Consider the following 230686-nt stretch of genomic DNA (forward strand, 5'->3'; position numbering starts at 1 on the left):
TTTCCAAAAATATCAATTTATTAACTTCGGGTTACATTTTGTTGTCATGAAAATATCAATTCTGCCATCAATTGAAAAAACCGCGCTCATTACATCAATTTTAGCCCTTGTTGCGCTAAATTACGGTTTTAAAGCCGAAATGAGCGAACAGGAATGGTTAAACTGGAGCAATAAATGCCTCAACAGCTCATTTAATCCCGCGCCTGGTATCAACCTCAAAAAGTGGGAGATAACCCTTACTAACGACTATTTTTTACGTGTGAGGAAAACTTATCAACAGGGTAAACAGGAATATTTTTCTTTTAACCTGCACCGCCTAACCAATGTTGATTATCTGGCCAGCGATACTACAGGCATATTAAAATTCAATACGCAAACTGATGATATTATTGTACAAACCTACGAAGACCCTAATGGCAATATCGACTCAATGGCCACTACATTTGATTTACCGGTTCATAACATGAGCGCCACCAAATTTGACAGCCTGAAGAATGCGTTGCATTATTTCAGGACAAAAGGTTTATAACCCGTTAGCCCTAACCGTGATCTCGGCAATATCCAAAACTTTTATCTCCTGCTCCTTATCCTGGTTTTTTACGCCATCAGTTAGCATGGTCATACAAAAAGGACAAGCGGCGGCTACCACCTGGGCCTTAGTCTCGATAACATCAGCAATACGTTCTATATTGATATCCCTTATACCGGGCTCAGGCTCCTTAAACATCTGGGCACCACCGGCACCACAGCACAAACCATTTGATTTACAGCGTTTCATTTCCACCAACTCAGTATCCAATATCTCCAGCGCTGCCCGCGGAGCCTCGTAGACGCCGTTTCCCCGGCCCAAATAGCAAGGATCATGATAGGTGATCTTTTTACCCTTAAAACTTTCACCGTTTTCGGCTTTCAGCTTACCGGCATCAATTAACTGTTGAATAAGTTGTGTATGATGAATCACCTCATAATTACCCCCCAAGCCAGGGTATTCGTTTTTTATGGTATTGAAACAATGCGGACAACCGGTAACTATTTTTTTGATGTTATAGCCATCCAACACCTGGATGTTCATCATGGCCTGCATCTGAAACAAAAATTCATTACCAGCCCGCTTAGCCGGGTCGCCAGTGCAGTTTTCTTCTGTACCTAACACTGCGTAGCTAATACCCACATGCTGTAATATCTTGCAAATATCGCGGGTAATTTTACGGGCACGTTCATCAAAGCTGCCGGCACACCCTACCCAAAACAATATTTCAGGCTCCCTTCCCTGTGCAGCCATTTCGGCCATGGTTGGGATGGCCAATGGTTCATTGTTCATAGCTCATGGTTTTATTTATGGTCGATAGTCCATGGACCATTGTTAATTATTTTTATTTCCCTTCACAGCCATGATCTATAAACCATTAACTATGATCTGTAAAACTATTCCTCCGCCCAGTTAAACCTGTCGGCCTGGCTGTATTTCCATGGGGCGCCGTTGTTTTCTACGTTGCCAAACATATTATTGAGGCTTGCCGGGGCCTGCGATTCTTCCATTACAATATAACGGCGCATTTCTGTTATGATCTCCAGCGGATTGATGTTCACCGGGCAAGCTTCCACACAGGCATTGCAACTGGTACAAGCCCAGAGCTCTTCGCGGGTAATGTAATTGTCAAGCAATGATTTATCATCCTGGTGGTCTTTACCGTGCTTATCAATGTTATTACCAATCTCGGTGATGCGGTCGCGGGTATCCATCATGATCTTGCGCGGCGACAGCAGTTTGCCGGTAATGTTAGCCGGGCAAACCGAGGTGCACCTGCCGCATTCGGTGCAGGTATATGCCTCCATCAGGTTTTTCCAGGTAAGGTCAGTTACATCCTTTGCACCAAAACGGGCGGGCTCGCCATTATTTTCAGGGACGAATGATGGATCAAGCATGGCCTTAACCTCATTAGTAACCGATGCCATATTGGTAAATTTCCCTTTAGGGTTCAAGTTTGAATAGTATGTATTGGGGAAAGCCAGCAGGATATGAAAATGCTTTGAATATGGTAGGTAATTTAAGAAACACAAGATTCCTACAATATGAAACCACCAGCAAACCCGTTCGGTAATTACCAATGCCGAAGCGCTACCAGGCAGTAACGGCGCCAGCAATGAACTCACCGGAAAGCTTCCGGCTGTAATATAGTGGCCAAAATGCAGCAGTTGTAATTTATAATCGGCCGCATTCATGGTCAGGAAAGCGGTCATGAGCAATATTTCGGTAATGAGGATGTAATTCGCATCGGATTTTGGCCATTGAGTCATTTCTGTACCCGTAAAGCGTTTTAGATGCACAACATTGCGCCTGCACAGGAAAACGATACATGCCGTAAGTACCAATACTGCAAGCACCTCGAAACCGCCTATTAAAAAACCATACAAGCCACCAAGCGGGTGCGCAAAAATGCGGTGCGAGCCAAAGACCCCATCAATCATGATCTCCAGCACTTCAAGATTGATGATAATAAAACCAATATAAATAAAAAAGTGCATTACCGCCGCTACGGGGCGTTTAACCATTTTGGTTTGGCCAAGGGCAATTTTGGCCATCACTTTCCAGCGCAGGGCTGGCTGGTCGTTACGATCCGTGTCTTTACCCAGCAAAATATTGCGCCTTATTTTAGACACGTTATTGCCGAAGAAGTAAACGGCAGCCGCCAGGATGATAATAAATATAAGCTGAGCAATCATTATGCGTGCATAGTATTTTTCTCAAAGTTAAATGAATTGTTTAAAGCGCAAAATGTTTTGGGATTGAAAAAATATTTGAAAATTAATTAGCTGATTACCTGCACAATTATTTAAAACCAGGGGCGAACAGAAACTTTTTTCAAAAAAAGTTTTCAAACATAAAAAAAAGGCTACATTTGCACTCCCCAAACACGGGAACGGTTTGGTACCATAGCTCAGATGGTAGAGCAAAGGACTGAAAATCCTTGTGTCACTGGTTCGATCCCAGTTGGTACCACTTAAAAGACCATATGGTCAAATTATTAAAAAAATTTATTAAGCCTTCAGAGATTTTCTGAGGGCTTTTTTTATTAAATATATATCTCGTGCCCGTCTGCCGCGACGCGGCAGACGGGCGTTGCTGTCGCAAGCTATAGCGTTTAAAATGCTAACCTCAATTCACTAATTTCGATAATCGATTTTACCCGAAAATTTCTATCCGATCCTCTAAGATGGCAGAATGCTCTTAAGTATTTCACAAGATCTTTTGTTGGTGACAAATCATCCTCTCCCTCAATCACCTCATAATTACTTAAAGTCCGTGTTGTTATCTGCCCAAATCGATCTTGATATTTTATAAATAAGTAGTTTTTACTTTTTCTTTTAAGGGCGTTATTTAAAAGAGTCTCAACTTCGGTAGTAAGCTTTAGGATGCTTTTTCCGCCTTTCTTACGTTTCTTAAATATTGGAGCGTGGGTTTTAAAGGGATTAGATATTACAATCGGATCAATTATCTCTGAAACTTCTTTATTAACGTTTCTATTTAATACATAATCGAAATAGGTTATATAATAAATTCCGCTCCGATTTGACAATTGTAAAGGTTTCAAAATCGTATTTAAACAATTTATACAGGTTTCTTCCTTTATTGCCTTATCCAAAATCGATAATAATTCATTGTCAGGTTCCATGATGATCATTAGCGAGGCTAACGGCAACAGTTCTTCAGAGAATTTTTCACCAACTGCATTGAACCACTTGCACTTTGCAACATAGTCGGGATAGATTTTTTTGCGCTTAATATCGGGGCTTACCTTGCTTCCTTTCTCCAAATCGTGTTCTTTAATTTCGCAAAGCGTCATTATTGGGCTTACAAATGAAAGTAAACCACTTAGAGTATTAGTTTTCTTGCTGGAGTTAGACGAAAGCTCGGAATGCATAAAACTTCTCTCTTTACCCAATTCAACTGGTAAAGTTTTTAATGCTACTAACGAACCAGGTAGGAAATTATCATAATCCGTGCCTTCAATTTCAAGCCTTCTTAAATCAGTTTCCAGTAAATTACTTTCCTGAAATTGATTTTTTTACTTGAAAACCATACGCATTTGTACTTATTCAAAATTGGAGGATCAACATCTTCATCATGATTGATAACCTCTGTAACAACCATTATTGGCGGCGTCATCAGATATTCACCGCTAATAACGATGGAATGGATTGTTTCTTGAAATGGGTGCGTTTTTAAAATCACTGCATCCCCAATAGTGAATTTAGGCATAGGGAAAAAATAAACTCAAATATAATATCTTTGGGAGGGACTTCGGAGGAAGAAATGGCCTTATCTATTGCATTTGGAATTGACCATAAGATACTTCATGCGAAATAGTGCATGATGGATGTACATTGTCATTACCGGCCTTGTAGGAAGCAGAGGTGATAATCATCTCCCGCTGATTATAGGTTACTGGCGAACCTTTAGTGAGGTAACTCATCATCGGCAACGCTATGGTTAGACTATGAACAAATATAGCAATTATCTTCAATATGTTAGGTAGTGCTTTCATTACTTTAACTGTTGTTTGGTTATTTACTGTATAATTCGAGACAGTGGCGTGACTCAAGAAATTGGGTAACGGTCAGCCTAAGGGTGTATGCGGGTCTGATATCAACTACGCCGTAATCCGAAGTCCCTTTTTTTATGAAACCGAAACGTAAATCAACATGGCTTCGCAATCGCGGTTATCTGCATTTCACAAACCAAATTAATGTAAGTGAAAAGCGAGGAGAGATTTTGGGTTTTGTGAAAAATAAAGAAGCAGTTGCAAAACATGCTTTTTTTCCTTTGATACACACTAATATCAAAGTGAGGCGATATAAATTCGATAAGCCAGGTACGGCAAGAGCCCATTCACATAACGGTGAGCAAACTTATAAACTACGGCCACTCCATTACGCTACACATATAGATGCCATGATTTTTGGCTATTATGGCGAAAGGCTACAGTTAAAATATTTGGATGAGTTGAAAAAAACCGAGGGGTTAACAGACTGTGTTACTGCTTACATCCAGATTGCGCATCCAGTACGTAAAGGTAAAAACAAAGGCACTATAGATTTTGCTCACGAGGTATTTAAAGAAATTGAAAGCCGCTCTGAGCAAGGGTGCTGGGCACTAAAATATGATATAGAAAAATTTTTTAGCAACATGAACCATCGCGTTTTAAAAATGCTTGGGCAAAGTTGCTTGACAACACAACATTACCTACTGATCATTATAGTGTATTTAAAGCTGCAACTAAATTTTCATTCATTTATCGCGATGACCTCCGTCTAAAATCACATGACTTTAATAGGCGTGCTGGTTTTGATGAACGTTACCTTGCGGAAATAAGAAAAACGAACGTATCGGCATTTTTTTACGATCCAGTCGATTTTCGGAACACTTTGAAAGAAGGTAAACTAAAGGTTCACAAAAACAATTTTAGAAACAAACAGGGTGAGATGGTAGGCATTCCCCAGGGATTACCGATAAGTGCGACATTGGCAAACCTATACCTTTTAAGCTTCGATAAAATTATGCTTGACGAGGTTGTTGTAAAAAGGCAGGGGTTCTATCGACGTTATTCCGACGATATCATTATAGTGTGTAGCGAGGAACATAAAAAAGCGATCATGGAATTGGTCGACAATACTTTGGAGGACATTGAATTGAACGTAAGCCCTGGTAAAAACGAGGAATATTTCTTTTCGAATAAAGATGTTCGGGGCGTTTCAAAATTAACCTCACAACTGTGGCAAAATGGGCGATTTTTTGACAACCGTCCCTTGACGTATTTAGGGTTTGAATTTTATGGAAATAAAACTTTAATAAAATCTGCTAACTTATCGAAGTTCTATCGGCGGATGATTTTGGCTGTGAAAAGTCGAACAAAGCGCGCATATGCATCAGCTTATGGCAATCAAACGATCAATACTGCTCTTTTCAATCGAAGGCTCTATAGATTATACACCAATATTGATCTTGACAAAAAATCAATTACGCGCAATTTTAAATCTCTTGTTCCAAATCAATTTGGAGATTATGTTTATAGGGTTCAAAAGAATGAAGGTGAATTTAGAAGTAATTATTTTAAATACGGAGAGCGAGCAAGCGAAATCATGGGTACTAATTCTATTGTAAAACAGACAAGGAGGCATAGAACCATTTTTAAACAAGCGGTTCAGAAGTACGCTAAGATTTATTCACAACGCTATAAATTTTAAATGTTTATTGATTTTCTCTGTTCAAAAAAAGGCATTACTATATAGCATTTTGCCTAATTTGAACCAATTTCATTTTAGGTCCAAATTAGCCAATCTCTTTAAATCATAAAAGAAATGTTGTGTTATAACTAAAGTCTGCACCACAGCAAAAAAAGAAGGTCATTTTTCGATAAGAAAATGGCCTTCTTTCTGTTTAAAGGCATCTTTTTCTCTCCAACTAAATATTGATTGACTTTCTCTTTGCACTGTATTTAATTAAACAGCCTTACTTCCATTTAAATACCTCATTAACAATATATTAATAATTCACTAACAAATTGTTTATGATATATATTATTTGTAAGTTTATGTAACCAATTGCATTATTTATGGTGATAAAATTTTAGGCATTATTTTGTCTTTACCTGGCTCTTTTACCAAGAAGTTGTCGCCCGCCAAATAAAACCGCTACCAGACGAAGTAAAGCCTTATATCATATTAAACCTTAAGCATTATGAATAAGATTTTAGTTTTCGCAGCTTTATTTAGCTTCCTGATTTTTGGATGTAAGAAAAAAGATAAGCCGTCCGAGGCAGGCCTCTCGGGTGTATATGAACTTGAAAAACAAGTGCTTGATCGAGGAGGCAAAGACTCTGTTATTAAACGAACGCAAATTAAAATCTACACAGATCATAATTATTTATACGCCAGTATAGTTCCTGATTCATCTGTTGGATTTGGTGTGGGCACTTATACACTTGACTCGGCTAACCGACTTAAAGAACATAGTATTTACACCAGCAGAGCGCTCGACTCATCCCTAACGTATAATCTTGAGGTTACAAAAAAACCTGATGGTTATAGCCAAGTGATTCCCGACTTTGCCACGGTAAAAGGTATAAAATATGCATTGAAGGAAGATTATAAAAAACTCCCACCGGCGGATAGCTCAGTACTTGACGGCTTGTGGAAAATGGAAAAAACCTACACGATAAAAGGCAAAGACACAATCCCAACTGATGTAACGCAGTATAAAATATTTTGGGGAGGGCATTTTATTTCTCGTCCACAGGCTCGCTCAAAACAAGGAAAAAACCATCTTTAAAAATGGGTTTGGCACCGGGGTATTTACTTTTAGTAATGATACGCTTAGGGAAGAAGAGCAAATATCAAATTACCGGCTTCTTCAGGGTAACAAATTTACTGTTAAAGTTACGATGAATGGTCATGACCAATATACCCAGGTGATTAATAGTGCTACAAATGGCCAATCTGTAGAAATCTACAAGCGAGTCAAATAAAAATTCTTTATTTAATCTTGTGTCACTGGTTCGATCCCTGTTGGTACCACAGAAAAAGAAATCCTCTAAGTTAACGCTAAGAGGATTTTTTGCTTCTTGCAAATATCAATCTATTTTCAGTAACTTTGTATTTCAAAGTACTTTTATAAACATAAATTACAGGTAATCATGCGCGTTTCTACCATACTCGATCAATTGCACTCTTTGGCAAAAGGAAATAAATGGGTGCAGCTTTTTGCTACTTTTAACAGGATAATGCTGGCGGCCGGTTTCTTTATTGCCGGTAGTGTTAAAATTATGGGTGAGCGGTTCGCCAGTGGTTTATCGGCCAACCAACCAATGGGCCATTATTTAGAAGCGTTGCACCATACAGGTTATTATTACACTTTTATTGGCATTTTGCAGGTTGCAGCCGCTATCCTGTTATTGATTCCCCGTACTCGGCTCCTCGGGGCGTTAATTTATTTTCCTATTATACTGAACATCTGCATACTGGCATACGCCGTCAGGTTTGAAGGCACCCGCATCACCACCTTAATGGTACTTGCCAACTTATATTTGCTGGGTTGGGATTATGACCGTTTAAAATTCATTTTGCCATTCAAGCAAAAAAGCAGCGATACAACGCAACCCGAAATGCAGAGTAATAAGTTTCCGTTCATGTTTTTTGGAGGCGTTTTTGCAACAATAGCCGCGGTAATAGTAATTAACCAGTTCATATATGATATCCGTCCGGGCAATTCATTAATGGAATGCAATAATGGATGTACCGGAAATGCCAAACCGGAGGCTTGTAAGGTTTTTTGCGACTGTGTGCACAACCTGGGTAAACCACTGGACAGTTGCCTGGCCCAATATGATAAAGTTCCGGTTAAAACTATCCAGACATCGGGCACAGGCAATCCAAAACATAGCAGGTGAGCAATGATTGTTATTTCTATCATTGCCTCACCAAGCATCCCATGCTGTTGTACGGCCGGTGATTTGTATGTAATAATATTGGATTAATTAGATCGATTTTTAGCACCAAATTTGTCGTTTTAGCCGTATTTTTGAATATGTGGCATCCTTTTTATGCCGCCGGCTATGAAAAAGAAGACGGAAAAGAAGTATATAATTAAGACATGGCGAACCATGAAACGCCATCTCCGCTCTTTTGTCGAAAACGGCGAACAGGAAGATTTGCATCGTTTTCGCACCGGGGTAAAAAACTACGGGCGCTTTTGATCTTGGGAGACAGCGCGGCAAAGGATGTTGCGCTGGAGAAACGCTTCAAACCTGTTCGTAAGATATTTAAGCAGGCCGGCGAAATCAGGAATGCCTATATAAACCAGGAATTGGGCAAAGCAGTTGGTGAAAACACCGATTTTATCCGGGAGCAAGAGCAAATCATGAAAATCACCACCCGGGCATTTAACACCGATAAGGATCAGCACCGGGTTTGGCTCCGAAAAACACGCCGCAAACTGCTGAAGCAGATCAGGCCGATCAGTAAACATCACCTCTCCCTATATTACAGGCAACGACTGGAAATTATTGCTGCAGCCTTAAGCCGCCCCCGTTTTAATGAGGAATTGCATACCTGCCGTAAACAACTGAAGGTACTTCTTTATAATTACCCCCTCGCTGGCCCAGAACTGGACCTCACTTTTAATGAACCTTATCTTGACCTGGTGCAGGCAGCCATCGGCGACTGGCATGACAATGAACTGGCCATCGCACTTCTTTCAACCACGGCGGATACCCGGAACAGCAAAGAGACACTCAAAGGACTAAAGAAGCAGGCCACCGTGCTTGAAAGACAACTCACCACACTCACCAGGAATTTCCGCGAACAGGCAAGTCCACCGGCCGCAATTTAACTATAGCGTAAAGATGTAAAAAAGTACAAATTCGAATTACCCTATTATAGGACACCTATAAAAATCGGGCTGTTGACATATACAAATGGCTTAAGAAATCGGTGTTGTATGTTAACATTTGCCTGCTGGCATATATTGAGTGCAAAGCCTGATGCCTTAATTGATGGAAAAGCACAACTTCAGACCCTCTCTTCTTCTTTTTTCGGAGGTGGCTATTAACGCTGTTTCGTTTTTTTAGCGGTAACACGAAGAAAAAGTCGATCCCATCCGGGCCTCACTTTCTACCCAAATGCGGCCCCCATGCCGTTCAATAATCTCTTTGGTAATATATAACCCCAAGCCCAGGCCAGTAATGCTACTGTTTACATCTTTTGCACGATAAAACTGGCTGAATATGTGGCTGATATTTTCCTCATTGATGCCCATACCGTAATCTTTAACAGATACCTGAATTTCCGTTTCTGACCTTTTTGCTGATACTTCAATTCTATCAGATTCCGGCGAATATTTGATCGCGTTGGTGACCAAATTGGTTAGTACCTGATCCAGCCTCATTTTATCCCCTTCTAAAATCATTTCTCCACTTTCTTCGAAATAAATTTCATGTGATGTGTATGCTTCCAGGATAGCTTCAAGGTTTTCTTTGATAAGCTCCGCAAAATCAAATTCTTCAAAATAAAACTGCAATTTTCCGGATTGTATTTTTGAGATATCAAACAAGTCATTGATCAGGGCATTCAGCTTTTTTAACTGGGTTATTGCTTTTGCAACAAAAGGCTGGTGTACATCAATTACCTTTCGTTCCAGCAGTTGTAAAAAACCGCTCATAGAAGTGAGAGGGGTTCGCAATTCATGGGAAGCCAAAGCGATAAACTCATCTTTTTTCTGACTCAGCTCTTTTACTTCTGTAAACAGCCTGGAATTATCGAGTGCCACTGCCGCCTGGGAAGCCAGGCTAACCACGATGTCTTCATGCTCCTGCAGGAAAACCCCAGCTTCCGGGTGACCAAAGAATAAGCCACCAACAACATTGCCTGAACTGCTTATAACCGGCACGGCCAGGTAGCTTACTACCGGCAGATGCCCCTCGGGCATTCCAAAATACGGCGCATTTTGTCCATACCTGGGGTCTTTCGTTATATCATCTACCCTTAGTACGCCTTCAACGCTAAATGTGTGATGGAAAACTGCCGTATTCCGGGGCATTCCGAAATTTTCAAATGCCTCTTTTGGTGCGCCCGACAAAGAGTACAACATATAGGCTTCGCCGTCCTGATTGATGGTATTATAAAAAAATACGCCAAAAGTGGCACCGGTAATTTGTGTAGTGGCATCCGTTACTTTTTGCAGAATAGATTCGGTATCAAGTTTCTCCGAAATGGCTTTCCCTATAGTATTCAGGATCTTCAATTTTTCCGCCTGGTGTCGGATAGCCGTTTCGGCTTTTTTTGCGGCTGTAATATCCCTGGCGATCTTTGATGCACCAATAATGGTTCCATGCCGGTCCTTTACCGGTGAAACTGTAAGAGATATATCAATGGCGCTTCCATTTTTGTGCAGCCTAACTGTTTGAAAATGATCAACTTTATTACCGTTCCTGATGTTTTTAATGATGATATCCTCTTCGGACAGCCTGTCACGAGGAATGAGAATAGATATATGTTTACCGATAGTCTCTCTTTCCTGGTAACCAAAAATCTTTTCGGCACCACCGTTCCAGGTAGTGATGATCCCGTTAAGGGTTTTGCTAATAATGGCATCATCAGAATTTTCAACAATTGCAGCCAGCATGCCCCGTTTCTCTTCTGTCTCTCTTTCGTCAGTCACATCACGCATAATGTGTGATGCTCCAATAACCTCCCCTCTTCATTTTTTATTGGGGAAATGGTAAGTGATACCGGAAAATCGACATGTAGTTTGTCGTTGCGGACAGTATATAAGTGGTTTACTCTTTCACCTGACCATACACGTTCAAGAATAGCCAGTTGTTCCTGACGGACGCTTTCGGGGATCAGGCCAAGGATGTTCTGCCCTAACAACACCGGGGCCGGGCATCTAAACATTTTTTCAGCAGCCGTATTGCAATTTAAAATAATATAGTCAAGATCATGGCTCAATACCGCATCTTCCATTCCTTCAAAAATGGCGGTTAGTGTGAAGAGGTCAGGTAATAAGTTATTCTTCATGAAAAGCTATCTTCTTTTTGCGCTGTCTGTAAATATCCGTCTTATGTAGATGTGTGGTTATCCATCTTATCTAATCATTGAAAACTCAACAGGCCGTTTCGATGCAGGAGTAACAGGGATTGGCAAAAAAGGTTTTAATAACTGTGTATGCGGCGTTATCTTGTTATACAATAGCTAACGTTTATTCCTTCGTTAATGATCAGAAAATAAAACCTATGAATGCTGTTGCTTGCGTTTATATTCACTTGGCGTACAGCCATATTTTGCTTTAAAAACCGTGGAGAAATAGTTTGGCGTAGAGAAACCCACCATATAGGTTATTTCGGATATCGGATACCCTTCATTCATTAACAAATATTTCGCTTTTTTTAGCCGGCGGTTTAATATGTAATCAGAGATGCTGCAGCCAAGCAACGCTTTAACCTTTCGGTAAAGCTGGATTCTTGAAACACCTATCAGTTTACATATTTCATCAACGCTAAAGTTTTCATTCGCTAAATTCTGTTCTACAATACCCGCAAAATCATTCAGGAATTTTTTGTCAAGGGCTTTTGATACAGGTACAGTTGATTTACTTACATCGCTGGTAAAATGTTCTTTAAGTGTTGCCCGGCTTTTGATCAAATTCTTCACGGTCGCGAGTAAATAATCAAAATTAAATGGCTTAACAATGTAGGCATCGGCCATGCAAGTAATCCCATCTATCTGTTGTTCAACACTGCCTTGTGCCGTTAAAAGAATAATAGGGATGTGCGAGGTACGTACATCAGTTTTTAGTTTTACTGTTAACGTTTTGCCAGACATCCCCGGCAGCACCACATCAGATATGATCAGGTCCGGAACACGCTCAAAGGTTTCATTTAATCCGCTTGTGCCATTATCCGCTGTAAATATCTCATAAGTAGCTCCCAGTTTTTCACTCAGGTAGCTCAGCAGGTCTTTATTGTCTTCGATGATCAATATGGATTGCTCCCTGGGCGTGCCGAATATTTGCCCTTCATCGGCCACTGACACAGGTGTAGCCAGGTCTGTAACATAAATTTTTGCCCGCTCTTCAAGATCTGTTTGTTTTGCATTAACGTGCTCCTGGGCAGTTTGGTCAAAATGACCATTTCCCAATAGCAGGTTAATGGTAAAAGTAGTTCCTTCCCATTTTTTACTCTTAACTTCGATACTGCCATGATGCAGGGATACGATTTCTTTTGACAGTGCAAGCCCTAATCCGGATCCTCCCGAAGAGCTGTTTTCGGCCTGGTAGAACTGCTCAAATACATGGGTGGTGTCCTGCGGCTCCATACCTATCCCGTTATCCTGGATGGCGATATCAACAGAGTTATTATCTCTGTTTTTGAAACTCACCTGGATACGGCCATTGTCGCTGGTAAACTTCAGCGCATTAGCTATGATATTAAAAAACACCTTATCTAACAGGTTAACATCATACCAAACAATTATCTGTTGCTCATCGCTTACCAGGCTCAGGCTGATATTACGCTTCTGGGCATTTTCCTGAAAGCTGGTGATGATCTCCCGGGCAAATTCAACAATATTATTGGGTGATACATTGATCTGTTGTTTATCGTATTCTATTTTACGGTACTCAATCAATTGGTTAATCAGGCGCAGCAAACGGTATACATTTTTATGGATCAGTTTCAGGCTTTTCCCGGCAACCAGGTTTAGCTTTTCATTACTCATCATATCTTCTACCGGCGAGAGGATAAGTGTGAGCGGCGTACGGAATTCGTGAGAAATATTAGTGAAAAATTGCAATTTAGCCTCCGTAGCTACTTCAGCCTTTGCCGACATCTCGATCAGCTGGTTACGCTGTTGCAGAATTTCATTATTTTTTGCCTCCAGGCTTTTGTTGATCTTCCGGTTTTCCATGAGCCAGTAAAATGCAAGACCGCCAAAAACAATAGCTAACACCAGCGACATTACAATTACATTTAAAACCAATTGCTGGCTGTTGTACACCTCACGCTGCTCAGTCAATAATGATCGTTGCCGTTCAATATCTTTCTGCTGACTGCTGATCTTGCTCCATTGCATTTTCATTAACTGTACATTGGCAGAGTCAATAACAACCGACTGTAGCAGGTTTTCCCTTGCGAACGACTCTTTGTTCAGGATCCTGAAAGCGGTCATAATTGCTTCTTTACCCCCTGCAGGATATAGCATACTGGCATTGATAGTTTTTGAAGCAACCATTTGCAGGCCACCTCCATGTCCGGGCAAGGCATCAACTCCCAATACTTTGGTGCCATGAATTTTAAATTTGTCAAGCACCTCTCTGGTCCCGAGGGCCATTACGTCGTTATGTGCAAATATTACATCTGCATTTTTTATAACAGGCGCTATCCTGGTCAATTGTTTTTTAGCGCTATCCTTTAACCAATCACCATATATCCTGTCTGTTATATTAATATCAGTGTATTTCCTTAAACCGTCGGAAAAGCCGCGGTCCCTCTCAATAGCCGGAGACGAGCCGGGCAGCCCCATAACTTCTACAACGTTCCCCCTTCCCTTTAAAAGGGCACCTGCATATTCACCCGCCATTTTACCTATCTGGTAATTATCCGCACCAACATAAGCTGTATATAAAGCTGATGATGTTTTACGGTCGATCACAATTACCGGGATACCTTTATTGTACGTTTGCTCCACTATCCCGGTGAGGGGCTGCGCTTCGTTGGGTGATATGATCAACAGATCGACGCCATCGTCCAGCATTTTTTTCACCTGTTCAACCTGTTTGCTGCTGTTACCGTCCGCATCGGCATAAATAAACCGGGCGTCAGGGTGTAATGAAAGTTCCATCCTCATTTCATCAAGCATCGTGCGACGCCAGAGATCAGAACCAATACATTGCGAAAACCCTATCGTATACTGTGATGTTTTATCAGCCCGCTTACAACCGGCAGCAATAAGCATCATAAAACCGATCAGTAGGATACCGGTCCTTATGTTTTTTGCATGCCACTTATTAAGCAAGGTCATAAGCTCAGATTATTTGGAAGAAAAAGGTAATAAAACAGGGTTAATTATTGGTTTATTTTTTCCCTTTTAGGATTAAACAAAGTAAAGATATCTATAAACGTTCCTGAAAAACAAATTTATAGGGCCGGGCAACCTACCTCACAACCGGAGTGATGTAACCAAATTGAAAGTAACAGGTAACATAAACGAATATTTCAATTTCAAATTTCGCATTTTTTATTTTATCTAACTGTAAACCAATAAGATAAAACAAGATTGATTTTTATACTTTATTGATACAAAATCAATAACCCTCACATGGCCCATTACCCTACTTTGGCCTCAATAAATCCAATATAACACCTTTTATAATTATTATGAGAAAACACTCCGTCCTGGCCTGGTCCATGGTCGTGGCCCTTGGTGGCTTCCTTTTCGGGTTTGATACCGCTGTAATATCGGGCGCTGAAAAATCTATCCAGCAATTCTGGCACCTATCCGTAGTGGAGCATGGGTTCACGATTTCTATCGCACTAATAGGAACAGTCATCGGGTCATTGTTAGGAGCCCGGCCTTCAGATCTGTTTGGCCGTAAAAACACGCTTTATTTTGTAGCTGCGGCATATTTACTATCATCATTGGGCACTGCACTGGCCGATAGCTGGTATGCATTTCTGGTTTTCAGACTGCTGGGCGGTCTTGGTGTTGGTATCTCATCGGTTACCGCGCCTATCTATATTTCAGAAGTTTCACCTGCTGACCGCCGGGGCAGGCTGGTGGGCCTGTTTCAGTTTAATGTGGTGCTGGGCATTCTGATATCATATCTGTCCAACTACCTTATCAGCCAGGTTGGCGAAACTTCATGGCGATGGATGCTTGGCGTACAGGCTTTCCCTTCGGCTCTGTTTTTAATACTGATCTACTTTATACCTGAAAGCCCGCGCTGGCTTATTCTTAAAAAGGGCGAAATGGAAAAGGCCCTCGGGATCTTACGGATCATTAATCCGCTTAACTGTGAACAGGAGCTGGCATCTATCAAACACTCAACTTTAAATGATACTGCTTCCGGCGGCAACCTCTTCTCGGGTCAATATAAAACGCCTATAATATTAGCTGTGCTGTTCGCCTTTTTCAACCAGGTTTCGGGTATCAATGCTATTATTTATTATGCACCCCGCATATTTGAAATGGCAGGTTTAGGTGCTCATTCATCATTACTGTCAACAGTTGGCCTGGGGGCTATCAACTTTGTATTCACGCTCATCGCTATTAATGTGATAGATAAAGTTGGGCGCCGTATCCTGATGCTCATCGGCTCGGCTGGCTTAATCATTTCCCTGTTCCTGGTAGCCTATACCTTTTACTCAGGAAACATGAGCGGCTTTGCCGTTCCCGCTTATATGATGCTGTTCATTGCATTCTTTGCGTTTTCGCAGGGGGCAGTTATCTGGGTATTTATCTCGGAGATATTCCCAAACCAGGTACGTGCAAAAGGCCAGACACTGGGCAGCTCAACCCATTGGATCATGGCGGCATTGATCGCTTTCTCCTTTCCATATTTCGCCGAAAAGCTTGGCGGAACAATAACATTTTCCTTTTTCGGCACCATGATGATATGCCAGCTAATTTTTGTGTGGAGGTTGATGCCCGAAACAAAAGGCAGATCGCTGGAGCAAATTGAAACTAATATGGTAATGCATTAATCAGGATCTGCAATGATGAACTTACATACAAATACCTTAACACCGGCCATTTGCTACGGCGAAATACTTTGGGATGTTTTGCCGGATGGCCCGCAGCCCGGCGGGGCATTGCTGAATGTATCGTACCACCTTAATAAACTGGGTATGCCCGCCAGCCTGGTAAGTAAAATTGGTAATGATCCCGATGGCCAAAAGCTTGAAAACCTGCTCGATAACTGGGGCATAAAAAAGCACCTGCTGCAAACTGACACCGAACACCCAACCAGCCAGGTAATCGCCAAAATGAATAATGGCAACGAGGTATCCTACGAGATTATTTTTCCTGTAGCCTGGGACTTTATTAATGACAGCGAGCATATTAAAACACAGATCAGGCCGTCAACCTATTTCGTTTTCGGCAGCCTTGCGTCAAGGAACAACGTATCGCGTAATACCTTGTTTGAGCTGCTGGAAAGCGATGCTATCAAAGTATTCGACATTAATTTGAGGCCGCCCTTTATAAGCCGTGACCTGCTGGCCGATCTGCTGCACAAAGCCAACATCGTAAAATTTAACCAGGCCGAGCTTGAGATGGTGCAGGGCCTGTTCAGAGGTTCGTTCTGGAAAGAATCGGAACAGATCAAATTTATCCAGGATCATTTTAACATACCCGAAATCATAGTTACCAAAGGCGAGTTTGGCGCTTCCTATTACAAAGAAGAAAAAGCTTATCACATTGCCGGGCGCGAGGTAAAAGTAAGCGATACCATAGGCAGCGGCGATTCCTTTTTAGCGGCATTCATAGCCAACCATTACCGTGGCGAATCACCAGAAATTTTATTAAAAAATGCAATAGCGATGGGCGGCTTCATTGCAACGAAGAAAGGAGGTTGTCCGGATTATAAAATCAAAGAATACCAAGACTTTATAAACAAGATGTTTTAACCAACCAATTACACTTAAACAAAAATCAATGAGAAAATTATTACTTATTTGTTCCTTTCTTATACTGCTCATAAGTGAAGGATATGCACAATCCCGGACCATAAGCGGGACTGTGTTAGATAACTCCTCGAAACCTATAGACGGAGTTACCATTGTGGTTGTTGAAACCCAAAAATCAACGCTATCAGATGCCAGCGGAAAGTTTAGCATCAATGTAAAAAACGGCCAGTCGGTGCGGTTTTCGTACGTAGGCGCCAAACCAATAGTAATAACTATTACTGCCGACACCAAAACGCTTGATGTAATATTTAAAGATGCCGAAAACAAGCTGAATGAAGTAGTTGTTACCGGTTACACTTCTGAAAGAAAGAAGGATTTAACAGGCGCAGTTGCGGTTGTTGATTTGGCACCGGTAAAAAACAATAGTTCGGGAAATACCATGCAGGCCTTACAGGGGCGTGTTGCCGGTTTATATATTGAAAAAGATGGCTCGGCAAATGGAGCAACCAGCAGGATCCTGATCAGGGGCGCCAATACTTTGGGCAACAATAACCCGCTGTATATTATTGATGGAATCCCAACCACCAGGCCGGAAGTATTTCAAAACCTGTCGCCTTCAAATATTGCATCAGTTCAGGTATTAAAAGATGCCTCATCCGAATCAATTTATGGTTCACGCGCATCTAACGGCGTTGTCATCGTTACAACAAAAAACGGCGGCAACACCGAGGGCAAGGTACAGTTTCAGTTCAATAACAGTACTTCAATCCAGTCCGAAAAATCGTTACGGTTTAAAATGCTGAACTCGGTAGACAGAGGCAGGGCCTTGTGGCAAGCTTCAGTTAACGACGGACAGGACCCCGCCGCGGGTTATGGAGAGATCTATAACTTTGATTGGAATAATAATTTCAGTAACCCTGTTTTAAACAGCGTTACGCCTAAACCGTTTGTAGGAGGCGACCCCAACACTCCCGCCGGCGATACCGACTGGCAAAGCGTATTATATAAAACAGCCTTTGTCTACAATAATGATTTCACGGCTTCGGTAGGCAACAAAAACTCTTCTATCCAAATAAATTTTGGAAACATCAAAAACACCGGCCTTGTGCGTTTTACCAAATACGGCCGTACCACCGGTAGCATTAATGCCATAACGCGGCCTTTTGATGGCAAAGTTACCTTCGGCGTCAATATAAAAATCACCAACTCAAACGAAACTCTTACCACAACGGACCTGGGTGGTGCTACTACTCCATTCCTGGCGGTTACGCTGGCACCAACCATCCCGGTATATCAAAAAGATGGAGTAACCTACGCCGGCGAATCAGGGGCTGGTTACTCTGACAGGAACAACCCACTGCACATGCAGGACCTTGCCAAATGGAATAACGCCAACAGGTTAAACACATTCGGCAACGTATTTTTAGAAGTACAGCCCATTAAGAATTTATACTTCCGGTCAAATTATGGTGCCGATAATGCAGACTACCTGAGCAAGGTAATTACACCAACTTTTTCGGAGGGTGCATTAAACCGCACTACCAACAGCTTATTTTTTGATCAGAACCATTATCTAAGCACCACGCTTTCTAACACTTTGAGGTACAGCTATGATTTGAATAGCAAGCATCATTTTAAAATATTAGTTGGTACAGAGTATATTAAAACCTTTACTGATTTTCAAACAACCTTAAAACAGGGATATACAATCCAAACAGAAGATTATTTTACGTTGGACGCCGGCACGGGAAATACCATAGTTACCGGCAGATCAATAGGTAATAGCCTATTTTCGCAATTCGGTCGTTTTGATTACAATTACGCCGGCAAATATTTAGTGTCGGCTACCGTTCGGCGCGACGGTTCATCAAGGTTCGGTACCAACAACCAATATGGTATTTTCCCTTCCGCCTCAATCGGCTGGAAAATAGACCAGGAAAACTTCTTGAAAAACAGCAGTATATTCTCTGAACTTAAGTTAAGGGCCGGCGTAGGCCGGGTAGGTAACCAGGAAATTGGCGACCTGTCGCGTTACTTGCTTTACAACACACGATACGGCACTACCCAAAACCAACTTACGCCAGGCTTTTGGGAACAATATATGAACGTTGGTACCGCATATTCATTATCCGGCGCCAATACAGGAGCGCTGCCATCAGGCTTCGTTCAGACCCAGGCAGCAAACCCTGCCCTTAAATGGGAAACAACCGACGAACTAAACACGGGGTTGGACTTTGCTATATTAAACGGCAAAATCTCGGGTTCATTCGATTATTTTACCCGGAAAACCACCGGCATCCTGATTACTCCTCCGGTTGCGTCCGCACTGGGTGAAGGACAATCTAAAACCGTTAACGGTGCATCAAAAACCAATAGAGGCTGGGAGTTTTTATTAACCTACCACGGTCAACGGTCAGGAGATTTTAATTACAATGTGACTTTAAACTTCTCTCATTTCAGGGATAAGATCACCGATTTACCGGAGAACGTTAGACCAGCTTACCCGGGCAATATAGACAATACCATCATAGGGCATTCACAGTTTGATATATTTGGTTATAAAACCAATGGACTTTTCCAATCACAGGCCGAAGTTGATGCTGCCCCAACGCAAATCGGCGCAGGTCCTGGCAGGATCCGCTATGTAGACATCAATCACGATGGAAAAATTGATGCCAACGATCAAACCTGGATAGGGACTACTTTACCGACTTTAGAGTACGGCGCAAGAATTGATCTCACCTATAAAAAATTCGACCTCTCTATATTCGGATCAGGTGTTGCCGGCCGAAAGGGGTTTGACGTATATACTCTGTTTAACAATTTGATGCACAGCCGCGAAAACGTTGGCCCCGGCGTATTTGATGGCTGGACGCCGCAGCATACCAACACCAATGTACCGGCATTAACGTTAAAAGACAATAACAACGAAGGCCGTACTTCCGATTACTTCATTGTAAACACCTCTTATTTCAAATTAAGGAACCTTCAACTTGGATACACCATTTTACCTAAAGCTGTATTTACCAGGTTAAGGGTGTTTGCCATGGCCGAAAACATCTTTACTGTAAAAAGCAGCAAGTACCTGAGCCCAGATCCTGAGCGGATTGACCTCAACCCTATCCCAATTCCACGGATCTTCAGCTTTGGCGTCAATGCATCATTTTAACGAAAAAAATCATTCAATATGAAATCGAAAATATTAGTAACAACTATTTTATCGGGGCTAATAATTTTTAGTTCCTGTAAAAAAGCATTAGATTATACTCCAAAGGGTGTATTATCTCCTTCAGATTTAAAATCACCGGCTGCCGTTGAAGGTTTGGTAACCGCAGCTTATGCAGCTATCGGGAATGGCGATATGATAGGGCCAATATATAGTGACTGGGCTTATGGCAGCGTCCGTTCAGATGATGCTTATAAAGGTGGCGGCGGCACAGGAGATGTTGGCGAAGTTGATGCTTTGGAACATTACAACCTGGTAACGCCCTCGATGGATTCGTTTATGTCACGCACCTGGAAAAATTTGTTTAAATCTATTTCAAGGGCAAATGTGGCGATTAGGGCAGTTAACTCCCTTTCGGATGCTGAATTCCCAAACAAAAAGATCCGTTTGGCCGAATTGAGGTTTTTGCGGGCACATAGCTATTTTACTATGAAATTGCTATATAAAAACATCCCTATTTTTGATGAAACCGCGACTCCTGCCGACATCCTGAAAGTTTCAAATACTTTATCAAATGACGATTCATGGAATAAAATTGCCGCTGATTTTCAATATGCAGTTGATAATTTGCCGACGACTCAACCCGATCTGGCCAGGGCCAATAAATTAAACGCTCAGGCTTATTTAGCCAAATTAAGATTGTACCAGGCCTATGAGCAGGATGATAAACACCATGTGATCAATATCAATAAAACAAGGTTACAGGAGGTTGTTACACTTACGCAAGCAGTTATCGCATCCGGTAAATATTCCTTAAGTGCAGATATTGCTGATAATTTTTTACCCGAAACAGAGAACGGACCGGAATCGGTATTTGCCATACAATTTACAATCAATGATGGTACTACCGCCGGGCGTTTAAATTTTGAAGATGGCTTAAACTATCCGCACGGGGCACCTCAATACGGCTGCTGCGGGTTCCATGCTGCAAGTCAGAATTTAGTAAATGCCTATACAACTGATGCCAATGGTTTACCTAACTTTGATACATTCAATAACAGCATAGCCGATCTGTCAAAAGTTACTGTAGATACCAGGTTAGACCATACTGTTGGTATAGACGGGCATCCGTATAAATATGATAACACCAAACCTTTTAGTAACAGTTGGGTGCGTGACCCGGGAGTTTATGGCAACTTTCATACCATGCGTAACCAGCAGTTAGCTACAAGCGCATCTTATTTTAAACTGGGACCGTTTATGGGCTCGGCAAAAAACTATGATATCATCAGGTATGATGACGTTTTATTAATGCAGGCCGAAGCTTATATTGAGTTAGGGCAACAGGCAAGTGCGCTGCCATTAATTAATCAAATCAGAAACAGGGCGGCAGCCAGTACGGGGCGGCTTAAAAAGCTGGATGGAACTTTCCCTTCATCCTACAATGTAAAACCATACAGCCCGGTAAACTGGACACAGGAATATGCCCGTAAAGCTTTGCAATGGGAAAGGCGATTGGAATTTGCTACCGAAGGGGCACGTTTCTTTGACTTAGTTAGATGGGGAATTGCAGAAACAACTTTAAACGACTACATTAACGTGGAAAAAGTTAGGAGACCATTTTTAGCAACGGCTAAATTTACTGCCGGAAGAGATGAATACCTTCCGATTCCGCAATCGGAGATTACGTTCACCAACGGTTTATATAAACAAAACCCTGGCTATTAAACTATAATTAAACAACGGAACCCTGGCCTGATAACTCAGGCCGGGATTCCCTTTTTTATACCAAATACCATAAGTTTTTGCATACCCTGCCAAATGTATAACCTATTAAAAGCTTAAATTATGAAAACAAAATGCGGCACATTAATACTGCCTCTCCTTATTGCTTTAAATTGTATTTGTAAGGCCCAGGATTCCTCCCCAAAACCTTATGCCGATGAGCATCGCCCCCAGGTACACTTTTCACCGGCCCAACATTGGATGAATGATCCAAACGGTATGGTTTATTATAACCATACTTATCATTTATTTTTCCAGTATTATCCTAAAGACATTGTATGGGGACCAATGCACTGGGGGCATGCGGAAAGTAAGGACCTGGTCCATTGGAAACAGTTACCTATCGCTTTATATCCTGATAGCCTTGGATATATTTTTTCTGGTAGCGCTGTTGCCGATTCCAATAATACAACCGGGTTTGGTAAAAATGGCAAAATACCCCTGGTGGCCATATTCACCCATCATGATCCTAAAGGAGAAAAAGAGGGCACCGATAAGTTTCAAAACCAAAGCCTTGCCTATAGCCTGGATGGCGGCGGCACATGGACTAAATATAGCGGCAACCCGGTTTTGAAAAACCCAGGAGTCCGGGATTTCCGCGACCCCAAAGTGATGTGGTATGCCCCGGAGAAAAATGGGTAATGACCCTTGCAACACAAGATCATATCTCCTTCTATTCGGCCCCTGACCTGAAAAACTGGAAAAAAGAAAGCGAATTCGGTATCAAAGCAGGTGCGCACGGTGGCGTATGGGAATGCCCCGATCTGTTCCCGCTAAAAATGAACGGAAAAACCTACTGGATCCTGATCGTAAACCTTAACCCCGGCGGGCCTAACGGCGGTTCGGCAACGCAATATTTTGTAGGAAATTTTGACGGGAACAAATTTAGTCCACTTGATTCAAATACCAGGTGGCTTGACTACGGTCCCGACGAATATGCAGGCATTACCTGGAGCAATACCGGCAGCCGTAAAATATTTTTAGGGTGGATGAGCAACTGGCAATATGCCAACCAGGTACCTACAAAGGCCTGGCGCAATGCTGCAACCATTCCACGTGAGCTTAGCCTGAAACAAAGCAAAGGCCAAATTTTACTGATATCCAAGCCGGTGACTGAGCTAAAAAATATTGAAGAAAAAACAATTGTGTTAAAGCAACCCTTGGTTAACCGGTCTCTTGATCTTACTTCAAAAATTAATAAGCTCAAAAGCCGGTATGTCTTAAAAATGAGTTTTGCTACCTTAAAAGATTATAGCATCGGGCTGTCAAACCCTAAAGGTGAAGAACTGCTTATTGGTTATGACCCTGCAAAAGATGAATACTATATAGATCGTACCAAAGCCGGAAAAATGGATTTCCAAAAGAATTTTTCGGGCTGTTTTACGGCTCCGCGACTAAGCACAGCTAAAAATTCCGACGTCATTTTGGTAGTCGACAAATCATCGGTAGAGTTATTTGCCGACGGAGGTTTAACCACCATGACTGCAATCTATTTCCCAACCGAAGATTTCAACAACCTTGCAGTTAAAACCACCGGAAAATTAGCCATTAATAATATCAGCATTTCCGGATTGAAATCTATCTGGAAATAACCGGCGACAGTAAGCTCTGAAAGGTTGTTTTCATCCCGAAAACAACCTTTTTCATTTCCGGGCATTTCGGGGCACTTTCTCCAATCGCTTTATCGTATCGTTATATTATAATATTAATATATAATAACCCCCATAAATTCCAGTTTTGCCCCCTATCCATGGAATTTTAAGTATGTTAATTTGTTTCACCAATTAACCAGTACTCTCATTAACTATCGGGAGAAGCACACCTATTAACCTAAAAAATCTTTATTATGAAAAATTTAACTTTTGTTTTAATTGCATTTATTGTGATTACATCGTTTTTTGCATGTAGAAAAGATAATGCAGCCACCGTCAACTCCGCCGCAAATACTTCAGCCAGTCATCTTGCAACTAATACGGTATCATGGGTAAATGTTGTTCCTTCCACCTCCTTTAGCTCGTACAGCACTTATTGGAATGACCTGTATCCCTGGGGATCTGATCATAATGGGTCTGCCCGTATGCGCTCTCAAAATATATCAGTTTCCGGAGGTGTGCTTACACTAACCAGTGCGCCCAGCGGCAGCGTTGGCAACAGCAATAAAGATCCATATTTACCGATCCATTATTATTCCGGGACAGTTTATGCCAAGACCGTACCTGTAGTAACCGACTCCTGGCCTAAGTGGCATTTTAAAGGTGAATTTCAGTGCGAATCACAAACTGGCACATGGCCTGCCTTTTGGGTTACAGGAGCTGACTCATGGCCCCCCGAAAGCGATTTTATGGAATTTAAAGGAAGTGCAACCTGCTGGACAAACACCTACAAAAATGCAAGCGGAGGCTGGTCGAGTGTGGGTACAACTATTTCCAGCCCCGGAAACTGGCACACTTATTCGGTTTATATGACCAAGACCAATGCGACCGACGTGTCCATTGAATACTGGATAGATGGTGTTTTAAAAAGCACCCAAACGGGCGCTAACTTTGTTGGTAAAAACCTGAATATTATTATTGATTACCAAATGGAAGGGTCGTCAGGATCACCCGGTCCTACCGGTACCACTTACATGCGCGCAAGGAATGTAATTGTTGAAAAAAGCGCTACGTTATAGCTTTAACCAAATTATAAGCTTGCTTCTCCGATACCGGTGATATTCCTGGTTCATTAAAACTAAAAAGGGTATGTGTGCGCAAAAGCGAAATACGTGCCCTTTTAGCTATTACTTTCAAAAATAGAAACACACATAATTTATTAAATAAATTAATCAATACTACAATAACTTTTCCCAATTGCAGGTTGAGCGTAGTAATACTATCCATTTTTTTAAAAGCGGATAATATATCTTAACTTATGCAACAATATCATAATTACCAATTATGTTCCGATTACTCTTTATTGATGACAGTAAACTTGACCATATTATACTGGATAAGCTTATTGCAGGAATTGAAGGTTTTAAACCCGTGTCACATAGTTACGACGGTGAAGATGCGTTAAAATCATTGACAGATAACCCGGCGGATTGCCCGGATGTTATTTTTCTGGATATCAGGATGCCCAGGTTTGACGGCTGGGATTTCCTTGAAGGCTTTAGGGACCTGTACCCTGCATTGCCGGTTAAACCACTACTCTATGTATTTTCCTCATCCATCGATCCAACAGACCGTGAGCGCGCGCTTAGCTATAGCTATGTTACCGGCTTTTTTAGCAAACCGGTTTCACGGCCGGTGCTTGATCTGGTATTAGCGGCCTGTGTTGAGCGTTCGAAAACATAAGGATGATTACTCATTTCACAGGTGTTCAATTTTTAAAAGTGTGAACACCTGGTATTTTTCGCCAAAAAAATAGCGCTAATAATCAACAACTTACATTTGGTTTAAAATACATCAAACCGTGTTTTGAACAAGTCATCTTTGATAATCAAGCTATTACAAAATAGCATTTCCAAAAGTTGAACAGCTGCTTTTTAAAAAATTGAACACTGACAAGTTTATACCCAACCATCCGTGTTATCATTTTCCACATTTGGCCAGCGGAAGCATCACTCGCGCCAGTTTGGGGTACTTTTTTTAAAACAAAACGCAAACTCCATTTAAATAACAAAACCCGTCATCTCTGCCGGGCCTTGCTTATTTTAAACTTTACTTTTATCTAATTGAACTATAGTTTTAAACTTATATTTCATTACAAATAAGGTGCCCATTTTTTATAAATACCCAGCGCTACCGAATAAGTATCTCCGGTTGTATTCCATTTAAAAGGTTGCTGGCTTTGGTTGGTGTTTACCCATTTCCAGTCAAAAGCGGCGCGTTGCTTATCAAAGGCGTCCATGTCTGGTTCTTTGCCGGTATCAATGGTTTTACGTAGTTCATTAAAAAACAAAATCCAGCGGCCTTTATAGTAAGTGCTGATCATTCCCGACCAATCTTTTGCTGCATAATCGGTTGTAACGTTGCCTTCTCCTCCCCAGGTGGTTATCAGTAGGCGGGCGTTTTTTTCGTAATAGTTTTTTCTTCCGGCGTCGAGCCAAAATCACGGGCTTCTTTTATCCATGCACCTAATAGCAATTCGTGCTGAGTAGCTGTTATACGGTCCACATCGTCGCACAAATCAAGAAACAAGCCGGTGTATTTATTAAACAATTGCTGATTTTTTGAATGGTATGCCCTGCCAACGGAATCCCTTAACGACACAGCGAGGTTTACCAGCACCTGCTTCTCCAGCATAGCCAGGTCTCGTGTATAGTTAGGATTGGCCTTTGATGCTGAATCGGCAAGCAGGAATTGCGGAAAAATATTAGCCAATGCCTGGTAATTGTATTTTCCGAGCCAGGTAAACCCTCCGTTCCCTTTTAACATCGGTTTTGATTGTATGATATTACCAAGCCCTACACCCGAAACATCAGAATTATAAATTACCGGGAGCAGCTTTGTCCAGGTAGCTGCAATAACCGGATCATTATGCCCGCAGCGGCTTTCAGCATATTTTTTTATCCAATCGGCCGGGTCTTTGGCATCGGTATTCCAGGCGTAATCAAATAGCCACTCGAACATAAATTCATTTACGCCAAAACCCTCAAGCGTTGAGCCAATGCCTGTCATTTGCCGGTGGTTTGGGTCATCCTCTGTTGCACTTAAAAGTTTTGCAGTTTTTAAAACCGGAGCGGCTAACTGTGTATTGCCCCCAAAGTTTCCGAGGTAACACCAGATGTATGGTGCATTAAAAAAACCGTCCGTCATGCGCCATACTTCGGTTTGCTCGCAAAAATAGTCCAGTATCATCATATGATTTTGCGGAACAGCCTTTATCATGGCTTCTAATCTTGGGTTGGTCCAGTGTTTACGGTCGTAATAAAATGTCCAGCCCATCTGTATCCAAACAGCTTTAGGGTCTATGCTTTTCATACCGCTGTAAATGGTTGCCGCTGTTTTTGCCAGGTATGATGGCTCCCAGCTTGGTGGGTCCATCTCATTAAAAGGATCTGCCCCGTAATAATGGTCTGTACCCAAAAGTTTTTGCTGTTCACTCAAGTATTCCTTTTGTATCTTAACAAAAAGCGGATCCATCGGGTCAAGAAAATAAGCGTCATTTTCTGCGCCTGTATCATAAGAGCCCAGATCAGTGAGTTTAATATTAGGATATTTCTTTTTCAGGTCTTTTGGCACATGCCCTGCAAAAGCCGGCAAAATGGGGTGCATTCCTAAGGCCCTCTCGCGTGTCAGTATTTTTTTCTGAAGCTCGAACTGCCCGTCTATAAAGCTTTGTGGCAGTGGCCCCTGCCAGCGGTCAAGGTTACCCATACGCTGCCAGGGTAAATGCACGGGGCCGGTAAAAAATGCGCGCGATTGTTCATCCGTCATTCCAAATTTATGCCAAACGCGTTGCCAGATGTATTCCTGCCCGGTTATAGCCAACGGCATGTTAATCCCGTTCATAGCCATCCAGTCTATAAAGTACTGCCAATCGCTCCACTTCCACCAAACCGTGGTGTAGCCAAAAGTGCAATAGTTTAAAAAGAAACGATTATCAAAACGGCAGCGTTCACCTGCCGGAGTGAACGCTTTTGGAAGAACTGCGGGCATTATTACTGAATCTGCAGCATACCATGTTACGGAAACATGGCAAATGTTTTTCAGATAGTAGTTAAACCCTTTAGCCATGGCAATGGTGCTGCTTGCTTTAATAGCTATTTTGTTATCCTCATTAGCGAGGTAAAAAGTATCAACAGTAGCTGTTATAGGCTGTAAATGAAATTCACTCGCTCTGCCATGGGTTACCCGATTTATTAAAGCCTGAGCTTCAGAGATATTAGGGCCGTCATTGGCTTTAGCGGTGTTGAACGGCGACAAAAAAAATGTAAGAACTGAAAGAATTGCGATGGAAAAGTGGTTTTTTAAATACATAGCGGCTATTAAGGCCCTTAAAGTAATAAAATTATTTACCTTACAAAATGCAGCCCTTTAGTTTTCTTTCCTGATGCAAACTATAGCTCGCTCCTTTCCTCCATTTTTTAAATCCGTATCAAACGGACTTTTTGTGAACGGATAAATCGACTGTTTAATAAAACCTTTAGGATACGATGCTTTATGTACACCGGTACCTGCAGGCTAAACTCCGACCTGTGGGTCAGGAGGGCGCAAGCAACATTGGCATTTGCCTGGCATTTCCGTGCCAGTTAAGCTACGCCTCTTTGTTAAAGAAAACCGCGAACCCTACTTAAATAGATCCATCTAAAGCGTCGATTTAGTACAATCCCCAATCACCATCCCTCTTGCAATCTACTCAAACATCCCCTCTTTCAATTTCGCAAAGCTCCCTGCCAAAAAGAATCTCATTCATTAATGAGTATAATAAAATCCTGTGTGTGTCTTTATAGTGATTGAGCGGATAGCGCCGATCATTACACTAAGTCATAAACCTAAAATTTAAGAACTATGAGTTTTTTTACCAAAAAAAGTATTCGGCAAGGTGCCTTTTAGTTTTTTTGCTGCTGGTAGGCATGGGCTATCATGCTGCGGCGCAAAGCCGCCAAATCAGCGGTACTGTCACAGATTCAACCTCCAGGGAACCCCTGCCTGGTGTAACTGTGCAGGTTATTGGCACTACCAATGGCATTCAAACTGATGTAAACGGCAAGTACAAACTAACCGTTAACCCCGGAGCAAAGTTATCTTTCGCTTTTGTGGGCTATAACACGCGTAAAGTGACCATTGGCGATGAGCCTGTTATCAACATTCAGTTATCAGGCAAAAGAAGCGATCTGGAAGAGGTTGTAGTGGTTGCTTACGGTACACAAAAGAAACCATCAGTGGTAGGCGCTATTGCCACAGTTAGTGCAAAAGTATTTGAAGACCGCGGGCCAACCAATAACCCTATTGCCAATTTGCAGGGCCAGGTTCCGGGCATGGTGGTAACCAGGAGCTCGGCGCAACCGGGTCGCGAAAACTGGAACTTCCAGATCCGCGGTGCAACCTCCGTTAACGGACAGGATCCCTTGGTCATTTTGGATGGGGTTGCCCTTAACAATAACAACGAGCTAAACTCTATCAATCCAAATGATATCGACAATATCTCAGTTTTGAAGGATGGCTCGGCTTCAATATATGGTGCCCGTGCAGCTTATGGTGTTGTACTGATCACTACCAAAAAAGGTAAAGCGGGTAAAATGGTGATCCAGTATGACCCTTCTGTGTCTGAGAAATTTTTAGGTCTTCAGCCTAAAATGACAAATATTGACCAATGGGCAAATGGCCTGCTTCAGGCCCGAACAAATGATAATTATGGAGTAGCGCCAACAACCGACCTTTGGTACCAACTGGCCAACTTCGCGCTGGCCAATAAAGGCACGGTGGTACTGGCATCACAGATTCCCGGAAACACCACCGGAAGTATCACTGCAAATTCGTTTTATAACGGCTTGCCTGTGCCGGCATTCCTCGATGTAAAGGAACTTGACTTTATTGATGTATCACTACAACAGTACATATGGGGGAGGGCTACTTCAACACAACACAATTTTTCGGTATCAGGCGGAACAGAAAAAAACACTTATCGTGTTTCGTTAGGGTATTTAAACGACGGCAGCCAGCTCCGGATTGGCAATAACGGTAATCAACGCTATAATCTCAGACTTAATAACGGTTACAGATTCAGCGATAAAGTGCAACTGGAAACCAATATTTCGCTTGAGCAAAATAATATTCAACAGCCAACCATGTATACTTCGGGGAGTTACAGTGCGCTCGGAAACGGATTTCAGATCGGTTTGCCTATGTTCACGCAATCTGGCCGGCCATATCAGTGGGGGTGTAACAAGCCCCGCGGGCCTATTAAGGGATGGGGGCGACAACCTGGAAAACAATAGCCGGGCACTGTTAAACTCAACGCTTACCTATAATTTCATGAAGCACCTTACCTTTACCGGAACCGCGGGATATAACGTTTGGTGGCAGGATGACCGCGTACAAACCAAAACCGTTCGCCTTTATTCATATGATGATAAATACCTGACCGGCACTACCGCGCCGGCAGGTGGTACTTCGGGAGGGAGCCAAAACTATTTCCGTGCTAATATCAATGATAAATATTATAACCTCATTGGCCGCGTAACCTATACCAATACCTTTAACCGAGTACATGATGTATCGTTAATGATCGGCAGCTCCTACGAAAGGGATGAGTATGATATGTTTAATACACGTACCTACAATTTGGGCAGCGATGATGTGCCTTCTTTAAATTTGGGGCTGAGCAGTTCGTTGGCCGGTTTTGTAACCAACGACGAACAGCGCAACCACTACGCCCTGGGTTCATACTTTGCAAGAGCTACCTACGCGTATAAAGGCAAATATCTGTTTGAAGGAACCGGCAGGTATGATGGTTCTTCAAAATTTATTGCAGATAAACGCTGGAAACCATTTTACAGCCTCATGGGCGGCTGGCGCTTAGGCGAAGAAAGCTTCATAAAAAAACAAATATTTTTAGCGAGTTAAAGCTACGGGCCTCTTACGCTACGTCGGGCAGCCAGGGTGGCATCGGCCTTTATGATTACCTGCAATCGCTTAATGTCGGCAATAGCAATACCCTTTTAGGTTCAGCACTCGCAACCGCTACTACAACCACCGGAAACCTGGTTTCGCTCAACAGGACATGGGAAACTGTTATAAAACGGAACATTGGTATTGATTTCGGTTTGCTGAACGGTCGCTTAAACGGAACTTTTGAAGTGTTCCGTAATCAGAATAAAAACATGCTGGTGAGTGTTACCTATCCGGCTGTTTTGGGCATTGGAGCGCCCCAGTCAAATAACGGCGACCTGAAAACCTGGGGATGGGAAGGACAATTAACCTGGCGAGACCACGTTGGGCAGGTAACATACAGTATTTCGGGTAATATTACCAACAGCCAAAACAAATTGGTATATTTTAACGGCGTTCCGGCATTAGGTGCAGGTTATAACGCTACTGTTGAGGGGTATCCGCTTGGATCATATTTCGGCCTTAAATACGGAGGCCGTTTCCAGACACAGGCACAGGTTGATACCTATAACTCCACCTATTATGCCCCCGGCGGAGTGATTAATACTATTGGCATCCCTGTAGCCACCCCTTTAACCAACCTGCCGGGCCAAAACTCAGGCTTACGTCCGGGAGATAATTATTTTGTTGATGTTAACGGCGATGGTAAACTTACTACAGGTACATCGGCAAAAGATATGGGCGACCTTGTTTATTTAGGCAGCGACATTCCGCGCTATACTTTTGGTTTGACATTAAGCCTGCAATGGAAAGGTTTTGATTTCACAAGCATTTTTCAAGGGGTAGGTAAACGGACAATATTCAGGGCCAATGGTAGTGCAAATAACTGGCGCGTACCTTTTGCCGCCGTTTATCAGGCGCAAACCACCCAATGGGTCGGTAAAACCTGGACCCCTGAAAATACGAATGCCTATTACCCTAACCTGCATAGCAATGGAATTAATGGTTACAATTACCAGATTTCAAGCTGGTCTGTTGAAAACGGCGCTTATGTACGCCTGAAAAACCTTGTTATCGGTTATACCTTACCAAAATCGTTAACAGAGCGCACCAAAGCTATCAGCCGTTTAAGGTTTTACATTTCGGGAAGCGACCTGTGGGAATACAGCAAAATTCATGATGGCTGGGATCCTGAAATAACCAGGACCACCGCAGGCAATGAGCGTTATCCATTTTACAGGTATGTAACCGTAGGCGCAAACATCACTTTTTAATTGAAATGATTATGAAAAATATTTACCGGAGGATCTTCAGTATCCTTTCAATAATTATTGTTACAGGCTTGTTCGCCTGCAACAAGTCACTTAACCTTAAACCACAGGACCAGCTATCGGATGCGGCATATTTTAAGTCGGCCAGTGATTTTAAAACATTTGCCAACCAATATTATGGTTATCTCCGTAATTTCAACAATTCGTTTGCAGATAACCCTCATTATGACGGGCGTGCCGATGTATTTGGCGGAGGTGGCGTTTATGGCGCCGGTATCAATACAGTACCAGCAAGTGATTCGTACTGGAATAATAATTACTCCCGGATCAGGAATTGCAATTATTTACTTGAAAAGGCCGCCACTTTCCCCGACCAGGCCAGCATCAGCCAGTTTGTTGCCGAAGCCAAATTTTTCAGGGCTTACTGCTACTTTGAATTACTACAATTGTATGGCGGGGTTCCGCTGATCACCAAAACGCTGAACCTTGATTCGCCCGAACTATATGGCACCAGGGCATCACGCGATCAGGTAGCTGATTTGATTGTTGCCGATCTGGAAGCGGCCATACCAAATCTGCCTGCATCCATCTTAGCCAATTCTGCAGATTTTGGCCGGGTGAGCCAACCTGCCGCGCAGGCGTTTTTAGGAAGGGTTGCACTTTATGAAGGCACATGGCAAAAATTCAGAAACGGCGATGCAACCCGTTATAATATGCTGCTCGACAAATCGGCCGCGGCTTCTAACGCGGTGATAACCAGCAATCAATTTGCACTTTTTGGTACAGCAGCTTCAAATGCCCTGGGTGGTAACAGTACCATATTGGGTGATTCTGCACAGAAATACCTTTTCATCCTCGAAAATCCAAAATCAAACCCGGCTTCAGTTACCAAAACTGCTAATCATGAGTACCTTTTATCGTACCGTTATGATGATGTGAGCAAAACAATCGGAACAAATATCAGCAGGCAGGGAACGCAGATTGGGCCTCAGCATAAATACGTGAACGCATTTTTATGCCAGGATGGATTGCCTATTGAGAAATCGCCCCTGTTCCAGGGTTTTGAAAGTTACGGATCGGAATTTATAAACCGCGATAATCGTTTAAAGTATACCATTCAGGTTAACAATATGTACTACTGGTACGGTAACGCCAATTACCGGGTAACCTGGCTAAATGACGCCGCTGATATTGCTTTATCTATGGGAAAAGTTGTTAAGATTGGCGGTTATACCAATCAAAAATGGGTAACCGAACGCAACTGCCCAGATACAAAAGAATCTGAAGATTACCCGGTGATCCGCTATGCCGAAGTACTGCTAAACTATGCTGAAGCGGTTTATGAACGTGACGGTGCCATAACAGATGCCGATCTCAACAAATCGCTCAACCTGGTACGTCTGCGTGTTAATAAAAATATGCCGCCATTAACAAATGGTTTCGCAGGTGCAAACGGATTGGATCTGCGTACGGAGATCAGGAGGGAACGCTTTATTGAACTTTATTATGAAAACTTCAGGTTTGACGATATTAAGCGCTGGCATAGTGCCGCTACCGACCTGGTTAGCAACACCGGCGGTACAGCTTATGGAAACATCAGTGCTTTTGTAAGCCCATGGCCGGTAGGCATTAAATTTAAAGGTACGCAGGCCGATGTTGGGCCAAACCCTTTAAAGCCTGCTCCTACCAACGCGTTAGATGCTAACGGTCAGCTGATCCTTGACAATACAGCGCGCAATTTTTCGGAAAAAATTATTTATACCCGATTCCGGCACAACAAATTACCCTTAATCCCGCGTTAACACAAAATCCGGGCTGGTAAATTTATTTAAACAATCAAAAGGCTGCCTCAGGGACAGCCTTTTGATTGTTGTGTGTTATCACCCTATAATTACAAACCTGGCCTAAACAGTTGCTCCCATCAAGGCGTTTAAACAAGAAGGTAGTTGTTAATTTGGGCATTGCCAATTTATAGCGGGCATTGCTCTACCTCATCCTGATCAAATAAAATTGATCCAAAGTAGTACTCCTCTTCTTTTTGATGATAAAGGGCAGGCTTAGGTTTTCATGAGGAAAATCCTGAAAGGATTTTATTGTAGTATACCCGATCTCTTTTTGCTTTAACTCAGCTACCGCTTTTTCATCAGCTACTATAATCCGGCTTTTCAGGCTATCGGTTTTTAGGATAGCATCAATATTGGTATAAGTAACGCCGCCTTTGTAGTAAAAATCGAATGTGTTTGATAAAACCGCGGCACTCACTTTTTCCCGTGGATAGTTTTGATTGAGGTATTCGGCGGCCGAAAGATCCCCGCGGTAATCAACAATAATAGGATAAGCTACGGTCACCAGGTAAGCATTCACTAAAACAGACACGGCGCAGGTAAATAAAAATACAGGCTGATAAATTGGTGTTGGCTTTTTATAAATGTAAATGGACAACCCAATAAACCCTGCAATCAACAAAACAAATACCGGCCAGCATTCGGGCGCGAAAATAAAATTAAGTACGATAACAGCAACCAATAAAAACGATGTGATAATGTATTGAGTTATCTTGAAAAACTTTAACCCGGCGCCAGCTTTTAATGAACTAATAAAAACCGCCGTAATTATAGCAAAAAATGGGAACAGGATATTAGTGTAAAAAGGCAGCTGAAATTTGGAAGCTGAAAAGATCAGCAACATTAATACGCTTCCCGAGATACACAGATACTCGGGCTGGGTTATACCTTTAATCATTTTCCTGACGGTAGCATAAAGTGCATAGAACAGGAGAATAGCCCATGGCGCGAAAGCCCACAGCAGGGTATGAACAAAAAATAGTTTGTCGCCGTGTGTATTAGTAATGTAACCGTTATTGTTAAAACGCCCGAACTGGCTGTCCCACAAAAACCAGTGGATGCCTGAAATCCCGGTGCGACCGAAAATAACTTTTTCGGGGTGAAGGTCAAACTGGGTATATACCGAATAAATTTCGGGTAAAGTAAATATCACCACCAATATAAACGAGAACAGCCATTTCCAATGGAACACGCCTTTGATATTTCCCTTAAATAAATAATCGCCAATGATAGCCGCTCCAATCGGGATGAGCAGATAGATGCCTTTAGTCATCACTGCGCAGGCAGTAAATATGCATGCCAGCAGCACATCGGCCATGCTGAACCGTTCTTTTACCTTATAAAAGTGATAAACAGCGCCCATGAGCAAGCCCATAATATAAGGCTCGGCACGTACATCCGTATTTGACATTACGCTGTGCAGCGCGGTAAGCAGGATCAGGATAGCGATAATAGCCGTTTCATCGCCATAAAACTTTTTGGCAAGCTTGTAAGTGTACGCCACCGACATGAAAAAAACAGCAGGGCGGGCAATTTATAAGCAAAAGTATTGATGCCGAAAATCTTAAAACTGATAGCGATAATCCAGAAGGGGAAATGCGGCTTATCGAGCCAGTCGGCACCGTGATACATCAGATCGGTAAAGTTATTGCTTTGTGCCATGCTCCGGGCCAGGGCCGAATACAAAGCCCCATCATCAGTAAAGAATTTGATGCCGATACCGGCTACATTAAGCACGATAGCTAATAACAGCACAATAAAATAAGGCCGTTTTTGCGATGAAAAAATTGAAGCTGCTGTACTCTCCACTAAAAATATTTATGCCCAAAAATAGCTGAATTTTAATTATTCCAGGGCAGGTATTTGGGTTGATCACGATTGATGAGTTCGGGCCTGGCCAAATTTAATTTTCGACCATTCAAAACCTGTTCATATAAGGTTAAATATGCTGCAGCCATCTTGCCGATATTAAAATTATCGACAGCATATTGATGGCAATATTGTTTATTAAAACTTTCAACGTTTTTAAGTCCGGCGGCTAATTCAGATTTACTGACCGAAAGCAAGCCAACTTCAGCGGGCACCAGTTCGGGCAACGATCCGTAAGGTGTACCAAAAACCGGGCAGCCAAAATACAGGCTTTCAACAATAGCAATTCCGAATGGCTCATGCCACAGCACCGGAAAAAGCAGCGCCTTTGAACCGTTCATCACTGCCGATTTCGCTTCATCACCAACCATTCCCTTAAAACGCACATTTAAGTTGGATGTAAAGCGTAATCCCATTTTCAGGTTAAGCCGGGTACCTCCAAGTACAACCAGCTTATTACCGCTCATGGTAGCTACATCGATAGCCCCTTTTACATTTTTAACGCGCCAGGCTGCTTTAGCCAGAAAATGGGTATGGATACGCTTATTACCGAGTATAGATGTTTGATAATCAGCCGTATCTATGGCATTGTGTACAAACACCGCTGAGCCATGACGCTGAGCGTGATTGGCCGACACAAATACCGAGTTAACATCTAATTGCACACCACCAGGGTTATTATGAACAGTTACGATATAAGGCTTTTTAGTAAAACCACTCACCTGAAACTGGAAGTGTACCACGTCAATATCATCGGGCACCTGCTGGTTTATATCAACAGCCGGATCGTAGATCAGCACCCTCGCAAACGGACAAGTTGAACCCGCTCCTACCAAATAGGTAATCTTATGCCCTAACCTATTCAGCTCACGGCCAAGCCACCAGATAATGCGTTCGGTACCGCCATATTTAGTTGCCGGGATTGGGGTGTTGTTTACGATGAGGATATTCATAAATGTTGGAGGCAAAGATAAGGTTTGAGGGCGATAGTTATAGCAACTTAACGGCTGTTAACTCTTTGATGTAAATGACTATATTTATATCAATAATTTAAACCGTTCACAAATGCGTATTTCAAGCAAGTTATTACTTATCAGCTCTGTTTTTTTATTAGGATGTGGCGTTATTTCTGATCATTCGGCGAATAATGAGCTTACTTATAAAGACACAGCCGCTAACTTCCAACCTATTGTAACTGACTTTAACAATCCCGTACTTTTAGACAGTTCGCAAAATGTGCTATTTCCGTTGGCAAATCCAACTGATGACGATAGAATGAGTTTCAAATCGAGCGAACAGGTATCTTATTGGAATATTGCATTTTATAATTCGTTAAGCAAAAAATATCATTTACTCGATAACCGTAAAATGATAATTCTCCAATACGAAGATCAGAAAGAGTTGAGTTCGGGTACAGATGTATATTCATCAGAAGCGCATGATCCTAACCCAGCACAAGGCTTGAATATTGATGGGAAGTTGATTTGTTATTCGGTAATAATTGAGGATTTTAACAAAGATCAAAAACTCACCTATGCTGATCCGAAATATCTTTTCACATCCGACGATGCCGGAAATAACTTCAAACAGATTTCGCCTACAAGCCTCAATGTTGTTAGCTGGCAACGTGTTGCTAAAACAAATAAGCTGCTTATTGAAGTTCAATCGGATAGTAATAACGACAAGCTATTTAACAACAAAGATCACATGGTACCATACGTGTATGACCTCAAAAAAGGCGGACCTGCCGAACCTGTTTTTAGTAAGGAGTTTAATCAAGCTGTCGATAAGCTTTTTAAAGAGCAATGGCCCGATGCAAAAAAATAATCTTTTTACAGCATCTTACTTCCTGAACCATTTCCTATTCGCAACCAATAACCCAAACTCTTCCGATGGATATTTCTCCGTCGATTTATGATGGATTTTATGTGCCCGGCGGATGCCGGCCAAGTAGCGATTATCACTTTTGAATGCTTTGAAACGGTTATGGATAAACCAGTCGTGGAAAATAAAATAAATGATACCATAGATGCTGATACCAGTACCAATCCAAAGCCGGTAGTCCAGAGTTAAATGCCCTATCCATATCAGCCATAAAGCAAAACCAGCGAAGCCAATGCTGAACAGGTCGTTCAGTTCAAACCAGCCATGCCTTTGTTGGTGATGCGTTTTGTGAATAAACCATAATGGCCCGTGGAAAAGGTATTTGTGCAGGGCCCAGGAGAGCAGTTCCATGAACGCAATGGTTAATAACACAATTCCGATATTGATTAATGTCTGCATCTGTACATAAAACAAAAGCAGGAACATAAAGTTGTTCCTGCTTTTATAAAATTAAAAATCCGAAATCGAAAATCCCAATTCCGAAATTATTAAATATGTATCGCCCTGTTTTCAGTAGCGGCTAAACATGCTTCGCGCATCGCTTCAGTGTAGGTTGGGTGGGCGTGGCTCATGCGCGAAATATCTTCGGCACTCGCGCGGTACTCCATTGCCACAACTGCTTCGGCTATCATATCGGCAGCACGCGGACCAATCATGTGTACACCTAAAATTTCGTCGGTAGTGGCATCAGCCAATACTTTTACAAAACCATCCAGGTCGCCGCTGGCACGGGCACGGCCGCTGGCTTTGAACGGGAACGAACCGGTTTTGTATTTAACACCGGCTGCTTTCAGTTGCTCTTCTGTTTGACCAACAGCGGCAACTTCTGGCCAGGTATAAACTACACCCGGAATCAGGTTGTAATCAATATGCGGTTTTTGGCCGGCAATAATTTCGGCAACCAGCGTACCTTCATCTTCAGCTTTGTGAGCAAGCATGGCACCTTTAATTACATCGCCAATGGCATAAACACCTTTAACTTTGGTTTCCAGGTGCTCATCAACCGTAATTTTACGACCGCGTTCCTCAACGGTAATACCGATATTCTCTAAACCTAAGCCATCGGTGTAAGCTATACGACCAACAGCTACCAGGCAATAATCGCCTTTCAGTTCTTTCTTTTCGCCTTTAGGGGTATCAAAGCTAACGGTTACTTCTTTACCTTTTACGGCAGCGCCGGTAACTTTGTGCCCCAGGTAAAACTCCATACCCAGTTTAGTTAATACTTTTTGCAGCTCACGGCCCAGGCCCTTATCCATAGTTGGGATAATGCCGTCCATAAATTCAATTACAGATACTTTGGCGCCTAAACGGGCATAAACCGAACCCAGCTCCAAACCGATAACGCCACCACCAATCAACACCAGGTGTTTTGGCACTTCGCTCAGGCTCAATGCTTCGGTTGATGTAATAATGCGTTTTTTATCGATAGGCAAAAATGGCAATGCCGATGGTTTTGAACCAGTAGCGATGATCACGTTTTTGCCGGTAATTTCGATAACAGTACCATCGTTCTTTTTAACAGTGATGGTGTTTTTATCTTTAAATGATCCTACGCCAAAGTGAGTGTCAATCTTATTTTTCTTCATCAGGTAGCTGATGCCGCTGGTGTTAGCATCAACAACTTCCTGCTTGCGTTTAATCATCTGTCCAAAATCTATCGAAAGATCTTTAAGGTTGATGCCATGGGTTTTAAAAGCATGGGCAGCATTGTGGTAATGTTCAGACGAATCCAACAGTGCCTTTGACGGGATACAGCCTACATTAAGACAGGTACCGCCAAGGGTATTATACTTTTCAACAATTGCGGTTTTTAAACCAAGCTGGGCACAGCGGATAGCGGCTACATAACCGCCAGGGCCCGAACCTATAACTATAACATCATATTGCATAGTAGTGTGTATTTTATGGTGGGCAAAGTTAAGGATTTTAAAGTTGCTTTTGAGAGATTAGTGATTGGAGATTAGAGGTTAGCATTTATTTTCTGAACCATGATTTTAGGGATTTAATCCCGGTTCAGACAAAAATCCGAAATCGAACATCCGAAATCCGACATAAAATTTACCCCATACCAACCGCATTTTATCCCATTTTGTAACAGAGTTAATGATAAATCGGTTTATCGTTAACTCTTTATTAAATTTAACCCAATTTAACACGACTGATCTCATGAAGAAAATTAACTTACTTTTTGTGCTGGTATTATTATATACCGGCGTTAATGCTCAAAGCAACTATGTAAAGGAGCATTTTACCAAAAAAGATGTGTACATCACCATGCGCGATGGTGTAAAACTGTTCACCTCTATTTATACCCCAAAGGATGCTTCATCGCAAAATAAGTACCCGATGATGATGATGCGTACCTGCTACAGCATCGCCCCTTACGGCGAGGATAAATATCCTCAAAGGCTTGGCCCGTCTGAAATTATGATGAAAGAAGGTTATATTTTTGTTTATCAGGACGTACGCGGCCGTTGGAAAAGTGAAGGCAGCTGGACCAACATGACACCGGTTATCGATAACAAGAAAAGCAAAAAAGATGTTGACGAAGGTTCTGACACCTATGATACTACCGATTGGCTGGTTAAAAACGTAGCCAACAACAATGGCAAGGTTGGCCAGTATGGTATCTCCTACCCGGGCTTTTATACTGCTGCGGGCATCCTGTCAAACCACCCGGCACTTAAGGCATCATCGCCGCAAGCCCCTATTTCCGATTTCTTTTTTGACGATTTTCATCACAACGGCGCTTTCATTGAGGGGTACTTTTTCACCTTCCCGGTATTTGGTGTTCAAAAAACTGATACAACCAGCAAAGCCTGGTACTCCATGCTTAAACCCGATAGCAAAGACGGTTACCAGTATTTATTAGATCTTGGCCCGCTTAAAAATGCCGATAAATTTTATCATGATAACTTCTTTTGGCAGGAATCTATTAACCACCCTAACTACGATGAGTTTTGGCAAAAGCGCGGCCTGCTAAAACATTACGGCAAAGTAAAACCTGCTGTAATGCTGGTTGGCGGCTGGTTTGATGCCGAAGACTTAACCGGCCCGCTGGCTATTTATAAAACCATCAACAAAACCGATCCAAACGCTTACAATACTATCGTGATGGGACCATTCGGTCATGGCCGCTGGTCGCGCGAAACAGGGCATACCATGCATAGCAATGTTTACTTTGGCGATAGCATTGCTACCTTCTATCAAAAAAATATCGAAGCCAAATTCTTCAACCACTTCCTGAAAGGCAATGGAGATAAAAATTCCGGCTTGCCAAATGCTTACATGTTTAATACCGGCAAAAAGGAATGGGCAACATTTGATAAATGGCCTGCCGCCAATGCCGTGCATGAAAAAATGTTTTTGGGTGCCGATGGTAAGCTTGTAAATACCCAACCTGCAACTCAGGGCTCTGTATCATACATCAGCGATCCGCTTAAACCGGTTCCTTATACCGAAGATAACACCACTACCATGGGCTTTACCCCTCATAATTATATGAGCGAGGACCAGCGTTTTGCAGGTCGCCGTCCGGATGTGTTGGTTTACCAAAGCGAGATATTAAATGATGATGTTACCCTTGGGGGCGAGATCATGGCACACCTGAAAATTGCTACAACAGGCACCGATGCCGATTTTGTTGTTAAACTGATTGACGTATATCCGGCCGATGAACCGAACAACCCGTATATGCCAAACAAAAACATCATCCTGAGTAATTACTGGCAAATGGTACGTTCGGAAGTAATGCCGGCACGTTTCCGCAATAGTTTTGAAAAGCCGGAGGCCTTGGTGGCTAATCAAAAAACCGATGTAAATTTCCGCCTGCAGGATGTATTGCACACCTTTAAAAAAGGTCACCGTATCATGATCCAGGTACAAAGCACCTGGTTCCCGATAGTAGCACGCAATCCTCAAAAATTTGTGGAAAACCCATATAAAGCTGATGAAAGCGATTACATCAAAGCAACCGAAACGGTTTATAATAATAGCTATATTGATGTGCAGGTGTTGAAGTAGTTATTTAGAGATTAGAGGTTGGAGGTCAGAGATTAGTTTTTTCTCCTATTTCATTTCCGTAGGGAGCAATTTTATACGCGCGAAGAGTAGGCTTGAAAAGCAACTTTACAGGGCGTATAAGATTTCTCTTCCGCGCCACCGCATGAGGCTCCCGCTGCTTCATCGAAATGACATGCGTTAAAAAAACTTTAACTTGGCTATCATGGATACCTTTTAACCTGACACAATTTAAGTACATGAAAATAAAACAACTATATTTTGCAACCCTGACTTTATTAAGTGCTGCAACATTCACTCAACCAGCGGGGGCCCAGCTCCTGAAGGAAAAAGAGCAATTCACCCATGCCGATTCATTGCGTGGAATGCTTACGCCTTTGCGTACCTGTTATGATATCAATTACTATCACCTTGACGTTAAGATTGATATCGATAAAAAGTTTATCAGCGGCAGCAATCAGTTTAAATTCACCGCCACACAGGATTTCAATAAACTCCAGTTCGACCTGTTTGCTAACCTTAACATTGCTAAAGTTGTTTATAAGGGGAAAGAACTTGCCTATACCCGCGATGGCAACGCCGTATTCCTCAACTTTCCGCAAACCATAAGTAAAGACAGCAAAGATGAGTTTACCGTTTACTATTCCGGTAACCCAACTATAGCTAAAAACGCCCCCTGGGATGGCGGACTGGTATTTAAAAAAGATTCATTAGGCAAACCCTTTGTAGCAACCGCCTGCGAAGGGATTGGTGCCAGCATCTGGTGGCCCAATAAAGATCAGCTGGCCGATGAGGTGGACAGCATGATGATCAGCATCAGTGTGCCAAAAGGTTTGAAAGATGTATCCAACGGTCGCCTGCGCAAGGTGACGCAGCTTAAGGATGGCTATACCCGGTTCGACTGGTTTGTGGCCAACCCGATCAACAATTACGATGTTGCTGCCAACATTGCCGATTATACTCATTTTGAAGACACCTACATGGGCGAAAAAGGCAAGCTTACGCTTGATTATTGGGTTTTGCCAACTAGTCTGGAAAAAGCAAAAAAACAATTTGCCGCCAATGTTAAGCCTATGTTGAAAGCCTTCGAGCACTGGTTTGGCCCTTACCCTTTTTATGAAGATGGCTATAAACTGGTTGAAACCCCGCACCTGGGCATGGAACACCAGGGAGCAGTAGCCTATGGCAATCACTTCATGAATGGCTATATGGGCTATGATTTATCGGGTACAGGCTGGGGCAGCAAATGGGATTATATCATCGTGCACGAAAGCGGGCACGAATGGTTTGGCAATAACATAACCGATAAAGACCTTGCCGATATGTGGGTCCACGAAAGCTTTACCTGTTATTCCGAATCACTTTTTGTGGAGGATAACTGGGGTAAAAAAGCCGGACAGGAATATAACTACGGTTTAAGGCTCACCATTAATAATGACGGTCCTATAGTTGGCGTTTACAATGTAAACAAAGAAGGCTCGGGCGATATGTACTCCAAAGGCGCTGTTTTCCTGAACATGATCCGCACTGTTATTAATGATGATGAAAAATGGCGCGGCATCCTGCGCGGGCTTAACAAAACTTTTTATCATAAAACAGTTACCTATGACGATGTGGTGGGCTTCATCAACCAACAATCGGGCATGAACCTTTCGCCTATTTTTGAGCAATACCTGCATTACCGCAACCTTCCGGTGCTTGAATTTACCAGCCATGAAAACAAGCTTTACTGCCGCTGGATAGCCGAAGCCAAAGATTTCAATATGCCCATCAGGGTACGTGTAAAGGGCGGCGAATACAAATTCATCACCCCAACAAAACAAATGAGCCCGGTTGAAATTGCAGGTGCTACTAAAGATAATATCGAAATTGATTATTTAAACTACTACGTGGGTGCGCTCATGGATTAACCCTCAACATACATGAAAAATAAGTTCTTAAATATTTTTGCAGTCGCTTTAGGTCTTACCGTAGCTGGCATAACGCCAACTCAGGCACAGTTAGGCACCAACAGGCAAACATTTACCCGCGCCGATTCGCTCAGAGGGAGCTTAACACCGCTGCGTACCTGTTATGATATTAACTACTATCACCTGGATGTGAAGTTTGATATCGATAAAAAATTCATCAGCGGCAGCAACCTGTTCAAATTCACGGCTACTCAAAATTTCACCAAACTTCAGTTTGATCTGTTTGCCAATTTAAAAGTAGAGAAAGTGGTGTATGAGGGCGCCGAAATTCCCTTTACACGCGAGTTTAATGCGGTGTTTGTTACCTTCCCTAAAACCATAAAAAAAGGCAGTAAGGACGAGTTTATTGTTTATTATTCCGGTAACCCAACTATTGCAAAACGTGCGCCATGGGATGGCGGCGTGGTTTACACTACCGACTCATTAGGCAAACCGTGGGTGGCAACTGCCTGCCAGGGTATCGGCGCCAGTATTTGGTGGCCTACAAAAGATCATCAATACGATGAGGTAGACAGCGCCCTGATCAGTATCAGCGCACCTAATGGTTTAAAAGATGTATCCAACGGCAGATTACGCAAAGTAACCGACTTAAATAACGGCTATACCCGCTTCGATTGGTTTGTGGCTAACCCTATCAACAATTATGACATAGAAGCCAACATTGGAGACTATGTCCACTTTGAAGGTGCTTACCAGGGCGAAAAAGGCCCGTTAACGCTGGACTACTGGCCATTAAGTTATAATGTTGACAAAGCCAAAAAACAATGGGAGCTTGATGCGCCGCGAATGCTTAAATCGTTCGAATACTGGTTTGGCCCCTATCCTTTTTATGAAGACGGCTATAAACTGGTTGAAACGCCACACCTCGGCATGGAACACCAAAGCGGCACAGCTTATGGCAACCATTACAAAAACGGTTATCTCGGTCGCGACCTTTCAGGTACCGGCTGGGGCCTAAAATGGGATTTCATCGTGGTACACGAAAGCGGTCACGAATGGTTTGGCAATAACATTACCTCAAAAGATGTTGCCGATATGTGGATCCACGAAAGTTTTACTAACTATTCCGAATCGCTGTTCATTGAAACCTATTACGGTAAACAAGCCGGGCAGGAATACGTGAACGGAACTCGTAAAAATATCCGTAATGACAAACCAATTGTAGGGCCGTATGGTGTAAACATGGAAGGTTCAGGTGATATGTATTATAAAGGTGGCAACCTGTTAAACATGGTGCGCACCATTATCAATAATGATGACAAATGGCGCAGCATCCTCCGCGGGCTTAACAAAACCTTCTACCATAAAACCGTTACCTATGACGATATTGTAGGCTATATCTGCAAACAGGCAGGCATGAACCTTGCTCCCGTATTTGACCAGTACCTGCATTATAAAGACATCCCAACCCTCCAGTTTGTAACTAAAGACGGCAAGCTTTATACCAAGTGGATTGCCAATGCCGAAGGTTTCAACATGCCGGTAAAGGTGCGTGTAAAAGGCGGCGGTTATATATTTATTAAACCAACCACACAGTTTACCCCTGTAAAAATTGACGGTATTACGAAGGACAATGTGGAGGTGGATACTTTCAATTACTATATTAAGGTTGATTGAGTGAGTGGTTCATTGGGTGAGTAGTTGATTCCTACCCATAACAAAAAACGGGGGGCATGCTGAGCCCGTCGAAGCATGGTGAATAGGGCCTCTGCGCACGAGTCTTCGACAGGCTCAGACTGACACGCCCACTTTGTTACTACTCCTTCAAAGACATTTACTCAGGATGAGAAATTGTAGAGTTCAGACTTGCGAAGTTTTAAAATACTTCGTAAGTCTTTTTTGTTTAATAAGGTGAAAAACTTCCCCCTCCCAAAACAACCACTCACCCAATCAACCTAATCAACTACTCACTAAAAAAATCAAATCCCGTGCAACTTTCCTCCCACTGCCGGCGTCTAATTGGAAAACGAAACTAAAACAACCGTCATGAAATCGATTTCAAAAATATTATTGGCAGCCGTGTTGGCAGCAGGAACTACAGGTTACGCCTCGGCAAAAACAGTAAACCCAATTGTTAAACACGCCGACCAAACCACGCAAGACCGTCATTTATCAGGCTTCAGCGCTATTGACCTGGCAGGCTCTTTTGATGTCTACTTTACACAGGGCTCAAACGAATCGGTAAAAGTTGAAGCACCTTCGGATGTTATCGACAAGATCATTACCGAAGTGCAGGGCGGGGTATTGAAGATTTACAGTAAAAAAGGTACCAACTGGGATAACTGGAGCTTTGGCCGCAGCCGTAAAATGATTGTACATGTGGTAGCTAAAGATATGACCAGCATTAACGTTGCCGGTTCGGGCGATGTTTATTTTAAAGACGGCATCAGCACTACCTCATTAAAATTAAAAGTTGTTGGCTCGGGCGATATGCTGGGCAAAGTGAATGCTAAAAACCTGGATAGCAGCATTTCGGGCTCTGGTGATATGAAACTTTCGGGCCGTGCCGATAATTCAAGAGTAAATGTTGTAGGCTCGGGCGATTTTACCGCCCGCGATTTGATCACCATTAATACCGAGGTACACATAGCAGGTTCAGGCGACGCTACCATCAATGCCAGCAGTAAAATTGATGCATCGGTAAGCGGCTCAGGCGATGTGCATTATACCGGCGGTGCTAAAAATATTTCAAGCTCAAAAGCAGGGAGCGGAGATATCGAGAGGATATAGAAACTCAGCGAAATCCTCTCCAAAGGAGCCGCCTTAACTATTTAGAAGCGTCATTGCGAATTAATAAAGCAATCACCAATTAGCAGGTTCGCCCTGTAAAGTTCGCGATTGCTTTATTAATTCGCAATGCCGTTTGGAAGGACCTTCAACTACTCCAACCCTATTTTCTCATTCACCAGTTCAATGATCTCCGCCTCCAGCGCAATCGCTTTCCGCTCAATTTCATTACCGCGGTAAATAACGTCAACTACATAGCTCTTATCCTTATAGCCCGAAGCATTGATCTTTACGTTCATAAATGCGCCCAATACCGCGCTACGGGCACAAAGAGCGGCTACGCCGGCATCAGTTATGGAATTGGGGTTGCCGCTTAGCGCCATTGCTTTTATTACTTCCATGCTACCTAAAGCTGCGTCCATTACTTTAAAAGGAATTTCAATAGCATAACGGGTAGCATCCTGTATTGCTTTATCACGGGCTGCTTTTTCCTCATTGTTTGATTTGGGCAGGGAGAATGCTTGCATGATTTGGTTAAAGGCTATTGTATCCTGGTCAACTAATGCTAAAAGTTCGTTTTTAAACTGCTGTCCTTTTTGCGCCCAGTCGCTAAATTCCCGCCAGCGGCTGTCCCAACCCTTTTTATGTGAGCTTAGGTTAGCCACCATGGTAGCCAGCGAGGCTCCCAAAGCGCCAACAGCGGCTGAGATCGAACCACCACCAGGTGCCGGGCTTTCGCTCGCGGTTTCATCGGCTAAATCGGCAAGGCTCATGTTAATGAGCTTGCTGCCTGCTTTATCTTTCAGTAAATATTCAATAATGCGTTCTTCAGGCTTGAAAGGTGAAAGTTCATCAAGTCCCATTGATTTAATGGCTATCCTGATCAGTTCTTTTTCGCTTACTCCTGTAGAGCGTTGCTGCTTCTCCAAAAATATTTACCCGCATCAAGCATCGCCTTCAAGGGGATCAAGCCCACCAGCTCACTGCCTGTTACCCTGATACCGCGTGCAGCAGCTTTATCACACACTTCATCAAAAGCCTTATGCACCGGGGTAATATTAATATTGGTCAAATTCATCGAAATCTGGGCAACACCGTATTCCTCAATATACCAGCCGATAGCTTTTACCGCCTTTAATGAACCGGGGATGGTTTTGGCTTTGCCGGTTTCGTCGTATACTATTTTACCATTGATCGGATCTCCTTCGCGCAGGGTGCGGCCAGCCTCACGTACATCAAAAGCAATAGAATTTGCCCTGCGGACAGAGGTAGTATTCAGGTTAACATTATAAGCCACCAAAAAATCACGGGCACCAATCACAGTAGCCCCACGTTTAACATCATTCTCCGCGGGACCGAAATCGGGTGCCCATTCCGGTTGTTTGATCTTCTTAAAAAAGCCTTCATATTCACCGGCACGTATCACCGATAGGTTGCTCCGGCTTTTGTTAGGCTGCGCAGCCTCATACAAATAAACCGGGATCTGTAATTCCTCCCCCACGCGCTTGGCAAGCCGCGTTGCATATTCGGCAGTTTCCTCCATGGTGATATTACTAATGGGTATCAGCGGACAAACATCTGTTGCGCCCATCCTTGGGTGCTCGCCTTTTTGTTTGCTCATATCAATCACCTCGCCCGCTTTTTTTATGGCGCGATAAGCTGCTTCAATCACTTTTTCCGGTTCGCCCACAAAAGTTACCACGGTTCGGTTAGTGGCCTTTCCCGGATCAACATTGAGTAATCTTACCCCCTCAACAGATTCAACTGCATCTGTTATCTGTTTAATGATATCGAGGTTAACACCTTCGCTAAAATTGGGTACGCATTCTATTAATTTGGTCATTGGTTCATTAGTTCAATGGTTCATTGGTAGCTAAGCAAATCGTAATATCTGCTTAATCGTTATTTTCTGCCGTCCAAACTTGGGCCGGTTTTAGTTTTCCCTGGTGATATAATATCTCGCGGTAATCGTTACATGGGTAGGCTTGCATATCGGCAAGCTTGCCTTTAGTTAATACACCGCGATCATTTAACTTTAATGCCTGTGCCGCGCGATAGGTTAAACCGGCGAAAACTTCGGCCGTGCTTAACTTCTCTGCCGCCGCCATTACCGACGCCTGCATCAGCAGATCGCCCATTGGGGCCGAGCCGGGGTTCCAGTCGCTGGCGATGGCGAGGCTGGCTGCGGCATCAAGCAGTTTCCGGGCAGGGGCATATCCCATTCCCAAGCCTAACGAGGCGCCGGGCAAAGTTACAGCAACAGTATCTGAATTAGCCAATAATTTTATCTCATAATCTCCACTGGCCTCCAGATGATCGGCCGAAGCAGCTCTGGCTTTAACAGCAACCTCGCTGCCTCCGGTTGTAAACTGATCGGCATGAACAGTAGCCTCAAAACCCATTTGTTTAGCCCTGCTTAAATAAAACAATGCATCACTGGTATTGAAAGCGCTTTGCTCAATAAAAATGTCAACACGGTTAGCCAAATCCTGTTGCTTTATCTTCGGCAACAGATCATTTAACAAATATTTCAGGTATTCATTTCCTTCACCATCAAAATCTTTCGGTTTAATGTGCGCAGCGAGGCAGGTTGGCACAATATGAGCACGAGTTTTGTTAGCAGCCTGATGGATAACTTTTAGCTGTTTGAGTTCTTCCGTTACCGACAAACCATAACCGCTTTTAATTTCAATAGTTGTTACACCTTCTGCCAAATGACGGGCTATCCGTTTCGCCAGTAAATTGCTTAATTCAGTTTCTGTAGCCAAACGGGTTTGAGTTACCGAATCCCAGATCCCGCCCCCCGATGCGGCAATTTCCAAATAACTTTTGCCAGAATTGCGCATGGCATAATCCTTAGCCCTGCTACCAGCAAAACAAAGATGCGTATGGCAATCCACAAACCCGGGCAGTAATACATGATCGCCGGTAATTTCTTCTATTTGTGCCGATGGATAGTTTGTGCGGAGTTTTTCAAAATCATCAACAGCAAGTATCAGCCCATCTTCAATTAACACACCCCCATTGGCAATTATGTGCAATTGCTCATCTTTCAGGGCACCTTTAATCGGCAAGCCTGTTAAAGGCAGTATTTGTGTAAATGGACCTGTTAGTTTTTTCATCGTTCTATCTTAGATCGGGGGTTGCTTCGTATCTACCCATGACATTATAAAAATCAAGGTCATGCTGAACTTGTTTCAGCACCCCACTCGCTAAGCGGCCATACTAAGCAAAGCGGCCACCTGTCCTATGGGATGCCGAAATAAATTCGGCATGACGGTAGGCATATGTTATCTTCCTTCAAAGGCCGCGGATTTTAATTACTCGTAATGACCTTTTTACATATTATGCTTTACCACACTTTACGTTCCCTCAGGGTCTCTCGCAGAGGACCCTGAGGATTATCGCGTTCTAAGTATCTATCAGGCCGACAGCGAATCTGCGTGGCGTATAACGTTATCACTTGCTTTACCACACTTTCAACCCAAACTTATCCGCCCACTCCACAGCCTTATCATATCCGGCATCAGTATGTCTAAAGATACCCATGGCCGGGTCATTATACAGCACCCTTTTTAAACAGGTTGCTGCGCGATGACTGCCGTCGGCCAGTACTACCATACCGGCGTGCTGGGAGTAACCCATACCTACCCCGCCGCCATGGTGGAACGAGATCCAGGTTGCACCACCTGAGGCATTCGCCATTAGGTTGAGCAGTGGCCAGTCGGATACCGCGTCCGAGCCATCTAACATGGCTTCTGTTTCGCGGTTGGGCGATGCTACTGAACCGCAGTCCAGGTGGTCACGACCAATTACTATCGGGCCTTTTACTTTACCGGAGGCCACCAGTTCATTAAATATCAGCCCGGCTTTTTCACGCTCACCCATGCCCAGCCAGCAAATGCGGGCAGGCAATCCTTGAAAAGCAATTTTCTCTCTTGCCTTTTTAAGCCAGGTAATTAATGGCTTATTTTCGGGGAAAGCTTCGATTAACGCCTGGTCGGTAGTATAAATATCTTCTGGGTCACCGGATAGTGCTACCCACCTGAACGGCCCTTTCCCTTCGCAAAACAGCGGACGGATATAAGCCGGCGTAAAACCCGGAAAATTAAAAGCATCGGCTTCACCTCCCTGCCGGGCAAACTCACGCAGGTTGTTACCATAATCAAAAGTTACCGCACCTCTTTTTTGCAGTGCCAGCATCAAACCTACATGCCTTGCCATACTTTTCAGCGAACGCCGTTTGTACTCCATTGCATCATCTTTTCTTAATGCAGCAGCCTCGTTTAATGACAAATCATTAGGAATATACCCATTTAAAGGGTCATGTGCCGAAGTTTGATCAGTAAGTATATCAGGAACGATATTATCTTTCAATAACTTTTCAAGCAAATCACCGGCATCGCTCACTAATCCTACCGAAAGTGTTACTTTTTTGGCGATAGCTTCTTTTATCCAGGAGATGGCTTCATCATATGATGAAGTCATCCTGTCAATATATTTCGTATCAACCCGTTTTTGAATCCGTGACACATCTACATCGGCACCTAAAAACACGGCACCCGCCATAGTTGCCGCCAACGGCTGAGCACCGCCCATACCACCTAAACCGGCACTTACAATGAGTTTGCCTGTCAGGTCGCCATTAAAATGCTGATTACCGCATTCCACAAAAGTTTCATAGGTGCCCTGTAAAATGCCCTGTGTGCCTATGTAGATCCAGCTGCCGGCGGTCATCTGCCCGTACATCATCAACCCTTTTTCGCGCAGCTCATTAAAATGCTCCCAGTTGGCCCAGGCAGGTACCAGGTTACTGTTGGCAATCAAAACCCTTGGTGCTTCGGGGTGGCTACGGATAATCCCTACAGGCTTGCCCGACTGGATCAGCAACGAGTGATATTCGTCCAATTTCAGCAGCAACTCAATAATTTTGCGGAGCGCCTCCGGGTTACGCGCGGCCTGACCGATACCTCCGTAAACCACTAACTCATCAGGATTTTCGGCTACCTGACCATCGAGGTTATTAAGCAGCATCCTGAGCGGAGCCTCGGTTTGCCAGCTTTTGGCATGAAGCTGCGTACCACGCGGTGCTTTGTACACCGGATGATTAGCGTAGGTTTTAATAAATTCCGAACTCGTCATGACTTAAATCTATTTGGTGAGCAATAGCAGCTTCAACTGCAGTTTTCAGCAGGGAGCCATCCGTAATAAGTTTGTGAAGACTGTTAATATCAACAGCAAAAACGCGGTCATCCTGTATAAAAGCCACATGCTGTCTTACCAGCTGATGGCAAGCTTCAATAACCGGCGTCGATTTTAGCGGCCTGCGGAAATCCATAGCCTGTGCCGCGTAAAGCAGTTCAATAGCCTGAATGTATTCAATATTATCTATCACCTGGTGCAGCTTGCGCCCGCTTATGGAACCCATGGATACATGGTCCTCCTGCCCAAGTGAGGTTGGCACACTATCGGCACTGGCGGGGAAACACAGGGTTTTATTTTCGGTAACGAGGGCGGCAGTAGTATACTGCGGAATCATCAAGCCCGAATTAAGCCCGGCATCATGCGTAAGCAGTTTGGGCAAACCGTAACGACCTTCGCTCATCAGGTAGCAGCGCCTGTCGGCAATGTTACCAATTTCGGCTGCTGCTGTGGTTGCATAATCAAGCGGCAGAGCAAGTGGCTGTCCATGAAAATTGCCCCCGCTAATGGTATCATCGGCATTAAAAATAACCGGGTTATCGGTAACCGAATTGAGTTCGATTTCCGTAAGCTCTTTCAGGTGCAGCCATGCATTGCGTGAAGCACCATGTACCTGCGGCATACAACGCAACGAATATGGATCCTGTACCCTATCACAATTGATGTGCGACGAATTGATTTCCGATCCGTCAAGCAAAGTAAACAGCCGATGGGCTACCATCCTTGTACCTTTAAAAGGCCTGATCTGGTGCAGCCGCTCATCAAAAGGACGGATAGAGCCCATCAATCCCTCTAATGACATGGCACCGATGAGGTCGGCACGGTTCAGGGTGTCATCCAGTCGTTGTACAGCTTTAACCGCAAAAGCCAGGATAAACTGTGTACCATTGATAAGGGCCAGGCCTTCTTTGGGGCCAAGGGATAACGGCTGTAAACCGTGCTTCTTTAAAAGTTCTCCGGCCGGTATCCTCCCGCCATTCTCAAATACCTCTCCTAAACCAATCAATGGTAAAAACAGGTGGGACAAAGGAGCCAGGTCACCGGAAGCACCTACAGAGCCTTTTTCCGGAACCACCGGGATAATATCATTATCGATATGCCAAATGATCCGCTGAAGCGTTGCAAGCGCAATACCCGAATAGCCTTGTGCCAAAGCCTGCACTTTAGTAATCATCATGAGTTTGGCAATTTCCTGCGGGATGGGTTTCCCGACACCTACGCTATGACTTTTGAGGATATTACTTTGCAGCAAACTGGTGTCTTCCTCCGAGATCCGGGTATCGCACAGTGGGCCAAAGCCGGTGTTAATGCCATAAACCGGGTGATGGCTATGCACAATCTTTTCCACCTCGCGCCATGAAGATTTGATCATATCGGCGGCTTCTTTGTTAATGATGCCTTTGGTTTTGCCTGCTGCTATATCAAGACAAATACCTATTGTAAGATGGTCCGTGCCGTAATTAAATATATCAGTCATTGCCGGCGGGTTTTAAATTGGTATTCAGTTTTTCAACGATGTTATCGGCCAGTTTAGTTTGGCGAAAAGTATTTTCAAGCGCGCTTATGGCCGGCAATAATTGTTTTGCAGTTCTCGTCTTTAGCAACAAGGTCGGCCATCGACAGGCTGATAGCATCCCAAACAGGTATGACCTGTTTCAGCAACTCACGCCCTTCGGCAGTAAGGGTAACCAGTTGCCGCCTGCCATCGTCGCTACAGGTATCAGTACTTACAAGTCCCCGTTTTTTCAGGTTAGTGATCAGCTGACTGGCAGCCGGATGTGAAACCTCTATCTGTTCGCTTAATTCTTTGATAGATAAAGCATCATTCTTTGACAGTAAATAAAACACGGGAAACCAGCTGGCATCAAAATCGATACCTGCGGTTTGATAAGCACGATTAATTTCGGCCAAAAAAGCTTCACTCAGCCGCCTCAAACGGCTGCCCAAAACCAGATGCCCGAGGCTTTGATATAAATTCATGATGCAATTTATATAAGTACTTATATAATTGCAAATTTTATTTGGAGCTTGTTAGAATCAGTTAAAAAATTGTGTTCTTTTTAATGTAGAGACGCATAATTGCGTCTACAGTATGCAAGTTAAGGTAGTTAAACACATGCAAAGCTGCTTGTCCTATGGGAGACGCAATTATGCGTCTCTACATGAAAGCTCTCCGCCAAAATTTAAACAACTTCTTAGGAGCGGGAAGGAATCTGCTTGAAACAAAAAAGCTCCCGGTGGTTATCCGGGAGCTTTTCATTTATTACTTAGTGATCAGGTTGTATAACTCATCGAGCTTAGGGGTAAGCACGATCTCTATTCGCCTGTTCTTTGCGCGGGCTTCATCAGTACCACTGGCATCTATCGGCTGAAACTCACTCTTACCTGTTGCAGTGAGCCTGTGCGGGTCAACACCTTCAGTTTCGGTCAGGTAGCGGGTTACCGAGGTAGCGCGTAAAACGCTCAAATCCCAGTTATCTTTGATCTGGCCAAGGTTTTTTACTTTCTTATCATCCGTATGACCTTCAACCGCCATATTGATATCTGGTTCCTTGTTTACCACCACCGCTAATTGCTTCAACGCAGCCTTACCCTTCTCATCAATAATGATACTGCCCGAAGGGAACAATAACTTATCAGCTAATGATACATAAACCTTGCCATTTCTGATATCTACCGTTAAACCGCTTTGCTGAAAGCCTAATAATGCCTTCTGCAATTTATCTTTCAATGCATTAGTAGCCTCATCGCGTTTCTTTAAAATATCTTCTACTTCCTTTAAACGGGCTTCACGTTTTTTCAAATCAGCAGCCAGTCTTGAGGTTTGGGCGGCCAATTCGTTAGCTTTTGATGATGTTGCATCCAGGTTGCTGTTTAATACACTGTTGTTTTTACGCAGATCGGCAAGCTGGTTGTGCAGGCGGGCTGTATCTGCCTGCAGCTGTGCAAGCTCTCCTTCAAGGTTTGTTGTGCGGTTAGCTAAAGAGTCACGTTCGGCAACAAGGCTTTTGTATGCTTTTGGAGACATTACCTTGCATGAGTACATTGTGAAACATACAGCAGCGGCTAAAAATGCATATCTAATTTTCATAGTTATTAAGGGGTTATATCCAATTAAGAAAGGGCGTTCTTCAAAAATACATTAAGCGGATGGATCATGCTGCATACATCAGCAACCAGCTTTTCCGCACCAGGGGCCGTTAGCTCTTTATCTTCCAGCTTATGCCAGGCAACAAAGCTTTTAAGCTTTAGCAGGTCGATATTTTCATTATCGGGTTCGTATCCCTTCGGTACCGATTTAAGCTGCTCCTGCTTTCTGAAATCACCAAATAGCTTAACAAACTCCTTTTGGTCGATGATTCTTTTCAGATCGGCAGCGTTGTAATCAATTTCCTGCCGAATTGCTTTCAGATGTGGCGCCTCCGGCATCCAGTATCCGCCGCCGATAAATGAATTGCCGGGCTGGATATGCAGATAATATTCAACACCGCCACCTTTTAAGCCCGAGGTTGGCATACTTACCCCAAAGTTATTTTTATAAGGCGCTTTATTTTTACTGAAGCGGATGTCGCGGTAAATGCGCATCACACATTTTTTGGCATCAAGGTTCTCGTCCATGCCTGCTTCAATTTTACGAACGCTGTCAAGCACCTTCGTTGTAAAATCAATTACATTTTCGCGGGCTTTATCGTAACGCTCTTTATTGGCGGCAAACCATTCGCGGTTGTTATTTACGGCGAGATCTTTTAAAAAATCAATACTTTCCTGGTATATCATCGGTATCTAAATAGCTTTGGTAATGTATCTTGGGTGATAACCAATACAACAAAAACACACGCGAATATCTGAAATTTACAGGAGCAAGTACAAAACAGCCTAAAATTATAGCACCAAGATATAACCACGGCGAATCCTGGTTATGGGTAACCAAATAAGTAAGCCAGGCAATGCCGAGGGCCTCGCCCACATTTAGTGCATAACTAACGTACATGGCGGCATAAAAATAGCCAGGCTCTATCTCAAAAAAGAGGTTGCAATGAGGGCAGTTAAGATTTATTTTATTGGAGAAACTGTAAGGGCTACCCTTAAACATATCGCCGCGCCTGCAGCGCGGACATTTACATTTAAGCATAGCCCATGACTTTGGTGTTTGAGACACGATAAGTATCTTATAAGGTTACAAAAGCGGCAAATAACACCCGCAGCTGCTTATTAATTCAGATTAAGTTTTTCGCCGCGCATCTCAAGCTTAACATCTTTACGACGGTATTTTTTATACCAGATGTAACCACCTAATGCTACAGCAAAATAAGGAGCACCCAATAAAAATAGGATCCCGTTATTTAAACCCCTTGTTTTTGAACTACCGCTTTGTGCGTTGGTTTCAACAGTAGCAGCGCATTGTGCGCACTGAGCTTTTACAGGTTCACGGGCAATCAGCATAAGGCCGAGGGCCATTACAAAAAGGATAACTTTAAAACCTTGTTTCATAAGTACAAATTTAACCAATTATAAATTAAAAATGATAAAACGGACGGATCATTAAGTAGACCACCACACCGCTCGCGGTAACATACAACCATATCGGGAAAGCCCAGCGCACCAGCTTACGGTGCTTTTCAACCTGCATTTGCAGCCCGCGGTAAAAACTCAATAATATTAACGGCAAAACAGCTGCCGCAAGTATAATATGCGGCGTCAAAATGGTTAAGTATATTGTCCTCAAAAAACCGGCAGATGTCCTTTCTGCTGCTGACAATTGCCCATCGCCGTTAAGATCTCCGTAAACGATCTCGTTACGCATCAGGTAATGAAACAGGATATACGATACAAGGAATAACGACGATAAACAGAACGTAACAATGTTAAGTCGTTTATGCAGTGTTATATTCCCTTGTTTAATTTGATATAACGACAAAAGAAGCAATAAGGTACAAGTGCCGTTAAGTACAGCATTAAGCATCGGCAGGTAAGGTGTAAAAGCAGGAGCCACAGCCGGGCCCGGTATCAGGTGCCTGTTTAACAAAACAACTACTGCAATTACAAATATGGTAACACCCGCAACAAAGCGGATTATAAATTTATCACTCATGGCAAATTAATATAACGGCTTATCAACTTTACGAAGCTCTTCGGCTATCAACACTTTTATCTCATCGTTAAGGCGGTTTACCTCTGGTGTTACCGCTGCTTTGTAATATCCACGAATCCGGTGTTCCTGATCAACCAGTACAAAATCATCGCTGTAAACAAAGTCGCTACCGGCTTTTGCAGCATTTACAAACAGCCCATTACGGGCAAAGTTGTAAACCGATGAAGTATCGCCACTGCACATCAGCCAGCGGTTTGATTCGGGCTTAAATGTTTGCAGGTATTTGTTTAATACTTCCTGAGTATCATGTTCCGGATCAACTGTGATGGTTAAAAAGTAAACCATCTTGTTTTTGTAATACGTACCCACCAGCCAGCTCATGTTTTTGTTGATGGTTTGGCAAACCGTAGGACAGTTAGCGTAAAAGAAATTAACTACAAAAATCTTTCCTTTCAGTGTGTTCAGTGTAACCGGCTTTCCTTCCTGATCGGTAAGTTTAAAATCAGGAATGGTGTGGTAGATGGTATCAGGAATGTACTTGCCGTGAAATTTATGCCCAGTTTTGGCAACCAACTTTGGCCCAAAAACAGCGAGGGGCTTATACCTGTTTTTACCTTTAGCGGTAAGTAAATAATATAAAAATCCCGGTACCGCTAATATGAGTACCAGGATCAGGATCTTTTTTAATATAGAAGCCTTGTTCATTACCTCAGGTCAACCCAGTGGTGGCTTTCGTTTGTAAGTACCAGGATTAAACCGATTATAAATATTACCGGAATTGCTATTGACAATATGAGACCCATTTTCTCAAACTTCAAGTGCATGAAATATGCAACTATATAAAATGCTTTAAGCAAGGTTAAAACGATATATACAGGATTGGCATACTGTATCGGAAGAATTCCTTTAGGCACACATACAAGCGCGATAAAGAATTCGATACAGGTAATAACAGTTAAGATACCTGCAACCTGCCATATCCGCTTTCTGCTCATGGTTTCATGATCACCATCGTGATGAATTTCGTGCGATTCTGCTGACATATGATAAATATTTTTAAACTAAGTAAAAGAATGTAAATACGAATACCCAAACAAGGTCTACAAAGTGCCAGTACAAACCAACCTTTTCAACCATTAAATAACTGCCTCGTTTTTCGTATGTGCCCATTAACACGTTTACCGTAATAATAATGTTGATAATAACACCTGTAAATACGTGGAAACCGTGGAAACCTGTGATAGTAAAGAACAAGTTAGCAAACTCCTGCGAAGTCATATGTTGCACAGCTTCGGTGCCGCCGGTAAATAACTTTTTAAGTTCTTCGGCAGGCGGAACACTTCCCCACCAGAAACCTTCATGGTGTAAATGTCCCCATTCCAAAGCCTGGCAACCAAGGAACATGAAACCGCCTATCACTGTAGCTATCATCCAACCTACTACCTCTTTTTTAGCATTACGATGGCCCGCCTCTACAGCCAATACCATAGTAACAGAACTTGCAATGAGGATGAAGGTCATTAAACCCACAAACACCAATGGTGCACCGTGATCAACTAATCCGGGTACTGATTGAAAAACCTTATCCGCACCTGGCCATACGCTTGCGCTGAAACGCAATGAACCGTAAGCTATCAATAACGATGAAAAGGTAAATGCATCCGAAAGGAGGAAAAACCACATCATTATTTTTCCGTACTCCACGTTGAACGGGGATCTTCCTCCCGACCAGGGCGAAGTTTTTACTTCGTCAATTTGTGAAACTGTTGTACTCATCTGTACTAATCTATGGGTGTATTAATTATGATTCAAAAGTAAAAAAACATAGAGATAAATCCATATAATATCGAGAAAATGCCAGAAAATGGAAGTTAATTCCATCTTAAACATATTCCTTACCTGGGGGATATTACGGTATGTACCTATAAGTGTATTTATTAGCAATAACAGCGCCGCAAAAATGTGTACCAAATGCGCGCCAACAAAAACATAAACAAAGGAGCGTGAAGCATTAGGATCAACAAAATAGATCTGCATTTTGAAGGTTAACACATAGCAGGCATAGATCTGTAAGGCAAAAAAGCCAGCCCTAAGCCCAATGTGATCCATAAATACAGCTTCTGTTTGTCAAACTGCAACGCCTTGGCAGCCTTTGACGCTAAAAACAACGAGCCGCTGCTTAACACTATAACAATAGTGCTATACAAAAACGACTGCGGCATGATCACATTTAAACCGTGCCCGCTGCCTCCCGAATAAACGATAAAGCCGCTGGTAAAAGCTGCAAAAAGCATAAATGATGTGAATATGAAGATCCACATATTAAACTTTTTGGCACCAAGGTTCAGCCTGTCGTTATCTTGTTCCATCCTTGCCATCATCTCACTTAACTATAAAATCTACTAAAAACATTATCTGAACTACCGGCAGGTAAAAAAACGAGCCGAACATTAATTTACGAGCCTCGGGTATTTGCCGGGTACGTAACAGCATAAATGACTGATATAAAAATATTAAGCTGCATATCAGCGATACACCGCCTACCCAGTAACCACCATAACCGTAAAAGGTTGGCAATAAACTTACGGGTAATAAAACGATGGCAAATATAAACGTAATTACCGCACTTGTTAAATCTCTTTTACCTGACGGCAACAAGCGAAAACCTGCGAGCTTGTAATCATCATCCAAAACCCAGGCAATAGCCCAGAAATGGACAAACTGCCAGATAAACTGGATAGAGAATAAGATTAAGGCTATTTCGTCTATCCTACCGTGAACCTGCGCAGCTACATAGCCTATAAGCGGCGGCAACGCTCCGGGGATAGCGCCAACAAAAACTGCTGCAATACCCGATTTGCGTTTTAAAGGCGTATATGCAAATGCATACAATAAAATCGAAAATACAGATAGTAAGCCGGTTAACAGGTTTAAGCTGCCTAACAAGTAAGTACCGGCCATGCCCATGCCTAAACCTAATACCAATGCCTGCCCCGTAGTCATTTTGCCTGAAGGGATTGGCCTGTCCATAGTACGCTTCATCAGCCTATCCAAATCTTTTTCGATGATTTCGTTAAAAGCATTGGCTGCCGATGTAACCAGGAAACCACCTATAATAAGCTTTACCCAATCAATCCAAACAATATGGCCATTTGCGCGACTTCCGATTAAAAATGATATCGACGCCGAAAATACCACCAAGGTAGTAAGTCTTGTTTTGATCAATTTTGAAAAATCAGTCCATTTCATCTGCTTACCTCCCTACCCTTAACACCCTGAAATAAATTTAAAAGCAAATAAAACTGTGCCCCAAATATTAAACTCGCCAATACAATATGTGCAGCCTGGGCAACAGGCGGCAATGCGAGATATGATAACAAGATCCCGGTTACTATCTGCAACGTGATCATTAAAAATGTAAAACTCATCAGCTGCTGCTGAATAGAATGCCTGTTAAAGCCTTTACGGATCAAAGCAAACAAAGCAACGTTCAATATCAACACCAAAATGGCTATATCCCTGTGATGTTGAAATATCTCGCCGGCATTGGTGATCCAATCTTTACGGTAACCTCCCTGAAAATGATTGGCAACCGCATCTATTTTCTCACGTACCTCGGTTCCGAAAGCAATTTGCAGAATACTTACAAACAGTGCAGCAAGCGTTATAACGTAAACCAAAGGTGACGACCCTGAAGTACTTTTACCCGAAATCCGTGCTACATGATAAGTGTAAATACAAATAGCTAAGATAGCCAGCGCTAAAAGCATGTGTACGGTAACAATCCAGGCAATCAAATTGGTAGATACCACGATTGAGCCTAACCACGCTTGAAACCCCACAAGCACCAGATTAAAAATACTCAGGATGGCTATCCTCTTATCCGTTTTCCAGTAGCTGAATGAAAAAACAACAGAAAGCAAAAGAAAAAAGCCAGATAAAGCACCAATAACGCGGTTGATATACTCAGTCCATGTTTTGCCTGCATTAAACTCCTCAGGCACAAGGATAGAACGATCTTCGCGTATTCGTTTTGCCAGATCACTGTAACCAAATACATCAAGTGTTTTTGCAAAACGCTGGTTCTTTTCAACCCGTTTGGCTACGTATTTCTGTTTATAATCTTTAGGCAGATCACTGATATCAGTAGGCGGAATGTACCTTCCAAAACATTTTGGCCAGTCGGGACATCCCATGCCTGAACCTGAGCTACGCACAACACCACCGGCAAGAATCAAAACAAAGAGCAGAACAATGGTTGTAATATTGATCTTTTGAAACCTATTTTTTCTGGCTGTGCTCATCTAAATAGTTCTAAAAATTTAGGGTACCTATTCTGAATTTGAAGATTTGAAAATTTATTGATTTGAAAATATCGATTTTCAAATTTTTCCACATTTTCAAATCTTCAAATTAGGATGGTACCCTAAAAGATCAGATAAGTATTAATTATTTTACTTGTTCGTTTGCTTTCAGCGTACTTGTAAACTTATTAAGTTCTTCCAAACCTGCAGGATTATCTTCAAAATCGTGCGGAAGGTTTGAGCTCATAGTTTGCGAGTAAGGAACAGTTTGAGGGATATAATCCTCTTCTGCACCTGGTTTGCTGTAATCATATGGCCAACGATAAACGGTTGGAATTTCGCCCGGCCAGTTGCCGTGTAAGTGCTCAACAGGAGTAGTCCATTCAAGTGTATTTGACTCCCATGGGTTTTGAGTTGCTTTTTGTCCTTTGAAGATGGATACAAAGAAGTTATAAAGGAAACCAAATTGGGTAAGTGCGGCGATAATAGCAGCCCAGGTTACAAATGTATTGATGGTTAACCATTTTTGCATTGAAGCAAATTCGGTGAAGGCATAATACCTACGTGGAACACCGTCAAGACCCATAAAGTGCATTGGGAAGAATACCAGGTAAGCACAGATAAATGTTAACCAGAAGTGCAGGTAACCTAATTTCTCGTCCATCATACGGCCGAACATTTTAGGGAACCAGTGGTAAACACCTGCAAGCATACCAAATATAGCAGCCGAACCCATTACGAGGTGGAAGTGGGCAACCACAAAGTAAGTATCATGTAAGTTGATATCCAAAGTAGCGTTACCCAGGAAGATACCTGTTAAACCACCAGAGATAAAGAACGATACCATACCGATAGCGAACAGCATAGCAGGTGTAAACCTGATGTTACCGCGCCAAAGCGTAGCTAACCAGTTAAATGTTTTTACTGCCGATGGAACCGCAATGATCAACGTAGTGATCATGAACACACCACCCAGGAATGGATTCATACCTGTAACAAACATGTGGTGGCCCCATACGATAAACGATAATACAGTGATACCGATCAGAGAGTAAACCATCGCGTGGTAACCAAAGATTGGCTTACGTGAGTTTACCGACATTACCTCAGATGAGATACCCATCGCAGGCATAATAACGATATATACTTCCGGGTGACCAAGGAACCAGAACAAGTGCTGGAACAGGATCGGACTACCACCTTCAAATGGTTGCTGTACGCCGTTTAATACGATATCAGATAAATAGAAGCTTGTACCAACACTGCGGTCAAATATCAACAATACTACACCAGCAACTAAAACCGGGAAAGCAAGGATACCTAATATAGCAGTAAGGAATAAAGCCCAGATAGTTAAAGGCATTTTCCAAAGGTCCATGCCTTTTGTACGCATGTTTAATACAGTACTTACGTAGTTGATACCACCCATTAAAGATGATGCAACGAACAGTACCATACTGATCAGCCAAAGGGTCATACCCTCACCTGAACCCGGCATTGCTTTTGGCAATGCAGATAATGGCGGATAGATTGTCCAGCCACCGCTGGCAGGGCCTTTTTGTACAAAGAAAGATGACAACATGATAACGCTGGCTAAAAAGAAGAACCAGTATGAAAGCATGTTCATGAAAGGCGAAGCCATATCACGTGCACCTACCTGCAATGGAATTAATAAGTTGGCAAAAGTACCGCTCAACCCGGCAGTTAGTACGAAGAATACCATGATAGTACCGTGTATGGTAACCAAAGCAAGGTAAAAATCGGGGCTGATACGACCGTTAGGTGCAAAACGACCCAACAAAGTTGTTAACAGCGGGAATGTTTTATCAGGGTAAGCAAGCTGGATCCTAAACAGGATTGACAAAATCATTGCGATAACCGCCATCGTAATACCTGTAATCAGGAATTGCTTGGCAATCATCTTGTGGTCCATGCTAAATACATATTTAGACAGGAATGATTGGTCATGATGGTGTTCGTGACCGTGTCTCGTCGTGGTGGGCTCCTGCGTGGTCGTGAACTGCTAATGTTGACATATCTCTATTTCTTATCTTTATTAATTATTTAACGCTAACCTATTTGTTGAAGCACCGCTTTGCTCGTTGTTTGCTGCCGCAAAATGAAGCTCTTTTCTTAAAGCATCATTGAGGTAAGGCTTTTGCCTTGACAGCCATAACTGATATTCGGCTTCAGAAACAACACGTACAACTTTTTGCATGTTGTAATGGCTTCCACCGCATATTTTGTTGCAGTAAAGGGTATATTCAAATTTAGGGTCGTCTAATTTGGTACGCATTTCTGCGGTAGTAATAGTCGGGGTAAATTTAAAGAAGGTTGGTAAACCAGGTACCGCGTTCAACTGAACCCTGAAGTGAGGCATATAAACGCTATGGATCACGTCCTGTGCAAGGATATTCAGCCTGATTGATTTGTTAACCGGCAGATACATAGTATCAACCTTCAAGTCATCAAAACTGCTTTTCTTTTTAAAGTTAACACCTAACAAGTTAGCGCCTGTAACCAAACGGAAATCTTTGGGGCCTAATACACCATCTTTACCAGGGTAACGCAATTCCCAGGCAAACTGGTGACCGGTTACATCGATATTGATATCATCTTTAAGGTTTTCGCTGTTCATGATCTTCTGCCAGGTAAAGAAACCAAACACAACCAGGATAGTCAGAACGATAGCAGGTGCAATTGTCCAAACTTTTTCGATGGTATTATTGTGAGGCAGGAAGTGTGCACGACGTTTATCAGAATGACGGTATTGGAACAGGAATGTAAACAGCAGGATCTGGGTAACAAAAAATACTATCATTGTTAAAACAGTGGTGACGGTAAACATCTCATCTATTTTAACGCCATGAGCCGAAGCGGCTTCCGGCAATGTCATACTGCCCTGTTCGGTGAATGACCAGTAAGCACCGTATAAACCTACAAAAAGGAAAACAATACAAATTACAGCCATCACGGTATTCCACTTAATGCCTTTTTTGCCTTGCATCTTTAAAGTAAGATCGTAGATCTTGAGGATTTTACCAACAATGGCGACGCCTAAGCAGATCAGGAAAAATATAAGCACATAATACGCAATCCCGGTCCAGTCAACCTTAGGGGCCTCTTCCTGGCCCGGAGCAGCACCTGCCGCAGTTTGCGCCATCAGCAGGTTTGTGCCCAGGAGCATAAACGCAGCGAAGAACGATAGTAGTTTTTTAGAATTTATTAGTTTTCTGAATCCCATTTTAGTAAGCTGTTTGGTATTCTGTATATGGTGCAAATGTAATAATTATTATATGTGATGATGAAGGCTTTCCTGTAAGAACGGGTGTTTTTTAGGAACCAACGATTTGAACTTGGTTAAAGCAGTCATCGCAGTGAAGGTAAATAAACCTCCGAAACCTAAGAACACGCCTATCTCAATCGGGCCAATCTCAGTTAACCACGATGAAGTTGGACCAACTGTACCAGGCATGATCATCATAAAGTAATCTAACCAGTGACCAACAATCAAGATAATACACATAATCTCAACAGTACGATAGATACGTTTAGAGTCACGTGACATCAACACTAATAACGGAGTAAGGAAATTTACTACGATGTTGATCCAGAACCAAGGTTTAAACTCAGGCTCCCAGCGTTTAAAGAAGTAAACTGTTTCCTCAGGCATGTTAGCATAGTAAATCAATAAGAACTGAGCAAACCATACGTAAGTCCAGAAGATAGAGAAACCGAAGATAAACTTGGTTAAGCTATGCATATGATCTTCTGAAACCCATTCAAAGTAACCAATACGTTTTAACCTGATTAATGTAAGTGTAATAACAGATAAACCGCTAACCCACATTGCTGCGAAGTTATACCAACCAAACATAGTTGAGAACCATTCTGCTTCTAATGACATGATGGTATCGAAAGCGTATATTGGTGTAGTAAAACCAAAGATCACCAGGAATAAGCATGACATGTTAAAGCTCTTTTTGTAGTAGAACATGCCGCCCAAATCATCTTCCGCTTCTGAATATTTAGCCAATAAACGACCAAATATGCAATATGAACCAAGGAAGCAAATTAAACGGATTATAAATCCAACTTTATTCATGTAACCGGCTTTGCCAGCTATAATGGCGTTGTAATTTTCGTTATGAGGATCAGTAACACCGGCAGCAGCCCAAATTTTGTACAAGTAAGGAGCTACAACCTGCTTACCTTCTTCATTGGTTACTGTATGTGTTAATGAAAACCCTGCGATAACTACCACAATAAGGGTAATTGCTGCTATCGGTAAAACTTTACCAAAAGCTTGTGGAATCCTGATCATTGATGCAGACCAACCAGCTTGTGCTGCATATTGCACGGCGCAAAAGAAAATACCGCACATACAAACCGCTGCAAAGTAATAGGTCATTAGCAACAGGTTGGCAAAGGTACGCTCAGCGTAGCCAAGCGCAAAGCCACCAAGTATGGCAACCAAACCAATCACGATGCATATTAAGCTCCATGTTTTGGCTTTGCCGACAAATTCGTATTGCCCGTCAAAATTATTATGAGTCTTCATTAATATCTTTTTCTTATAAGGTTTGTAAATGGTGAACATACATGATCACTTTCCAGCGTTCTTCGGGAGCAAGCTGAGAAGCGTATGAACCCATAGCATTTACACCGTAAGTAATGGTATGATAAATTTTACCGTCTGTAAGGTCTTTCATGTTACCACCGCGTGATGACTGGCCTTTTGAATATGATGGAGGAGCCGGATAACCGTGCTGTACCACTAAACCGTCACCCTGACCGTTAACACCATGGCAAGGTGAGCAAAAGTGCTCAAACAAAATCTTACCTTCGGCGTAATTAGCCTGAGTTTGTGCCAGTACAGATTTAACCTCAACACTGGCTAATTCATAACCTTCTTTGGTATTTGGATAATCAAATTTGGTAAAGCCAACCGGGATAGTTCCGGCAGGTGGTAACTGAGCGGTTTTACCATCTTTAAAATTATTATTTTTCTGATCCGGATCGTATGCCAAATGCTCGTACATATTAGGTGCATACTCCCAGCCGGTACTCCTTTTATCCTTGCACGATGTAAAAATTATCGAAGCAGCGATAATAGTAACAATTGTTCCTAATATTTTAATTTTATTCATAGCTAACATATTTTCTGTCGTTATGCTTAACTTCTGTAGCGCCCGCTTCTTTTAGTAAATTAGTTATATCATCGTGAGAAATGTTTCCTTTAGCATTGATCGCTATTACAAACTTATCATCAGTTGCACGCAGGTCCATTACCCTTGGCGCACGGCCCGGGAAAAGGTGACTTGCGAAGAAGAAAGTAAAGGTCATACCAAATGAGGTCCATAATACCGTCCACTCAAATGTAACCGGGATAAAATCCGGGATAGCAAAGAAGTTTTTACCACCGATATTGATAGGCCAATCATGAACAAGCATATAATAAACCATGCTGAACATAATGGTACCGCCCAAACAACCGAACATAAATGCTGCATAACCTAAACGCGAATCCTTAATGTTCAATTTAGCCTCAATACCGTGGATAGGCATAGGCGTATAAACGTCATAAATAGGTACGCTGTTCTTTTGCAGCTTATCAATCCCGTGCATCATTTCATCGGGATCATCAAAAACGCCTAATATATATTTAGTGCTACTCATTAGTATTATGCTTTTAAGTATTCAGACTGTTCAACACTATCAAATTTCTCCAGCGAAGCGATGTAAAATTCTGCTTCGGCCGGTACAACATGGCCTTCGTCCATAAGTTTCTTCTTAGCCTGCTCGCTTGAGCTTTTCAACAGTAATTTCACCTCGGCCATAGCCACAGAAGGTAATACCCTGATGAACAACAGGAACATGGTAAAGAATACACCGATTGAACCGATGAACACACTTACGTCAACCCAGGTTGGATAGAACATAGCCCAGCTTGATGGTATAAAGTCGCGGTGCAGTGAGGTTACGATAATTACGAAACGCTCAAACCACATACCGATGTTAACCACAATTGATAATACCCATGACAACGGAATGTTGGTACGGATCTTTTTGAACCAGAACAGCTGAGGGGTAATTACGTTACAGGTCATCATGCTCCAGTAAGCCCACCAGTACGGACCGGCTATACGGTTTGCGAAAGCATATTGCTCATACTCGTTTTGAGAGTAGAAAGCGATGAACAACTCTGTTAAGTAAGCCACACCTACTATCGAACCTGTTAACATGATGATTTTGTTCATCGATTCGATGTGGAACATGGTGATGTAGTTTTCCAGACCTAAAACCTTACGTGCAATAAGCAACAGGGTTTGTACCATGGCGAAACCCGAGAAGATCGCACCTGCAACGAAGTATGGAGGGAAGATGGTAGTGTGCCATCCCGGTTCCAATGAAGTTGCAAAGTCCATTGATACGATGGTGTGTACCGAAAGTACCAGTGGGGTTGAAACACCTGCCAGGATCAATGATACTGTTTCAAAACGTTGCCAGGTTTTAACTGAACCTGTCCAGCCGAATGACAATACCGAGTAGATACGGCGGCGGATACCTTGTGCACGGTCACGGATGGTAGCGATATCAGGCAATAAACCTGTGTACCAGAATACCAATGAAACCGAGAAGTATGTTGAGATCGCAAATACGTCCCAGATAAGCGGTGAGTTCCAGTTTACCCATAACGAGCCGTATTGGTTTGGCAACGGTAATGAATAAACAGCCATCCACGGACGGCCCATGTGAGCGGCGATATAAGTAGCCGCACAAATTACCGCGAAGATTGTCATCGCTTCGGCCGAGCGGTTGATAGAGTTACGCCAGTTTTGACGGAACAGTAACAATACCGCCGAGATAAGCGTACCGGCGTGACCGATACCTACCCACCATACGAAACCGGTAATGTCCCAGGCCCATCCTACTGTTTTGTTCAGGCCCCATTCGCCCAAACCGAACCAGAAGGTCCAGCTGATTGCGAAAACCCAAAGCGAGGCGCCAAGCGAGGCTACACTAAAGCCGATCCACCAGGCTTTACCCGGCATATTTTCTACAGGGCGTAATACATCATTCGTAATTTTTGCATACGTGATGTCCTTACCCGTAATTAACGGTTCCCTTATTATTGATTCACTATGAGATGCCATATATCTTAATCTCTGTATATAAAAATTTATGCCTGAGCTTCAGTTTCTATTATATTTCTAACTTTTGTCTGGTAACCAATACCTGGTTGTACGTTAAGTTCTTCAAGCACGTAGTAAGTTCTTTCGCTTGCAAGTGCTTTTGAAACTTCAGAGTTAGGATCATTCCTGTTACCGAATACGATAGCGTTGGCAGAACATGTTTGCTGACAAGCCATTTTGATTTCGCCATCTTTAAGCGGGCGTTTTTCAATTTTAGCTTTCAGTTTACCAGCCTGGATGCGTTGGATACACATTGAGCATTTTTCCATAACACCACGGAAACGTGTAACCACATCCGGGTTAAGTACTAATTGTGTATGCTCACCTTGCAGGTAGTTATCAAAACGTGCATCGTTCCAGTAGTTGAACCAGTTAAAGCGACGTACTTTGAACGGACAGTTGTTAGCGCAATAACGTGTACCTACGCAACGGTTGTAAGCCATGTGGTTTAAACCTTCTGACGAGTGAACGGTAGCTAATACCGGGCACACAGTTTCACAAGGTGCGTGGTCACAGTGCTGACAAAGCATTGGCTGGTGAACAACCGATACATTGTCAAAGTTCTCAAGCTTATCAATTTCCTTTTCTTTGGTAACTGCTTCTTCGCTGTTGCCATGGTCATTGTAGCTATAGTAGCGGTCGATACGGATCCAGTGCATTTCACGACGACGTGAAACCTCATCTTTACCTACAACCGGGATGTTATTTTCTGCAGAACATGCAACCACACAGGCACCGCAACCGGTACAAGCGTTAAGGTCGATAGCCATTACCCAGTCATAAACAGGGCGATCGTGGTTATCCCAAAGCGATTCAGCGTTGTAATCTTTACGACCGTGCTCATTACCGCTTCCCGCAGCAGGGTTCTTTTTGTATTCAACAAAAGTAGCCTCGCGGATCACGCTCCTGCCCTCGTACGAGTGGTGGGTTTGTGTTTGCGCAAGCGGCGATTTGTAACCAGCCGATTTGAATGATGCTACAGCAGCAGTTTGGAAAGTACCATTACTTAAGCTAAAGAATGGGAAAGCATTTTTACCAACGTAGTTACCAACCGGGCCAGCATTTGTACGGCCATAGCCTACAGCAACAGATAAAGTTCCCTGAGTTTGACCAGGCTGGGCTAATACCGGTAACTCAACTGAGTAACCGTTAGCTTCGATTTTGATCACATCACCTTCTTCCAGTTTCAATTTCTTCATATCAGAAATTGACATGGCAGCAAAGTTATCCCAGGTAACTTTTGAAACCGGATCAGGAAGTTCCTGCAACCATGGGTTGTTGGCACGTTTACCATCACCTATAGCCTGGCTTACATAAAGCTGTAATTCAAATTTGTCACCATCAGCGGCAACAGCTTTGCTTTGGGTTAATATTTTTGGGTTACACCGGCAAGGTCAAGGCTAAAGCTGTAAGCGCCTGCGGTTGCTGGAGCAGCTATAATCATACCTGTTTGCAACAAGGTTTCCCAGCCTTTTTGACCAGACAAGCCTCCTTTTGCCAACAAACCCGAATCCCAGGTTTTGCGCACGTAAGTGTAGTAATCTTTTATAGGGTTTTCCATCCAAACCAGTAAGCTGTGCTCTGCCTGGCGGGTGTTGTAAACCGGATTAATTGTTGGCTGTACTACTGTGTAGTAACCTTCAACAGCGTTAGCATCGCCCCACGTCTCTAAATAATGGTGGTTTGGAGCGTTAACGGTAGCTAATAAAGCTGTCTCGTCGTCATGATCAGCAAATGATACTGTTAAACGAACGTTTTTCAACGCTGCTATAAACTCATCATTTTTGTAATAATCGTAAGCAGGGTTAGCATTCAAAAATAATACTGCACCAACATCACCACGTTTTACTTCGCTTACAAACTCAACAAATGCAGCATCGTTACCAGCGTATTGTTTTGATGGGTTATCCAAATCGATAGTAGTACCGTAGCTACCTAACAATGAGTTGATAGCGTTTACCAATACTTGTGTAGCAACATCGTTTGAACCTGAAACAACCAATGCTTTTCCTTTAGCTGCTACTAATTCTTTAGCGGCTAACTGGATAGCGGTATCCACCTTTTTGTTGCCGGTTGCTTTTGAACCAGGTAAAGTAGTACCAGAGATTGCATTGTAAAGGTTTATTAATGCAACGCCAATTTCAGATGGTTTGGTAGTGATACGGGCATCGGCGTTAGTACCGGTCATGCTCATACCAGTTTCAAACTGAATATGACGAGACATTTTTTTGTTGGCCAGCGATTTGCTGTTACGGTTTGAAACGTACTGGCGGGTAAATTCTTCGCCAGAGATCCATGTACCTAAGAAATCAGCACCAAAGCTTACAATTACATCGGCTTTATCAAAATTGTAGTGAGGCAATACTGCTTTACCAAAACTGTTTTGATTAGCCTGAATGATACCGGTGTAGGAAACCGCATCATAATTGATATGTTTTGTAGTAGGGTATTTAGCGATGAACTCGGCAATAACTGCTAAGGTTGAAGGGCTGTATACAGTAGAAGTAACCAAACGGATACATTTGCCTGATGCAGCAACAGCTGCAAGCTCTTTCATTACATAAGCATCAACCTCGGCCCAACCTGCTTCGACACCTTTTAACTTAGGGTCTTTTAAACGGTTAACATCATACAGGTCAAGTACCGAAGCCTGGGCCTGGGCGCTTAAACCACCTTTTGAAAACACATCGTTAGGGTTACCTTCTACTTTGATAGGACGACCTTCTCGGGTTTTAACCAAAATAGCCTGACCTTCATAGCTTGAAGAGTAATAGTTAGCCACACCCGGGGTAACCTCTTCAGGTTTGATCAGGTACGGAATTGATTTATGCACCGGCACTTTCTGACAAGCTGCCAATGTAACCGCACCAACACCAAAGCCAAGCGCTTTTAAAAAGTCGCGGCGTGGAGTTTTAGCTGATAAACCAGATCCGCTAAGCACTTCCTCGATAGGAATTGGCTCTGCAAATTCGTTCTTATTTTTCTCAACAAATTCTGGTGTTCTGTTTAGTTCTTCTAAACCTTTCCAGTATTTTTTATTGCTGTCCATTTAAGCTGTATAAACTGTAATGCTAAATTCTTTTTATTAATAGTGACACTTACCGCACTCGATACCACCCAATACGGCGGCTGTAACTTTCTCACCTTTCTTGATCTTATCGTGTGCAGCCAGGATGCTGTCATAGTAAGCATTGCCTTTACCGTTAACTTCGGTACGTTTGTGGCATTGGATACACCATTTCATGGTAAGCGGAGAGTATTGGTAAACCTCTTTCATTTCCTGTACCGGGCCGTGGCACTGCTGACATTTAATCCCGCCAACTTTTACGTGTTGTGAGTGGTTAAAGTAAGCCAGGTCGGGCAGGTTGTGGATACGTACCCACTGAATTGGTTTAGCCGCGGTGCTGTCATACTTCTGTGTTTTTGGATCGTAACCCAAAGCATCATAAATCTTGTGAATCTCTTCCGATTCGGTTTTAACAACCTTGTGGCAGTTCATACACACGTTTAATGAAGGGATAGAAGCATTTTTTGACTTGTATGCACCTGAGTGACAGTACTGGCAATCAATTTTCATGATACCGGCGTGTAACTCGTGCGAGTATTTAATAGGTTGCACCGGCTGGTAACCCTGGTGAACGTTGGTGTTCCATAAAGTAACCCAACCCCAGCTGCACATTGCAACAGTACCGGCAACCAATATAAAGAATACCAGTTTTTTGTTTTTAAGGATCTTAGTGATAAATTCCTTTTTAGCATCAACCGCTACAGCACCTTCCGGAGTAACAACCTCGTCTTCAATAATAAGATCTTTGTTTTTAAGCAAAATGCGCTCTAAAGAACCTACTACCCTGTTTAGTACCAGGATAACGATGAAAGCGATAACGATAATACCGATCAAACCGTAAACAACCATATCGCTCGGGCCGCTTTCAACTTTCGCACCCGGAGCAGCGGTAGCACCGCCTGCAGGTTTAGCCTGCATGTCTTTCCAGGTAGCACGAACGTAGGTTATAATATTACCTACATCAGCATCGCTAAGGTCAGCAAATACGGTCATGCCCGACTGGTTATACTCATTATAAATTTTGAGTGCCTTAGGGTTTTTAGCAGCAATCAGCGCCTGGTTATTCTGAATCCACTGGATAAGATATTTATCGTCGGTTTCTTGAGTAAGCTGCGGACCTAATGCCGGACCAATTAAACGGGTGTCGATTTTGTGACAGGTAGTACATTTTGATTTGAAAATGGCCTCGCCTTTAGCAGCGTCAGTTTGCGCGTACGCAGTTGATAAACTCCAAAAAGCAAACCCGGCAATCAGTAAAACCGACCTTGAGAATTGTTTAAGAATCAATGAGAAACTTCTCATACAGTGTATTTATGCTAAATAATTTTTATATTAATGATTGAAACTGTTGTAAGATGTATGTTTCATCGGATAATTACAGGCACAAAAGTATAATTTTATACACTATCGGTGACACATAAATGACACCAACCTATAATTTATAATCGTTCTAAATAGACAAAAAACTGCGTTTAAACGCTGCTAAATGCATATTAATGTCATTTGACATTTTTAGGGAATAATTATTATCCAACTTTAATTATAAAATTTTATCTATTGTTTTAATAACCAGGCAAAAATAAGCGGTGCAACAATCGTAGCATCGCTCTCTACAATAAACTTAGGTGTGTGGATGTCAAGCTTGCCCCAGGTTATTTTTTCGTTTGGAACTGCGCCCGAGTACGAACCATACGAAGTAGTTGAATCTGAGATCTGGCAGAAATAGCTCCAGAATGGTACGTCATGCATTTCCATATCCTGGTAAAGCATCGGCACAACACATATCGGGAAGTCGCCGGCTATACCACCACCTATCTGGAAAAAGCCGATGCCTTTGCCAGATGAATTTTTAGTATACCAGTCGGCCAGCCATGCCATGTATTCGATACCGCTTTTCATGGTTGAAGCTTTAAGCTCACCTTTAATTACGTATGAAGCAAAGATGTTGCCCATGGTTGAGTCTTCCCAGCCTGGTACTACGATAGGCAGGTTCTTTTCGGCAGCAGCCAGCATCCATGAGTTTTTAGGATCAATTTCATAGTATTGCTCCAGCTCGCCACTCAATAATATTTTGTACATGTACTCATGCGGAAAATAGCGCTCGCCACTGTCATCAGCATCTTTCCAAATTTTATGAATGTGTTTTTGCAAACGGCGGAAAGCTTCTTCTTCAGGAATACAGGTATCAGTAACACGGTTATAGTGATTTTCGAGCAGGTCCCACTCTTCCTGGGGGCTCAGGTCGCGGTAGTTAGGCACCCTTTTGTAGTGTGAGTGTGCCACAAGGTTCATGATATCCTCTTCAAGGTTAGCACCTGTACATGATATAATAGCAATTTTATCCTGGCGGATCATTTCGGCCAGTGAAATACCCAGCTCGGCTGTACTCATGGCACCGGCCAAGGTTACCATCATTTTACCGCCTTCTTCAAGGTGTGTTTCATAGCCTTTAGCTGCATCCATTAATGCCGCGGCGTTAAAGTGCAGATAATTTCTTTCAATAAACTGCGAAATAGGTCCTCTTGTAGTGCTCATAATATTTCAATAAAATTTCAGCCGCAAAAGTAGACATTTTAGTTAAATTGAATTTTAAATGAACCTTTATCTTTTTATAACCATTTCATACCTAAAATTAGCTTCCTGTCCCCTACCCCCTCAGCATATTGTCATTCTAATTTTAAAAATGCCCGTTCGCAGAACCTTATAAAACAAAATGGGTTATATTAGCCCCGACAAACATCTATGAAGAAACTTGTTACCTTAATACTGGTCTGCGCTTTTTCAACCAGTGCCTTTTCACAAATCTCCCGCATTGTAAAGCGAATGTATTTTGATAAAGATACTTCCCGCAAAAGCAGCTTTGTTATTTTGCCTGTATTAAGCTCCGCTCCGGAAACCGGCCTTGAAGTTGGCGGTGCGGGTCTCCTTTCTTTTTATACCGATACTTCAAAACTCAATACAAGGGTATCCAATGTTTTTGGCTATGCCTCCATTACTACCAAAGGCCAGAGCCGCTTAAGCCTTACTACCAGCTACTGGACACCCGCAAACAACTATCACCTTACAGCCGGCATCAGTTACATCAATTTCCCTTTCAACTTTTATGGTATCGGCAACAATACATTAAAGACCAATTCCGACAGGATTGGTCAAAAGCGGTTCAAGGTTAATTTTACCGCCGAAAAAAATATCCAATAACCTGTATGCCGGCATAACAGGCGGTGCCTGGGATTACAAATTCAGAGACGATGATAAGACAGGTATATTTTATACCGATCCTCGCGTTGAAGACCATGGCGGTGGTCCAAGCGCCTATATAGGACCAACCATCACATTCGATAACAGGAACAATAATACATACACCACCAAAGGGCTCATCGTAAACGCCTATTTCCAGGCTATACACGGCATGTTTGGCAATAATGACTATAAAGGCGGATTCTTTAATATCGAATACTCGCAGTTTTTTTTGCTGGCACCTAAATGGGTACTCGGCCTCGATGTGCAGGAACAAAGCCTTACCGGCAGCACTTCGCCATTTTATTTACTACCCGGCCTGGGAAGCGACGAACTGATGCGCGGTTATTACAATGGCCGTTTCCGTGACCGTAACATGATTGCCGGCCAGGCCGAACTACGCTACCGCTTAAGCGACCGCATTGGGTTTGCCGGCTTTGTTGGCGGGGGCGAAGTTTTTAAAAGCAGCTTCAGCACATCCGAACTAAAACCAAACTATGGCGGCGGCATCCGTTACTTTTTTGATGTAGAAAAAGGGCTTGCCGTACGTATTGACTATGGCGTAGGCCAGAAGATCCCGAACGAAAAAAGATTAACCGGTTTTTATATTGCATTGGGACAGTCGTTTTGATCTTTAAGTTCATATTTGACGGATCATAGTTCATAGCAAATTATCGTAAATGGATTGAGTGATTTAATACAACCACACTTCGGCCATGAACTATGATCTATTAACCATGAACGAACCAACGGTTAATACCTCACCCTAAAATCTTCCTTACTCATTCCTGGCTTAAAAAATACCAGGCCGATATAAAAGAGATCAATAGTTACCCTAACCTGCTGGTTTAGTTTAAGCTGCTCCCATGATTGCCTGGTGGATGCATTGCGATAGATATTTGTAAATATGATAACGCTGTCATCATGGATAGACGGAATAATCTTTTCAAGATAACTGACAGGTCTTTGTTTTAAGGCATCTGCCAGTATCATGTCAACCTGGCGAATGCCTGATGTTGTTGATGAAACACTTTGAACCTCGGGGTTAGATTGTTTAATAACAAATTCGGTGATGTAATCCTCCGCATCAGCTAACAATATCGTTTGGGGCTTAAGGTAAACACAAAACCTATAAAGTAGATGGTAAAATTTTAACGGCAGTGTATTTATCACACCCTTGTCAGAATGTTGTTTTTGGGCGATTTTTTTAATATCGCGGTACACTTTTTGGCCTCTGTAATCGTAGATAACCGTATCAATCAGCTTGTAAACAAATGGAGAGTGTATGCCGTGCCTGTTGTTGGCCAAAAAACGGTGCCGCAGGTAATTAAGCCCATACCTTATATTATACATTGCTGTAAAAATAGAAAAGGTTTAGTATTTTAGCATTACAGCGTATGATAAATCCAACTGAAGTAAATTCATTGATCCGCCTGCTGGATGATCCGGACAGCGAGATCTTTGAGCATGTGTATAACAAATTGTTTTCATATGGAGCAGAGGCTATTACTTATCTCGAGTCGGCCTTTGAACAGGCTTTTGACCCTATTCAACAAGAACGCATTGCCAACCTGGTACATGAAATTCAGTTCAGTAATCTTAAAAACGATTTAAAACTTTGGAACCAAAGCGGCGCGTTCGACTTGTTGCAGGGCATCCTCATCATTAACCGATACCAATATCCCGACCTTGATGAGCAAAAGGTAATTAACCAGATAGAAGCTATTAAACGAGATATCTGGATCCAGATGATGAACGAGGCCAGCCCGAAAGAGCAGGTTAAGTTGATCAACCATGTGTTTTACAACATCTACGGTTTCAGCGGTAATACCGCCAATCACCTCGATCCGCAAAACAGCTATCTGAGCCAGGTATTGGAAACTAAAAAAGGCAACCAGATCTCATTGGCGATTATCTACTCTATCATTGCACAAAAGCTGGATATCCCTGTTTACGGCGTAAATCTTCCCCAGCATTTTATCCTCGCCTATCTTGACGAGAGTATGCAAAGCGAGTTTGAAAGCGGGATCCTGTTTTATATCAACGCCTTTAACAAAGGCTTCCTGTTCGGCAGGCGCGATGTGGATATGTTCCTGAAACAGCTTAAACTTAAATTTGATAAGCAGTTTTACGAACCCTGCTCCAACACTGATATTATTAAGCGTGTGCTTCGCAACCTCATCAGTGCCTACGAAAATCTGGGTTCGGCAGAAAAGGTGAGGGAGTTGAATGAGCTGCTAAATATCATGGAAGCCCCCCGCCCCCTAAAGGGGGTGCTTTTGATTTGCAGGATTTCATCTTTTCACCTGCTATTTGTTCCCCCTTTAGGGGGTTAGGGAGCCCTTCATCACACCGATACTGTGTTTCATCCCATTTATTTATTCAGTAGTATTGTGAATTATACCTTGCGGGCATAATTCAAAACACGATGAACGATCTCCTGAAAAAAAACCTTAACCTTGGCAAAATTGAATTTTGGGCCGCAACCACTATTTATGTTTTTGGCCTGCTCCTTCTGTTAGCCAAAGTGTCTAACAGTGTCGATAATGAAATATGGACCCCATACCGGTACATGTTCAACAATTACCACCTGCACTACTCCTACTCTAAATATTTCTTTTTCCCGCAGGTGTTTAGGTACACTGGTTATTACGGCGCCTACCTGCTCTGGAATTTTATTATAGTACCGGCCTTAGCACAAAAAAGGCGGGTAGCATGGCATATCATTTTGGGTTTGGCCTTGCTTGTTGCCCTTTGGGGCCTATTCGGCATTACCGATACCTGGCTTAAGGGATATCTATTTTACCATAAATCGGCCGATTATGTGTATAACATCGTTTTTAAAACAAATGTATTATACGCTTTGTGGGTAATAATGATGCTTACTTTTTATAGCATGGTCAAATTTGCTACCCGGTTTTTATTGAGTAACGTTGATAAAATAAACGCCAAATACCAGGTAATTACCCGTGGCTGTGTTATAGCCCTGGTTATTTGTATGATCACAACATTCTTGCTGGCGCTTTCCGAAGCCCAGTATGAATTGATAGTTACGTTTGTGATTATAGCGCTGACAGGCATTGGGAATGTTAGTTTTTCGTTCTATAGCCTTATACCAGCAACATTTGCCAAAAATAGGGGTTTCTTTAACTACCTGTTTAAGGTTACAGGCATAATGCTGGTGATCAGTGTGCCGATAGGATTTTTAACAGCAGTTATTTTTAACAAGGTAAATATAGAACCTGTGTTTATCATAGGTGCCTTTAACTGTGGCATCCAGATATTATTGGTTGCTCCTATAAGCTGGATGATTTATAAGCGTAATCTTGCCGGAAAACAGGAGATTGTACATCTCAAAACGGCCCTCGGCCGCTCCACTGCCGATCTGGATTTCCTTCGCTCACAAATTAACCCGCATTTCCTGTTTAACGCATTAAATACACTTTACGGAACAGCTTTACAGGAAGATGCCGAACGTACCGCCGAAGGTGTGCAACGACTGGGCGATATGATGCGTTTTATGCTACAAGAAAACATGCAGGAAAAAATACTGCTGGTACGCGAGATCGATTATCTTAATAACTATATCGCCCTGCAAAAACTCCGTACCCAAACATCGCCCGATATTACTATTGTACTTCAAATTGAAGAGCATGTTAATGCCCTGCAAATTGCCCCAATGCTGCTGATCCCCTTTATTGAAAACGCATTTAAACACGGCATCAGCCTGCGCGAACCTTCACATATCAATATCAGCCTGCAAACCAAGGAAAATACACTTTACTTTGATGTGCATAACAGCATCCATCCCAAAGTAGTTAACGATACCGAAAAATATAACAATGGTATAGGGCTGGAGAATGTTAAACAACGGCTGGCACTTTTATATCCTGACAAACACGAATTGGTGATCCGCGAAAGTGCCAAAGATTTTTTTATACATTTAACTATACAACTGCAATAAGCTTTGATTACTGCCATAGCCATTGATGACGAACCCATAGCACTTGATGTGATCCGCTCGCATGCTGCAAAAGTGCCTTTTGTTGACCTCAAAGCCGAGTTTACCGATGCCTTTAAAGCGATGGATTATCTGCAGCGCGAACCTGTGGATCTGTTGTTCCTGGATATTAAGATGCCCGATATTTCGGGCATCGATCTGTTAACATGTCTCAATAAAAAACCGCTGGTGATATTTACCACCGCCTACACCGAACACGCTGTTACCAGCTTTGAACTGGACGCGGTAGATTATTTATTGAAACCCTTCGCGCTTACCCGGTTCATAAAAGCCTGCAACAAAGCCTATGAACTTTATAGTTTCAGGAACACGGCCGAGGTTAAGGATTACATTTTCCTGAAAACCGGCTATGAGCAGGTGCGCGTTAACTTCGACGACATTTATCATTTAGAAGCCACAGGTAATTATGTAAATTTTATATTAAAGGATAGCAAAGTGCTTACCCGCATGACCATCACTGAAGTTGAGGCGCTACTGCCGGCTGAGAAGTTTGTCAGGATCCATCGGTCGTTTATTGCCGCTGTAAATAAAATTGATAAGATAGAACGCCATCAGGTAACAGTAAATGGATTTTTGCTGCCTGTAGGCGGCGCTTATGTGCCGAATTTGGGAATGATTAAATAATCCCTTACAGATCGTTTATACGCTGGCATAATCATTATCTTTAGCTTATGCAGCAACGTGAACTTATCATCAGCAATTATGTAAAGGCCTATAACAACTTTGATGTTGAAGACATGCTTAAAAACCTCGCACCATCCGTTAAATTTCAAAACATATCAAACGGTGATGTGGATATGGAGCTAGATGGTATAGCAGCATTCAGGAGCCAGGCCGAACAGGCAACTGAGCTTTTTGAACGCCGCGAGCAAATTATCCGGTCTTTTAAACACACCGGCAACAAAACCGAAATAGCTATTGACTATAACGCAATTTTAGCCGCCGACCTGCCAAATGGATTAAAGAAAGGTGATGAGTTAAATCTGAAAGGGCATTCAATTTTCACTTTTGACGGAGATAAAATTGTTGGGATAATGGATATTAGTTGATAAAACTCATGCTAAGTTTGAAAGTCCGGCGGACATGAAGATGTGACTACAAAAGAAGCCTGTCAGTTTGAGCCTGTCGAAGACTTGAGCGCAGTGGCCCTACCCACTATGCTCCTACGGGCTACCCATGACAAGATAAAAAATGTGGTTTTTCGCAGCAGATCAGCTTCGGGTGAAAACGAGCAGAACGATGCTGGGCGGTGCGGCTGCAGGGGCATGGCAAGTTTTTGCAGAAGCGGAGGCATTGCGTGCGAATCGGGGCAAAATAATTGCAGCCCGTGGTTCTGTTCGTTTTGCAGGGTGAAGGCCGCGCCGATGGCTATGGGGCCAGATTGTGCGCAAAGAAGCCTCTCTGCTGCAAGCCTTTTTGGTTACTTTTGTGGCGACAAAAGTAATTGGCCCCGCGCGGCCAGGAGCGCGACGATGTAAGTCAAATACTAATGAAGCCCGTTACCAGCCTGTCGGGGGTTGCTTCATTCCTTACAGCAATGACGTGACGCAGATGTCATTTTACCTTCAGAGGCCACCGGATTTAAATCACTCAGGATGACACCCATTTTTAAACATCAACGTTTTACTCTACCATCAGCTTCTTCAATGTAATTCCAATAGTAGCTGTTTTCCTTTTAGCCGCTGCGCCATAGCTGAAAGCAATCTTGTACATCTTTTTTGATTTGATCCAATTTACAAACTTCGGGTCGCAAACCGGGTTCAGTTTATAAACATACTGTTGAGGCTGAGGCTTAACTTCCGATACCGCTATATAAATAGAACCGGGCGTTTTGCAATCGGCCGGAGCATCAACGTCACCTTGCTGATCGGCGACAAGGTACACCGCAATGCTCAGCGTTTTATGATCGGTATATACATAGCGCTTTTGCAGGTTATTTAAAACGTAAGTAAGATCCTGGTTGGATACGCTTTTGTATTTGATGGATTGGGCGATAACATTAAAGCAGGCACCGGCAACAAGCAACGCTGCTAACAGTATTCTTTTCAACATAAAATCATCATTAAGGTCGAACTTCAAGCTTTCAAAAAAAGACTGTTTACCTCAACAATAAAATTAGCCTACTGTTTTACAGAAGAAGAAATTAGTTGTCCCGGATCACTTCCCGCTCAAAAAGCCATTCTCCTCCAGCCACGCGGCAGCCCATTCAAACCATTTGCCTTTATTTTTAGAATTGTTCATGCCGAAACCATGACCGCCTTCCTGGAAAAGATGCATTTCGGCCTTTACTTTGTTTTTTAACAGGGCATCATAAAATAACAGACTGTTTTGTACTGGTACTACGTTATCATCCTCGGCGTGCACTAAAAATGTTGGCGGGGTATTGGCAGTAACCTGTTTTTCGTTCGAATACAGATCTAACTGCGCTGCTGATGGGTTTTTACCTATTAGGTTTTCCCTCGAGCCAACATGGGCATATTCACCAAAAGAAATTACAGGATAGATCAGCATCATAAAATCAGGGCGTACGCTGATGTTTTCTTTATCTTCAATAACCGGTTTATCAAAATGAGTTCCTTCCGTTGATACCAGGTGGCCCCCTGCCGAAAAACCGATAATTCCTATTTTAGATGGGTTGATATTCCATTCTGCGGCATTTTTACGTACGGTGTATATGGCCATTTGCGCATCCTGTAACGGACCGATAGATTTATCAGCCATAATATCATCACTTGGTAAACGATATTTTAATACAAAAGCGGTTACGCCAATTTGAGCGAAGGCTTGTGCTACGGCTTTACCTTCATGATCTGAAGCCAGTCCTGAATAGCCACCGCCAGGGCAAACAACAATGGCAGCGCCGTTAGCTTTACCTTTTTCGGGCAGGTAAGGCGTTAGCGTTGGCTCAGTTACCATGGTGATCCAGCTCCTGTTGTCTGTTTTTTCAACATAAGTTGCCGGGGCTTTTTTTGAATTGGGAACACCTTTAGGATAAAGCAGCATCGGTTTTTCCTGTGCGAAGGATACAAATGTTATAACTGTCAAGACTAAGGCAGATAAGAAGGTTTTCATATTTTTTAAAAGGCAAATTGGATGTGTCCAAAATACAATTAATCTTCCAAAAACAAAACGGAGTATCAGAAATGATACTCCGTTTTTTATACTATACCGTCATCCTGAACTTGTTTCAGGCCCCCACTTACCTGGCCTACGCCATACGGACGGTATACGGCATGTGGGGTACCGAAATAAATTCGGCATGACCTTACTTTCTTATTTTTAACTCTTTGGCCCGCCAAATTCCATCAGGTAGGCTTTCAGGAAATCATTCAGATCACCATCGAGCACTGCCGCAGCGTTGGAAGTTTCGTGATCGGTACGGAGGTCTTTTACCAGTTTATATGGATGTAAAACATAGTTACGGATCTGTGAGCCCCACTCTATCTTCTTTTTATTGCCCTCAATAGCATTGGTTAGTTCCATACGTTTGCGCATCTCAATTTCGTATAACTGTGATTTAAGCAAGCGGATGGCGTTATCTTTATTTTGCAATTGCGAACGCGATTCCTGGTTTTTGATGATGATGCCCGATGGCTTGTGATATAAACGCACGGCAGTTTCTACCTTATTCACGTTCTGACCACCGGCACCACCCGAGCGGAAAGTTTCAAATTCGATATCGGCCGGATTTACTTCAATCTCAATGGTATCATCAACCAGGGGATAAACATATACAGAGGCAAAAGAGGTGTGACGTTTGGCATTAGCATCAAAAGGCGATACGCGCACCAGGCGGTGTACCCCATTTTCACCTTTCAGATAGCCATAGGCAAACTCGCCTTCCAACTGCAGGGTAACGGTTTTTACGCCGGCCACGTCGCCTTCCTGGTAATCCTGCTCGGTTACTTTATAACCGTTCTTTTCGCCCCACATAATGTACATACGCATGAGCATGCCGGCCCAGTCGCAGCTTTCGGTACCACCGGCACCCGCCGTGATCTGAAGCACCGCATTTAGTTGATCTTCTTCGGCCGAGAGCATATTTTTAAACTCAAGCTCTTCAACGGCTTTTAAAGCCGCATTATATTGTTCCTGCATTTCGGCCTCGGTAGCATCACCGCCCTGGTAAAATTCAAAAAGCACGCCGGCGTCATCAACAACCGATACCACCTTCTGAAAAGCATCCGTCCATACTTTTTTAACTTTGATGGACGCCAGTACTTTTTCGGCCTCTTTAGGATGATCCCAAAAATGCGGGCCGATGGTTATTTCCTGTTCTTCATGTAATAGTTCCAGCTTCTTATCAATGTCAAAGATGCCTCCTCAGGGAAGTTACTCTATCCCTTAAATCCTGAACTTGTTCTTTAGTCATGCGGCAAATATATATAATTTGAAAAATTGCTATAAATAAAAAGGCCTGCAAATTGTTTAACAATCGGCAGGCCTGTTCATTAGGCAGATGTAATAGTATGTTAGGCAACCATCAGGTTGTTCACAAGCGGGTTCAGATCGGTACGGTTACCGTTCAGTTTAGTTAACATAGTACCCAAAGCAAACTCTTTGGCTTCGCCGCTTTTTGTTTCCTTAATCAGTTCATTCATTACAGTTGGGATCAGAGCCTTTGCAACTGTTAACGCATGTGCCGGGTCAATACTGTAAAAAGTGTTAAGCTTATTTGCAAAGCGGTTGGTTATGCTCGATACTAATGAATTGTTGTAACTACCCGAGAACTGAAAGTATTTAATAAGTTCCTTCACCTTGCCGCTTTCAAGCTGGCCTTTTAAAACTTCAATGATTGAACTTGAAGCTTCATTGATCACTGCTTCATGATATTTAGCAGGAATCACCGGGTTGTTGATAACAGCCGTCCCGGCGTTATCTTTTACAAGCAAAAACAGTTTTTCGAACATAGTAATACGTGTTTTTAAAGTAAATTTACAAATTGATGATAAATACCTCATTTGATTACCATCGACACAAATATATTAAATAAAAATTTTAAACTTCAAAATATATTTGTAATTCTTTTGTAATTCTCATAATTTTCAAGTGTAAAATCAACACTATGCCGGCCGTGTTTAAACAACACTAAGACAGGCTAATAATTTATTTAATGACTATCTAACAATTAACTTTTTACTTTTGTTGAAAAACAACACAATTATGCTGCCAACTACTGATTTTACAACAACCCAGGCTTACAAATATCTTACAGATCATTACATTGATATTGTATCAAAAAACCTGAAAGAAATGTTTGATGCTGACGACCAGCGTTTTAATAAGTTCTCGATCCAGTTTGAGGATATCCTGCTTGATTATTCAAAGAACCGTATCGATGATGAAACCATTGCTTTATTGATACAGCTGGCCAAAGAATGTTCATTAAAAGAGGCGATAGACGCCATGTATTCCGGCGAAAAAATTAACGTTACGGAAGGCCGTCCGGTATTACACATCGCATTACGTAACCGCAGCAACACTCCTATTTATGTTGATGGTAAAGATGTTATGCCCGATGTAAATAAAGTGCTTGACCAAATGAAAGCCTTCAGTGAAGCCATCATTTCGGGCGAGTGGAAAGGTTATACCGGCAAAGCTATTACCGATGTGGTTAATATTGGTATCGGCGGCTCAGACCTTGGCCCGGTAATGGTTACTGAAGCTTTAAAAGCATACAAAAATCATTTGAACCTCCACTTTGTAAGTAACGTGGATGGTACTCATATAGTTGAAACCCTGAAAGCAGTTGATCCTGAAACTACGCTGTTCCTGGTGGCTTCAAAAACTTTCACTACCCAGGAAACTATGGGCAACGCCCACAGCGCCCGCGACTGGTTCCTGGCCAGCGGTGCTACTGAGGCCGATGTAGCTAAACACTTCGCCGCTCTTTCAACCAATGCAGCAGCTGTTGAAAAATTTGGCATCGATACTAAAAACATGTTTGAATTTTGGGACTGGGTTGGTGGCCGTTACTCTTTATGGAGCGCTATCGGTTTGTCAATTGCCCTAAGCATTGGTTTTGAAAACTTTGCCGATTTGCTTGCCGGTGCCCACGCGACTGACAATCATTTCAAAACTGCCGAATTTGACCAAAACATCCCGGTTATTATGGGACTGATCGGTATCTGGTATAACAACTTCTTTGAGGCCGAAACCAATGTTATCTTACCTTACGACCAATACCTGCACCGTTTCTCTGCTTATTTCCAACAAGGCGATATGGAAAGTAATGGCAAACATGTTGACCGTAATGGTAAAGATGTTGACTACTCTACCGGTCCGATCATTTGGGGCGAACCTGGTACAAACGGTCAGCACGCTTTTTATCAATTGATTCACCAGGGCACTAAACTGATCCCTGCCGATTTTATCGCCCCGGCACAATCTCACAATCCACTGGGCGAACATCACAACATGCTGCTGTCAAACTATTTTGCTCAAACCGAAGCTTTAATGAACGGTAAAACCGAAGAGGTAGTTATTGAAGAACTAAAAGCTGCCGGAAAATCTGACGAGGAAATAGCTAAAATAGCTCCGTTCAAGGTATTTGAAGGCAACCGTCCAACAAACTCGTTCCTGATTAAAAAGATCACACCATACACTTTAGGCGCGCTGATTGCCATGTATGAGCATAAAATTTTTACCCAGGGCATCATTTGGAACATATACAGCTTTGATCAGTGGGGTGTTGAGCTTGGTAAACAACTTGCCGGCAAAATCCTTCCTGAACTAAAAGATAACGCTGAGATCAGCAGCCATGATTCATCAACTAATGGACTAATCAATCAATATAAAGCGTGGAGGTAATCTCCCCAGCCTCCTAAAGGGGGAAGTTTTATATTTTAACAACACCCCACCGGATTTTCCGGGGGGTGTTGTTAAAAAACTGAGTGCTTAGTAGAACCTTTTCTGGCGATTTCGGCTAAAGCCGCCTCATGTTGCTTTTTTTGTTCCGTTGGTTAAAACCAACGGCAATGAATTTTCTTTTTATAGAGAATTAACGCAGTCGAGCAATTTCCTATTTATTGGTTGAAAGAAGCCTTTTCGAAATCTTGTTTTCATTACCGTTGGTTTTAACCAACGGATAAAGTTGCCAGGTGCTAAGTGGCTTTAGCCAAAATAACCATACATTTAGGACAAACCATGTCATTTGTAAAAATCTGGACCCATTTGGTATTTGCAACTAAAGACAGACAACCCTTGCTTACTCAAAACATAAGATACCAGATACATAAATACATCATAGAGAACTGCAAAGAGAAAGGGATATTCTTACAAGCGATTAATGGCTATACCGATCATATCCATTGCCTTATTTCTTTAGGAAAAGATCAAAATATTGCCAAAATAAGCCAGCTAATTAAAGGAGAATCATCTCTTTGGATAAATAAGAACAAACTAATAAAACAACAATTCGGTTGGCAGGACGACTACTTTGCAGTATCGGTAAGTGAATCACAGGTATCAACAGTCATTAGCTATATTAACAATCAGGAAAATCATCATCAAAAGAAATCATTCAGTGATGAGGTTGAAGAATTTATGAACCGATATGGCTGGCAACTGCTCAATAACTAAAACACGAAACGCCCGGATAATCCGGGCGTTTCGCTTTATAAAAATACTAATTCAAGCTATGGTTCTGTTAGGGGCCAAGGCTTACGGAACCGGCACAAACTTAACCTGGTACAAATGCGGCCATTTTTTACCGGTAACAAACAGGCGTTGACCTTTGGCATCCCAGGCAATTCCGTTTAGCACGTTATTATTCCAGTCCCTGTCCTGCGGACGGCTTGCCACCGGGTAAATCTCTTTCATATCTATTATCTGCTCCACCGCACCAGTTTTAGGATTGACCACCAATATGTTATCGGTTTGATAAACGTTGGCATAGATCTTACCGTTGATGTATTCCAGTTCGTTTATCGAATCTATCTGTTGTTTATCGTCACACACATCAATGTGGCCTATCTGGTGATAATCATTCTTGTCAAGGAACCAGATCCGGTTGGTGCTATCATCCATGTATAATTTTGTTCCGTCATAGCACATCCCCCAACCTTCGGGGCCAACGTTGTTGGTGAAGTTGTTAAGCAACTTCAATGTATTTTTATCGTACACAAACCCTACCTTTTCCTTCCAGGTAAGCTGCACTACTTTATCACCAATAACCGAGAGGCCTTCACCAAAATATTTCTCATCAAGCTTGGTTTCCTGTAAAACCTTACCTGTATTCAAATCAACCTTGCGGATGGATGAGTGTTTATAGTCTCCGGTACTTTCGTATAAAACACCATCAACATACTGCAGGCCTTCGGTATATGCAGCGGTATCATGAGGGAAAACTTTTTCAACTTTATAAGTGTACCTGGCAGGGGCTTTTGCTGCTAATAACAAGACATTGGTTGATACCTCATTGCTTTTACCGCCTTCATAAACCTTAGCCGTGATTATCCTGATGCCCAGGCCAATGGTATCCGTTTTAAGACTGATACCTGCAGTATCCTTACTGGATGCGAACTTTACGGAATCGAGCAGGTAAACTACCGAATCAACTTTACTGCCTGTACGATAGCCTACTTTGATGTCGATCTTATCGCCGGCTTTGTAGTTTGCACCGGCGTCGGGGGTGATAGTATAATCTGTAGCCGAGCTATCAGGTTTATGGTTACAGCTGCAGCCGAAGGCCATTAGGGCAAGGGCGGCAAAAAATAGCTTTAGTTTATTATTCATAAGTGTTATGTGGCCGAAGGCCAAAACGCATCTTCTATATGGTTTAGTATATAATTTCCACTGCGGTCAAACAAAATAGCGATGATATCAAACCGCACTTCGCCCTGGTGGTTCATGAGGTAGATGTATTCATCGGCGGCTTCGGCCAGCAGTTTTTGCTTACGGTTATCTACAAAATCTTCGGGTTCTCCAAAGCCATTGCCCGTGCGGGTTTTTACTTCGGTAAATATAATAACCTTGTCTTTATAAGCAATTATATCTATCTCAGCTTTTCCGTAAGTCCAGTTTTCATCAAGAATTTCGTAGCCTGCTTTTTCGAGGTGGGTTTTGGCTAATGCTTCGCCGGTGCGGCCAAGTTCAAGGTGTTGGGCCATTATTTTATGATTACGGAGCCCAAAAAGTCAGATATTGATTTTTCTACCTTTTTCATACGCATATACTGATTAAGCAGTATTTCCTGGTCGGCCTCGGTATCGGCTTTTTGAAGCTGAGTTCGCAGGTCTTCCAGCATTTTACCAACCTTATGCTTTTTAAGGTGAAATATCGCACCAAGAATAGTTGCCTTCATATTAACCTGCTCATCGTTCACCGTGATCCTATGCATTTCGTACCAGTTTTCACTGAGCGAATATTTACTGGCTAACATGTTAATAGTTAAATCAACTATAGCTTTATCCTTATGGTGAATAAAATAAGCCTCATCCGGCAGTACACCGTTTTCTACTTCGCGACGGTAAATTTCGGTAATCTGCTTACAAACCGGATGATCAAAACTAACATCACTCAACTCGGCTATAATGAACGGGCCTATATAGGTATTGGCAATACCGTCCCAGTCAATCATACGGCTTCCATAATGCAGCAATAAACGCACAATTTCCTTTTCCTGAAAAGCATCGTCTTTAGCAACATGTGGCTCAAGTTCAACAGGCTCATCAAAGAAGTGGGGTTCGTCGGGCATTTCGGCAAACCTGTTGTTTTGCTGCTGACGCTGCTGCTCCTCCTTTTTGGCTTTGGCAGTGCGCATTTTATTGAGCTCGGATAAAAGGGCGCGCTCGTCTATCTGCAATAAGCCGCTACACTCCTTTATAAATACCGACGCCTTGATGCTATCCGGGATCTTGGCGATACTTTCAACAACCTCACGGATCACATCAGCCTTTTTTATCGGGTCGTTACCAACTTCTTTAAGCAGGATCTGGGTTTTATACAGGATAAAGTCCTTCTTATTTTCCTCGATGTGCTTTTTAAAAGCACTTGACCCTTTCGATTGTACAAATGAATCAGGATCATGTCCATCCGGAAACAGCACTACTTTTACATTAAGCCCTTCCTCCAGGATCATATCCAAACCACGCAGTGAAGCTTTGATCCCGGCTGCGTCGCCATCATATAATATGGTGATGTTTTTAGTAAAACGGGCAATGAGCTTAATCTGCTCAGTAGTGAGCGATGTGCCTGATGAAGCCACCACGTTTTCAACCCCCGCCTGGTGTACCGAAAGTACATCGGCATAGCCTTCTACCAGGTAACAGTTATCCTGCTCACGAATAGCCTTTTTAGCGAAGTAGAGGCCGTAAAGTACATTTGATTTATGGTAGATCTCCGACTCGGGCGAGTTAACATACTTGGCTACGTTTTTATCTTTTTTTAGTGTACGGCCGCCAAAACCAATTACCCTGCCGGTAAAACTATGGATCGGGAACATTACCCGACCGCGGTACCTGTCGAACAAGGCCCCGTTATCCCGCTTTACCGACAGACCGCTCTCGACCAGAAACTGCTCTTTATAGCCGTTCCTGATAGCGGCACCTGTAAAAGCTTCCCATTGATCGGGCGAGTAACCCAATTCAAACTTCTTGATGGTTTCGGCAGTAAAGCCGCGTTCTTTAAAATAACTGAGACCGATGCTTTGCCCTTCCTCCGTTTCGAGCATGGCCTCGTGAAAAAACTTAGCAGCAAATGCCGATACGATCATAAGGCTTTCCCGGCGCAGATCCTCCTCGCGGTTTTCGGGAACTTCAACAGTTTCTTCAACCTCGATGCCGTACTTTTTAGCGAGCCATTTCAAGGCCTCGGGATAGCTGAACTTTTCCAGCTCCATTAAAAACGTAACAGCCGAACCGCCTTTTCCTGTTGAGAAATCTTTAAAAATACCTTTTGCCGGGGATACCGTGAACGAAGGGGTACGCTCATTCGCGAAAGGCGAAAGGCCTACGTAGTTAGCCCCGCGCTTTTTTAACTGCACAAATTCCCCTATCACCTCCACAATGTCGGTGGCTTCCATAATACGGTCGATAGTGGATTTTTGAATCATGAGTTAAAGCAAATGTAGGGAAGATAGATCGTTGCCCGTAATTCGAAAACGTTAAAATACGGTTTTGTTTGATAACGAGCTGTTTAAAATTCAATCTCCTTAAGAGACAAGTTACCGTTTAACGCTTTGAGTTAAGATCCTGAGATATATACCAATTTAATTACTGCGATGACAGGGGTTAACAGGGTTAACATAAATTCCATAATTTAAACACAGCAAACTTATAATCAACTACTTAATAAAGCAATGGGGTTACATTAAATACCACTAAAGTATTAAAAAAGTAATAAAATTATACAATCGTACTTCGATCGTTGCGACCGAAGCGAACTGAAGATATTAACATCATGATATGATACAGCTTCATTTGTACTGCGCTTAAACCCGTTTAAACCAAGGTATTCGCTTTTCGATTTCGTGGTTTTAAAAAGGTCACTGCTATCCCGGCCAATACAATTATACTGCCAACAATCTCATTAAAACCTAAACGTTCATGCAGTAAAAAAGCAGCCAGCAGCCCGGCAAAAACCGTTTGGCTTAATAAGGCAATGGAAACCCTGGTTGGTTCCAGATAACGTAACGAGTAATTGATGGTTAGCCAGCCTGCTAACTGGCAAATAAGCCCCATACCTATAAAGCAAAGCCAAACTTTTAAAGAAAGATGAACAATATCGTTATGCATAGATCCATTGACTACCAGCAAAAAAATACTGGCGCTCAGCATACTGTAAAACATAAAACTAAACACATCAATACCGGCCATAATATTTTTGGTGATCATGATATAAGTAGCATAAAAAAAACTGGCGAGTATAGCCAGCAGTATGCCGGCATTAAGTTCCATGTGCAAAATATGTTCATAACCTACCAAAACAACCATACCGGCGATGGCAATGAGCGTACCTATCCAAAATAGCCGACCTGATCCTTTTCTTAAAAACAGGAAGCTCATCAGGCCTACCCAAACCGGGGCCAGGTTGGCAATAAGGGTTGATACAGTGGCGCTGATCTTTAACAGCGAAATATTCCATACCGCAATATCAAGGGCGAAAACCATGCCCGCAGCTATGGAAATAAGCAATTGCTTTTTATTTATTTTAAGTTTTTGCCTAAATACACAAAATGGGGCAAGACAAATCCAGGCTATAAACACCCGGTAAAATGCCGAACCAATTGGTGATACCCCGGCAAGCTTTACAAATATCGGCGAAAAAGAAATGCATAGAATGCCAATAACGAGGCTCAATTTGGGATTCATGGGCGATAAAACAAAATGAGCGGCAAACTTACTGAAACCACGTATAATATGCTTTACTTTTAAATATCTTTATATTTCCTGTACAATTTATTAACCTGTCATCAGTAAAGCAATGAAATATCCCTGTTTGATATTAGCCATAGCCGTGGCCCTGCTTTTTCGGCCTGCAAAAAAAAGGACTGCTGTAATTTTCCGGTCATACCCGATTTTATGCTTGCGCAAAAAAACAACATCAAATGGGAGGCTAATCCTTCCGGTTCGAATATAATGGGTGATACCATTACCATATCAGCAAAAAGCACCATTGGAGGTGAAGAAGAGCAGGTAGGTTTTAAAATTGTGTTTGATGGTGTTGGGTATTATACCCTCAAAGCAAACGAAAACTATTACCACATTACAAAAAACGGCTCCCCGTTAGCCGGATACAAACCTGACCCTACCCATCTTAGTTCGGTAACTATAATTTCATACAACCAGGCCGATAAAATACTGCAGGGATTGTTCGAATTACGTTTTCTGAAAGTAATTGATAGCCAAACCGAAAGTCATCCGGACAAGGTTACTTTTAGCGAGGGCAAGTTTAAAGCTAAGCTCAAATATTAACTTTTATATTAATTGTAACTAAGCTTAATTATCATTCGTATTAGTTGTAAATTTGTTTTATGAAAAAAGCTCTATTATTAACCGCCTCAGTATCACTTCTGTTATTTGCTGGCTGCCAAAAAAATGGCGTAGCCCCAAAACAAGACAGTGTTAGTGCAAAAAAAGCATTACCAACCAGTCATTGAATAAAAGCAAAGACACTATTATGGTAGGCGGCGCGACGACAAACACGTTACTCCGTGACACAATCATGGTTACAAACAAGTAAGCGTCAAAAAGAAATAGCCGGGATACTTCATGTTCCCGGCTACATTTTTAGTCGCTGGTTTCCTTTTCCCCTTTTCTCCTGATATATCTTTCCGTGTTAACATGCTAATGTTTTTTAGCTCATGTTTCAAAGTGCGCTTTCATAATTAATTGTATTTTTGCGACTCTAAAAATTATACATGATATGAGTCAGCGAACTAAGATCAAAGCATTGCTGCAAAGCCAGCAAACCGAAATTGATGTAACAGTTAAAGGATGGGTGCGTGCATTCCGTTCAAATCGCTTTATTGCTTTGAATGATGGCTCAACTAATAATAACATCCAGGTAGTTGTTGATTTTGAAAATACCGACCCGGCATTACTTAAACGCATTACCGTTGGTGCAGCACTTAGTGTTCAGGGTAAATTGATAGCATCTTTAGGTAAAGGCCAAACAGTTGAGGTTGTTGCAACTGAGATTGAGATTTTAGGTGACAGCGATCCTGAAAAATATCCTATCCAGCCTAAAAAGCATAGCCTTGAGTTTTTGAGGGAAAACGCCCACCTGCGTTTCCGTACCAGTACGTTTGGCGCTATTTTCAGGGTGCGTAACAGCCTGGCATTCGCGGTGCACCAGTTTTTCCAGGAACGGGGTTTTGTTTACCTGCATACCCCTGTAATTACGGCTTCAGATGCTGAAGGCGCGGGCGAGACTTTTCACGTTACCAACTTCGACCTGGATAACATTCCGAAAACTGATACCGGCGAGATTGATTTCAAACAGGATTTTTTTGGTCGTGCCACTAACTTAACCGTATCCGGTCAGTTGGAAGGTGAGCTTGGCGCTATGGCCCTGAGTGATATTTATACCTTCGGCCCAACTTTCCGTGCCGAAAATTCAAACACCACACGCCACCTGGCCGAGTTTTGGATGATTGAGCCGGAAGTAGCCTTTAACGATCTGGTTGACAACATGGACCTTGCCGAGGACATGCTGAAATATGTGATCAAATACGCGTTGGATAAAAATGCCGATGACATTGAATTTTTAACCCAGCGCTTAACTGAAGAGGAAAAAACCAAGCCGCAAAACGAGCGCTCAGAAATGACGCTGCTTGAAAAACTGCAGTTTTGCTTAAATAACGATTTCGAGCGCCTAACCTATACCGAGGCGATTGACATCCTGAAAGAATCTACCCCAAACAAAAAGAAAAAGTTTGTTTATCCTGTTGAAGGCTGGGGTACCGACCTGCAAAGTGAGCACGAGCGCTACCTGGTTGAAAAACATTTTAAAAAGCCGGTGATCCTGACCGATTATCCAAAGGAGATCAAAGCGTTTTACATGCGCCAGAACGACGATGGCAAAACTGTGCGCGCCATGGACATCCTGTTCCCGGGCATTGGCGAAATTGTAGGTGGTTCACAGCGTGAAGAACGTTTAGACAAGCTTGAGCAGCGCATGAACGAAATGGGCATCCCTACCGAAGAACTTTGGTGGTATTTGGATACCCGCCGTTTCGGCTCTTGTCCGCATGCCGGCTTTGGTTTAGGCTTTGAGCGGTTGGTGCTGTTTGTTACCGGCATGGGCAACATCCGCGATGTAATCCCTTCCCGAGATTCCCCAAGAATGCGGAATTTTAACCGTTGATTGTTTTTTTATTTTGATGATTACGCTGATTATTTGTAATGCGTAACACTATATTTGGGCTGTCGCTAAACGACAGCCTTTTTTATACTATATGCCATCACAAATTCTGCTTGCTACCCATATTAATGCGCCTGTTGAAAGAGTGTTTGACATTGCCCGTAACATTGATGTACATGTAGAGTCAACAAAACATACTGGCGAACGAGCTATTGCCGGGCGTACAACCGGCTTGATTGAACTCGGCGAAACTGTTACCTGGCGGGCAAAGCATTTCGGCATATGGCAAAACCTTACCTCAAAGATCACTGAAATGGAATATCCAAATTACTTTACCGATATCCAGGTTGAGGGTGCTTTCAAAAACTTTACGCATGAGCATTATTTTTATCCTATCCTTAACCAAACCATGATGCGGGATATTTTCACGTTCGAATCGCCGGGCGGAATATTGGGAGAAGCGGTAAACTTTCTGTTCCTGTCTAACTATATGACACAATTGTTGGTAAAGAGGAATAAAGTGATTAAACAGGTGGCTGAAGGTCGTTCAAACTCATGACCGAGGATTAAAATCCCTATCTTGAGCTTTCAATTATTAAGTTATTTAACATCTTACCGAAACTATGGTTTTCAACGCTGATATTCTTATACACGCGGGATTGGGTAATTCAGATCAACAACATTGGCAAAGCATTTGGGAAAAACAGTTCAATTTTACCCGTATTGAACAACAGGATTGGGAAACCTCGGTTTGCAGCGATTGGATAAAAACTATAAATGATTATGTAAACCGCTATGACCCGGAAAACGTAATCTTAGTTGGCCACAGCCTGGCTTGTGCAGCCATAGCCTCGTGGGCAAAACAATATAACATTGCAATAAAGGGTGTATTACTGGTTGCGCCGAGCGATACTGAAGCAGATAGTTATCCAACCGGCACAAGTGGTTTTACCCCGATGCCATTAGGCAAGCTACCATTCAAATCAATAACCGTATTTAGTAACAATGATTTCTATGTAAGCAGGGAACGGGCCTCATTATTTGCAGACAGTTGGGGAAGTGAAATTGTGAATATTGGCGATGCCGGCCATATCAATGTATCAGCGGGTTACGGAGAGTGGAATGAAGGCCTCGAACTGTTAAAAAAACTGGATGCGGGATATTAAACCTTCTGCCGCAGGCTTTCAGTGGTCCTGGTAGCTATATATTTTCAGCAATCTGCACATCTGAAATCTGCACATCAACACATCTGCCACTCCCCGTCAAACCAGTGTAAACATCAGCCTGCAAAGCATTATGTCGGCCTAAATTGTCGTATCTTTATAGTAGATCAAAACACCGGATGGAGTTTCCCAATCGGTGAAATCATCAAAAAAATTTGTGTAACCCCAACAAAAAATATGGAGTACAATCAATTAACGCCCGAAGAAGAAAGGGTAATATTATACAAAGGCACCGAAAGGCCGTTCACCGGCTCGTTACTGAACAATAAGGCACAAGGTTTATACGTTTGCAAACGCTGTGATGCGCCGCTGTATCGATCGGAAGATAAGTTTGAGTCGTTTTGCGGCTGGCCGAGTTTTGACGATGAGATTGAAGGAGCTGTTCGCCGCGAAGTAGACGCCGATGGCCGCAGGGTAGAAATCCTGTGTGCAAATTGCGGCGCACACCTGGGCCATGTGTTTGAAGGTGAATATATGACGCCAAAAAACACCCGCCATTGTGTAAATTCAGTGTCGATGAAATTTGTTCCGGTTGAGGACGCAAAATAATTCGTAAAACTTTTAGGAATACGCCCGTTGGTTCATGGCTAACGGGCGTAATTGTTTTCCACATACCGGCTTGCAACAACCTTTTAACTTCGCATTTTAATATTGATACCTGCTGCAAGCAAAAGCATTTCATTATTGGCAATAATTGTCGGTGTTAAGTCAAGTAATTTATAATGTTAAATTATCGTAATCCGCAAGTATCAAGGCATGCTAATTTCAATCAAATTTTTAATCGGCTGTTTTCAAGTCCATTAATTTTTCATCAATATAACAAGTGCCGATAAAGTGTGGATAACTCGGGGGTTTGTGAAAAACTATCATTCACAACTACACAACTCAAACATTAACTTTGCTCAGCAAGGTAATAAAAAAGGCATTCAGCCGGCAGCCAGAAGCACTCGTCAACTTCTAATTAAATAACTGGCTGTCAGAAAGTTACACAATACAGTTGCTAAGGAGTAAACCCGAAGGCATCAAAATTTAAAGCTTTATTGAAAAGTAGGGCTTGCTTTCGTGTCTGAATACCTGATTAAAGAAAGAAACTAAAAAAGTAGACACCAATGAGTTTGGAAAACGAATTATTACTACGGGAAAACAAGGACCGGTTTGTTATCCTTCCCATTAAGTATCCCGCAATTTGGGAGATGTATAAAAAAGCGGAGGCCAGCTTCTGGACCGCCGAGGAAATCGACCTATCGGACGATATCAAACATTGGGAAAGTCTTAATTCGGGCGAGAAACATTTTATCTCGCATGTACTCGCTTTTTTGCCGCAAGCGATGGTATCGTGAACGAGAACCTGGCGGTAAACTTCATGAGCGAAGTACAATTGCCCGAAGCACGCTGCTTTTACGGTTTCCAGATCATGATGGAAAACATCCACTCTGAAACCTATGCCCTGCTGATAGACACCTACGTAAAAGATCCGACCGAGAAAGATCGCCTTTTCCATGCTATTGAAACCGTACCATGTGTTGGCAAAAAAGCCGAATGGGCGCTAAAATGGATCAACAACGGCAACTTTGCCGAGCGTTTGGTTGCATTCGCGGCGGTTGAAGGGATCTTCTTTTCAGGCAGCTTTTGCTCCATATTCTGGCTTAAAAAACGCGGCCTGATGCCGGGCTTAACTTTCAGCAATGAGCTGATCTCGCGCGATGAAGGTTCGCACTGCGAATTTGCCTGCTTATTATATGGCATGCTTGAAAACAAACTACCGCAGGAACAGGTTACCAAGATCATTACCGATGCGGTAGAGATAGAAAAAGAATTTATAACCGAGGCATTACCGGTTAACCTGATAGGAATGAATGCCAAGCTAATGAGCCAGTACATTGAGTTTGTGGCCGACAGGTGGCTGAGCGAACTTGGGTACGATAAATTCTATAACGCAACCAATCCGTTCGATTTCATGGAAATGATCTCGTTACAGGGCAAAACCAACTTTTTTGAAAAGCGTGTAGGCGATTATCAAAAAAGTGGTGTACTGAATGCATCGGCCGAAAGCAAAAGCTTTTCGCTTGATGATGATTTTTAATTGAAGAGGTTAGAGATTGGTGATTAGAGGTTAGGTAGTCTCAGGCCAATCCCAAAATCAAAAAAATCAAGGTTCAGAAAATAATCAAATCACAATAATATTAACTAAAAAAGCTTCGCTTTTAACGGGGCAAAAGGAGGGGCAAAATGTTCGTAGTAAAAAGAGACGGAAGAAGAGAATCCGTAAAATTTGACAAGATCACCGCACGTATTGAAAAACTGTGCTATGGGTTTCAATTAGTTGACCCCATTGATGTGGCTAAAAAGGTAATTGAAGGTTTATTTGATGGCGTAACCACCTCCGAGCTGGATAACCTGGCTGCCGAAACCGCCGCGTCATTAACCACCAAGCACCCTGATTATGCTTTGCTGGCTTCGCGTATCGCGGTATCAAACCTGCACAAAAACACCATCAAATCGTTTTCGGAAACCATGCGCCTCCTGCATGAGTATGTTGACAAGAAAACAGGTAAAGATGCCTCGCTTATCGCTGACGACGTTTATGAAGTGATTAAAGAAAACGCGGAACTGCTTGACAGCACCATCATTTATGACCGCGACTTTGGCTTTGATTACTTCGGTTTCAAAACCCTCGAAAAATCATACCTGTTAAAGATCGACGGTAAAATTGCCGAGCGCCCGCAGCATTTATTTATGCGTGTATCTGTAGGTATCCACAAAAACGATATCGAGAGCGCTATCAAAACCTACCATTTAATGAGCGAGCGTTGGTTTACCCATGCTACACCAACTTTGTTTAATGCAGGTACACCAAAACCTCAAATGTCATCATGCTTTTTGTTAACCATGAAAGATGATAGCATTGAGGGTATCTATGATACATTAAAACAAACTGCTAAAATTTCGCAAAGCGCGGGTGGTATCGGTTTAAGTATCCACAACGTAAGGGCTACAGGTTCATACATCAGCGGCACTAACGGTACCAGCAATGGTATTATCCCAATGCTGCGTGTATTTAATGATACCGCACGTTATGTTGATCAGGGCGGTGGTAAACGTAAAGGCGCTTTCGCCGTTTACTTAGAGCCATGGCATGCCGATATCTTTGAATTCCTTGATCTGCGTAAAAACCACGGTAAAGAAGAAATGCGTGCCCGCGACTTGTTCTATGCCCTTTGGGTATCAGACCTGTTCATGCAGCGCGTTGAAGCCAATGAGGATTGGAGCTTATTTTGCCCGCACGAAGCACCAGGCTTAGCCGATTGCTGGGGCAAAGAATTTGAAGAGCTGTACATTAAATACGAAAAAGAAGGCCGTCAGCGTCGTACAGTAAAAGCACAGGAACTTTGGTTTGCAGTGCTTGATGCACAGGTTGAAACCGGTACGCCATACTTATTATATAAAGATGCGGCTAACGGTAAATCAAACCAGCAAAACCTGGGTACCATTAAAAGCTCAAACCTTTGCACCGAGATCATCGAGTATACCGATGCAAACGAGGTAGCTGTTTGTAACCTGGCTTCATTAGCATTACCACGTTACATCAACAATGGTGCTTTTGATCATGATAAACTGTACGAAGTAACTTACCAGGCAACTATCAACCTTAACAGGATCATTGATGGTAACTACTACCCGGTTAAAGAAGCTGAATACTCAAACCTGCGTCACCGTCCTATTGGTTTAGGTGTACAGGGCTTGGCTGATACTTTCATTCAACTGCGTATGCCGTTTGAAAGCGATGAAGCTAAAAAACTAAACATCGAGATCTTCGAAACCATCTACTTTGCAGCAATGACAGCTTCAAAAGATATGGCTATAAAAGATGGTGCTTATGAAACATTCAAAGGCTCACCATTGTCACAAGGTAAATTCCAGTTCGATCTGTGGGGTGTAAAACCAGAAAGCGGCAGGTGGGATTGGGAAAACCTGCGTTTAGATGTAATGAACCACGGCGTACGCAACTCATTATTAGTTGCACCGATGCCAACTGCTTCAACATCACAGATTTTAGGTAACAACGAATGCTTTGAACCCTATACTTCAAACATTTACACCCGCCGTGTATTAAGTGGTGAATTCATTGTAGTAAACAAATATTTGCTGCGTGACTTAGTAAACCTTGGTTTGTGGAGCACCAGCATGAAAGATAAGATCATCAGCGCAAACGGTTCAATCCAGGAAATAGCTGAGATTCCTGCTGATATCAAAGCATTGTACAAAACTGTTTGGGAGATCAAAATGCGCAGCATTATTGATATGGCTGCCGACAGGGGCGCGTACATTTGCCAGTCGCAATCATTGAACCTGTTCATCAACTCACCAAACGCTTCTAAACTTACTTCAATGCATTTCTACGCATGGAAAAAAGGCTTGAAAACAGGCATGTACTACCTGCGTACACAAGCAGCATCACAAGCAGTTAAATTTACAGTTGAAAACCAGGGCGGTAAAAACATGGATCCGGTTATCCCGGCCGTTGTTGACGCCGTTGCCGACGAAATTCCGGCAGGCCCAACCTGCTCAATGGAAGAAGGCTGCGTGACTTGCTCTGCATAAGTTTTTTAGTCGATAGATGATAGTCCATGGACCATAGCTACAAAGCTATAGTTCATGGACTTTTTATTTAATGACAGTTATATTTAATAAGTCACTGCTACATTCCATATTTTAGCAAACCTTTTCTATGGTCTATGGACCATTAGCTATGGACTAAAGAGATGCCCAAACACGAAATCATCCGTTGCGAACGCTGCAAAACACCTTTTGAATGTAAAGCCAATTCATTCACCAAGTGCCAGTGCAGTACTGTGCAGCTTACTATTAACGAGGTACAATATGTGAGCGAGCTGTATGACGGGTGTTTGTGCGCCAATTGCCTGCTCATTATTCAGCAAGAGTATAGAGAAAGCATGGGGTTGGTTTGATGATTATAACCAGCATCATTGACAACAAATAGTTCTCTTCTCTCCAAATTAATCCCCGATTAATCCTTTTCCATTTCCATCAGTCATATATGTGTACATCTTCAATATAGATGATGATTAAAGATTTTATACCATGAAAAGGAAATTTGTTGCTTTGGCACTATTAATATCAGCAGTAGTATCTGTAACCTCAGGTTGCGTTGTTCGTGAAGATTATGGTCACCATCACAGGTACCGTAACGGCTATAACAACGGGTATAATAATGGCTACCATGACGGTGACGATCACGGTCATTATCACGACCGCGGTTATTAATGTTTTTAATTTAAGTTTTCCATAAGTAGTTTAGTGAGTGATGAAAGAGGGCGCTGGTTTTACCGGCGCTCTTTTTATGCTCATCTGATTTATTCAGCGCAGAATTTTATTATGGTTTAAAATGAAAAATAGATAAAAATCAGAATTTAAAACAATAAAAATAAATATCACCAAAATTTAATTCTGTAAAATTTGATTTTCCAAAATCATTTTTCGTAGATTTGGTTCAACATTATAAACCTATCAAAAATGACCAGCATTAAAATTATCACGGGCTATATATGCAGGTTTGCATTTATAGCTGTAGTTGCTTTAACCGGCCCGGGCATTGCACCGGTTATCGCAAAAGTGGCAAAGTCCCCAACAATAATTATTGCAGATACCCAGCTCAAAGCTTTTGAAGGCATTTATCAGCAAAAGGATAACGAGTATAGAGTATATAAAGTAACAGCAGATGGTGATAAACTAATTGCCCAACAGCTTGGCGGAGATCAAAAACTAACTTTAACCCGCAAATCAGACCTGGAATTTGAACTTTTAGATGATGACGGCGATGAAAAGATCCCTGTTGTATTTTCAAAGAATGAAGCCGGCGAAATAAACCAGATCACTTTAGGTGGCAGGCAAATATGGGCAAAGATAAACAGCTATACTCCACCTAAAGAGGTACAACTGAAACCCGAACAAATAAAAGTTTTGGCGGGCAAATATCAATCGGATGAGAGGGCTGATCTTTTTCTGACTATAACCGCGATACCCGACGGATTAACGCTCAAACAATCATGGGATGGCAAGGAAATCAATTTTAAACCCTTGTCTGAAGTGTTATTTTTAAATCAAGCTTTTGGCTTCCCGTTAAAATTCACCAAAGATGCAAGCGGTAACCCTACTAAAGTATTGGCTTTTAACCGCGACACCTGGAATAAGGTAAAAGAATAAACTCCCTTATTAATTCAATATATAAAGTATTACGGGCCGGCCCGCTGTCACCTAAACCTGGTTACATCGGTGTCCGGCCCTTTTTTGGGGCAGTTCAATATATTCATCAACTTCATGTACCTCGTTATTAATGTTAACCCAAGCACTTTATGTTGAATAATTTCGTGTTAGATACAAACTCTCCTAATAAACTGGTTGCCGAAATCTCCGGGGTTATTAAAAAGTATTATCCAATCGGAGTTAACAATCTTGATCCTGTTTATGCAGAATACCCCGGAATCATTGAACTAACAAAAATTGTAGAAGAGAATATGACCAACTATAAAAAATCATTTAAACCTTGGACTGATTTTTTAAAAAAGCTAAAAACTGACACAACAAAAAAATCCACAATACTGCCTTGCCCCATGAAATAGCATTCAGCGGCGAGATGATCATTCAACGCAATAACTATAAATCGTTTAATCATACAAAAAAGTTAGTTTTTTCAATAAGCATGCTTGCTCCTCTGTTTTCAATTTTTGGGATTGACGAAACTTCGGTACCTGCCTATGACGACAGGTTTCAAAGGGAAATTGACTATAGCGCCATTAATGTGGTAACGGCTTCCCCTTATCAGGAATTTGAAACCGGGTTCAACTTTATAATGAAATCAATACAAGAGCAATTTCCGGGTCACAAATTTGTCCCTTTTTATATAACGCAATGTTCAATTGAAGGCTTGTACACACATGATAATTATACTGATAAAACCAGAGTACACAATGCGCTTTTCAACAGGCTGCTTGATCAGTGTCCTGACATGATCTTTACAAGAGGCGATAAGTTTTTCGGATTAGAACCAAGTAATATTAGTGTCACGTTACTTCCCCCGCCGCCTATTGACTAATATACACCCGGCTTGCTATATAGCAAAAACAAAATTCCAACCACCACACCCTCAACTTCTTCCCCTCAAAAAAACTTTCACACAACTACTTGAAAATCAAAAATAATGTTCGTACTTTTGCAGTCCCGAAATGCGGGATAAAATAATTAGACAAAAAAGCAAGAAATGCCTACTATTCAGCAATTAGTTAGAAAAGGTAGAGTAGCTCTGGTTGACAAGAGTAAGTCACCAGCGTTGGACAGCTGTCCACAGCGAAGAGGCGTGTGCACCCGTGTGTACACCACTACCCCTAAAAAACCAAACTCAGCAATGCGTAAAGTTGCCCGTGTGCGCTTAACCAACGGTAAAGAAGTAAACGCTTACATCCCAGGTGAAGGTCACAACTTACAGGAGCACTCTATCGTTTTGATCCGTGGTGGTCGTGTTAAAGACTTACCGGGTGTACGTTACCACATCATCCGTGGTGCACTGGATACATCAGGTGTAGCTGGCCGTAACCAACGTCGTTCAAAATATGGTACCAAACGTCCTAAACCAGGTCAGGTAGCAGCAGCGCCAACAAAAGGTAAAAAGAAATAATTAAGGAGGATAGAAAGCAATGAGAAAGTCAAAACCAAAAAAGAGAATTATCCTTCCTGATCCAAAGTTCAATGATACTTTGGTAACAAGGTTTGTAAACAACATGATGTATGATGGTAAAAAATCAACCGCATACTCTATTTTTTACAACGCTGTTGAAATTGTTGAGAAAAAACAAGCGAAAACGGCTTAGAAACCTGGAAAAAAGCTTTAAACAATGTAATGCCTGCTGTTGAAGTAAAAAGCCGCCGTGTAGGTGGTGCTAACTTCCAGGTACCTACAGAGGTCTCGTCCTGAGCGTAAAATAGCTTTGGGTATGAAATGGTTAATCAGCTATGCACGTCGTCGTGGTGAAAAAACCATGATGGAGAAATTAGCAGGCGAAATCATCTCTGCTGCAAAAGGCGAAGGTGCCGCTGTTAAGAAGAAAGAAGATACGCACAAAATGGCTGAGGCTAACAAAGCGTTCTCACACTTCAGGTTCTAAAAATTTAGATTACACCGATTTAATAATAAGATTACACCGATTATTTACGTTTACACTTTTTAATCGGTGTAATTATTAACGGATCAGGTGAAATCACAAAACAAATAAAATGTCAAGAGATCTAAAATATACAAGAAACATTGGTATTGCCGCTCACATTGATGCTGGTAAAACTACCACTACCGAGCGTATCCTTTACTATGCTGGTGTAAGCCACAAAATTGGTGAGGTACACGAAGGTGCCGCTACCATGGACTGGATGGCCCAGGAGCAGGAACGTGGTATCACCATCACTTCGGCTGCAACAACCGTAAACTGGAAATATCGTAACCATAACTATCACATGAACATCATTGATACCCCGGGTCACGTGGACTTTACCGTGGAGGTAAACCGTTCATTACGTGTACTTGATGGTTTGGTGTTCTTATTCAGCGCGGTTGATGGTGTTGAGCCTCAGTCAGAAACTAACTGGCGTTTGGCTAACAACTACAACGTTCCGCGTATTGGTTTCGTTAACAAAATGGACCGCTCTGGTGCCGATTTCCTTAATGTGGTAAAACAGGTTAAAGAAATGTTGGGCAGCGTTGCTATCCCATTGCAGTTGCCTATCGGTGCTGAAGACCAGTTTAAAGGTGTGGTTGATTTGATCAACTTCCGTGGTATTGTTTGGAATGAACATGATAAAGGTATGACCTTTACCGAAGTTCCAATCCCTGCCGATATGCTTGACGAAGCTACAGAGTGGAGAGAGAAATTATTGGAAGCAGTTGCTGAGTTTGATGACTCTTTAATGGAGAAATTCTTTGAAGATCCTACAACCATCACTGAGCGCGAAGTATTAGACGCTTTACGTCAGGCTACTTTGGCCGGCAAAATCGTTCCGATGACTTGCGGTTCATCTTTCAAAAACAAAGGTGTACAAACCATGCTTGACTATGTAATGGAGTTAATGCCTTCACCTCTTGATTCAAAAGGTGTTGTTGGTACTAACCCTGATACGGGTGCCGAAATTTTGGTTAAACCAGATGTAAAAGAACCATTTGCAGCATTAGCATTTAAAATTGCTACCGACCCGTTTGTAGGTCGTTTATGCTTCATCCGTGTTTACTCTGGTAACCTTGATGCTGGTTCATACGTGTACAACATGCGTTCAGAAAGCAAAGAGCGTATCAGCCGTATCTTCCAGATGCATGCTAACAAGCAAAACCCTATCCCTAACGTGGGTGCAGGTGATATTGCTGCGGTAGTAGGCTTTAAAGATATCAAAACAGGTGATACCCTTTGCGACGAGAAACATCAGTTGGTTCTTGAGTCGATGGTATTCCCTGAGCCGGTTATCGGTTTGGCAATTGAGCCTAAAACTCAGGCCGACGTTGATAAATTAGGTATCGCTTTAGGTAAACTGGCAGAAGAGGATCCAACTTTCCGGGTACAAACAGATCAAGATACTGGTCAAACAGTTATCTCTGGTATGGGTGAGTTACACCTGGATATTTTGATGGACCGCTTAAAACGCGAGTTTAAAGTGGAAGTTAACCAGGGTGCTCCTCAGGTAGCTTACAAAGAAGCTATCACCGGCACTATCCAACACCGTGAAACTTACAAGAAACAAACTGGTGGTCGTGGTAAATTCGCGGATATTCAGGTTGTTATCTCTCCAGCCGACGATAACAAAGAAGGCTTGCAGTTTGTTAACGAGATTGTTGGTGGTTCAATCCCACGTGAGTTTATCCCATCTGTAGAAAAAGGTTTCAAAGCCGCTATGGACAATGGTGTACTTGCAGGCTACCCACTTACAAGCTTAAAAGTTCGTTTGATTGATGGTTCATTCCACGCAGTCGATTCGGACGCGTTATCATTCGAGATTGCTGCACGTTCTGCTTACCGCGAAGCATTGCCAAAATGTAAACCGGTATTGCTTGAGCCAATCATGAAAATCGAGATCCTAACCCCTGAAGAAAACATGGGTGACGTTATCGGTGACATGAACCGTCGTCGTGGCCAGCTGCAAGGTATGGACACCCGTAACGGCTCACAGGTAATCAAAGCTATGGTACCACTTTCTGAAATGTTTGGTTATGTAACTCAATTACGTACTATCACTTCAGGCCGTGCAACTTCAACTATGGAGTTTGACCACTACTCTGATGCACCTCGTAACGTACAGGACGAAGTTGTTGCCAAATCAAAAGGCCGCAAACAAGTTGCTATCGACTAATTTAATTTGAAGATTGGGCGATTTGATAATTTGAAAATTACGTTATCAAATTGCCTCATCTTCAAATTTTCAAATAATAATAACCCGATCAGCCATAATAAATAGCTCTTATGGTTGGTCAAATCAAATCAGTGAAATCACTTTAATCGGTGAAATCACAAAAATTAATTAACAATGAGCCAAAGAATCAGGATCAAATTGAAATCTTACGATTACAACCTGGTAGACAAATCTGCCGAGAAAATCGTAAAAACAGTAAAGCCAACAGGCGCTGTAGTTAGCGGACCACTTCCGTTACCAACCGAAAAGAAAATCTTCACCGTATTACGTTCACCACACGTAAACAAAAAAGCACGTGAGCAATTCCAACTTTGCTCATACAAGCGCTTATTAGACATTTACAGCTCTAACTCAAAAACTGTAGATGCCCTGATGAAGCTTGAATTGCCAAGCGGTGTTGAGGTTGAGATCAAAGTTTGATAGACGACCGGCCCACTGAAAGGTGTGGGATCAAAAAATAAAAAGACCATTTGCATACGCGGATGGTCTTTTTTGGTTTATAAATTTTACATTTAGTTATGCGAAGTTTCCTTTTTTTATTGGCAATTATGCTATTAAGTTTTAGCTGCTCAACACAGCGTAAAATACACAAAATGGCAAAAACTGTTGATAAATGTAAAGCAAAGTGGCAATACTTCAAATTAACCCAACCCATAAAAGGACTAGTTATATTACATACAAAGGGATATTGCGGATATGTTCATATACATGCCAACACCATAATCATTGTTAATAAAACCGATACAATCCGCATAGACGGTCCGTGTTATACTCAAAATACTGTCCCTTCCGATTCTGTACTTGTAAGTCCATATGAAACCGATGGAGTAACAGGAGCAATTGGCGATCTCAAATACGATTGTACAATCAAGAAAACATGTTATGGTATAATTGCTAAAATCAAATAATAAAGCGATGAAAGCTAAAACAACAAATATAATAGGTAAAGAAAATAAAGCCCAGGCATTGTCTCCTGATGCCAAGCAGCTTGACTATAAATCAGATGAGATTTTACCATTGTGGGTTTTGGAAAGGATTGCTAAAAGTCAGACAGATATTGCCGAAGGGCGAACTGTTTGTTTCCTGGAATTTAAAAAGCGATTATCTATCACATAAACTTTCTGATTTTTGAAATTACCCGGGTTCAGAAAAACTCCGAAATTGAACATCTCAAATTCAATAAATATTACCCGCCCTGTCCTATTTAGCCATTTCCATTTGATATAGAGGTGTAATTCATATATTTATTAACCTTTAAAATTTAAAAAGATGGACGAATTCGTTTTAATTTTCAGGCACGAGGACGGCACCAAAGTGGCTTCTCCCGAACAGATCCAAATCTGGATGAAACAAACTATGGACTGGATTGGCGGCATAGCTGCTCAAAACAAATTTGTGGGTGGCACTGGCTTGCCTTTTGCCGATGCCAAAATTGTAGGTCACGGTGGCGTAGTTACCAACGGTCCTTTTGGCGAGATCAAAGAAACGATAGGCGGCTTAATCACTGTAAAAGCCGAATCTGTTGAAGAAGCTGTGGAGTTTGCCAAAGGCTGCCCTGTTTTGCAGGGCGATGGTAATACCGTTGAAGTACGGAAGGTTGCCAAAAATGACGGGGTGCATTAAGGATAATTTTATAAATCATGTCATTGCGGGGAGCAGCTCGGGCAAAAGAGTATCCGGCGCAACGTGGCAATCCCGTAGTTATGCCTGCGAGATATGCAAAGCGGCGAAGCACAGTTACGAGATTGCCGCGCTATCACTCGCAATGACATTTTTCCATTTGCCCCATGCAAAACCCCGAAATCATTCCCCATCTATTCCGCACCGAGTACCGCAAAATAGTATCGGTGCTGTGCCGCCGCTTTGGGTTTGATCAGATGGAAACTGCCGAAGACATCGCCAGCGATACCTTCCTTACCGCAGCCCAGGCCTGGAGTTATAAAGGCATCCCGCCTAACCCAACCGCCTGGCTTTATAGCGTAGCCAAAAACAAGGCGAAAAATCATTTACAACGTAATAGCATTTTTGAAAACAAAATATCCACGGAAATCCAAACAGCGGAGGCCTATGAACCGGAAATCGATCTTTCGCTCCAAAACATCACCGACAGCCAGCTGCAAATGATGTTTGCAATCTGTCATCCTGCCATCCCACCCGAGGCACAGATCGGGCTTTCGTTACGCATACTTTGCGGTTTCGGAATTGATGAAGTGGCCGAAGCTTTCCTGACCAATAAAGAAACCATTAACAAACGCCTGTTCAGAGCTAAGGAAAAGATCCGCAATGAAAAAATAGAAATCCAAATGCCTGGTCCGGCTGAAATTGATAACCGGCTCGAAAACGTGCTCACCACTATTTATCTGTTGTTTAGCGAGGGTTATTATTCTGTTAGTGATAACCAGGTTCTGCGTAAAGACCTTTGCTTTGAGGCCATGCGCCTTTGCCACATGCTTATTGAAAACGAAGGCACCAACAAACCGTCGGTTAACGCATTGCTTTCGCTCATGTATTTTCATGCCTCGAGGTTTGAAGCCCGCACAGATCAAAACGGCGGACTAATTTTATATGAAGATCAAGACACCAACCTCTGGAACTATGACCTTGTAGCCAAAGGTGCCTTTTATTTAAACCTAGCCACTACCGGCACTCAATTATCAAAATATCACATTGAAGCCAGTATAGCCTATTGGCATACCCAAAAAACGGATTCCAAACAAAAATGGGAAAACATATTGCAGCTTTATAATCGCCTGCTGCAAATAACATACTCACCTATAGCGGCACTCAACCGCACCTTTGCGCTTGCCAAAGCCAACAGCCCCGAAGAAGCCATTAGTGAGGCCGAAAAATTGAAACTCACCGGAAACCAGTTTTACTACACCCTGCTTGGCGAACTATACACCGGCATTGACAATGAACAGGCAAAACTAAACTTTGAGCAAGCACTAACGCTGATAAAAACGCCTGCTGATAACGCCCTTATTCAAAGCAAAATAGATAAACTTCAGAATTAACACCAGCCCAGATCAGCAAAAAACGACCGATAAACAAAATTTAAACCTATTTCATTTCCTTTATAAATCGCTTCGCTCCCCTGTTTAAATATTTTTCTGATTCGCTGTAAGGTTTGATAGTCCGCCCCGACAAAGGAGGAAAAACCAAACATCAAGTTTAACACAATCATGAAAAAATTATTCAATTTATTGTTAGCTACTGTATTTGTTGTAAGTATGGCTTCGGCACAAAGCCAGACAAACGTTCGTAAAAAGCAGTTCAATTTAGATAAAACAGACTTGGCGCTCGAAGGCTATGATCCTGTAGCTTACTTCACTCAGCAAAAAGCCGTAGAGGGCAAAAAAGAAATCTCCCTTGCAAACGATGGCGTTATTTATTACTTCGCTTCCACTCAGGACAGGGACTTATTTAAAGTCGATCCTGCTAAATACGAACCACAATACGGCGGCTGGTGCGCTTATGCCATGGGCGCTAAAGGCGAAAAAGTAGAGATAGATCCCAAGACCTTCAAACTCGTTAATAACAAGCTGTACCTGTTTTACAACAAGTTTTTTAATAATACAAAAAAATCCTGGGATAAGGACGAGGCTAACCTCAAAACCAAAGCCGATGCCAACTGGGCTAAAACCATCCGATAAACAGCTTTTAATAATCAATTATAAATCAATCTAAAATCAAAAAAATGAAACGTTTATTAATTATCGCGGCACTCGCATTTGTTACCGCAGTTCAAACCTATGCCCAGCAATCAGAAATATTTGCTCCGGGCGGCAAGGCTATTAAAGGCTATGATCCGGTTGCATTTTTCAAAGAATCGAAACCGGTAAAAGGCTCAGACAAATTTCAATACAAATGGAAAGAAGCTACCTGGCTCTTCTCCAGCAATGAAAACCTCGAAGCGTTTAAAGCCGACCCTGAAAAGTATGCCCCACAGTACGGCGGTTACTGCGCTTATGGCACTTCACAAGGTCACAAAGCCCCTACCCAAACTGATACCTGGACGGTACTGAACGATAAGCTTTATTTCAACTACAACGATAAGGTAAAAGAACTGTGGACCAAAGACCAGGCAAACCTCATTAAAGTGGCCGATGAAAAATGGCCCGAGGTAAAGGGGCAAAAGTAAAAGCAATTCAAAATCCCTTCTTGAGAGGCGGCGCGAAGGCAAGGTGCGACGGAAGGGGGTGTTTATGCAGTACGCTTTTCAAGGCTGCCCCCCTCCGCCCCTCTCAAGAGGGGAATCATGCAAGCCCATGCTTTCAAGAAACACCACCAAACAATATGAAAACCACACACAACAAACCCATAGTGTTAATCACCGCCGGCCCCACCCGCGAAGCTATCGATCCGGTACGTTTCATTAGCAACCATTCGTCGGGCAAAATGGGTTATGCCATTGCCGGGGCTTTTTTAGATCAGGGCTTTGAGGTGATTTTAGTTTCGGGGCCGGTAAATATCAGTTTATCTCACAGCAGCCTCAGAGTTATCCATGTTGATTCGGCTGATGAAATGTATGCGGCCTGTCAACAATATTTCCCCGTAGCCCGGATAGCAATCTTCGCCGCAGCAGTGGCCGATTATAAACCGGCACAGATATACGCTCAAAAAATGAAAAAATCGACCCAGGAGTTTAGCCTGCAAATGGTTAAAAATGTCGACATCGCCTTTGAGTTCGGTAAGATCAAGCGCAAGGATCAGGTATCAATCGGCTTCGCTCTTGAAACTAACGATGAGGAGCAAAACGCGCTCAAAAAACTATACAGTAAAAATCTCGATTTGGTGGTGCTCAATTCTGTACAGGACGAAGGCGCAACATTTGGGTACGACACAAACAAGATCACGGTCATCAACCGCGATTTCCTGTTCCAGGCATACCCGCTTAAAAGCAAAGCAGAGGTAGCCCGGGATATTGTTATGGCCGCCATCAAAGTGAGCCAAAGACTGCAAGCGCCTGTACAAGCATAAATATTTTCAGCAAACACACCACTCAATATCATGACTTACACACAATTTAACATACTTGTTTGGGCCCTGCGCCTTGTAGCAGCCATCATCATGTTACAAACCTTGTTCTTCAAATTCACCGCTGCCCCCGAGTCGGTTTACATATTTACCAAACTGGGTATGGAACCCTGGGGCAGGATTGGCATTGGCAGCATGGAACTGGTAGCCGCCATACTGATCATTATCCCCCGCACTACCGGCATAGGCGCTTTGATAGCTGTAGGGTTAATGGCCGGTGCCATATTTTTTCATCTTACCAAACTGGGAATCGTAGTACAGGGCGATGGCGGTCAGCTTTTTATACTGGCAACTATCGTGTTCGCAACATCAGCCATACTGCTTTACATTTTCAGGAAAGAGGTTTTAAACCTCATCCCTCTTCTTCATTAATAAAATTAAAAACCACTGCTAATAATTAGCATCATGCAATTGAAAGAACCTATCTCCAACCTGCTGGAGCAGCTACAATATGTAATTGACGAATTAAGTCCTTTACAATACACCCAACCGGTAAAACTGCTGTCGCAATCAAGTATCGGCCAGCATACCCGTCATATTCTTGAGTTCTTTATTGAATTGAATAAAGGTTACGAAACCGGCATGGTTGATTATGATAAACGCGTCCGCAATAAAGCCATTGAAGCTGATAAAGATTTCGCCGTCACAACCATTCGCCAGGTAGAAGCAAACGTTCAAAAGCCTGATAAACAATTATTGCTACAAGCCGAATACGGCGAAGGCGAAGCACATTCGGCACAGGTATTTTCAAATTACTACCGCGAGCTGGTTTATAACCTGGAACATACCGTTCATCATATGGCCCTGATCCGTATTGGCGTAAACGCGGTATCGGATGTGGTTATTCCTGATGAATTTGGCGTTGCCGCGTCAACACTTAAGTACCGTAAGGCATGTGCACAGTAACCTATATCCCTACAAAAAGCGGGTTCCAGCTTACCTCCAACCGCGATGAAAACGTTAACCGCAAGCAGGCCATAGCACCACGCAAATATCAAAATGGCAATTACACCCTATTGTACCCAAAAGACGCCGACCGCAACGGCAGCTGGATAGCCACCAAAAACAATGGCGACACTGTTGTATTGTTAAATGGAGCTTTTGTAAAACATACGGCCGTACCTCCCTATAAAACCAGCCGTGGGCTGGTACTAATGGATATTATCAATGCACAGAACCCTTTCCTTTTTTATCAGGACATTGATCTTATAGCTGTTGAGCCCTTCACTTTAGTGCTTTATGCACAAGGCAGTTTATATGAGTGCCGCTGGGACGGCGAGCGGAAACATATTAAATTGCTGGATGGCAAGGACGCACATATCTGGTCGTCGGCTACTTTGTATGATGAGGTGGCAGCCGCCAAACGTGTCAATTGGTTTAATAACTGGTGTAAATCAGCCAATCCGGATCAGGTGGAAGATATCATGTATTTTCATCACCATGCTGGCGAAGGTGATGATACCGACGCATTGGTAATAAACCGTAGCGGTAAAATGAAAACGGTAAGTGTTACCAACATCAACGTCAGTCTGCAAAACATTACCATGACCTATCATGATTTGAGAGATGGCAATGAATATGTGCATGATCTTGCTATAGAAGCTGATAGCAACAGACCTGTTGTATTGCCCCGTTTTTTTGGCTTAAGAAGATTTTTAATCAGGCTTTTTAATTGGGAATACTGGTCGCTCAATATGTTTTACGCACCTGTTATGTTTTATTGGTTCTGGTTGAGTTTTAAGGCTCGTTCATTTTTCTTTTTCAGCACGGCTAATCCACTGATCGAAAATGGTGGTTTTACATTGGAAAGCAAAGCCAGTATTTATAACCTCATCCCCCAACAATATTATCCAAAAACCATCCTCTTTAAAACAAAAACAGACTTTAGGCAGATCAAATCGGTCATAAAGGATAAAAATTTCGACTTCCCCTTAATCGCCAAACCGGATATTGGAGGCAGGGGTGTACAGGTCAAACTGGTGCATAACGAAGTAGAATTGCTGGAATATACCCAACAAATCAGGGTTGATTTCCTGGTGCAGGAATATATTAAGTACAAAAGCGAAGTAGGCATATTTTACTACCGCTTACCGGGCGAAGCCAAAGGCCAGGTAACCGGTATAGTTGGCAAGGAGTTTTTAGCCCTAACCGGCGATGGCAAACATACCATGATGGAGCTCATTATCAAAGAGCCCCGCTACCTGCTGCAACTGCCTGTATTGATAGACACCTATGGTGATGAACTGAAACAGGTTTTACCTATTGGCAAATCAAAAACGCTGGTGCCTTATGGTAACCATGCCCGGGGTGCTAAATTCATTGACCTTAGTCATCTTATTACCGATGAATTGACGGATGCGATAGATGACATATGCCGCCAGATCCCCGGATTTTATTTTGGCCGGCTGGATGTAATGTATAACACCTGGGATGAGCTATGCCGCGGCAAAAATCTATCCATCATAGAACTGAACGGTGCCGGCAGCGAACCAACTCATATTTACGATCCCAAACATTCAATATTCTTCGCCTGGTACGAGATCATCAGGCATTGGAAGCTCCTTTATCGCGTAAGCAAACTTAATAAACAACAAAAAAGCATTAATTACATGACTCATAAGCAAGGCATTACCATGCTTAAAAATAACACCGAATACTTAAAGCTGGTATCGTGACCATGACAAAGCAATTAAAACTATTTTGGGTGGCATTCAGCATTAGTTTTGTTGGTGCGCTGCCCATTGGTACATTAAATACCAGCATAGCCAACTTCGCCCTCAACAATGATGTTGCGGGGGCTGCCTGGTTTGCCTTTGCCGCTATTTTGGTTGAGGTAGTGATCGTTCGCATTGGCCTTGTGGTGGTTGACCACCTGGTTCGTTTAAAAAAACTGTTCAAAATATTAAGTATAGTATTTTGCATCGCTATACTCATGCTGGCCTATAAAACCCTCTGGGCCGCGTTCCACATGCACAATTTCCGGGATGTACTGCCCTTTGCAAGGATAAACCCTTTTTATTCGGGTTTATTGCTAAGCTTGCTCAACCCGCTTCATTTACCTTTTTGGATGGGCTGGACAGCCGTTTTAAAAAACCGCAAAGTGTTAAGCAATGAAACCCGCGATTACAATATTTTTATAATTGCCATTGGCACAGGAACACTGCTCTCTTTTATTATCTATGGTGTTGTGGGTAATTACCTCATGAATATACTTAAAGCACAGCATAACCTCATCAATTGGATATTAGGATTAACTCTATTAATGACAGGCCTGGTACAGGCCTATAAACTCATTGCAGCACAAATACAACTAAATAGAAATCAAATGAAAAAATCAGCTCAAATATTATTGGTGTTTTTGGCTCCTTTGGTAATTGGCCTTGCATCATGCACCCCCAGGTACAAACCAAGACTTAGCTCACAGCAGGGTATCAATTTTAAAACTATTTCTCTTGCAGATGCGCAGGCATTGGCCAAAGCCGAAAACAAACCGCTGTTTGTATTTGCCCATGCGTCATGGTGCCCAACCTGTAAACAAATGGAGCAGGAAGTATTGATTAAACAAGAATTAGGTAAAGCTTATAACCCAAGTTTAGTTAATGTAGCTATTGATATAGATAGCGGGGACGGTAAAAAGTTAAAGGAGCAATATCCTATTAGGGCCACTCCTACCCTGTTCTTTTTCAACGCCGATGGTTCGCTGGCCAAAAAGCTGGAAGGTTTTACTACTGCCGATTTTTTGTTGGCGGAGAAAGGGACGTTGACAAAGCAATAGGCTCTTCTAAATCTTCCCGGAAGGACTACTTTAAGAAACTTTTTCAACCCTCTCCAATGGAGAGGGTTGGGTGAGGCCATTGATTATTCAATTACTTAGGCAATCCATCCAAAAAGCCCAGCACATCCAGGCCTATTTCTCTGGCATGTGTTTCCAACGCAAAGTGGCCTGTATTATAAAATTTAACGGTAGCATTGGGGTTATCTCGTTTGTAGGCTTCGGCTCCGGCAGGTAAAAAGAAAGGATCTTTGTTACCCCAGACAGCTAAGAGCTTTGGTTTATATTCGCGGAAATAAGCCTGGAATTTAGGATATAAAGCCACGTTGGTACGGTAATCAAGCATCAGGTCAAGCTGGATCTCCACGTTTCCCGGGCGATCGAGGAAGTGCTGGTCTAAGCCGTATGACTCAGGGGCTATCAGCGACGGATCGGATACGCCTTCAAAGTATTGAAATTTAGTTACTTTTTCGGTTACGAAGTCCTGCAATGCATCCCTGTTTTCCTGGGTTGGGTATTGCCAATATTTTTGAATAGGATTCCAGCCTGTGCTCAGGCCTTCTTCGTATGCATTACCATTTTGAGATATGATGCCGGTTATTTTTTCGGGGTTAGCTACAGCCAGCCTTAAACCGGTAGGGGCACCATAATCAAATATATAAATGGCAAAACGTTTAAGCCCAAGTTCATCAATAAACGATTGCATGGTATTAGCCAGGTTATCAAAAGTATATTGAAATTGGGTATGATCGGGCGCGTCAGAATATCCAAAACCGGGCAGGTCGGGCGCCAGTACATGATACTTTGTGCTTAACGTCGGGATCAGGTTCCTGAACATGTGTGAAGATGTAGGATAGCCGTGCAATAACAATATTGTTGGGGCGTCTTCAGGCCCTGCTTCGCGATAAAAAATATTTAAGCCCCTGGCTTTGATATTACGGTAATGAATTTGATTTTTTTCCATGGTTTGAATTTTTAAAGTTGAATTCGGTTTTGATTGTGCATTGGCCCCGTTGGTAATTACAGTAGCTATAATTGCGCTTAGTATGAGATTTTTAGTTTTCATTTTTGTGTTTGATGAGTCAAAATTAATATCGACATTTGATTATTAAAAACGATTAATAACGATATATAAAATCATAAATAACGATTTATGAATACTAACGATCTGAAGATTTTTGAAGCAGTAGCTACCAACGGAAGTTTTACTAAAGCGGCCGAAGCGATGTTTACCGTACAGTCTAACGTTACGGCACGTATTAAAAACCTGGAAGAAGAGTTTGGTGCCGATTTGTTTACCCGCACATCGCGCAAAGTAACGCTAACCAGTGCCGGCGAAACACTGTTGCAATACAGCAAGCGGATAGATCACTTAGTGCATGAAGCCAAACAGGACATTAAAAAATTCAGCCGGGTAAGCGGCAGCCTTAAAATAGGATGCATTGAGACCACCATGGCTTTTAAAGTACCGGATATCCTCACCCGCTTTACCGATACTTATCCCGATGTCGACCTGGAATTTAGGTCGCAAATGCGCAGTGACCTCATTAGCGATGTAATCAATTACAAACTCGATGCAGCCTTTGTATCAGCCCCTATCAACTCGCCCGAACTGGAACAGGTACATATCAAAGAAGAACAACTGGTGATCCTCGCCCCCGCACAAGGCCTGGAACTTAAAGAATTCCTTATTACCTCGCCACTCAAGATCATTGTGTTTGACCAAGGCTGCGTATTTCGGGCCCGATTAGAAGCATGGTTAAATTCAAAAGGTATTATCCAATATAAAAGTATTGTACTGAACTCACTGGAAGGGATCATTAACTTTGTGGAAGCGGGTTTGGGGATCAGCATCCTTCCTGCCGAACTGATTGAGCAATACTACGCAGGCCGCAAACTAAAAACACATACCTTAAACAAAGAACTGGGCACTATGTCTACGGTGCTCATCTATCGTAAAAACATTCCTCAATCAAGACCTTTGAAGGCTTTTGTAGAAATGTATTGAGCAGTGCTGTGGTCCTGGCATAAACCCGGAGAGCATTTTATTCACTCAGCGCCGGGTTCCTCACTATCCCTGCAAATAGTATCAGCCCGGTTTTCATTTCCCGTATTGCAAAAATGAAAGGTTTATTAAAAACATGAGTCGGTGGAGCTGCCGTAGTCACTATGCCAACAGATGTTACTGCCGCGGCTTCGGTACCGTCTTCATTCACATCAATATAAGCTTTGTGTTTCACCTCGGATATACTAAGGCCACCACCCGCGTTAATGCGACTAAAATCAGCCATATCGCTAAAGGCAATGCTCATCCCTAATGATTTTAAAATATCATTCAGCGTAATGTCATAGCTAAATTTAAACCTGGGCATGGTAATATCCGATTTGCCGGCGGTGAGTTTACCCATCAGTAAATTCCATTTACTTGAATCGAGGCCCTGTGCAAAGCTTTTTATATCTCCATCAGGCATCATCAATATCATGCTGTATTTACTGTTGCTATAAGGCAGTTCAACCACGTTTGTACCGTTATAATACGCGCTTTTAAGTTCAGCATGGCTATTGGTCATAAAATCAGCTTGTACAGTGCCTCCATTTGACAAACTAAATGGCGCCTTGAAAGTTGCTTTTGCATCAAAACGGGTTTTCCATATGCTTTTAAAATAAATGGCATTGATGAGGTACATCCGGGCCCCATCCGAAATTTTATCGAGGATCTTTGGAATCTTGCTGTTAGTTTGCTGGCTTACCCAATCATTAATAGTAGTTAGGGATGCTGATTCATTGCTAAAATCGAGGGTTTTCACCTCGGCATTATAAAAATCGGTATTGATTTTCAGGAATGCCGGCAGCACCGTAAAATTATGAGCGTACCAAATGGAATTGGCTATTTTAAGCGTAGTATTTGGATCGAGATCGGGGAGGTTTGTGATGAGGTTATGATAGTAACTGTTAACCTGTTCTTCGGTAAAACTGCTAAACTCCATGGTTTTGCGGATATCTGTAAGGGTTTGCCCGCTGGCGCCATTACTGGTCATACTTATGGCAAAGCTTACGCTTAATGGCGAAATGATGACGTTTTTATCCGCGTCAAGGCTATTAACATTCGCGCTGAAAAGCTTTAAGGTAAAAGCATTACCAGGCCCAATCTGTTGCTGTTCGGTTGCGGAAAGCACCAGATCTTTACCCGGATCTTTATTAACTGGGCTGATACCTCCCTTTTTACAGGCGGTTATAGCTAAAATCCCAAAACAAAGTAAGGTTAGTTTGCGCATCATGGCTGATAGGTTTATAATTATATTACGCCTTGTAAATCATTTACGCTACAGCACGTTAAAAATATAACAGCCCCAAAAGCATAACAATTTTTTAACGCCTGTACTTTTAAAACACCGTAATTTAGTCCTTTAAAACATTTACTTATATCGATGCGAAATCTACTTAAAGCCGCAGCTTCTGTCCTCCTGATATCGGCAGGGCTAAATACCACCGCCCAAACCCGCAAAGCAGTCTTTATTATTGCTGATGGCATCCCAGCAGATGTTATTGAAAAATTGAATACACCTAACCTGAAACTGATAGCTAAACAGGGTACCTACCTTCGTGCGCATGTTGGCGGCGAAAAAGGTGGTTATTCGCAAACGCCAACCATATCTGCCAATGGCTACAACAGCTTACTTACAGCTACCTGGGTTAACAAACACAACGTTTGGGGCAACGACATCAAGGCTCCAAACTATAATTACTGGAATATATTCCGGATGTTTAAAAATGCTTATCCCAACAAAAAGACAGCCGTATTTAGCAGTTGGACAGATAACCGCACCAAGCTAATTGGGGACCGGTTATCCGCAGCAGGTAACATCCATCCTGATTTTGCTTATGATGGTTATGAACTGGATACGGTTAAATTTCCGCATGACAAGGCCGGGAACTATATGCACCTGATAGATGAGCAGGTAGCAGCAGCGGCAGCGGATTGTGTTAAAGATAAAGCTCCCGACCTTTCATGGGTATACCTGGAATATACCGACGATATGGGGCATAAATACGGCGATAGCCCGCAATATTATGATGCTATTGAAAAAATGGATGCACAGGTAGGCAAGATCTGGGCAGCAATACAATACCGGAAGCAACATTTTAAAGAAGACTGGCTGATTTTTATCACAACAGATCATGGCCGCGACGAAGCAACCGGTAAAAACCACGGTGGTCAAAGCACCCGCCAGCGCTCAACCTGGATGGTTACCAGTTACCGCCCGCTTAATAACTATGCTAAATTCTATACCCCGGGTATTGTTGATATAACGCCCTCTATCAATAGTTTTTTAAATGTAAAAGTACCCGAAGCACAACAACGTGAGATGGATGGGATCTCGCTTATCGGTCCGCTATCAGTGGCAGAGCCTGCCGCTAATTATGTGCAGGGCTCATTGGATATCACATGGAAAGCGCTTGACCCCAAAGGCAGTGTTAAGGTATGGGTAGCAGCCGATAATACTTTTAAAGAAGGTAAGGCCGATGATTATAAGCTGTTAGCTACTGTACCGGTTACTAATGAGCATGTGCTGGTTGATGTTAAAAATATGCCCTCTAAATTTTATAAGGTTGTTATTGAAGGATTGAATAATACAGCGAACAGATGGGTTGTACTTGATGAGAAGAAGTAACCTGGCTCATTATTTAGAAATTTTCATAACGCCTCCCTGCACTAAATGTAAGGAGGCGTTATTGCTTTGTATCTCTTGTAAAAACATCCCGGTTAAGCTTACTCAACCCAATCAGCTCAAAATACAAACTACTTTGTATTGTGTGCCCTCCCCGGTCTCCGTAAACTTGTGATATAAAAACAATCCAAATCACAATGAAAAAGCCACAATCATGTACCCCTGGTGTAACGCCTGCTAACAGCAGCACGTTAAATTTTATTATGACAAGCCCCGCAGCTCCGTTAATAAACCAGCCGTTTTATCCCAAAAACAAAAAATTACCGGTTGCTTTTTTGCAGGTAAATTGCATACATTAGATCATTGCCTGCTGGCGTTGATCTGTTCATCACAATCATCAAAACACACCTAATCCGTTTACTAAAATGATCTGTAAAACCAAAATATGGGCAATTATTTGCTGTGTTACCGGCGCATTTTGTTTGAGTACACAAACTGTTTATAGCCAAAACCAGTTTGAAAAGGAACTTACGCAAAAGATAGACAACTTTCTGGCTCCTGTTCCTCAAACCAACCAGCAAACAATATCAGCACAAAATGAGCTTTACCCAAGCGATGCCCCAGGCGGCATATTAATTCCATCGGGCTTTGGGGGATACGGCACCTATCTGTTTGGAGGCCTTGGCGCTACCTACCCTGAAGTGTACAGAGACAACAAAGCCGATCTGATCGCCTCTGCAGGGGCATGCGTTGGTAATCCTGTAAAAGCAATAAACTTTGCCGCCAGTTTAAACATGACGGATGTGCACAGGTTCAGGGATTTTTCAGGAAACTTCATAATAAGCCGTAAGCTATTTGCAGGTACAAGTATCTCGGCCGGGGCATTGCAGATGTTTGCCAATGCAAGGCAATCAGACGCTTCCGGCTCAACCTATTATCTTGCCGTAACCCATGCTATACAAACCATTAAATCATTAACCCCGGGCTGCTCAAGGCTTAGTTATACAATAGGCATAGGCAGTGGCCGGTTTTACGAAAAAAGCCCCAAAGATATTGCTGCCGGCAGAGGAAAACACGGTACGGCAGTATTTGGCAGCGTATCCTACGAACTTATACAGCATGTAAACGTAAATGCCGAATGGACCGGCATGAACCTCGGTATCTCGGCGGGGATCCGACCGCTCCCGGTGCCTTTAAGTTTAGCAGTAGGGGTTGCAAACCTTACCCGGTATACCAATAATAAAGCCAATATGGTATTCTCCATCGGTTACCCCCTCTCCCTAAACCGACGATAATTCTTTCTCAGCAAAAAATTAATTATTTCATTAAAACATATAAGATCTATGAAAAAGATAATCATAGCAGCATTAGTCGTGTCCGCAACTTTAGTTATAAGCATTAAGCAGACTTCTGCCCAAAGCAGAAACAATCAATCAGATTGGAATGTACCACCACCGCTACCTCCTTATACGCCACCACCACCGGTAATTCCGCCACCCACAGTGCCGCCACTACCTCCACCGCCGTATAAACCGGTAATACCAGTGCCACCGATTAAACCACCTAACATTCCGCCCACTCCGCCACCACCGGGACCGGGGCCACATATGCCACCGCCAACCCATATGCCGCCGCCTACTCATATGCCGCCGCCTACTCATATGCCGCCGCCTACGCATATGCCACCGCCAACGCATATGCCGCCACCGACCCATATGCCAAGCCATTAGTAAACAGTGATCTATATTTAGCTTTTTCAATCCAACAGGGGATAATATAAATCGATTAAAAAAATGAAAACACACCTCTTCAATATAAAAACGGCATTAATGGCTTTATTGCTGTTCACAGCCTGCTTCAGCAAAGCTCAACGCCGCGAACTTACGTTTAAGCAGGGCGATGAGTACAATAAAACAACCTATATAAGTGCGGCAAGTATATTGCAGCGGGGGAAGCAAACATTCAATATCAATACAACATCATCAATATCAAAAACCTATAAGGTTACAGGTATTACCCGTAGCGGGTTTGTTTTAACCGTTACCACAAGTCACATCAACGATACAATGGATGCCTTTGGTAAAAAAATGGAATACAGCTCAGACAGGCCTGCCGATACCAGCTCATATATCCAGATGGCATTGCAAAGTCTTATAGGCAAATCGGTAACGCTCAGCATCGATAAAAATGGGATCATAACCGATGTAAATGATCCGGATGAGCGATACGCTACCGACACGCTGTTATTATTCGCAGGTTTTAAACAGGATCAGTTTATAACCGGCACACGCTTAAACCTGGTTGCCGATAACTCGGAAGCATTAAAAACGGGTGCAAGCTGGGTGAGCAATATATCTTCGGGTAATGAGAAGATAAACACTACTTATACAGTAAGCCAATCAACACAGCCTGACAAGTATACTAACGTGATGCTTACCAGTACATCATCAGCACCTGAACAAAACAGTAATACGAATGGTGTACTTGTGGTTGATAATGCTTCAGACGTGATATTGGTTTCAACAGTAAAAACAGCTACGCTGAGTTACAAATTTGTCAATGACGCCACTTATTCATTTGGCCGGCGTACCGAAGTAGTGGAAAATTGTATAAAAATGAATTAATACGAACCGGGGAGATTCATTACAAAACGCACAGCTTTTACCGAAAGCTGTTACAAGATACATTAGTCCCGAACGTAGGGGTACAATAGGGCTATTGTTAAAAGAAGAGGCTATGCTGTTCAGTCATGCATATGCCTCTCTTTTATAATCCTATTTTTTTACCGTACTTAATGAAGTTTCATCCTTTTGGCTGTTGCCGGGTGCAGGTAATTATTATCACTCAGCCAGTCGGCCATGCGTTGGGGCCACGTGCTGATGCTTTGCAGCTTTGACCGGTACCCCATATTAAAGCCATGATCGCCCTGGGTATAAATATGTACCTCAACCGGTATTTTTGCTTCCCGGTAACGCTGCAATAGTTTTACTACCGATGGCGAGCAACAAACATCATCATTGGCGGCTAACAAAAACGCCGGCGGGGCGTCATAAGGTAGTTTATCGGGAATATAAAGAGGCCCCGGATAAATCTGGATCAAAAACGAGGGACGGGCATTTAACCTGTCGACAGGATCGGGAGCCCCGGGGTCACCTTTACCTTCGCCATAAGCAACCATATCAACCACCTCGCCGCCTGCCGAAAAACCCATCATCCCAATACGGTTTGTATCCAAGCCGTATTGAGTTGCTATGCTGCGTACCAGCCGCATGGCCCTATAGCCATCCTGTTTGGCGTGTACATCAATTTTGTATGGCGATAGTGTATCTCTGCCTAAACGATATTTCAGCACAAAAACCGTAACACCCAACGTATTAAGATATTTTGCAGGGTCAACACCCTCGGCAGTATACACCAGCAAGCGATGCCCGCCGCCGGGGCATATCACCACCGCGGCACCATTGGCTTTATCCTTCGGCGGCGCAAAAACAGTAAGTGATGGATTGTGAATATTTTTAACCCAATAGTCTTTAGCCTGTTCGGGCTCATTGCGGCGGTTTTCAAATCCCGGCGCTCCGTTTGGCCAAAGCGGTATAACAGTGCCCTGGGCCACACCCGAAAAAGGCAATACAAGGACCGCCAGGAATAGGTAAGTGCTTAGTTTTGTTTGCATAAAGTAAATATACTTCATAGCCGATGCTTTGATATTAAAACACTAAACTTTTTCGCGGGTAAATGGTTAAATTTGAATAGCATATAGTTTATGGATCATAGTTCATAGCAATTAGCTTATCTACAGAAAACAGGCATCACTATAATGCCCGTACTATGAACCATCATCCATGAACCATGAACAATTAATAAAATACTTATGGCAAATTTCCAGGAAATAATAGCATCAGAAACACCGGTGCTGGTCGATTTTTCGGCCGAATGGTGCGGGCCTTGTAAAATGATGCCGCCTATACTGCACGATGTTAAAACAGCGTTAGGTGATAAGGTAAAGATCATCAAAATAGATATTGACAAAAATCCTGCTGCAGCCAGTGCTTACCGCATACAAAGCGTACCAACCCTCATGATTTTTCAAAAAGGGCAAAGCAAATGGCGCCAAAGCGGCGTGGTGCAGGCCAGGCAGCTGCAACAGGTGGTTGAGCAGTTTTTGTAACCTCGCCCCAACCCTCTCCAAAGGAGAGGAAGTTTATAGAGTTTGATTTAAATATAACAACTTAAAAAAGTGCTCTCCTTTGGAGAGGATTGAGGAAAGGTTTAACATGGCAACTATCGAAAACATCCAGAACGCCTATATCGATTATGTGTTAACCGAAGGCGAACAGCCTAAATCGGTTTATATCTTCGCAAAACAAAATGAAATGAGCGAAGCCGAATTTTACCAGTTCTATGGCTCATTTGAAGCGGTTGAACAGGGCATTTGGGCTGGTTTTGCCACCAAAACACTGGCCGAGATCCGTGCCCAGGAAGTTTGGGAAGGCTATACGGCACGTGAAAAAGCTTTATCATTTTTTTACGGTTTTTTTGAGTTGTTGAAAAGCAGCCGCAGCTTCGCGGTTTACAGCATTAAAAAGCAGCCTAAAGGTTTTACTACGCCCAGGGTATTCAGCCCGCTGAAAGACCTTTTTGAGGCCTTTGCAGATGAGATTTTGAAGGAAGGAATTGAAAGCACCGAACTAAGCGATCGTAAATACTTCTCAAAAAAGTATAAAGACGCCTTATGGATCCAGTTTGTCTTCGTACTTAACTTTTGGATCAACGATAACTCGGCCGGCTTTGAGAAAACCGATGAGGCCATCGAAAAAGGCATTAATGTAACTTTTGATCTTTTTCAACGCTCACCTATCGACAACCTTTTTGAATACGGTAAGTTTTTGGTGCAAAATGGTGGGATAAAGGATAAGATGGGATTTTAAAACTATGGCAGATGAAACTCCGGGAGCCACTCCCGAACAAAATAGCATACCTACAACCAAAGTACAGCGGTCGGCCAAATTTGTAAAAACAGGTATTAAAATTGGCGGCAACTATATTAAGCATTACTCCAAAAAGCTATTCAACCCTGATCTGGATAAATCGGAGTTGAACGAGGATAATGCCGCTGATATCTATCAATCATTAAGTGAGCTTAAAGGTAGCGCGCTCAAGGTAGCGCAAATGCTCAGCATGGATAAAAACCTGCTGCCGCAAGCTTATGTTGATAAGTTTACCCAATCGCAATATAATGCTCCGCCGCTTTCCGGGCCTCTTATTGTGCAAACATTCAGGAAGTATTTTGGCAAAAACCCCGATCAGATTTTTGATAAGTTCAATATCCGATCAACCAATGCAGCTTCGATAGGCCAGGTTCACCAGGCCGAGCTAAATGGCAAAAAACTTGCAGTTAAGATCCAGTACCCTGGTGTAGGCGATTCTATCTCGTCTGACCTGAAACTTGTTAAGCCTTTTGCCTTCAGGATGCTGGGCATGAGCGAGAAGGAACTGGATGTTTACATGAAAGAGGTTGAAGAACGCCTGCTCGAGGAAACCGATTACGAGCTTGAAGTACGCCGTTCTGTTGAGTTTTCTAAAGCCTGTGCCAATCTTGAAAATGTGGTATTCCCTAATTATTACCCCGAACTAAGCAGTAAGCGAATTATCACCATGGACTGGCTGGAAGGCAAACACCTGAAAGAGTTTTTGGCCACCAATCCATCGCAGGATCTTCGCAACCAGATAGGTCAGGCTTTGTGGGATTTTTACAACTTTCAACAACATGAGCTCCGCGCCGTACATGCCGACCCGCATCCCGGTAATTTTATGATCACGCCAGAAGGCAAACTTGGGGTTATTGACTTTGGCTGCATTAAGGAAATGCCGGAGGACTTTTATTATCCGTTCTTTTCGCTTACATCAACCAATTTACTGGATAACAAGGAAGAAACCATCAAGGCATTCCGCCAGCTGGATATGATCCATAAAGGAGATACCCCGGCGCAGATCGAGTTTTATTATACCCAGTATAAGGAAATGATAAGCCTGTTTGCCCAACCATATATTACCGATACATTTGATTTTGGCCAGACCGAATTTTTTGATCAGTTATACGGTTTTGGCGAGCGCATATCAAAAATGCCGGAATTTAAACAAGCCCGAGGCGTTAAACATTTTATCTACGTAAACCGCACCAATTTTGGGTTGTATAATATTTTACATGAGCTAAAGGCAAAAGTTAAAACGGATACTTTTAAACCGCATGTGGTATTGGAATATTAAGCACTTGGCAGTTTTGAGTTCACAATGGACAGCACGCATTTGCCTTTCAAATTGAAATTCAATTATATTTGGATAACCTATACCCTCATATGAAAGTTCATTTTCTGCTTATAATAGTATGCTTATTTGCTGCCTGCAAATCGAAACCTTCTGATAAAGATACCCATTCTCTTAAAGTAAAACATGTTAAGGTTTTGGCTTCATCCTATAAAAACACAATCAAGATTAAGGCAGCAGGTATTGATACATCTAATACGGATAGTGAACCTGCTTATGCAAATTACTATATTTTAATTGCCGATACAGGTATCAATTATTATACGCTCAGGAATAGAATGTTTGCCTTGAATAAATTATCCGGTATCCCTATTGATACGATGGAACGGGGATATAATAAAGCTAAAGACCTCATTGCATTATCCGATAAGGATGAAGATGAGATTTATGCGGGCGAATATTATCCACGGAGATTTCCATCCAAAACGTTAAGCCTTGAATATCTTGAGAACTACCAATTTGATACAAGCCCAAAAACGATTGCTTTAGTAGCCGGAATTTATGAAAACAAAAACAGTGCAGATAGCGCCTTACAAGTTATTGATAAGGTTAAAACGGCCTTTGTTTTTAAGGGAAGAGTTTATGTAGGCTGTATGCATTAATTTCATCTTATATGAGTTGGGATGTAGTACTATTTAATTCGAGGCAAAAAATTACTGACCTGGCAGATGTGGATGAAAAACAACTACTCCCTGTCTCATTTTCCAAGGCTTTTAAAAAGTATTTCAAAAATATAATTACAGATGGTGACCACCACGAAATAAAAGAAGATAATTTTACGATAGATTATTTTGATGATGGTGAGCCTTCAAGTACTTTAATGCTCAATTTATATGGTGAATCTGCTATTTATCCACTGATAGATCTCGCCATAAAAAATAACTGGCAAATATTTGATACAGGGCTTGGTGATATGATCGACCTTAACAAGCCATCAGCAAACGGATATTTAAATTTTGAAGCCTATCGTATACAGGTTTTAAACTCATCAGCTCCCAAAAAACAAAACTGGTTCGGCCAATTATTTAAACGCAAAACATAAACAAACATATGCCAATACTCCAAAACACTTTTGTACACCACGTACACTTCTGGTTAAAAAACAAAGCCGATAAAGATAAACTGATTGAAGGGCTTAATATCCTCCTGCCTATTCCACATATCCGCGATATACATATCGGCGTGCCGGCCGATACCAATCGCGATGTAATTGACCGCTCTTATGATGTATCACTGTTGATTTTATTTGATACCCCCGAAGCGCAGGAAGCTTACCAGGTTGACCCTACCCATGTGATATTTGCCGAAGAATATGCTAAGCCACTGTGCAGCAAAGTAGTGGTGACAGATAGTGTAAACATATAGGATATAACTATTTATTAATTTATTATGAAGGCAGGCGTTTAGCTTAAAACAGCCTGCCTTTTTTGTTGTTTCATTATGCATGAAGGTTTTGCTTGCTGGCGCTAACGGCTATATAGGTACACGGCTTATCCCGGTTTTACTGGAGAAAGGCCATGATGTAGTTTGCCTGGTACGTGATAAACGTCGTTTTCACGAGCATAGCGATTTTAGCGGTAAAGTCACCCTCATTACCGGCGATCTGCTTAAAGAGTCAAATATCGAAGCATTTCCTGAAGATCTCGATGCAGCTTATTACCTGGTGCACTCCATGGCGCAAACTCATGATTTTGCCGCACTCGAGGCTCTTTCGGCCCATAACTTTGTAAAGGCACTTGATAAAACCAGGTGCAAACAAACCATATTTTTAAGCGGGATAACCAACGATCAACATCTTTCGCGTCACCTGGAATCACGACGGCATGTGGAGGATGTACTGAAAGAAGGCAAAGCAGCCTTAACCGTTTTGCGGGCGGCTATTATCATCGGTTCGGGTAGTGCCTCGTTCGAGATCATTCGTGACCTTACCGAAAAGCTTCCTGTGATGACCGTTCCTCGTTGGGTCAATACAAAATCCCAACCCATTGGCATCCGCGATGTACTTGGTTATCTGGAAGGTGTAATGCTAAATGAAAAATCTTACAACCGGGCCTTTGATATAGGCGGGCCGGATATCCTTTCTTTCAGGCAGATGATGCTTACTTATGCTGAGGTACGTAAGCTGAAAAGGTATATTATAACCATACCCTTCCTATCTCCTAAAATATCATCGTATTGGCTGTATTTTGTTACTTCTACAAGCTTTACACTTGCTCAAAGCCTTGTAAACAGCATGAAGAACGAAACCATTATGCATGATCATGGCATTGATGAGGTTGTGCCACGTAAATGCCTTACTTATAAAGAATGCCTCGAGCTTGCCTTTGTTAAAATTGAGCAAAACTCCATCGTTTCCAGCTGGAAAGATGCTTTTAACCAGGGTTACCTTAATCCCGGTTTTATGGACCAGATCAAGGTACCTCAAAACGGCACGCAGGAATACAAAGTAAAAATGCCTTTTGAACGCCCGGCCAACGAAGTGTTTACCAACGTACTTTCTATAGGCGGCAACCGGGGCTGGTATTATTGGGACTGGATATGGAACATCCGCGGTTTCCTGGATAAGATCTTTGGTGGTGTTGGCTCGCGCCGGGGGCGCACAAGCAATATCAATATAAGTCCGGGTGATGTAATTGATTTTTGGCGGGTTTTGCTGGCCGACCGCGAAAACAAACGCCTGCTCCTGTACGCTGAAATGAAATTACCGGGCGAAGCATGGCTTGAATTTAAAATAATTGAACGCCATGGTAAGCAAAGTTTAAGTCAGGTAGCTACCTTTAGGCCCAACGGCCTGTGGGGCCGCTTGTACTGGTATGCCATGTGGCCTTTCCACCTGTTTATATTTAACGGTATGGCAAGGGAAATTGTTAATTATAAAGAAAAAGCCGGGATCATAGTCGATAGACCATAGCCCATAGCAATAGCGTATCAGGTAAAAACACTATGGACAAAATTATGGACAAAAGTATACTACTAACCGGCGGATCAGGATTACTGGGAACACTTCTCACTAAAGCATTATTGGCTAATGGTTATACCGTAAGTCATTTAAGCAGAAAAGCCGGTAACAATCCGCAGGTAAAGACATTTGTATGGGATATCAACAAAGGCATCATTGATGAGCATTGTATCGACGGGATTGATACCATCGTGCATCTGGCCGGCTCGGGCATTGCTGAAAAGCACTGGACCGACGCCCGTAAAAAAGACCTGATCGATAGTCGCGTAAAATCAATTGAGCTGGTGTATGATCTGCTGAAACGCAAACAGCATCAGGTTACTTCAGTTATCTCCGCATCAGGCATTGGTTATTACAGCGACCGTGGGGATGAACTGATGTATGAAACAAGCGCTCCGGCCAGGGATTTTATATCCCAATGCTGTGTACTGTGGGAAGCTGCCGTTGATGAGGGCCAAAAGTTTGGGATTCGAATTTTGAAATTCCGTACCGGTGTAGTACTGGATAAAGATGGCGGTGCATTACCAACCCTTGCAAAACCTATAAAACTATATGTTGGCTCGCCCATTGGCAGCGGTAAACAATGGGTGCCCTGGATCCATTGGCAGGATGTTGTGGATATGTACCTTTTAGGGATCGGAAATAAGAACCTTAGCGGCGTTTACAATATGGTTGCACCAAATCCTGTCACCAATAAGCAATTAACCCAGGCAGTTGCCAAACAATTACATAAACCACTGTGGGCGCCAAATGTGCCGGGCTTTGTGCTCAAACTTTTATTGGGCGAGATGAGCAGTATAGTACTGGGCAGTACCAAAGTATCGGCACAAAAAATTGAAGACGCCGGTTTCAAATTTAAATTTGCTGATATAGATACAGCATTAAGTGAAATTTATGGATCATAAAACACCGGTTAGCATATTCTGGTTCCGCCGCGATTTACGGCTTGATGATAATGCAGGCCTTTATTATGCCCTTAAAAGCGGCAACCCTGTTTTACCCGTATTTATTTTTGATAGAGAAATTCTTGACAAGCTTCAAGATAAGGACGATGCCCGCGTTACGTTCATCTATCAAACTATTGAAAGCTTAAGTACAGCATTCCATAAGCATGGCAGCACTATGTTGATACTTTATGATAAAGCAATACACGCCTGGGATAAGCTCATCAAAGACCATAACATTGCCGCGGTTTACACCAATCACGACTATGAACCCTACGCCACTAAACGCGATGATAGGGTACGCGCAAAACTTGAAGAGCATGGCATCCCCTTTAAAACCTATAAAGACCAGGTAATTTTTGAAAAGGATGAAGTTATAAAAGACGATGGCAAGCCTTACACCGTTTACACTCCATATCAGCGTAAATGGTACAGTACGTTAAAACCATTTTATTTAAAGGCCTATCCAACAAAAAAATATCTTAAAAATCTTTATCAAACCGAAGCATTCCCTATCCCATCGTTAAAAGAAATGGGCTTTGAAAAAAGCAATATGCCCCTGCCCGACAAAAGTTATGAAGGTGTAATTAAAGATTATAAAGAGCAGCGCGATTTTCCGGCCATTAAAGGCACCTCACATATTGGCATGCATTTACGCTTTGGTACCGTAAGCATCCGGGAGTTGGCAGCTACGGCCTACAGTCATGATGATAAAACCTGGCTTAATGAGCTCATCTGGCGCGAATTTTATATGATGATATTACATCATTTCCCTCATACGATGGACCATGCTTTCAGGCCGGAATATGACCGCATCCATTGGATAAACGATGAAAAACAGTTTGATGCCTGGTGCAAAGGCGAAACCGGTTTCCCAATCATTGATGCAGGGATGCGCGAACTGAATACAACCGGCTTTATGCACAATCGCGTGCGTATGATAGTGGCCAGCTTTTTAAGCAAAGACCTGCTGATTGACTGGCGCTGGGGAGAACGCTATTTTGCCCGTAAGCTGCTGGATTATGAAATGGCCAGCAATGTAGGTGGCTGGCAATGGGCTGCAGGTTCAGGTACCGATGCGGCGCCGTACTTCAGGATTTTTAACCCCGATGCCCAAACCAAAAAGTTTGACCCCGAACTTAAATACATAAAAAAATGGGTTCCGGAATATGCCGACTTCAGCAAATATCCAAAACCCATTGTTGATCACAGCAAAGCCCGCGACCGTTGTTTAGCAGCGTTTAAAAAGGCGCTGGCTAAATAATTACATCAATTAGTAACCGTAGCTACTGTAAAGTCAAAATACAACACCACATTTGCAGCTATTGATGAACCACTGCCAGTGTTGCCATAACCAAATCTCGAAGGTATTATGATAGATACTGCAGACCCGGCTGTTTGCCCGGTTAAACCCTCCTGGGCACCTTTAACCAAACCGCTAACTGTAAAAGATGAAGAGGTTGTCCCTTGCAGAGAGGTACTGTCAAACACTGTATCATTTAAATATTTGCCCGAATAGGTACATGTTATATATGAATCGAGGCCTATTAAATCAGAACCGGTACCAGGTGTAGCTACTTTTATATATACTCCGTCAGCCGTTTTGGTAAATCCGGTAAGCCCTTTAGTTTTGATATAATTTTTAATTACAGCGTCATCATACAGCTCCTGGTTTGAAACCACATTAATATAATAATCCAAACTTTGGTTACCGCCGATATGAGTATTTGCATTACTTGAGCTGCCTGATCCGTAACCGTTAACGCCATAAGCCAAATGTGATGGGATGATCACCCTTGCCGCCGTACCTTTATATTTTATGAGGTTGTGGATAGCTGTCTGTAAACCTTTGGGCAGTGAGTTGCTAACATGTCCCAAATAACCGTAAAAATGGTTCGCGTTAAGCGAGTCAACAGATACAAACTTACCATCGAGCGTGCGAACGGTGAATACAAATGAGATCTGATCTGAATAATCCATCGGTGTGCCGCGGCCTTGTGAAAGGATCTTGTAGTAAATACCGGTGGTATCACCGTCGGTGGTATCACGTAACATGCCTGTGATGCTGTTTGCCGCTATATAATTCTTGATCTGGGTGTCGTCATATTGCTTAATGTCCGGATCGTTCCTGTCTTTCCGGCATGATATAAGGCCTATAGAGATAAGTACTAAGAGCGTAAAAATAGTTTGTTTCATTTATTATAATTTGTCTTTTTAACCGCCTAAAGCTTTTGCTCGCTGGCTATATGTCCCTTTTATCTGGCTTTATCAATTGGTTACGTTATACAGCTGAATTTGAAAATCAAGTACCGAGTTTGCCGGCAAATGTATCGAATCCTGCGCATATGGCCCATAGGCATAACGCGATGGAATCAGCAACCGAACCTTACCTCCCGGTTTGATCTGCGGGATACCTAACTGCCAGCCTTTAATTACCCCCCCAATATATAGGTAGGATGAAACTGATCCGTTTGGGCAAATACAACGCCCGATGTTAGTATTTTACCGGTATAACCAACTGTAACCTGTGTCGAACTGGTGTAAAGCACATTACCTGTTCCCCCTTCTCCATCGTTTACTATGTAATAAACACCTGTTGTATCATACACCTTTTTAGCCTTATCTACTAAGCCGTTGGCAGCCACATAATCGCTTATGATCTTGTCGTCAATTTCCTTTTGCTTGTTGTATTGAACTAAGGGGCTGACGGATGATTTTACGCAACCACCTGCAATAACGCCTAAAAGCAATAAAACTATCAGTATCCTGTTCATCAATTCAAAAGGCAAATTTATTCTTTTAAAATAGAAAAACGGCAGCTTAACACTTTTTAACAATTAATAAAAAGCAGGCACCGTTTAAAACACCCGATAAGGGATATTTCGAAGGTAAAACGCTCGATTTTAAGTAAAAGTGTGGGCGCTGCGCGGTCATTTTATCATTTGGTCATTAAGTCATTACCTGGTATACTGTCGATAACTCAACGGCTCCAAGCATAATGACTAATGACACGAAGTAAATGCCTCGATGACTGCAAAGCAAAATGACAGCGTAGCATAATAACGCGCAACATAATGACCCAATGACAGCGCAGCGCAATGAAGCGAAGCATAATGACCAATGACTGCGCAGCATAATGACAGCGCAGCGCAATGACGCGAAGCATAATGACCAATCAGGGTTTATAGTTAACGGTAAGCTTGTTCAGCTTTTTAAGCGTTTCGATGAGGTGTTGTTTATCGGCTTCGCTGATGTTAGCATCAAGGTAATTATTGAACTGGCGTACTATTACACGGGCCTGATGTCGTTTTTCTTTACCTAATGCGGTAAGGTAAATTTTAACTGAGCGCTTATCGCCCTCATTGCTTTCGCGATATATCAGCCCGGTGGTTTCCAGCTGACTAAGCATGCGCGACAGACTGGTTGATTTAAGCCCCAGCAAGGCAGCAGCCTGCGATACGGTAGTACCTTCCTTTTCGTCGATATTAATGAGCAGGTAACCTATTGATTGTGTAAAGCCAAACTCCGTCACCAACTGGTTGTAACGGTTAGCCATGGTTTGCCACACTATCTTTATAAAATAGTCGATAGTTTCCTGGTGTTTTACATTATTATGCATGCATACCAAACGTAAGAAATGCTTATTGATTACGCAAGGGCTTTGTTCATTTGTTCACTGGTTCATTGGTACTGTACAGCTGAAAATTATGCAGGCGCATCCTCACCAAACACCAAAGAACTAACCTACCAACCCATCTTAGTATCATCCCCTCTCGGGTCGGCTCCGCCTTCGTAATAGCCCCATTTAGTTTTGAGGATAGCGTCAACACGGCCAATGGATTTGGTGGTTACAATTTTATATCCTTTGCTTTGTAGCTTGCCAACTGTAGTACTGTCAACACCGTCCTTCTCAATAGTTACTTCGTCGGGCAGCCACTGGCTGTGGAAACGTTTTGATGCAACAGCCTGCTGCATGTTCTGATTAAATTCAATTACATTGAGTATGGTTTGGAAAACAGAGGTAATAATAGTTGAACCGCCGGGAGTTCCTACCACCATAAACAGTCTGCCGTCCTTTTCAACAATAGTGGGTGTCATGGATGATAACATCCGCTTCCCGGGCTGGATGCTGTTAGCCTTGCCGCCAACCAACCCGTACATGTTTGGCACACCGGGCTTGGAGCTAAAATCATCCATTTCATTATTCAGCAAAAAGCCCGCCCCGCCTACAAATATCTTTGAGCCAAAGCTATCATTCAACGTGGTAGTAACGGATACCGCGTTGCCCTCTCTGTCCACAATGGAATAATGCGTGGTTTGGTCGCTTTCATAACCAACAAATGAGCCTGGCTGGATACTGGCACTTGGCGTAGCAGCGTCCCAGTTAAAGCTTTTCATGCGCGATGTAATATAAGCCGGCTGGAGCAGGCTATCAACCGGCACGTTATAAAAGTCCGGGTCGCCAAGGTATTTGGAACGGTCTGCGTATACCCGGCGCTCGGCCTCCACGATAAGCCTGATGGTAGAATCCTGATTGTAGCCCCATCTTTTAAGCGGATAAGGCTCAACCGATTTCAGCAATTGCAATAAAGCAATCCCCCGCTTGAAGGCGGCGGCATGGTAATGATCTTGTAATCCTTGTATTTACCAACAAGTGCGTCACGCCAAACAGCATGATAGTTTTTGAGATCAGCTTTCGTGATAAGGCCATTACCAAGTTTCATTTCATCAACAATCAAATCCGCAACAGGCCCGTCATAAAAACCGTCACGGCCTTTATCCCGGATCTGTTCAAATGTTTTGGCAAGATCTTCCTGTATCAACAAATCGCCTTCCTTCCATTCCCCTTCTTTTACCAAATAATTTTTACCCGGGTTTAATTTTCTAAATTGTCCGGCGGTATGGTTAAGATCGCTGGCCAAATGTTTGGTTATTTTAAAACCGTTGCGGGCAAGTTTAATGGCAGGTTCAATCAAATCGGCCCATTTCAGTTTGCCGTACTTACGATGAGCCTCAATCATTCCATCAACTGATCCCGGCACGCCCGATGCTTTGTGGGTGTACAAACTCATATTGGGGATTACATTACCGGCAGAATCAAGATACATATTAACATTGGCTGCCCCCGGGCCTTTTTCCCTAAAATCAAGTGTGCTTGTTTTACCGTTACCGGAACGGTAAACCATGAAACCGCCACCACCTATGTTCCCGGCTTCGGGCAAAGTTACTGCCAAAGCAAATTGCACTGCTACAGCGGCATCAACTGCATTACCTCCTTTTTTCAATATATCCAGCCCCACCTGTGCGGCATCGGGATATGCGCAAACTACCATTCCGTTACGGTACTGACCGCTGTTATTGCGCCCGAGCTGCCCCGGTGCACATCCCGACAAAACAAAAAATATTACGGATAAAAACAGGATCTGGAATTTCGGATTATTTATTTTAAGGCGATTTATAGTCATTACAGCAATTTAATTTTCACTAAAATAACTGATTTAGATACTTAATTTAACACTCCGAAACCATTCTTTTCTATTGAAAACCAATTCAATACCAATCAAAGCACAATGTTTTTTAAACACAGATAGCATAAAAAAGCAATTCCGGCGTTTATTTGCATGAAATAAAAAAGCTCAAAATTAAGCTAAACAAGCTGGTCACTTTTTTGTTACAGCTACATTATTGTCAATTATTAAATTCATCTGCATGAAAAAACTAACGTACCTTTTATTATTTTCCGTATCCTTTTTATTGATCAGCAAAAACTCACAGGCCCAAGACTATAAAACAGCAGTAGGTTTAAAATTTGGCGCATACGAGGTTGGCCCCTCTGTTAAATATTTTATGGATAAAGGCACCGCGCTTGAAGGCATCCTGGGTATCCGCGATCACGGCGTGGTATTAACCGGCTTGTATGAATTAAACCAGCAAGCTTTTAATGTTGATAAACTGAGCTTTTATTATGGCTTTGGCGGTCACCTTGGTTCGGTAGGCAATGGCTACTACAAACGTTTTGGCGGCGACGACGAATACTACAACGGCAAACACATCCTGATAGGTGCCGATGCTGTTATCGGTTTGGAATATGTTATCCCTAATGCGCCAATTGCAATAAGCCTTGACCTTAATCCGCGACTTGAACTGGCAAGAGGGCCATTTTTCGATATCGCACCCGGACTGGGATTAAAGTATACCTTCTAAAAAATAAAAGAGATTATCATCACCTGCCTAACGGGTGATGATAACTTTTTGCGAATAGACCTTCTGTCCAAGCAATACCCTAAGCACATATACCCCAGGCGTTTGCCTGCTCACATTCAAAATAGTGCTGTAATTACCCTGATCAATATTTTGCTGCCCACCCTGGTAAACCGCTTCACCTAAAGCATTAATGAGGGATAATTTCATGGTGGTGGCTTCTTTGGCCGCAAATACCACGTTTAAATCAGTGCTTACCGGTACCGGGAACACGCTCAACCCAATTTCATTTTTATTTCCGGCCCTGCCTTCGCGTGCGTAAACATAATTATCTGATTGCGCCACACAGCCATTGGCCAGTGTAACCTGCACCTGGTATTTTCCACTTTGTACAGGGTTGTAAGTTGCAGCGGTGGCCCCGCTTATTACATTGCCATTTAACAGCCATTGGTTACCATCGGTAAAGTTTGAGTTAAGGGTGTTATTGGTTTGGGTAATAAGCGGCCTACTCAACGTAACCGCTTTACGCGCGGCCGATGCACAGCCCAGGCTTTGCACCTTCATATCGTAAAAATAATAGTAGTACCCTTTGTAGGCGGTAGTATCGCCATTGGTTGCAGTGGCGCTGTTACCGGTAATGCTAAATATATTACCGATCTTAAACGGATAACCTGTTACGCCTCCGTTGTTACGATATATTGTAGCCTGATCAGCAAAATCAACCGATATCTGGTAGTTGCCGGCACCTGGTAACGACAGGTTTAAATCATACACCTGTCCCTGATCGTTAGGGTCATCGGGCTGTGCGCCTGCCAGAGGGGTGGTACGGGTTGCAACAGCATTTATAGTAACCGACGATACAATTTGCCCGTTAGCATTGGATACATTAAATGTTATTTTCCCCGAATTGCCAATGTAAAGACGCGCGCTTTTAATTAATACCGGCACCTTAGTGCTTACAGTTACATAAGGGGTAAACTGGTTATACCCCCAGCCGTAAATACACTTTTAGTAGCAGGACCAATTGTCCCGCTAAAATCATTAACACCTGCATAGTAAGTATTATTAACCGGCGCCTGAGTTGTTAACGCTTCGCTTCCGGCGGCTATGGGCAATTCATCAGTTGCATTCTGATACCATAATACAGTACCGTCACCGGTGCCAAATAACTCGTATTGATTGGTAGTGGTACAATAATAAGCACTCAGATCGCCAATAGTTGCCGGCGAATTAATGGTGATATTGGCTGTAACCGAATTATTGCTGCTAACCGGATCGCCGGTAAGTTTACTGGTAGCTGTAATAGTATAGGATGCCCCTGCAACCGCATTAAACTCCTGGCTAAAGGTAAAGTTATCCTCGGCCAATGCGGGCAATGATGCCTTATAGATCTCGTTGTAAGTAGTTGTAACGTTATTGGCATTGGTAATGGTAACTGTTATCGGGATATTGTTTATAGCTGCGTTGCCAAAATTTTTAAGCCTCACCGTAACAGGTGTACTCGCCGAGCACGAACCGCTGCTGCCCGGGCTAACAATGGAAATAACGCCTGCGTCAATACTGGTTTGCAGAAATTGCACCCGGTAATCCTGGGTTTCGCCTTTGGTATAGCTGCCGCAAGCTTTAATGCTTGATGCATCGCCGGTTTCAGTAAGCACAACCCGCATCAGGCTGTAAGCCCCGGCAGTTACTGTTCCCGGCACGGTAATGTTGGTATTATAGGTACCGGTTCCATTAATGATCCCGGTTGTTGCTGCCAGTTCATTATCTTCAAACACACCGTTAGCATTCCAGTCTATAAACACTTTTGCAGCTTTATTAAAATTGTTGCCGCAAGTGCCAAGGGTGATGCTCAAGGGATACGTTTTAGCCTGCTCAAGCTGTACGGTAAGGTTGGTATAGTCCGAGTAGCCCGTGCAACCTGCAGCCGCGGTATTATCAATATTAGCGAGTTTTAAATTATCAATCTTTGAGTCGGCATTTGAAAGCGGAGCCGAAGCACAGTAAGCAGTTCCCCCAACCCCGGTAACAATAAGCGAGTATGCCTGCGACCCGGATGACAAGCTTCCTTTATGCGATACTGTAATAGTATAAGCCCTGCCGGGAACCGAATTAGGGATATATACCTGTTCAATGTTATCCCTGATATTGTCCCCTTTAGTTGCAGAAAATCCGGGCTTATTAGGGTCAAGCACCCAGGGGTAAAAGTTGTTGTGCCGTCGCTTACCCTGATATCGAGGTCATTCACCAATTTAGGAGTTCGGCTGTTGATCACCCCCTCGGTAGTTGGCGTACCTTGCAGATCGGTCCATGATATGGTTGCGGCCAGTAAGCGGTTACCGGATGCTATTACGTTATAGGTTTGTGTTTGTCCCTGTGTAAGCGTTTTTTCGCTTACCATGCTTTTACCACCATTATTGGTTATTGCTTGTGCAGCCTCGGTCATATTAAGCAATCCCCAGCCATAAATATAATCAGGCCCTATATTACCGGCATCAAAGGCAGTATGGCAAACCAACCCTTTCAATGTGGCCGACCGCATAAATGTTCCTCCATTTTGTTTAGCATAGTATTCCTGCAGCAAATAAAGCGAGCCCGTAACATTAGGGGCAGCCATTGAGGTGCCTGATAAAGTAGCGTATGAGGTAGTGTTATCAACCCCTACCGAAAGTACGTTAACACCATCGCCTACAATATCGGGTTTGATACGGCCATCGTCCGTTGGGCCCCAGCTACTGAAAGGCGCTATGGCTACATCACTTCGGTTTTTTGGCCCATACAATAGCGGGTAAACTGCACCTACAGTAAGTATGTTTTTGGCATTACCGCTGGTGCTGATAATATCATAACTATCATTATTGCTGATCCCGGCAGGGCGGGCGCCTTTGTTCACAAAAGTTTGATCGGTTTTACTTTTGTAACCATAGTAGGTTTCGCCTACCGCAGGGCCATTACTTGAACGCTCATTACCCGCCGATTCAACAATGAGGTAATATGGGGCATTATAAGCTATCTTATCCCAGTTGGCTGTTTTTGAGTCGTAGAAACCAAAGTTATAATCTACCGTGTCGCCTGGTAAACCATTCCATTCCCAGCGGCCGGCCGAATCATTATAATCCCAACCCGTTACTACCCCGTATGAGTGATTGGAAAGTAGAAGATTGGCAGCAGCGGCACTCATGGTGGTTTCATCATTATTAAAATCATACGACTGAAGCGTTGTTGCCCCAAACGACATGCCCTTAGCCGGTGCATAAATGCCTTTGGCAATCATGGTACCTGCCACGTGTGATGAATGGTCATTTACCGGTTCGGTTGTTTTTAGTGTGATGGTTTTACCTGCAAATTCCTGGTGCGCTTTGTAAACCGCGCCGCCATCCCATATGGCCAGCTTGTTGGTCAAAAAATCTGACGATCCTGACAAGTTCAAACCTAATGAACCTCCGGGCTGCAGGGTATTAGTACCTGTGGTGGCTGCCGCGGTGGTATTATTATGCGTAATAAGATATATAGGGAACCCTAATTTATTAACTCCCTGTAAGGTAACCAGGTTGCCGTTTTTTGTACGGCGGGATAATGTCCATCCATGCGTGGCCGCTAATGACACTGCCTTGTCGTGAGATGCTTTATAGTTTGTGAGCGATTGCTGTGAAATATCGTTAAGCTGAAGCCTGTTCTTTTCGCTGATCAATGACTGTTGGGCCATAGCGTCGCTTACTGAAAACAACAGCAAAAAGCAAAAGGAAACAATTGTGTAAAGTTTGATCATTGGTTTGAAAGATAGGCAATTTTAAGAAAAATCAACCTCAACTAAAACAAAACAACCAACGCTTTACAATATTCGTAAACTTGACAATTAAAGAGTGAAATTTTAGCTGTTACGACAGGTATTTACCCACAATAGGCATCCTGCGGCCCATACCAAATGCTTTTGGCGACACCCTTAAAATAGGGGGCGTTTGATAACGCTTATGCTCGGCCGAATTAGTAAGCTTGATAACCCGGCGAACGGTTGCCTCGTCATACCCCATTCTGATGATCTCGGCCGATGAGCAGCGATTTTCGATATACTCGGCCAGGATCTTGTCAAGGACATCATATTCGGGCAGTGAATCGGTATCTTTTTGATCGGGCCTTAACTCGGCCGATGGCGGTTTAACGATTGAATTGATCGGGATGATCTCCTTATCACGGTTAATATATCGCGCCAGCTCAAAAACCTGGGTTTTATAAACATCGCCAATAACCGAAATACCACCGCACATATCACCATACAAAGTACCGTAGCCAACAGCTGCCTCGCTCTTGTTACTGGTATTTAGCAAAATATAGCCAAACTTATTGCACATCGCCATTAATAAAACAGCCCTGCTGCGCGATTGGATATTTTCCTCCGCGATATTAAAAGGCAAACCATCAAACTGTGGGTTTAATGCTGTTTCAAAGGCCTCTGTAATGCTTTTAATGGGCACTATTTCGTGTTTGCAACCAAGGTTATCAACCAAATCCTGAGCATCTTTTAATGAATGATCTGTTGAAAAGCGTGAAGGCAGTAATACAGCCATCACATTTTGCGGCCCCAGCGCCTCTGCAGCCAAAGCACATACCACAGCCGAATCTATCCCGCCTGATAAGCCTAAAATTGCCTGCTTAAAGCCCGATTTATAAAAATAATCACGGATGCCGAGGATTACTGCCTGGTAAATTTGCTCAATATCTCCCGGACGTTCGGTTTTTATCGTTGTTGGATGATCAAAGCTCAACGTGTTATCCTCATTCAATGTATAGTAAGCCATGCTTTCATCAAAATAAGGCATCTCATCAATTAGCTTACCTGTATTATCAAACACCAGCGAACCTCCATCAAATATCAACTCTGTTTGCGCGCCAACATGGTTAACATATAACAGAGGCAACTTATAACGGCTGGCGTTATCACTCAATATCTCGATTCGTTCTTCATCGTGATTATAGGCAAAAGGTGATGCCGCAATGTTAATCATTACATGCGGAGTCTGGTGTATGAGGGTATCCATCGGTCGGGTAACATACAGCGGGTTTTCGATGGTATTCCACAGATCCTCGCAAATAGTCAGCGCTATTCGCTTGCCCTTAAACTCAATACAATTAAACTCGGTTGAAGGCTCAAAGTAACGGTATTCATCAAATACATCGTAATTAGGCAGCAAGGCTTTGTTTACCACTGCTTTCACCTCGCCATTCTCAATAAAATACGCCGAATTACTGAGGTCCTTACCCTCTGTTTTATGGTTAGGTGTTGGCAAGCCAATGATGCAGGCTATATCCACACATACTTCAGCAATCTTTTTAGCTGCTTCGTCGCAAAGACCTATAAATTCATCAAACTCTAAAAAATCGCGCGAAGGATAACCGCAAACACATAGCTCGGCAAATACAACCAGGTCAGCCCCGTTATTTTTCGCCTTGATAATATGATTAATGATTTTATTGGTGTTCGATTCAAAATTACCTACGTGATAGTTGAGCTGGGCTAACGCGATTTTCATAGTATATGTATATTTTAGTCTTAAGTCGCAAGTCTTCAGTATAAAGTCAAAAAATAAGACTTTCGATTTAGGACTACCGACTATTGACTTAACAATAGTAGCAACATTAATGCAAATAAATTTACTTTTGCCTTAAAGGATAAAGATGAACCCTACCCGGTATATAGCAAAGCAAATTTACTTAATTTTTTCCATCGGCCTGATATTAAGCAGCTGTACCCGCAACAAAAAAATTGATGTAAGCAATATCAACGTTAATGTCAAAATTGAACGGTTCGACCATGATTTTGATGCCATGCACAACAAGCCGATGGCCTTACAAGCTTCCTACCTGCAAAAACAATACGGCAGTTTTTACCCTGATTTTATTGAACGCATTTTACAGGTTGGCAGTACTAAGGATACCACCTATTTTAAAGCCCTTCGCCAGGTGTTCGCGGGCAAAGCCTATAACGACCTCAAGCACGACGCCGATGCCGCCTTCCCTAATATGGACCGGCAGAACGCCAGCCTTACCGAGGCTTTTAAATACATTAAATATTATTACCCTCAAAAACCGCTCCCGCGGGTATATGCTTATATTTCCGGTTTCCAGGCCCAAACTACCATTGGCGATGGCTATTTCGGCGTCGGGATAGATTTGTTTCTGGGTGCGGATTCGCGTTTTTATCCTTCGCTTACCAATGCTTTTCCACATTATCTTTCCAGGTGGTTTACGCCTGATAACATTACGCCCCGAGTGGTTGAAGGCATAGCACGTGAGGACATGTTCCCGGAAGATGACAATGATAAAGCCTTGCTTAATAAAATGATCTATAACGGCAAGATCATGTACTTTATGGACAAGATACTGCCGGATATGGCCGATAGCACCAAGATCCGTTATAGTACAGAACAATTGAAATGGTGCCATGAATTTGAAAGTAAAATCTGGGGATACTTTTTAGAACAAAACCTGCTTTACGAAACTGATTATCAAAAAATCCAAAAATATCTTACAGAAGCCCCCTTCACTCCCGGCCTTGGCGAAAAGAATGAATCGGCACCGAAACTTGCTGTGTGGACGGGCTGGCAGATAGTAAGGAAATATATGGATAAGCACCCTGATGTAACGCTACCACAGCTGATGGCCGATAAAGATGCCCAAAAACTCCTGAACGAATCGGGATATCACCCCAAATAAAAGGCACAAAAAAAGCGTCTTCAAAATGAAGGCGCTTTTTTTATATCATTTCCCTTTTACAGGTTTGTTACTTCATAATTGCGAAAACGCATTTCAAAGCGATTAGGATACCAATGATCAAAATAATATTTGATATAGAAGTAAACATGAAGCCTGTGTTGGCATCGCCGGCAAAACGCAGGAACACGCCTACTATACCGATAACAATAGCTACAGTTAATAATTTGTAATGACCTTCTGCGTTAGCATTTTCCATTGATTCCATGGTACCGATTTTTAATGTTTGCGCAAAAATAGAAATGTTTACCGAAAAAGCGACAAAGTTTTTATGATTTTATGCCGCCGGCAAACCAGGTTGGGTGTTTACGTTTGTAATAGCGGTATATTGCCCACAAACCTATGCCCCAAATTATAAATACCCATAAGTTAGCGAGGCCCAGGATCAGTTCAACAAAAAGTTGCCGGCCATTGCTCAAAGCTATCATCAGCCTGTTAACAAATGGCAACTGATAGGCAGAAGGATCGTCGTTGGCTATCATTTCCTGATTTATAAAATTGCTTTGGTAAAAGCTAAGGTTAACAATGCTGTATTTTACCGCTTCATCTGTGCGCATATTGCCAATTTGCTGATCAACCATATCGTCCTTCAATAACATCACATTTACGGGATTTTTGATTACAATTTTGCCTTTCTTTTGCTGCTCTACCAAATCCTGACGGTTTTTCAATTTCAGTTTTTCGGAAAGATAGTCAAGCGTACGGTCTTCAATATCCATTTTGCGCAGCGTAACATACATACCCATGTGTGCCACTTCCGTCATAAAGCTTTCAAGCTTCTCTGAAGGAAGTTTAAGCGTCATGTCGGCATCAGTTCTTAGCGCCGATACTCGTTTAACCGAATCATTACTCACACGGATATCTTCTGATCGCTCTACATAGGCCTGCATTTGATGATGCACTACCATGCCACCGTTGCGGGCGGTAAGCGCCGCTATGGCATCGCCCGTTTGCTGAACACTTTTTACTTTAAAACGCATGTCGGCAGTTTTTACCAGTTTGGTTGTCGGGATATCCACCTTTGATGTGTCGGTCATTTTAGCCACCGTATCCGCACTCGATGAAGAAGCTTTGTCATCGCGGATGGCTTCATAATTTGAGCCCTTACAAGCGCCCAGCAGCAACACGCCCGCCAGTAACGCCAGGAATAACTTTGTTTTCATAACTGTTTAATTTTCTTTGGTATACATTGATACCGAAGAGTGGCAAGAGGCAACCCAGACGGCTGATTTTTGTTATGATTATGGTGATTTCGCTGATTTCGTCTGAACCAGGATTTTTTGGATTAAACTGATTTGGGGATTTGCTTTTTTGCAAGTACTGGTTGAGTTTAGCGATAGCGTAACTTTAATCAGCGTTTGGGTAACGGGGTATCAAGACAATCCTCCAATCCCAAAAATCAAGGTTCAAAAAAAGGCCTTCCTTCCGGAAAGCCTTTTCTATATAAAAGTACTCTTAAACTTAGTTACCGCCTGAAAGGGCTGCCGCGCCACTCACGATCTCGGTAAGCTCGGTAGTGATGGCTGCCTGACGGGCCTGGTTGTACGAAAGTTTTAATGATTTCAAAAGCTCGCCGGCATTTTCGGTTGCTTTGTCCATCGCTGTCATACGGGCACCGTGTTCAGAAGCGTTTGAATCCAATACAGCACGGTACAGTTGGATCTTGATGTTTTTAGGGATCAGTTGCTCAACAATTTCCTGTTGTGATGGCTCAAGGATGTAATCAACATTAGCTGCCTTTATTTCCTCTTTCTTCTCGGCCTTTGGCACCGGTAATAACTGTTCAGCAATCAGGTATTGTACCGCGGCATTACGGAAGTGGTTATACACCAGTTCCACACGGTCGTAGTCGCCGTTAACAAAGCCCTGCATAATCGCTTCGGTAATTTTTGAAGCATTCTCGAAATTAAGATCCGAGTACAGGTCGTTGTTATTACCAATTACGTTGTACTTACGCCTTTGGTAAAACTCCTGGGCTTTTTTACCGATAGCAACAATAGATACGTTACCGGCAGAAAGCTGTTTAGGATATTTTTCGGCAATAAGGTTATTGGCTGTTTTAATAACGTTAGCGTTGAAAGCACCGGCCAAACCACGGTTTGATGATACCACAACTACCAATACACGTACCGGCTCACGCTCCTGAAGGTATGGAGAAGTGTTATCCTCCAAACTTGCAGATAAGTTAGCCAGCAGGTCCTTCAACTTACTTGCGTAAGGGCGCAGCTGAATAATAGCGTTGGTAGCACGTTTCAACTTAGCAGCCGAAACCATTTTCATAGCCTTGGTGATCTGCTGGGTTGATGATACAGATTTGATCCTGTTTCTTACTTCTTTTAAATTAGCCATTCTTTATTGAGATGTGAGATTTGAGATATGAGATTTGAGATAGCCTCACATCTGCACTTTCAATCTGTTTATCTAATTTATATAAAGACGTCAGATGTGGAAGAGACCAGTCTCATATCTCACATCTAACATCTCAAATCTAAAAATTAATACCTTGCTGACAGTTCTTTAGCTACTGTTTCCAGTACGCCGGTAAGCTGGTCGTCAAATTTACCTGCTTTAAGGGCAGCTAAAACTTCTGGGTGACGAGCTTCTAACTGATCGGTAAATTCGGTTTCGAATTCCCTTACCTTATTTACCGGTACGTTACGCATTAAGTTTTTTGTACCTAAGTAAATGATAGCAACTTGTTTTTCTACAGTCACCGGTGAGTATTGACCTTGTTTCAAGATCTCTACGTTACGGATACCTTTATCTAACACGTTTTTGGTTGAAGCGTCAAGGTCAGAACCGAATTTTGAGAATGCCTCAAGCTCACGGAACTGAGCCTGGTCAAGTTTCAAAGTACCGGCAACTTTCTTCATTGATTTGATCTGTGCGTTACCACCTACACGTGATACAGAGATACCTACGTTGATAGCCGGACGAACACCTGCGTTGAACAAGTTAGATTCAAGGAAGATCTGACCGTCGGTGATAGAGATTACGTTGGTTGGGATGTATGCAGATACGTCACCAGCTTGTGTTTCAATGATTGGAAGAGCTGTTAATGAACCACCACCTTTAACGATGCCTTTGATTGACTCAGGAAGGTCGTTCATTTGCTGCGCGATAGAATCATTTGAGTTGATTTTAGCGGCACGCTCTAATAAACGGCTGTGCAGGTAAAATACATCACCCGGGTAAGCCTCACGGCCCGGTGGACGACGTAACAACAATGAAACCTCACGGTAAGCAACAGCTTGTTTTGACAAGTCATCATAGATGATCAAAGCCGGACGGCCTGTATCACGGAAGTACTCGCCGATAGCTGCACCTGCAAACGGAGCAAAGAACTGCATGGTAGCAGAGTCTGAAGCGTTAGCAGCAACTACGATAGAGTAAGGCATAGCGCCGTTCTCTTCAAGCGTACGAACAATGTTAGCAACAGTTGATGCTTTTTGTCCGCAAGCTACATATATACAGATTACAGGTTTACCTGCATCATAAAATTCTTTTTGGTTGATGATGGTATCGATACAAACCGCAGTTTTACCGGTTTGACGGTCACCGATAACCAACTCACGCTGGCCACGACCGATAGGGATCATCGCGTCGATAGCTTTGATACCAGTTTGTAATGGCTCGGTTACAGGCTGACGATAGATTACACCTGGCGCTTTACGCTCAAGCGGCATCTCGTAAGTTTGACCGGTGATTGGGCCTTTACCATCAATAGGGGCACCCAAGGTATCAACAACACGGCCAAGCATGCCTTCGCCTACGTTGATTGATGCAATCCTGTTGGTACGTTTAACGGTATCACCTTCTTTAATATCGTCAGATTTACCTAACAATACCACACCCACGTTATCTTCTTCAAGGTTAAGTACGATGCCTTGCAATCCTGTGCCAAACTCAACCAACTCACCCGACTGTACTTTAGTTAATCCATAAACGCGTGCGATACCGTCACCCACCTGGAGTACAGTACCCACTTCTTCTAATTCAGATTCTGACTTGAAGCCGGCCAACTGCTGACGCAAAATTGCTGATACTTCGTCTGGTCTTACCTCTACCATTGTTTAAAATTTATTTAGAGTTTTACTTTTAATACTTACTAATTACGCCTTTACAGCAAATTCCTTTTTCATTTTCCTCAGGCTTGCGGCAATACTGGTATCAACCTGCCTGTCACCTATAGTTAACACAAAACCGCCTATCAAAGCCGGGTCAACTTTAGTTTCCAGCACTACTGTACCGCCAACTGATTGTTGCAATTCGGCAACCAATGTTTTCTTATTAGCTTCAGAAAGCGCAGTAGCTGATGTTACCTTAGCTTTGGTGATATGGTTTTTAACATTGTACAGGTTAATGTACTCGCCGGCGGTAAAATATAATACTTCGCCGCGCCCTTTGTTAACCATCAGCTTAAAGAAAGCGATAGTAGTTTTGCTAACCTTATTTAAAAATATCTCGTCAAGGATCTTGATCTTTTTTGAATGAGATATAATAGGATTAGCCAATACTGCTACCAGTTCGGGGCTGCCCTTCAGGGTTTTTAAGAAAAGGTCCATATCGGCTTTGACCTCTGCAACAATTCCTTGTTCCTGTGCAAGATCAATGATCGATTTGGCGTACCTGGTTGCTACCGTGATTTCTGACATGTTTTTTTATTTCGGATTTCGAATTTTCGATTTCGGAATTTTCAATTTGAATTTCGGTTTTGAATAGGTCAGCGAGTACCGGATTAAATCCGAAATTCTACGCCCCAAATCCGAAATCTTATAACTTCACTTCTTTCAATAATTGGCTAACCAATTCGTCTTGTTGCTGCTGATCTTCAAATTGCTTACGAAGGATCTTCTCGGCAATCTCCAAAGATAAAGTAGCTACCTGGTTTTTAACATCAGCTAAAGCAATTGCTTTTTGGTTGTTAATTTCAACACGGGCAAGCTCAATCATACGTGCACCTTCTTTGTGTGCAACCTCTTTAGCATCAGATACGATCTGATCTTTAGCTTTACGTGCTTCAGACAAGATCAGGTCGCGCTCTGCACGGGCTTGTTTAATTAACGATTCGTTCTCGTTAGTTAAACGGCTCATTTCTTCTTTAGCAGCTTCTGCTTTTAATAACGCATCTTCAATTGAACGTTCACGCTCGCCAATGGCTGCCATGATCGGTTTCCAGGCAAACTTAGCTAAAATAAAAAACAGAAAAGCGAAGGCTACTGTGGTCCAAACAACTAAACCTAAATCTGGGACAACTAATGGATTCATTTTATATTGATCTCTTTTTCTACTTTAATAAAACATTTTAATAAGAACCGCTCCGGTGCCAATCGCGCCGGCCGCGGTTCCTAATTTTTTGAGCTGATTAACGTAAGCCCAGGAATGATACTACCACACCGAACAAAGCAGCACCTTCGATAAGAGCTGCAGCGATGATCATGGCAGTTTGGATTTTTGAAGCAGCTTCTGGCTGACGTGATATACCTTCCATGGCTTTACCACCAACCTGACCGATACCGATACCAGCACCGATTACCGCTAAACCTGCACCTAATGCAGCAATACTTCCAATCATGATTTTAAATTTAAAATGTTAATATATATTTATAGTTATTTACTAATTAATGATGGTGCTCCTCAATCGCAGTACCAATAAACAAGGCGGTAAGCAGTGTAAAAATGAACGCCTGTAACATGGCAACCAATAATTCAAGCACATCCATAAACACCACGAAAGCTACAGATACTGGCGCGATAGCCACAGACTTAAACACGAATATCAGTGATATTAAGCTAAGTACAATAATGTGACCCGCTGTAATGTTTGCGAACAAACGAATCATTAATGCGAATGGCTTTGAAAAGATCCCCAATATCTCAACAACCCACCATAATGGCCACAACCAAACCGGCACTGAGCTTGGTACAAAAATGTGCGCCCAATAGTGTTTGTTACCATTAAAATTAACTACCAGCAGGGTTATCACTGCAAGCACCATAGTCACAGCGATATTACCGGTAAGGTTTGAACCACCCGGAAAGAACGGCACTAAACCAATCAGGTTATTAATCAGGATAAAGAAAAACACGGTCAACAATAACGGCATAAAACGCGCATATTTATAACCGATATTTGGCAACGCGATCTCATCGCGCACAAATAAAATAACGGGCTCAAGGAACGACTGCAAGCCCTTTGGAGCTTTACCAATACGCTTCCGATAGGCTGATGCCACACTAAGAAAAATAAGAAGCAATGCAAAAACTGACATCAGCATTGAAGCTACATTTTTGGTGATAGACAGATCGAAAACTTTGGCCGCAGTATCTTCTGTTTTATCTTCGCCGGTTACTGCTTTTATTTTATCATGCACAAGGGCGTATTTATAGTATTTACCCCCGTGAATTTTTTCACCCTCTTCAAACACTGACGACATGAAAACTTCAAGTCCTTTATCAGTGTAAAGTATTACCGGAAGCGGCATAGCAAGTTTTCCACCTATGTGGAAATAATGGGAATCCGAAATGTGCTCCATAATGGTTTCAGTCGGATCAAATTTGGCTTCTTCCTTTGTTTCGGTGGCGGGCTCAGCGGGATTTTTTCTTGTAAAGCGAGTGCTTTTACAGATACAAACAGCGAAAAAACGCTTAAAACGATACCTAAGGTGATTTTTTTGAGTTCAAAACAGGCCTAAAATCCATTAGCAGAGAGTTTTTTACTTTAATTTTTGGTTGCGCAAGGTACACAACAAACCGTAAATTTCAAAGGCTATGTTTAAGAAATAAACGTAAAAAAAATTGACCAGGAAAATCCCGTTGTTTGGTTTTATCTTCATCAGAAAAAACAGGGCGAAGAACATTGCCGCTAAAATCTTGACAGTAGTAGCAGCAAGAAAGGTTTGAGTGTACAGCGAGTAGTTGATCTTACCCACAAAATTCACCAAAAAAACGGTGATAAATGTAAGCATCGATATAAAAAAAGATGAGCCAAAAGCGCGGTACGAGCCAGTTGGCATGGCCGGTATAAATAAGCAAAACAGGAGGGATTGCCGTGATAATTACGAACAGGAAAAAGGATAGGATAACGCGCGCCAATTTTGTCAATTTTTTACAGATCGAATAACAAGGAATAATGCAATGAACACCCCGGTAAGCGAAAGTGCGGCAGTAACCCACTTTACAGCATGCCGGGCGCTCTCGTCAATTTTATAACCAACGAAGGCGCAAATACCGATGACCACGATCATCTGGAACGCGATACCGGAAAACTTAGCATAGCTGCTAACCTCCTTACCTACCTCATCTTTGTTATTTTCGTCATTTTCGGGCATGCGCAAATTTATTAAACCTATTGCATAATCTTTAGTATTTTAGCAATGCTTTTTTAACTACCATATAGCATTGAGGCGATTATCATCATCCTATAAATCAAACACCCACTTTTTTTCTGTTTGCAGTTATACTGGTAGCGGCAGGTTGTTCGCTTGAAAAACAAAGCGGGTTTAACCGCACCATGCAAAACCTCACTGCCCACTACAACATATTATTTAATGCTAACGAAATTTTAAGGCTCAAGCAGGAAAGCTATGCAGCATCTTTTCCCGATGCCTATAGTGAACTATTAAATGTTTACCCCGATACCACCGCACAAACAGGTACGCCTGATAAGGACCTGGAAGAAGCCATTGTAAAAGCCAACAAGATCATCAGTATTAAGGAGCAAAGCCATTATTTAGGTGATGCTTACCTGGTACTGGGCAAATCCCGGTACCTGGAGGCTAATTATTTTGATGCTGTTGAGTATTGTAATTATGTAACCCGTTCATTTGGCAAACAAGCCAATCTAAAGCAGGAGGCTTTGGTATGGAAAGCCCGCGGGCTTATGTACCTTAACCAGTTACCTTTAGCTAAACTGGTAATTGATTCGGCCATACAGGATATCAACCCTAAAAAAATATTACTGCCGATGTTTACGCCACCAAGCTGCAATATGATATCTTAACCCAAAACTATGCCGAAGCCCAAGAGATGGCTAAACTGGCCATTAAATACAGTTATATCAGCAATCTCAAACTCCGCTGGATATTTATCCTGGGCCAATTACAGGAAGTCAACCTCAAGCCGGCCGATGCCTATGAAAGCTATACCCGCATAGTTAAAAGCAACGCCAGTTTTGAAATGGCATTTAATGCCAACCTTAACAGGATCCGCATACGCGACAATCAAAACGGTGTTAAAGCCAGTAAGATCGACCTATTACGTGCCCTGCTTAAGAATGAAGACAATGCCGATTTTTACGACCAGATCTATTACCAGATTGGTGAACAACAGTTCAAAGCCGGCGAAATCGACAACGCGCTGAAAAGTTACAAGCAATCGGTACGGGTTAGCACCAAAAACCAAAACCAAAAAGGGCTGTCATACCTGCGCATTGCCGATATCAACTTTAAAAACAAGGCCGATTACGCAAACGCCAGGCTTTATTATGACAGTACGCTCAATAACCTGTCGACAAATTATCCCGGTTATCAGCTCATCCGCAAAAAGGCCGATAACCTGCAGATTCTTACCCGCCTGCTTGAAACCATCTCGCGCGAAGATACTCTGCAAATGCTTGCCGCTTTGGATGAAAAAGCCCGTGATGCCCATATAGATGAAATGGTAGCCCGCAAAACACGCCAGCAGCAACAAGCCGCTTTGGAAACCACCGGTGCCGCTGCCAATGTCAATAACGGCACTATGTCAAATACGCTCGACAGGAACAATAATTCATCTTCCTCCAATAAAAACAGCGGCAGTACGTTTTACTTTTACAATAACAGCGCCATAAGCCAGGGTTATAATGACTTTAAGCGTTTATGGGGCAACCGTAAGCTGGACGATAACTGGCGCCGCAGCAGGCGTTCAAATACTGGTATTCCTACAGCCAATACCGGCATTGGCTCACAGGTTAATGATCCGGATGCGCCTGTTGGCAGCGCAGCTTATAATACTGCCAATGTATCGGCAGGCACTTTTAGACAGGACCTGGTTAAAAACCTGCCTCTGACTCCCGCCCTACTGCAGCAATCAAATTTCAGGGTTTATAACGCCTATTTTGAAATGGCTAATTTTTATCGCGATGTATTGGAAGATAAAAAGGAAGCTATTGCCACTTACGAAACCCTGCTTGCGCGTTTCCCTCAAAGCAACGATAAGCCTTCAGTTTATTATAACCTGTACAGGCTTTATGCCGATATAGACGCTGCAAAGTCAAACGATTACAAAAACAGGCTGCTTAAAGAGTATCCGGAAAGTGTATTTGCTAAAGTAATTCTCGATCCGGATTATGCACGCAAGCTGGCAGATGTAGATGCTGTATTTAACGGCTTTTATAACGAAGTGTACGATCAGTATGCTCAAAAGCAATACGCAAAAGTGATTGAGAAAGCAAATGATTTGCTTAACAAATATCCTGACAACCGGTATGCAGCGCAGTTATACTATCTGAAAGCTATTGCTGCCGGGCATATGGAAAAGTTGCCGCCATTTCAGGCCGATCTGCAGTTAATCGCCGCAAAATATCCGCAGGATAAGCTCATCGCCCCACTGGTAAACCAACACCTGGCCTATATCGATTCGAACAAGGTCGAAATAGCTGCGCGTCCGGTGGTATTATTTAATGATGATCCTAACGAGATCCCTTTTACCCCACCAGTAGCATATCAAAAACAAACAGAATACCGTCCGCCATATACCCCATCGGCACAAAATGTAACTCCCCAGGAGCGCCTGCCCGAACGGGACACGCGTATAATAGCCGGAGCTAAAACATCGGCACCACAAATTCAGCAGGCTGCAATTCAACAACCAAAACAACTTGCCGTAGGCCAGATCCCTTTACCGCAACACCAAATGCCGGATACTTCAAGGGATATAGCCACGCAGCAGGCACCTAAACAAAAAGATACTGTGGCTACGGTTCACCCGGCCGCCATTAACAATACACCAGCGGTAAACTACATATTCAGCAAGCGCGACAGCAGCAACTATTACTTTGTGATAAATGTATCCAGTGGTACAACTAATCTGGCTTCTACACGTTTTGGAGTAGGGCAGTTTAACCGTACACGATACACCCGCAGCGAAGTAATCCACCACGTTAAAAGCGTTGGCGAAAATAACCAGCTGATATACGTTGGCCGTTTTTACAGCCTTGCCGATGCTAAAGATTATGCACGTACCATTGTACCTCTGCTACCCGATATTATGAAGGTTCCAAAGGATAAATACAGCATTTTTATCATTACCAAAGAAAATCTGGATAAATTAGCAACCCAAAGTATATTGGATAGTTATTTTGACTACTATCAGAAATTTTATTAGAAAATGAGAACCACTAACACAAGGTTTAACTCGAAAAATCAACTCCAGCCTGCAGATATAAGAAGATACAACTGGTACATATGGCGAATTGTGCTTGGCCTTTTTGCTTTTGTTGTTATGATGATAACACTCACTATTTTTGATGTGTTTGGTCAGCTGCCTTCGTTCCGCGACCTCGAAAACCCCAAGAGCAACCAGGCTACAGAGATCATCTCGTCCGACAAACAGGTATTGGGGACTTACTATATTCAAAACCGTTCCAACGTTACTTACCGCGAACTGTCACCAAACGTAATTAACGCTTTGGTTGCTACCGAAGATAAACGATTTTATGACCATTCAGGTATTGATTTTGGCCGAAGCTTTACCATTTTCGCGCATTTGCTTATTGGGCAAAAGCAGGGTGGCAGTACCATAACACAACAGCTGGCGCTTAACCTTTTTCAGAACGATCTGCCAATCCATTTAAGCGGATCATTCAAAAACTACAGGAGTGGGTTACAGCTGTTAAGCTTGAACGTCATTACACCAAAGAAGAGATCCTCACCATGTACCTCAACACGGTCGACTTTGGTGCTTATAACACTTATGGCATCAAATCGGCCGCGCGCACTTATTTTAACACTACGCCAGATAAACTAACACCCGATCAGGCTGCCCTGTTAATAGGCATGGTTAACGGCCCGGGCATTTATTCGCCTATCCGTCACCCGGATAATGCACTTAAAAGGCGCAACCTGGTACTAAACCGTATGGCCGAACAAAATTACCTGAGTGAAGGCCAGGTTGAAGAATATAAACGCAAGCCACTTGGCCTTGATTTTCACCAAAACAATCATTTTGACGGACTGGCTCCATACTTCCGTTCGGTATTGAAGAAAGAGCTTCAAAAGATCTTTAAAGAACAGAATATTAACCGCCCTGATGGCACCCCTTACGATCTTGACCGCGACGGCTTAAAAATATATACCACCATTGATGCCACCATGCAGCAATATGCGGAGGATGCGCAGCGTGATTATATGAAAGATTTGCAGGCACAGTTCAATGACCACTGGCGCGGCCGTAACCTTTACAAAAGCATCCACAACTTCAAATTTTTGCTTGACCAGGGCATGCAAAAATCTGACAGGTACAAACAACTTAAACAACAGGAAAAATCTGACGAGGAGATTGAAGAAAACTTCAAGACCAAAACCATGCTTAACCTGTTTACCTGGCACGGCAATATCGATACCATGATGAGGCCAATTGACAGCATTATCTACTGTAAAATGCTTTTGCGTAATGCTCTCATGAGTATGGATCCCACAACCGGCTATGTTAAGGCATGGGTTGGCGGCACCAACTTTGAACATTTTAAATACGACCAGGTAAAGAATGGCACCCGCCAGGTAGGTTCAACAGCCAAACCATTTACTTATGCTGTGGCTATCGACAACGGCTACTCTCCATGTATGAAAATCAATAACGTGCCTGATACTATCCGTGGTTATGGCGCGCCGTGGTGCCCGCGCTCGTCGCCATCCGAAACTTTGCCGGGCTTTATTACTTTAAGGCAGGCATTAGCACACTCACAAAACTGGGTTACGGCCCACGTTATGGGCGAGGTTAAACCAGAACCTGTTGTTGATCTGATCAAAAAAATGGGTATTACAACCAATGTTCCGCCTTATCCTTCAATTTGCCTGGGTACGTTTGATGCCTCTGTTTTTGAAATGACGGCCGCTTACTCCGCTTTCGCCAACCACGGCCTGTGGACAGAGCCTACTTATATTTTACGCATTGAAGATAAAAACGGCAACGTGTTGTACACCCATACTCCGCGCGTGGTGCAAGCCATGAACCCGCAAACGGCTTATGTGATGACCTATATGCTTAAAGGAGTTATTGAAGATGGTACCGGTTCAAGATTAACCTATAAATATGGTTTACGCAACCCTATCGGTGGTAAAACCGGTACAACTCAAAATAACTCCGACGGTTGGTTTATAGGTATAACCCCACAACTGGTTACCGGCTTATGGACAGGTTGCGAAGATCGTGACATTGCCTTCCAGAGCACCCGTTTGGGCGAAGGTGCCAACAGTGCCCTGCCGATATTTGCGCTGTACATGAAAAAGGTATATGCCAATGCAGCTTTAGGCATCAAAAAGAATGTTGATTTTGATGCCCCAGCGAATGGAGTTAGCATCATATTGGATTGCGGGGCCTATAACCAGCAACAGCAGGGAACTACTGAGGTAGATAAGAAATTGGGATTCTGATAGTTCATTCGTTCACTTGTTCATTGGTAAGTAGTTTAATAGCATGAGCCATCACTCGCTCGAAGATTTAGAGGTATACAGATTGGCTGATACTTTCAGCGATGAAATTTGGTTTATAGTAAGTGAGTGGGACTATTTTACCAAGGATACCGTTGGTAAACAAATAGTACGTTCTGCCGATTCAATTAGCGCGAATATTGCAGAAGGCTATGGAAGATACCATTACAAGGAAAACCGCAATTTCTGTTATTTTAGTCGGGGTTCAATTTTGGAAACCAAAGGCTGGCTTCAGAAATCAAAGAAAAGAAACCTGATAACTGATGAGCAATTCAATGATCTGTTTGAAAAATTACAGGTCATCCATATCAAATTAAATTCATACCTAAAGTTTATTGGCAAACGCGAGGGCAATAAAGGAGACCAATAAACAATAAGCTATGTTTCATTGGTAAAACAACCGCCAAGCAGACCAATGAACTAATGAACCATTGAACTAATGAACCAATTCGATTACAGGGCAGCTTTAAAAAACATTCCTCACAAACCCGGGGTTTACCAATACTGGGATAGTGAGCAGGAACTGATATATATTGGTAAGGCCAAGGACTTGCGTAATCGTGTTGGGTCGTACTTTAACCAGGATATTCATATTAATGCTAAAACACGGGTACTGGTATCCAAGATTCGTGCTATTACTTTTACCATAGTTGATACAGAGGTTGATGCCTGGCTGCTGGAGAACAGCATGATCAAAAAGCATCAGCCCCGCTACAACGTAATGCTGAAGGATGATAAAACCTACCCATGGATCATCATTAAAAACGAGAATTACCCACGCATCTTCTGGACCCGCCGTATAATAAAAGACGGCTCTAAATATCTTGGGCCCTATGCATCGGTGAGCATGATGCACAACATTTTGGGACTTATCAAGGAAACTTACCCTTTACGTACCTGTAACTTACAGCTCACCCGCGAAAATATCGACAAAGGAAAGTTTAAAGTTTGTTTGGAGTACCAGTTGGGCAACTGCAAAGGCCCCTGCCAAAACTACCAAACAGAAGAAGACTACGATAACAGCATTGAGGAAATCAAGGATATCCTCAATGGCAAGATAGGTGCAGTTCTTCGCCGCTTAAAAAATGAGATGGAAGCAGCGGCCATAGAAATGAATTTTGAGCTGGCGCACCGGCTCAAACGCAAGTTCGAACTGCTTGAAAATTACCAAAGCAAATCCACTGTTGTTAACTCATCTATTACTGATGTGGATGTGTTCAGCATAGCATCTGAAGAAAAACTGGCTTTCGTTAACTTTCTGAAGGTGATGAATGGTACCATTATCCAAACGCAAACCATCGAACTAAAAAAACGCCTTGACGAAAGCGACGAGGAATTGCTTACGCTGGCCATATCCGAGTTCAGAAGCCGTTACAGCAGCGACAGCAAGGAAATCATCGTACCGTTTGATATCGATCTTGAGGATCATCCGAACATTAAATTCACGGTACCTAAACTGGGCGAAAAACGCAAATTGCTTGACCTTTCGCAAAAGAATGTACAGTTCTTTAAAAAGGAAAAGATTGACCAGTACGAGAAACTGAACCCCGAGATCCGCACCGAACGGTTGCTTACGCAAATGATGAAAGACCTGCGCATGAACCAACTTCCGCGCCATATTGAATGCTTTGATAACTCCAACTTTCAGGGCAAGTACCCGGTATCGGCCATTGTGGTATTTAAAGATGGAAAGCCCTCTAAAAAAGATTACCGCCACTTCAATGTTAAAACCGTTGAGGGCCCTAACGACTTTGCCACTATGGAAGAAGCCGTACACCGCCGTTATCGCCGGATGCTGGATGAAGGAACAGAACTACCGCAACTGATTGTGATTGACGGTGGCAAGGGGCAATTATCCTCGGCAATGCATAGCCTCAAATTATTAGGCATAGATAAAAAAGTAACAGTAATAGGCATTGCCAAACGCCTGGAGGAGCTTTATTACCCTAACGATCAGTACCCTATGTATCTCGACAAAAAATCGGAAACACTTAAAGTAATCCAGCACCTGCGAGATGAAGCACACCGTTTTGGGATCACTTTTCACCGCAAAAAGCGCGATAAGGGCACATTGGCAACAGAACTTGAGTTGATAGAGGGCATAGGCAAAACTACAGCCGAAAAGCTGCTTAAATACTTTAAATCGGTAAAGAAGATCCGCGAAGCTAATGAGGAAATGCTGCTCGAAGTGGTAAATCTTAAACAAGCCAAAGCCATATTGGCTTATTTTAATACAGGAGCAGAAATTGGGCAAGGATAGCTCCCGGATTACTACACCTAAAACAACAAAGTCCTGGTTCAATCAACCAGGACTTCTTTATATATTGATGTTTGTGATTTTTATTACTGAGCTATATAAAATGATTTTTGGTCGCCATCCTGGTAAACATGGATTGATTTTTTAACAACCTGGTTATTGGTGTAGATTTCCATGGTGTATTCACCATCTGCCAAACCGGTTAACACATAACCTTTACTTACATCAGTTTTGCTCGGCACAATGTCTTTCAACAAAAGTTCATTGTCCTTGTTGTAAACTTTCACCATTGATTTCCCGCTTTCAGATTTTGCAAAGTTTACTGTCAAACCGCGATCATGATCAAGGGATTTAAAGCTTACAACTTCTTTTGCTTTAGGGGTAACATCGTTAGGATCAACAAAGGCTTTGGCTGTTGTAGTAGCAAATACTCCTGCGGTTAATAATACAAATAAGGCTGATAATTTTATTGAGGTTTTCATGATCGTAAGGTTTTAATGTTTTAAATATGTTGTGTTGTTGTTTTCAATGATCAAATGAACAACATATATTTTGATCGCTAAAAAGTGTTATACCAGCTGTAGAGATATATAGACAAAATCTCAAAAGCACTCGGCAAACCCGAAAAACGCCTTATTTATCCCTATTTCAGGCGTTGGTCGGAATTTTGGGGGAGTTGGTAGAAAGGAGTAAGCGATTGGTCAGGCCTGGGGTGAAAATCGCATATGAAAAGAGATAAGCAATTGTTATCCTCTTAAATGTTTACCGGCTAAATAAGTATGCAAGAAGCGCGACGAAATCTTACTCCCCTTTACAAGAAAACAGTTCTTTAAAACAAAACAGGCGATGAAAATTCATCGCCTGTTTTGTAAAATCTTGTTTAATCTTAATGTATTAGTACTGCCAAAGATTAAGCTCCCAGTCAAGAAGGGACTTCTTAACCCTTTCTGATTCGTAAAGCTTATCAATGCCCTGAGCATAATCTTTTATACGCTCATCTTTGTCGTTACTTTCTTTAACGATATAACTGGTAAAGATGCGTTTTATAAATACGTCGTCAAAGCTCAAGCCTGTGGCATCACTGTTACGGCTAACCACTTCTTTAGTTGCAAGTACTGCACGTGCTTCAGGAAAATAGATCCAAAAAGCAGGCTGAAAATCAATGTCAAGTGTACCTGTACCTTTAGGTTTAACCAAGGGAGCAATACCTATAATCCGGGGCTCAAATACAGAGCGCTGCTTATCAAAGATCCAATCTTCCTTAATGCGGAATTTAAGTACGCTATCGGGATTAAACTCACCTGCAACAAGCGTGGATGATATAACATTATTATCCTTATCGCGCTTTTCAACCACACTACTGTCAGATGCTAAACGGCCGCGGGCTTGTGCACCTGTTAAGGGAGTAGTAAAACCATCGCCATTGGGATCATCCTTTTTCCCGGAGTTGGGTCGTACGCGGTAAGCTCGCCTTTGGCTATAGCGTCAAGCAATACATCAATTAAACGGCCTTTGGGTGAAGCCAGGTACTGGTTCATCTTTTCGCGTACATCAATTTCGCGCCAAACGCGTTTGGCAAATGCTACATCATTTTCACGCAAGTTAGGATACGGTGTAACCTTGGCGTTTAAAATATTGTTCTTTTTGTAATAGCCGTCAAGCGGCCTGTCAAAAGGTTTTGCAGCAATTTTACTTGCAGTATCAAGGGGTTGCTGGCTGGTAACATTATCCGGCTGAACCTGTACAGGTTTCTGAGTTGTTTGCCTGGCGGTAGTTGTCTTTTTTGCCGGCGGCCTCTTGGTGCGTTTTTTTGCGCATAAGCACTTACACAAGCCAGGCACAGGATAACAACTAAAATTCTCTTTTTCATACGCGTTTAATTTGCGGATAATACAATCGGGTCAAGTGACCTCGGTGAATGGTCAGGGCCTACCGCAACGATATCCTTAAATATAACAGTAGTTCCTGGTGTAACCGTATTCAAAGCACTATGCATAGCGCCGGTTAATTCACCACCAGAGCCTGATAAAATAATGGCATCCTGGCGCGGTTTTACAACCAGCATAGTAAAGTGCGTTACGTTAAATTTAGCATCAAAGTCAAAGTTATCCAACTGGGCAAAAAGCCTGTCTTGTGCCCTGATATTAGCCGAACTGGTGTTACCACCACTTTTACCTGCAAACTGTGGCTTAGGGTCAGGGATCCTTTTGATACGGAACTCCGTTGAACCTAATACCGCTCCTTTTGCACCGCTAACAGAAATCGTAGCTCTGCCTATACTGCTTACCGTAGCTGTATAATGCCCGCCCGAACCGCTAAGCGAACCGGCGCCGCTAAAATGCACGTTTAAGTCGCTTGCTGCTACACCAGGCGCGGATACCGAAATAGGATTCGGAACGCCAATATAAAGCACGTTCATTTTATCAGGAGAAATAACTGCCGAAGGTCTTGCAACTGTATACTCCTGCTTAAAAGGATAAGAATCATTTTTGCCGGTAGTATTGTTTTTAACCGTGATAAAACCTTCCACGGTATGTTTTCCTTCGCCGCTTGCAGTAATAGTATAATTACCCTTACCATCTGTAACAGATACCCTGCTACCGTTAACGGTAATATCAGGGTTTGATTTTGAATCGTAAGCAGTTAAAAAGATCTGGGCAGTATAGGGTTGTCCGGCTATAACATAGCTGCTTGGCGCTACCACCACTGCACTGAACTTATCAAGCGTAACCTGTGCCTGGTCAATTTTGCCTAATAATTTTTTAACTACTTCGTTTTCGGCATTTTTGCTATCAGCTTCAATTTTGGCTAAAGTAGTGAGGGCCGCGCCTAAAGGTATGCCATCACCAAAGTTAGCTTCCTGCCATGATTTTCTAACATCCCCATGCGGTTTAGGCGCTACGGTATTTAGTGAAAACTGTACGCCTACACTGTCCTTACCTAAAGCTACCATTAACCTTTGGCGGGTTTCATCAATTTTAGCTTTCAGTTTCTCCCCATTTTTTTGATTGATCATGATACGGGGCGATATATCCAGGTTATCCCGTGCGTCAACGTCATCAATCTCCGGGTTAATGCCGCCGCCTTCCTGAATCAGCTTTGCTTTCAACTGTTCAACGTAGGTATTCAATTCTGCAGCTATAGCACTTGCCTGTTTAGCCTTATCATAAATTGGTTTCGCCCGTTCAGCCTGTTCTTTCAATTTTGTAGCCTCAAAAGCGCTGTATGTGTTTTGCAAACCAGTATTAACATTCCTGGTTGATGCATCCAAACTATTCGTAATATTCTTAAACGCGTCCAACAGGCTATCCGGTACGTTAAGGGCAATGAGGCCCAATAGTACCAGGTATAGTATACCTATCATTCGCTGTCTTGGGGTTTCCTTACCTCCGGCCATTTATTATAAATCTTTTCTGGTAATCAATTAATTAATTATATTAAACACGCGGCTGGTTCATAGCTGTGAGCATGTTACCATAAATTGCGTTTAATGATGCCAGGTTCTTAGCCAATCGCCCTACCTCTTCCTTAAACTGTTTTGAATCATCCATTGATTCATTAAAGTTGTTCATGGTAAGCGAAAGGTTCTGGTAAAATTTATTCATTGATTTTAAGTGCGCGCTTGAATCTTGCAATTCCAGCTCGTAAACCGCATTAAGTGCCGATAAGTTTTTAGCCAATTGGTTAACCTGATCGTGATATGCCTTTGAATCAACATTGGAGTTTGCCATTTCGGTCAAATTGGCCGATGCCTTGTCAAATGACACACTTAGTTTTTCATAACTTGCAGTAGCCTCTTTAACTTTGCTTGTGAAAGCTATAGTAGCTTCCCCTGCATCGGTAACACGTGATATAGCGGCTACCTTATCGCCAAATGTACGTAAACCATCACCAAGGCTGCGCACCAGCTCAGGGCCAATTTTTGCGTCTTCCATCATTTTATCCAGCGCAGCAGTTGTTGAAGGGCTTGTATTACCACCGCCCCTTACAGTGGCTTTCGGAAGCTCTCCCTGAAAGTCTTCATTTAATTCGGGATACACACGTGCCCAGTTAATTTCTTTGTCTTCTCTCTGAAATCCTAATATAAAAAACAGTATAGCCTCAGTTATAAGTCCCCCTGCTATCCAGTAAGTGGCACCGGGCCAATGCAAAATCTTAAACATTAACCCTATAATCACCACAGTAGCACCCCATGATACGATGTTGCCTATTCCGTAAGGTTTTTTCTTTCCAGCCATAATAATTCAGAAGTAAACTTTTATTTTTTAATTTGATTTGCTTGCGTTTAACTAACTCTTGATTAGCGTTTATCTGTAATGTCGCGCCCTAAATATTTGGTGACGCAGCGGAAACCGATATATGATTTAGCAGTGTCCTGGTATTCGTAGGTCCGGGTTGAGTTTTGAAGAAAGTATCCAATATCTTTCCATGAGCCCCCGCGTACAACTTTACGCTTCAATATTTCGGGGTCGGTAGACTTAGCTTCGTAATTGAATGTTGGTGCAAGATCATGCACAAATGTTGACGCTGATTCGTCAAAAGCAGATAATGTCCATTCAGCTACGTTACCTGCCATATTGTATAAACCATAATCATTAGGGAAGTATGAACGTACCGGCACAGTATACGCGCCGCCGTCATCGGTATAATTACCACGCCCCGGCTTAAAGTTAGCCAGTAAACAACCTTTTGCATTTTTAATGTAAGGCCCTCCCCACGGATAATCGGTACCTATCCTGCCGCCACGTGCCGCGTACTCAAACTCGGCTTCCGTAGGTAAGCTGTAAGGTGCACGGTGCGGTAAATGGCGTTTATCTTTATAAGCGTCATTATAGCGTGTACGCCATACACTGTAAGCTCTGGCCTGCCTCCAGGTTACCCCTACAACAGGGTAATTACGGAATGCAGGATGTGAAAAATAACTTTCAACCATAGGCTCGTTAGCGGCATATGAAAAATCGCTTAACCAAACAAGCGTATCAGGGTATACCGCTACGGTATCACGAACAATGAAGTCGGAACGATGTTTTGTTTTATCGTTATGATGATCTGCAGCATCGCGCAGGGTAAACAAAGCGTAGTTATATTTAAGTAAGCGCACGTCAACCTCATTACGGTCAAACACACGGTCATCACCCTGGTAATACATACCCTGCAGTTTTTGAGTATTGTTTGCCTGGTTGCCTTTACTGCTCCAGATAGGGTTTTTCTTTACAAACTCCCAGTTGATGAATTTTTTACCGCCATTATTATTACTGGCGCCACCTTTGGGCTGAATGAAATACTTATTATCGTTGATATAATTGGTAATGGCTATTGAATCGCGCACCCAGTTTACAAACATTTTGTACTGACTGTTGCTGGTTTCGGTTTGATCCATAAAAAACGGAGAAACAGTAACCTGTTTAGTTTGGGCTATCTGGGCAAAGGTTACATCCTGATCAGTTTGCCCCATAAGGAAACTACCACCCGGAATATAAACCATTCCGTAAGGCACCTCGGCCCTGAATGATCTTGCAGGAACTCCCACAACTTCCCCCGGTCACCGCCTCCGCGGCCACAACCACTTAATACACCACCTGCTAAAACAATTATTAAAAAGTAGATCTGCTTCATTTTACAATCAAAATCAGTTATATAACTATAACACAATGCAACGTCCGAATATATTACATTTTACTCAATGTAAGCTATAAAAAACGATAATTTGGCTTCTTGAACCGATAAACTGTGCACTTATCTTCTCAATGCCACACAAAACGCTATATAATTAACAAACCGCTAACCAATTGTTAACATGACAATTAGTTAGCGGTTATACGGGTAAATATGGTAAAAAGTTGCAGCCTGGTTAAATAAATTTCCAGTTTATTTGTTTACAAGCTTAACATACTGCTCAATAGCCATTGTCATTGACGGCGCGCCGGGGGTTGGAGCTGGTATATCCAAAATTAAGCCAGCCTCAAGCACTGCCTTATGAGTAGTCGCCCCAAAAGCGGCGATGCGTGTATTGTTTTGCTTAAAATCGGGAAAGTTTTTATACAGCGATTGTATACTTGACGGGCTAAAAAATGCTATAACATCATAAAACACATCGGCGAGGTCAGAAAGATCGCTGCAAACCGTGCGGAAAAGCACCGCTGGGGTAAAGTTATAACCGTTCTCCAGCAAAAAACGCTGCGTTTCTTCGGCAGCAACATCCGAGCATGGGTAAAGGAATTTTTCCGACGAATGCTTTTTCAAAACCTCTGCCAGGTCAGCAGCGGTTTGCTTGCCAAAAAAGATCTTACGTTTACGGTACTGAATGTACTTTTGAAGGTAAAGCGCTATGGTTTCTGAAAGGCAAAAGTATTTCATTTCAACAGGCACCTCAAAGCGCATCTCCTCGCATATGCGAAAAAAATGATCGGCAGAATTACGACTGGTAAAGATCACTGCGCTAAAATCAGCTAAGTTGATCTTCTCTTTTCTGAAATCCTTTGCGGGCACACCCTCAACATGAATAAATGATCTGAAATCAATTTTCAGGTTAAGCTTTTTAGCCAGCTCGGCATAAGGATTTTTATCATTTTCGGGCTTAGGCAAAGTAACCAGTATGCTTTTAACCTTTTTCTTTCTATCTTCCAATTCAGTGCTTTTAATAACCTAAATTTTAATATTCAATGCCTTTATTAAAATCAAAACAGGGCAAATTTCGAGGGCACAAAGATACGTAAATAAATAAAACTTATGAAATCGAAAGGTAGAAATTATATTTACGCTGCTCCTGATGTATTGCCATATAAAAATTATAATGATGATAATGAGCGTAACTGTAAGTAATACAGGAATGTATTGTGCACCAAGAAGGCTAAAACAAATAACCACAGGCAAAAAAACAAACGCGATATTAAAATAGGTAAGATGCAGAATATTAAGATATTCGCTCACCAGTTTATTAATATCAAACACAAATCCTAAAAACTTGAGTATTAAAAACTTGAGCGAAAATAAAACAATAATGACTATGGTAAGAAAAGTAAACAGGCCGCTTCCTGCTATTTTATAGTAAACGCCTTTGTATGCAGCCAGTTGATATAAAAACAAACCGAACGTAGCACAAAATAACAAAAACAAGCCCAGGAAAGCCCACGAACTAACCGGACTCTCTTCTTTACCGGCTATCGAAAGTACGCGTTTGCTGTAAAAAGAGGCAAATACATTGCTTACATCTTTGCCCAGGGCAAGGTTAAGAATAGCTGTATACAACAGCATGGCAATAATGAGCACAATAACCCAGGGATCACGCGAAGGGCGGTTATGCCCCTCCATTACCCTGCTCTTTGACCTGGAATGGAGATCAAGAAATCCGTAGCCATGATATAATTCGTGGGCAAAAACGCTATCGGCATATTGGGCACGCATGGCCGCATCAGGCACCCTGAGGTAACGCATAGCAATAGAGTCTGCAATAAATTTATCTCTGTTTTGCATGGCATAAGCTACCGAATCAAGCACCGAATTGCCGGGACGAAAAGCGTGTGTTGGTGATTTTACAGGCGTATCAGCCACTATTGAATCCTGTTGCGCAAAGGCAGCAGTACAATTCAATAAAAACAGCAGGCAACACCAAATAACCAAACAGATCCTCAAAGCTTAAAAAGGGCTTATTATTTTTTGCAAAAGTAGGGTAATTATCTGAACCAGAATTTTATCAATTAATATTTTTTTGAATTTATTTGAACCTTAAAAACTTGCTATTCATTAAAAAGTCGGATTCTTATAAAGAAAAGTCTAATTAATACAATCTGGTTAAAAGGTGGTAAAATATATTTGTTTCAGAATAAGCCAGGGTGGTTAACTGCTTAAGGGATGGCTGAAAATTTAGCAATATTAAGCAGTTATGTAAATTATTTGCCAAACCATTAGTCAAACAGCTCAACGCCGACATTACACCGATAATTAAACAAATAAGCTAAATACCAATCTGGAATATTTAAATTCTTTGCACTGTTTATTTAAATGCCAAAAGCGCTAATTATGAAAATAAATACCTGCTTATTACTACTTGTACTGTGTTTGTATTACAATGGATACGCCCAGCAAAAGACCATCACAATTAGCAGCCCCGACAAACAAATCAATGCCCACATATTCATCATCAAAGGCAAATTATTATACAACGCAGCAGTTAATAATACAATGTTAATAGCACCATCGCGGCTGGGTTTAACTGTTGATGGTATCGATCTGGGAGTTGAAACCAAATTTGCAGGTACTACTTCAAATAAAAGGATAAAAGAAACCTATACTATCAACGGCGCTCACAAAACGGCACGTAACGAAGCGAATGAAATTATAATTCCTTTGCTAACAGCAGAGAAGAAATTCAACTTGATTGTGCGTGCCTATAATGACGGCATTGCTGTACGTTACACATTACCTTACGATACCAAAAAAATCAATGCCGACTCGACCTCATGGGAGTTTGCCGGAAAAGTAACGCAGGTTGCCTGGTCGGGTTATAACGAAGGTTATGAGGGCCTAAGTCATGTAACTCCATTGCCATCAGTTCCACAAAATACACCAATAATGGGGCCCTTAACTTTTAATGTAAACGGGATTTTTGCCTCGGTTTCCGAAGCTGATTGCGAAGACTTTTCAGACATATCTTTTATACGTCATGATAATTCTTTCAAAGCAAACTTCCCCTTTTCACCCAACGGTTGGGATGTACAATCGGATAGCGATACCGAACATTCTGTACTTAAAGGCATTTATGAAAATCAAAAAGTATCTCCCTGGAGGACAACCATCATAACTAAAAATTTAACAGAACTTGTAAACTCAGACCTACTCACTAACCTTTGCCCGGCACCACAAAAGGGTAGCGATTTTAGTTGGGTAATGCCCGGGCGTTGCTTATGGCAATGGTGGAGCGTTGGGGCTCCCCGGTTTGCCGAACAAAGAAATTGGTATGATGCGGCAGCTAAATTAAAATGGGAATATTATTTAGTAGATGATGGATGGCGAAATTGGAGCGAGCCGGGTAAAGATCAGTGGCAGCTTTTGGGAGATGTAATAGCATATGGAAAAAGTATTGGCGTAAAATCAATTGTTTGGGTTGACTCTAAAGAAATGCGATCTGCAGCGGCACGCTATTCTTATCTAAAGCGAATCAAAGATCTGGGAGCAGCGGGTATTAAAATAGATTTCATCCCCCTGCAACGTCATCTATTATGCAATGGTACATGGGTACCATGCAGGATTGCGCAGACCTTAAGCTGATGCTTAATTTTCACGGAAGTGTTAAGCCAACGGGATTGACAAGAACCTATCCCATGGATATTACAAGAGAAGCAGTTAGGGGTAACGAATATCACATGACCCGGTATAAAAGGACAGCGCCGTTAGACCATGACGTATCTGTGCCATTTACGCGTTTTACAGCCGGTGCTGCAGATTTTACTCCGGTAATACTCAACCCGGAGCAACTTACATCGCAAAAATTCACCTGGGCCCATGAATTTGCTCAATCCATTGTATATCTTTCTCCTATTACACACTTCGCGGACGAATATAAATTTTACCTGGAGAGCCCAATGTTTGATTTATTTCAGAAGATACCCACAACCTGGGATGAGACAAAAGTTTTAAGCTGTACCCGAATGGGTGAAATTGTTGCTTATGCGCGCAAAAAAGGAAACACCTGGTGGGTTGGCGTAATGAATGGTGCCGATGCACGCGAAATCAAGGTTCCGCTAAACTTTCTGCAGCACTCAACAAAAGGGACATTGATATATGATGGAGCAGATACCAACGCATCTATTCACCGCGAAGAAAGATTACTTAGTCCCAAAGATACGATTACTATGAAGCTATCGCCGGGAGGCGGCTTTGCAGCTATGTTACAGTAAACAAGGCGTTATATGGCATATGGCGCGCACGGGCACAAGCCAAGCCAGTTAAGCACTTGTTTTGTATAACGATGCGAAATCAACACAAAACACATGATCAATTAATATGTATGTTATTCCGTAACGCCTGTAGCAGCCCAAAAACAAGGTATCCGGCTTTATCTTTACTTACAGTGACCTTTTTAAGGATGCGTCCGGGATCAGGATGAATATTCAATACATCAATATTATGATGATCATTTTCTGTTATCTTATTTCCCGGGTCCCATTTAGCCAGGCCATGTACTAAGTAGCTCAGGTTTGAGTTACCTTCAGGTATATCATTATAATAATCGGGCAATTTAAAACCTTTAAACTCGCTACCATCGCTATAAGTTAGTGTAATATGTAGTTGCGAAGGCCCTTCGGAACTGGTAAGGCTAAGATACAAACCCGAATATTTTTTTTGAGGCACATCAAAGCTAAAACTATCAGCACCCGCAATACAGCGGGCTTGATTATCTTTCTTTCCGTTTTTATAATGGAGCAGTATAGCCGGGTGAGCCGAATTTGCTGCAATTAATGGATCATCGGGCAAGGCAAGTACAGCTTTGTCCCCGTTTAATAATGCAGCCGCCATGGTAAGGTAACCATCCCCTTTACCACCGCCATCAATACCGGTTACCCAACTTTGTAGTTTACCACCGGCAACTGTAGTTACAGGACGGGCGTTTAAAAGTTTACTGATATTGATCTGGATAACTTTATTACCCACCTGACTACTGGCCATAGCACTGGATAACAGAATGATAAAAAGCATAGCGTATTTAAAGTTCATTATTAGGATAGTTGGTAACTAAAGATAGCAGAAAGTGTAAAACCTTATTGCATTAATATTCGTGTTGGCCCAAAATAATTGCGCTACCTTTGCCGCATGGACGTAATAGAATGTATAACTAACTAACAAGCTATTACACGTTAATACAGAAAATTTATTAAACGCCGGTTCTGTTGAATCTGAACGCCCGAATTTAAAAAGGGATGATCCGAATGTCATTTACCCTTCGATTTGCGCTTTTGCTATTGATTTTAAAATATAGACGGGGGGAATATTCTAATCAATAGTCAGTTATCAGTTTGAACGTAAAAACGAGATATCACCTGCTAAATGTTATGTAAATTCCCACCTTGGCAGGATCGTTGAACATGTTATCTCGTCGATGTAGCATTGGTATAAGTGAAATTGCCCTAACGCTACAAGCCAGCCGCCCTGGCGTTTTATAAGTTGTGTGATAATCTGCAGAATGCTGTTAAAGCCAATTTACATACATTCATCGAAGAAATGATACCTCAAAGTGGTAAATTCTCTCTGTACCTACCAGGGGTACCGGATAAATAGCCCCCGCCACCTTTGGGCGGGGCACAAGCCATTTTTAAATATCAGGTTTAATTTACCGCGATATGTTTCGCGGAAGGGCTTTTAATCTGGTGATTATGCGGAACCGTAATTTTCAGCACGCCGTCTTCATATTTGGCGACTACCTTTTCCTTATCGGTTCCTTCCGGAAGTGTGAAGCTGCGGCTAAAGGAAGAATAATTGTACTCTTTGCGGGTATACTTTTCCTCTTTTTCTTCCTTACTTTCTTCCTTTTCGCTGCTAATCGTTAGAACGTCGCCATCCACATCGATCTTAAAATCCTCTTTTTTAGCCCCGGTGCCGACATCGATAAGACATATTGGCCCTTATGGTCGATAATGTTGACTGCCGGGACGTGCAGTTCCTTCCTTAAAAAACCGCCATCGAATAATTCGGTCCAGGGCTTGAAAATATCCTCAAATAAGGCGGGTACCTTGTCGGTAAATTTGCTTACCACTTGTGTTTTCATGACATTAAATTTTAAGTGATTAATAATTTTCAAATCTAAAGGCGGCTTGCCACCAGAAATAGGATCCCGGTCATCCCCAAAAATGACCCGAATCAGGAATTCATGGCGCATAGTATTTGACCAGGGCGACATGGCCAAAATCTCCAAGCACGCCGTCGGCCACGAATTCTGCGTCGCCGCCACCCTTCAACACCTTTTCCAGCGCATCGTCGACTGCGTCGCGGATGTACGAAAAATGATCATAGGGTTCGGTCAGCGCTTCAATCATCCCGGGTTCAGCGCTATGCATGGCCGGAAAACTATAATTCCTTTCCACGACCAGCAACTGGCCTTTGCCTTCGGCGGCGGCCCGCCACACATCGTAAACCCCTTTAGCCAGCCGCTGCCGGCCCGCGGCCTCGTCCAGCCGTACCAATAATTCGCATTCGCGTTGCTTTTGCAGGCTGGCCAGGCAAGGTGCAATCACCTCCTGTAATTCAGTTAGGGTAGCATGTTCATAATTACCCGCTTCCTGACCGATGATCGCGGAAGTATGTTTGCTGATTTTTCCAAAATGGCCGAGTATCCTTTCAGCACCAAGCAGCAGAACAGGTAAAGAATACTCATGGATCAAATTGCCCAGCTCCTCGTCTATATGGCGTAGAAAATTGTCGACAACTACCTGCTTATGCTCGCTGACGTCTGAAAAATTTCCAACCCTTTCCGGGCCATCCGGCACATAATCATAAATTGACCGTGGTATGTTAGAAGGCAATGGCTGCAAAGTGCCGCGATCTCCGAGAAAAATCTTGGTTTCCTGACCGCTTAGCACCAGCAAAAGAACTTTATGGTGCTGTTTGGCGTCGTACAGCAGATCACGGATCTCGAAAGATCTCGTCGATCACCAGCTTTTCGGTTACGGAACAATCAGTGTACAGCACCTTTTCAAATACCGGCGACACATAAATAGCAATTCCTTTCTTGTCAGCGGGCAGGATCAGCCCCTCCAACAGGCTTTGCAGCTTTTTGGTCAGGAGCGCACATTGCTCTTCTGGATAATCGCGGCGCAATTCCCGCGCAGCGTTATCGGCTGCTATCTTTAGCTTATGTGCTATTTCTGCCTTAAGGCTAACCTGCGCATCCATTGGCAGGATCAGCGATAAAGCAGGACGGTAATGTAGGGCATTCAGCACTTCAATGATATCCGGGCTAAGTTGAGTTTTCATGGTTCTTTTTTCTTAATATCCTATTCGGTCGCTGCGGCCGGCGACATAGCCTTCCGATTTAGTTCATGTTCGGCCAGGTATGAAAGCCGCTCGTCAATTTCTTTCTCATCCAGCTCCGCCTGGTGAAACATCAGGCCGGCCTTTTCCAGTCTGACAGCCCCGGCAAACGCAGCCATCGTACCATAAACACTGATCTTGAAATGATTAATGCTTTGTATGGCCGACAGCAGGCAAACATCTCTTACCTCGGGGCGGGTACATGCGGAAAGCCTGTCATCCACATCCGCGATAAAAGCGCTCATTACACCGTTGCCCGGTATGCAGGCGGTGATCTGTTCTTCCCGGCGGAATGCTCCCAATTGCCGGATATGTTTTTCAACAAGATCCTGATAGCCCAGCATCAGCATTTTCAGGGAGGCCGAGTTACCTTTGTTTATCCACCCGAGTACGCTGCTTTTCAAGAGCATTTCTGCACTGATCATCCGGCTGACATCCTCATACAGGAGTTGGCGGAGAGAGGAAGTGGTTGACATCGTTTCCATTGCAAAGTTTATGGGTCAAAACTACCCTTATGGTAGCGGGATAGCGATGATGGTTGTCATGTCGGTAATTGATATTCATCACCTTGGCGATTTAAAGTGCTTGAGATCAGGCATTGCAGTGTCGGCAGTCATTCTTCGGTACCGGCCCGCCGGGTAACTTTGATTTCAAATTCAGTATAATGGCCAAAAAAGCAATAAGCCGACTACTCTAACCGATGCGGATCTGCTAAAAACGGATTTTCCGATCTGCGAAAAAGACGAGCAGGCGCAATGCATGGAAAGGATGCGGAAACTGCAAGCTGAAGCACTAAAATTATGGCGCGCATTAAAAAAGAAATGTAAATGAAAAAGTTGCTTGTACTCACCGATTTTTCAGCTAATGCGGCTCATGCCGAAGTGGCAGCGCTGGATATGGCCCGCAAACTGGGCGATGGCATCCTCTTATATCATACCCTACCTTATGTCCCGTTGATACCGGGCAATGGCGGCGGCCCCTATGTGACCGAAACAGCCGGGATGCTCTTTGAAGACAGCAAAGAACGCCTGATACAAGAGGCCGACAAACTCAGGGAGACTGCCGTCATGACACGGGGCTTCCATGTGGACATAGGGGAAAGAAACGGCGAAGGAATCCTGGGCGACGTCATCGGTGAACTTACTGCAGCGCCGGATATTGAAATGGTGATCATGGGTGGCAGGTCTGGCGACGCACTGGAGCATCTGCTCGGCGGCAGCGACACAACGGCGGTCATCCGGAAAGCCCGCAAACCGGTACTGATCATTCCTCCTGATGCAGCTATAAACCTTTCTGGAAAAATTGTTTTTGCCACGGACTTCGGCATCGCCGATATAGCCGCAATAAGTTGCCTGCAAGAGCTGTTGCCACGTATGAGTTTTGGCCTTGACATTGTCCATATCATCCAACCTGGAGAAGTAGTTACCCATATCGGCGCCGAGGTCGCCTTCCGTAAATACCTTGATCATCACGGGCTCAACTATAACCATGTGCAAGCGGATGACATCCATAAAGGGCTACAGAATTACTGTATTAAAAACGGCGCCAGTATTTTAGCCATGACCCATGGGCAACACTCCTTTATTTCCAGGTTCTTTGGTCATAGTGAATCACAGGCAATGATCTCCGGTCAGCAATTGGCAATTTTAGTTTTTCCGCCCGGTCTTAAATATGACGGACAACCTGGCAACCAGCCTCCGCCGCGGAACTTACGCAAAACGCCTTTACTATAAATTAAAAAATTTCGACCCATGTTTTATTTTTATCACGGTTATCATTTTTGGGGAATGCACTTGTTATGGTGGCTCCTTTGGTTAGTTATATTATTTGGGATATTTGCAACGCCCTATGATCTTCCAGGTCAACGGAAAAGAAAGGATTCGCCCCTTGATATCCTGAAGAAGCGCTTTGCCTCGGGCGAAATAACCGAAGAGGAATACAGGGAAAGAAAGAAGATATTGGAAAATGAATGATATAAAACGGTCATGAAACGTTTATTGAAAACACGAAAAGTAAATGGAGACATAAATCCGTATCCCTTCCTGCTCCTGGTGGCCGTGATCCTGGCCCTGATCTTCATCGTGTTCCATTTTATCTTCCAGAGCCGCGCTTTTTAATCTGCCTGAGCATCCAGTATAGGCCTTTGACATTAGCTTGCCATTGCGGCAGTATCAATACGAGCAGGATTTCTTCGGCGAGGTCAATGATAGTTAAGCCGGCGGTGAGGTAAAACAGGAACGGCACAGGTTCGGGCAGGAAAAAGACCAGAACCAGGAATACCCCCTGCAGTACAGAGGCGACCTTTGCAGCGTAAGTATGAAAACTGGTCAGTTTACCATAACGGATCAGTGCCATGCAGTTCTGCATAGCATAGAGCGGGTCATGCCCCCAACCAGTAGCCATTCGCCGCGCAAAAAGCCGGGCCGATACAGGAGGATACCCAGGATCGCCACCAGTATGGTCAGGTCGTCGGCAACTGAATCGATGCGCGCTCCCAGCAGGCTAATCACTTTAAAACTGCGGGCCAGCCAGCCATCGATGGCATCTGTAAAAAAGCTCAGGGCCAACAACCATTTAAAAACAGTGAACTGTCCTGTCAGGAGCAAGAACAACAACAGCGGTGCGGCAACCAGTCGGTAAAAAGTGATCAGGTTAACCACCCGGTAGACTTTGCTGCTCACCATGCCAACAAGATTAAATAAGCAAAAATAAATGGTGCCGAACCTAACAGGCTGTCGAACCGGTCCAGCATCCCGCCATGGCCCGGCAGGATCGTACCGGAATCTTTGATATCCAGGCTTCGTTTAAGCAGCGATTTAACAAGGTCGCCAAAAGTGCCGGTGATGACGATCGTGACCGACAATATAGCTAATTCCGTTGGACTTAAAAGCGTGAAAAACTGAGCAAGCACACATGCTACGGTTAAGGCCGCGGCCAGGCCACCCACACTGCCCTCCCAGGTTTTTTTGGAGATATCCGCAAAAACAGCGGATGCCTGCCCAGCCAGCGTCCGGACAGGTAGGCTGCTGTATCATTAGCCCATAACAACAAAAAACAACCCGCGGGCAGCGCGAAATGGTAGCTGCCGTGCGGCCTGGCTAAAAATGGAATCGCGGCGAAGCAACAAAGGGGTAACGTGATTATAATGACACCTAAAAAGGTAATGGCCAACCCCTGGAAAGGCTTTTTGGTGTGGCGGTAAAGCGCTGCGACAAAAATGCTGAAAGCGACGGGTATCACCATGAGCGTCCATTTCCAACTGGTTAAATGGGTTATGGCGCCAAAGCCTGAAAGCATCAGGACCATAGACAACAAAGCGGCGCCTATCTTCGAAGTCTTTGCACCAGGTATTTCCAGCAGGCGGTAAAATTCCATGAGGCTGAGCAGGTCGATCAGCAACAACAGCGTCATAAAACTATAAGGGCCACACCAAGTGGCAGACATGATTACTATAACCAGGCCTGTGCCGGTAAAGGTACGACGGCTAAATTCTGTCATGGCGAAGTGAATTTTCAGCACAGATCAATAGGGGTATTTTCCCGTGTCCGACTGCATTCTTCAGCGGTTTTTTATAGAAAAAGTCCAAATACAATGACGATCATGATTTTTTTGATAAACCGGGAACACCAACAACGGTATCTTCTGATGTGCGAGTTCTTTTTTCGCTACGCTGTCACTGAACAGCCGTTTAAAAAAAGTGTACTGATGATGGGTCATGCCCAGCAGATCCGCGCGGGTTTGCACGCAGAGCCGATTCAAACGAACGACCACTTCCTTTCCCCTGATCTCTTTAATGGAAACAGGGCGTTTTAGCTCCACCAACTGACGGCTGAACGCATTTTCCTTTTCGATCTTTCCTACATCGTTCTCACCGTTCAGGGTAACGTGAACGATCTCACTTTGGAAATCCAGGGTTTTGCTTAATTCCTCCAGGTAAAGGATCGCCTTCAAGTCCTCAGGTTCAAAATCGGTGGCAAAAACGATTTTAGATAGCTGGTCCAGGCCAGCTTTCGGTGGCACGACGAGTACCGGGCAATTTGCCGTTTCTATAACCTTCCAGGTATCACTACCAAAAAAAACATGATCGGCCGCACAATCGGTGGAGGCACCTATCACTATCATCTCAAATGCTTGTCCGGCAATTTCCTTCCGCAGTTCTTCCTGAAGGCTACCTTCACAGTAACGGGCACTGAGCTGTGGTTTATATTTGCCGCCCGTGCCGGAAATATGGTCTTTCAGTTTCGATAAAGCATCGTGAACGGCTTCTTTGCCCTCATCGGGTCCAAGTATTGCGCGGGCGATCATGGCTCCCCCGGCGTAGCCCGGCATGACCGGAATCTTCGGTTCACAATGCCATAACACCAGCCCGGCATGCAGTTGATCGGCGAGCCAGGCCGCAGATTCGGCCGCGTGCGCAGCGTTTTTTGAAAGGTCTGTCAATACAAGTATGCTTTTCATAAATAGTATATCAACTAATGACTACTGCAAAATACCAATTGTTGAGTGGCTGGTAAATGACGGAGCGCACATTGGAATATGATCCTGGGCCAGGTTTAGCCGCGTTGGAGGTCCCGGTAAAGGAACAGCCCCACCGGGATAGGCAGCCAGAACGTGAAAAAGCGAAAAAGCAGGGTTAAGACCAGCGCTGCGTGTACCGGTACCCCCAGCAGCGTAAAAAAGAAGGTCATCGCGCTTTCGTAAGCGATTAGCGCACCTGGCGAAATGGGTAATGAACCGATAACCAGGGTCAAAAGTAACCCGAGCATAATTTTGGAGCCCTCAAGTGTTACATGAAAGCCCTGCAGGATTGCAAAGACGGTTAGGGCATCAAATGTGAGGATAGCCATTTGTAGCATGACCGCAGTGGTGACAGAGCCGTTGTTTTTGAATAAGGCCCGCCAGTTGGTTTGTTCGCCTTTTCTTGAAGACAAAAGACTGGCTTTTGCAATATGCCGCCTAAGCCATTTATACCGTTTCAGTTTCCGGAAGATAAAAGAGAGTGCTCGCCTGTCGGCGACGATAAGCATCAGTATGCTCAACGCTGTAAAAAATACAATCCCGGTGCCCACCGTATAACTGATAACACGGTTTACTCTTACGGTATGAAAGGCGTACCAGCCATAAAAAGCAGCTAACAGCACCAAAATAGCCATATAATAGCAAATAGACTCCAGGACCAGGGCCTTAAATGCGGCCAATGCCGGAACCTTTCTTTTGACCAGCTGGCCGAATATGTAGCTATTGCCGCTTATTCCCCCTGTCGGTAACGCCTGGTTAACAAACATGATCACTACTGACAGCTTAAATAGGGTCAGAATATCAGCGTCCCCGGTTTGACCGTTCAGAAGTGTGCGGAGAATCAGTACATTGAACAGATATGTTGTTAGTTGAGCCGCCAGGGCCAGCAAAAGCCAGACCATGCTCATCTGCAGCAATAGCGTGCGAATGTCCCTCAGCTTACCGATATAATGAATGACAAGATAAAATACCACGACGGACAGCGTGTAAAACAAGATACGCGCAGGGCTGAACAGTTGTTGTTTTTTCGGGCCAGCCATGATCGTTTTATCTGATCAGATCATTGCGCTAAATAACCTCCGTCGACATTATAGTAAGACCCGGTAACGAAGGACGCTTTGTCAGAATTAAGCCAAAGCGCCAGTTCGGCCACTTCTTCAGGCTTACCCAGCCGGCCCATCGGGTGCAATCCCTTAAGCAGGTTGATGGTTGTATCGTCCAGGACATCGAGCAACGGGGTTTGAATATAGCCCGGACCAACAGCATTGATGCGTATTCCCTGATCAGCGTATTCCAATGCTGCGGCCTCTGTTAAGCCGATCACGCCATGTTTAGCGGCCACATAAGCCGGCGAACTTTTGGTACCTACCTTGCCCAAAATAGAAGCCATATTCACAATGCTTCCTCCCCCAGAATGGGCCATGGCCGGGATCTGGTAGTGCATCCCATAAAAGACGCCGGATAAGTTAATTGAAATAACTTTGTCCCAGCCATCGAGCGGATACTCACTAACAGTATTTAACGGACCGCCGATCCCGGCGTTGTTAACCGCGATATGAAGGCCACCGAATTGCTGGACAGTTTGTTCAACCAGCTTTTTATGCTCATCCGGAACAGAGGTATCCGCTTTAACAAAAATGGCATCTCCGCCTTTTGCTTTGATCGTTGCAAGTGTTTCCTTTCCTCCTTTTTCATCGATATCGGAAACCACAACTTTAGCGCCCTCCGAGGCGTACAAAACGGCGATTGCCTTGCCAATTCCTGAACCGGCGCCAGTAACAATAGCCACCTTGTTTGCTAAATTGTTCATAACTATCAATCTAAATTATTGTTGATTAAACCTTCTTTTGTATAAGATAAAGATACAGGAAGCAGCGAAAACGCCCATGTCTTTAGTCATGAATCCTTATGACCCTGATCACAATTTTGAAGAGCGGCATAACGTCAGAGATCCACGCTGTAACGTATGGACAACGTAAAATAAGGATACGTTCCGATATCGCTTCCCTTTTATAATGACCTTTTAACGCGAAATAGCCTGGTTCGGCATATACTGAAAAAGTATCCGCAAAGCGGTAACTGATGGCGTTCAAAGGCCGCTGAAAATCCCCGGTCAAAAAACGGCCTCCATCATGCAATTAAGTAACTGTATTACGCTGTGCGCGGAAATTATAGAGAATGCAGGGCTCAACGCTATTGCGTCACGAAGCGATATATTTAATGCAATATTGGAAAGGTATACGTTACCCGCCTGATAACCGGGGCCTCAGCAGCATTCCATCCGGTCAATAAAGATGGCATTATTTTTCGCCCGCGGGTGCGGATCGGGTTTTTCATTGCCGTAACCGAAAATGATCGCCAACTCAACTTCTTCTGCGGATGGTATCCCAAGCTTATGATAAACCGGTGTTTGTTCAATGTATTTACCAAACCCTACAGGGCAGCTATCCAGGCCCAGCGATTTGGCGGCCAGCATCATGTTTTGCGCACACATACCGATATCCAGGCCCGCCCATTCATTCCCTTTGGGCGAGGTGATAAATACAACGACCGGCGCGCCATGAAAGATCGGATCGTCGGATTCCAGGCCAATAGGCCCTGGTGAAAAATGCAACAGTGTTTTGAGCGTTTTCACTGGATGTTTAACCGCAGCATGTGCAACTGCTTTTAACGCAACCTTGCCAATCGCCTTAGAAAATGATGTGATGGTATCCCTGTGGGTCACGATATAGAACTTCCAGGGTTGCCCGTTCATGGCAGAAGGGGCCATTCGTCCGGCATCTATTACCTTTTCCAGGATATCATCATCGGGCATATCCTGCAGATATTGCCGCACCGCTCTTCTTTTAAAGATCGTTTTCAAGGTTTCGTTGTCTGTTGCTATCTTCATGATCGCTGGGTTCAAACTTTTTCAAAATAGTTCCGGAAAAAGGCCTTCTCCAGGAGGGGGAAAATCATAGGGCGATGGTTCCTGAGGCAGTTCTTGGCGCTTTGTAGCAGGAGCTTCGGCCGGGGAGACGGGCGCTACGGGTTCAGCAGAAGGTTTTACTTCCGGTTGTGGCGGCACCGAGGGAGCTTCCGGCGGTACAGGCCTGCTATCGTTTCTTTTATTTTTCATCGGTGAATTTTATTAACAAAGTACCTGAATAGCACACAGTTTATAAATGATCAATATCAGAATCTCAAATGATGCTTGTCATCGATCCCGGAACTCGTTTAAGATCATATTTTAAAGACGCCACCGCATTTTCTGCGGACGGAATGCAGACCATCTTTGAATTATAAAAACCCGATCAGCCGGCACCCCCAAAAACTGTTAAATCAAACCTGCATTCAATTGGGTTGTGGTTACGGCATTATCTTGCTATATGTGATCCTTTCGCCCTTGATGGACAAGAGTACGGAAGACCTTTAAATGACCATGTTAAACCGCAAAGCGGTGGAAAGACTGGAGGCCGTTAACAAGGAGAAGGTTAACTTATACTTCAAAAGCACCTTTGCAAAAGATACAGCATTCAAAAAAGTTTTTACGCCCGCCTTGGGCAAGGGGATCAATAACAGTCCGCATTACAGCTTTACGATCGGGCAGGTAGAATCTTTTGAACGCAACATGAATGAGGCAGAAAGATCATTTTATTAGAAAAGGTAGTATATATTCGCCCCTTTCTCCTGCATACGTGCTTCACGCCGACCATTTTTCGATTCTAACCGCTGTGATTTTGTATTCGGGTGTTTGCACATATTTGTCACGCAGCGAACTGGTTATTTTATTGATAAAAACCCGGGCATCATTAAATGTACTGAATGCCTCACCTTTATTTAACGAGTTATCAATACATACCGTCAGAGAGGCTTCGCCATATTTGCTGACCACTCTTGCAGTATCTCCATCTTGCAAGCCGATGATATTTGCATCTTTTGGGTTTAAGTGAAGCAAATCTGCACGGCAAATATCTTTGTTGGCTGTTCTGTAGGTCATGTTACCTGCGTTAAAATGATAAAGCGTCCTGCCGGTTATCAGGATAAACGGATATGCGGGTGTTACCTGTTCAGGAGTAGGGCAAAATTCAATTATTGATAATTTTGCCCTGCCGCCTTCTCGTGGAAAAGTTTCGGTATGAAGAATGGTTGTTCCGGGGTGATCTGTAGTTGGACAGGGCCATTGGATACCATTATTATCCAACCGCTCATAAGTTATACCATAGGCTGCACTCCAGGTATCTCTTATTTCATTCCATATGTCCTGTGCAGATGAGAAGTTAAATAGTTCCTTTTTTTCATCGCAGCCGCCATAATGCAAACAACCTCCCAATCTGCTTTCACTTCTTGTGGCCGGGATACTGCAGCTCTTACTTTTTGAATCCTTCTTTCCGTATTCATGAAGGTTCCCTCTTTTTCAAAAGAAGAAGCGCAGGGTAAAAAAACATCGGCAAACTTTTTCGCCGTTTCGTTCATAAACATATCCTGAACAATAATAAAATCAAGCATATCAAAAGCTTCTTTGGTATGCTTTGAGTTGGGCATAGTAAAAAAACATCATACCCTATGATCCACATTGCCTTTAAATCTCCCGCTACAGCGGCATCAAGCATTTCAGGGAGAGTTAATCCCCGGGTGGCTGGAAGATCTGTCTTCCATAGCTCCTCAAATCTTTTTCGTTCTGTTTTTACGGAGGCCATCCCGGTATATACCGCAGGGTCGCAGCCCATAACAGCCGATCCCTGCACATTATTTTGCCCGCGTAAAGGGTTTATGCCAGCACCTTCTTTACCTATATTCCCGGTAAGCAGTGCAATTGTTATGAGCGCCATAACATTCTCCGTCCCTTGCGTATGTTCCGTTAACCCAAGACCGTGAAAACACATGGACGGGGATTTTTGCGCAAACAGGCGGGCCGATTCTCTTATCAGGCGTGGATGAACACCGCAGATTTTCGCTGCTCTTTCCGGTGTCCATTCTGCTATAAATTTTTTAAACTCATCCCATCCTTCGGTTCTGTTTATAATAAATTCTTCGTTATGCAACTTTTCGGATACGATAACGTGGGCCATTGCATGAAATAAAGGGATATTGGTTCCCGGCTTTAACTGAAGGTGAAAGGTGGCATATTCTGCCAGTTCTGTTCTCCGTGGATCTATCACGATGAGATTAGCGCCTTTAATTGCAGCTTGCTTAATTCTTGCACCTACTACCGGATGGCTCTCGGTGGTATCAGCTCCTGCAACCAGTATTGTTTTTGCCCTTTCAATGTCATCAAAAGAATTTGTGGACGCGCCCGTGCCCAAAACCATGCTCATGGCTTTGGCTGTAGGCTGGTGACAAACCCTGGCGCAATTATCCACATTATTTGTCCCGATAACAGCCCGCGCAAATTTTTGTATACAGTAATTGTCTTCATTAGTAGCTCTTGCCGAGCCGATGATGCTTATGCTGTCAGCTCCGTGCTTTTTGGAGATCGATGTTAATCTTTCCGCGCAATACTTAATGGCTTCATCCCATGATGCTTTCTTCCATTTACCGGCGCATCGTATCATAGGTTGTGTGATCCGGTCGCCGGCATACATGTATTCCCATGCATAACGACCTTTAACACAAAGATGTCCCTTATTAACCAGGGCATTTTTGGCAGGATGTACCCCTACAATTTTCTGCTCTTTTACTCCAATTTCTATTTCGCATCCCACCCCGCAATAAGCACAAACTGATCTTGTTATATCGTCGGGCGTACCCAATTTGATCGCCTGCTTGTCTTCAATGGCCCCAGTAGGGCATGCATCAGCACATGCGCCGCAACTTACGCATGAGCTTTCGGCGAACAAACTCTTAGAATCGGAAATAATTTTAGTCTTATCGCCACGGTTTATGATATGCCATACAAATTGTCCCTGTAGCTCATCACATATCTTTACGCATCTCGAACAGTTAATGCAACGTCCCATATCCACTTGCATATAGGGATGTGAACTATCAATAACCGGGGTGGTTGTATTTTTAGTTTCTTCTGTTATGCCGTAATGTTTTAGCCATTGATGAAATTCCTTTTGCGGGAATCTTGTTACCTCAGAAAAAGGATAATCCCTTGCCAACATTTGCAATATGCCTTTCCTATAATCCTCAATTTCAGAAGTATGTGTTTCCACTACCATTTTATCAGTAAGGAGGGTGCGGCAGGCCGGTTGCAATTGGTCCTGGCCTTTTACCTTCACCAAGCATGAACGACAAACAGAAAAAGGATGCAGGCGCTCATCATAGCAAAGAGCCGGCACATCAACGCCAATGCGATGAAGCAGGTTCAGAATAGTCTGACCTGCTTCGCCGTGATGCTCTTTATTATTAATGATGACACTATACATATCAAAGCATTGTATACGGGTAAATAGGTGGTAAAACTACAGGCACTATACCCCCATTATTGATCTGTTGTTTTATAAATAATTTTACCCCATCTAATTTTATCCCAAATTCTTTCATAAAAAAAATAACCGATAGTGGTGTAAACGTTACTGACTATCATAAAACCAACCGCAACTTTTATTTGTCCGGTAAACAGATAGATGGCTGCGAAATCAAGAATTAAAATGGCGGCCCTATAACTGATAGCTTTTACAATAGACCTGCGGACAGTTTCTTCTGCGTGATGAGTACCGGGAAATAGTTTTTCAATCATGTTTTGTCGGTACAATAAATATGGGTATTGTTGAATGCCTGATCACTTTTTCCGATACACTACCTACCAATAAACTGGATAACCCGGTTCTGCCATGTGTTCCGAGTACTACTAAATCAGCTTCCCATTCTTTTGCAACTCTCAGAATAGCCTCATAAGGATTTCCTTGTTCCACAAATGACCAAATTTTAAAATCACCAAATACTTTTTCAATTAATATTTGTTGATTATCAACATGGTTACTTTTAATAATTTCTGCCAATTCCTGACTTGTTGCCCCGGTTTCGCTTACTAAAACTGTTGTGTCAACAACGCTTACTAATGCGATTTCCGCATTGAGTTTCTTTCCTAATTGAAATCCTTTTAGTGCAACAATTTCAGATGTCGGGCCATCATCTGTTGCTATTAATATTTTTTAAAATCGCTCATATGGTTATGCCTTATTTAAATTGGTGCTTACAATAGGCCCGAAATGAAAGAGCTATAAATTATATCAATTAAGTTGTGTTAGCCCTTTTATAAAGATATTCTGAAGTTAATTACAAAAGAATGATAATAATCATTCTTTTAAATATTGAATAATACGCGATGGATTTTGATTAACCACCAAATTTCATTTTTAGAGCATAATGAGGCGCTGTATAACAGACGCCTTCCTAAAGCAATTATAATTCCTTACTTGTTTTCTCAATTTCGTAAAACAAAGAATTTCAGGCTACCCTTTTTTTATTTAAAGCTCGTGGCCATAAAAGCATTTCGTTTTCAACATTTGTTACTCACCGTAAAATCGCTATCGTTGTTGCCCGGGAAATGGTTTAGGGCTATGAAACAAGCATTTACCAGCACCACATTGGCACCCGGTTTTGCTGCGATTGCCAATAAGCTATCGGCCGTACGCATAGTCCTGGCAAAAAAATCGTCATAACCGGGAAGTCAATTTCATGCTAAGTTCGGGTGTAAGAGTATTTTTAAAATGCTCCCCACCAAATCAACTGCCCGGCCTTATTTTACTATCTTTAAATGTACGGCATACCTAATGCATCTTATACCTTACGTGCGCGAGGGGAAGACCTCCGCGGGCCAAAAATTTAAAAACTCAACTTGAATCGTAAAAAGCACCGGTGATTAACCGCTTCATATTTTTGCGCTTGCTCAGCAAAAATGACTGCCATACCAAATTCACATCGAGGTTTGTAATGTAATTTTTATCATTTCATAGTATAACCGCAATCATTTTGCATCACAATAAATACTTATAATTTACAGTGGTTTATTTAAAGCTGTAAGTTATGAAAAGAATAAAATTGACGGGCATAGCCCTGTTACTGATCGTGGCCGGATGCGCCACATCCAAAATTACAAGCTCATGGAAAGCCAAAAATGCTGCCCCCCATAAATATAATAAGATACTGGTATTAGGACTTGTCCGGGCCGCAGACCGGACTCTTCAAGAGAACATGGAAAACCATATGGCGGGCGATTTAAAGGCCCGGGGTTATAATGCTGTAGCATCAATGCAGGAATATGGCCCCAAAGCCTTCGACAAAATGGACGAGCAAACGGCAATGAGCAAAATTAAAAATGACGGAATTGACGCTGTTATCACTATCGTAATGCTCGATAAGGAGAAAGAAAAAAGCTATGTCCCGGGCCATATTTATTACTATTCACCCTATAGCTATTATTACAATCATTTCTGGGGTACCATACAGCAATATCCCGCCGCATTTATGAGCCCGGTTACTATGTGACAAATACCCGGTACTTTTGGGAAAGTAACCTCTATGAAATGGACACCCAACAATTGATCTACTCTGTACAAACACAGTCTTTTAATCCATCTGATTCAGAGGCCCTTGGCCATGAATACGGGCAACTGATCCTTAAAGACATGGTAAAACAACAAGTAATTCAATAGGAAACCGGATAAAGCCTGAGGTCAAGAAATACCCACTTGTCCTTATCATATAGTTTGTCTAACAAATCTTCATCTATGTCATGAACTAAAGCCATCTCTTTGGGAAAATATCGCTTAAGGTTAATAATAAAGCACTTCAATTTATAATTAAATTCTTGACCAAATATTGATCAAAGTAGTCTAACAGGTTATAATTTACTTTGACAGGCTGCTTATAACCGTGGCCTGAAAAATTTAATTCGTTCTCTCTTTTACTGCAAAGTGCATGATCTTAAGATTATCTTTGTCTGACTCAGTGACCCGGGTGCCCGGAACAAAATATTCCTTGTCAATATAAATATTCAGAAACCCGTAATTGCGCTTACATTTGCCAAATGGCAGGAATTGAATTTATAACTGTATTACAATTAGTTACATTCAAAAAGTAACAAATAAGTAACACTGCGATAGAAAATTTATCGCGGGGGCTTTAAAATGGAGAATTAAATTTTAATTCGATACTATGACATTCCTCCTTATTTTTACAACATGCCATTACACGTCAATATTGAAGATTTATTAAACGCCCGTTCTGTTGAATCGGAACGGCTCGAATTTAAAGAGGGATGGAATCCTGATGCCATATACCGTTCAATTTGTGCTTTTGCGAATGATTTTGAAAATGTGGGTGGTGGCTATATTCTGATTGGCGTGGAAGAAGAAAGCGGGATTGCCAAGCGGCCCGTTGTAGGTTTAAGTGCCTCCAAGATTGCCTCTATTCAAAAAGAGATGATCGGGTATAATAACCTGATTAACCCCGTTTACCATCCTAAACTCTTTATTGAAACTGTGGATGGCCAGCAAATTTTAGTTATTTGGGTGCCCGGTGGTTCTAACCGCCCTTATGAAGTGCCTGAACAAATTACGGCCAAACAAAAAAGATACTCTTATTATGTACGTAGGTATGCCAGTTCTGCTGTTGCAGATATGGAAACTCAGCAAGAACTGATTAGTCTGGCCAACCAAATTCCCTTTGATGACCGCTCTAATCAATATGCCAGCATAGATGATATTTCAATGGTACTCATTCAGGATCATTTGCGCCTGATAGGCAGTAAATTGATGGAAGCTTCCGATCAGCATGCCAAAACGGAAGTATTAGAACAGATGCTCCTGGTTGATGGCCCGCCCGAACACCGCTTTCCCCGGAATGTGGCATTGATGATGTTTAATGAACACCCGGAAAAATTCTTCCCGGCCACCTGGGTGGATGTCGTGTATTTTCCAATGGGTGAAGGAGAATCGGAATTTCTCGAATACCCGCGTATTACAGGCCCCGTACCTACTTTAATCAGAAAGACACTGGACTTATTAAAAACAAACTTTTTAAAGGAAAAAGTCATTAAGCAAGCTGACAAGGCCGAAGCAATCCGTATTTGGAATTACCCTTACGCTGCACTGGAAGAAGCTGTGGCGAATGCATTATTTCATCGTGATTATCAACTGAGGGAGCAGGTTGAAATCCGGGTTTCACCGGAATCCATCGTGCTGCTTAATTATGGTGGCCCTGATCGCTCTATCCGTCAGGAAGATTTTATCAGCGGCAGGATAAGGCCGCGCCGTTACCGCAACCGCCGGTTAGGAGATTTTTTAAAGGAACTCGATTTAACGGAAGGCCGTGCCACAGGCATTCCCACTATTAAACGTGTTTTGGAACGTAATGGCTCTCCTGAACCATCTTTTCGCACAGATGATGAACGTACCTTTTTCGAAGTAGAAATATTTTGTCATCCTGCTTTTAAAAACGATGTTGTTCTTATAGATGATGCCCAAAAGGAAGTGGCAAGTAATAAGGAAGGTAATAGAGATGGTAATAGGGATGGTAATAGAGATGTTATTTTGCTATCCCCGAAACAAAAGGAAATATTAAACTTTTGTCAAATCCCCCAAAGCCGGGTAGATATATTCAATCACCTTGGCATTTCGAATCAGCCTAAAAATTACCGCCTGCATATTTTACCACTAATACAAGCTGGCTATATCACTCTTACCGAACCTGATAAACTTTCCAGTAAATATCAAAAGTATCAAACCAGCAATACCGCTCCCACTACCTGAAATTCTTGTAATAAAATTTATTTGCCGTCAGTTGAAAGGATTTACAATAGTGCCATCATATGCTAAAGTTCAATGCATTTATCGGTATGATAGAGTAAATGCTCGTTGCGCTGAACGTAGCCAAGCTGATTTGTCAGCAATTTTGTATGACCTATTTTAAACTCAGGAATATTTTGATGGTGATGTCCGTAAATCCAATAATCCGGTGTGGTATCTAAAATCAAATCATCTAATATCGTTGCAAATGCCTCGTTCAGGTAGTCTCCTTTATATTCCGGAGGGTAGTTTTTAAAAGTTGGAACGTGATGTGTGATCACTACTTTTTTACCTGGTGTATCTTCTTCTAAAGCTGAGCGTAGAAACGTAAGGCTATTTGCGTGAAAATAATTATAGTCGGGAATTTGAAAGCGCTTTCCATCATAACTAATTTGATAAAAATCATTCAGGCCACGTTCTATCCGCCAGCCATTTAAAAGACTGATGGACGACCACAATGTGGAAAATAGTAACTGATGCGCGCCAATTTTTTTAACCACGTTATTTATCAGTGACACATTATTTCTGATCTTTTCTTCAAATGAACCCGATCTATTTGAAATATCACTTTGATAGTACTCGTGATTTCCTGGTATCCAATAAGTTGCTTCAAAGTGATCACTGATATAATCAAAAAAGTCCCTATGTCTATCTATCCTGGTAAACAAAGTAACATCGCCAGCCAATATCAAAATGTCGCCTATGGGCTTAATGGGGTTAGCTTTTACATAGGCTTCATTTTGGGAAAATTCTAAATGAAGATCGGAGCAGTACTGTAAAATCATGGCGTTTCAAAATTAGAAAAAAGGGCGCTTTAAAGTCATTATTCAGGACAATTATCTGATTTAACTTTTTAAATTCACTTATTTATATTGCTTTTAAATTGGAGCGATATTAAAATAAATTAACATAAAATTACCATTACAGCAATTATTCAGCGTTTCTATTGACTGAATATATTATATTTGCAATATAATTTGCTGCTCGCAAGATGATAAACTTAGTAAAGTTTGTTTTTGGGCCTTACAGAAAAGATCGGCTGTGATCATCCCGGAACTTTGTCTTCTGTATTGTTTCGTGACCTGACACCGAAGCAATTTTTTCAATAATTTGCCTCAATTAACCCCTTGATTTTTGTTGTGGAGATTCTGATGAATGTGACCACTCCATTCCGGCGCAAGCTGACCACCCATTCCGGGCGAAACTGACCAGTGCATTCCGGGGGAAATTGACCACCCCAAACGCGTAGCAAATGCTGTAGAAGTAACCATCTTTTGAGGGCAAAGACACCTTCGTAAAGCATGGCCAACTTAACAATCAGCATGAGTAAGATCAGAAAGATACTAAGGATGTACAGCCAGCAGCGGCCCCTAATGACCATAGCTGCCCAGGCCGATGCATCAAGAAACACAGTAAAAAAGTACATCGCAGCTTTTAATGACAGCGGCTTTACCTTTGAAGAGGTTAACGCACTGAACGACAAAGAGCTGGAAGATTTGTTCGGCAAGAGCAAAGAACACCCGCCTAACGCACGTATGCAGTCCATGCCGCGCTGCTTTCCCCACGTCGATAAAGAACTCAAACGAACTGGCGTTAACCGGCAGATGCTATGGGAAGCTTACTTTAAAGAGTTTCCTGACGGCTACCAATACAGCCAGTTTTGCTTTTATTATAACCAATGGAAGGCCAGGGTAAACCCGACCATGCACATGGACCACAAGGTCGGTGATAAACTATATGTTGATTTTGCCGGTGAAAAGATGAGCTATACGGACAAGGAAACCGGTGAGATCATGGCTGTAGAGGTTTTTGTAGCTATTCCGGGTGCCAGCCAGTTAACGTATGTAGAGGCCGTTATGAGCCAGCAAAAGGAAGACTTTATAGCGGCCTGCGAGAATACCCTGCACTTTATCGGCGGCGTTCCTGCCGCCATTGTACCGGATAACCTGAAGGCTGCAGTAACCAAAAGCAGCCGCTATGAACCTACACTGAATGAAACATTTGAAGACTTTGCAGACCATTATGGCACAACTATTCTACCAGCGCGGGCGTACCGCCCGCGTGACAAGGCGTTGGTAGAAGGTGCCGTTAAGATCATTTATACCAAGATCTATGCACCTTTAAACAAGCATGTTTACCACTCTTTAACAGAACTCAATACAGCGATCTGGCAGGCCCTGGAGGTTCACAACACACAGATGCTCAAGGGCCGCAACTATAGCCGCAGGCTACAGTTTGAAGAGATAGAGCGCCAAACCCTGGCACCACTGCCTGTCCTGCGCTACCAGTTCAAAAAGCAGTTCCAGGCCAGGGTAATTAAGAATGGCCACGTTAACCTCGGCCCGGACAAGCATTATTACAGCGTCCCTTATCGCTATATCGGCAAGCGGGTCAAACTGTTATACTCCCGCACTACCGTAGAGATCTACTCCAATTATGAGCGTATCGCCTTGCACAAGCGCAATAAAAACCCTTATGGCTATACCACAGACAAAGAGCACATGGCCAGCACCCACCGCTTTAAAAGTGACTGGACACCAGATATGTTCCTGGATTGGGCAGCCTCCATTCACGAGGATGTAAGGCTGTATATCCTCCAAATACTGGAGCGTAAACAACACCCGGAACAGGCTTACAAGTCCTGCCTGGGGGTACTTGGCTTTGCTAAAAAAGCAGGGAATGAACGATTAACAGTGGCCTGTCAGCGGGCATTGAGTTATGGCGTCTATAACTATAAAACGATACAAACCATACTCGAAAACAAGATGGATAACTATGAGGAAAGCTTATTTGCCAATGAGTTGCCAATGCCAGATCACGGTAATATCCGGGGAGAAGACTATTACAAATAACCATTTAAAACAACAATAACATGAATACAAGCACCTTAGACAAACTGCGGAAGATGAAGTTCTTCGGCATGTTCCATGCCTTTAAAAGCAGCATGGAAACCGGTAAAACGAATGATTATACAGCGGACGAACTGTTGGCCCACCTGGTAGAAGCCGAATGGGATGACCGGCAAAACAGGCGTATCGAACGCACGATCCTTTATGCCAAGTTCCGCTATAAAGCGGCTATAGAAGACGTTCATTATCATGCCGACCGAAGCATCGACCGCAACCAGATCATGCGCCTGGCGGACTGTACGTTTATTGACCGCTTCGAGAACCTGCTGATCACTGGCAGCACAGGTATCGGTAAAAGCTACGTGGCTTCTGCTATAGGCCACCAGGCCTGCATATTGGGTTACCGGGTATTATATACCAGTACGCCCAAACTGTTCGCTAAACTGAAGATGGCAAAGGCAGATGGCTCTTATATCAAGGAGATCGCCAAACTCGAACGGCAGCAACTACTGATACTGGATGACTTCGGTATACAGCCTTTTGATGCACAAAGCAGAGCTGCCCTGATGGAGATCATTGAGGACCGGCATGGAAAGACATCGCTGATCATCACCTCACAATTGCCGGTCAGTAAATGGTTTGAAGTAATTGGTGAAAAAACGATTGCTGATGCGATCCTGGACAGGATCGTTCATGATGCACACCGTATCGAACTGAAGGGAGAATCTATGAGAAGAAAACGTAGTGTTGAACCGGAAAACAGCCACTAATGGAATTACCTTTTAAATAACTACTTTTGTACATGCTTTTATAGCATTTGCTGCAACTCAAAAGTCAGCTAACCCGGTGGTCAATTTGGCCCGGAACAGGGTGGTCAACATCTCCATAACATACAATATATTGTTCAATATACTTGTCCAACTGGTCAAGATATATGTTCGCGAGTATGGGACTGATTAGCCCGCCTTGGGGTGTCCCGCTAAACGTTTTATGAAATGTCCAGTCTTCAATATATCCTGCGTTTAGAAACTTTCGGATGAGGCGCAGGAAACGCTCATCACTGATCCTTTTTCTAAGGACTTCGATCAAAACGTTGTGTTGGATATTATCAAAGAACCCTTTGATGTCGCCCTCAATGAACCACTTAGCGCCGGTGAACCGGTTCTGGACCTGCATTAATGCAGTATGGCAGCTTCTGCTTGGCCGGAAACCATGAGAACCGTTTTCAAACTGACCCTCAAATATGGCTTCCAGTAGCATTCGGATGACCTCTTGTACCAGTTTGTCATCTACAGATGGGATACCCAATGGCCTTTTTTTACCATTTTTCTTGGGGATGTAGACCCGCTTGGCCGGTTGAGGTTGATAAGTTTCGTCTTTGAGTGCGCCTATGAGTTTGTCGATACGGGTTAAACTCATGCTATCAATGGTGGTACCGTCAGTACCTGGCGTCATGTTCCCTACTTTGGCATTGATACGTTGATAGGCAGCATAGTACATTTCCTGATTGAACAGTACCCGATAAAGCCTTTCAAACTTATACTCCGAGGATCGACAGTGTTTCCATAGACTGCCTAATATTATTGCCGGATGTCTCAATGTCTCTCACATTTTCCATTAGTAATGTTAGGCGATACCGCTGTTCCCCTTCGCCATGTACAAGGCTTTCCCTTGCCCGGACTACTATGGAAACTCCGTTGCCATGTCGGATATTCATGAGCCAGAAGCTTAATAGCCACGCCAGTGGCGCTCCGATTTAGGCAATCCCCGTTTAGCACTTTGATAACATAGCGTAATAGATTGCCGGATACGATTTCCGTCCTTTTCTGCTGATTGCAGCTGTGCTGTAACTTGTTCCTGCCGTCATGGCTGCGAGGGTGTCATGTCGGTGTAACAGAATGACGATTCAGCTATCTTACGCCACTGATGCGAGGCCCCCCACTTGGACTATCGTTGAACCAGTTTGGGTTTTATCCTTATATCTATTGTTTCATCTCCGCATTCAGTCGCAAGTTTAATAGCTACCTGACTTATACGTTTACCGACATGCTTCTTCTCCGTTATTGGTTTCCCTCAAGGATAGGTCGGTTGATGATGGGCTTTGGAACACATGCCCAATACTTGCTAAAGTATATTTATCAAAGCGCCTTTACGGGCGCACCTCGCATTTCTCGAAAACGTTTAACGTTGCGGCCTTGATGGACATTCTTTGGTGTGTCGGTAGTATTCATAAGTTAGTATGTAGAGTATGCTCAAAATTAAAAAAAATAACAAAATGTGCCGCTTTATCTAATATAGAAATAATGAACGGTGAAATATGCAGGGCGAAAATATAAGTTAGAAAATGGTTGATTAGGGTATACAAGTCGCCAAAAGCCCATATATTGACCGATCAAGAGAAGGTCATTGTCCAGAAAGCTTTCGTGCTGCTTCCGCCGCTTCATCAGCGCACATTGAAAATTCACCTCAAAAGTATCAGCGTTCTCGATGATATGCCCAATACAGCACTGACGGTAACGCTCAATTCCCGCGATTCTAGTAGGAAATATCACATTGCCATAAGGGCAGCCATTCTCAAACCGAGTATATCAGAATGGTTGACGGAGAAAGAGACGAGCTGTTTTGATACGACAGGCGGGAAATTTAACATCGCCGTTTGACGGCGGATCTATGAATGCCCTGGTGTACGTATTGCTACATGAGTCTACGCATGTGGTAGATGGAGCCTTGGGAATCACGCCTGGCGGTCTTTCTCCGGGGGAGCTAAAAAAGCCGTTAGCAACAATCCTTTTACATCCGGAGTTTGGGAGGAGCGAGCTACATTTGAAAGCAAGTACAGGGAACTCTTCTAAATAGTACACGGTTTAAAAGAGGAAAGATCATAGCGATTAAAGACGCGCCGCTTGTTTACCAGGCGCTTGATCACACATCATTCGTATCTCTTTATGGAACAGCCAGCTGGCATGAAGACCTGGCAGAACTCCTGACTTTATACCATCTTACAAAGAAGATTGGGCAACCTTTTGCGATCCATATCATCGACGCTGGCCAAAAAGAAATTTATAAGCGGGAGCCGCTGCAATCACTTTTGGTACAAAAAAGGTTTAAAACTATGAGGCGTTTTTATTTGCGATATTAGGATCCACACCTTTGCAGAAATATGCGAGATAACTTTTTTACCCAAAGTTTATTTTGACTCTTTCGGTACTGAGATTAATAAAAGAGGCTGCATCAAAACTTATCATCTTTACTAACAACGGGCATGCCGGCAAAGAAATGACTTCGTGTGTACATCAGCATATTTGAAAGCCCCTATTAATACACGGTGAAAAATTGCCTCCTACCTTAATATTTCGCCATCTTATTTCTGTGATTTATTAAAAGCGAAAATTCTATATTAGCTACAGTAGTTTTTAGAAGCCATTTTAATTTAGTCTTTAGCTTGGTTGCTGATGCGACCTAATCAATTGAACTTCTCCATCTACTGTAGCTGATTGGTATCTAGGGTGCTTTTTTATTTAGTAAATAGTCCTGCCCCAATATTTGAACCTAACGTGCCTGGCTTAATTTGTAAATAATTACGACTCGTCTGATCTTGATCTATTTCTATCTTTCCAGTCTTTTTAATAATGACATCATTCCCGAATTTAACTTTAGACGGGTCGGCTTTTTCCCCGAAATCCTTTGCACCACCACCTTTTTTTACCAGTTCATTATAACCGATGATCATAGAGTTATTTACCTTAAATGCATTTTTTCCATCCTTATTAAGGATCCAGAATATATTGGTACCGCTTACTACGTTATTGTAGTATTTAAAATCCTCTGCTGCAGACCATGACCATACAGCACCGCCATAATTATCAATGATTAGGTTATGATGCATTTCACATCTTTCAGCAGGTTTATTAGACAAGAAAAAAACTACAGCATCCTTTACTTTATAAAATACACAATGATCCACAACTACACCCTGCCCACTTGCTAATATGGCAAGGTGATTAGGAATAGCAACACGGTCACCTACAAATAAGCATTGGGTGATCCTGAGGTCGTCAAGGTCAAGCCCTTCTCTTACGATGGGATAATTTCTTTTAACATCGCCTATTTTTGGGGTTTCATGCACGGGTGTTCCTAAAACCCGCAATCCCTGGATGGTCACATAGCTCATTTCGATTTGTATACCATACGAAGTTCCCGGATCAGGCTCGCCCATCGGCTTAAAATTCAGCGGCATGGTTGAAATGATCACGGGCATTTTACCTGGGTTCCAGTCTGCATCGTCTGGTAAAGACTCCGCGCGGATAGTAAGCCTTTCGGATTTGCTAAAATGCCAGTTATACGGATGAAAGGTAACCGTAGCATCCAGTCCGTAGATACCTTCGGCCAAAATTACGTTAAGCGCGCCTTTGCCATTTGCATCATTAATTCTTCTGGCTGCTTCAAAGAGCGTTTTTAGCGGATTGTCTTTTGATCCGGCATTATGGTCGCTGCCTTTTTCGGGGTTAATAAATAGGTATCCATCGGCTGGAAGGGTAGCGATTTTCTGCGCTGAAGATACCGAATAGGTAAATACCAGGATGGCTGCGATGAAGTGGTGTAATTTTATTTTCATTTTTAAATCTAAAATGATTGCTTCAATCACAACAATGAACAAGGTTAAGAAATACACTTAACATAGTTTAAGTTATCGACAAACGCTAACTTTTATAAACATGTCCCCCGAAGAACGGGGCACACGTTTTAATGATAACCAATGTTCCTGCTAATTGATGGAAAGCTAAAATATTACGCAGCTTCAATCGCTTCGCGTAATGCTTTTGCTGCAGCAGCAGGATCCTCTGCACCATAGATGGCTGCACCAGCAACCGCTACCTGAGCGCCGGCTTTAATAACAGCCGCGATGTTTTTCAGGTTCACACCACCTGCTATCGAAACGGGTACACCGGCTCTCGCTGCTTCGTCGATGAGTAACTGTATTGAATAACCTGCTGTCCACTGCTCGTCTAATCCGGCGTGCAGTTCAACAAATTCAACACCTAATTCAGTTACTTCCTGGGCACGTTTTACGCGGTCAGGATAACCGATGGTATCTACTACTACACCTTTACCATGAGCTTTAGCCGCTTTAACAGCGCCAATAATGGTCGCATTTCCGGCAGCGCCCATAACGGTAATCAGGTCGGCGCCTGCTGTGAAAGCGATGTCAGCTTCCAACTCACCTGCATCAGCTGTTTTTAGATCAGCAAAAACTAATTTATCAGGATGTGCCTGCTTCATTGCAGTGATCACGGTTGAACCCATGTTTTTGATCAGGGAGTACCTAGTTCAATAATGTCTACATACGGTGCAACTTTTGCTGCAAGCGCTAATGCTTCCTCTGTTGTCAATAAGTCTATTGCTACTTGTAATTTTGCCATTGTGTTATTAATTAGTTTAAAAAAATGATATGATTAATTATTAGTTATTCCATGTTCGCGTGACGCTTCCAAAGCTCTTCGGCAGGTGTTCCGTATAACTTCCATAATTCCGTAAATATTGCATCTCCTAGTAACAGCACAGCCTGTTCAAAAAGGCTTCCCGCGTATTGTATTGATTTAGCGCCGTTATGATCTTTCTTTTCTGCTGCCGGTATCAGCATGTGAACATCTGCCAACCCGGCCAGCGAAGAGGATACGTTAGTGGTCATTGCTATTACACGCGCACCCACTTGTTTAGCTTTTTGGGCGGCTTTAACGATAGTGCTCGTTGTACCTGATCCAGAGGCGGCCCACAAGAGATCTCCTTTTTGAATAGCTGGGGTGGTAGTTTCGCCGACAAAATAAACCCGTAACCCCAGATGCATCAGGCGCATAGCGACCGAACGCATGGCAAAGCCGGAGCGGCCCGAAGCGATCAGGAAGATGGCAGATGCCTTGTTGATATTCCTGATCAGTTCTCCGAAATAATGGTAATCGATTGCCTCTGCCAGCAGCGAGTTCTCCTGAATGATCTTTACCAAATGTGCTTTGATTGCAGCACCGTTGTTTCTATTAGATTGGTTTGTTGATTCCATTTTAGTCGTTTAATTCTTCGGCAAAAGTATCGTCTGTACTAACGGAATTGGTTATACAAATAGCCAGATTGGGTGGACTATCTGGAAATAAGATCAGCTGAAAGTCATTAAGATTCGTCAATGGTGTCTCTATTTCTGAATAGTCCACCCAAATTATCTGATTGTCCACCATCTTAATGTCGTAGTACATATCTTTACATTATGACAAGTGATATAAAGGAAAGTCGCCTGGAAAGTGAGATGATCTACATCAGGAATTTAAATAACTGCCCGCCGAGTTATTTGAATGATCCCGGGAGAAAAGACTTTTTCGAGATCGTATGGTTGAAAAATGAAGACCCATTGCACGCCTTAAAAGCCAATGATTTTGAGGTCAAAGGAGACTGGATCTACCTGATCCCGCCTTACCGTGTACATCAGCTAAACAAGGCGGGAAAAAACGGAGAATTGATATCTTTTAAAAGAGAGATACTGGAGGAAGAAGACAAGGAGTTTTTACTTGATATTTTCAAAATATTTAATGTGCAGGGTGAATTTTCCTGCCTAAGATTGGATAAAGCTGCAGCAGATGACCTTGGCGGCATTTACAATTTATTAATCGGTGAATATCAAAAATCATCGGGGGACCTGATGATACTGAAAACTTTGCTGAAAGTGTTTTTGTTGAAACTGATCAAAGTTAGAGAAGAGGAGTTCACTACACACGATATTCACCAGAAAAGGGTTTATGAGTTTCTGATGTTGCTGGAAGGGAATTATCTGCAGGTCAGAAATATTGACTTTTATGCCGGCAAACTGGATATCAGCTCCAAGCGGTTAAACCAGATCCTTAAAGAAAAATTGAACAAAACCGGAACACAGATCATTCATGACCGTATCATACTGGAAGCCAAAAGGCTGATCATACACAGCGCGCATACGATCAAAGAAATATCTTTTGAACTTGGATTTTCTGACCGTCCCTATTTCAGCAGGTTTTTTAAGAAACAAACAGCGCAAACGCCTGATGAATTTCAGAAACAAGCTCGAAAACATTTGAAATTAAAAGCTAATACACTAATTTAACCGTAAACTACTGAACGTGAATACCCAAAACTTACCCGTTGCGGCATTAATAAAATTCTTCGAACAATACTTTCCGCTTAATATGGCAGAACGTAAAGAGGTGGCGGCCAGGTTTACCGAACGTAGTGTCAAACGACGAGGTTTTATCTTGCAGCAAGGCGATGTAGCTAAATATTTTACCTTTGTGGTGTCCGGTTGTTTCAGGCAATACGTGATCGATGAAACTGGTAAGGAATATAACTTACAATTTGCTATCGAGAATGACTGGATCACCGATCTGTGCAGTTTTTATTCGGAAACGGCAAGTAATACTTACGTCGAGGCGCTGGAACCATCCGTGATATTGCAGATCAAACATGAAGACTTATTATATCTATATACGCATTATCATAAGTTCGACCGCAATTTTCGAATTATCGTAGAAAAGAAATATATTGATCTCCAGAACCGGGTAATGCAGAACATTAGTGTCACCGCAGAAAACAGGTATTCAAATTTTATGACCCGGTATCCCAATCTGGCCTACCGTTTACCTAATATTCAAATAGCATCTTACCTGGGTATTACACCGGAATTCCTGAGCAAAGTGCGGAAGAAGATTGTTCGCCCGGCCTGATTCTTAAACTTGTTTAAGATTATTTCTTAACTAAGTTTATTGGCCGGTGAACGCTATCCTGCTCACCTTTGCATCGTTAAACAACGAGAACGATGAAAGGATCAGAAATCATAACAATTTCCAAAAAGATCAGAAACGGAGCCTTAACGGTAGTCTTTGTTTTAGGCGCAGCTTTTGCAGCAAGTGCGCAGGAATATGTATCATTAACCAACCCGGCAAAACCCGGCAGAGCTCCTGGTGCAAAAGTAAAGCTTTTAAGTATGAACGGGGAAACCAGGACTTATCTATTGGTGCTGGCGACAGGTGATGAAGTAACTTCGGGTATAGAAGAGTTCGCTCAAAAATATCAGGTAAAGAATGCGCACTATACCGCATTTGGCGATGCCACCTCGGCCAAATTTGGCTGGTTTGATAAAGATCGCAAAATGTTTAAACTGGCAAATGTCAGTGAACCTTCAGAAGTGACTGGTTTAGTGGGCGACATCTCACTATATAATGGTAAACCTTTCGCCCATTCCCACGCCAGTGTAGCAACAAGTGACGGCATTTGTCACGGAGGCCATTTGCTGGAATTAAATGTAGGGCCAACATTTGAATTCTACATCACTGTTGAACCTACCGCAGTTTATAAAAAAATCAGTCCGGAGTTTAATGCATTGGTCGTAGATCCAGATCTCGAAAAATAGTAATGCTAAATGGGATATCTTAAATAAATTATAAAATGAAATTATTCATTAAAAGATCAGGGATGATGGTTGTCATTATTTCGCTGATATGTTCGCTGGTAACAAATGCTCAGGATCTGAAACACCTGAGAAGTTTTATGCAATCCGCTCCGACACCTGCCGGTGCAATTCCTTATGGAAATAATCTTAAAGCGGGCCACTATCTGAACACAGGTAATGCCCGTGTCTATTACGAACTTTACGGTAAGGGCAAGCCCTTTGTGATTTTGCACGGCGGAGTTTTTGGCTCTACCTATGAAATGGGAAGGTTCATAGATAGTCTTTCTAAAAACTACCAGGTGATTGCCATTTCGACGCGTGGTCATGGAAAATCGGAAATGGGAACCACTGAACCCACCTATGAGCAGAAGGCCAATGATGTGAATGCCATTGTGAGCGCCGTTACAAAAGACAGCGCTATTGTTTTAGGATTCAGTGATGGTGGTTATACCGGCTATTATCTTGCTGGCCTCTTCCCGGATAAGGTGAAGAAGTTGATCACTATCGGCGCAGGAGAATGGCTGAAAGGAGCACGACCATTTAACATCACCCGTAAAGATGCTTTTGGACTGGATAGCCTGTACTGGAAACAGCAGCTGGCCTTAAATCCTCATCCGGAGAAATTCGACGAATGGCTGGTATCGATCAATAAATATTATAATAATGTCAATATCAGTAAAGAAGTATTTGCCAAAGTCCATTGCCCGGTGTTGCTGATGGCAGGTGAACTCGATCAGAATGCAACGCTAAAAACGGTGATTGCAGCATATTATATGTTTCCGCAAGTACAACTGGCCATCATACCGAACGCCCCTCATCCTGCCTTTCAAGTGAATTTTCCATCAGTATGGGCTGATATAGTTCCTTTCCTGCAGCAATAATAGGTGTGTTAAATTATAAATTGGTATAACATTTAAATTTTAAGGACATATGAACACAACAAACGAACAACAAGCCGCAGTGCAATTGCTTCATTGCTATGCCGAAGTATTAAACGAGGCAGATAGCCCATCGATTTCTTCTTTCTACGCTTTTGATGGCTTATTTATGCCGGATGGTTTTAAGACATTGACGAAAAAGGATCTGGATGCGGCAGGCGGCAAGTTTCTGAAGGGTAGAAATTTTAAGATTAACTACAATATACAAAATGTGACCGTAGGAAATGAATTTGCATTTATTGATGCCACCGCCAGGTCTATAACCACCAGCAGTGGCGGCAAAGAGATAAGCAAGAACAGCAGGGACTTTTTCGTGTTAAGGAAAGATGGTACAGCTTGGAAGATCTATAGGTACCTGTTCAATAAATTACGGGATTAATATTCTATAACCAGCCAAAATCATGAAAGCAGCATTAATTTACCACCCGGGTGGCCCGGAAAATTTCGTTTTGGAGGATATCAATGTACCAAGGCCGAAAGAAGGTTGGGTATTGGTTAAAGTCAAGGCTTTCGGCCTTAACAGGTCAGAACTAATGACCCGGAAAGGCTATTCACCTGACGTTGTTTTTCCGCGGGTGCTGGGTATTGAATGTGTTGGCGAAGTGGCAGATGATCCTTCAGCGGAATTTAAACCGGGACAAAAAGTATCCGCCTTTATGGGTGGTATGGGTAGGCTTTTCAACGGCAGTTATGCGGAATATGCTTTATTGCCCAAGTCCGTACTCAGATCATTTGAAAGTGAGCTTCCCTGGGAACAGTTGGGTGCCATGCCTGAAATGTTTCAAACGGTATACGGGTCATTGCATCTTTCTCTGAAAGTCCAGCCGGGAGAAACCATTTTGATCCGCGGCGGTACATCTTCCATAGGTATGCTGGCCACCCAACTTGCAAAAAACAGTGGCCTAACGGTGATAGCGACAACGAGAAACCCGGACAAAAAAGAAATGCTGCTAAAAAACCGGGCGGATCATGTTTTGATTGAAGACGGTAATTTAACGGCCCAGATTAATGATATTTTTCCTGCTGGCGTAAATAAAGTTTTAGAATTGGTTGGCACATCTACACTTAGAGACTCCCTCAGCTGCGCAGCTCCGGGTGGCATCGTTTGTATGGCGGGTATGCTGGCAGAGCAATGGTCATTTAAAGAATTCGCACCTATGGATTATATCCCGGCAACAGTTAGCCTGACCGTTTATGACAGCGGGCAGATTAGGGTTGACGCACATAATTTTCAAAATTTCATAAGTGATGTGGAAGCAGGGAAAGTTAAACTCCCTATAGGGCGTATATTTAAACTGAATGAAATAGCGTTGGCACATCAGATGATGGATAGTAATGCCGCAGGAGGTAAAATCGTAGTTCTTATTTAAGCTCTGAAAACTAAATGAAGAATTATATTTTTTTACTGATCATATATGGCTATTTGTCACTTTCTTCAACAATGCAGGCGCAAAACATTCGCCTCGACGCGAAAAGTCACAAACCTGTGCAGGTATCCATGTCATTTCAGATCATCGACGGGAGGAAAGTTATGAGGGTTACTAAAGACTCTTCTGTAAAAACGGTCGATCAACCAACTTTTGTGAAATTGGACAGTGTTAATTTCAAGAATGGTGTAATAGAAGTCAAGGTGTTGAGTCGGTTACTGCCCACGGCTCAAAAAGACAATCGGGGATTTATTGGTTTGGCATTCCACATCAAAGATGACAATTCCCGCTTCGAAGCAATATATATCAGGCCTACTAACGGCCGTGCTGATGATCAGATCCGCAGAAATCATACGGTACAATACTTCTCCTATCCTGACTTTCCATACTCGAGATTAAGAAAAGAAAGTCCTGAACAATACGAAACCTATGCAGATATGGGTTTAAATGAATGGATAAAGTTAAAAATAAGTGTAGTTGGAAATAAAGCCCGACTTTATATTAATGACAGCAAATTTCCGGCATTTGTAGTCAATGATCTAAAGCTGAGAAGTGATCAACCAGGTGGGATCGGATTATGGGTAGACGTGGGTACGGAAGGATTTTTTCGTGACTTAAGAGTATTACCAGCAGACAAATAAATATGAAGACGAACTTATCTGATTTACCTGAAATAGGTGTGTCAAGCCTGTTTGAACAAGATGTTTTAGATGGCCTGATGCAAATGCCCAAAAGGCTGCAATCCAAATATTTTTATGATGAAACAGGCGATATTCTTTTCCAGCAGATCATGGCCTGCCCGGAATATTACCTGACGAATTGTGAATTGGAAGTTTTCAGCAAACAGTCATCAGCATTAGCAGAGAGGATCTGCCGGCCGGGTCAATCCTTTGACCTGATAGAACTTGGTGCGGGCGACGCGACAAAATCGGAATACTTGCTGGATTTTCTGGTACGATCAAATGTAGATTTTAAGTATCTGCCCATCGATATATCAGATAATATATTGCAGGAATTAAAGGCAAGGTTTAACAAATCTTTACCCCAATTAGTTGTACAACCATTGGCCGGAGAATATTTTGAAATGCTTAAGGTTGCAACTCAGGAAAGTGCAAACCGGAAAGTCATCTTTTTTTAGGTGCAAACATTGGAAATATGGATAAGGACCAAGCTATTGACTTTTGTCACACGCTTCGCAGTAACTTATCTCCAGGCGACTTGCTACTGATCGGGTTTGACCTGAAGAAACATCCCCGCATCATTTTGAACGCTTATGATGACCAGGGGAAAATAACGTCAAAATTCAATCTTAATTTACTGGCCAGGATCAATCGCGAACTTGACAGCGATTTTGATTTGGAACGTTTTGAACACTACCAGACATATGATCCGGAAACCGGGGCCAGTAAAAGTTATCTCGTGAGTCTGCAAGAACAGCATATTAGCATTAAGGGGCAAATTGTTGCTTTCGCCATAAATGAAACGATTTACATGGAAGTATCGCAGAAATACAGTATTGAAGAAATTGCTGTTATAGCTCAACGCTGCGGTTTTCGGGCTGGTGGGTACTGGATAGATTCAAAAGGCTGGTTTGCGGATGTTTGCTGGGAAGTAGTATAAAAATCATACAACGATTTCAACCCATTTGGAGTTGAAATAAACTATATAAAATAAATAAAATGACTAATTCAATTAAAAAAGTGCTGGTTACCGGTGCAAGCAATGGGATCGGTTTCGATCTTACAAAAAAATTATTGGCCGAAGGTGCTGAAGTAATAGCGGTTACACGTACAGGAAAAGTTGGTGAATACAGCCACCCTAATCTCAAAGTTTATCAGGGAGATATCAGTAATGCAGAAAGCATTGAAAAAGTTGCTCAACAATTAGAAGAAGCGGGCATTAAGCTGGATGTACTGGTTAACAATGCAGGCGTCGGGCTTGATCTTGGTGACGAAGTTCCGACTGCGGATCTTTTGAATGCCACCTTTGCCACCAATACTACAGGTACAGTTTTGTTTACGGAAGCTTTGTTAAACAGCTTAAATGACGGCGGTCAGATCGTATTTTTATCTACTGCAATGGCTTTGCTACGCAATGCTGCGCCGAATGCGCCGGCATACCGCATGTCAAAGGCGGCTTTGAATATGTACGCAGTTATGCTAAGCCAAAGGCTTGCTGAAAGAAAAATCAGGGTAACTCCACTTCATCCGGGCTGGGTACAAACCAGGATGGGTGGTGATACTGCACCTGTTACAGTCGAGAGATCAGTAAACGGGATTTTTAAAGCGATTACAGAAAATACTGAAACTGGTAAATTCTGGAATATTGAACTGGATACGCTCGAAGATTATTAACTGCACTGGTTTAATAACGCAACCTTTTCAAGATCGAGCTAAACGTTTAACATATTATCGCAAAATGGCGGGCATTTGGAATGACCGCCATTTTGCATATCAAGTAGTAATCTCTTAAAAAATGGTTTAATCCAGCTATTTCATTAAAGAAAACCTTATTCTAAATTTTTACGCTATTAATATTTATGCAAAGAAAAAAATTCTTTTTATTGATGAGGAATTGCTTTCTTTGGTCAAGTTCATTTTTCAAGAAGAAAATATTGATGTGATAACATTTTCGTCGTCGTTATAACCACTTGAGATTATCTCATTAAAGCCCAATCTTATCTTACTTGATGAGTGGCTGAATGGAGTAAAAGGAAGTCAGATCTGTCAAGATTTAAGAAACATCGATCCTTGCCATACACTCCCTATCGTGCTGATATCTGCTGTATTCCAACTGCCAGCCGTTGCAGCGAAATGCCGTGCAGATGCTTTTATCGCCAAACCATTTGACATAGATGAATTAGTAAGAATTGTTAAATCTCTTATCCGGACACCATTCAGGGAAATTAATCAGTGATCGCCTTGTCTAGTCGTAATACATTAAAGGGACCTCAAACTTAATAGTCCGTATCCTTTTTGGCAGGTCTGATGATCATCCGTAAATATTGATCCTTTGAAATATAAGCTGCGCTCCAGTTTGTCAGCGTTTTTAACTTGTTTCTAAAGTTGACCAACGATAATAAGTGGACGAATAACCACATTAACCATGCAAAAAAGCCCTGAAAATGAAGAACCGGTTTTGGTAGATCTGTGACAGCTTTATTCCTGCCGATGATGGCCATTGATCCTTTATCATGATATCGGAAAGGTTTAAGCGGCCGACCTTTTTGTTCTGCGTGAATATTATTAGCAAGATTTACTCCCTGCTGTATGGCGACCTGAGCCAATTGCGGGTGCCCGTTTGGGAAACTTTTATCCAGCGTCTGCAGGCATCCGTCACCTATCGCAAATATATTAGCTGAGCCTTTTACTTTATTACAGGCATCCACCAGCAGCCGTTTACCGCGTCCGTAAAACTCAGTTGGCAGGCCGGCAAAGATCTGGCCAGTCACCCCGGCAGTCCAGATGAGGTTTTTAGTTTCTATACTTGAACCATCGCCAAGCAATACGCTTTCTCCGTCATAGTCTTTTACCAATTGATTTAAGCTAACAATCGCACCTAATGATTTCAGCGATTTCAACGCGTAGTCCTGGGATTTTTTCGTCATCGGTGCCAGCAGGGTAGGTAAACCGTCCAATACATAAATATCAAACGGGAGGGTTGCCAGTTCAGGATAGTCTTTTTTGAAAACATTCTGTTTTAATTCAGAGAGCATACCCGCGATCTCAACACCTGTAGGTCCGCCACCCGCTATAACCACACTGGTTAGCCTCTTTTGTTCCAACGGATCATTGGAATAGGCAGCCTGCTCGAAACGGGTTAGTAAAGTGTTTTTTAACAATAGCGCATCAGCCACTGTTTTCATAGGCAAGGCATATTTCCGGACGTTTTCGTTTCCAAAGAAATTACTCTCTGTACCTGTAGCTAATACCAATTTGGTGTAGCGCAATGCTCCCGACGTTAACAAGACCAAGTTCTCATCTGGTTTGATCTCCAGTAGTTCGCCCATGCGGAAAGTGAAATTGGGATGATCTCTGAACAACCTCCGGTATGGGTAACTGATATTGGATACGTCTAAAAAGCCGGTAGCAATCTGGTACAATAACGGGGGAAGAAGTTGTAATTATTCCGGTCGACTAAGGTAACGTGCAGGTTCTTATCGTTTTTCAAAAGAGTTTGAGCGACATTAATGCCGGCAAATCCGCCGCCGATAATGACGATATTATTTCCATATGGTGTCATGATAATTTAAATTAATGGTGTGGTTGTGGAAAATCTATGAATGGAACAATGATGATCGGGTAAACAGCAGGAACATGACCGGTAAGCCATCTGGCATAACTCAAAATATTGATGTGGTCGCCGGCATGGACAAGTCTCGTTGCCGGGCCGCAGAGAAAACAAGCATGGCTGCCTTTGCCCGCCTTAAGCACATAAGTTTCAAAACTTGCCCCGTTATTATGATTAAAGATCAATACCTTTTCATTCTCCGATATTTTTGCAGCCTCTAAAATTTCTTCGTCAAGCAACAGGTAATCTTCGCCGTTAGGATATACCTTGCTGATACGGATATGTTGTATTTCAGATTTGAGGATAGATGACGAAAGATCCATGATATAAATATTTAGTATTGTTCCTTATCACTGGGAATTTTTCGGGATTTAACGTCTGAAACATAGGCATTGGTTGCGTTGGAAATCTGGCTATACAGGTCTAAATACCTGCGCAGGAACCGCGGGGAAAAATCCTTGGAGATGCCTAACAGGTCATGCATCACAAGCACCTGTCCGTCAACATGTTTTCCTGCGCCTATACCGATAATGGGTATGGATAAAGTTTCCGCTACTTTTTTCCTAAAGTCGCCGGGATCTTTTCCAGCACGATACTAAAACAGCCGGCATCCTGCAAGACCTGCGCATTGCGTAATAGTGTTTTTGCCTCGCTCTCTTCTTTAGCACGAACCGTATAACTGCCAAATTTGTAAATAGACTGAGGGGTGAGCCCAAGATGCCCCATCACCGGTATACCCGCTTGAATAAGCCGGGTGACCGATTCAATAATTTCCTCTCCACCCTCTAATTTAAGCGCATGAGCACCGGCTTCCTTCATGAGTCGTATGCCTGAACTAAGCGCTTGTTTGCTGTCGCCCTGGTAAGTACCGAACGGAAGGTCTGTAATGACCATAGCTCTTTTAACCGCTCTGGCTACGCTTTGCGTATGATAGATCATGTGATCAAGCGTAATTGGCAAGGTCGTATCGTAGCCGGCCATAACGTTGGCAGCCGAATCGCCGACCAGCAGAGCATCAATTCCTGCCTCATCAAAGATCCGGGCCATGGAAAAATCATACGCGGTCAGCATACTAATCTTTTCTCCAGCATTTTTCATGTCCTGAAGAACTTTACTGGTAATTTTGGTACTTGTTAATTGAACTGACATTCTTATCGTTTTTGCTGTAGAAATCGGATCAAACCATTGCCGATTTTTATTAATGCAATATTACAGCTCAGCTAAATACCTCTTTTGTCGTTATGGCTTGATAATTTGTTTATATAGCGTGTGGTAAAAAGCTTGCTTTAAGAAGTTCAAATACAAAAACTTTTAGATTCTATATTGTAATTTCACATTAATGAAGGAAATTAAGACCTTTTCGCTTTCAAGACATAGTCGCCTTTTCGCAGTACCGGATACGAGCAAGGAATATTTGTTTATCCAAGCTGCCGGGCATCCCTATCTGGAAGAACCCTACCGGGCTGAGAGCTATGCCATAGCTTACCTGAAAGAAGGAAATATTTTTTTACAAGCAGGCCTTAACAACTACGAAATTAATGCGCCTTGTATCATTACGCTCGGGCCTTCCGTCATTCGCAGTTTTCGTAAAAGGAGCGAACTTTTAAAAATGGATATCATATTTTTCAAAGACACCTTTTTGCTGGAAAAACATGCCGATATTCTTTTTTTAATAACTACATTTTTTTCGAAAACGCAGATTTGCATACACTTAGCTTAAATGATGTATATCACGTTAAATTCCGTAGTTTTTTTGAGCTCATTCTTTTAACCCAGTCGACGGCTAACTACCACCAAGCCCAAATTATCCGTAACCTTGTTTTCGCCGTTATATACGAAATTGACGCGCATCATCGGCAACATAGCACAATTCTTCCCTCTTCACTAACCGGTTATACGCTTTTTTCGAGATTTAAACAATTGCTCAATCGCAATTTTATGCATGAGCGTAAACTGGAATTTTATGCCGACCATCTTCATGTGATGCCAAAGTCACTTTCTGCCGCGATTAAAAAACATACTGGCAGATCTGCCGGCAAATGGATCGACGAAACGATTGCCCTTGAAGCTAAAGTGCTGCTACAAAACCAAACGCTTACGGTCTCTCAGATCAGTGGAATTCTTAATTTTTCAAATCAATCCGTGTTCAGCAAGTTTTTCAGTGCTAATACTGGCATGTCACCTGTGGCTTATCGTAAAAAGCTCCTATAAAGTGTTACAATTTAAAAAGTCACCATTATACGGATAAACTTATTCCAATAAGCCATTTCGACAAATATTGAGGTTGTTTTGGCAATCTTATAGCCTGTTTTAAGCGGAAATTTGTCCTATCAATAAATCATTGAACAGGACATGACCCAGCAAACAGACCATTCATCCCAAGTTAGCAAGCAACTCTTATTAGAAGGCGCTGAAGAGCTATTTGCAAGATATGGCTTTGACGGAACTTCCATCAGGCTGATTGCAAAGAAACTGGATATTAATTCCGGCATGATCAGTTACTACTTCGGATCGAAGGAGGCCCTGTATCTTGAAATATTTAAGAACAGGCTAATTCAAATTACGGCAGAGATCAGCGAGTTTGATCGGTTTGAATTGGATGCCGAAGAAAAATTAAGAGGTTATTTGCTCATCTACATCAAAAGGATCTCTTCAAACGAAAATTTTCATCGCCTGCTGTATAATCAACTGGCTACACATCGTCATCCGGCCGTTATTGCCATGGTAACGGAAGCCCGCGTCCATATCTACCAGTTCCTGCTCAAAATTATCAGTAGTGGCATTCAAACAGGCCAATTTAAAAGTATAGATGCGGAAATCTTTGCGCTCAACATCCTTTCATTCATCCCTCCTGTCTATACGGGCAACCTGTCTTCATTAATGCATTTGAATGAGCCGGTCAGGAATGACATCACCGGGCGAATGATCGATCACATCCTATTAATGGTCATACCTGAAAAATTTGCTTTAAATAATTCATGCCATGCTTAAGTGCCGCTATTACTCTAAAAATACTTTTCTGACCGCTGTTTTCGTGGTGTTCATTATATTGACAGCACACACACAGCAACTATTTGCACAGGTAACCGGGGGGTCGGGTTTCAACTTGTCGTTGTCCGAAGCGGTTCAGTTTGCGAAAAGTCAGAATAAAAATGTACAGGCGGCCCGGATCGAAGAAAGTGCGACTGGCGAAGACAGAAAGGACGCTTACCGTGCGGCGCTGCCAACAGTTAATGTGAGCGGTTCTTACCAGCGTTTCTCTGATCTTACCTTATTTACCGAAGGTCTCAGTCATTCCACAACCGGTCCGCGAAAACCGACGCCAAATGCTGCTGCATTGGGGGTAGATGCCTTATTTAATATTTATAGTGGCGGACGTCAGCGCGCTTTCCAAAAAGAACAGTCTTCGCGGCTGGATCTGGCTAAACTGAATGCCGATGACCAGTCCGGAAATATCGCGCTGCAAACTGCAGGTCAATACCTTGATCTGGTCCGGCTGGCTGACCTGAGGAAATATATCCAGGATCAGTTAAAAAGGGCACAAACACGACTAAAGAATATCAATACACTTTACAAAAATCAAAAGGTTACAAAAAGCGATGTATTACGGGCCGAGGTTATGCTTTCCAACGTTGAACTTTCCCTCCAACAAACCGAAAATAATATCAGCATCGCCAATCAACGGCTGGACGTAATGATGAATGTGCCGGACAGCGTTCGTTTAAATCCCACCGATTCTGCCGCCATGCCGAAGCCCAGACCTGAATCTTTGCTGCAATTGATCGAACGGGCCGGTATATCTTCTTTCAGTGTACGTAAGGCGGCCGAGAATGTGGAAATACAGCGTGCAAGGGTTAGCGGCATTCAGAGTGCCAATATGCCATCTCTGGCTTTCTACACCGCTTATGGCTTGAATTACCCAAATTACTTGTTTTTTCCTTCTGTCAATCAGGCGTATGCAGTGGGTTTTGTCGGGCTTAAAGCACAATATAGTATTTCCTCACTTTACCACAATAAGAGCAAAATCGCTGCTGGCAAACTAAGGGTTAGAGAACTGGAGCTGCAGCAGCAGGCAACCGCGGATAATATTACCACCGATGTCAAATCGTACTACATCAAATATATAGAGGCGCTCAACCGCATTTCGGTCAATCAGCGTTCTGTGGAACAATCACAGGTCAATTACCGCATCGTTACCGCTAAATATTTCAATCAACTTGCTTTGCTCACAGATCTCCTCGATGCCGATAACCTGCTTCAGGAATCAAGGTTCAATCTTATCAAGGCCCAAACAGACGCACTCACCATTTACTATCACCTTTTATATACCAGCGGCAATTTGTAATTAACGCCTTTGACATGAAAAAAGAAAATCAAAAGATCCATCCGGGAAATATCGTTATCACGATCATTGCCATCTTCGTCGTTCTCACCGGCATATTTTATTTCGTTCAATATCGGGGGTTTAGCCAGCATTACGAAGAAACCAACGATGCCCAAGTAGATTCTTACATCAACCCTGTATCCGCTCGGGCAGGTGGCTACATAGAACATGTTAAGTTCGAGGAGCATCAACTGGTTAAGCGGGGCGACACCCTGGTCATTCTGGATGACCGGGAATACAAAGCGCAACTGGATGCAGCTGAGGCCGCAATGGAAGATGCACAAGCGCAGCTTACGGTTTTATCAGCCGGCATTCATTCATCTGAATTGAGCACTGACGTCAATAAGGACCAGATCAAAGGCGCTCAGGCCAGGTACGTGCAGCAAAAGCAGGATATCAGGCGATATAAAAACCTGGTCAAAGAAGAAGCTGCTACGGGTTCTGACCTGGAACAGGTTCAGGCTCGTTACGACGTTGCGGCCAGTGATTACAGCGCTGCACAAAACAGCTTGAGGACAAATCAGGCACGGGTGGCCGAATTAAAAACACATTTTGCTCTGGTTAAAGCGGACATCAAACGCAAACAGGCTGCGCTGGATCTGGCAAGGTTAAATTTATCCTACACGATCATCAGGGCTCCTTACTCAGGAAGGTTGGGCCGGAAAAATATTTTGGAAGGCCAGCAGATCCAACCCGGACAACCCCTAGTCAGCATTATCAACGAAGATCACAAATGGATTACCGCAAATTATAAGGAAACGCAGGTCGAGGGCATGTATGTCGGTCAGCCGGTCGACATCAGGGTTGACGCCATAGGCGGCAAAGTATTTAAAGGAAGGATCGAGGCGATAGCCGGTTCGACAGGCTCCCGGTTCTCCCTTTTACCGGCTGATAATTCGACCGGGAATTTTGTTAAGATCATTCAACGGGTGCCTGTAAAGATTGTCTTTGATATTAAGGACACCAATCAGTTTATATCAGGAATGAATGTGACCGTATCAGTTAAAAAGAAAGCGTGATGAGGAAGCCCATGTATTTCAAGGATTGGATCAATGACTGGCAATGGGGCGTTCGGATCGCCTTATTCCTCATTTTGCTGGTTTCGCTCATGCAGTTCGGGATGTTTTCGCTTACCCAGAATTATATGGTCGCTTACCTGGGTGCACAGCCTGAAGATATTTCATTTGCGCTCCTATTGTGCTACGCGGGTATCATCTCGATACTGCCGGTTCAATTTCGGTTCTTGAAGTATTTTGAAACAAGGAGCTATTTGATCACTAATATCTTGCTGGCCATCCTGCTGAACTGCTTATGTTTGAATTGTCAGGACATCCATATCTTTTTTATCATTCGGTTTTTGCAGGGTATTTTAGTTGGTAATACAGCTGCTTGTGCCCTCATTCTGATTTTTACCCGTTTGGAAAGCGAACGCGCACAGGCCGTAGGGTCGGCGGTGTTTTACGGCACTATCCTCGCTAATACTGTATTGATAGGATTAGTTGCGGCCGCAGTAGTGATCTCAGCCGATTGGAAAGTTAGTTATTATTACTTGATTGGTTTTCAGATCCTCACACTCCTGATCTGTCTATTCGCCCTACGCGCTACGTCAGGGCATAAACCCTATCCCTTATACCAGATTGATTGGGCCGGATTTACGATATTCTCCTGCACAGCCGTAGCTTTTGTCTATACCATCGTTTACGGTTCAAAATATTATTGGTTCGCAGACCCGCGAATAGGGCTGAGCACCTTGATTGCTGTGTGCGGTGCAGTACTATTTTTCTACCGCCAGGCAATTATTAAAAGGCCGTTGATTCATATAAAAGCCTTTAAATACCCCAATTTTTTGATTGGACTATGCCTGCTGGCCATTTACTACGGGAGTAAAGACAGTATTAATCTGGTTTATAATTATGCCGGAGGTATCCTGAAATGGAGCGCCTTACAAGTGATCACTTTAGGGTTGTGTAATGTAGGCGCGATAGTAATTTCACTGATCGTCTCCACACAACTCACTTTGGCCAAACGCCATTCTACCAAGGGCTTTCTGGTGATTGGCTTTCTGCTGATGGTTGGATACAATCTTTGGATGTGTTTTATAATGACCCCTGACCTGTCCTTTACAGACCTGCTGTTTCCGGTTACGCTACAAGGAGCCGCTTCCGGATTTTTGTTTGTACCCATTATCATTTTCACGGTATCTTCTTTACCTGCGGAAACAGGTACGACCGGGCTGGTGGTCGCCGCTTACGCCCGCTTTACAGCATCCTCTAATTCAGTTGCTGGCTATTATAATCTGCAGTTATATTTCAACCAGCACTTTAAGGAAGGCTTTATTGGCTACCTGACCGCTGATAATGTAATTACCGCGGACCGAATCAAAGATTACAAAGCGTTATATATAGCTAAAGGATTTTCAGCAGATCAGGCTTCGGCGCTGGCTAATGGCGCGCTCGGTCAGAGCCTTGCCCAGCAAACGCAGTTGCTCACTAATCGGGCTGTATTCCTAACCATTGCCTTACTGCTTTTTGGTGTGGCGATGCTCATCCTAATGATACCGGCCATTAATAAAACTTTCTTACACTGGAATCGGCGCATGGTGGTGCCATCTGGTAATCTATAGCACATTTAGATATTTACAGGAAATCAATTAATCACATTATTTAAATTTAATCATTATGAAAATCACAGCAGCTGTCGTTAAAGCACAAGGCAGCAATTTTGAACTAACTAAAGTAATTTTAGACCAGCCAAAGTCCGACGAAGTATTGGTCAGAATTATAGCGACCGGCATTTGCCATACCGATATGGTCGCGCGAGATTTTGTAATGGGTTCACCCAACTTTCCTGTGATCCTGGGCCACGAAGGCTCAGGCGTTATTGAAAGTATTGGCGATGATGTGCATCACCTAAATGTGGGTGACCACGTGGTACTTACTTACGGTTATTGCGGGGAATGCGAGATCTGTCGCTCGGGCACCCCGGCATACTGTTATGAATTCTTTCCCCGGAACTTCTCAGGTGCCCGTATAGACGGAACGCATAACCACCATTACCCTGATGGCAAAGTGATCAATGATAACTTCTTTTCACAATCATCCTTTGCTACCTATGCAATTGCCCATAAGAATAATGTGATCGCAGTACCTAAAGACGCGCCGCTGGAAATTTTAGGTCCTTTAGGCTGTGGTATACAAACCGGTGCAGGGGCTGTGATCAATTCCTTGAAGGTAAAGATCGGTAGTTCTATCGTCATTACCGGTACCGGTGCAGTAGGTTTAGCTGCTTTAATGGCAGCAAAGGCTTCTTCAGCCACCGTAATTATTGCGGTTGACATCAACGAAGAACGTTTGAACTTTTCCAGGGAACTGGGTGCAACGCATACCATCAACAGTTTGACCGAAGATGTGCAAAAACGCATTCGGGAGATCCTGCCTAACGGTGTACAATATGGAATTGATACAACCGGAAGAAACGAAGTGATCAATAATGTGTTGTCGAGCCTGGCTCCTGTTGGCGAGATGGTTTGCATCGGTGTTGCGCGTAAGCCATTAGAGTTAGAAACCAATATCTTTCTGACGAAAGGTTATAAAATCAGATGGATCAACCAGGGAGACAGTGTTCCGCAGGAATTCATTCCAAAACTGATCCACATGTATCAGCTTGGCCAGTTTCCTTTTGACAAACTCATCAAGAAATACGCTTTCCAGGATATTAATGAGGCAGTTGAGGATTCGGAAAAAGGCAGAACGATTAAATCTGTCCTGATCATCGGCAATCAAGAGTACTAATTGAACAAGCTAAGAATATATACTTTTTGGTTGGATATATTCTTAGCTTGATAAAAAGTAAACGATAAATGAAAGTGTTAAGAATTATAATGGTGTTGTCAATGATGAATACCGTAAAAGGATACGCCCAGGAAGTAATTAAACTTTATAATGGGAAAGCTCCCGGTTCCGAGCAATGGAAGTGGGAGGAAAAACCTTAACGGATCCTTCAACCGGGAATCGCACCGTTATCAACGTGAGTGATCCAACGTTAACGGTTTATCGTCCGAATCCGGCGCATAATAACGGGAGTGCGGTCATCATTTGCCCAGGCGGCGCGTTCCATGTGCTGGATATGGATAATGAAGGATACCGGGTTGCAAAAATTTTAGCAGAAAAAGGCTTTACCGCCTTTGTGCTTAAGTATAGGATATTACAGCTGGATCCCAAGGATCCATTTGCCGGAATGGAAGAAAAGATGAAAGATTTCAAAAAGTTTGTATCGGTCATGGATGCGGATGTGCCACTTGCTATCGGTGACGGCAAGGCGGCTATGGCATTTGTTAAAGATCATGCATAGAATTATAACATTGATCCGTCTAAAGTCGGCATCATTGGGTTCTCGGCCGGTGGAACAGTTGCCGCAGGGTTGCCTACTCGAAAAATGAAAATGACCATGCGGCCTTCGTCGCTACGCTTTATCCTTATCTCCATCCTTTCACCGGCATGGAAGCGCCCTCCGGCGCGGCACCATTATTTATTGCGGTGGCCCAAGACGATACGTTCAAACTTGACCAGGACTGCCTTTTGTTCTATAAAGATTGGAAAAACAAATCAAACAGTGCTGAACTTCATATTTATGCCAAAGGCAGTCATGGATTCGGTACAAAAATACAACACCTTCCGGTAGACTACTGGATGGACCGGTTTTCCGACTGGCTCGGTTTTCTTGGTTATCAGATCAATTCATCAAATTAACATTATAACAAATGAAAAATGTAATCGGCATTCTCGCAGGCAGCCTGCGTAGAGAGTCTTACTCTAAAAAATTAGCGAATGCTTTATTGAGCATGGCGCCTGACGAACTAGAGTTTCGAATCATATCACTGGCTGATATTCCCATCTATAATCAGGATTTTGACGATCATCCTGGGGTTCCCAAAGCTGTAACGGCTTTTAGAAAAGAAATGGAACAGGTGGATGGGATTATTTTTATTACGCCCGAATATAACCGGTCAGTGCCTGCCGTCTTAAAAAATGCTTTGGATGTAGGCTCAAGACCTTATGGCAAAAGTGTATGGAACGCCAAGCCTGCAGCCGTTTTTAGCAACTCGCCCAGCAACCTATCTGCTTTTGGGGCTAATCACCATTTAAGGCAAAGCCTGGTATTTTTGAATGTTCCAACCATGCAACAGCCCGAGGTTTATTTGCCGAAAGTAAACGAGCTGTTTGATGAAAGTGGTAATTTAAAAGAAGGAAGCACCAAAGACTTTTTGCAGAAGGCAGTAAATGCGTACGTGGAATGGTTTAACAAAAAAATATTTAAAAGATGGAAAAATTAGAATATAGATCGGCAGCTTCACATGCCGAAGCGGGAAACGCTCCAGCTATGAAAGTAAAATTGTTAAGCGCTGCGGCAAATGCTACAACTTATATAATCAGTTTTTTTAAGGGCGACGAAGTGGTATCCGGTTTAGCAGGGTTCGCTTTGGAATATGGCGTAAAAAGCGCCCACTTTCAAGGTATCGGTAGTGCATTCAGCGTTGAACTGGGTTGGTTCGACTTTGATCGCCTTGAATATGAAGTAATTAAGGTTGGCATTGCAGAAGTAACATCCTTAAACGGAAACATTACTTGGTATCAGGACAAACCGGTAGTACATGCACATGCCACAGCTTCAGAACGAGGTGGTTTGGTAAAAGGAGGGCATTTATTGACTATGAATGTCGGGCCAACTGTAGAAGTGATAGTAACGGTTGAACCAACATTACTGAACAAAAAACTGAATCCGGAATTTAACGCAACGATGATTGATTATGATCTGTAATACGAGAGATCAGATGACACGATTGTATTACATGGACAAACCCATACCCACAAAGTGGATATGGGCTTTAAGATGTGTATGTAGCCGATTTTCTTTTGGTAATTAAAAATGTACCAGTTAAGTTATTGAGGTTGTTGCCTGGTAGGGCATTATTGAAAAAGTTGTTTTCTGATCCGGCTTAAGCTTTCCGGTGTTATCCCCAAAAAGGACGCGATATAAATAAGGGGTATCCTTGCAGCGATTTGCGGAAAATCCTGCAGAAGCTGCCGATAACGGTCTTCTGCATTGGAACTCACGGTCAGATTTAGTCTCTGCTGCAGGCTCACATAAGCCCGTTGAAACAATTGGCGAAAATACCGTTCCAGGGCAGGGATCTGCTCGTAGAGTAGTTCGAGTTCGTGATGTGGCAATAACCAGACTTCGCTATCTTCAATTGCTTCTATGTTAATATTACCCGCCGCCTTTGTGACAAAACTATAAAGATCCGCTATCCAGTGTTCCTCTATAGCCAATTGGATCACATGTTCCACACCGTCCTTGTCAACAGTAAAAGAACGCAGTGCTCCTTTTTCAACAAAATAAATATACCGGCTTTTATCCCCTTCGGATAAGAGTGTCCTTCTCTTCTTAACGAATTTCTTGCTGAGGACCTGTTCTATCAGTCCAAAATCAGCTTCCGTGATCCTGGCGTATTTATTGAAATTATGAAACAATTGAACAGATAACATTTTCGGAATAATTTCCGAAAGTTAGTGAGATTTAGCCAGTATCCAATTACTAACGTCTTCCAGTTCCTGGTTACCAACCGTATGCGGCATCGCATACTCATGATAAGTAATATGATCAGACAATGGGCGCAGGTAAGATAGCGCGTCATGGGCATATTGGATAGGCAAAACCTGGTCGTTTGTTCCGTGTGCAATAAATATCTGCAAACTTTCTAATTCTTCTTTTGATCGGATCAATGGCTTTACCTCGGGCAACAGCCTGCTGCTTAAAATGAATATGCCGTTTACCTTCTTAGGGAAGGTGAGGCCGACACTGTAAGACATGATGCCGCCCTGGCTAAAACCACCCAGGAATACTTTATCAGCGTCAAGTTCATATTTGTCAATTAGCTGGCTGATAAAGGTGTTAATTACCAGGCGGCTTTTTTCTGCCTGCTCAGGGTTAATTACCCGCTCTCCATTGCTAAAACCTAACTCAAACCAAGTGTATTTGCCGGGCGAAACCGTGTAAGGCGCTCTGGCCGAAACAATAACAAAACCAGCCGGAAATTCACCAGCCAACCTAAAAAGATCATCTTCATTACTGCCAATGCCATGCAGCAACAGGATCAAACCCGGTTTTTTTGCTGATTTTACCGGTTGATGTGCTTTATAAATGAGCATGAGCTCTTCACCCTTAAGAGCGTTTGTTTTATTTTCCATTGTGTTTTTCTTTAATAATTGTTATCCGGCCTGAAAACAGCGCATACTTAAACTGCCAAACTGGTAGCCTTCATAAATCGGTTTGATCTCATCCTTCTTGCCGATCAATCCCAACGCATACATGAGCGGCAGGTAGTGGTCATTCGTCGGAACAGAGAGCCTTGCTGCAGTTCCGGCTTTTTCGTAATTGATCAGCGCTTCGAAATTCCTGTTTTCTAACTGATTTTTAACAAACTGGTCAAATTCTACATTCCAGTCGTACGGTTTGGCGTTAATCTCGCGCCAGTCGATCATCCGCAGGTTGTGGACAATATTGCCGCTGCAGAGGATCAGTACGCCTTTGCGGCGCAGTTCTTTTAACTGTTCTCCCAATTGATAATGAAATGCCGCTGGCTTGGAATAGTCCATGCTCATTTCAAAAACCGGCACATCGGCATCCGGCCAGATAAATTTCAACACCGTCCAGGCGCCATGATCGAGGCCCATTTCGTGATCTTCTATTACATCGGTAATGGAAACCATCGATTTCAATTCACGCGCCAGTTCTGGATGTCCCTTTGGTTCATATCTTACCTCAAACAATTCTTTGGCAAATCCGCCAAAGTCATGGATCGTACGAGGCATTGGGTTCACACTAACATAGGTGCCTATGGTTTCCCAATGCGCCGATATGACCAATACTGCGCTCGGTTTATCGATTGTCCTGCCTAATTTGGTCAACGTTTGGGTAAAATCATTATCCCATAATGCATTCATGGGGTGGCCGTGGCCAATAAACAGCATCGGCATCGTTTTCTCCCTTAGCGGGAAAGTTCCGGCGATATTCGCCAATTCCTGCAGTTTCATTGTATTCTTTTAAGCAGGCATACCTGATGTATGCCTGCAATTGTTAATATTATTTACCTAAACCGATTTGGTCCATAAAGGTCTTGTTATCCCAAAACAAGTGTTCTTCAATCATAACACCATCTTTCCAGATTCCAATAGTAGCCATTGGGAAATCGAATTTTTTGCCGGTTGGCTGGATAAATTTACCATTGCCAATTGGCATTGGCTTAGTAAATGTGCCCTGGAATACACCTGTAACAGCTGTAAAGTTACCAGATCCGAAACGGATGGGATGCTGTTTGATACGGGTATCAGGCGCATAAACAAATAAGGCTTTCATGTCTTCGATATGTTTGGCCAAACCCGTAGTGATGTGCCCATCGGGCCAGAATACTTTGATGTATTTACCGTGGCTTTCATGAAAGCGGGCCCATTGTTGGCCGCTGAATACTGTATAGTCTAAGGTGTCAAAAGTTTTCAGGTGTTTCTGTACCAGGGCATCGGCTGCTGTCAATTGTTTTAATTGAGCCTGCATTTTAGCAACCTCTTGTTTGGTTTGTGCTTTTGTAGATAAGGTACTGGTGCCGATAAAGGCCAAAAGCGCGATGGCTATTTTTGTGAAATTTTTCATTTTATAAGTATTTAATTACAATACAAAGTTGCGGTATCGTAATTGGGAAACACTTGACGTGTGGTAAGAAATTATCTTAATCTATGTTAAGAATATCTGCCTATCGATGTCCGGAGTGTTTGATGGAATTAAGATTAAAAGTCCATTGCCATTATTACTGATTTGCTGCTAACATTGAAAAATAACTCCTATTATTGCCAAGTTATCCACACCTTAGGGTAACAGGACAGTATTAAAAATGGCCTAAATTTAGGTCAAAAAGTTTGCTTTTAATTTGGTACTAAAATTTCATAACTTACTGATAATCAACATCTGATTACTTTTTGTATCGGTACATACTTTGTATTCTTAATACAGGCAATATATTCTTCAATATTGATTATCCTGGGCCCTTTTTCGGTCGCAGTAAGTATTTTACCGGCATTTAGAGATAGTTTTACTACTTGGATAGCCCGGTTCGTTTCCGTTAATTTATATAGTGCAATCGCTTATCTTATAATGTGGCTATGTGCTTATATACAGCAATACGCCATGACTGCCGAAATTAGCAGATATCAGCTTGTTTTGCACGGTAGCGGTACGGCTAACAAGATGGCTGAATTAGCCGTATTTGCAGGCAATGGTATTCTTTCCTTTGGTACAGTAATTATTACTTTTCTTATAGGTGCAATATGTATGTTCACAGTTCCGAGCATCTCTACTTGGATTATCTCAACCTCTGGCATCAGCTCTGCTGTTTCTACAGCTGGCAGAACTTCTGGTATGATAACAGGATTGGCAAAGACAGCCACTGGACAATTCTTATGAATCTTATTACACTATTCCCGAAAAGTCGTTTGCCAGTTAGGCAAACGACTTTTTATTTTCACGGTTCTTAAAAACTGTAGAGGTTCGATTCCTTTCTTCGCTGAGCCAATACATGTTTTCGAAGCAAAATTTAGCCCGTAAAGGACAAATACCGAAAAGCTTTTTTGGATGATTTGAAACGACTCTCCAGCTAAGAAAAAGGTCAACGACATTAATGTCGTCGACCTTTGAACTTTTTATATACAACTGCTCTTGCTTACTAACATTGGGCTTGAACCGAGTTTCCCGGACTACTTTTCTTTTCAAAGAAAAGTAGCAAAAGAAACCTAAGCCTATATAGCTTTCTTTAAGTTAATAATGGGTATTATTGAGATAACGATTGAGGTGGCGGGTTAGGGTACGTAATTAAAAATTTATGGTAATGAAAGGCTCGGCGACAACAAGTATTGATTCTGAAGGGAAAAACTAAAATTCACGGTAGAAGACCGACTTAGGCATTACGATTCCGAAATTCCTGATGATAATCAACACCATTATATACAATTTTCCGAGAATTCTCGTCCGGGAGCTGTTACTGAAGCCGCCTTTATGATTATAGAACATTTTTTCAAGGATTATCAACCCAGAAATAAGTGGAGAAAAGAACAACGACTTTTTACAGTTTCTCAGGTAGATGATAAAAACGCATTACACATTTCGGGACAATTCAATTATCTCAAAGTAGCGGCGTCGATACGCGAACATGGTGATTTTGACCCTTATCGTTTCGGTTTGCTTGCCATGGAGTGCCAATGGATGGATTTTACATTGGATATGTCTTTTAACGTGCAATTTCGTGGTGCAAAAAAGAGGACCGCGTGCTTCAGATTGTGGATGGCACACCGCAGCAATTTTATGGGCCAAATTATCCGATCAAGCCAAGGCTAGATAGAGAAGGTCGTTCGTTTAGTACGATGCTGCCAATCATGTTGAAAAGGATCATTCGCACCCGAAAAAGTTTGATCAACAACTCCAATCTATCATTGACGCCTGATTACTTTCTCGACTTTAGAGCGCTCGTCAGCGATGTAATTTCTGCTGTTGAAATCACGTTAAACCAAGTCTATATTAAAGCGGAGTATGATCCTTTACCCGGTTGGAAATTTGACCCAGGGCGTTTAGGAGTGCGCCACGGCCGTCGGTTCCAGGATAAGCTAAAATGGATTTATCAGATTTCAGGAAATACATTAAGTGCAGAATTGTATCTACCAGCCTGTAACAGGTTGCGCAGTTTACGTAATCATCTAATGCATTTCGATCCGCCTTCTCTCACTGTTACTCTCGAGGAATTGACTGGCTGGTTTACTGATATGATTGACATCGGATACTTGATTATTGCCATTAGACGGGCTATGAAGTTGCAATTGTCCTACGATTTAGTTAACTATATTTTACAGCGGGAAGCTGTATTTATACCGGAGTATGATTTTAATGGCCGAACTCCGTTGCCAGAAGACGGCTCGACAGGGTATCGTTCCAGTATATGGCCAATAGTTAAGTGAACAAAAACTATTACAAGAATTTTAAAATTTTATCGCCTTAAATTAAAACTTTGCCTTGCGTGCTTCAAAAGGCACTGTTATCATCCGTTCACTAAGTTCGTTAACTTCATGTATAACAAAAAATTGAGGAGGTTACTCAAAATCGTAGGTTAACGTCAGATCGATGAATTGTTCGGTTTTAATGAACTTATCGTATTTTTTCTTCAATTCTTTGTACTCTTTATCTTCTTCGTTGATTTGACCGCGCTGGATTGTATAATGTCTTAAAAAGTGCTTAATACAAGAAAGAATTTATTGAAGCATTTCGTGGTTCAGAAGGTGTGTTTCTGATGACACCGGGCATTATTCCACTGGCCACTCATGAGTTAGCGTTAGGCAAGCAATTAGCCGATGCTGCCGTTGAAGCCGGGGTACCGCATATTATCTTCAGCAGCCTTGAAAATGTAGATAAGATTACAAGGTGGTAAAATGTTTGCTCCGCACTTTACAGATAAAGCCAGGATCGAAGAATATATTCGTACGTTACCGGTTAAAAGCTCATTTATTTATATGGCTTTCTTTTACACCAACCTCATTGAATTTTATACACCCGTTATTAAAAACGATACGCTGGTATTCCCGATTTACTCACCCAAAGATTTTCGGGCCCCTTTTGTTGATCCCCTCACGGCTACAGGCCCTGCGATCCTAGAGATTTTTTCTCACCCTGATCTATATGCAAGAAAATCATTACCTGTTGTCGGCGAAATGATCACACCCGGGGAGATGGTAGATACCTTTACAAGGGTAACGGGCAAAAAGGCTATATATGAAACTGCTTTTACACGGGAGGGGCTGCTACAGCATTTCCCGGAGTTCAGTTCAAATGAAGGGCTTGTACGGGAGATTTTAGGGATGGTAGCCTATGCCGTCGAATATGGATATTTCCAAAAAGACCGGGACCTGACCTGGAGCAGGCAAATTAACCCGGACGCGCTCAATTGGGAACAGTTCCTGCGCACAACACAATGGCAGGGTCAAAGGCTGTCCTTCTGATCTGCCTACCCCTTTTACCTGGCTGATATTGGCAGGTCTTTTAATAGGGAATAAAAGTCCTGCTTTTTATCTATGCGGAAAGATTAAGCTTATCTTTTTCTTAAAGCGTTGCTGCATTATGCCATGCCCCAATCGATCAATTTTATCACTATTTACTATTCATTACTTTAAAAACATTCCAGATGATCCTTTGCAGGATCGTTGCGTCCTGTGTAATGACCTCCGCATCCGCAACCATCCCCTGCTTAAGATGGACTGTTTTTTTCATATCCGAGCCATTTTTAATTTTGAAATCTACCCTTGAAACAAACACGCTGTCTTTAAAAGGAACATCTGCAATGTAGCTTATCTTTCCCCGGATCATCCCGTATTCCTCAAAGTGATAGCTTTTAAGCTTGATCAATACTTCCTGCCCCTCCCTGACCTTACCCATGTTATCCTGGGGAATGGCCATTTGACCAAAGAAGGCTTCATTCCCTGGATTAATATTAAAAATTTCCTGCCCTGTATTAACTACTTGATTTTCCTGTACAATTCCGGCATAGGAGAGCCTCCCGGCCTGTGATGCGGTTAGAATGTATTTACTTTTCCAGTCTTCAGCCTGACTAATTAAACTATTGAGCGCCTGTAAAAATTTAGCCTTTTCTTCCCTGATCTGGTTATCCAGCTCAAGGATCTCTTTTTGTTTAGCTGAATAATTGGTGTTAGCAGCGATCAGGGACGATCCGGTTTGCACCAGCGGCGATTTCTGGGCCAGGTATTTGCTTTCCTGTTGCCTTAGTTCTGCAGGGGTTTCTACTCTTTCCTGCGCCAGTTTTTTATGCATTTGGTAATCATCATCCGCAATTACCAAATTGCGTTGCTGAATTTGTTTTTGCTGATTTAATTGTTGTATTTGTCCGGCCAGGTTTGATAAATCATTTCGCAGGAAAGCTTTCTTTTTTAAATAAAATCCATCATTAATAGCGGATTTATAATTTAAATATTCCTGGTAAAAAACCTGGTACGAAGACTGTAATTCACCTAACCGGATATTATCAGACTGTGAAAAAAGTACCTGGTTGACAGGCTCTCCCTGGAGCACCTGGCTTTGCAGTTCTTTTAAATTTAATGCCAGGCTCCATATTTTGTCATGATCAGCTGTACTTTCAATGTATGCCAAAGCTTGTCCGCTTACAACAGCCGTGTTTTCTTTAACCAACAACTTTATCAGTTTGCCGGATATTTTAGCGACAACCGGTTTGGGGGAGTTGGGCGATTCTATTTTAAGCTGTGTTTTGACGATATCCGGGTATTTTATTATAGCCGACAAAGAAATCACCAGGATCAGGACACCGCCAAACAGCATAATGCCCCAGCGCAATATCCATGATGGTACGGTAGTAATAATATCCTGCATGGCATCGGTATGCCTGGCTTGTCCATTGCTATTGCTGTAAGTAGTTGGCATGCTTTTAGCTTTTATTCCGGTAATTAAAGTTTTTTTGTCTGTGTCCCCCTACGGTTATGTTCCCAGTTCCAATTGGTTCCGGACCAATTTATAATAATCGCCTTTCAGGGCAGTTAACTGGTTATGGGTACCTTGTTCAATAATGCGTCCTTTATCCAAAACAATGATGTTATCGGCATTACTTACCGTGCTTAGGCGATGCGCAACGATGACTACCGTGCGCCCTTCAAAAAAACGGGTCAGGTTATCCATGATCACGCGCTCATTGTTAGCATCCAGTGCATTGGTGGCTTCTGTCGAAAAATATATAGTGCGGATCTTTATAAACGGCACGGGCGATCAGCATCCGTTGTCGTTGCCCCTGGCTGATACCATTACCTTCGGCACCTATCATGGTGTTCAGGCCTAAAGGCAGGCCATCTATAAAATCCTGTATGTTGGCCACTTTTACGGCATGCCTTAGTTTAGCTTTATCCGGGTAGTCATCACCAACGGCAATATTGCGTTCTATGGTATCTGAAAAAATAAAACCATCCTGCATGACTACGCCACATTGACCACGCCAGGTCTTAAACGCGATATTACCAATCTGCTGTCCGCCAACCTTGATATCACCTTTTTGAGGTTCGTAGAAGCGCAGGAGCAGTTTTATTATAGTCGTCTTGCCGCTGCCGCTCATACCTACAATGGCTGTAGTTTTACCATGAGGAATAACTAATTCAATATTTTCCAGTACCGGTTCATTCCCGGCACCGGGATAGCTGAATGTAAGATTATTAAGCGTTAAGCTTTTGTTTTCCGGCAAAGTGTGGCTCCATTCTTTACCTACAGGCTCCTCATCGTCCATCTGGTGAATTTCGTTCAAGCGCTCCAGGCTGATCTTGGCATCCTGGAAGCCCTGTATAAATCCCAACAACTGCTCTATAGGGCTGCTGAGCTGGCCTACAATGCTTTGTACAGCAACCATAGCCCCTAAGGTCAGGTTACCGCTGATCACTGCCTGCGCACTTAGAAAAGTGATCAAAATGTTCTTCCCTTCGTTGATGAATGTTGCTCCGCCTTGCTGATATTGGCTGAGTGCAAGGGATTTTACACTGAACTTAAATAACCGGGCCTGGATATGTTCCCATTCCCAGCGCTTCTGTTGTTCACAGTTGTTTAGTTTAATTTCCTGCATACCACCGATCAGTTGCACTATACTGCCCTGATTTTTGGCCGATACCTCGAAGCTCTTATAATTAAGAGCCCTGCGCCGTTTTAAAAATAGGGTTATCCATATTGTATATAACGTACTGCTGACTGCGAAAACGAAAAATATGGTTGCGTTGTAATATGCCAGCACGACCGAAAAAACAAGCAGGTTAAACATGGAGAATAGTGTACTCAAGGTAGAGCCGGTTAAAAACCCCTCTATTTTTTTGGTCGCTCATCCGCTGCATGATGTCACCGGTCATTTTGGTATCGAAATAACCAATGGGCAGTTTCATCAATTTGATCAGAAAATCAGTAAGGATGGAGATATTGACACGGGTACTGATATGCAGTAATATCCATGAGCGGATAAAGTCCACACTGACGCGGCCAATAATCAGCGCAATTTGCGCGAAAAGAACGATGTATATAAAATTAAGATTGCGTGTATTGATGCCGATATCGACAATAGACTGGGTTAGAAATGGAGCGATTAGCTGTAACATACTTCCTATACCGAGCCCAAAAAATAACTGGATGACCAGTTTTCGGTAGGTGATCAGATAACGCAATAGGAACGACCATCGTACTTCGTTACCTTTTTCATTTTCCTGTTCATAAAAATCAGGCGTAGGGGATAATAAAAGCACAATGCCACTCCCGGCATCACTTTGCCAGTTCCTGTTAAAGTCGGCTTCATTAAGCACGACCATACCATCAGCGGGATCGGCCAGGTAATACTTATGCTTCTTTATATTGTACAATACCACAAAATGATTCTGCCGCCAGTGCAGGATACAGGGCAGCTCTGCATCTTTCAGCTGGGCGGCATTGAGTTTAACCCCCATGGAACGGAAGCCGATTTTTTCAGCGGCGTCGCTGATGCCCAATAAAGAAACACCTTCTTTATTGATCTCACAAAGCCGCCTGAGCGTTTGGACGGTAAAATTCCGGCCATAGTGCCTGGCAATCATGCGCAGGCAGGTCGGCCCGCAGTCCATCTGGTCCGGTTGTTTATAAAATTGAAAACGCATATTAGTTTAGGTGTTGTTGGAGCTCCTTTTCAAAAGCATCCTTATCTTGCGGGTACGGCATCGCCAGATTTAGCAGTTGCCCCGACCTGGATAGTAATATATACCTGGGGATCGCATTGATCATTAGCCTTTTAAAAAATACATTTTCGAAGCCACCTGCCGCGTGGAGTTGTAATAGGCCATTACTATTATTACCGAGCAGCCAGTGATCCCATTTTGATTTTAATTGATCGGCTGAAATAGAGATAAATTGTACCCTGTCCTTGTATTTCGTAGCGATCTCCCATAAAAAAGGTTCCTGCTTTCTGCATGGAATACACCATGTTGCCCAGCAATCCACCACAATCAGATCTTTATTTAGAAGCGTCTGAAGTTTAAGGTTTTCGCCTTGCGCGGTTTCAAAATTCAAATTGAGGACTTCGGTGGGGGCTAAGTTTCCGGACTTTAAAATTAAAGTCCTTAATGAGTCCGTGTATCTGTTGACCCCGGCTAAGGAGCTTCCATGGTCGTATTCCCTGTACAGGAGCTCGAAGGTATTTACTGAATTAATTTGAGTAGCAAGCCGCATCAGTGAAGCTAATAAATATCCTTGCGAATAGCCTCTGAGGTTTCTGACAGCGTAGTCGGACCTGTTAAGCAAGTAGGCGCTATCCGGCTTCTCCCTAAATGATCTTGACGGAGGTGTTATTAGGCCCGAATAAACATAACTGAACACCACGCCACGATAAGCGGCTATATTTTCAAACAAATCTTTATTATTCAGGCCCCGGCCTATTTTTTTATCGTATCCCGTAACGCATCAGGATATGATCCAAGCAGGGAAGCATCCCAGTTCAGAAGCGGGTCCAGCAAATCATTATAATAGCTATATTGAATTTCTTTCAAAGCATAGTACTTAAGCTTGGCGGGCATTCGGGTTTGGGAGATAAAACTTTTATAAAACTTAACCCGGTCAAAGTAAACTGCATTAACCTTTGAAAGGTATTTATCAAGCTGATGATTCATTTCCTTAAAAGAATAGTGGCCTCCTCCACTGTGCAGGTCCCCATGCAAATAAGCTAAAGTGTCAAAGAAGCCCATGTACTTATACTTTGGGGGGTATTTGATAATATAGAATTTGGTGCTGCTTACCGAATCGTTTAAATAAAGAAGATTTTTTTGCACCCGATTGCTTTTTAAATCTGTTTAAGTTCACATTGAGTACAATGGTGTCATGAGTCATTGAAGGATCCAACAAGACTTCGTGACCATAAAAGTCAGTGATAAAAAACGTACCGTACCTATTGATTTTATATTTAATCAGAACGATTTCCTCATTAGCTGAATTAAACAGGATCTTTTTGACCGATGGCACATTCTTTTGCGCGTTTTGTTCAATATTATCATAGTTGTTTTCTACGATTCCCAGCAAATAGTCACTTACGCTGTGAGTGGAACGAATGCTGCTGTCTTTTTCAACAATATACTTGATGATAATATCCGCAGAATAGGCTTTGGAAAAAAACAGCAGCAGAAAGAGGTTTAGAAACAGGTATCGGGCAGTATTTATTCTCATAGGACGACATTAATTCACAGTACCAGAAAAAAGAGGCTTGACGACCAATTTACTGATCGCCAAGCCTGCTTAGTTTAATTATAAATTTTACCCTACAGCACCTGGGCAATCCACGTTGGTGCAGCAGTCATGGCCTTCGCACCATTCGTCGGCTACGGTTTGTTGTATAGTAGCAGAAATAGTGTTGTCCGGGTCATAACTTGAGGTAGGCCAAGTGGCGCAGGATCCGAAATAAGAACAGCTTCCTTGTCCTGTCGGCGGTGGAGCAGTACCGCCTAAAACGTTTTTCATCTCAGCTCTTGTTAATCTACTGAATTGTGACATAAATGTAATGAGGTAATATTGAATAACTGTGCCGAAACCATGCCCCGGCGATTGGGCAACATGTATTTTAAAGTGCATGTTCCTTTACTTGGCCAAAGTATCGCAACGCTTAATCAAGCATGTATTTCAAATTCGGAAGCTGGTACATATCCGGCAGGCGGTAACCATTCAGTAATATTGTCGGCGTCGCAGTAACCTCCGCCATCCGGCACCAGGCCTTTTGTTTACTTATTTTATTGTATTCGAGTTCATTTAGTTCTACAGGGTATTTCTTAGCCCATGCTTCATAATTCTTCTGCTTTTGCCGGTACCAATCGAACAAGGCCCTTTTGACAATTTCCTTATTTGCCAGGCTGCTAAGCGCCATCAGGTGACGACTTACCGGTGTTCGGATATCACTTTCATGATTGCTGGCGGTAAAGACAATCCGGGCCTGGAGATTCTGATTCTGTTCAAGAAGGTCATGTAATTGATTATGCGCCTTGCCGCATGGTGAACAATAGGGATTTGTGATTAGGGTAATGATATTGCCCGCCTCTACATTTCCTAATACAATACTCCAATCTTCGGCAGGCTGCACATATTTGGGTTGATCGGTGAGCAGATTTTTAAATAAGGAAGGATTATATTTGAATTTTTGTAGCTGAAGTTTCAAAGAATGTACCTGTTGTGCCTGCAGCAATAGTGGTTTCAAAAGTTTCCATAACAAAAAAGGCAATAATAACGCGCAGAACAAGTCGATCCATTCTGTATAAGATGGTATAACTGCAGGCCTATGAAAAGATGCAATTAGCGGTATAAATTCCAGCCATAACAAAGCCTGTATGGTGCAACACAATAAACACCATTGCTTAGCAACAGAGGACTGGTAATAAATAGAATAAAATGTATAAGGTAAACTAACAACGTTTAAGGCTAAGAGCATCTGCGATATGGCAACCGATCCGTTTCCGAATATGAATAACAGCCAGGTACCCGTGAAATAGAAAAAGCCTACTTCACTCCAGGTGAGCCCTGTAAATACCTGCGCTGCGTTCGACGAGAGAATGGCATTGCAATTTGTTTTACCGCTTCCCTGGCAAAGTTTTTGTATCAGCGGATTACTGCTATCTATGGACTGAATGAGCAATAGAACGGACGTAAAAAGGCCGGCGCTTTTAAAAAGTGTAAGAGAACCTGATTGCCAGCTTAAATTACTAAAATAAGCGGTATGTAAGCTAAGGAAGGCGCCTAATAAAACCAGCAAACCGGCGACAATCGCGACGGTTTTAAATGAGTTTAAGTTTGTGAAAATACCTGGCGAAATTTTATTTACAGACGGCTCAGCCGTTAAAACCACACCATCGTACATTTTCTTAAAATCATCTGACAATAATGTACGTTTATTCCATTTTTCGTTTGAAATAGTTACTTTTTCTTTATCTACTTGATGAACAATTAAAAAACTGCCCTGGCCATCTCCGTTCGTATGGGCGATAAAAGGCAAGGGGACTAAGGACAGCTGATCGGGAGCCACACGATAAGCGGCGTTGTTAACCTGCAAAGCTTGCAAAACGTCGCTTACAGCTAATAAACTTGGATAATCAGGATGGGTTAGCAATTCTTCGTAAATGGTCTGGGTATTTATCTTAACATTTAATAAGTTAGCAAATTTTGAAATTATGAAGGTGATATTGTCCTTTTTCATGCAGTCGATAAGGTGGTTTAAGTATTTGGGTAAATATTAGTCATCAAATGGCTGTTTTTTTAGCGATCGGATGAATATTTACTTTGACAAAAATGTGAGAATACGGGCTTACCGGTATTCACCATTTAAGTTCGTGATAATGCAAATAGCCGTGGGAAGCAAATTCCACTTTCACAATTACTATCATAATAGTGATGCTAAATGATAGCATTTTTGTTGATAAATATATAACTATAGAAAAGCAGAATTGTCCATATAATATTTGTTTAAGAGAATGGCGGTTCAGGTCTTATTTATTTAGATGGTATTCAAATATGATTACTTTACAGTTTACTTGTTCTAATATAGGTATAATAAATTTATTTGCAAGTGTATTATGTTAATTATTATACAATAAATTAACATGCCAATTACTATTTAAATGCACACAACATGATCTATTTAATAATTATTACAGCTATTTTAATTTAAATCAATATGTAATATTACCAGCCTTTTAAATTAAAATCAAGAAATATATGTCCTTAATTGCTATTTTCCGTTTTCCTATTCGGGCTGATCGGGCTCTCTTCAGCAAGCTATTTTTGTGAGTGTAAAGTTTGGAAAAAGGCCTCTTTCCGAGGCCGTACAGTCGGATAGCGCGGCCAAGCAGGTCCGATGTTTTAAGGAGATTACTGGTCAGCTTATATTGCATTACCTATTAATGCCGTATGGGAATCTCTGATTGGGCAATATTTATAGTCATTTTAATTGTTGCTTACAAAATGTATAGCACTCAATACTTTTGGTTAGATAGGCAAATCGCAAAGCTAATCCGGCATATCAAATCTCTTTGGCGAAAGCGGGATAAACCAGATTTATAACTTTCAAACAATACCTGGGTTTTAGCTTTTCATCTCACCGCAAGCCACAAAGTTAGCGCCACTAAAAAAGCGTCAAGGGCTTGTAAATGGTGTCGTGTTTAGTTTTTTGGCAGACACCACCCTTGACCCTTTTTTAGCTTGCTGCATCCAGTTGTTAAGCGGGGAAATGAACATTTATGTTAATGGCTATTTGTCGGACTTTATTTATCGGTAGTACAGAAAAACTTGTCAACCTATCGTTCGATTAAGCGCAATTATTGCACCTTAGTTGTTCAAAGAATGAAAGCAAATCACAACTAACCAGCATGAATGATGGTGATGGCCTTGGTTGTTGCAAATATCAGTTGTTCAAAGAATGAAAGCAAATCACAACTAACATCACAGCAGCCTGTAAAGCCATCCGGTTGTTGCAAATATCAGTTGTTCAAAGAATGAAAGCAAATCACAACAGCAGGGGTACAGGGTGGGGTGATAATTCGGTTGTTGCAAATATCAGTTGTTCAAAGAATGAAAGCAAATCACAACGCGCTTCGCGCGTTGTGATTTGCTTTCATTGAAATAGCCATTAACCCTTTCGTGTTATAGTGATCTTATTTGTGAGATTTACAGACATCGTTTCACTTATATAGCTTAGAATCAAGCCAATAATTTTGGACTTTAATTCTTTCTTTCAAAGGATCATACATGCTACTAACCTCATCCCATACAGGTGTTTTATCAGCTAGTTCATTAATCACTTGTATTGGGGATTTTCCTTTTAAAGAGCTGTGTGCCCTAAACCAATTATAGTGAAATTGCCATTGTGAAAGCAGATTAGGCAGGTCTGGATTCTTAATATCAACGGTAGAATAAAATTCATCAAGATCGGTTCTTTGGGTTCTTTCAACTTTTCCATTGAGGTGGGGAGATCGTGGTTTTATCGGCCGAAACTTAATGCCGTACTCCATAAGCCTTTCCTGAAATGAATAGGCGAAAAACTCGTTACCTCTATCCGTTTGAATACGTTGTACAGGGAAAGGCATCTGTTCAATTACTGTTTCAAGGAACTTCAATGTATTTGTTGCTGTTCGTCTGGGGAATAGTTCAACAACCTTAAAACGGCTGCAATCATCAATAGCAGTGTATTGATAAAGCTTGCCCGCTATCTTGCAAACATCCATTTGGACTCGGTCGCCGGGTATTGGCCTGTTATACCGATGTAAGCGTTTGCGGTAGTTCCGTCTTAGTTTTAAGTACTGTTTATTATTCTTGATAAGTATCTTATGAATGGTAGCTGTAGACAAAGATCGGTCGTATAAACGCTTCATTTCGTTGGCAATGCTACGGTGACCGAGCTTTCGCTTATCTCTTAAATCAAGAACTCGCTGCTCATCTTCTAAGGTTATCTGAGTGTATATTTTATGTGGTCTTCTGCTGTGTTCATTAAGGCCATCAATACTAAATTCCTTATATCTTTTAATCCATTTTCGAAGTGTTGGACGGCTGATACCGCAACGCATGCAAACAACACCTGCCACGCCAATAGATTCGTAAAGCTTAACCCACTCAAGGCGTTTTTTTACTTCATTGTTCATTGTTGTTATTTATGTTGAAATGTGGTAAAACCAACGGTTTTTCCATCATTTCAACATAAAGTTATGGAAAGGATCTCTATGAATCACACATCTTATTTCAACGGCCTATTTTAGGAGCCCAGTCAAGTCCCTGGTCTAAATCTTCGTCGGGGTTCCTGCCTTTTTTTGATCTTGTTCTTGCCTTTTTGGTTCCTCCTTCCTCAAATTTTGCTGGATCAGTTCTGGTAAGGCAGATTGAAAAAGCTGTTTAACCACAGCAGTCAACTCGTTTTGAATAGGGTGGGCTTTGACAAATTCTTTAATATCAACCTCAAGTATTTCTGCCGTACCTACCGGATCGAGCTTTGCTTCAACGGGAATTTCGACTACAACAACATTTTTCGGCAGTGATTTGATATTGGCCGGGGGATCGTAAACGGTATGTTTTTGCGTATGATAGAAAAAGAGATAGGCTTCGCCTGCACGCCCGGCCTGCATCTGGTGCAATTGGATGCTGTTTCCCGGTGCTTTTGTTTCACGTAACTCGCCCAACCGCAGGTCTATGGTAAAATCTGTTCCATTAATATTAATATGTGGCAACTCACCCGCCAAGCGCTTATTAAGCTGCTCAGCAAATTCCTGCTCCTTTATTTGTTGCTCCATTTGCAACTGCAATTGTTTTTGGGTGGGATATTCACTCTGCATGTCTTTCAGGAAACCTTTAATCTCCTGCTCAGCGGCGTTCCTGGCCTGCATTAAATGAACCGCCTGTTGAACACCCTGGTTAAAACTTGCTGAAAGCTCCGGCGACCATTTCCGGTCAATTTCATCCTGGAACAGCTGCAAGGGATTGGGCGGATTGGTAGCGATCAGATAAACCCCTAACTTAAAGGAACCTTCAACGGGTTCAACGCTACGGCCATACATTTGCAGCCTGTTGTACAATGCGGCAGATTGTACAGTATAAAGGGTGGGCGCAACCATCTCATATTTTTGGTCATGCACTTCCTTGCCGACCATTCTGTCACCTTTCTCCTGGGACTTCATGTCCTCAAAGCGCAGGTGGGTGCCCAACAAACTCAGCCGGGGATGGATAGCCAGCAGCTTAATCTCTACACGGTAGCCCTTTTGTTGAAGTTCATCGATGGTCTTATTCATCTCTGGGCCAGACGAAAACGTTGTTTCCAGTATATAGTTAAGCCGGTTGTCTTCGCAGTAAGCCCTCAAACCATTATTCCAATCCTGGGCGTATTTGGCAGTAAGTGAAGGATAGTAGGATTCAAAGCGGGATTTGATCTCATGGGCGTCAGGGTGATAATCTCTGAACAAGTCTGCATTACAATTAATAATATTACCGCCCAATTCGGCCCTGGCGATTCTTTCTAACTCTGTTTTGCCCGCACCAGGCTGGGCACCTAAGACAATGACCACAGGGCTATCGGATGGTTTAGCAATAGCCGTGTTATCTTCAATAATGATCTGTTGAATTTTGTCAAACCGTTGTTCAGAGCGCGCGTACAAGTTCTTTAAGGACTCGGTTCGGTCTACTCCATACTCTGAACTTAAATCGGGATTTTTTTTCTCCGCTAATAAAATAGGACCGTATTTTTCAATGACCTGATCCATCCGCTCCAGGCTGGAAAAATTATCATTGTTGTTTACCGCCTCAATAGCCTCTTTGCGTAAAGCCAGCAATTCCTCGATGCGCTGCTGATCGGGATTGGCCTTTTCAGATTCTTTCATTTTTTCCCGCGAGGCCAGTGCTACCAATCCGTTTAATATAGAGTTAGCGCTTTCAGTTCTGGTATACCAATCGAGCGGATTGCGCGCCTGTACGGTTTTAGCAG

The 230686-nt window shown here is 42.7% G+C and carries 227 protein-coding genes, 1 tRNA gene and 15 pseudogenes (2 of these 243 running past the window's edge); 118 read left to right on the forward strand and 125 right to left on the reverse strand.

Annotated features, from left to right (window positions below; genetic code table 11):
* A protein-coding gene (locus ACQ86K_RS27050) for an ABC transporter ATPase (protein ID WP_091165184.1) crosses the window boundary here: on the reverse strand, position 1 shows a 1-nt sliver of it. Its footprint begins 485 nt before the window's first position; only 1 of the gene's 486 nt is visible here; its start codon straddles the left edge of the window (only 1 of its three bases is visible, at position 1); its stop codon lies beyond the left edge, outside the window.
* Positions 2–46: 45 nt separating this feature from the next.
* Between ACQ86K_RS27050 and ACQ86K_RS27055 the strand changes: the two genes are divergently transcribed.
* Positions 47–529 carry a hypothetical protein gene (locus tag ACQ86K_RS27055; protein ID WP_091165180.1) on the forward strand — a complete coding sequence of 161 codons (483 nt, stop codon included), beginning with the start codon at positions 47–49 and terminating at the stop codon, positions 527–529.
* On the opposite strand, the gene ACQ86K_RS27060 is transcribed toward ACQ86K_RS27055, so the two are convergent.
* Positions 524–1321 (reverse strand): (Fe-S)-binding protein, encoded by a 798-nt coding sequence (locus tag ACQ86K_RS27060; protein ID WP_091165177.1) that lies wholly within the window; start codon positions 1319–1321, stop codon positions 524–526. The genes ACQ86K_RS27055 and ACQ86K_RS27060 overlap by 6 nt on opposite strands.
* A gap of 104 nt (positions 1322–1425) precedes the next feature.
* Positions 1426–2724, reverse strand: coding sequence for a (Fe-S)-binding protein (locus ACQ86K_RS27065; protein ID WP_091165174.1), 1299 nt, complete (start codon positions 2722–2724; stop codon positions 1426–1428).
* 204 nt (positions 2725–2928) lie between these two features.
* Between ACQ86K_RS27065 and ACQ86K_RS27070 the strand changes: the two genes are divergently transcribed.
* Positions 2929–3001 (forward strand) — tRNA-Phe (locus tag ACQ86K_RS27070).
* A gap of 142 nt (positions 3002–3143) precedes the next feature.
* Here the strand turns inward: ACQ86K_RS27070 and ACQ86K_RS27075 are convergent.
* The 3 genes from ACQ86K_RS27075 to ACQ86K_RS27085 form a co-directional block, all read right to left on the reverse strand.
* A complete protein-coding gene (locus tag ACQ86K_RS27075) occupies positions 3144–3944 on the reverse strand; it encodes a hypothetical protein (RefSeq protein ID WP_431199106.1) in 801 nt (266 codons plus the stop codon).
* 80 nt (positions 3945–4024) lie between these two features.
* Positions 4025–4261 (reverse strand): hypothetical protein, encoded by a 237-nt coding sequence (locus tag ACQ86K_RS27080; protein ID WP_431199107.1) that lies wholly within the window; start codon positions 4259–4261, stop codon positions 4025–4027.
* A 64-nt stretch (positions 4262–4325) separates the two neighbouring features.
* Positions 4326–4547, reverse strand: coding sequence for a hypothetical protein (locus tag ACQ86K_RS27085; protein WP_143020721.1), 222 nt, complete (start codon positions 4545–4547; stop codon positions 4326–4328).
* A gap of 134 nt (positions 4548–4681) precedes the next feature.
* Here ACQ86K_RS27085 and ACQ86K_RS27090 point away from each other — a divergent pair, with 134 nt between their 5' ends.
* From ACQ86K_RS27090 to ACQ86K_RS27115, 6 genes are all read left to right on the forward strand, one after another.
* Positions 4682–5317 carry a hypothetical protein gene (locus ACQ86K_RS27090; protein ID WP_431199108.1) on the forward strand — a complete coding sequence of 212 codons (636 nt, stop codon included), beginning with the start codon at positions 4682–4684 and terminating at the stop codon, positions 5315–5317.
* Complete coding sequence (locus ACQ86K_RS27095) at positions 5224–6246, forward strand: reverse transcriptase domain-containing protein (RefSeq protein WP_431199109.1); 1023 nt, start codon at positions 5224–5226, stop codon at positions 6244–6246. The genes ACQ86K_RS27090 and ACQ86K_RS27095 overlap by 94 nt, the downstream gene beginning before the upstream one ends.
* A 493-nt stretch (positions 6247–6739) precedes the next feature.
* Positions 6740–7330 (forward strand): hypothetical protein, encoded by a 591-nt coding sequence (locus tag ACQ86K_RS27100; protein WP_431199110.1) that lies wholly within the window; start codon positions 6740–6742, stop codon positions 7328–7330.
* 364 nt (positions 7331–7694) lie between these two features.
* Complete coding sequence (locus tag ACQ86K_RS27105) at positions 7695–8447, forward strand: DoxX family protein (protein WP_091165160.1); 753 nt, start codon at positions 7695–7697, stop codon at positions 8445–8447.
* 165 nt (positions 8448–8612) lie between these two features.
* Positions 8613–8753, forward strand: a complete 141-nt coding sequence (locus ACQ86K_RS27110; RefSeq protein ID WP_431199111.1) for a hypothetical protein — start codon at positions 8613–8615, stop codon at positions 8751–8753.
* A gap of 2 nt (positions 8754–8755) precedes the next feature.
* Entirely contained in the window at positions 8756–9388 is a 633-nt protein-coding gene (locus tag ACQ86K_RS27115; RefSeq protein ID WP_431199112.1) for a CHAD domain-containing protein, read from the forward strand.
* A 234-nt stretch (positions 9389–9622) separates the two neighbouring features.
* Here the strand turns inward: ACQ86K_RS27115 and ACQ86K_RS27120 are convergent, their stop codons facing one another.
* The 3 genes from ACQ86K_RS27120 to ACQ86K_RS27130 all read right to left on the reverse strand — a co-directional run bounded on the left by ACQ86K_RS27120 (position 9623) and on the right by ACQ86K_RS27130 (position 14511).
* Complete coding sequence (locus ACQ86K_RS27120; RefSeq protein WP_431199113.1) at positions 9623–11224, reverse strand: ATP-binding protein; 1602 nt, start codon at positions 11222–11224, stop codon at positions 9623–9625.
* Positions 11212–11574, reverse strand: coding sequence for a PAS domain-containing protein (locus ACQ86K_RS27125; RefSeq protein ID WP_431199114.1), 363 nt, complete (start codon positions 11572–11574; stop codon positions 11212–11214). The genes ACQ86K_RS27120 and ACQ86K_RS27125 overlap by 13 nt, the downstream gene beginning before the upstream one ends.
* A gap of 213 nt (positions 11575–11787) precedes the next feature.
* Complete coding sequence (locus ACQ86K_RS27130; protein ID WP_218134399.1) at positions 11788–14511, reverse strand: hybrid sensor histidine kinase/response regulator transcription factor; 2724 nt, start codon at positions 14509–14511, stop codon at positions 11788–11790.
* Between the two features lie 419 nt (positions 14512–14930).
* Here ACQ86K_RS27130 and ACQ86K_RS27135 point away from each other — a divergent pair, with 419 nt between their 5' ends.
* The 8 genes from ACQ86K_RS27135 (at position 14931) to ACQ86K_RS27170 (ending at position 25466) form a co-directional block, all read left to right on the forward strand.
* Positions 14931–16256, forward strand: coding sequence for a sugar porter family MFS transporter (locus ACQ86K_RS27135; RefSeq protein ID WP_091165151.1), 1326 nt, complete (start codon positions 14931–14933; stop codon positions 16254–16256).
* Between the two features lie 12 nt (positions 16257–16268).
* Positions 16269–17180, forward strand: coding sequence for a carbohydrate kinase family protein (locus ACQ86K_RS27140; protein ID WP_091165145.1), 912 nt, complete (start codon positions 16269–16271; stop codon positions 17178–17180).
* A 28-nt stretch (positions 17181–17208) separates the two neighbouring features.
* Positions 17209–20349, forward strand: a complete 3141-nt coding sequence (locus ACQ86K_RS27145; RefSeq protein ID WP_091165142.1) for a SusC/RagA family TonB-linked outer membrane protein — start codon at positions 17209–17211, stop codon at positions 20347–20349.
* An 18-nt stretch (positions 20350–20367) separates the two neighbouring features.
* A complete protein-coding gene (locus tag ACQ86K_RS27150; RefSeq protein WP_091165138.1) occupies positions 20368–22074 on the forward strand; it encodes a RagB/SusD family nutrient uptake outer membrane protein in 1707 nt (568 codons plus the stop codon).
* A 120-nt stretch (positions 22075–22194) separates the two neighbouring features.
* Positions 22195–22773, forward strand: coding sequence for a glycoside hydrolase family 32 protein (locus tag ACQ86K_RS27155; protein WP_431199115.1), 579 nt, complete (start codon positions 22195–22197; stop codon positions 22771–22773).
* Complete coding sequence (locus ACQ86K_RS27160) at positions 22773–23723, forward strand: glycoside hydrolase family 32 protein (RefSeq protein WP_431199116.1); 951 nt, start codon at positions 22773–22775, stop codon at positions 23721–23723. The genes ACQ86K_RS27155 and ACQ86K_RS27160 overlap by 1 nt, the downstream gene beginning before the upstream one ends.
* Before the next feature lie 254 nt (positions 23724–23977).
* Positions 23978–24802, forward strand: a complete 825-nt coding sequence (locus tag ACQ86K_RS27165; protein ID WP_091165130.1) for a family 16 glycosylhydrolase — start codon at positions 23978–23980, stop codon at positions 24800–24802.
* A gap of 265 nt (positions 24803–25067) precedes the next feature.
* Complete coding sequence (locus ACQ86K_RS27170; protein WP_091165122.1) at positions 25068–25466, forward strand: response regulator; 399 nt, start codon at positions 25068–25070, stop codon at positions 25464–25466.
* A 409-nt stretch (positions 25467–25875) separates the two neighbouring features.
* Here the strand turns inward: ACQ86K_RS27170 and ACQ86K_RS27175 are convergent.
* A pseudogene (locus ACQ86K_RS27175) lies at positions 25876–28094 on the reverse strand (alpha-N-acetylglucosaminidase).
* Positions 28095–28690: 596 nt separating this feature from the next.
* On the opposite strand from ACQ86K_RS27175, the gene ACQ86K_RS27180 reads away from it, so the two are divergent.
* The 5 genes and pseudogenes from ACQ86K_RS27180 (at position 28691) to ACQ86K_RS27200 (ending at position 33761) form a co-directional block, all read left to right on the forward strand.
* Positions 28691–30055, forward strand: a complete 1365-nt coding sequence (locus ACQ86K_RS27180) for a carboxypeptidase-like regulatory domain-containing protein (RefSeq protein WP_431199117.1) — start codon at positions 28691–28693, stop codon at positions 30053–30055.
* Positions 30056–30092: 37 nt separating this feature from the next.
* Positions 30093–30683, forward strand: a complete 591-nt coding sequence (locus tag ACQ86K_RS27185; protein ID WP_431199118.1) for a hypothetical protein — start codon at positions 30093–30095, stop codon at positions 30681–30683.
* 200 nt (positions 30684–30883) lie between these two features.
* Positions 30884–31942, forward strand: coding sequence for a hypothetical protein (locus ACQ86K_RS27190; RefSeq protein WP_431199119.1), 1059 nt, complete (start codon positions 30884–30886; stop codon positions 31940–31942).
* Positions 31943–31953: 11 nt separating this feature from the next.
* Positions 31954–33522, forward strand: a pseudogene (locus ACQ86K_RS27195) (RagB/SusD family nutrient uptake outer membrane protein); the annotation flags it as partial.
* A 182-nt stretch (positions 33523–33704) separates the two neighbouring features.
* Positions 33705–33761 (forward strand): hypothetical protein, encoded by a 57-nt coding sequence (locus ACQ86K_RS27200; RefSeq protein WP_431200943.1) that lies wholly within the window; start codon positions 33705–33707, stop codon positions 33759–33761.
* A gap of 164 nt (positions 33762–33925) precedes the next feature.
* Here ACQ86K_RS27200 and ACQ86K_RS27205 read toward each other — a convergent pair whose 3' ends face one another.
* From ACQ86K_RS27205 to ACQ86K_RS27215, 3 genes are read right to left on the reverse strand one after another with little or no spacing between them, the layout of a single operon-like run.
* A complete protein-coding gene (locus ACQ86K_RS27205; RefSeq protein ID WP_431199120.1) occupies positions 33926–35287 on the reverse strand; it encodes an ArnT family glycosyltransferase in 1362 nt (453 codons plus the stop codon).
* The gene (locus ACQ86K_RS27210) at positions 35221–35592 is read right to left on the reverse strand and encodes an ArnT family glycosyltransferase (RefSeq protein ID WP_431199121.1); all 372 of its coding nucleotides are present in this window, start codon (positions 35590–35592) and stop codon (positions 35221–35223) included. The genes ACQ86K_RS27205 and ACQ86K_RS27210 overlap by 67 nt, the downstream gene beginning before the upstream one ends.
* 32 nt (positions 35593–35624) lie before the next feature.
* Positions 35625–36605 carry a glycosyltransferase gene (locus tag ACQ86K_RS27215; RefSeq protein ID WP_091165105.1) on the reverse strand — a complete coding sequence of 327 codons (981 nt, stop codon included), beginning with the start codon at positions 36603–36605 and terminating at the stop codon, positions 35625–35627.
* Between the two features lie 112 nt (positions 36606–36717).
* Here ACQ86K_RS27215 and ACQ86K_RS27220 point away from each other — a divergent pair, with 112 nt between their 5' ends.
* The gene (locus ACQ86K_RS27220; protein ID WP_091165101.1) at positions 36718–37479 is read left to right on the forward strand and encodes a hypothetical protein; all 762 of its coding nucleotides are present in this window, start codon (positions 36718–36720) and stop codon (positions 37477–37479) included.
* A 15-nt stretch (positions 37480–37494) separates the two neighbouring features.
* Here the strand turns inward: ACQ86K_RS27220 and ACQ86K_RS27225 are convergent, their stop codons facing one another.
* Positions 37495–37935: a sterol desaturase family protein gene (locus tag ACQ86K_RS27225; protein ID WP_091166905.1), complete on the reverse strand. Its 441-nt coding sequence runs from the start codon at positions 37933–37935 to the stop codon at positions 37495–37497.
* Positions 37936–38024: 89 nt separating this feature from the next.
* Positions 38025–39428, reverse strand: coding sequence for a dihydrolipoyl dehydrogenase (gene lpdA, locus ACQ86K_RS27230; RefSeq protein ID WP_091165098.1), 1404 nt, complete (start codon positions 39426–39428; stop codon positions 38025–38027).
* A gap of 277 nt (positions 39429–39705) precedes the next feature.
* Here lpdA and ACQ86K_RS27235 point away from each other — a divergent pair, with 277 nt between their 5' ends.
* The 4 genes from ACQ86K_RS27235 to ACQ86K_RS27250 all read left to right on the forward strand — a co-directional run bounded on the left by ACQ86K_RS27235 (position 39706) and on the right by ACQ86K_RS27250 (position 46259).
* A complete protein-coding gene (locus ACQ86K_RS27235) occupies positions 39706–41562 on the forward strand; it encodes a CocE/NonD family hydrolase (RefSeq protein ID WP_091165095.1) in 1857 nt (618 codons plus the stop codon).
* A 236-nt stretch (positions 41563–41798) separates the two neighbouring features.
* Positions 41799–43469: a M1 family metallopeptidase gene (locus ACQ86K_RS27240; protein WP_091165087.1), complete on the forward strand. Its 1671-nt coding sequence runs from the start codon at positions 41799–41801 to the stop codon at positions 43467–43469.
* Positions 43470–43481: 12 nt separating this feature from the next.
* Positions 43482–45146, forward strand: a complete 1665-nt coding sequence (locus tag ACQ86K_RS27245) for a M1 family metallopeptidase (protein ID WP_091165084.1) — start codon at positions 43482–43484, stop codon at positions 45144–45146.
* A gap of 369 nt (positions 45147–45515) precedes the next feature.
* Positions 45516–46259 carry a head GIN domain-containing protein gene (locus ACQ86K_RS27250; protein WP_091165080.1) on the forward strand — a complete coding sequence of 248 codons (744 nt, stop codon included), beginning with the start codon at positions 45516–45518 and terminating at the stop codon, positions 46257–46259.
* 149 nt (positions 46260–46408) lie between these two features.
* Here ACQ86K_RS27250 and ACQ86K_RS27255 read toward each other — a convergent pair whose 3' ends face one another.
* From ACQ86K_RS27255 to ACQ86K_RS27390, 28 genes and pseudogenes are all read right to left on the reverse strand, one after another.
* Positions 46409–47119: a cyclodeaminase/cyclohydrolase family protein gene (locus ACQ86K_RS27255; RefSeq protein WP_431200944.1), complete on the reverse strand. Its 711-nt coding sequence runs from the start codon at positions 47117–47119 to the stop codon at positions 46409–46411.
* 9 nt (positions 47120–47128) lie between these two features.
* Positions 47129–48099 (reverse strand): annotated as a pseudogene (gene ftcD / locus ACQ86K_RS27260) (glutamate formimidoyltransferase); the annotation flags it as partial.
* Positions 48100–48151: 52 nt separating this feature from the next.
* Positions 48152–49378 (reverse strand): imidazolonepropionase, encoded by a 1227-nt coding sequence (gene hutI / locus ACQ86K_RS27265; RefSeq protein WP_091165073.1) that lies wholly within the window; start codon positions 49376–49378, stop codon positions 48152–48154.
* A gap of 346 nt (positions 49379–49724) precedes the next feature.
* Complete coding sequence (gene hutU / locus ACQ86K_RS27270) at positions 49725–51398, reverse strand: urocanate hydratase (RefSeq protein ID WP_091165069.1); 1674 nt, start codon at positions 51396–51398, stop codon at positions 49725–49727.
* A complete protein-coding gene (hutH, locus tag ACQ86K_RS27275; protein ID WP_091165065.1) occupies positions 51376–52935 on the reverse strand; it encodes a histidine ammonia-lyase in 1560 nt (519 codons plus the stop codon). The genes hutU and hutH overlap by 23 nt, the downstream gene beginning before the upstream one ends.
* A gap of 74 nt (positions 52936–53009) precedes the next feature.
* Positions 53010–53438, reverse strand: coding sequence for a MarR family winged helix-turn-helix transcriptional regulator (locus ACQ86K_RS27280; protein ID WP_431199122.1), 429 nt, complete (start codon positions 53436–53438; stop codon positions 53010–53012).
* A 283-nt stretch (positions 53439–53721) separates the two neighbouring features.
* A complete protein-coding gene (locus tag ACQ86K_RS27285) occupies positions 53722–54549 on the reverse strand; it encodes an OmpA family protein (RefSeq protein ID WP_223266291.1) in 828 nt (275 codons plus the stop codon).
* A gap of 23 nt (positions 54550–54572) precedes the next feature.
* Positions 54573–55235, reverse strand: a complete 663-nt coding sequence (locus tag ACQ86K_RS27290) for a DUF2461 domain-containing protein (protein ID WP_091165054.1) — start codon at positions 55233–55235, stop codon at positions 54573–54575.
* Positions 55213–55617 (reverse strand): DUF983 domain-containing protein, encoded by a 405-nt coding sequence (locus ACQ86K_RS27295; protein WP_176844416.1) that lies wholly within the window; start codon positions 55615–55617, stop codon positions 55213–55215. The genes ACQ86K_RS27290 and ACQ86K_RS27295 overlap by 23 nt, the downstream gene beginning before the upstream one ends.
* A gap of 53 nt (positions 55618–55670) precedes the next feature.
* On the reverse strand, positions 55671–55949 hold the full coding sequence (locus tag ACQ86K_RS27300) for a hypothetical protein (RefSeq protein ID WP_091165046.1): 279 nt from the start codon (positions 55947–55949) through the stop codon (positions 55671–55673).
* 25 nt (positions 55950–55974) lie between these two features.
* Entirely contained in the window at positions 55975–56550 is a 576-nt protein-coding gene (locus ACQ86K_RS27305) for a DUF420 domain-containing protein (RefSeq protein WP_091165042.1), read from the reverse strand.
* A gap of 6 nt (positions 56551–56556) precedes the next feature.
* A complete protein-coding gene (locus ACQ86K_RS27310) occupies positions 56557–57255 on the reverse strand; it encodes an SCO family protein (protein ID WP_091165039.1) in 699 nt (232 codons plus the stop codon).
* On the reverse strand, positions 57255–57593 hold the full coding sequence (locus tag ACQ86K_RS27315) for a cytochrome C oxidase subunit IV family protein (protein WP_090530131.1): 339 nt from the start codon (positions 57591–57593) through the stop codon (positions 57255–57257). The genes ACQ86K_RS27310 and ACQ86K_RS27315 overlap by 1 nt, the downstream gene beginning before the upstream one ends.
* 13 nt (positions 57594–57606) lie before the next feature.
* Positions 57607–58326 (reverse strand): cytochrome c oxidase subunit 3, encoded by a 720-nt coding sequence (locus ACQ86K_RS27320; RefSeq protein WP_090530134.1) that lies wholly within the window; start codon positions 58324–58326, stop codon positions 57607–57609.
* A 21-nt stretch (positions 58327–58347) separates the two neighbouring features.
* Positions 58348–58659: a cytochrome c oxidase subunit 3 gene (locus ACQ86K_RS27325; RefSeq protein ID WP_431199123.1), complete on the reverse strand. Its 312-nt coding sequence runs from the start codon at positions 58657–58659 to the stop codon at positions 58348–58350.
* The gene (locus ACQ86K_RS27330) at positions 58596–58931 is read right to left on the reverse strand and encodes a hypothetical protein (RefSeq protein ID WP_431200987.1); all 336 of its coding nucleotides are present in this window, start codon (positions 58929–58931) and stop codon (positions 58596–58598) included. The genes ACQ86K_RS27325 and ACQ86K_RS27330 overlap by 64 nt, the downstream gene beginning before the upstream one ends.
* A gap of 1 nt (position 58932) precedes the next feature.
* The gene (gene cyoE, locus ACQ86K_RS27335) at positions 58933–59799 is read right to left on the reverse strand and encodes a heme o synthase (RefSeq protein WP_091165033.1); all 867 of its coding nucleotides are present in this window, start codon (positions 59797–59799) and stop codon (positions 58933–58935) included.
* Positions 59796–60854, reverse strand: coding sequence for a COX15/CtaA family protein (locus ACQ86K_RS27340; RefSeq protein ID WP_091165029.1), 1059 nt, complete (start codon positions 60852–60854; stop codon positions 59796–59798). The genes cyoE and ACQ86K_RS27340 overlap by 4 nt, the downstream gene beginning before the upstream one ends.
* A 145-nt stretch (positions 60855–60999) precedes the next feature.
* The gene (locus ACQ86K_RS27345; protein WP_090530144.1) at positions 61000–62787 is read right to left on the reverse strand and encodes a cytochrome c oxidase subunit I; all 1788 of its coding nucleotides are present in this window, start codon (positions 62785–62787) and stop codon (positions 61000–61002) included.
* A 123-nt stretch (positions 62788–62910) separates the two neighbouring features.
* A complete protein-coding gene (locus ACQ86K_RS27350; RefSeq protein WP_431199124.1) occupies positions 62911–64098 on the reverse strand; it encodes a cytochrome c oxidase subunit II in 1188 nt (395 codons plus the stop codon).
* Positions 64099–64146: 48 nt separating this feature from the next.
* Positions 64147–65415 (reverse strand): quinol:cytochrome C oxidoreductase, encoded by a 1269-nt coding sequence (locus ACQ86K_RS27355; protein ID WP_090530151.1) that lies wholly within the window; start codon positions 65413–65415, stop codon positions 64147–64149.
* A 13-nt stretch (positions 65416–65428) separates the two neighbouring features.
* Positions 65429–66013 carry a c-type cytochrome gene (locus ACQ86K_RS27360; RefSeq protein ID WP_091165023.1) on the reverse strand — a complete coding sequence of 195 codons (585 nt, stop codon included), beginning with the start codon at positions 66011–66013 and terminating at the stop codon, positions 65429–65431.
* Positions 65997–66533 (reverse strand): DUF3341 domain-containing protein, encoded by a 537-nt coding sequence (locus ACQ86K_RS27365; RefSeq protein WP_090530157.1) that lies wholly within the window; start codon positions 66531–66533, stop codon positions 65997–65999. Before ACQ86K_RS27365 ends, ACQ86K_RS27360 begins: the two co-directional genes overlap by 17 nt.
* A gap of 5 nt (positions 66534–66538) precedes the next feature.
* A complete protein-coding gene (nrfD, locus tag ACQ86K_RS27370) occupies positions 66539–68011 on the reverse strand; it encodes an NrfD/PsrC family molybdoenzyme membrane anchor subunit (protein ID WP_091165019.1) in 1473 nt (490 codons plus the stop codon).
* A gap of 26 nt (positions 68012–68037) precedes the next feature.
* Positions 68038–69318 carry a 4Fe-4S dicluster domain-containing protein gene (locus tag ACQ86K_RS27375; protein WP_431199125.1) on the reverse strand — a complete coding sequence of 427 codons (1281 nt, stop codon included), beginning with the start codon at positions 69316–69318 and terminating at the stop codon, positions 68038–68040.
* Positions 69319–69416: 98 nt separating this feature from the next.
* On the reverse strand, positions 69417–71099 hold the full coding sequence (locus tag ACQ86K_RS27380) for a TAT-variant-translocated molybdopterin oxidoreductase (protein ID WP_431199126.1): 1683 nt from the start codon (positions 71097–71099) through the stop codon (positions 69417–69419).
* Between the two features lie 36 nt (positions 71100–71135).
* Positions 71136–72419, reverse strand: coding sequence for a cytochrome c3 family protein (locus tag ACQ86K_RS27385; protein ID WP_091165012.1), 1284 nt, complete (start codon positions 72417–72419; stop codon positions 71136–71138).
* A 252-nt stretch (positions 72420–72671) separates the two neighbouring features.
* The gene (locus ACQ86K_RS27390) at positions 72672–73652 is read right to left on the reverse strand and encodes a deoxyhypusine synthase family protein (RefSeq protein ID WP_090530168.1); all 981 of its coding nucleotides are present in this window, start codon (positions 73650–73652) and stop codon (positions 72672–72674) included.
* A 207-nt stretch (positions 73653–73859) separates the two neighbouring features.
* Between ACQ86K_RS27390 and ACQ86K_RS27395 the strand changes: the two genes are divergently transcribed.
* Entirely contained in the window at positions 73860–74315 is a 456-nt protein-coding gene (locus tag ACQ86K_RS27395; protein ID WP_431199127.1) for a hypothetical protein, read from the forward strand.
* Complete coding sequence (locus ACQ86K_RS27400) at positions 74263–74985, forward strand: hypothetical protein (RefSeq protein ID WP_431199128.1); 723 nt, start codon at positions 74263–74265, stop codon at positions 74983–74985. Before ACQ86K_RS27395 ends, ACQ86K_RS27400 begins: the two co-directional genes overlap by 53 nt.
* A gap of 122 nt (positions 74986–75107) precedes the next feature.
* On the opposite strand, the gene ACQ86K_RS27405 is transcribed toward ACQ86K_RS27400, so the two are convergent.
* Positions 75108–75707 carry a hypothetical protein gene (locus ACQ86K_RS27405; protein WP_091165003.1) on the reverse strand — a complete coding sequence of 200 codons (600 nt, stop codon included), beginning with the start codon at positions 75705–75707 and terminating at the stop codon, positions 75108–75110.
* Between the two features lie 44 nt (positions 75708–75751).
* Here ACQ86K_RS27405 and ACQ86K_RS27410 point away from each other — a divergent pair, with 44 nt between their 5' ends.
* From ACQ86K_RS27410 to ACQ86K_RS27425, 4 genes are all read left to right on the forward strand, one after another.
* The gene (locus ACQ86K_RS27410) at positions 75752–76690 is read left to right on the forward strand and encodes a transglutaminase family protein (protein WP_431199129.1); all 939 of its coding nucleotides are present in this window, start codon (positions 75752–75754) and stop codon (positions 76688–76690) included.
* A gap of 92 nt (positions 76691–76782) precedes the next feature.
* Positions 76783–78318: a sensor histidine kinase gene (locus ACQ86K_RS27415; RefSeq protein WP_218134392.1), complete on the forward strand. Its 1536-nt coding sequence runs from the start codon at positions 76783–76785 to the stop codon at positions 78316–78318.
* A 3-nt stretch (positions 78319–78321) separates the two neighbouring features.
* Complete coding sequence (locus tag ACQ86K_RS27420) at positions 78322–78999, forward strand: LytR/AlgR family response regulator transcription factor (protein WP_223266289.1); 678 nt, start codon at positions 78322–78324, stop codon at positions 78997–78999.
* Positions 79000–79046: 47 nt separating this feature from the next.
* On the forward strand, positions 79047–79424 hold the full coding sequence (locus ACQ86K_RS27425; RefSeq protein WP_091165001.1) for a nuclear transport factor 2 family protein: 378 nt from the start codon (positions 79047–79049) through the stop codon (positions 79422–79424).
* A gap of 574 nt (positions 79425–79998) precedes the next feature.
* On the opposite strand, the gene ACQ86K_RS27430 is transcribed toward ACQ86K_RS27425, so the two are convergent.
* From ACQ86K_RS27430 to ACQ86K_RS27445, 4 genes are all read right to left on the reverse strand, one after another.
* Positions 79999–80427, reverse strand: coding sequence for a hypothetical protein (locus ACQ86K_RS27430; RefSeq protein ID WP_143020834.1), 429 nt, complete (start codon positions 80425–80427; stop codon positions 79999–80001).
* Between the two features lie 105 nt (positions 80428–80532).
* Positions 80533–81420, reverse strand: a complete 888-nt coding sequence (locus ACQ86K_RS27435) for an alpha/beta hydrolase (protein WP_431199130.1) — start codon at positions 81418–81420, stop codon at positions 80533–80535.
* A 234-nt stretch (positions 81421–81654) separates the two neighbouring features.
* Positions 81655–82747, reverse strand: a protein-coding gene (gene prfB / locus ACQ86K_RS27440) for a peptide chain release factor 2 (RefSeq protein ID WP_129571506.1) whose coding sequence is annotated in 2 segments (ribosomal slippage) — positions 81655–82686 and positions 82688–82747 — 1092 coding nt in all. Because the reading frame shifts where the segments join, the coding sequence is not laid out codon by codon here.
* A gap of 100 nt (positions 82748–82847) precedes the next feature.
* Complete coding sequence (locus tag ACQ86K_RS27445; protein WP_091171982.1) at positions 82848–83285, reverse strand: hypothetical protein; 438 nt, start codon at positions 83283–83285, stop codon at positions 82848–82850.
* 253 nt (positions 83286–83538) lie between these two features.
* On the opposite strand from ACQ86K_RS27445, the gene pgi reads away from it, so the two are divergent.
* Both pgi and tnpA read left to right on the forward strand, forming a co-directional pair.
* Positions 83539–85185: a glucose-6-phosphate isomerase gene (gene pgi, locus ACQ86K_RS27450; protein ID WP_091171980.1), complete on the forward strand. Its 1647-nt coding sequence runs from the start codon at positions 83539–83541 to the stop codon at positions 85183–85185.
* Positions 85186–85521: 336 nt separating this feature from the next.
* On the forward strand, positions 85522–85956 hold the full coding sequence (gene tnpA / locus ACQ86K_RS27455; protein ID WP_091171978.1) for an IS200/IS605 family transposase: 435 nt from the start codon (positions 85522–85524) through the stop codon (positions 85954–85956).
* 81 nt (positions 85957–86037) lie between these two features.
* On the opposite strand, the gene ACQ86K_RS27460 is transcribed toward tnpA, so the two are convergent.
* The 4 genes from ACQ86K_RS27460 to ACQ86K_RS27475 form a co-directional block, all read right to left on the reverse strand.
* Positions 86038–87111, reverse strand: a complete 1074-nt coding sequence (locus ACQ86K_RS27460; protein WP_256337499.1) for a glutaminyl-peptide cyclotransferase — start codon at positions 87109–87111, stop codon at positions 86038–86040.
* 5 nt (positions 87112–87116) lie between these two features.
* Positions 87117–87485, reverse strand: a complete 369-nt coding sequence (locus ACQ86K_RS27465; protein ID WP_091171976.1) for a YraN family protein — start codon at positions 87483–87485, stop codon at positions 87117–87119.
* Positions 87485–89428, reverse strand: coding sequence for a DNA primase (gene dnaG, locus ACQ86K_RS27470; RefSeq protein ID WP_091171975.1), 1944 nt, complete (start codon positions 89426–89428; stop codon positions 87485–87487). The genes ACQ86K_RS27465 and dnaG overlap by 1 nt, the downstream gene beginning before the upstream one ends.
* A 388-nt stretch (positions 89429–89816) precedes the next feature.
* Positions 89817–90686 carry a DMT family transporter gene (locus ACQ86K_RS27475; RefSeq protein ID WP_091171974.1) on the reverse strand — a complete coding sequence of 290 codons (870 nt, stop codon included), beginning with the start codon at positions 90684–90686 and terminating at the stop codon, positions 89817–89819.
* A 210-nt stretch (positions 90687–90896) separates the two neighbouring features.
* Between ACQ86K_RS27475 and ACQ86K_RS27480 the strand changes: the two genes are divergently transcribed.
* The 27 genes and pseudogenes from ACQ86K_RS27480 (at position 90897) to ACQ86K_RS27610 (ending at position 113676) form a co-directional block, all read left to right on the forward strand.
* Positions 90897–91289 (forward strand): DUF6252 family protein, encoded by a 393-nt coding sequence (locus ACQ86K_RS27480; protein WP_431199131.1) that lies wholly within the window; start codon positions 90897–90899, stop codon positions 91287–91289.
* A 451-nt stretch (positions 91290–91740) separates the two neighbouring features.
* Positions 91741–93176: pseudogene (gene asnS, locus ACQ86K_RS27485) on the forward strand (asparagine--tRNA ligase).
* 98 nt (positions 93177–93274) lie between these two features.
* Complete coding sequence (locus tag ACQ86K_RS27490; protein WP_091171969.1) at positions 93275–93739, forward strand: SRPBCC family protein; 465 nt, start codon at positions 93275–93277, stop codon at positions 93737–93739.
* 64 nt (positions 93740–93803) lie between these two features.
* The gene (locus ACQ86K_RS27495) at positions 93804–94346 is read left to right on the forward strand and encodes an RBBP9/YdeN family alpha/beta hydrolase (RefSeq protein ID WP_091171967.1); all 543 of its coding nucleotides are present in this window, start codon (positions 93804–93806) and stop codon (positions 94344–94346) included.
* Positions 94347–94535: 189 nt separating this feature from the next.
* The gene (locus tag ACQ86K_RS27500; protein ID WP_431200945.1) at positions 94536–94952 is read left to right on the forward strand and encodes a methionine-R-sulfoxide reductase; all 417 of its coding nucleotides are present in this window, start codon (positions 94536–94538) and stop codon (positions 94950–94952) included.
* 644 nt (positions 94953–95596) lie between these two features.
* Positions 95597–96486: pseudogene (locus tag ACQ86K_RS27505) on the forward strand (ribonucleotide-diphosphate reductase subunit beta).
* 146 nt (positions 96487–96632) lie between these two features.
* Positions 96633–99005, forward strand: a complete 2373-nt coding sequence (locus ACQ86K_RS27510; protein WP_091171962.1) for a ribonucleoside-diphosphate reductase subunit alpha — start codon at positions 96633–96635, stop codon at positions 99003–99005.
* A gap of 161 nt (positions 99006–99166) precedes the next feature.
* Complete coding sequence (locus ACQ86K_RS27515) at positions 99167–99373, forward strand: cysteine-rich CWC family protein (protein ID WP_091171961.1); 207 nt, start codon at positions 99167–99169, stop codon at positions 99371–99373.
* 133 nt (positions 99374–99506) lie between these two features.
* Positions 99507–99689: a hypothetical protein gene (locus ACQ86K_RS27520; protein WP_090530234.1), complete on the forward strand. Its 183-nt coding sequence runs from the start codon at positions 99507–99509 to the stop codon at positions 99687–99689.
* 249 nt (positions 99690–99938) lie between these two features.
* The gene (locus ACQ86K_RS27525; RefSeq protein ID WP_091171959.1) at positions 99939–100628 is read left to right on the forward strand and encodes a hypothetical protein; all 690 of its coding nucleotides are present in this window, start codon (positions 99939–99941) and stop codon (positions 100626–100628) included.
* 164 nt (positions 100629–100792) lie between these two features.
* A complete protein-coding gene (locus tag ACQ86K_RS27530) occupies positions 100793–101044 on the forward strand; it encodes a hypothetical protein (RefSeq protein ID WP_431199132.1) in 252 nt (83 codons plus the stop codon).
* Positions 101029–101517 carry a hypothetical protein gene (locus tag ACQ86K_RS27535; protein WP_431199133.1) on the forward strand — a complete coding sequence of 163 codons (489 nt, stop codon included), beginning with the start codon at positions 101029–101031 and terminating at the stop codon, positions 101515–101517. The genes ACQ86K_RS27530 and ACQ86K_RS27535 overlap by 16 nt, the downstream gene beginning before the upstream one ends.
* Before the next feature lie 165 nt (positions 101518–101682).
* Positions 101683–102096: a 30S ribosomal protein S12 gene (gene rpsL / locus ACQ86K_RS27540; protein ID WP_073405808.1), complete on the forward strand. Its 414-nt coding sequence runs from the start codon at positions 101683–101685 to the stop codon at positions 102094–102096.
* Between the two features lie 19 nt (positions 102097–102115).
* Positions 102116–102583: pseudogene (rpsG, locus tag ACQ86K_RS27545) on the forward strand (30S ribosomal protein S7).
* A gap of 109 nt (positions 102584–102692) precedes the next feature.
* The gene (fusA, locus tag ACQ86K_RS27550; protein WP_091171954.1) at positions 102693–104804 is read left to right on the forward strand and encodes an elongation factor G; all 2112 of its coding nucleotides are present in this window, start codon (positions 102693–102695) and stop codon (positions 104802–104804) included.
* Between the two features lie 174 nt (positions 104805–104978).
* Complete coding sequence (gene rpsJ / locus ACQ86K_RS27555; RefSeq protein ID WP_022830652.1) at positions 104979–105284, forward strand: 30S ribosomal protein S10; 306 nt, start codon at positions 104979–104981, stop codon at positions 105282–105284.
* 173 nt (positions 105285–105457) lie between these two features.
* Complete coding sequence (locus ACQ86K_RS27560) at positions 105458–105772, forward strand: hypothetical protein (protein WP_129571492.1); 315 nt, start codon at positions 105458–105460, stop codon at positions 105770–105772.
* Between the two features lie 7 nt (positions 105773–105779).
* The gene (locus ACQ86K_RS27565) at positions 105780–105980 is read left to right on the forward strand and encodes a hypothetical protein (protein WP_129571491.1); all 201 of its coding nucleotides are present in this window, start codon (positions 105780–105782) and stop codon (positions 105978–105980) included.
* A gap of 153 nt (positions 105981–106133) precedes the next feature.
* A complete protein-coding gene (locus tag ACQ86K_RS27570) occupies positions 106134–106487 on the forward strand; it encodes a YciI family protein (protein WP_431199134.1) in 354 nt (117 codons plus the stop codon).
* A gap of 164 nt (positions 106488–106651) precedes the next feature.
* Positions 106652–107878 carry an RNA polymerase sigma factor gene (locus ACQ86K_RS27575; protein WP_431199135.1) on the forward strand — a complete coding sequence of 409 codons (1227 nt, stop codon included), beginning with the start codon at positions 106652–106654 and terminating at the stop codon, positions 107876–107878.
* Between the two features lie 168 nt (positions 107879–108046).
* The gene (locus ACQ86K_RS27580; RefSeq protein WP_431199136.1) at positions 108047–108517 is read left to right on the forward strand and encodes a YHS domain-containing (seleno)protein; all 471 of its coding nucleotides are present in this window, start codon (positions 108047–108049) and stop codon (positions 108515–108517) included.
* A 44-nt stretch (positions 108518–108561) separates the two neighbouring features.
* Positions 108562–109005, forward strand: coding sequence for a YHS domain-containing (seleno)protein (locus tag ACQ86K_RS27585; RefSeq protein ID WP_091171942.1), 444 nt, complete (start codon positions 108562–108564; stop codon positions 109003–109005).
* Between the two features lie 155 nt (positions 109006–109160).
* Positions 109161–109844, forward strand: coding sequence for a phosphopantothenoylcysteine decarboxylase (locus tag ACQ86K_RS27590; RefSeq protein WP_091171940.1), 684 nt, complete (start codon positions 109161–109163; stop codon positions 109842–109844).
* 30 nt (positions 109845–109874) lie between these two features.
* Positions 109875–110273 (forward strand): DoxX family protein, encoded by a 399-nt coding sequence (locus ACQ86K_RS27595; protein ID WP_091171939.1) that lies wholly within the window; start codon positions 109875–109877, stop codon positions 110271–110273.
* 33 nt (positions 110274–110306) lie between these two features.
* A complete protein-coding gene (locus tag ACQ86K_RS27600) occupies positions 110307–110807 on the forward strand; it encodes a hypothetical protein (protein WP_091171936.1) in 501 nt (166 codons plus the stop codon).
* Complete coding sequence (locus ACQ86K_RS27605) at positions 110795–112576, forward strand: NRDE family protein (protein WP_091171935.1); 1782 nt, start codon at positions 110795–110797, stop codon at positions 112574–112576. The genes ACQ86K_RS27600 and ACQ86K_RS27605 overlap by 13 nt, the downstream gene beginning before the upstream one ends.
* A gap of 2 nt (positions 112577–112578) precedes the next feature.
* A complete protein-coding gene (locus ACQ86K_RS27610) occupies positions 112579–113676 on the forward strand; it encodes a thioredoxin family protein (protein WP_091171932.1) in 1098 nt (365 codons plus the stop codon).
* A 91-nt stretch (positions 113677–113767) separates the two neighbouring features.
* Here ACQ86K_RS27610 and ACQ86K_RS27615 read toward each other — a convergent pair whose 3' ends face one another.
* Positions 113768–114739: an alpha/beta fold hydrolase gene (locus ACQ86K_RS27615; protein ID WP_091171930.1), complete on the reverse strand. Its 972-nt coding sequence runs from the start codon at positions 114737–114739 to the stop codon at positions 113768–113770.
* A gap of 87 nt (positions 114740–114826) precedes the next feature.
* On the opposite strand from ACQ86K_RS27615, the gene ACQ86K_RS27620 reads away from it, so the two are divergent.
* Positions 114827–115681: a LysR family transcriptional regulator gene (locus ACQ86K_RS27620; RefSeq protein WP_091171928.1), complete on the forward strand. Its 855-nt coding sequence runs from the start codon at positions 114827–114829 to the stop codon at positions 115679–115681.
* A 37-nt stretch (positions 115682–115718) separates the two neighbouring features.
* Here the strand turns inward: ACQ86K_RS27620 and ACQ86K_RS27625 are convergent, their stop codons facing one another.
* Positions 115719–116951 (reverse strand): serpin family protein, encoded by a 1233-nt coding sequence (locus ACQ86K_RS27625; RefSeq protein WP_091171926.1) that lies wholly within the window; start codon positions 116949–116951, stop codon positions 115719–115721.
* A gap of 150 nt (positions 116952–117101) precedes the next feature.
* On the opposite strand from ACQ86K_RS27625, the gene ACQ86K_RS27630 reads away from it, so the two are divergent.
* The 3 genes from ACQ86K_RS27630 to ACQ86K_RS27640 all read left to right on the forward strand — a co-directional run bounded on the left by ACQ86K_RS27630 (position 117102) and on the right by ACQ86K_RS27640 (position 120967).
* Positions 117102–118346 (forward strand): alkaline phosphatase family protein, encoded by a 1245-nt coding sequence (locus tag ACQ86K_RS27630; RefSeq protein ID WP_091171924.1) that lies wholly within the window; start codon positions 117102–117104, stop codon positions 118344–118346.
* Positions 118347–118768: 422 nt separating this feature from the next.
* Positions 118769–119638: a hypothetical protein gene (locus tag ACQ86K_RS27635; RefSeq protein ID WP_091171922.1), complete on the forward strand. Its 870-nt coding sequence runs from the start codon at positions 118769–118771 to the stop codon at positions 119636–119638.
* A gap of 498 nt (positions 119639–120136) precedes the next feature.
* Positions 120137–120967, forward strand: coding sequence for a DUF6263 family protein (locus ACQ86K_RS27640; RefSeq protein WP_091171920.1), 831 nt, complete (start codon positions 120137–120139; stop codon positions 120965–120967).
* A gap of 167 nt (positions 120968–121134) precedes the next feature.
* On the opposite strand, the gene ACQ86K_RS27645 is transcribed toward ACQ86K_RS27640, so the two are convergent.
* Positions 121135–122034, reverse strand: coding sequence for an alpha/beta hydrolase (locus tag ACQ86K_RS27645; RefSeq protein ID WP_431199137.1), 900 nt, complete (start codon positions 122032–122034; stop codon positions 121135–121137).
* A 180-nt stretch (positions 122035–122214) separates the two neighbouring features.
* On the opposite strand from ACQ86K_RS27645, the gene trxA reads away from it, so the two are divergent.
* The 9 genes from trxA (at position 122215) to ACQ86K_RS27690 (ending at position 129834) form a co-directional block, all read left to right on the forward strand.
* Complete coding sequence (gene trxA / locus ACQ86K_RS27650; RefSeq protein WP_090530271.1) at positions 122215–122511, forward strand: thioredoxin; 297 nt, start codon at positions 122215–122217, stop codon at positions 122509–122511.
* A gap of 106 nt (positions 122512–122617) precedes the next feature.
* A complete protein-coding gene (locus ACQ86K_RS27655; RefSeq protein ID WP_431199138.1) occupies positions 122618–123271 on the forward strand; it encodes a TetR family transcriptional regulator C-terminal domain-containing protein in 654 nt (217 codons plus the stop codon).
* 4 nt (positions 123272–123275) lie between these two features.
* Positions 123276–124610: an ABC1 kinase family protein gene (locus tag ACQ86K_RS27660; protein WP_129568156.1), complete on the forward strand. Its 1335-nt coding sequence runs from the start codon at positions 123276–123278 to the stop codon at positions 124608–124610.
* A gap of 89 nt (positions 124611–124699) precedes the next feature.
* Positions 124700–125269, forward strand: coding sequence for a hypothetical protein (locus ACQ86K_RS27665; protein WP_431199139.1), 570 nt, complete (start codon positions 124700–124702; stop codon positions 125267–125269).
* A gap of 68 nt (positions 125270–125337) precedes the next feature.
* The gene (locus ACQ86K_RS27670) at positions 125338–125709 is read left to right on the forward strand and encodes a hypothetical protein (protein ID WP_431199140.1); all 372 of its coding nucleotides are present in this window, start codon (positions 125338–125340) and stop codon (positions 125707–125709) included.
* Between the two features lie 8 nt (positions 125710–125717).
* Positions 125718–126032 (forward strand): Dabb family protein, encoded by a 315-nt coding sequence (locus ACQ86K_RS27675; protein ID WP_112653219.1) that lies wholly within the window; start codon positions 125718–125720, stop codon positions 126030–126032.
* A gap of 79 nt (positions 126033–126111) precedes the next feature.
* Entirely contained in the window at positions 126112–127578 is a 1467-nt protein-coding gene (locus tag ACQ86K_RS27680) for an SDR family oxidoreductase (RefSeq protein WP_091171909.1), read from the forward strand.
* Positions 127579–127622: 44 nt separating this feature from the next.
* Positions 127623–128531: a TIGR01777 family oxidoreductase gene (locus ACQ86K_RS27685; protein ID WP_431199141.1), complete on the forward strand. Its 909-nt coding sequence runs from the start codon at positions 127623–127625 to the stop codon at positions 128529–128531.
* A complete protein-coding gene (locus ACQ86K_RS27690) occupies positions 128521–129834 on the forward strand; it encodes a cryptochrome/photolyase family protein (protein WP_431199142.1) in 1314 nt (437 codons plus the stop codon). Before ACQ86K_RS27685 ends, ACQ86K_RS27690 begins: the two co-directional genes overlap by 11 nt.
* Before the next feature lie 5 nt (positions 129835–129839).
* Here the strand turns inward: ACQ86K_RS27690 and ACQ86K_RS27695 are convergent, their stop codons facing one another.
* From ACQ86K_RS27695 to ggt, 5 genes and pseudogenes are all read right to left on the reverse strand, one after another.
* Entirely contained in the window at positions 129840–130766 is a 927-nt protein-coding gene (locus ACQ86K_RS27695) for an FKBP-type peptidyl-prolyl cis-trans isomerase (protein WP_091171905.1), read from the reverse strand.
* A gap of 72 nt (positions 130767–130838) precedes the next feature.
* Positions 130839–131063: an FKBP-type peptidyl-prolyl cis-trans isomerase gene (locus ACQ86K_RS27700; protein ID WP_431200946.1), complete on the reverse strand. Its 225-nt coding sequence runs from the start codon at positions 131061–131063 to the stop codon at positions 130839–130841.
* Positions 131003–131344 carry a hypothetical protein gene (locus tag ACQ86K_RS27705; protein ID WP_431199143.1) on the reverse strand — a complete coding sequence of 114 codons (342 nt, stop codon included), beginning with the start codon at positions 131342–131344 and terminating at the stop codon, positions 131003–131005. The genes ACQ86K_RS27700 and ACQ86K_RS27705 overlap by 61 nt, the downstream gene beginning before the upstream one ends.
* Before the next feature lie 401 nt (positions 131345–131745).
* Positions 131746–132189, reverse strand: a complete 444-nt coding sequence (locus ACQ86K_RS27710) for a MarR family winged helix-turn-helix transcriptional regulator (RefSeq protein ID WP_090530294.1) — start codon at positions 132187–132189, stop codon at positions 131746–131748.
* 125 nt (positions 132190–132314) lie between these two features.
* Positions 132315–134035, reverse strand: a pseudogene (ggt, locus tag ACQ86K_RS27715) (gamma-glutamyltransferase).
* A gap of 244 nt (positions 134036–134279) precedes the next feature.
* On the opposite strand from ggt, the gene ACQ86K_RS27720 reads away from it, so the two are divergent.
* Positions 134280–134774 (forward strand): hypothetical protein, encoded by a 495-nt coding sequence (locus tag ACQ86K_RS27720; RefSeq protein WP_112653225.1) that lies wholly within the window; start codon positions 134280–134282, stop codon positions 134772–134774.
* A 27-nt stretch (positions 134775–134801) separates the two neighbouring features.
* Here the strand turns inward: ACQ86K_RS27720 and ACQ86K_RS27725 are convergent, their stop codons facing one another.
* The 4 genes from ACQ86K_RS27725 to ACQ86K_RS27740 form a co-directional block, all read right to left on the reverse strand.
* On the reverse strand, positions 134802–135719 hold the full coding sequence (locus ACQ86K_RS27725) for a T9SS type A sorting domain-containing protein (protein WP_431199144.1): 918 nt from the start codon (positions 135717–135719) through the stop codon (positions 134802–134804).
* Positions 135720–135733: 14 nt separating this feature from the next.
* Entirely contained in the window at positions 135734–136834 is a 1101-nt protein-coding gene (locus tag ACQ86K_RS27730) for a GEVED domain-containing protein (RefSeq protein ID WP_431199145.1), read from the reverse strand.
* A complete protein-coding gene (locus tag ACQ86K_RS27735; protein ID WP_431199146.1) occupies positions 136726–138540 on the reverse strand; it encodes a S8 family serine peptidase in 1815 nt (604 codons plus the stop codon). Before ACQ86K_RS27735 ends, ACQ86K_RS27730 begins: the two co-directional genes overlap by 109 nt.
* Before the next feature lie 109 nt (positions 138541–138649).
* Positions 138650–140299, reverse strand: coding sequence for an NAD+ synthase (locus tag ACQ86K_RS27740; RefSeq protein ID WP_091171896.1), 1650 nt, complete (start codon positions 140297–140299; stop codon positions 138650–138652).
* Between the two features lie 145 nt (positions 140300–140444).
* Between ACQ86K_RS27740 and gldB the strand changes: the two genes are divergently transcribed.
* Complete coding sequence (gene gldB / locus ACQ86K_RS27745) at positions 140445–141482, forward strand: gliding motility lipoprotein GldB (RefSeq protein ID WP_091171893.1); 1038 nt, start codon at positions 140445–140447, stop codon at positions 141480–141482.
* 67 nt (positions 141483–141549) lie between these two features.
* Here the strand turns inward: gldB and ACQ86K_RS27750 are convergent, their stop codons facing one another.
* The 11 genes from ACQ86K_RS27750 to ACQ86K_RS27800 all read right to left on the reverse strand — a co-directional run bounded on the left by ACQ86K_RS27750 (position 141550) and on the right by ACQ86K_RS27800 (position 148870).
* A complete protein-coding gene (locus ACQ86K_RS27750) occupies positions 141550–141747 on the reverse strand; it encodes a hypothetical protein (RefSeq protein WP_090530314.1) in 198 nt (65 codons plus the stop codon).
* 61 nt (positions 141748–141808) lie between these two features.
* The gene (locus tag ACQ86K_RS27755) at positions 141809–142702 is read right to left on the reverse strand and encodes a DUF4349 domain-containing protein (protein WP_091171890.1); all 894 of its coding nucleotides are present in this window, start codon (positions 142700–142702) and stop codon (positions 141809–141811) included.
* Entirely contained in the window at positions 142644–142856 is a 213-nt protein-coding gene (locus ACQ86K_RS27760; RefSeq protein ID WP_431199147.1) for a hypothetical protein, read from the reverse strand. Before ACQ86K_RS27760 ends, ACQ86K_RS27755 begins: the two co-directional genes overlap by 59 nt.
* 144 nt (positions 142857–143000) lie before the next feature.
* A complete protein-coding gene (gene atpG / locus ACQ86K_RS27765) occupies positions 143001–143888 on the reverse strand; it encodes an ATP synthase F1 subunit gamma (RefSeq protein WP_091171888.1) in 888 nt (295 codons plus the stop codon).
* A gap of 146 nt (positions 143889–144034) precedes the next feature.
* Entirely contained in the window at positions 144035–145609 is a 1575-nt protein-coding gene (gene atpA, locus ACQ86K_RS27770) for a F0F1 ATP synthase subunit alpha (protein WP_091171886.1), read from the reverse strand.
* A gap of 42 nt (positions 145610–145651) precedes the next feature.
* Complete coding sequence (gene atpH, locus ACQ86K_RS27775) at positions 145652–146194, reverse strand: ATP synthase F1 subunit delta (RefSeq protein ID WP_090530328.1); 543 nt, start codon at positions 146192–146194, stop codon at positions 145652–145654.
* A 118-nt stretch (positions 146195–146312) separates the two neighbouring features.
* On the reverse strand, positions 146313–146807 hold the full coding sequence (atpF, locus tag ACQ86K_RS27780) for a F0F1 ATP synthase subunit B (protein WP_091171880.1): 495 nt from the start codon (positions 146805–146807) through the stop codon (positions 146313–146315).
* Between the two features lie 97 nt (positions 146808–146904).
* The gene (atpE, locus tag ACQ86K_RS27785) at positions 146905–147114 is read right to left on the reverse strand and encodes an ATP synthase F0 subunit C (protein WP_091171878.1); all 210 of its coding nucleotides are present in this window, start codon (positions 147112–147114) and stop codon (positions 146905–146907) included.
* 46 nt (positions 147115–147160) lie between these two features.
* Entirely contained in the window at positions 147161–148075 is a 915-nt protein-coding gene (gene atpB / locus ACQ86K_RS27790; protein ID WP_431199148.1) for a F0F1 ATP synthase subunit A, read from the reverse strand.
* Between the two features lie 180 nt (positions 148076–148255).
* On the reverse strand, positions 148256–148507 hold the full coding sequence (locus tag ACQ86K_RS27795; protein WP_431199149.1) for a hypothetical protein: 252 nt from the start codon (positions 148505–148507) through the stop codon (positions 148256–148258).
* A 132-nt stretch (positions 148508–148639) separates the two neighbouring features.
* On the reverse strand, positions 148640–148870 hold the full coding sequence (locus ACQ86K_RS27800; RefSeq protein ID WP_091171873.1) for an AtpZ/AtpI family protein: 231 nt from the start codon (positions 148868–148870) through the stop codon (positions 148640–148642).
* A gap of 182 nt (positions 148871–149052) precedes the next feature.
* Here ACQ86K_RS27800 and ACQ86K_RS27805 point away from each other — a divergent pair, with 182 nt between their 5' ends.
* The 6 genes and pseudogenes from ACQ86K_RS27805 to uvrC all read left to right on the forward strand — a co-directional run bounded on the left by ACQ86K_RS27805 (position 149053) and on the right by uvrC (position 156488).
* Positions 149053–149541 carry a tetratricopeptide repeat protein gene (locus tag ACQ86K_RS27805; RefSeq protein ID WP_431199150.1) on the forward strand — a complete coding sequence of 163 codons (489 nt, stop codon included), beginning with the start codon at positions 149053–149055 and terminating at the stop codon, positions 149539–149541.
* Positions 149542–149567: 26 nt separating this feature from the next.
* Complete coding sequence (locus tag ACQ86K_RS27810) at positions 149568–151904, forward strand: tetratricopeptide repeat protein (RefSeq protein WP_431199151.1); 2337 nt, start codon at positions 149568–149570, stop codon at positions 151902–151904.
* A 120-nt stretch (positions 151905–152024) separates the two neighbouring features.
* A pseudogene (locus ACQ86K_RS27815) lies at positions 152025–152294 on the forward strand (transglycosylase domain-containing protein); the annotation flags it as partial.
* Positions 152295–152380: 86 nt separating this feature from the next.
* Positions 152381–154171 carry a transglycosylase domain-containing protein gene (locus ACQ86K_RS27820; RefSeq protein ID WP_431200947.1) on the forward strand — a complete coding sequence of 597 codons (1791 nt, stop codon included), beginning with the start codon at positions 152381–152383 and terminating at the stop codon, positions 154169–154171.
* A gap of 43 nt (positions 154172–154214) precedes the next feature.
* Positions 154215–154598, forward strand: a complete 384-nt coding sequence (locus tag ACQ86K_RS27825) for a four helix bundle protein (protein ID WP_091171868.1) — start codon at positions 154215–154217, stop codon at positions 154596–154598.
* Positions 154599–154667: 69 nt separating this feature from the next.
* Complete coding sequence (gene uvrC / locus ACQ86K_RS27830; protein WP_091171866.1) at positions 154668–156488, forward strand: excinuclease ABC subunit UvrC; 1821 nt, start codon at positions 154668–154670, stop codon at positions 156486–156488.
* 83 nt (positions 156489–156571) lie between these two features.
* On the opposite strand, the gene ACQ86K_RS27835 is transcribed toward uvrC, so the two are convergent.
* The 8 genes and pseudogenes from ACQ86K_RS27835 to ACQ86K_RS27870 all read right to left on the reverse strand — a co-directional run bounded on the left by ACQ86K_RS27835 (position 156572) and on the right by ACQ86K_RS27870 (position 164075).
* Positions 156572–156967, reverse strand: a complete 396-nt coding sequence (locus ACQ86K_RS27835) for a hypothetical protein (protein ID WP_091171863.1) — start codon at positions 156965–156967, stop codon at positions 156572–156574.
* 412 nt (positions 156968–157379) lie between these two features.
* A pseudogene (gene gldN, locus ACQ86K_RS27840) lies at positions 157380–157847 on the reverse strand (gliding motility protein GldN); the annotation flags it as partial.
* A 35-nt stretch (positions 157848–157882) separates the two neighbouring features.
* On the reverse strand, positions 157883–158317 hold the full coding sequence (locus tag ACQ86K_RS27845; RefSeq protein ID WP_431199152.1) for a hypothetical protein: 435 nt from the start codon (positions 158315–158317) through the stop codon (positions 157883–157885).
* Between the two features lie 44 nt (positions 158318–158361).
* Positions 158362–159882 carry a gliding motility protein GldM gene (gldM, locus tag ACQ86K_RS27850; RefSeq protein WP_091171860.1) on the reverse strand — a complete coding sequence of 507 codons (1521 nt, stop codon included), beginning with the start codon at positions 159880–159882 and terminating at the stop codon, positions 158362–158364.
* A 40-nt stretch (positions 159883–159922) separates the two neighbouring features.
* Positions 159923–160723, reverse strand: a complete 801-nt coding sequence (gene gldL / locus ACQ86K_RS27855; RefSeq protein ID WP_091171858.1) for a gliding motility protein GldL — start codon at positions 160721–160723, stop codon at positions 159923–159925.
* A gap of 62 nt (positions 160724–160785) precedes the next feature.
* Positions 160786–162015 (reverse strand): SUMF1/EgtB/PvdO family nonheme iron enzyme, encoded by a 1230-nt coding sequence (locus tag ACQ86K_RS27860; RefSeq protein WP_431199153.1) that lies wholly within the window; start codon positions 162013–162015, stop codon positions 160786–160788.
* 338 nt (positions 162016–162353) lie between these two features.
* Positions 162354–163112 (reverse strand): uroporphyrinogen-III synthase, encoded by a 759-nt coding sequence (locus tag ACQ86K_RS27865; protein WP_090530369.1) that lies wholly within the window; start codon positions 163110–163112, stop codon positions 162354–162356.
* Positions 163113–163130: 18 nt separating this feature from the next.
* Positions 163131–164075, reverse strand: a complete 945-nt coding sequence (locus ACQ86K_RS27870; protein WP_091171854.1) for a DUF4271 domain-containing protein — start codon at positions 164073–164075, stop codon at positions 163131–163133.
* A gap of 429 nt (positions 164076–164504) precedes the next feature.
* Here ACQ86K_RS27870 and ACQ86K_RS27875 point away from each other — a divergent pair, with 429 nt between their 5' ends.
* Both ACQ86K_RS27875 and ACQ86K_RS27880 read left to right on the forward strand, forming a co-directional pair.
* On the forward strand, positions 164505–165752 hold the full coding sequence (locus ACQ86K_RS27875; RefSeq protein WP_431199154.1) for a glycoside hydrolase family 97 N-terminal domain-containing protein: 1248 nt from the start codon (positions 164505–164507) through the stop codon (positions 165750–165752).
* Positions 165752–166381, forward strand: coding sequence for a glycoside hydrolase family 97 catalytic domain-containing protein (locus tag ACQ86K_RS27880; RefSeq protein ID WP_431199155.1), 630 nt, complete (start codon positions 165752–165754; stop codon positions 166379–166381). Before ACQ86K_RS27875 ends, ACQ86K_RS27880 begins: the two co-directional genes overlap by 1 nt.
* 97 nt (positions 166382–166478) lie before the next feature.
* Here ACQ86K_RS27880 and ACQ86K_RS27885 read toward each other — a convergent pair whose 3' ends face one another.
* From ACQ86K_RS27885 to ACQ86K_RS27910, 6 genes are all read right to left on the reverse strand, one after another.
* Entirely contained in the window at positions 166479–167198 is a 720-nt protein-coding gene (locus ACQ86K_RS27885) for a hypothetical protein (RefSeq protein ID WP_431199156.1), read from the reverse strand.
* 608 nt (positions 167199–167806) lie between these two features.
* Positions 167807–168043 (reverse strand): Hsp20/alpha crystallin family protein, encoded by a 237-nt coding sequence (locus ACQ86K_RS27890; protein WP_431199157.1) that lies wholly within the window; start codon positions 168041–168043, stop codon positions 167807–167809.
* Complete coding sequence (locus ACQ86K_RS27895; RefSeq protein WP_431199158.1) at positions 168025–168246, reverse strand: hypothetical protein; 222 nt, start codon at positions 168244–168246, stop codon at positions 168025–168027. Before ACQ86K_RS27895 ends, ACQ86K_RS27890 begins: the two co-directional genes overlap by 19 nt.
* A gap of 100 nt (positions 168247–168346) precedes the next feature.
* Complete coding sequence (locus tag ACQ86K_RS27900; RefSeq protein WP_431200948.1) at positions 168347–169057, reverse strand: hypothetical protein; 711 nt, start codon at positions 169055–169057, stop codon at positions 168347–168349.
* Positions 169058–169100: 43 nt separating this feature from the next.
* Positions 169101–169451 (reverse strand): hypothetical protein, encoded by a 351-nt coding sequence (locus tag ACQ86K_RS27905; RefSeq protein WP_431199159.1) that lies wholly within the window; start codon positions 169449–169451, stop codon positions 169101–169103.
* 20 nt (positions 169452–169471) lie between these two features.
* Positions 169472–169993, reverse strand: a complete 522-nt coding sequence (locus ACQ86K_RS27910; RefSeq protein ID WP_091171846.1) for a ferritin-like domain-containing protein — start codon at positions 169991–169993, stop codon at positions 169472–169474.
* Positions 169994–170335: 342 nt separating this feature from the next.
* On the opposite strand from ACQ86K_RS27910, the gene ACQ86K_RS27915 reads away from it, so the two are divergent.
* Both ACQ86K_RS27915 and ACQ86K_RS27920 read left to right on the forward strand, forming a co-directional pair.
* Positions 170336–171241: a universal stress protein gene (locus ACQ86K_RS27915; protein WP_091171842.1), complete on the forward strand. Its 906-nt coding sequence runs from the start codon at positions 170336–170338 to the stop codon at positions 171239–171241.
* 18 nt (positions 171242–171259) lie between these two features.
* Positions 171260–171481: an SHOCT domain-containing protein gene (locus tag ACQ86K_RS27920; RefSeq protein WP_091171840.1), complete on the forward strand. Its 222-nt coding sequence runs from the start codon at positions 171260–171262 to the stop codon at positions 171479–171481.
* A 118-nt stretch (positions 171482–171599) separates the two neighbouring features.
* On the opposite strand, the gene ACQ86K_RS27925 is transcribed toward ACQ86K_RS27920, so the two are convergent.
* The 7 genes and pseudogenes from ACQ86K_RS27925 to ACQ86K_RS27955 all read right to left on the reverse strand — a co-directional run bounded on the left by ACQ86K_RS27925 (position 171600) and on the right by ACQ86K_RS27955 (position 176916).
* Positions 171600–171863, reverse strand: coding sequence for a hypothetical protein (locus ACQ86K_RS27925; protein WP_218134485.1), 264 nt, complete (start codon positions 171861–171863; stop codon positions 171600–171602).
* On the reverse strand, positions 171854–172189 hold the full coding sequence (locus ACQ86K_RS27930; RefSeq protein WP_218134484.1) for a CDP-alcohol phosphatidyltransferase family protein: 336 nt from the start codon (positions 172187–172189) through the stop codon (positions 171854–171856). The genes ACQ86K_RS27925 and ACQ86K_RS27930 overlap by 10 nt, the downstream gene beginning before the upstream one ends.
* Positions 172186–173006 (reverse strand): annotated as a pseudogene (locus ACQ86K_RS27935) (phosphatidate cytidylyltransferase). The gene ACQ86K_RS27930 and the pseudogene ACQ86K_RS27935 overlap by 4 nt, the downstream one beginning before the upstream one ends.
* Positions 173007–173066: 60 nt before the next feature.
* Positions 173067–173966, reverse strand: a complete 900-nt coding sequence (locus ACQ86K_RS27940) for a universal stress protein (RefSeq protein WP_431199160.1) — start codon at positions 173964–173966, stop codon at positions 173067–173069.
* 95 nt (positions 173967–174061) lie between these two features.
* A complete protein-coding gene (locus ACQ86K_RS27945; RefSeq protein ID WP_091171834.1) occupies positions 174062–175066 on the reverse strand; it encodes a lysylphosphatidylglycerol synthase transmembrane domain-containing protein in 1005 nt (334 codons plus the stop codon).
* Between the two features lie 20 nt (positions 175067–175086).
* A complete protein-coding gene (locus tag ACQ86K_RS27950; protein ID WP_091171832.1) occupies positions 175087–175836 on the reverse strand; it encodes an SDR family NAD(P)-dependent oxidoreductase in 750 nt (249 codons plus the stop codon).
* Between the two features lie 456 nt (positions 175837–176292).
* Positions 176293–176916 (reverse strand): nitroreductase family protein, encoded by a 624-nt coding sequence (locus tag ACQ86K_RS27955; protein WP_091171830.1) that lies wholly within the window; start codon positions 176914–176916, stop codon positions 176293–176295.
* A gap of 531 nt (positions 176917–177447) precedes the next feature.
* On the opposite strand from ACQ86K_RS27955, the gene ACQ86K_RS27960 reads away from it, so the two are divergent.
* On the forward strand, positions 177448–177666 hold the full coding sequence (locus ACQ86K_RS27960) for a hypothetical protein (protein WP_091171826.1): 219 nt from the start codon (positions 177448–177450) through the stop codon (positions 177664–177666).
* A gap of 42 nt (positions 177667–177708) precedes the next feature.
* Here the strand turns inward: ACQ86K_RS27960 and ACQ86K_RS27965 are convergent, their stop codons facing one another.
* From ACQ86K_RS27965 to ACQ86K_RS27985, 5 genes are read right to left on the reverse strand one after another with little or no spacing between them, the layout of a single operon-like run.
* A complete protein-coding gene (locus ACQ86K_RS27965; protein ID WP_431199161.1) occupies positions 177709–178338 on the reverse strand; it encodes a molybdopterin oxidoreductase family protein in 630 nt (209 codons plus the stop codon).
* On the reverse strand, positions 178251–178514 hold the full coding sequence (locus ACQ86K_RS27970) for a molybdopterin-dependent oxidoreductase (protein WP_431199162.1): 264 nt from the start codon (positions 178512–178514) through the stop codon (positions 178251–178253). Before ACQ86K_RS27970 ends, ACQ86K_RS27965 begins: the two co-directional genes overlap by 88 nt.
* Positions 178478–180379 carry a molybdopterin-dependent oxidoreductase gene (locus ACQ86K_RS27975; protein ID WP_431199163.1) on the reverse strand — a complete coding sequence of 634 codons (1902 nt, stop codon included), beginning with the start codon at positions 180377–180379 and terminating at the stop codon, positions 178478–178480. The genes ACQ86K_RS27970 and ACQ86K_RS27975 overlap by 37 nt, the downstream gene beginning before the upstream one ends.
* 56 nt (positions 180380–180435) lie before the next feature.
* A complete protein-coding gene (locus ACQ86K_RS27980; RefSeq protein ID WP_091171822.1) occupies positions 180436–180693 on the reverse strand; it encodes a DUF2061 domain-containing protein in 258 nt (85 codons plus the stop codon).
* Complete coding sequence (locus ACQ86K_RS27985) at positions 180686–181105, reverse strand: universal stress protein (RefSeq protein WP_431200949.1); 420 nt, start codon at positions 181103–181105, stop codon at positions 180686–180688. Before ACQ86K_RS27985 ends, ACQ86K_RS27980 begins: the two co-directional genes overlap by 8 nt.
* Positions 181106–181982: 877 nt before the next feature.
* On the opposite strand from ACQ86K_RS27985, the gene ACQ86K_RS27990 reads away from it, so the two are divergent.
* The 3 genes from ACQ86K_RS27990 to ACQ86K_RS28000 all read left to right on the forward strand — a co-directional run bounded on the left by ACQ86K_RS27990 (position 181983) and on the right by ACQ86K_RS28000 (position 184708).
* On the forward strand, positions 181983–182444 hold the full coding sequence (locus ACQ86K_RS27990; protein ID WP_091171819.1) for a hypothetical protein: 462 nt from the start codon (positions 181983–181985) through the stop codon (positions 182442–182444).
* A gap of 38 nt (positions 182445–182482) precedes the next feature.
* Positions 182483–182611: a hypothetical protein gene (locus tag ACQ86K_RS27995; protein ID WP_256337496.1), complete on the forward strand. Its 129-nt coding sequence runs from the start codon at positions 182483–182485 to the stop codon at positions 182609–182611.
* 528 nt (positions 182612–183139) lie between these two features.
* Positions 183140–184708, forward strand: coding sequence for an RNA-binding domain-containing protein (locus tag ACQ86K_RS28000; RefSeq protein ID WP_091171817.1), 1569 nt, complete (start codon positions 183140–183142; stop codon positions 184706–184708).
* A 62-nt stretch (positions 184709–184770) separates the two neighbouring features.
* Here ACQ86K_RS28000 and ACQ86K_RS28005 read toward each other — a convergent pair whose 3' ends face one another.
* Positions 184771–185529: a metallophosphoesterase gene (locus ACQ86K_RS28005; RefSeq protein WP_091171815.1), complete on the reverse strand. Its 759-nt coding sequence runs from the start codon at positions 185527–185529 to the stop codon at positions 184771–184773.
* Positions 185530–186066: 537 nt separating this feature from the next.
* Here ACQ86K_RS28005 and istA point away from each other — a divergent pair.
* Together istA and istB are read left to right on the forward strand one after the other, a co-directional pair.
* The gene (gene istA / locus ACQ86K_RS28010) at positions 186067–187596 is read left to right on the forward strand and encodes an IS21 family transposase (RefSeq protein ID WP_256337495.1); all 1530 of its coding nucleotides are present in this window, start codon (positions 186067–186069) and stop codon (positions 187594–187596) included.
* Positions 187597–187616: 20 nt separating this feature from the next.
* A complete protein-coding gene (gene istB / locus ACQ86K_RS28015) occupies positions 187617–188363 on the forward strand; it encodes an IS21-like element helper ATPase IstB (protein ID WP_091171809.1) in 747 nt (248 codons plus the stop codon).
* 64 nt (positions 188364–188427) lie between these two features.
* Here istB and ACQ86K_RS28020 read toward each other — a convergent pair whose 3' ends face one another.
* Positions 188428–189093: a reverse transcriptase domain-containing protein gene (locus ACQ86K_RS28020; RefSeq protein ID WP_256337494.1), complete on the reverse strand. Its 666-nt coding sequence runs from the start codon at positions 189091–189093 to the stop codon at positions 188428–188430.
* 884 nt (positions 189094–189977) lie between these two features.
* Here ACQ86K_RS28020 and ACQ86K_RS28025 point away from each other — a divergent pair.
* The gene (locus tag ACQ86K_RS28025) at positions 189978–190253 is read left to right on the forward strand and encodes a hypothetical protein (RefSeq protein WP_176844527.1); all 276 of its coding nucleotides are present in this window, start codon (positions 189978–189980) and stop codon (positions 190251–190253) included.
* 854 nt (positions 190254–191107) lie between these two features.
* Here ACQ86K_RS28025 and ACQ86K_RS28030 read toward each other — a convergent pair.
* The 3 genes and pseudogenes from ACQ86K_RS28030 to hxlB all read right to left on the reverse strand — a co-directional run bounded on the left by ACQ86K_RS28030 (position 191108) and on the right by hxlB (position 193648).
* A complete protein-coding gene (locus ACQ86K_RS28030; protein WP_143020829.1) occupies positions 191108–192208 on the reverse strand; it encodes a hypothetical protein in 1101 nt (366 codons plus the stop codon).
* A gap of 173 nt (positions 192209–192381) precedes the next feature.
* Positions 192382–193013: pseudogene (gene hxlA / locus ACQ86K_RS28035) on the reverse strand (3-hexulose-6-phosphate synthase).
* A 44-nt stretch (positions 193014–193057) separates the two neighbouring features.
* Positions 193058–193648, reverse strand: coding sequence for a 6-phospho-3-hexuloisomerase (hxlB, locus tag ACQ86K_RS28040; protein WP_091171796.1), 591 nt, complete (start codon positions 193646–193648; stop codon positions 193058–193060).
* A 201-nt stretch (positions 193649–193849) separates the two neighbouring features.
* Here hxlB and ACQ86K_RS28045 point away from each other — a divergent pair, with 201 nt between their 5' ends.
* The 10 genes and pseudogenes from ACQ86K_RS28045 (at position 193850) to ACQ86K_RS28090 (ending at position 201335) form a co-directional block, all read left to right on the forward strand.
* Entirely contained in the window at positions 193850–194713 is an 864-nt protein-coding gene (locus ACQ86K_RS28045) for an AraC family transcriptional regulator (RefSeq protein WP_091171792.1), read from the forward strand.
* A gap of 16 nt (positions 194714–194729) precedes the next feature.
* The gene (locus ACQ86K_RS28050) at positions 194730–195329 is read left to right on the forward strand and encodes a Crp/Fnr family transcriptional regulator (RefSeq protein WP_256337493.1); all 600 of its coding nucleotides are present in this window, start codon (positions 194730–194732) and stop codon (positions 195327–195329) included.
* Between the two features lie 92 nt (positions 195330–195421).
* Positions 195422–196015 (forward strand): PPC domain-containing DNA-binding protein, encoded by a 594-nt coding sequence (locus ACQ86K_RS28055; RefSeq protein WP_091171789.1) that lies wholly within the window; start codon positions 195422–195424, stop codon positions 196013–196015.
* Positions 196016–196050: 35 nt separating this feature from the next.
* A complete protein-coding gene (locus ACQ86K_RS28060; protein ID WP_091171787.1) occupies positions 196051–196935 on the forward strand; it encodes an alpha/beta fold hydrolase in 885 nt (294 codons plus the stop codon).
* Positions 196936–196984: 49 nt separating this feature from the next.
* Complete coding sequence (locus ACQ86K_RS28065) at positions 196985–197371, forward strand: nuclear transport factor 2 family protein (protein ID WP_091171785.1); 387 nt, start codon at positions 196985–196987, stop codon at positions 197369–197371.
* A 22-nt stretch (positions 197372–197393) separates the two neighbouring features.
* Positions 197394–198362, forward strand: a complete 969-nt coding sequence (locus ACQ86K_RS28070) for a zinc-binding alcohol dehydrogenase family protein (protein WP_091171784.1) — start codon at positions 197394–197396, stop codon at positions 198360–198362.
* Positions 198363–198376: 14 nt separating this feature from the next.
* Positions 198377–199060, forward strand: coding sequence for a hypothetical protein (locus ACQ86K_RS28075; RefSeq protein WP_218134482.1), 684 nt, complete (start codon positions 198377–198379; stop codon positions 199058–199060).
* Between the two features lie 83 nt (positions 199061–199143).
* A pseudogene (locus ACQ86K_RS28080) lies at positions 199144–200039 on the forward strand (L-histidine N(alpha)-methyltransferase).
* Positions 200040–200098: 59 nt separating this feature from the next.
* Positions 200099–200773 carry an SDR family NAD(P)-dependent oxidoreductase gene (locus ACQ86K_RS28085; protein WP_091171778.1) on the forward strand — a complete coding sequence of 225 codons (675 nt, stop codon included), beginning with the start codon at positions 200099–200101 and terminating at the stop codon, positions 200771–200773.
* Positions 200774–201077: 304 nt separating this feature from the next.
* Positions 201078–201335 carry a response regulator gene (locus ACQ86K_RS28090; RefSeq protein ID WP_431200950.1) on the forward strand — a complete coding sequence of 86 codons (258 nt, stop codon included), beginning with the start codon at positions 201078–201080 and terminating at the stop codon, positions 201333–201335.
* Positions 201336–201375: 40 nt separating this feature from the next.
* Here ACQ86K_RS28090 and ACQ86K_RS28095 read toward each other — a convergent pair whose 3' ends face one another.
* The 4 genes and pseudogenes from ACQ86K_RS28095 to panB all read right to left on the reverse strand — a co-directional run bounded on the left by ACQ86K_RS28095 (position 201376) and on the right by panB (position 203858).
* Positions 201376–202521, reverse strand: a complete 1146-nt coding sequence (locus tag ACQ86K_RS28095) for an NAD(P)/FAD-dependent oxidoreductase (RefSeq protein ID WP_431199164.1) — start codon at positions 202519–202521, stop codon at positions 201376–201378.
* Positions 202494–202661 carry an FAD-dependent oxidoreductase gene (locus ACQ86K_RS28100; protein ID WP_431199165.1) on the reverse strand — a complete coding sequence of 56 codons (168 nt, stop codon included), beginning with the start codon at positions 202659–202661 and terminating at the stop codon, positions 202494–202496. The genes ACQ86K_RS28095 and ACQ86K_RS28100 overlap by 28 nt, the downstream gene beginning before the upstream one ends.
* A gap of 11 nt (positions 202662–202672) precedes the next feature.
* On the reverse strand, positions 202673–203032 hold the full coding sequence (locus tag ACQ86K_RS28105) for an aspartate 1-decarboxylase (RefSeq protein WP_091171772.1): 360 nt from the start codon (positions 203030–203032) through the stop codon (positions 202673–202675).
* An 11-nt stretch (positions 203033–203043) separates the two neighbouring features.
* Positions 203044–203858 (reverse strand): annotated as a pseudogene (gene panB / locus ACQ86K_RS28110) (3-methyl-2-oxobutanoate hydroxymethyltransferase).
* 190 nt (positions 203859–204048) lie between these two features.
* On the opposite strand from panB, the gene ACQ86K_RS28115 reads away from it, so the two are divergent.
* From ACQ86K_RS28115 to ACQ86K_RS28165, 11 genes are all read left to right on the forward strand, one after another.
* Entirely contained in the window at positions 204049–204429 is a 381-nt protein-coding gene (locus tag ACQ86K_RS28115; protein ID WP_431199166.1) for a hypothetical protein, read from the forward strand.
* Complete coding sequence (locus ACQ86K_RS28120; protein WP_431199167.1) at positions 204411–204920, forward strand: helix-turn-helix domain-containing protein; 510 nt, start codon at positions 204411–204413, stop codon at positions 204918–204920. Before ACQ86K_RS28115 ends, ACQ86K_RS28120 begins: the two co-directional genes overlap by 19 nt.
* A gap of 141 nt (positions 204921–205061) precedes the next feature.
* Positions 205062–205700, forward strand: a complete 639-nt coding sequence (locus tag ACQ86K_RS28125) for a TetR/AcrR family transcriptional regulator (RefSeq protein ID WP_091171766.1) — start codon at positions 205062–205064, stop codon at positions 205698–205700.
* Complete coding sequence (locus ACQ86K_RS28130; protein ID WP_091171765.1) at positions 205693–207054, forward strand: TolC family protein; 1362 nt, start codon at positions 205693–205695, stop codon at positions 207052–207054. Before ACQ86K_RS28125 ends, ACQ86K_RS28130 begins: the two co-directional genes overlap by 8 nt.
* Positions 207055–207068: 14 nt before the next feature.
* Positions 207069–208112, forward strand: coding sequence for an HlyD family secretion protein (locus tag ACQ86K_RS28135; RefSeq protein WP_091171763.1), 1044 nt, complete (start codon positions 207069–207071; stop codon positions 208110–208112).
* Positions 208113–208123: 11 nt separating this feature from the next.
* On the forward strand, positions 208124–209716 hold the full coding sequence (locus ACQ86K_RS28140; protein WP_431199168.1) for an MFS transporter: 1593 nt from the start codon (positions 208124–208126) through the stop codon (positions 209714–209716).
* 55 nt (positions 209717–209771) lie between these two features.
* A complete protein-coding gene (locus tag ACQ86K_RS28145; RefSeq protein ID WP_091171759.1) occupies positions 209772–210884 on the forward strand; it encodes an NAD(P)-dependent alcohol dehydrogenase in 1113 nt (370 codons plus the stop codon).
* Between the two features lie 175 nt (positions 210885–211059).
* Entirely contained in the window at positions 211060–211443 is a 384-nt protein-coding gene (locus tag ACQ86K_RS28150) for an alpha/beta hydrolase (RefSeq protein WP_431199169.1), read from the forward strand.
* A 146-nt stretch (positions 211444–211589) separates the two neighbouring features.
* Entirely contained in the window at positions 211590–211841 is a 252-nt protein-coding gene (locus ACQ86K_RS28155) for a hypothetical protein (protein ID WP_091171755.1), read from the forward strand.
* Between the two features lie 11 nt (positions 211842–211852).
* Positions 211853–212425 carry an NADPH-dependent FMN reductase gene (locus ACQ86K_RS28160; RefSeq protein ID WP_091171753.1) on the forward strand — a complete coding sequence of 191 codons (573 nt, stop codon included), beginning with the start codon at positions 211853–211855 and terminating at the stop codon, positions 212423–212425.
* Complete coding sequence (locus tag ACQ86K_RS28165; RefSeq protein ID WP_091171751.1) at positions 212413–212910, forward strand: PPC domain-containing DNA-binding protein; 498 nt, start codon at positions 212413–212415, stop codon at positions 212908–212910. The genes ACQ86K_RS28160 and ACQ86K_RS28165 overlap by 13 nt, the downstream gene beginning before the upstream one ends.
* 149 nt (positions 212911–213059) lie before the next feature.
* Here ACQ86K_RS28165 and ACQ86K_RS28170 read toward each other — a convergent pair whose 3' ends face one another.
* The 4 genes from ACQ86K_RS28170 to ACQ86K_RS28185 are packed head-to-tail and all read right to left on the reverse strand — an operon-like array spanning position 213060 to position 215799.
* Positions 213060–213638 carry a Crp/Fnr family transcriptional regulator gene (locus ACQ86K_RS28170; protein WP_091171749.1) on the reverse strand — a complete coding sequence of 193 codons (579 nt, stop codon included), beginning with the start codon at positions 213636–213638 and terminating at the stop codon, positions 213060–213062.
* Between the two features lie 21 nt (positions 213639–213659).
* Complete coding sequence (locus ACQ86K_RS28175; RefSeq protein WP_091171748.1) at positions 213660–214340, reverse strand: alpha/beta hydrolase; 681 nt, start codon at positions 214338–214340, stop codon at positions 213660–213662.
* A gap of 21 nt (positions 214341–214361) precedes the next feature.
* Positions 214362–215186: a 4,5-DOPA dioxygenase extradiol gene (gene ygiD, locus ACQ86K_RS28180; protein WP_091171746.1), complete on the reverse strand. Its 825-nt coding sequence runs from the start codon at positions 215184–215186 to the stop codon at positions 214362–214364.
* A 49-nt stretch (positions 215187–215235) separates the two neighbouring features.
* Entirely contained in the window at positions 215236–215799 is a 564-nt protein-coding gene (locus ACQ86K_RS28185) for an ester cyclase (RefSeq protein ID WP_091171743.1), read from the reverse strand.
* A gap of 531 nt (positions 215800–216330) precedes the next feature.
* Here ACQ86K_RS28185 and ACQ86K_RS28190 point away from each other — a divergent pair.
* From ACQ86K_RS28190 to ACQ86K_RS28205, 4 genes are all read left to right on the forward strand, one after another.
* On the forward strand, positions 216331–216606 hold the full coding sequence (locus ACQ86K_RS28190) for a hypothetical protein (protein ID WP_369596634.1): 276 nt from the start codon (positions 216331–216333) through the stop codon (positions 216604–216606).
* 857 nt (positions 216607–217463) lie between these two features.
* The gene (locus tag ACQ86K_RS28195) at positions 217464–218147 is read left to right on the forward strand and encodes a hypothetical protein (protein ID WP_431199170.1); all 684 of its coding nucleotides are present in this window, start codon (positions 217464–217466) and stop codon (positions 218145–218147) included.
* Between the two features lie 293 nt (positions 218148–218440).
* Positions 218441–218614: an NmrA family NAD(P)-binding protein gene (locus tag ACQ86K_RS28200; RefSeq protein WP_431200951.1), complete on the forward strand. Its 174-nt coding sequence runs from the start codon at positions 218441–218443 to the stop codon at positions 218612–218614.
* A 1-nt stretch (position 218615) separates the two neighbouring features.
* The gene (locus ACQ86K_RS28205) at positions 218616–219182 is read left to right on the forward strand and encodes an NmrA family NAD(P)-binding protein (RefSeq protein ID WP_218134480.1); all 567 of its coding nucleotides are present in this window, start codon (positions 218616–218618) and stop codon (positions 219180–219182) included.
* Positions 219183–219330: 148 nt separating this feature from the next.
* Here the strand turns inward: ACQ86K_RS28205 and ACQ86K_RS28210 are convergent, their stop codons facing one another.
* The 11 genes and pseudogenes from ACQ86K_RS28210 to ACQ86K_RS28260 form a co-directional block, all read right to left on the reverse strand.
* Positions 219331–220632 (reverse strand): HlyD family secretion protein, encoded by a 1302-nt coding sequence (locus ACQ86K_RS28210; protein WP_091171737.1) that lies wholly within the window; start codon positions 220630–220632, stop codon positions 219331–219333.
* Between the two features lie 54 nt (positions 220633–220686).
* A complete protein-coding gene (locus ACQ86K_RS28215) occupies positions 220687–220884 on the reverse strand; it encodes a hypothetical protein (RefSeq protein WP_431199171.1) in 198 nt (65 codons plus the stop codon).
* A 16-nt stretch (positions 220885–220900) separates the two neighbouring features.
* Positions 220901–221599 carry an ATP-binding cassette domain-containing protein gene (locus tag ACQ86K_RS28220; RefSeq protein ID WP_431200952.1) on the reverse strand — a complete coding sequence of 233 codons (699 nt, stop codon included), beginning with the start codon at positions 221597–221599 and terminating at the stop codon, positions 220901–220903.
* An 18-nt stretch (positions 221600–221617) separates the two neighbouring features.
* Positions 221618–222857 (reverse strand): annotated as a pseudogene (locus tag ACQ86K_RS28225) (cysteine peptidase family C39 domain-containing protein); the annotation flags it as partial.
* 1 nt (position 222858) lies between these two features.
* A complete protein-coding gene (locus tag ACQ86K_RS28230; RefSeq protein WP_431199172.1) occupies positions 222859–223605 on the reverse strand; it encodes a TlpA family protein disulfide reductase in 747 nt (248 codons plus the stop codon).
* Between the two features lie 23 nt (positions 223606–223628).
* Positions 223629–223862 carry a hypothetical protein gene (locus ACQ86K_RS28235; RefSeq protein ID WP_431199173.1) on the reverse strand — a complete coding sequence of 78 codons (234 nt, stop codon included), beginning with the start codon at positions 223860–223862 and terminating at the stop codon, positions 223629–223631.
* Positions 223863–223941: 79 nt separating this feature from the next.
* Positions 223942–224412: a hypothetical protein gene (locus ACQ86K_RS28240; protein WP_431199174.1), complete on the reverse strand. Its 471-nt coding sequence runs from the start codon at positions 224410–224412 to the stop codon at positions 223942–223944.
* An 87-nt stretch (positions 224413–224499) separates the two neighbouring features.
* Positions 224500–224703 (reverse strand): hypothetical protein, encoded by a 204-nt coding sequence (locus ACQ86K_RS28245; RefSeq protein WP_143020827.1) that lies wholly within the window; start codon positions 224701–224703, stop codon positions 224500–224502.
* A gap of 142 nt (positions 224704–224845) precedes the next feature.
* Positions 224846–226423, reverse strand: coding sequence for a cysteine peptidase family C39 domain-containing protein (locus ACQ86K_RS28250; protein ID WP_091171730.1), 1578 nt, complete (start codon positions 226421–226423; stop codon positions 224846–224848).
* A 1466-nt stretch (positions 226424–227889) separates the two neighbouring features.
* Positions 227890–228860: pseudogene (locus tag ACQ86K_RS28255) on the reverse strand (IS481 family transposase).
* Between the two features lie 135 nt (positions 228861–228995).
* Positions 228996–230686, reverse strand: the 3' portion of a protein-coding gene (locus ACQ86K_RS28260; protein WP_431199175.1) for a zeta toxin family protein. 106 nt of this gene lie beyond the right edge of the window; the window shows 1691 of its 1797 coding nt (coding positions 107–1797); its start codon lies beyond the right edge, outside the window — the gene reads right to left on this strand; the stop codon is at positions 228996–228998.

Source organism: Mucilaginibacter sp. P19 (assembly GCF_050632265.1).
GTDB classification, from domain to species: Bacteria; Bacteroidota; Bacteroidia; order Sphingobacteriales; family Sphingobacteriaceae; genus Mucilaginibacter; species Mucilaginibacter gossypii.

Bases quoted from the DNA above. Each gene is read 5' to 3' on its own strand.
- ACQ86K_RS27055 (WP_091165180.1), top strand. From the start codon at position 47: ATGAAAATATCAATTCTGCCATCAATTGAAAAAACCGCGCTCATTACA.
- ACQ86K_RS27060 (WP_091165177.1), bottom strand. From the start codon at position 1,321: ATGAACAATGAACCATTGGCCATCCCAACCATGGCCGAAATGGCTGCA.
- ACQ86K_RS27065 (WP_091165174.1), bottom strand. From the start codon at position 2,724: ATGATTGCTCAGCTTATATTTATTATCATCCTGGCGGCTGCCGTTTAC.
- ACQ86K_RS27080 (WP_431199107.1), bottom strand. From the start codon at position 4,261: ATGCCTAAATTCACTATTGGGGATGCAGTGATTTTAAAAACGCACCCA.
- ACQ86K_RS27085 (WP_143020721.1), bottom strand. From the start codon at position 4,547: ATGAAAGCACTACCTAACATATTGAAGATAATTGCTATATTTGTTCAT.
- ACQ86K_RS27090 (WP_431199108.1), top strand. From the start codon at position 4,682: ATGAAACCGAAACGTAAATCAACATGGCTTCGCAATCGCGGTTATCTG.
- ACQ86K_RS27100 (WP_431199110.1), top strand. From the start codon at position 6,740: ATGAATAAGATTTTAGTTTTCGCAGCTTTATTTAGCTTCCTGATTTTT.
- ACQ86K_RS27105 (WP_091165160.1), top strand. From the start codon at position 7,695: ATGCGCGTTTCTACCATACTCGATCAATTGCACTCTTTGGCAAAAGGA.
- ACQ86K_RS27110 (WP_431199111.1), top strand. From the start codon at position 8,613: ATGAAAAAGAAGACGGAAAAGAAGTATATAATTAAGACATGGCGAACC.
- ACQ86K_RS27120 (WP_431199113.1), bottom strand. From the start codon at position 11,224: ATGCGTGATGTGACTGACGAAAGAGAGACAGAAGAGAAACGGGGCATG.
- ACQ86K_RS27125 (WP_431199114.1), bottom strand. From the start codon at position 11,574: ATGAAGAATAACTTATTACCTGACCTCTTCACACTAACCGCCATTTTT.
- ACQ86K_RS27130 (WP_218134399.1), bottom strand. From the start codon at position 14,511: ATGATGCTTATTGCTGCCGGTTGTAAGCGGGCTGATAAAACATCACAG.
- ACQ86K_RS27135 (WP_091165151.1), top strand. From the start codon at position 14,931: ATGAGAAAACACTCCGTCCTGGCCTGGTCCATGGTCGTGGCCCTTGGT.
- ACQ86K_RS27140 (WP_091165145.1), top strand. From the start codon at position 16,269: ATGATGAACTTACATACAAATACCTTAACACCGGCCATTTGCTACGGC.
- ACQ86K_RS27145 (WP_091165142.1), top strand. From the start codon at position 17,209: ATGAGAAAATTATTACTTATTTGTTCCTTTCTTATACTGCTCATAAGT.
- ACQ86K_RS27150 (WP_091165138.1), top strand. From the start codon at position 20,368: ATGAAATCGAAAATATTAGTAACAACTATTTTATCGGGGCTAATAATT.
- ACQ86K_RS27155 (WP_431199115.1), top strand. From the start codon at position 22,195: ATGAAAACAAAATGCGGCACATTAATACTGCCTCTCCTTATTGCTTTA.
- ACQ86K_RS27160 (WP_431199116.1), top strand. From the start codon at position 22,773: ATGACCCTTGCAACACAAGATCATATCTCCTTCTATTCGGCCCCTGAC.
- ACQ86K_RS27165 (WP_091165130.1), top strand. From the start codon at position 23,978: ATGAAAAATTTAACTTTTGTTTTAATTGCATTTATTGTGATTACATCG.
- ACQ86K_RS27170 (WP_091165122.1), top strand. From the start codon at position 25,068: ATGTTCCGATTACTCTTTATTGATGACAGTAAACTTGACCATATTATA.
- ACQ86K_RS27180 (WP_431199117.1), top strand. From the start codon at position 28,691: ATGGGCTATCATGCTGCGGCGCAAAGCCGCCAAATCAGCGGTACTGTC.
- ACQ86K_RS27185 (WP_431199118.1), top strand. From the start codon at position 30,093: ATGAAGCACCTTACCTTTACCGGAACCGCGGGATATAACGTTTGGTGG.
- ACQ86K_RS27215 (WP_091165105.1), bottom strand. From the start codon at position 36,605: ATGAATATCCTCATCGTAAACAACACCCCAATCCCGGCAACTAAATAT.
- ACQ86K_RS27220 (WP_091165101.1), top strand. From the start codon at position 36,718: ATGCGTATTTCAAGCAAGTTATTACTTATCAGCTCTGTTTTTTTATTA.
- ACQ86K_RS27225 (WP_091166905.1), bottom strand. From the start codon at position 37,935: ATGCAGACATTAATCAATATCGGAATTGTGTTATTAACCATTGCGTTC.
- lpdA (WP_091165098.1), bottom strand. From the start codon at position 39,428: ATGCAATATGATGTTATAGTTATAGGTTCGGGCCCTGGCGGTTATGTA.
- ACQ86K_RS27235 (WP_091165095.1), top strand. From the start codon at position 39,706: ATGAAGAAAATTAACTTACTTTTTGTGCTGGTATTATTATATACCGGC.
- ACQ86K_RS27240 (WP_091165087.1), top strand. From the start codon at position 41,799: ATGAAAATAAAACAACTATATTTTGCAACCCTGACTTTATTAAGTGCT.
- ACQ86K_RS27245 (WP_091165084.1), top strand. From the start codon at position 43,482: ATGAAAAATAAGTTCTTAAATATTTTTGCAGTCGCTTTAGGTCTTACC.
- ACQ86K_RS27250 (WP_091165080.1), top strand. From the start codon at position 45,516: ATGAAATCGATTTCAAAAATATTATTGGCAGCCGTGTTGGCAGCAGGA.
- ACQ86K_RS27255 (WP_431200944.1), bottom strand. From the start codon at position 47,119: ATGGGACTTGATGAACTTTCACCTTTCAAGCCTGAAGAACGCATTATT.
- hutI (WP_091165073.1), bottom strand. From the start codon at position 49,378: ATGAAAAAACTAACAGGTCCATTTACACAAATACTGCCTTTAACAGGC.
- hutU (WP_091165069.1), bottom strand. From the start codon at position 51,398: ATGACGAGTTCGGAATTTATTAAAACCTACGCTAATCATCCGGTGTAC.
- hutH (WP_091165065.1), bottom strand. From the start codon at position 52,935: ATGACTGATATATTTAATTACGGCACGGACCATCTTACAATAGGTATT.
- ACQ86K_RS27280 (WP_431199122.1), bottom strand. From the start codon at position 53,438: ATGAATTTATATCAAAGCCTCGGGCATCTGGTTTTGGGCAGCCGTTTG.
- ACQ86K_RS27285 (WP_223266291.1), bottom strand. From the start codon at position 54,549: ATGAAAATTAGATATGCATTTTTAGCCGCTGCTGTATGTTTCACAATG.
- ACQ86K_RS27290 (WP_091165054.1), bottom strand. From the start codon at position 55,235: ATGATATACCAGGAAAGTATTGATTTTTTAAAAGATCTCGCCGTAAAT.
- ACQ86K_RS27300 (WP_091165046.1), bottom strand. From the start codon at position 55,949: ATGAAACAAGGTTTTAAAGTTATCCTTTTTGTAATGGCCCTCGGCCTT.
- ACQ86K_RS27305 (WP_091165042.1), bottom strand. From the start codon at position 56,550: ATGAGTGATAAATTTATAATCCGCTTTGTTGCGGGTGTTACCATATTT.
- ACQ86K_RS27310 (WP_091165039.1), bottom strand. From the start codon at position 57,255: ATGAACAAGGCTTCTATATTAAAAAAGATCCTGATCCTGGTACTCATA.
- ACQ86K_RS27315 (WP_090530131.1), bottom strand. From the start codon at position 57,593: ATGTCAGCAGAATCGCACGAAATTCATCACGATGGTGATCATGAAACC.
- ACQ86K_RS27320 (WP_090530134.1), bottom strand. From the start codon at position 58,326: ATGAGTACAACAGTTTCACAAATTGACGAAGTAAAAACTTCGCCCTGG.
- ACQ86K_RS27325 (WP_431199123.1), bottom strand. From the start codon at position 58,659: ATGGATCACATTGGGCTTAGGGCTGGCTTTTTTGCCTTACAGATCTAT.
- ACQ86K_RS27330 (WP_431200987.1), bottom strand. From the start codon at position 58,931: ATGATGGCAAGGATGGAACAAGATAACGACAGGCTGAACCTTGGTGCC.
- cyoE (WP_091165033.1), bottom strand. From the start codon at position 59,799: ATGAAATGGACTGATTTTTCAAAATTGATCAAAACAAGACTTACTACC.
- ACQ86K_RS27340 (WP_091165029.1), bottom strand. From the start codon at position 60,854: ATGAGCACAGCCAGAAAAAATAGGTTTCAAAAGATCAATATTACAACC.
- ACQ86K_RS27345 (WP_090530144.1), bottom strand. From the start codon at position 62,787: ATGGACCACAAGATGATTGCCAAGCAATTCCTGATTACAGGTATTACG.
- ACQ86K_RS27350 (WP_431199124.1), bottom strand. From the start codon at position 64,098: ATGGGATTCAGAAAACTAATAAATTCTAAAAAACTACTATCGTTCTTC.
- ACQ86K_RS27355 (WP_090530151.1), bottom strand. From the start codon at position 65,415: ATGAAGACTCATAATAATTTTGACGGGCAATACGAATTTGTCGGCAAA.
- ACQ86K_RS27360 (WP_091165023.1), bottom strand. From the start codon at position 66,013: ATGTTAGCTATGAATAAAATTAAAATATTAGGAACAATTGTTACTATT.
- ACQ86K_RS27365 (WP_090530157.1), bottom strand. From the start codon at position 66,533: ATGAGTAGCACTAAATATATATTAGGCGTTTTTGATGATCCCGATGAA.
- nrfD (WP_091165019.1), bottom strand. From the start codon at position 68,011: ATGGCATCTCATAGTGAATCAATAATAAGGGAACCGTTAATTACGGGT.
- ACQ86K_RS27380 (WP_431199126.1), bottom strand. From the start codon at position 71,099: ATGGACAGCAATAAAAAATACTGGAAAGGTTTAGAAGAACTAAACAGA.
- ACQ86K_RS27385 (WP_091165012.1), bottom strand. From the start codon at position 72,419: ATGAGAAGTTTCTCATTGATTCTTAAACAATTCTCAAGGTCGGTTTTA.
- ACQ86K_RS27390 (WP_090530168.1), bottom strand. From the start codon at position 73,652: ATGAGCACTACAAGAGGACCTATTTCGCAGTTTATTGAAAGAAATTAT.
- ACQ86K_RS27395 (WP_431199127.1), top strand. From the start codon at position 73,860: ATGAAGAAACTTGTTACCTTAATACTGGTCTGCGCTTTTTCAACCAGT.
- ACQ86K_RS27405 (WP_091165003.1), bottom strand. From the start codon at position 75,707: ATGTATAATATAAGGTATGGGCTTAATTACCTGCGGCACCGTTTTTTG.
- ACQ86K_RS27410 (WP_431199129.1), top strand. From the start codon at position 75,752: ATGATAAATCCAACTGAAGTAAATTCATTGATCCGCCTGCTGGATGAT.
- ACQ86K_RS27415 (WP_218134392.1), top strand. From the start codon at position 76,783: ATGAACGATCTCCTGAAAAAAAACCTTAACCTTGGCAAAATTGAATTT.
- ACQ86K_RS27425 (WP_091165001.1), top strand. From the start codon at position 79,047: ATGCAGCAACGTGAACTTATCATCAGCAATTATGTAAAGGCCTATAAC.
- ACQ86K_RS27430 (WP_143020834.1), bottom strand. From the start codon at position 80,427: ATGTTGAAAAGAATACTGTTAGCAGCGTTGCTTGTTGCCGGTGCCTGC.
- ACQ86K_RS27445 (WP_091171982.1), bottom strand. From the start codon at position 83,285: ATGTTCGAAAAACTGTTTTTGCTTGTAAAAGATAACGCCGGGACGGCT.
- pgi (WP_091171980.1), top strand. From the start codon at position 83,539: ATGCTGCCAACTACTGATTTTACAACAACCCAGGCTTACAAATATCTT.
- tnpA (WP_091171978.1), top strand. From the start codon at position 85,522: ATGTCATTTGTAAAAATCTGGACCCATTTGGTATTTGCAACTAAAGAC.
- ACQ86K_RS27460 (WP_256337499.1), bottom strand. From the start codon at position 87,111: ATGAATAATAAACTAAAGCTATTTTTTGCCGCCCTTGCCCTAATGGCC.
- ACQ86K_RS27465 (WP_091171976.1), bottom strand. From the start codon at position 87,485: ATGGCCCAACACCTTGAACTTGGCCGCACCGGCGAAGCATTAGCCAAA.
- dnaG (WP_091171975.1), bottom strand. From the start codon at position 89,428: ATGATTCAAAAATCCACTATCGACCGTATTATGGAAGCCACCGACATT.
- ACQ86K_RS27475 (WP_091171974.1), bottom strand. From the start codon at position 90,686: ATGAATCCCAAATTGAGCCTCGTTATTGGCATTCTATGCATTTCTTTT.
- ACQ86K_RS27480 (WP_431199131.1), top strand. From the start codon at position 90,897: ATGCTTGCGCAAAAAAACAACATCAAATGGGAGGCTAATCCTTCCGGT.
- ACQ86K_RS27490 (WP_091171969.1), top strand. From the start codon at position 93,275: ATGCCATCACAAATTCTGCTTGCTACCCATATTAATGCGCCTGTTGAA.
- ACQ86K_RS27495 (WP_091171967.1), top strand. From the start codon at position 93,804: ATGGTTTTCAACGCTGATATTCTTATACACGCGGGATTGGGTAATTCA.
- ACQ86K_RS27510 (WP_091171962.1), top strand. From the start codon at position 96,633: ATGTTCGTAGTAAAAAGAGACGGAAGAAGAGAATCCGTAAAATTTGAC.
- ACQ86K_RS27515 (WP_091171961.1), top strand. From the start codon at position 99,167: ATGCCCAAACACGAAATCATCCGTTGCGAACGCTGCAAAACACCTTTT.
- ACQ86K_RS27520 (WP_090530234.1), top strand. From the start codon at position 99,507: ATGAAAAGGAAATTTGTTGCTTTGGCACTATTAATATCAGCAGTAGTA.
- ACQ86K_RS27525 (WP_091171959.1), top strand. From the start codon at position 99,939: ATGACCAGCATTAAAATTATCACGGGCTATATATGCAGGTTTGCATTT.
- rpsL (WP_073405808.1), top strand. From the start codon at position 101,683: ATGCCTACTATTCAGCAATTAGTTAGAAAAGGTAGAGTAGCTCTGGTT.
- fusA (WP_091171954.1), top strand. From the start codon at position 102,693: ATGTCAAGAGATCTAAAATATACAAGAAACATTGGTATTGCCGCTCAC.
- rpsJ (WP_022830652.1), top strand. From the start codon at position 104,979: ATGAGCCAAAGAATCAGGATCAAATTGAAATCTTACGATTACAACCTG.
- ACQ86K_RS27560 (WP_129571492.1), top strand. From the start codon at position 105,458: ATGGCAAAAACTGTTGATAAATGTAAAGCAAAGTGGCAATACTTCAAA.
- ACQ86K_RS27565 (WP_129571491.1), top strand. From the start codon at position 105,780: ATGAAAGCTAAAACAACAAATATAATAGGTAAAGAAAATAAAGCCCAG.
- ACQ86K_RS27570 (WP_431199134.1), top strand. From the start codon at position 106,134: ATGGACGAATTCGTTTTAATTTTCAGGCACGAGGACGGCACCAAAGTG.
- ACQ86K_RS27575 (WP_431199135.1), top strand. From the start codon at position 106,652: ATGCAAAACCCCGAAATCATTCCCCATCTATTCCGCACCGAGTACCGC.
- ACQ86K_RS27580 (WP_431199136.1), top strand. From the start codon at position 108,047: ATGAAAAAATTATTCAATTTATTGTTAGCTACTGTATTTGTTGTAAGT.
- ACQ86K_RS27585 (WP_091171942.1), top strand. From the start codon at position 108,562: ATGAAACGTTTATTAATTATCGCGGCACTCGCATTTGTTACCGCAGTT.
- ACQ86K_RS27590 (WP_091171940.1), top strand. From the start codon at position 109,161: ATGAAAACCACACACAACAAACCCATAGTGTTAATCACCGCCGGCCCC.
- ACQ86K_RS27595 (WP_091171939.1), top strand. From the start codon at position 109,875: ATGACTTACACACAATTTAACATACTTGTTTGGGCCCTGCGCCTTGTA.
- ACQ86K_RS27600 (WP_091171936.1), top strand. From the start codon at position 110,307: ATGCAATTGAAAGAACCTATCTCCAACCTGCTGGAGCAGCTACAATAT.
- ACQ86K_RS27605 (WP_091171935.1), top strand. From the start codon at position 110,795: ATGTGCACAGTAACCTATATCCCTACAAAAAGCGGGTTCCAGCTTACC.
- ACQ86K_RS27610 (WP_091171932.1), top strand. From the start codon at position 112,579: ATGACAAAGCAATTAAAACTATTTTGGGTGGCATTCAGCATTAGTTTT.
- ACQ86K_RS27615 (WP_091171930.1), bottom strand. From the start codon at position 114,739: ATGAAAACTAAAAATCTCATACTAAGCGCAATTATAGCTACTGTAATT.
- ACQ86K_RS27620 (WP_091171928.1), top strand. From the start codon at position 114,827: ATGAATACTAACGATCTGAAGATTTTTGAAGCAGTAGCTACCAACGGA.
- ACQ86K_RS27625 (WP_091171926.1), bottom strand. From the start codon at position 116,951: ATGATGCGCAAACTAACCTTACTTTGTTTTGGGATTTTAGCTATAACC.
- ACQ86K_RS27630 (WP_091171924.1), top strand. From the start codon at position 117,102: ATGCGAAATCTACTTAAAGCCGCAGCTTCTGTCCTCCTGATATCGGCA.
- ACQ86K_RS27635 (WP_091171922.1), top strand. From the start codon at position 118,769: ATGATCTGTAAAACCAAAATATGGGCAATTATTTGCTGTGTTACCGGC.
- ACQ86K_RS27640 (WP_091171920.1), top strand. From the start codon at position 120,137: ATGAAAACACACCTCTTCAATATAAAAACGGCATTAATGGCTTTATTG.
- ACQ86K_RS27645 (WP_431199137.1), bottom strand. From the start codon at position 122,034: ATGAAGTATATTTACTTTATGCAAACAAAACTAAGCACTTACCTATTC.
- trxA (WP_090530271.1), top strand. From the start codon at position 122,215: ATGGCAAATTTCCAGGAAATAATAGCATCAGAAACACCGGTGCTGGTC.
- ACQ86K_RS27655 (WP_431199138.1), top strand. From the start codon at position 122,618: ATGGCAACTATCGAAAACATCCAGAACGCCTATATCGATTATGTGTTA.
- ACQ86K_RS27660 (WP_129568156.1), top strand. From the start codon at position 123,276: ATGGCAGATGAAACTCCGGGAGCCACTCCCGAACAAAATAGCATACCT.
- ACQ86K_RS27665 (WP_431199139.1), top strand. From the start codon at position 124,700: ATGAAAGTTCATTTTCTGCTTATAATAGTATGCTTATTTGCTGCCTGC.
- ACQ86K_RS27675 (WP_112653219.1), top strand. From the start codon at position 125,718: ATGCCAATACTCCAAAACACTTTTGTACACCACGTACACTTCTGGTTA.
- ACQ86K_RS27680 (WP_091171909.1), top strand. From the start codon at position 126,112: ATGAAGGTTTTGCTTGCTGGCGCTAACGGCTATATAGGTACACGGCTT.
- ACQ86K_RS27685 (WP_431199141.1), top strand. From the start codon at position 127,623: ATGGACAAAAGTATACTACTAACCGGCGGATCAGGATTACTGGGAACA.
- ACQ86K_RS27690 (WP_431199142.1), top strand. From the start codon at position 128,521: ATGGATCATAAAACACCGGTTAGCATATTCTGGTTCCGCCGCGATTTA.
- ACQ86K_RS27695 (WP_091171905.1), bottom strand. From the start codon at position 130,766: ATGAAACAAACTATTTTTACGCTCTTAGTACTTATCTCTATAGGCCTT.
- ACQ86K_RS27705 (WP_431199143.1), bottom strand. From the start codon at position 131,344: ATGAACAGGATACTGATAGTTTTATTGCTTTTAGGCGTTATTGCAGGT.
- ACQ86K_RS27710 (WP_090530294.1), bottom strand. From the start codon at position 132,189: ATGCATAATAATGTAAAACACCAGGAAACTATCGACTATTTTATAAAG.
- ACQ86K_RS27720 (WP_112653225.1), top strand. From the start codon at position 134,280: ATGAAAAAACTAACGTACCTTTTATTATTTTCCGTATCCTTTTTATTG.
- ACQ86K_RS27735 (WP_431199146.1), bottom strand. From the start codon at position 138,540: ATGATCAAACTTTACACAATTGTTTCCTTTTGCTTTTTGCTGTTGTTT.
- ACQ86K_RS27740 (WP_091171896.1), bottom strand. From the start codon at position 140,299: ATGAAAATCGCGTTAGCCCAGCTCAACTATCACGTAGGTAATTTTGAA.
- gldB (WP_091171893.1), top strand. From the start codon at position 140,445: ATGAACCCTACCCGGTATATAGCAAAGCAAATTTACTTAATTTTTTCC.
- ACQ86K_RS27750 (WP_090530314.1), bottom strand. From the start codon at position 141,747: ATGGAATCAATGGAAAATGCTAACGCAGAAGGTCATTACAAATTATTA.
- ACQ86K_RS27755 (WP_091171890.1), bottom strand. From the start codon at position 142,702: ATGAAAACAAAGTTATTCCTGGCGTTACTGGCGGGCGTGTTGCTGCTG.
- atpG (WP_091171888.1), bottom strand. From the start codon at position 143,888: ATGGCTAATTTAAAAGAAGTAAGAAACAGGATCAAATCTGTATCATCA.
- atpA (WP_091171886.1), bottom strand. From the start codon at position 145,609: ATGGTAGAGGTAAGACCAGACGAAGTATCAGCAATTTTGCGTCAGCAG.
- atpH (WP_090530328.1), bottom strand. From the start codon at position 146,194: ATGTCAGAAATCACGGTAGCAACCAGGTACGCCAAATCGATCATTGAT.
- atpF (WP_091171880.1), bottom strand. From the start codon at position 146,807: ATGAATCCATTAGTTGTCCCAGATTTAGGTTTAGTTGTTTGGACCACA.
- atpE (WP_091171878.1), bottom strand. From the start codon at position 147,114: ATGATTGGAAGTATTGCTGCATTAGGTGCAGGTTTAGCGGTAATCGGT.
- atpB (WP_431199148.1), bottom strand. From the start codon at position 148,075: ATGGAGCACATTTCGGATTCCCATTATTTCCACATAGGTGGAAAACTT.
- ACQ86K_RS27795 (WP_431199149.1), bottom strand. From the start codon at position 148,507: ATGCTTACATTTATCACCGTTTTTTTGGTGAATTTTGTGGGTAAGATC.
- ACQ86K_RS27800 (WP_091171873.1), bottom strand. From the start codon at position 148,870: ATGCCCGAAAATGACGAAAATAACAAAGATGAGGTAGGTAAGGAGGTT.
- ACQ86K_RS27805 (WP_431199150.1), top strand. From the start codon at position 149,053: ATGCAAAACCTCACTGCCCACTACAACATATTATTTAATGCTAACGAA.
- ACQ86K_RS27810 (WP_431199151.1), top strand. From the start codon at position 149,568: ATGGCTAAACTGGCCATTAAATACAGTTATATCAGCAATCTCAAACTC.
- ACQ86K_RS27825 (WP_091171868.1), top strand. From the start codon at position 154,215: ATGAGCCATCACTCGCTCGAAGATTTAGAGGTATACAGATTGGCTGAT.
- uvrC (WP_091171866.1), top strand. From the start codon at position 154,668: ATGAACCAATTCGATTACAGGGCAGCTTTAAAAAACATTCCTCACAAA.
- ACQ86K_RS27835 (WP_091171863.1), bottom strand. From the start codon at position 156,967: ATGAAAACCTCAATAAAATTATCAGCCTTATTTGTATTATTAACCGCA.
- gldM (WP_091171860.1), bottom strand. From the start codon at position 159,882: ATGGCCGGAGGTAAGGAAACCCCAAGACAGCGAATGATAGGTATACTA.
- gldL (WP_091171858.1), bottom strand. From the start codon at position 160,723: ATGGCTGGAAAGAAAAAACCTTACGGAATAGGCAACATCGTATCATGG.
- ACQ86K_RS27875 (WP_431199154.1), top strand. From the start codon at position 164,505: ATGAAAATAAATACCTGCTTATTACTACTTGTACTGTGTTTGTATTAC.
- ACQ86K_RS27880 (WP_431199155.1), top strand. From the start codon at position 165,752: ATGCTTAATTTTCACGGAAGTGTTAAGCCAACGGGATTGACAAGAACC.
- ACQ86K_RS27885 (WP_431199156.1), bottom strand. From the start codon at position 167,198: ATGAACTTTAAATACGCTATGCTTTTTATCATTCTGTTATCCAGTGCT.
- ACQ86K_RS27895 (WP_431199158.1), bottom strand. From the start codon at position 168,246: ATGAAAACACAAGTGGTAAGCAAATTTACCGACAAGGTACCCGCCTTA.
- ACQ86K_RS27905 (WP_431199159.1), bottom strand. From the start codon at position 169,451: ATGAAAACTCAACTTAGCCCGGATATCATTGAAGTGCTGAATGCCCTA.
- ACQ86K_RS27910 (WP_091171846.1), bottom strand. From the start codon at position 169,993: ATGGAAACGATGTCAACCACTTCCTCTCTCCGCCAACTCCTGTATGAG.
- ACQ86K_RS27915 (WP_091171842.1), top strand. From the start codon at position 170,336: ATGAAAAAGTTGCTTGTACTCACCGATTTTTCAGCTAATGCGGCTCAT.
- ACQ86K_RS27920 (WP_091171840.1), top strand. From the start codon at position 171,260: ATGTTTTATTTTTATCACGGTTATCATTTTTGGGGAATGCACTTGTTA.
- ACQ86K_RS27925 (WP_218134485.1), bottom strand. From the start codon at position 171,863: ATGGCACTGATCCGTTATGGTAAACTGACCAGTTTTCATACTTACGCT.
- ACQ86K_RS27940 (WP_431199160.1), bottom strand. From the start codon at position 173,966: ATGAAAAGCATACTTGTATTGACAGACCTTTCAAAAAACGCTGCGCAC.
- ACQ86K_RS27945 (WP_091171834.1), bottom strand. From the start codon at position 175,066: ATGGCTGGCCCGAAAAAACAACAACTGTTCAGCCCTGCGCGTATCTTG.
- ACQ86K_RS27950 (WP_091171832.1), bottom strand. From the start codon at position 175,836: ATGAACAATTTAGCAAACAAGGTGGCTATTGTTACTGGCGCCGGTTCA.
- ACQ86K_RS27955 (WP_091171830.1), bottom strand. From the start codon at position 176,916: ATGAAGATAGCAACAGACAACGAAACCTTGAAAACGATCTTTAAAAGA.
- ACQ86K_RS27960 (WP_091171826.1), top strand. From the start codon at position 177,448: ATGTTAAACCGCAAAGCGGTGGAAAGACTGGAGGCCGTTAACAAGGAG.
- ACQ86K_RS27970 (WP_431199162.1), bottom strand. From the start codon at position 178,514: ATGCTTGATTTTATTATTGTTCAGGATATGTTTATGAACGAAACGGCG.
- ACQ86K_RS27975 (WP_431199163.1), bottom strand. From the start codon at position 180,379: ATGTATAGTGTCATCATTAATAATAAAGAGCATCACGGCGAAGCAGGT.
- ACQ86K_RS27980 (WP_091171822.1), bottom strand. From the start codon at position 180,693: ATGATTGAAAAACTATTTCCCGGTACTCATCACGCAGAAGAAACTGTC.
- ACQ86K_RS27990 (WP_091171819.1), top strand. From the start codon at position 181,983: ATGAAAAGAATAAAATTGACGGGCATAGCCCTGTTACTGATCGTGGCC.
- ACQ86K_RS27995 (WP_256337496.1), top strand. From the start codon at position 182,483: ATGGACACCCAACAATTGATCTACTCTGTACAAACACAGTCTTTTAAT.
- ACQ86K_RS28000 (WP_091171817.1), top strand. From the start codon at position 183,140: ATGCCATTACACGTCAATATTGAAGATTTATTAAACGCCCGTTCTGTT.
- ACQ86K_RS28005 (WP_091171815.1), bottom strand. From the start codon at position 185,529: ATGATTTTACAGTACTGCTCCGATCTTCATTTAGAATTTTCCCAAAAT.
- istA (WP_256337495.1), top strand. From the start codon at position 186,067: ATGAGTAAGATCAGAAAGATACTAAGGATGTACAGCCAGCAGCGGCCC.
- istB (WP_091171809.1), top strand. From the start codon at position 187,617: ATGAATACAAGCACCTTAGACAAACTGCGGAAGATGAAGTTCTTCGGC.
- ACQ86K_RS28020 (WP_256337494.1), bottom strand. From the start codon at position 189,093: ATGTACTATGCTGCCTATCAACGTATCAATGCCAAAGTAGGGAACATG.
- ACQ86K_RS28030 (WP_143020829.1), bottom strand. From the start codon at position 192,208: ATGAAAATAAAATTACACCACTTCATCGCAGCCATCCTGGTATTTACC.
- hxlB (WP_091171796.1), bottom strand. From the start codon at position 193,648: ATGGAATCAACAAACCAATCTAATAGAAACAACGGTGCTGCAATCAAA.
- ACQ86K_RS28045 (WP_091171792.1), top strand. From the start codon at position 193,850: ATGACAAGTGATATAAAGGAAAGTCGCCTGGAAAGTGAGATGATCTAC.
- ACQ86K_RS28055 (WP_091171789.1), top strand. From the start codon at position 195,422: ATGAAAGGATCAGAAATCATAACAATTTCCAAAAAGATCAGAAACGGA.
- ACQ86K_RS28060 (WP_091171787.1), top strand. From the start codon at position 196,051: ATGAAATTATTCATTAAAAGATCAGGGATGATGGTTGTCATTATTTCG.
- ACQ86K_RS28065 (WP_091171785.1), top strand. From the start codon at position 196,985: ATGAACACAACAAACGAACAACAAGCCGCAGTGCAATTGCTTCATTGC.
- ACQ86K_RS28070 (WP_091171784.1), top strand. From the start codon at position 197,394: ATGAAAGCAGCATTAATTTACCACCCGGGTGGCCCGGAAAATTTCGTT.
- ACQ86K_RS28075 (WP_218134482.1), top strand. From the start codon at position 198,377: ATGAAGAATTATATTTTTTTACTGATCATATATGGCTATTTGTCACTT.
- ACQ86K_RS28085 (WP_091171778.1), top strand. From the start codon at position 200,099: ATGACTAATTCAATTAAAAAAGTGCTGGTTACCGGTGCAAGCAATGGG.
- ACQ86K_RS28100 (WP_431199165.1), bottom strand. From the start codon at position 202,661: ATGACACCATATGGAAATAATATCGTCATTATCGGCGGCGGATTTGCC.
- ACQ86K_RS28105 (WP_091171772.1), bottom strand. From the start codon at position 203,032: ATGGATCTTTCGTCATCTATCCTCAAATCTGAAATACAACATATCCGT.
- ACQ86K_RS28115 (WP_431199166.1), top strand. From the start codon at position 204,049: ATGAAGGAAATTAAGACCTTTTCGCTTTCAAGACATAGTCGCCTTTTC.
- ACQ86K_RS28125 (WP_091171766.1), top strand. From the start codon at position 205,062: ATGACCCAGCAAACAGACCATTCATCCCAAGTTAGCAAGCAACTCTTA.
- ACQ86K_RS28130 (WP_091171765.1), top strand. From the start codon at position 205,693: ATGCTTAAGTGCCGCTATTACTCTAAAAATACTTTTCTGACCGCTGTT.
- ACQ86K_RS28135 (WP_091171763.1), top strand. From the start codon at position 207,069: ATGAAAAAAGAAAATCAAAAGATCCATCCGGGAAATATCGTTATCACG.
- ACQ86K_RS28140 (WP_431199168.1), top strand. From the start codon at position 208,124: ATGTATTTCAAGGATTGGATCAATGACTGGCAATGGGGCGTTCGGATC.
- ACQ86K_RS28145 (WP_091171759.1), top strand. From the start codon at position 209,772: ATGAAAATCACAGCAGCTGTCGTTAAAGCACAAGGCAGCAATTTTGAA.
- ACQ86K_RS28150 (WP_431199169.1), top strand. From the start codon at position 211,060: ATGGAAGTGGGAGGAAAAACCTTAACGGATCCTTCAACCGGGAATCGC.
- ACQ86K_RS28155 (WP_091171755.1), top strand. From the start codon at position 211,590: ATGGAAGCGCCCTCCGGCGCGGCACCATTATTTATTGCGGTGGCCCAA.
- ACQ86K_RS28160 (WP_091171753.1), top strand. From the start codon at position 211,853: ATGAAAAATGTAATCGGCATTCTCGCAGGCAGCCTGCGTAGAGAGTCT.
- ACQ86K_RS28165 (WP_091171751.1), top strand. From the start codon at position 212,413: ATGGAAAAATTAGAATATAGATCGGCAGCTTCACATGCCGAAGCGGGA.
- ACQ86K_RS28170 (WP_091171749.1), bottom strand. From the start codon at position 213,638: ATGTTATCTGTTCAATTGTTTCATAATTTCAATAAATACGCCAGGATC.
- ACQ86K_RS28175 (WP_091171748.1), bottom strand. From the start codon at position 214,340: ATGGAAAATAAAACAAACGCTCTTAAGGGTGAAGAGCTCATGCTCATT.
- ygiD (WP_091171746.1), bottom strand. From the start codon at position 215,186: ATGAAACTGCAGGAATTGGCGAATATCGCCGGAACTTTCCCGCTAAGG.
- ACQ86K_RS28185 (WP_091171743.1), bottom strand. From the start codon at position 215,799: ATGAAAAATTTCACAAAAATAGCCATCGCGCTTTTGGCCTTTATCGGC.
- ACQ86K_RS28190 (WP_369596634.1), top strand. From the start codon at position 216,331: ATGACTGCCGAAATTAGCAGATATCAGCTTGTTTTGCACGGTAGCGGT.
- ACQ86K_RS28205 (WP_218134480.1), top strand. From the start codon at position 218,616: ATGTTTGCTCCGCACTTTACAGATAAAGCCAGGATCGAAGAATATATT.
- ACQ86K_RS28210 (WP_091171737.1), bottom strand. From the start codon at position 220,632: ATGCCAACTACTTACAGCAATAGCAATGGACAAGCCAGGCATACCGAT.
- ACQ86K_RS28215 (WP_431199171.1), bottom strand. From the start codon at position 220,884: ATGGATAACCTGACCCGTTTTTTTGAAGGGCGCACGGTAGTCATCGTT.
- ACQ86K_RS28220 (WP_431200952.1), bottom strand. From the start codon at position 221,599: ATGGTTGCTGTACAAAGCATTGTAGGCCAGCTCAGCAGCCCTATAGAG.
- ACQ86K_RS28235 (WP_431199173.1), bottom strand. From the start codon at position 223,862: ATGAATCATCAGCTTGATAAATACCTTTCAAAGGTTAATGCAGTTTAC.
- ACQ86K_RS28240 (WP_431199174.1), bottom strand. From the start codon at position 224,412: ATGAGAATAAATACTGCCCGATACCTGTTTCTAAACCTCTTTCTGCTG.
- ACQ86K_RS28245 (WP_143020827.1), bottom strand. From the start codon at position 224,703: ATGAAAAACGTTTTAGGCGGTACTGCTCCACCGCCGACAGGACAAGGA.
- ACQ86K_RS28250 (WP_091171730.1), bottom strand. From the start codon at position 226,423: ATGAAAAAGGACAATATCACCTTCATAATTTCAAAATTTGCTAACTTA.